Annotated in this window: 221 protein-coding genes, 1 tRNA gene, 1 other RNA gene, 6 pseudogenes, 2 riboswitches and 1 other annotated feature (2 of these 232 cut by a window edge); of the genes and pseudogenes, 192 read left to right on the plus strand and 37 right to left on the minus strand. The window is 35.2% G+C overall.

Features of this window, described 5'->3' with window-relative positions:
• On the plus strand, positions 1 to 22 hold the end of the coding sequence (locus NW240_RS01325; RefSeq protein ID WP_258435630.1) for an SRPBCC domain-containing protein. The gene continues 644 nt to the left of window position 1, outside the view; the window shows 22 of its 666 coding nt (coding positions 645–666); its start codon lies beyond the left edge, outside the window; its stop codon occupies positions 20 to 22.
• 57 nt (positions 23 to 79) lie between these two features.
• Here the strand turns inward: NW240_RS01325 and NW240_RS01330 are convergent, their stop codons facing one another.
• The 3 genes from NW240_RS01330 to NW240_RS01340 all read right to left on the minus strand — a co-directional run bounded on the left by NW240_RS01330 (position 80) and on the right by NW240_RS01340 (position 2,014).
• Positions 80 to 1,078 (minus strand): peptidylprolyl isomerase, encoded by a 999-nt coding sequence (locus NW240_RS01330; protein WP_258435631.1) that lies wholly within the window; start codon positions 1,076 to 1,078, stop codon positions 80 to 82.
• A 140-nt stretch (positions 1,079 to 1,218) separates the two neighbouring features.
• The gene (locus tag NW240_RS01335) at positions 1,219 to 1,578 is read right to left on the minus strand and encodes a YtxH domain-containing protein (RefSeq protein ID WP_258435632.1); all 360 of its coding nucleotides are present in this window, start codon (positions 1,576 to 1,578) and stop codon (positions 1,219 to 1,221) included.
• A 1-nt stretch (position 1,579) separates the two neighbouring features.
• The gene (locus NW240_RS01340) at positions 1,580 to 2,014 is read right to left on the minus strand and encodes an HIT family protein (protein WP_258435633.1); all 435 of its coding nucleotides are present in this window, start codon (positions 2,012 to 2,014) and stop codon (positions 1,580 to 1,582) included.
• Positions 2,015 to 2,260: 246 nt separating this feature from the next.
• Here NW240_RS01340 and NW240_RS01345 point away from each other — a divergent pair, with 246 nt between their 5' ends.
• The 6 genes from NW240_RS01345 to serS all read left to right on the plus strand — a co-directional run bounded on the left by NW240_RS01345 (position 2,261) and on the right by serS (position 7,601).
• Entirely contained in the window at positions 2,261 to 3,022 is a 762-nt protein-coding gene (locus NW240_RS01345) for a hypothetical protein (RefSeq protein ID WP_258435635.1), read from the plus strand.
• A 130-nt stretch (positions 3,023 to 3,152) separates the two neighbouring features.
• A tRNA-Arg gene (locus NW240_RS01350) sits at positions 3,153 to 3,224 on the plus strand.
• Between the two features lie 390 nt (positions 3,225 to 3,614).
• Positions 3,615 to 4,226: a 50S ribosomal protein L25 gene (locus NW240_RS01355; protein WP_258435636.1), complete on the plus strand. Its 612-nt coding sequence runs from the start codon at positions 3,615 to 3,617 to the stop codon at positions 4,224 to 4,226.
• A gap of 121 nt (positions 4,227 to 4,347) precedes the next feature.
• Entirely contained in the window at positions 4,348 to 5,478 is a 1,131-nt protein-coding gene (gene queG / locus NW240_RS01360; protein ID WP_258435637.1) for a tRNA epoxyqueuosine(34) reductase QueG, read from the plus strand.
• Between the two features lie 3 nt (positions 5,479 to 5,481).
• Positions 5,482 to 6,009 carry a tRNA (uridine(34)/cytosine(34)/5-carboxymethylaminomethyluridine(34)-2'-O)-methyltransferase TrmL gene (gene trmL, locus NW240_RS01365; protein WP_258435638.1) on the plus strand — a complete coding sequence of 176 codons (528 nt, stop codon included), beginning with the start codon at positions 5,482 to 5,484 and terminating at the stop codon, positions 6,007 to 6,009.
• 33 nt (positions 6,010 to 6,042) lie between these two features.
• Positions 6,043 to 6,268 (plus strand) — a binding site (T-box leader).
• A gap of 40 nt (positions 6,269 to 6,308) precedes the next feature.
• Positions 6,309 to 7,601, plus strand: coding sequence for a serine--tRNA ligase (serS, locus tag NW240_RS01370; protein ID WP_258435639.1), 1,293 nt, complete (start codon positions 6,309 to 6,311; stop codon positions 7,599 to 7,601).
• A 62-nt stretch (positions 7,602 to 7,663) separates the two neighbouring features.
• Here the strand turns inward: serS and NW240_RS01375 are convergent, their stop codons facing one another.
• Positions 7,664 to 8,500, minus strand: coding sequence for an undecaprenyl-diphosphate phosphatase (locus NW240_RS01375; RefSeq protein ID WP_396134552.1), 837 nt, complete (start codon positions 8,498 to 8,500; stop codon positions 7,664 to 7,666).
• A gap of 128 nt (positions 8,501 to 8,628) precedes the next feature.
• Here NW240_RS01375 and NW240_RS01380 point away from each other — a divergent pair, with 128 nt between their 5' ends.
• The gene (locus NW240_RS01380; RefSeq protein ID WP_258435641.1) at positions 8,629 to 9,114 is read left to right on the plus strand and encodes a PTS glucose transporter subunit IIA; all 486 of its coding nucleotides are present in this window, start codon (positions 8,629 to 8,631) and stop codon (positions 9,112 to 9,114) included.
• Between the two features lie 100 nt (positions 9,115 to 9,214).
• On the opposite strand, the gene NW240_RS01385 is transcribed toward NW240_RS01380, so the two are convergent.
• Positions 9,215 to 10,255, minus strand: a complete 1,041-nt coding sequence (locus tag NW240_RS01385) for a lactonase family protein (protein WP_258435642.1) — start codon at positions 10,253 to 10,255, stop codon at positions 9,215 to 9,217.
• 124 nt (positions 10,256 to 10,379) lie between these two features.
• Between NW240_RS01385 and NW240_RS01390 the strand changes: the two genes are divergently transcribed.
• The 4 genes and pseudogenes from NW240_RS01390 to NW240_RS01405 form a co-directional block, all read left to right on the plus strand.
• On the plus strand, positions 10,380 to 11,648 hold the full coding sequence (locus NW240_RS01390; RefSeq protein WP_258435643.1) for an AI-2E family transporter: 1,269 nt from the start codon (positions 10,380 to 10,382) through the stop codon (positions 11,646 to 11,648).
• 133 nt (positions 11,649 to 11,781) lie between these two features.
• Positions 11,782 to 12,468 carry a DUF554 domain-containing protein gene (locus NW240_RS01395; protein WP_258435644.1) on the plus strand — a complete coding sequence of 229 codons (687 nt, stop codon included), beginning with the start codon at positions 11,782 to 11,784 and terminating at the stop codon, positions 12,466 to 12,468.
• Positions 12,469 to 12,496: 28 nt separating this feature from the next.
• Entirely contained in the window at positions 12,497 to 13,111 is a 615-nt protein-coding gene (locus NW240_RS01400; RefSeq protein WP_258435645.1) for an NADPH-dependent FMN reductase, read from the plus strand.
• A 13-nt stretch (positions 13,112 to 13,124) separates the two neighbouring features.
• Positions 13,125 to 13,676 (plus strand): annotated as a pseudogene (locus NW240_RS01405) (NADPH-dependent FMN reductase); the annotation flags it as partial.
• Between the two features lie 111 nt (positions 13,677 to 13,787).
• On the opposite strand, the gene rnhC reads toward NW240_RS01405, so the two are convergent.
• Positions 13,788 to 14,732: a ribonuclease HIII gene (rnhC, locus tag NW240_RS01410; protein WP_258435648.1), complete on the minus strand. Its 945-nt coding sequence runs from the start codon at positions 14,730 to 14,732 to the stop codon at positions 13,788 to 13,790.
• Positions 14,733 to 14,867: 135 nt separating this feature from the next.
• On the opposite strand from rnhC, the gene zapA reads away from it, so the two are divergent.
• The 16 genes from zapA (at position 14,868) to ccpA (ending at position 29,613) form a co-directional block, all read left to right on the plus strand.
• Positions 14,868 to 15,116, plus strand: coding sequence for a cell division protein ZapA (gene zapA / locus NW240_RS01415; RefSeq protein ID WP_258435649.1), 249 nt, complete (start codon positions 14,868 to 14,870; stop codon positions 15,114 to 15,116).
• A gap of 72 nt (positions 15,117 to 15,188) precedes the next feature.
• Positions 15,189 to 15,728, plus strand: coding sequence for a CvpA family protein (locus tag NW240_RS01420; RefSeq protein ID WP_258435651.1), 540 nt, complete (start codon positions 15,189 to 15,191; stop codon positions 15,726 to 15,728).
• 29 nt (positions 15,729 to 15,757) lie between these two features.
• The gene (locus NW240_RS01425; RefSeq protein WP_258435653.1) at positions 15,758 to 18,115 is read left to right on the plus strand and encodes an endonuclease MutS2; all 2,358 of its coding nucleotides are present in this window, start codon (positions 15,758 to 15,760) and stop codon (positions 18,113 to 18,115) included.
• Positions 18,116 to 18,197: 82 nt separating this feature from the next.
• Positions 18,198 to 18,509 (plus strand): thioredoxin, encoded by a 312-nt coding sequence (gene trxA / locus NW240_RS01430; RefSeq protein ID WP_258435654.1) that lies wholly within the window; start codon positions 18,198 to 18,200, stop codon positions 18,507 to 18,509.
• A gap of 125 nt (positions 18,510 to 18,634) precedes the next feature.
• Positions 18,635 to 19,741: an alanine dehydrogenase gene (gene ald / locus NW240_RS01435; RefSeq protein WP_258435655.1), complete on the plus strand. Its 1,107-nt coding sequence runs from the start codon at positions 18,635 to 18,637 to the stop codon at positions 19,739 to 19,741.
• Positions 19,742 to 19,870: 129 nt separating this feature from the next.
• Positions 19,871 to 20,764, plus strand: coding sequence for a PfkB family carbohydrate kinase (locus NW240_RS01440; protein ID WP_258435657.1), 894 nt, complete (start codon positions 19,871 to 19,873; stop codon positions 20,762 to 20,764).
• 1 nt (position 20,765) lies between these two features.
• On the plus strand, positions 20,766 to 22,514 hold the full coding sequence (locus NW240_RS01445) for a chloride channel protein (RefSeq protein ID WP_258435659.1): 1,749 nt from the start codon (positions 20,766 to 20,768) through the stop codon (positions 22,512 to 22,514).
• A gap of 28 nt (positions 22,515 to 22,542) precedes the next feature.
• Entirely contained in the window at positions 22,543 to 23,451 is a 909-nt protein-coding gene (locus NW240_RS01450) for an ABC transporter ATP-binding protein (protein WP_258435661.1), read from the plus strand.
• Positions 23,444 to 24,790, plus strand: coding sequence for an ABC transporter permease (locus NW240_RS01455; protein ID WP_258435663.1), 1,347 nt, complete (start codon positions 23,444 to 23,446; stop codon positions 24,788 to 24,790). Before NW240_RS01450 ends, NW240_RS01455 begins: the two co-directional genes overlap by 8 nt.
• 143 nt (positions 24,791 to 24,933) lie before the next feature.
• Positions 24,934 to 25,782, plus strand: a complete 849-nt coding sequence (racE, locus tag NW240_RS01460) for a glutamate racemase (RefSeq protein WP_258435664.1) — start codon at positions 24,934 to 24,936, stop codon at positions 25,780 to 25,782.
• On the plus strand, positions 25,757 to 26,353 hold the full coding sequence (locus NW240_RS01465) for an XTP/dITP diphosphatase (protein WP_258435665.1): 597 nt from the start codon (positions 25,757 to 25,759) through the stop codon (positions 26,351 to 26,353). The genes racE and NW240_RS01465 overlap by 26 nt, the downstream gene beginning before the upstream one ends.
• Positions 26,354 to 26,355: 2 nt before the next feature.
• Positions 26,356 to 26,883 carry a metallophosphoesterase gene (locus NW240_RS01470; protein ID WP_258435667.1) on the plus strand — a complete coding sequence of 176 codons (528 nt, stop codon included), beginning with the start codon at positions 26,356 to 26,358 and terminating at the stop codon, positions 26,881 to 26,883.
• Complete coding sequence (cbpB, locus tag NW240_RS01475) at positions 26,880 to 27,392, plus strand: cyclic-di-AMP-binding protein CbpB (RefSeq protein WP_258435668.1); 513 nt, start codon at positions 26,880 to 26,882, stop codon at positions 27,390 to 27,392. Before NW240_RS01470 ends, cbpB begins: the two co-directional genes overlap by 4 nt.
• Positions 27,393 to 27,474: 82 nt before the next feature.
• Entirely contained in the window at positions 27,475 to 28,029 is a 555-nt protein-coding gene (locus NW240_RS01480; RefSeq protein ID WP_258435669.1) for a DUF948 domain-containing protein, read from the plus strand.
• Position 28,030: 1 nt separating this feature from the next.
• Positions 28,031 to 28,465, plus strand: a complete 435-nt coding sequence (locus NW240_RS01485; protein WP_258435670.1) for a YtxH domain-containing protein — start codon at positions 28,031 to 28,033, stop codon at positions 28,463 to 28,465.
• A 143-nt stretch (positions 28,466 to 28,608) separates the two neighbouring features.
• Positions 28,609 to 29,613 (plus strand): catabolite control protein A, encoded by a 1,005-nt coding sequence (gene ccpA, locus NW240_RS01490; RefSeq protein WP_258435671.1) that lies wholly within the window; start codon positions 28,609 to 28,611, stop codon positions 29,611 to 29,613.
• 54 nt (positions 29,614 to 29,667) lie between these two features.
• Here ccpA and NW240_RS01495 read toward each other — a convergent pair whose 3' ends face one another.
• The 3 genes from NW240_RS01495 to NW240_RS01505 all read right to left on the minus strand — a co-directional run bounded on the left by NW240_RS01495 (position 29,668) and on the right by NW240_RS01505 (position 34,592).
• Positions 29,668 to 32,763 (minus strand): penicillin-binding protein, encoded by a 3,096-nt coding sequence (locus NW240_RS01495; protein WP_258435672.1) that lies wholly within the window; start codon positions 32,761 to 32,763, stop codon positions 29,668 to 29,670.
• 26 nt (positions 32,764 to 32,789) lie between these two features.
• Entirely contained in the window at positions 32,790 to 33,761 is a 972-nt protein-coding gene (locus NW240_RS01500) for a rhodanese-related sulfurtransferase (RefSeq protein ID WP_258435673.1), read from the minus strand.
• Positions 33,762 to 34,034: 273 nt separating this feature from the next.
• A complete protein-coding gene (locus NW240_RS01505; RefSeq protein WP_258435674.1) occupies positions 34,035 to 34,592 on the minus strand; it encodes a folate family ECF transporter S component in 558 nt (185 codons plus the stop codon).
• Positions 34,593 to 34,643: 51 nt separating this feature from the next.
• Positions 34,644 to 34,741, minus strand: a riboswitch (THF riboswitch).
• 100 nt (positions 34,742 to 34,841) lie between these two features.
• Here NW240_RS01505 and NW240_RS01510 point away from each other — a divergent pair.
• Positions 34,842 to 35,771, plus strand: a complete 930-nt coding sequence (locus tag NW240_RS01510) for a diacylglycerol kinase family protein (protein ID WP_258435675.1) — start codon at positions 34,842 to 34,844, stop codon at positions 35,769 to 35,771.
• Positions 35,772 to 35,835: 64 nt separating this feature from the next.
• Positions 35,836 to 36,267 carry a YkvS family protein gene (locus tag NW240_RS01515; protein WP_258435676.1) on the plus strand — a complete coding sequence of 144 codons (432 nt, stop codon included), beginning with the start codon at positions 35,836 to 35,838 and terminating at the stop codon, positions 36,265 to 36,267.
• 58 nt (positions 36,268 to 36,325) lie between these two features.
• Here NW240_RS01515 and NW240_RS01520 read toward each other — a convergent pair whose 3' ends face one another.
• Positions 36,326 to 37,273 carry a hypothetical protein gene (locus NW240_RS01520; protein WP_258435677.1) on the minus strand — a complete coding sequence of 316 codons (948 nt, stop codon included), beginning with the start codon at positions 37,271 to 37,273 and terminating at the stop codon, positions 36,326 to 36,328.
• A gap of 57 nt (positions 37,274 to 37,330) precedes the next feature.
• Here NW240_RS01520 and NW240_RS01525 point away from each other — a divergent pair, with 57 nt between their 5' ends.
• The gene (locus tag NW240_RS01525) at positions 37,331 to 37,771 is read left to right on the plus strand and encodes a ribonuclease HI family protein (RefSeq protein ID WP_258435678.1); all 441 of its coding nucleotides are present in this window, start codon (positions 37,331 to 37,333) and stop codon (positions 37,769 to 37,771) included.
• On the opposite strand, the gene NW240_RS01530 is transcribed toward NW240_RS01525, so the two are convergent.
• The 3 genes from NW240_RS01530 to gpsB form a co-directional block, all read right to left on the minus strand.
• Positions 37,747 to 38,874: a class I SAM-dependent RNA methyltransferase gene (locus NW240_RS01530; RefSeq protein WP_258435680.1), complete on the minus strand. Its 1,128-nt coding sequence runs from the start codon at positions 38,872 to 38,874 to the stop codon at positions 37,747 to 37,749. The genes NW240_RS01525 and NW240_RS01530 overlap by 25 nt on opposite strands.
• A gap of 99 nt (positions 38,875 to 38,973) precedes the next feature.
• An RNA gene (rnpB, locus tag NW240_RS01535) (RNase P RNA component class B) lies at positions 38,974 to 39,352 on the minus strand.
• Positions 39,353 to 39,363: 11 nt separating this feature from the next.
• Positions 39,364 to 39,699: a cell division regulator GpsB gene (gene gpsB, locus NW240_RS01540; RefSeq protein WP_258435681.1), complete on the minus strand. Its 336-nt coding sequence runs from the start codon at positions 39,697 to 39,699 to the stop codon at positions 39,364 to 39,366.
• Between the two features lie 250 nt (positions 39,700 to 39,949).
• On the opposite strand from gpsB, the gene NW240_RS01545 reads away from it, so the two are divergent.
• From NW240_RS01545 to dtd, 5 genes are all read left to right on the plus strand, one after another.
• On the plus strand, positions 39,950 to 40,903 hold the full coding sequence (locus NW240_RS01545) for a 50S ribosomal protein L11 methyltransferase (RefSeq protein WP_258435682.1): 954 nt from the start codon (positions 39,950 to 39,952) through the stop codon (positions 40,901 to 40,903).
• A 3-nt stretch (positions 40,904 to 40,906) separates the two neighbouring features.
• Positions 40,907 to 41,680 (plus strand): 16S rRNA (uracil(1498)-N(3))-methyltransferase, encoded by a 774-nt coding sequence (locus tag NW240_RS01550; RefSeq protein WP_258435683.1) that lies wholly within the window; start codon positions 40,907 to 40,909, stop codon positions 41,678 to 41,680.
• A 1-nt stretch (position 41,681) separates the two neighbouring features.
• Positions 41,682 to 42,326 carry a deoxyribose-phosphate aldolase gene (gene deoC / locus NW240_RS01555; RefSeq protein WP_258435684.1) on the plus strand — a complete coding sequence of 215 codons (645 nt, stop codon included), beginning with the start codon at positions 41,682 to 41,684 and terminating at the stop codon, positions 42,324 to 42,326.
• Between the two features lie 149 nt (positions 42,327 to 42,475).
• Positions 42,476 to 44,674, plus strand: coding sequence for a bifunctional (p)ppGpp synthetase/guanosine-3',5'-bis(diphosphate) 3'-pyrophosphohydrolase (locus NW240_RS01560; RefSeq protein ID WP_258435685.1), 2,199 nt, complete (start codon positions 42,476 to 42,478; stop codon positions 44,672 to 44,674).
• Positions 44,675 to 44,682: 8 nt separating this feature from the next.
• The gene (dtd, locus tag NW240_RS01565) at positions 44,683 to 45,126 is read left to right on the plus strand and encodes a D-aminoacyl-tRNA deacylase (RefSeq protein WP_258435686.1); all 444 of its coding nucleotides are present in this window, start codon (positions 44,683 to 44,685) and stop codon (positions 45,124 to 45,126) included.
• A gap of 24 nt (positions 45,127 to 45,150) precedes the next feature.
• On the opposite strand, the gene NW240_RS01570 is transcribed toward dtd, so the two are convergent.
• Positions 45,151 to 46,566: an N-acetylmuramoyl-L-alanine amidase gene (locus NW240_RS01570; RefSeq protein WP_258435687.1), complete on the minus strand. Its 1,416-nt coding sequence runs from the start codon at positions 46,564 to 46,566 to the stop codon at positions 45,151 to 45,153.
• Positions 46,567 to 46,976: 410 nt separating this feature from the next.
• Between NW240_RS01570 and hisS the strand changes: the two genes are divergently transcribed.
• From hisS to NW240_RS01660, 18 genes are all read left to right on the plus strand, one after another.
• Positions 46,977 to 48,296, plus strand: a complete 1,320-nt coding sequence (gene hisS, locus NW240_RS01575) for a histidine--tRNA ligase (protein WP_258435688.1) — start codon at positions 46,977 to 46,979, stop codon at positions 48,294 to 48,296.
• Between the two features lies 1 nt (position 48,297).
• Entirely contained in the window at positions 48,298 to 50,070 is a 1,773-nt protein-coding gene (gene aspS, locus NW240_RS01580) for an aspartate--tRNA ligase (protein ID WP_258435689.1), read from the plus strand.
• A gap of 198 nt (positions 50,071 to 50,268) precedes the next feature.
• Positions 50,269 to 51,480 carry an arginine deiminase gene (arcA, locus tag NW240_RS01585; RefSeq protein WP_258435691.1) on the plus strand — a complete coding sequence of 404 codons (1,212 nt, stop codon included), beginning with the start codon at positions 50,269 to 50,271 and terminating at the stop codon, positions 51,478 to 51,480.
• A gap of 34 nt (positions 51,481 to 51,514) precedes the next feature.
• Positions 51,515 to 52,516 carry an ornithine carbamoyltransferase gene (argF, locus tag NW240_RS01590; protein ID WP_258435692.1) on the plus strand — a complete coding sequence of 334 codons (1,002 nt, stop codon included), beginning with the start codon at positions 51,515 to 51,517 and terminating at the stop codon, positions 52,514 to 52,516.
• A gap of 99 nt (positions 52,517 to 52,615) precedes the next feature.
• The gene (locus tag NW240_RS01595; protein WP_258435693.1) at positions 52,616 to 54,121 is read left to right on the plus strand and encodes a YfcC family protein; all 1,506 of its coding nucleotides are present in this window, start codon (positions 52,616 to 52,618) and stop codon (positions 54,119 to 54,121) included.
• 12 nt (positions 54,122 to 54,133) lie between these two features.
• On the plus strand, positions 54,134 to 55,471 hold the full coding sequence (locus NW240_RS01600) for a M20 family metallopeptidase (protein ID WP_258435694.1): 1,338 nt from the start codon (positions 54,134 to 54,136) through the stop codon (positions 55,469 to 55,471).
• A 16-nt stretch (positions 55,472 to 55,487) separates the two neighbouring features.
• On the plus strand, positions 55,488 to 56,429 hold the full coding sequence (gene arcC / locus NW240_RS01605; protein ID WP_258435695.1) for a carbamate kinase: 942 nt from the start codon (positions 55,488 to 55,490) through the stop codon (positions 56,427 to 56,429).
• Between the two features lie 295 nt (positions 56,430 to 56,724).
• On the plus strand, positions 56,725 to 58,416 hold the full coding sequence (argS, locus tag NW240_RS01610) for an arginine--tRNA ligase (RefSeq protein ID WP_258435696.1): 1,692 nt from the start codon (positions 56,725 to 56,727) through the stop codon (positions 58,414 to 58,416).
• A 230-nt stretch (positions 58,417 to 58,646) separates the two neighbouring features.
• Positions 58,647 to 59,345: a Crp/Fnr family transcriptional regulator gene (locus NW240_RS01615; RefSeq protein ID WP_258435697.1), complete on the plus strand. Its 699-nt coding sequence runs from the start codon at positions 58,647 to 58,649 to the stop codon at positions 59,343 to 59,345.
• 20 nt (positions 59,346 to 59,365) lie between these two features.
• Positions 59,366 to 59,920 carry a cob(I)yrinic acid a,c-diamide adenosyltransferase gene (locus tag NW240_RS01620; protein WP_258435698.1) on the plus strand — a complete coding sequence of 185 codons (555 nt, stop codon included), beginning with the start codon at positions 59,366 to 59,368 and terminating at the stop codon, positions 59,918 to 59,920.
• A 31-nt stretch (positions 59,921 to 59,951) separates the two neighbouring features.
• Positions 59,952 to 60,773 (plus strand): metallophosphoesterase, encoded by an 822-nt coding sequence (locus tag NW240_RS01625; RefSeq protein WP_258435699.1) that lies wholly within the window; start codon positions 59,952 to 59,954, stop codon positions 60,771 to 60,773.
• A gap of 2 nt (positions 60,774 to 60,775) precedes the next feature.
• Positions 60,776 to 61,507, plus strand: coding sequence for a hypothetical protein (locus NW240_RS01630; protein ID WP_258435700.1), 732 nt, complete (start codon positions 60,776 to 60,778; stop codon positions 61,505 to 61,507).
• Entirely contained in the window at positions 61,504 to 62,253 is a 750-nt protein-coding gene (locus tag NW240_RS01635; protein WP_258435701.1) for an adenosylcobinamide-GDP ribazoletransferase, read from the plus strand. The genes NW240_RS01630 and NW240_RS01635 overlap by 4 nt, the downstream gene beginning before the upstream one ends.
• A 27-nt stretch (positions 62,254 to 62,280) precedes the next feature.
• A riboswitch (cobalamin riboswitch) is annotated at positions 62,281 to 62,416 on the plus strand.
• A gap of 88 nt (positions 62,417 to 62,504) precedes the next feature.
• Entirely contained in the window at positions 62,505 to 62,996 is a 492-nt protein-coding gene (locus NW240_RS01640; RefSeq protein ID WP_258435702.1) for an ECF transporter S component, read from the plus strand.
• A 4-nt stretch (positions 62,997 to 63,000) separates the two neighbouring features.
• The gene (gene cobU, locus NW240_RS01645) at positions 63,001 to 63,603 is read left to right on the plus strand and encodes a bifunctional adenosylcobinamide kinase/adenosylcobinamide-phosphate guanylyltransferase (protein ID WP_258435703.1); all 603 of its coding nucleotides are present in this window, start codon (positions 63,001 to 63,003) and stop codon (positions 63,601 to 63,603) included.
• Between the two features lie 28 nt (positions 63,604 to 63,631).
• Positions 63,632 to 64,549 carry an ABC transporter substrate-binding protein gene (locus NW240_RS01650; RefSeq protein WP_258435704.1) on the plus strand — a complete coding sequence of 306 codons (918 nt, stop codon included), beginning with the start codon at positions 63,632 to 63,634 and terminating at the stop codon, positions 64,547 to 64,549.
• A 52-nt stretch (positions 64,550 to 64,601) separates the two neighbouring features.
• Complete coding sequence (locus NW240_RS01655) at positions 64,602 to 65,588, plus strand: iron ABC transporter permease (protein ID WP_258435705.1); 987 nt, start codon at positions 64,602 to 64,604, stop codon at positions 65,586 to 65,588.
• Entirely contained in the window at positions 65,581 to 66,336 is a 756-nt protein-coding gene (locus NW240_RS01660) for an ABC transporter ATP-binding protein (RefSeq protein ID WP_258435706.1), read from the plus strand. The genes NW240_RS01655 and NW240_RS01660 overlap by 8 nt, the downstream gene beginning before the upstream one ends.
• Before the next feature lie 42 nt (positions 66,337 to 66,378).
• On the opposite strand, the gene NW240_RS01665 is transcribed toward NW240_RS01660, so the two are convergent.
• The gene (locus NW240_RS01665) at positions 66,379 to 67,215 is read right to left on the minus strand and encodes a pyruvate, water dikinase regulatory protein (RefSeq protein ID WP_258435707.1); all 837 of its coding nucleotides are present in this window, start codon (positions 67,213 to 67,215) and stop codon (positions 66,379 to 66,381) included.
• Between the two features lie 62 nt (positions 67,216 to 67,277).
• Between NW240_RS01665 and NW240_RS01670 the strand changes: the two genes are divergently transcribed.
• The 15 genes from NW240_RS01670 (at position 67,278) to NW240_RS01740 (ending at position 84,232) form a co-directional block, all read left to right on the plus strand.
• The gene (locus NW240_RS01670; RefSeq protein WP_258435708.1) at positions 67,278 to 67,775 is read left to right on the plus strand and encodes a Fur family transcriptional regulator; all 498 of its coding nucleotides are present in this window, start codon (positions 67,278 to 67,280) and stop codon (positions 67,773 to 67,775) included.
• A 123-nt stretch (positions 67,776 to 67,898) separates the two neighbouring features.
• The gene (gene rpsU, locus NW240_RS01675) at positions 67,899 to 68,072 is read left to right on the plus strand and encodes a 30S ribosomal protein S21 (protein WP_066126806.1); all 174 of its coding nucleotides are present in this window, start codon (positions 67,899 to 67,901) and stop codon (positions 68,070 to 68,072) included.
• Positions 68,073 to 68,253: 181 nt separating this feature from the next.
• Positions 68,254 to 69,276, plus strand: coding sequence for a PhoH family protein (locus NW240_RS01680; protein WP_258435709.1), 1,023 nt, complete (start codon positions 68,254 to 68,256; stop codon positions 69,274 to 69,276).
• Positions 69,248 to 71,470, plus strand: coding sequence for an HD family phosphohydrolase (locus NW240_RS01685; RefSeq protein WP_258435710.1), 2,223 nt, complete (start codon positions 69,248 to 69,250; stop codon positions 71,468 to 71,470). Before NW240_RS01680 ends, NW240_RS01685 begins: the two co-directional genes overlap by 29 nt.
• 10 nt (positions 71,471 to 71,480) lie before the next feature.
• Positions 71,481 to 71,963: an rRNA maturation RNase YbeY gene (ybeY, locus tag NW240_RS01690; protein ID WP_258435711.1), complete on the plus strand. Its 483-nt coding sequence runs from the start codon at positions 71,481 to 71,483 to the stop codon at positions 71,961 to 71,963.
• Complete coding sequence (locus NW240_RS01695; protein WP_258435712.1) at positions 71,947 to 72,324, plus strand: diacylglycerol kinase; 378 nt, start codon at positions 71,947 to 71,949, stop codon at positions 72,322 to 72,324. Before ybeY ends, NW240_RS01695 begins: the two co-directional genes overlap by 17 nt.
• Positions 72,325 to 72,357: 33 nt before the next feature.
• On the plus strand, positions 72,358 to 73,260 hold the full coding sequence (gene era / locus NW240_RS01700) for a GTPase Era (protein ID WP_258435713.1): 903 nt from the start codon (positions 72,358 to 72,360) through the stop codon (positions 73,258 to 73,260).
• A 14-nt stretch (positions 73,261 to 73,274) separates the two neighbouring features.
• Positions 73,275 to 74,054 (plus strand): DNA repair protein RecO, encoded by a 780-nt coding sequence (gene recO, locus NW240_RS01705; RefSeq protein ID WP_258435714.1) that lies wholly within the window; start codon positions 73,275 to 73,277, stop codon positions 74,052 to 74,054.
• Positions 74,055 to 74,290: 236 nt separating this feature from the next.
• Positions 74,291 to 75,178 carry a glycine--tRNA ligase subunit alpha gene (glyQ, locus tag NW240_RS01710; RefSeq protein ID WP_258435715.1) on the plus strand — a complete coding sequence of 296 codons (888 nt, stop codon included), beginning with the start codon at positions 74,291 to 74,293 and terminating at the stop codon, positions 75,176 to 75,178.
• A 10-nt stretch (positions 75,179 to 75,188) separates the two neighbouring features.
• Positions 75,189 to 77,240, plus strand: coding sequence for a glycine--tRNA ligase subunit beta (gene glyS / locus NW240_RS01715; protein ID WP_258435716.1), 2,052 nt, complete (start codon positions 75,189 to 75,191; stop codon positions 77,238 to 77,240).
• 19 nt (positions 77,241 to 77,259) lie between these two features.
• Positions 77,260 to 78,564: a GTPase ObgE gene (gene obgE, locus NW240_RS01720; RefSeq protein WP_258435717.1), complete on the plus strand. Its 1,305-nt coding sequence runs from the start codon at positions 77,260 to 77,262 to the stop codon at positions 78,562 to 78,564.
• 11 nt (positions 78,565 to 78,575) lie between these two features.
• On the plus strand, positions 78,576 to 80,420 hold the full coding sequence (locus NW240_RS01725) for an acyltransferase family protein (protein WP_258435718.1): 1,845 nt from the start codon (positions 78,576 to 78,578) through the stop codon (positions 80,418 to 80,420).
• Between the two features lie 20 nt (positions 80,421 to 80,440).
• Positions 80,441 to 81,370, plus strand: coding sequence for a ribonuclease Z (gene rnz, locus NW240_RS01730; RefSeq protein WP_258435719.1), 930 nt, complete (start codon positions 80,441 to 80,443; stop codon positions 81,368 to 81,370).
• A 29-nt stretch (positions 81,371 to 81,399) separates the two neighbouring features.
• Positions 81,400 to 83,718 (plus strand): single-stranded-DNA-specific exonuclease RecJ, encoded by a 2,319-nt coding sequence (gene recJ / locus NW240_RS01735; RefSeq protein ID WP_258435720.1) that lies wholly within the window; start codon positions 81,400 to 81,402, stop codon positions 83,716 to 83,718.
• Position 83,719: 1 nt separating this feature from the next.
• Entirely contained in the window at positions 83,720 to 84,232 is a 513-nt protein-coding gene (locus NW240_RS01740) for an adenine phosphoribosyltransferase (RefSeq protein WP_258435721.1), read from the plus strand.
• 60 nt (positions 84,233 to 84,292) lie between these two features.
• On the opposite strand, the gene lexA is transcribed toward NW240_RS01740, so the two are convergent.
• On the minus strand, positions 84,293 to 84,907 hold the full coding sequence (gene lexA / locus NW240_RS01745; protein ID WP_258435722.1) for a transcriptional repressor LexA: 615 nt from the start codon (positions 84,905 to 84,907) through the stop codon (positions 84,293 to 84,295).
• Between the two features lie 86 nt (positions 84,908 to 84,993).
• Here lexA and NW240_RS01750 point away from each other — a divergent pair, with 86 nt between their 5' ends.
• On the plus strand, positions 84,994 to 85,239 hold the full coding sequence (locus tag NW240_RS01750) for a DUF896 domain-containing protein (RefSeq protein WP_258435723.1): 246 nt from the start codon (positions 84,994 to 84,996) through the stop codon (positions 85,237 to 85,239).
• 45 nt (positions 85,240 to 85,284) lie between these two features.
• Positions 85,285 to 85,503, plus strand: a complete 219-nt coding sequence (locus NW240_RS01755) for a YneF family protein (RefSeq protein ID WP_258435724.1) — start codon at positions 85,285 to 85,287, stop codon at positions 85,501 to 85,503.
• Between the two features lie 72 nt (positions 85,504 to 85,575).
• Here the strand turns inward: NW240_RS01755 and NW240_RS01760 are convergent, their stop codons facing one another.
• Positions 85,576 to 86,211: a 1-acyl-sn-glycerol-3-phosphate acyltransferase gene (locus NW240_RS01760; protein WP_258435725.1), complete on the minus strand. Its 636-nt coding sequence runs from the start codon at positions 86,209 to 86,211 to the stop codon at positions 85,576 to 85,578.
• 109 nt (positions 86,212 to 86,320) lie between these two features.
• Here NW240_RS01760 and NW240_RS01765 point away from each other — a divergent pair, with 109 nt between their 5' ends.
• The 7 genes from NW240_RS01765 to NW240_RS01795 all read left to right on the plus strand — a co-directional run bounded on the left by NW240_RS01765 (position 86,321) and on the right by NW240_RS01795 (position 93,096).
• Entirely contained in the window at positions 86,321 to 87,100 is a 780-nt protein-coding gene (locus NW240_RS01765; protein WP_258435726.1) for a glutaminyl-peptide cyclotransferase, read from the plus strand.
• Positions 87,101 to 87,118: 18 nt separating this feature from the next.
• Complete coding sequence (gene tgt, locus NW240_RS01770) at positions 87,119 to 88,258, plus strand: tRNA guanosine(34) transglycosylase Tgt (protein ID WP_258435727.1); 1,140 nt, start codon at positions 87,119 to 87,121, stop codon at positions 88,256 to 88,258.
• A 57-nt stretch (positions 88,259 to 88,315) separates the two neighbouring features.
• Complete coding sequence (yajC, locus tag NW240_RS01775; RefSeq protein WP_258435728.1) at positions 88,316 to 88,663, plus strand: preprotein translocase subunit YajC; 348 nt, start codon at positions 88,316 to 88,318, stop codon at positions 88,661 to 88,663.
• A 137-nt stretch (positions 88,664 to 88,800) separates the two neighbouring features.
• Complete coding sequence (gene dinB, locus NW240_RS01780; RefSeq protein WP_258435729.1) at positions 88,801 to 89,919, plus strand: DNA polymerase IV; 1,119 nt, start codon at positions 88,801 to 88,803, stop codon at positions 89,917 to 89,919.
• Between the two features lie 14 nt (positions 89,920 to 89,933).
• Positions 89,934 to 90,749, plus strand: a complete 816-nt coding sequence (locus NW240_RS01785) for a ZIP family metal transporter (protein ID WP_258435730.1) — start codon at positions 89,934 to 89,936, stop codon at positions 90,747 to 90,749.
• Between the two features lie 32 nt (positions 90,750 to 90,781).
• A complete protein-coding gene (locus tag NW240_RS01790; protein WP_258435731.1) occupies positions 90,782 to 92,116 on the plus strand; it encodes a DRTGG domain-containing protein in 1,335 nt (444 codons plus the stop codon).
• On the plus strand, positions 92,116 to 93,096 hold the full coding sequence (locus NW240_RS01795; protein WP_258435732.1) for a bifunctional oligoribonuclease/PAP phosphatase NrnA: 981 nt from the start codon (positions 92,116 to 92,118) through the stop codon (positions 93,094 to 93,096). Before NW240_RS01790 ends, NW240_RS01795 begins: the two co-directional genes overlap by 1 nt.
• Before the next feature lie 54 nt (positions 93,097 to 93,150).
• Here the strand turns inward: NW240_RS01795 and zwf are convergent, their stop codons facing one another.
• A complete protein-coding gene (zwf, locus tag NW240_RS01800) occupies positions 93,151 to 94,593 on the minus strand; it encodes a glucose-6-phosphate dehydrogenase (protein WP_258435733.1) in 1,443 nt (480 codons plus the stop codon).
• A gap of 152 nt (positions 94,594 to 94,745) precedes the next feature.
• Here zwf and NW240_RS01805 point away from each other — a divergent pair, with 152 nt between their 5' ends.
• Complete coding sequence (locus NW240_RS01805) at positions 94,746 to 96,080, plus strand: DEAD/DEAH box helicase (protein WP_258435734.1); 1,335 nt, start codon at positions 94,746 to 94,748, stop codon at positions 96,078 to 96,080.
• A gap of 25 nt (positions 96,081 to 96,105) precedes the next feature.
• Here NW240_RS01805 and NW240_RS01810 read toward each other — a convergent pair whose 3' ends face one another.
• The gene (locus NW240_RS01810; protein ID WP_258435735.1) at positions 96,106 to 96,984 is read right to left on the minus strand and encodes a DUF1189 domain-containing protein; all 879 of its coding nucleotides are present in this window, start codon (positions 96,982 to 96,984) and stop codon (positions 96,106 to 96,108) included.
• 98 nt (positions 96,985 to 97,082) lie between these two features.
• Positions 97,083 to 99,731: a YfhO family protein gene (locus NW240_RS01815; protein ID WP_258435736.1), complete on the minus strand. Its 2,649-nt coding sequence runs from the start codon at positions 99,729 to 99,731 to the stop codon at positions 97,083 to 97,085.
• Between the two features lie 247 nt (positions 99,732 to 99,978).
• Here NW240_RS01815 and NW240_RS01820 point away from each other — a divergent pair, with 247 nt between their 5' ends.
• From NW240_RS01820 to NW240_RS01865, 10 genes are all read left to right on the plus strand, one after another.
• Positions 99,979 to 102,027, plus strand: coding sequence for a penicillin-binding protein 2 (locus NW240_RS01820; RefSeq protein ID WP_258435737.1), 2,049 nt, complete (start codon positions 99,979 to 99,981; stop codon positions 102,025 to 102,027).
• An 82-nt stretch (positions 102,028 to 102,109) separates the two neighbouring features.
• Positions 102,110 to 102,577, plus strand: coding sequence for a hypothetical protein (locus NW240_RS01825; protein WP_258435738.1), 468 nt, complete (start codon positions 102,110 to 102,112; stop codon positions 102,575 to 102,577).
• Positions 102,578 to 102,591: 14 nt separating this feature from the next.
• Entirely contained in the window at positions 102,592 to 103,200 is a 609-nt protein-coding gene (locus NW240_RS01830) for an endolytic transglycosylase MltG (protein ID WP_258435739.1), read from the plus strand.
• A gap of 90 nt (positions 103,201 to 103,290) precedes the next feature.
• Positions 103,291 to 103,443: a 50S ribosomal protein L33 gene (gene rpmG, locus NW240_RS01835; protein ID WP_090290502.1), complete on the plus strand. Its 153-nt coding sequence runs from the start codon at positions 103,291 to 103,293 to the stop codon at positions 103,441 to 103,443.
• Between the two features lie 120 nt (positions 103,444 to 103,563).
• The gene (locus NW240_RS01840) at positions 103,564 to 104,247 is read left to right on the plus strand and encodes a rhomboid family intramembrane serine protease (RefSeq protein ID WP_258435740.1); all 684 of its coding nucleotides are present in this window, start codon (positions 103,564 to 103,566) and stop codon (positions 104,245 to 104,247) included.
• Between the two features lie 10 nt (positions 104,248 to 104,257).
• Positions 104,258 to 105,229 (plus strand): ROK family glucokinase, encoded by a 972-nt coding sequence (locus NW240_RS01845; protein WP_258435741.1) that lies wholly within the window; start codon positions 104,258 to 104,260, stop codon positions 105,227 to 105,229.
• Positions 105,226 to 105,624, plus strand: a complete 399-nt coding sequence (locus NW240_RS01850) for a rhodanese-like domain-containing protein (protein ID WP_258435742.1) — start codon at positions 105,226 to 105,228, stop codon at positions 105,622 to 105,624. Before NW240_RS01845 ends, NW240_RS01850 begins: the two co-directional genes overlap by 4 nt.
• A gap of 306 nt (positions 105,625 to 105,930) precedes the next feature.
• Positions 105,931 to 107,376 carry an NADP-dependent phosphogluconate dehydrogenase gene (gndA, locus tag NW240_RS01855; protein ID WP_258435743.1) on the plus strand — a complete coding sequence of 482 codons (1,446 nt, stop codon included), beginning with the start codon at positions 105,931 to 105,933 and terminating at the stop codon, positions 107,374 to 107,376.
• A gap of 59 nt (positions 107,377 to 107,435) precedes the next feature.
• Positions 107,436 to 108,137 carry a response regulator transcription factor gene (locus NW240_RS01860; RefSeq protein WP_258435744.1) on the plus strand — a complete coding sequence of 234 codons (702 nt, stop codon included), beginning with the start codon at positions 107,436 to 107,438 and terminating at the stop codon, positions 108,135 to 108,137.
• Positions 108,121 to 109,635, plus strand: a complete 1,515-nt coding sequence (locus NW240_RS01865; RefSeq protein WP_258435745.1) for a cell wall metabolism sensor histidine kinase WalK — start codon at positions 108,121 to 108,123, stop codon at positions 109,633 to 109,635. The genes NW240_RS01860 and NW240_RS01865 overlap by 17 nt, the downstream gene beginning before the upstream one ends.
• Positions 109,636 to 109,682: 47 nt before the next feature.
• Here NW240_RS01865 and yidC read toward each other — a convergent pair whose 3' ends face one another.
• Positions 109,683 to 110,639, minus strand: a complete 957-nt coding sequence (yidC, locus tag NW240_RS01870) for a membrane protein insertase YidC (protein WP_258435746.1) — start codon at positions 110,637 to 110,639, stop codon at positions 109,683 to 109,685.
• A 259-nt stretch (positions 110,640 to 110,898) separates the two neighbouring features.
• On the opposite strand from yidC, the gene NW240_RS01875 reads away from it, so the two are divergent.
• The 12 genes and pseudogenes from NW240_RS01875 to NW240_RS01930 all read left to right on the plus strand — a co-directional run bounded on the left by NW240_RS01875 (position 110,899) and on the right by NW240_RS01930 (position 122,280).
• Positions 110,899 to 113,661: a DNA translocase FtsK gene (locus tag NW240_RS01875; RefSeq protein WP_258435747.1), complete on the plus strand. Its 2,763-nt coding sequence runs from the start codon at positions 110,899 to 110,901 to the stop codon at positions 113,659 to 113,661.
• A 149-nt stretch (positions 113,662 to 113,810) separates the two neighbouring features.
• Complete coding sequence (locus tag NW240_RS01880; protein WP_309302395.1) at positions 113,811 to 115,376, plus strand: ABC transporter ATP-binding protein; 1,566 nt, start codon at positions 113,811 to 113,813, stop codon at positions 115,374 to 115,376.
• Positions 115,376 to 116,461, plus strand: coding sequence for an ABC transporter permease (locus NW240_RS01885; RefSeq protein WP_258435748.1), 1,086 nt, complete (start codon positions 115,376 to 115,378; stop codon positions 116,459 to 116,461). Before NW240_RS01880 ends, NW240_RS01885 begins: the two co-directional genes overlap by 1 nt.
• Positions 116,461 to 117,417, plus strand: a complete 957-nt coding sequence (locus tag NW240_RS01890; RefSeq protein ID WP_258435749.1) for an ABC transporter permease — start codon at positions 116,461 to 116,463, stop codon at positions 117,415 to 117,417. The genes NW240_RS01885 and NW240_RS01890 overlap by 1 nt, the downstream gene beginning before the upstream one ends.
• A gap of 37 nt (positions 117,418 to 117,454) precedes the next feature.
• Positions 117,455 to 118,417 carry a TIGR01212 family radical SAM protein gene (locus NW240_RS01895; protein ID WP_258435750.1) on the plus strand — a complete coding sequence of 321 codons (963 nt, stop codon included), beginning with the start codon at positions 117,455 to 117,457 and terminating at the stop codon, positions 118,415 to 118,417.
• A gap of 262 nt (positions 118,418 to 118,679) precedes the next feature.
• Positions 118,680 to 118,889, plus strand: a pseudogene (locus tag NW240_RS08535) (helix-turn-helix transcriptional regulator).
• A 397-nt stretch (positions 118,890 to 119,286) separates the two neighbouring features.
• Positions 119,287 to 119,538 (plus strand): hypothetical protein, encoded by a 252-nt coding sequence (locus tag NW240_RS01905; protein WP_258435752.1) that lies wholly within the window; start codon positions 119,287 to 119,289, stop codon positions 119,536 to 119,538.
• A 166-nt stretch (positions 119,539 to 119,704) separates the two neighbouring features.
• Positions 119,705 to 120,118: a DUF5301 domain-containing protein gene (locus tag NW240_RS01910; protein ID WP_258435753.1), complete on the plus strand. Its 414-nt coding sequence runs from the start codon at positions 119,705 to 119,707 to the stop codon at positions 120,116 to 120,118.
• Between the two features lie 287 nt (positions 120,119 to 120,405).
• Positions 120,406 to 120,519, plus strand: a complete 114-nt coding sequence (locus NW240_RS01915) for a MerR family DNA-binding transcriptional regulator (RefSeq protein ID WP_258435754.1) — start codon at positions 120,406 to 120,408, stop codon at positions 120,517 to 120,519.
• Between the two features lie 60 nt (positions 120,520 to 120,579).
• A complete protein-coding gene (locus NW240_RS01920) occupies positions 120,580 to 121,257 on the plus strand; it encodes a MerR family transcriptional regulator (RefSeq protein ID WP_258435755.1) in 678 nt (225 codons plus the stop codon).
• 322 nt (positions 121,258 to 121,579) lie between these two features.
• Positions 121,580 to 121,924: a hypothetical protein gene (locus NW240_RS01925; protein WP_258435756.1), complete on the plus strand. Its 345-nt coding sequence runs from the start codon at positions 121,580 to 121,582 to the stop codon at positions 121,922 to 121,924.
• 137 nt (positions 121,925 to 122,061) lie between these two features.
• Positions 122,062 to 122,280 carry a hypothetical protein gene (locus NW240_RS01930; RefSeq protein WP_258435757.1) on the plus strand — a complete coding sequence of 73 codons (219 nt, stop codon included), beginning with the start codon at positions 122,062 to 122,064 and terminating at the stop codon, positions 122,278 to 122,280.
• Between the two features lie 219 nt (positions 122,281 to 122,499).
• Here NW240_RS01930 and NW240_RS01935 read toward each other — a convergent pair whose 3' ends face one another.
• Positions 122,500 to 122,703 (minus strand): hypothetical protein, encoded by a 204-nt coding sequence (locus NW240_RS01935; protein ID WP_258435758.1) that lies wholly within the window; start codon positions 122,701 to 122,703, stop codon positions 122,500 to 122,502.
• Between the two features lie 899 nt (positions 122,704 to 123,602).
• On the opposite strand from NW240_RS01935, the gene NW240_RS01940 reads away from it, so the two are divergent.
• The 9 genes and pseudogenes from NW240_RS01940 (at position 123,603) to rpsN (ending at position 127,486) form a co-directional block, all read left to right on the plus strand.
• Positions 123,603 to 123,764, plus strand: a complete 162-nt coding sequence (locus NW240_RS01940) for a hypothetical protein (RefSeq protein ID WP_258435759.1) — start codon at positions 123,603 to 123,605, stop codon at positions 123,762 to 123,764.
• A 576-nt stretch (positions 123,765 to 124,340) separates the two neighbouring features.
• Complete coding sequence (locus tag NW240_RS01945; RefSeq protein WP_258435760.1) at positions 124,341 to 124,658, plus strand: hypothetical protein; 318 nt, start codon at positions 124,341 to 124,343, stop codon at positions 124,656 to 124,658.
• A gap of 510 nt (positions 124,659 to 125,168) precedes the next feature.
• Positions 125,169 to 125,453: pseudogene (locus NW240_RS08550) on the plus strand (DUF6442 family protein); the annotation flags it as partial.
• Positions 125,454 to 125,672: 219 nt separating this feature from the next.
• Positions 125,673 to 125,957: pseudogene (locus tag NW240_RS08555) on the plus strand (DUF6442 family protein).
• Positions 125,958 to 125,959: 2 nt separating this feature from the next.
• The gene (locus tag NW240_RS01950) at positions 125,960 to 126,175 is read left to right on the plus strand and encodes a helix-turn-helix transcriptional regulator (RefSeq protein ID WP_258435761.1); all 216 of its coding nucleotides are present in this window, start codon (positions 125,960 to 125,962) and stop codon (positions 126,173 to 126,175) included.
• A 308-nt stretch (positions 126,176 to 126,483) separates the two neighbouring features.
• On the plus strand, positions 126,484 to 126,636 hold the full coding sequence (rpmF, locus tag NW240_RS01955) for a 50S ribosomal protein L32 (RefSeq protein ID WP_258435762.1): 153 nt from the start codon (positions 126,484 to 126,486) through the stop codon (positions 126,634 to 126,636).
• 13 nt (positions 126,637 to 126,649) lie between these two features.
• The gene (locus tag NW240_RS01960; protein WP_258435763.1) at positions 126,650 to 126,865 is read left to right on the plus strand and encodes a hypothetical protein; all 216 of its coding nucleotides are present in this window, start codon (positions 126,650 to 126,652) and stop codon (positions 126,863 to 126,865) included.
• 189 nt (positions 126,866 to 127,054) lie between these two features.
• Positions 127,055 to 127,207 carry a 50S ribosomal protein L33 gene (gene rpmG / locus NW240_RS01965; RefSeq protein WP_258435764.1) on the plus strand — a complete coding sequence of 51 codons (153 nt, stop codon included), beginning with the start codon at positions 127,055 to 127,057 and terminating at the stop codon, positions 127,205 to 127,207.
• Positions 127,208 to 127,216: 9 nt separating this feature from the next.
• A complete protein-coding gene (gene rpsN, locus NW240_RS01970; RefSeq protein ID WP_258435765.1) occupies positions 127,217 to 127,486 on the plus strand; it encodes a 30S ribosomal protein S14 in 270 nt (89 codons plus the stop codon).
• Between the two features lie 351 nt (positions 127,487 to 127,837).
• Here rpsN and NW240_RS01975 read toward each other — a convergent pair whose 3' ends face one another.
• Positions 127,838 to 128,032: a hypothetical protein gene (locus NW240_RS01975; protein WP_258435766.1), complete on the minus strand. Its 195-nt coding sequence runs from the start codon at positions 128,030 to 128,032 to the stop codon at positions 127,838 to 127,840.
• Positions 128,033 to 128,257: 225 nt separating this feature from the next.
• Between NW240_RS01975 and NW240_RS01980 the strand changes: the two genes are divergently transcribed.
• From NW240_RS01980 to rplS, 8 genes are all read left to right on the plus strand, one after another.
• Positions 128,258 to 128,710: a GNAT family N-acetyltransferase gene (locus NW240_RS01980; RefSeq protein ID WP_258435767.1), complete on the plus strand. Its 453-nt coding sequence runs from the start codon at positions 128,258 to 128,260 to the stop codon at positions 128,708 to 128,710.
• Between the two features lie 185 nt (positions 128,711 to 128,895).
• Positions 128,896 to 129,222, plus strand: a complete 327-nt coding sequence (ylxM, locus tag NW240_RS01985) for a YlxM family DNA-binding protein (protein ID WP_258435769.1) — start codon at positions 128,896 to 128,898, stop codon at positions 129,220 to 129,222.
• 14 nt (positions 129,223 to 129,236) lie between these two features.
• Entirely contained in the window at positions 129,237 to 130,712 is a 1,476-nt protein-coding gene (gene ffh, locus NW240_RS01990) for a signal recognition particle protein (RefSeq protein WP_258435770.1), read from the plus strand.
• Positions 130,713 to 130,802: 90 nt separating this feature from the next.
• Positions 130,803 to 131,075, plus strand: coding sequence for a 30S ribosomal protein S16 (rpsP, locus tag NW240_RS01995; RefSeq protein ID WP_258435771.1), 273 nt, complete (start codon positions 130,803 to 130,805; stop codon positions 131,073 to 131,075).
• Positions 131,076 to 131,113: 38 nt separating this feature from the next.
• Positions 131,114 to 131,380, plus strand: coding sequence for a KH domain-containing protein (locus NW240_RS02000; protein WP_258435773.1), 267 nt, complete (start codon positions 131,114 to 131,116; stop codon positions 131,378 to 131,380).
• Between the two features lie 158 nt (positions 131,381 to 131,538).
• Positions 131,539 to 132,063 carry a ribosome maturation factor RimM gene (gene rimM / locus NW240_RS02005; RefSeq protein ID WP_258435774.1) on the plus strand — a complete coding sequence of 175 codons (525 nt, stop codon included), beginning with the start codon at positions 131,539 to 131,541 and terminating at the stop codon, positions 132,061 to 132,063.
• The gene (gene trmD / locus NW240_RS02010) at positions 132,053 to 132,781 is read left to right on the plus strand and encodes a tRNA (guanosine(37)-N1)-methyltransferase TrmD (RefSeq protein ID WP_258435775.1); all 729 of its coding nucleotides are present in this window, start codon (positions 132,053 to 132,055) and stop codon (positions 132,779 to 132,781) included. The genes rimM and trmD overlap by 11 nt, the downstream gene beginning before the upstream one ends.
• Positions 132,782 to 132,907: 126 nt before the next feature.
• Complete coding sequence (gene rplS / locus NW240_RS02015; protein WP_258435776.1) at positions 132,908 to 133,255, plus strand: 50S ribosomal protein L19; 348 nt, start codon at positions 132,908 to 132,910, stop codon at positions 133,253 to 133,255.
• Positions 133,256 to 133,346: 91 nt separating this feature from the next.
• Here rplS and NW240_RS02020 read toward each other — a convergent pair whose 3' ends face one another.
• The gene (locus NW240_RS02020) at positions 133,347 to 135,239 is read right to left on the minus strand and encodes a fructose-1,6-bisphosphatase (RefSeq protein ID WP_258435777.1); all 1,893 of its coding nucleotides are present in this window, start codon (positions 135,237 to 135,239) and stop codon (positions 133,347 to 133,349) included.
• 146 nt (positions 135,240 to 135,385) lie between these two features.
• On the opposite strand from NW240_RS02020, the gene NW240_RS02025 reads away from it, so the two are divergent.
• Together NW240_RS02025 and NW240_RS02030 are read left to right on the plus strand one after the other, a co-directional pair.
• The gene (locus tag NW240_RS02025) at positions 135,386 to 135,832 is read left to right on the plus strand and encodes a hypothetical protein (RefSeq protein WP_258435778.1); all 447 of its coding nucleotides are present in this window, start codon (positions 135,386 to 135,388) and stop codon (positions 135,830 to 135,832) included.
• Positions 135,833 to 135,847: 15 nt separating this feature from the next.
• Complete coding sequence (locus NW240_RS02030; RefSeq protein ID WP_258435779.1) at positions 135,848 to 136,861, plus strand: YitT family protein; 1,014 nt, start codon at positions 135,848 to 135,850, stop codon at positions 136,859 to 136,861.
• Positions 136,862 to 137,325: 464 nt separating this feature from the next.
• Here NW240_RS02030 and NW240_RS02035 read toward each other — a convergent pair whose 3' ends face one another.
• Positions 137,326 to 138,144: a Cof-type HAD-IIB family hydrolase gene (locus NW240_RS02035; RefSeq protein ID WP_258435780.1), complete on the minus strand. Its 819-nt coding sequence runs from the start codon at positions 138,142 to 138,144 to the stop codon at positions 137,326 to 137,328.
• Positions 138,145 to 138,269: 125 nt separating this feature from the next.
• Between NW240_RS02035 and NW240_RS02040 the strand changes: the two genes are divergently transcribed.
• The 8 genes and pseudogenes from NW240_RS02040 to NW240_RS02075 all read left to right on the plus strand — a co-directional run bounded on the left by NW240_RS02040 (position 138,270) and on the right by NW240_RS02075 (position 146,457).
• Positions 138,270 to 138,608: a metal-sulfur cluster assembly factor gene (locus NW240_RS02040; RefSeq protein ID WP_258435781.1), complete on the plus strand. Its 339-nt coding sequence runs from the start codon at positions 138,270 to 138,272 to the stop codon at positions 138,606 to 138,608.
• Positions 138,608 to 139,450 (plus strand): serine aminopeptidase domain-containing protein, encoded by an 843-nt coding sequence (locus NW240_RS02045; RefSeq protein ID WP_258435782.1) that lies wholly within the window; start codon positions 138,608 to 138,610, stop codon positions 139,448 to 139,450. Before NW240_RS02040 ends, NW240_RS02045 begins: the two co-directional genes overlap by 1 nt.
• Positions 139,443 to 139,832 carry a hypothetical protein gene (locus NW240_RS02050; protein WP_258435783.1) on the plus strand — a complete coding sequence of 130 codons (390 nt, stop codon included), beginning with the start codon at positions 139,443 to 139,445 and terminating at the stop codon, positions 139,830 to 139,832. The genes NW240_RS02045 and NW240_RS02050 overlap by 8 nt, the downstream gene beginning before the upstream one ends.
• Before the next feature lie 148 nt (positions 139,833 to 139,980).
• Positions 139,981 to 142,593 (plus strand): ATP-dependent chaperone ClpB, encoded by a 2,613-nt coding sequence (gene clpB / locus NW240_RS02055; protein ID WP_258435784.1) that lies wholly within the window; start codon positions 139,981 to 139,983, stop codon positions 142,591 to 142,593.
• Positions 142,594 to 142,731: 138 nt separating this feature from the next.
• On the plus strand, positions 142,732 to 143,979 hold the full coding sequence (locus tag NW240_RS02060) for an AI-2E family transporter (protein ID WP_258435785.1): 1,248 nt from the start codon (positions 142,732 to 142,734) through the stop codon (positions 143,977 to 143,979).
• A 150-nt stretch (positions 143,980 to 144,129) separates the two neighbouring features.
• On the plus strand, positions 144,130 to 144,741 hold the full coding sequence (locus NW240_RS02065) for an NfeD family protein (RefSeq protein WP_258435787.1): 612 nt from the start codon (positions 144,130 to 144,132) through the stop codon (positions 144,739 to 144,741).
• Between the two features lie 31 nt (positions 144,742 to 144,772).
• Positions 144,773 to 145,744 (plus strand): annotated as a pseudogene (gene floA / locus NW240_RS02070) (flotillin-like protein FloA).
• Positions 145,745 to 145,749: 5 nt separating this feature from the next.
• Complete coding sequence (locus tag NW240_RS02075; protein WP_258435789.1) at positions 145,750 to 146,457, plus strand: hypothetical protein; 708 nt, start codon at positions 145,750 to 145,752, stop codon at positions 146,455 to 146,457.
• Between the two features lie 16 nt (positions 146,458 to 146,473).
• On the opposite strand, the gene NW240_RS02080 is transcribed toward NW240_RS02075, so the two are convergent.
• Positions 146,474 to 147,691, minus strand: a complete 1,218-nt coding sequence (locus tag NW240_RS02080; RefSeq protein WP_258435790.1) for a DUF2974 domain-containing protein — start codon at positions 147,689 to 147,691, stop codon at positions 146,474 to 146,476.
• 253 nt (positions 147,692 to 147,944) lie between these two features.
• On the opposite strand from NW240_RS02080, the gene rpsB reads away from it, so the two are divergent.
• From rpsB to NW240_RS02265, 37 genes are all read left to right on the plus strand, one after another.
• Positions 147,945 to 148,751, plus strand: coding sequence for a 30S ribosomal protein S2 (gene rpsB, locus NW240_RS02085; RefSeq protein ID WP_258435791.1), 807 nt, complete (start codon positions 147,945 to 147,947; stop codon positions 148,749 to 148,751).
• Between the two features lie 153 nt (positions 148,752 to 148,904).
• Complete coding sequence (gene tsf, locus NW240_RS02090; protein ID WP_258435792.1) at positions 148,905 to 149,786, plus strand: translation elongation factor Ts; 882 nt, start codon at positions 148,905 to 148,907, stop codon at positions 149,784 to 149,786.
• A 66-nt stretch (positions 149,787 to 149,852) separates the two neighbouring features.
• Positions 149,853 to 150,581, plus strand: a complete 729-nt coding sequence (gene pyrH, locus NW240_RS02095; RefSeq protein ID WP_258435793.1) for a UMP kinase — start codon at positions 149,853 to 149,855, stop codon at positions 150,579 to 150,581.
• A gap of 84 nt (positions 150,582 to 150,665) precedes the next feature.
• Positions 150,666 to 151,211: a ribosome recycling factor gene (frr, locus tag NW240_RS02100; protein ID WP_396134553.1), complete on the plus strand. Its 546-nt coding sequence runs from the start codon at positions 150,666 to 150,668 to the stop codon at positions 151,209 to 151,211.
• Positions 151,212 to 151,367: 156 nt separating this feature from the next.
• On the plus strand, positions 151,368 to 152,093 hold the full coding sequence (locus tag NW240_RS02105; protein WP_258435796.1) for an isoprenyl transferase: 726 nt from the start codon (positions 151,368 to 151,370) through the stop codon (positions 152,091 to 152,093).
• A gap of 25 nt (positions 152,094 to 152,118) precedes the next feature.
• Positions 152,119 to 152,916 carry a phosphatidate cytidylyltransferase gene (locus NW240_RS02110; protein ID WP_258435797.1) on the plus strand — a complete coding sequence of 266 codons (798 nt, stop codon included), beginning with the start codon at positions 152,119 to 152,121 and terminating at the stop codon, positions 152,914 to 152,916.
• Between the two features lie 18 nt (positions 152,917 to 152,934).
• A complete protein-coding gene (gene rseP, locus NW240_RS02115) occupies positions 152,935 to 154,188 on the plus strand; it encodes an RIP metalloprotease RseP (protein WP_258435798.1) in 1,254 nt (417 codons plus the stop codon).
• A gap of 55 nt (positions 154,189 to 154,243) precedes the next feature.
• Positions 154,244 to 158,557 carry a PolC-type DNA polymerase III gene (locus NW240_RS02120; protein ID WP_258435799.1) on the plus strand — a complete coding sequence of 1,438 codons (4,314 nt, stop codon included), beginning with the start codon at positions 154,244 to 154,246 and terminating at the stop codon, positions 158,555 to 158,557.
• 116 nt (positions 158,558 to 158,673) lie between these two features.
• The gene (gene rimP / locus NW240_RS02125; RefSeq protein ID WP_258435800.1) at positions 158,674 to 159,147 is read left to right on the plus strand and encodes a ribosome maturation factor RimP; all 474 of its coding nucleotides are present in this window, start codon (positions 158,674 to 158,676) and stop codon (positions 159,145 to 159,147) included.
• Positions 159,148 to 159,171: 24 nt separating this feature from the next.
• Complete coding sequence (gene nusA / locus NW240_RS02130) at positions 159,172 to 160,416, plus strand: transcription termination factor NusA (RefSeq protein WP_258435801.1); 1,245 nt, start codon at positions 159,172 to 159,174, stop codon at positions 160,414 to 160,416.
• Between the two features lie 38 nt (positions 160,417 to 160,454).
• Positions 160,455 to 160,751, plus strand: coding sequence for an RNase P modulator RnpM (rnpM, locus tag NW240_RS02135; protein WP_258435802.1), 297 nt, complete (start codon positions 160,455 to 160,457; stop codon positions 160,749 to 160,751).
• Complete coding sequence (locus NW240_RS02140) at positions 160,748 to 161,074, plus strand: ribosomal L7Ae/L30e/S12e/Gadd45 family protein (protein WP_258435803.1); 327 nt, start codon at positions 160,748 to 160,750, stop codon at positions 161,072 to 161,074. The genes rnpM and NW240_RS02140 overlap by 4 nt, the downstream gene beginning before the upstream one ends.
• A 22-nt stretch (positions 161,075 to 161,096) precedes the next feature.
• Positions 161,097 to 163,412 carry a translation initiation factor IF-2 gene (infB, locus tag NW240_RS02145; RefSeq protein WP_258435804.1) on the plus strand — a complete coding sequence of 772 codons (2,316 nt, stop codon included), beginning with the start codon at positions 161,097 to 161,099 and terminating at the stop codon, positions 163,410 to 163,412.
• 11 nt (positions 163,413 to 163,423) lie between these two features.
• Positions 163,424 to 163,810: a 30S ribosome-binding factor RbfA gene (rbfA, locus tag NW240_RS02150; RefSeq protein WP_258435805.1), complete on the plus strand. Its 387-nt coding sequence runs from the start codon at positions 163,424 to 163,426 to the stop codon at positions 163,808 to 163,810.
• Positions 163,811 to 163,969: 159 nt separating this feature from the next.
• Positions 163,970 to 164,890: a tRNA pseudouridine(55) synthase TruB gene (gene truB, locus NW240_RS02155; protein ID WP_258435806.1), complete on the plus strand. Its 921-nt coding sequence runs from the start codon at positions 163,970 to 163,972 to the stop codon at positions 164,888 to 164,890.
• Between the two features lie 2 nt (positions 164,891 to 164,892).
• Positions 164,893 to 165,828: a riboflavin biosynthesis protein RibF gene (ribF, locus tag NW240_RS02160; protein WP_258435807.1), complete on the plus strand. Its 936-nt coding sequence runs from the start codon at positions 164,893 to 164,895 to the stop codon at positions 165,826 to 165,828.
• 152 nt (positions 165,829 to 165,980) lie between these two features.
• On the plus strand, positions 165,981 to 167,009 hold the full coding sequence (gene hrcA / locus NW240_RS02165; protein ID WP_258435808.1) for a heat-inducible transcriptional repressor HrcA: 1,029 nt from the start codon (positions 165,981 to 165,983) through the stop codon (positions 167,007 to 167,009).
• Positions 167,010 to 167,022: 13 nt separating this feature from the next.
• Positions 167,023 to 167,646, plus strand: a complete 624-nt coding sequence (gene grpE, locus NW240_RS02170) for a nucleotide exchange factor GrpE (protein ID WP_258435809.1) — start codon at positions 167,023 to 167,025, stop codon at positions 167,644 to 167,646.
• A gap of 52 nt (positions 167,647 to 167,698) precedes the next feature.
• The gene (gene dnaK, locus NW240_RS02175; protein ID WP_258435810.1) at positions 167,699 to 169,543 is read left to right on the plus strand and encodes a molecular chaperone DnaK; all 1,845 of its coding nucleotides are present in this window, start codon (positions 167,699 to 167,701) and stop codon (positions 169,541 to 169,543) included.
• Positions 169,544 to 169,630: 87 nt separating this feature from the next.
• Positions 169,631 to 170,779, plus strand: a complete 1,149-nt coding sequence (gene dnaJ / locus NW240_RS02180; RefSeq protein ID WP_258435811.1) for a molecular chaperone DnaJ — start codon at positions 169,631 to 169,633, stop codon at positions 170,777 to 170,779.
• A gap of 253 nt (positions 170,780 to 171,032) precedes the next feature.
• Entirely contained in the window at positions 171,033 to 172,856 is a 1,824-nt protein-coding gene (gene lepA, locus NW240_RS02185) for a translation elongation factor 4 (RefSeq protein WP_258435812.1), read from the plus strand.
• Between the two features lie 271 nt (positions 172,857 to 173,127).
• Positions 173,128 to 173,811, plus strand: a complete 684-nt coding sequence (locus NW240_RS02190) for an N-acetylmannosamine-6-phosphate 2-epimerase (RefSeq protein ID WP_258435813.1) — start codon at positions 173,128 to 173,130, stop codon at positions 173,809 to 173,811.
• Positions 173,812 to 173,830: 19 nt separating this feature from the next.
• Complete coding sequence (locus NW240_RS02195; RefSeq protein WP_258435814.1) at positions 173,831 to 174,727, plus strand: N-acetylneuraminate lyase; 897 nt, start codon at positions 173,831 to 173,833, stop codon at positions 174,725 to 174,727.
• A gap of 88 nt (positions 174,728 to 174,815) precedes the next feature.
• A complete protein-coding gene (locus NW240_RS02200) occupies positions 174,816 to 176,360 on the plus strand; it encodes a sodium:solute symporter (RefSeq protein ID WP_258435815.1) in 1,545 nt (514 codons plus the stop codon).
• Positions 176,360 to 176,803: a YhcH/YjgK/YiaL family protein gene (locus tag NW240_RS02205; protein WP_258435816.1), complete on the plus strand. Its 444-nt coding sequence runs from the start codon at positions 176,360 to 176,362 to the stop codon at positions 176,801 to 176,803. Before NW240_RS02200 ends, NW240_RS02205 begins: the two co-directional genes overlap by 1 nt.
• 161 nt (positions 176,804 to 176,964) lie before the next feature.
• Positions 176,965 to 177,876, plus strand: coding sequence for an ROK family protein (locus NW240_RS02210; protein ID WP_258435817.1), 912 nt, complete (start codon positions 176,965 to 176,967; stop codon positions 177,874 to 177,876).
• Positions 177,877 to 178,035: 159 nt separating this feature from the next.
• The gene (purE, locus tag NW240_RS02215; protein WP_258435818.1) at positions 178,036 to 178,521 is read left to right on the plus strand and encodes a 5-(carboxyamino)imidazole ribonucleotide mutase; all 486 of its coding nucleotides are present in this window, start codon (positions 178,036 to 178,038) and stop codon (positions 178,519 to 178,521) included.
• Entirely contained in the window at positions 178,514 to 179,644 is a 1,131-nt protein-coding gene (gene purK, locus NW240_RS02220; protein WP_258435819.1) for a 5-(carboxyamino)imidazole ribonucleotide synthase, read from the plus strand. Before purE ends, purK begins: the two co-directional genes overlap by 8 nt.
• Before the next feature lie 27 nt (positions 179,645 to 179,671).
• Positions 179,672 to 179,920 carry a phosphoribosylformylglycinamidine synthase subunit PurS gene (purS, locus tag NW240_RS02225; protein ID WP_258435820.1) on the plus strand — a complete coding sequence of 83 codons (249 nt, stop codon included), beginning with the start codon at positions 179,672 to 179,674 and terminating at the stop codon, positions 179,918 to 179,920.
• A 1-nt stretch (position 179,921) separates the two neighbouring features.
• Complete coding sequence (gene purQ / locus NW240_RS02230; RefSeq protein ID WP_258435821.1) at positions 179,922 to 180,608, plus strand: phosphoribosylformylglycinamidine synthase subunit PurQ; 687 nt, start codon at positions 179,922 to 179,924, stop codon at positions 180,606 to 180,608.
• Entirely contained in the window at positions 180,601 to 182,826 is a 2,226-nt protein-coding gene (purL, locus tag NW240_RS02235) for a phosphoribosylformylglycinamidine synthase subunit PurL (RefSeq protein ID WP_258435822.1), read from the plus strand. Before purQ ends, purL begins: the two co-directional genes overlap by 8 nt.
• 50 nt (positions 182,827 to 182,876) lie before the next feature.
• Entirely contained in the window at positions 182,877 to 184,295 is a 1,419-nt protein-coding gene (gene purF, locus NW240_RS02240; RefSeq protein ID WP_396134554.1) for an amidophosphoribosyltransferase, read from the plus strand.
• 87 nt (positions 184,296 to 184,382) lie between these two features.
• The gene (gene purM, locus NW240_RS02245) at positions 184,383 to 185,354 is read left to right on the plus strand and encodes a phosphoribosylformylglycinamidine cyclo-ligase (protein WP_396134555.1); all 972 of its coding nucleotides are present in this window, start codon (positions 184,383 to 184,385) and stop codon (positions 185,352 to 185,354) included.
• A 15-nt stretch (positions 185,355 to 185,369) separates the two neighbouring features.
• Positions 185,370 to 185,936: a phosphoribosylglycinamide formyltransferase gene (purN, locus tag NW240_RS02250; RefSeq protein ID WP_258435824.1), complete on the plus strand. Its 567-nt coding sequence runs from the start codon at positions 185,370 to 185,372 to the stop codon at positions 185,934 to 185,936.
• 1 nt (position 185,937) lies between these two features.
• Positions 185,938 to 187,503, plus strand: coding sequence for a bifunctional phosphoribosylaminoimidazolecarboxamide formyltransferase/IMP cyclohydrolase (purH, locus tag NW240_RS02255; protein ID WP_258435825.1), 1,566 nt, complete (start codon positions 185,938 to 185,940; stop codon positions 187,501 to 187,503).
• Between the two features lie 15 nt (positions 187,504 to 187,518).
• Positions 187,519 to 188,772, plus strand: coding sequence for a phosphoribosylamine--glycine ligase (gene purD, locus NW240_RS02260; protein WP_258435826.1), 1,254 nt, complete (start codon positions 187,519 to 187,521; stop codon positions 188,770 to 188,772).
• Positions 188,773 to 188,841: 69 nt separating this feature from the next.
• Entirely contained in the window at positions 188,842 to 189,735 is an 894-nt protein-coding gene (locus NW240_RS02265) for a mechanosensitive ion channel family protein (RefSeq protein ID WP_258435827.1), read from the plus strand.
• Between the two features lie 58 nt (positions 189,736 to 189,793).
• Here NW240_RS02265 and NW240_RS02270 read toward each other — a convergent pair whose 3' ends face one another.
• Together NW240_RS02270 and NW240_RS02275 are read right to left on the minus strand one after the other, a co-directional pair.
• Positions 189,794 to 190,687: a fructose bisphosphate aldolase gene (locus NW240_RS02270; RefSeq protein WP_258435828.1), complete on the minus strand. Its 894-nt coding sequence runs from the start codon at positions 190,685 to 190,687 to the stop codon at positions 189,794 to 189,796.
• 69 nt (positions 190,688 to 190,756) lie between these two features.
• Positions 190,757 to 191,320, minus strand: coding sequence for a 5-formyltetrahydrofolate cyclo-ligase (locus NW240_RS02275; RefSeq protein WP_258435829.1), 564 nt, complete (start codon positions 191,318 to 191,320; stop codon positions 190,757 to 190,759).
• A 93-nt stretch (positions 191,321 to 191,413) separates the two neighbouring features.
• Here NW240_RS02275 and NW240_RS02280 point away from each other — a divergent pair, with 93 nt between their 5' ends.
• Positions 191,414 to 192,115 carry a uracil-DNA glycosylase gene (locus tag NW240_RS02280; protein WP_258435830.1) on the plus strand — a complete coding sequence of 234 codons (702 nt, stop codon included), beginning with the start codon at positions 191,414 to 191,416 and terminating at the stop codon, positions 192,113 to 192,115.
• A 9-nt stretch (positions 192,116 to 192,124) separates the two neighbouring features.
• On the opposite strand, the gene NW240_RS02285 is transcribed toward NW240_RS02280, so the two are convergent.
• The gene (locus NW240_RS02285; RefSeq protein WP_258435831.1) at positions 192,125 to 192,790 is read right to left on the minus strand and encodes a CPBP family intramembrane glutamic endopeptidase; all 666 of its coding nucleotides are present in this window, start codon (positions 192,788 to 192,790) and stop codon (positions 192,125 to 192,127) included.
• 145 nt (positions 192,791 to 192,935) lie between these two features.
• Between NW240_RS02285 and NW240_RS02290 the strand changes: the two are divergent.
• The 5 genes and pseudogenes from NW240_RS02290 to proC form a co-directional block, all read left to right on the plus strand.
• A pseudogene (locus NW240_RS02290) lies at positions 192,936 to 194,336 on the plus strand (ABC-F family ATP-binding cassette domain-containing protein); the annotation flags it as partial.
• 282 nt (positions 194,337 to 194,618) lie between these two features.
• Positions 194,619 to 194,828 (plus strand): ABC transporter C-terminal domain-containing protein, encoded by a 210-nt coding sequence (locus tag NW240_RS02295; RefSeq protein WP_258436261.1) that lies wholly within the window; start codon positions 194,619 to 194,621, stop codon positions 194,826 to 194,828.
• An 11-nt stretch (positions 194,829 to 194,839) separates the two neighbouring features.
• A complete protein-coding gene (locus NW240_RS02300) occupies positions 194,840 to 195,778 on the plus strand; it encodes a thymidylate synthase (RefSeq protein WP_258435832.1) in 939 nt (312 codons plus the stop codon).
• Positions 195,779 to 195,799: 21 nt separating this feature from the next.
• Positions 195,800 to 196,288, plus strand: a complete 489-nt coding sequence (locus tag NW240_RS02305; RefSeq protein WP_258435833.1) for a dihydrofolate reductase — start codon at positions 195,800 to 195,802, stop codon at positions 196,286 to 196,288.
• Positions 196,289 to 197,101 carry a pyrroline-5-carboxylate reductase gene (gene proC / locus NW240_RS02310; protein ID WP_258435834.1) on the plus strand — a complete coding sequence of 271 codons (813 nt, stop codon included), beginning with the start codon at positions 196,289 to 196,291 and terminating at the stop codon, positions 197,099 to 197,101.
• 61 nt (positions 197,102 to 197,162) lie between these two features.
• Here the strand turns inward: proC and NW240_RS02315 are convergent, their stop codons facing one another.
• On the minus strand, positions 197,163 to 197,834 hold the full coding sequence (locus NW240_RS02315) for a hemolysin III family protein (protein ID WP_258435835.1): 672 nt from the start codon (positions 197,832 to 197,834) through the stop codon (positions 197,163 to 197,165).
• Positions 197,835 to 198,017: 183 nt separating this feature from the next.
• On the opposite strand from NW240_RS02315, the gene NW240_RS02320 reads away from it, so the two are divergent.
• The 12 genes from NW240_RS02320 to NW240_RS02375 all read left to right on the plus strand — a co-directional run bounded on the left by NW240_RS02320 (position 198,018) and on the right by NW240_RS02375 (position 209,870).
• Positions 198,018 to 198,236 carry a sterile alpha motif-like domain-containing protein gene (locus NW240_RS02320; RefSeq protein WP_258435836.1) on the plus strand — a complete coding sequence of 73 codons (219 nt, stop codon included), beginning with the start codon at positions 198,018 to 198,020 and terminating at the stop codon, positions 198,234 to 198,236.
• A 12-nt stretch (positions 198,237 to 198,248) separates the two neighbouring features.
• Positions 198,249 to 198,962, plus strand: a complete 714-nt coding sequence (gene deoD / locus NW240_RS02325) for a purine-nucleoside phosphorylase (protein ID WP_258435837.1) — start codon at positions 198,249 to 198,251, stop codon at positions 198,960 to 198,962.
• Between the two features lie 23 nt (positions 198,963 to 198,985).
• Complete coding sequence (locus NW240_RS02330) at positions 198,986 to 200,467, plus strand: S41 family peptidase (protein ID WP_258435838.1); 1,482 nt, start codon at positions 198,986 to 198,988, stop codon at positions 200,465 to 200,467.
• 1 nt (position 200,468) lies between these two features.
• Positions 200,469 to 201,041: a signal peptidase I gene (gene lepB / locus NW240_RS02335; RefSeq protein ID WP_258435839.1), complete on the plus strand. Its 573-nt coding sequence runs from the start codon at positions 200,469 to 200,471 to the stop codon at positions 201,039 to 201,041.
• 32 nt (positions 201,042 to 201,073) lie between these two features.
• Complete coding sequence (gene ylqF / locus NW240_RS02340) at positions 201,074 to 201,940, plus strand: ribosome biogenesis GTPase YlqF (RefSeq protein WP_258435840.1); 867 nt, start codon at positions 201,074 to 201,076, stop codon at positions 201,938 to 201,940.
• Entirely contained in the window at positions 201,924 to 202,709 is a 786-nt protein-coding gene (locus NW240_RS02345; RefSeq protein WP_258435841.1) for a ribonuclease HII, read from the plus strand. The genes ylqF and NW240_RS02345 overlap by 17 nt, the downstream gene beginning before the upstream one ends.
• A 141-nt stretch (positions 202,710 to 202,850) precedes the next feature.
• Positions 202,851 to 203,732, plus strand: coding sequence for a DNA-processing protein DprA (gene dprA / locus NW240_RS02350; RefSeq protein WP_258435842.1), 882 nt, complete (start codon positions 202,851 to 202,853; stop codon positions 203,730 to 203,732).
• 76 nt (positions 203,733 to 203,808) lie between these two features.
• Positions 203,809 to 205,869 (plus strand): type I DNA topoisomerase, encoded by a 2,061-nt coding sequence (gene topA, locus NW240_RS02355; RefSeq protein ID WP_258435843.1) that lies wholly within the window; start codon positions 203,809 to 203,811, stop codon positions 205,867 to 205,869.
• 196 nt (positions 205,870 to 206,065) lie between these two features.
• The gene (gene xerC / locus NW240_RS02360) at positions 206,066 to 207,001 is read left to right on the plus strand and encodes a tyrosine recombinase XerC (RefSeq protein ID WP_258435844.1); all 936 of its coding nucleotides are present in this window, start codon (positions 206,066 to 206,068) and stop codon (positions 206,999 to 207,001) included.
• Complete coding sequence (gene hslV, locus NW240_RS02365; protein WP_258435845.1) at positions 207,002 to 207,532, plus strand: ATP-dependent protease subunit HslV; 531 nt, start codon at positions 207,002 to 207,004, stop codon at positions 207,530 to 207,532.
• 20 nt (positions 207,533 to 207,552) lie between these two features.
• Complete coding sequence (hslU, locus tag NW240_RS02370) at positions 207,553 to 208,959, plus strand: ATP-dependent protease ATPase subunit HslU (protein WP_309302389.1); 1,407 nt, start codon at positions 207,553 to 207,555, stop codon at positions 208,957 to 208,959.
• Between the two features lie 17 nt (positions 208,960 to 208,976).
• A complete protein-coding gene (locus tag NW240_RS02375) occupies positions 208,977 to 209,870 on the plus strand; it encodes an aldose 1-epimerase family protein (protein ID WP_258435847.1) in 894 nt (297 codons plus the stop codon).
• Between the two features lie 43 nt (positions 209,871 to 209,913).
• Here NW240_RS02375 and plsY read toward each other — a convergent pair whose 3' ends face one another.
• A complete protein-coding gene (gene plsY, locus NW240_RS02380) occupies positions 209,914 to 210,522 on the minus strand; it encodes a glycerol-3-phosphate 1-O-acyltransferase PlsY (protein WP_258435848.1) in 609 nt (202 codons plus the stop codon).
• A 268-nt stretch (positions 210,523 to 210,790) separates the two neighbouring features.
• Between plsY and parE the strand changes: the two genes are divergently transcribed.
• From parE to pflA, 4 genes are all read left to right on the plus strand, one after another.
• Entirely contained in the window at positions 210,791 to 212,944 is a 2,154-nt protein-coding gene (gene parE, locus NW240_RS02385; RefSeq protein WP_258435849.1) for a DNA topoisomerase IV subunit B, read from the plus strand.
• Entirely contained in the window at positions 212,944 to 215,418 is a 2,475-nt protein-coding gene (gene parC, locus NW240_RS02390; protein ID WP_258435850.1) for a DNA topoisomerase IV subunit A, read from the plus strand. Before parE ends, parC begins: the two co-directional genes overlap by 1 nt.
• 282 nt (positions 215,419 to 215,700) lie before the next feature.
• Positions 215,701 to 217,956, plus strand: a complete 2,256-nt coding sequence (pflB, locus tag NW240_RS02395) for a formate C-acetyltransferase (protein ID WP_309302390.1) — start codon at positions 215,701 to 215,703, stop codon at positions 217,954 to 217,956.
• Positions 217,957 to 218,041: 85 nt separating this feature from the next.
• Entirely contained in the window at positions 218,042 to 218,812 is a 771-nt protein-coding gene (pflA, locus tag NW240_RS02400) for a pyruvate formate-lyase-activating protein (RefSeq protein WP_258435851.1), read from the plus strand.
• 86 nt (positions 218,813 to 218,898) lie between these two features.
• On the opposite strand, the gene NW240_RS02405 is transcribed toward pflA, so the two are convergent.
• Positions 218,899 to 220,062, minus strand: coding sequence for a DUF819 domain-containing protein (locus tag NW240_RS02405; RefSeq protein ID WP_258435852.1), 1,164 nt, complete (start codon positions 220,060 to 220,062; stop codon positions 218,899 to 218,901).
• 238 nt (positions 220,063 to 220,300) lie between these two features.
• Between NW240_RS02405 and NW240_RS02410 the strand changes: the two genes are divergently transcribed.
• Positions 220,301 to 221,230: a manganese-dependent inorganic pyrophosphatase gene (locus tag NW240_RS02410; protein ID WP_258435853.1), complete on the plus strand. Its 930-nt coding sequence runs from the start codon at positions 220,301 to 220,303 to the stop codon at positions 221,228 to 221,230.
• A 48-nt stretch (positions 221,231 to 221,278) separates the two neighbouring features.
• Here NW240_RS02410 and NW240_RS02415 read toward each other — a convergent pair whose 3' ends face one another.
• A complete protein-coding gene (locus NW240_RS02415) occupies positions 221,279 to 222,991 on the minus strand; it encodes an NFACT family protein (protein WP_258435854.1) in 1,713 nt (570 codons plus the stop codon).
• A 96-nt stretch (positions 222,992 to 223,087) separates the two neighbouring features.
• Complete coding sequence (locus NW240_RS02420) at positions 223,088 to 224,257, minus strand: AraC family transcriptional regulator (protein WP_258435856.1); 1,170 nt, start codon at positions 224,255 to 224,257, stop codon at positions 223,088 to 223,090.
• Positions 224,258 to 225,023: 766 nt separating this feature from the next.
• Here NW240_RS02420 and NW240_RS02425 point away from each other — a divergent pair.
• From NW240_RS02425 to NW240_RS02435, 3 genes are read left to right on the plus strand one after another with little or no spacing between them, the layout of a single operon-like run.
• Positions 225,024 to 226,688, plus strand: a complete 1,665-nt coding sequence (locus NW240_RS02425; RefSeq protein ID WP_258435857.1) for a hypothetical protein — start codon at positions 225,024 to 225,026, stop codon at positions 226,686 to 226,688.
• A gap of 55 nt (positions 226,689 to 226,743) precedes the next feature.
• Complete coding sequence (locus NW240_RS02430; protein ID WP_258435858.1) at positions 226,744 to 227,097, plus strand: hypothetical protein; 354 nt, start codon at positions 226,744 to 226,746, stop codon at positions 227,095 to 227,097.
• A gap of 30 nt (positions 227,098 to 227,127) precedes the next feature.
• The gene (locus tag NW240_RS02435) at positions 227,128 to 227,745 is read left to right on the plus strand and encodes a hypothetical protein (RefSeq protein ID WP_258435859.1); all 618 of its coding nucleotides are present in this window, start codon (positions 227,128 to 227,130) and stop codon (positions 227,743 to 227,745) included.
• Between the two features lie 50 nt (positions 227,746 to 227,795).
• Here NW240_RS02435 and NW240_RS02440 read toward each other — a convergent pair whose 3' ends face one another.
• A complete protein-coding gene (locus NW240_RS02440) occupies positions 227,796 to 228,290 on the minus strand; it encodes a GNAT family N-acetyltransferase (protein ID WP_258435861.1) in 495 nt (164 codons plus the stop codon).
• Between the two features lie 120 nt (positions 228,291 to 228,410).
• Here NW240_RS02440 and NW240_RS02445 point away from each other — a divergent pair, with 120 nt between their 5' ends.
• Positions 228,411 to 228,860, plus strand: coding sequence for a hypothetical protein (locus tag NW240_RS02445; protein ID WP_258435862.1), 450 nt, complete (start codon positions 228,411 to 228,413; stop codon positions 228,858 to 228,860).
• Between the two features lie 48 nt (positions 228,861 to 228,908).
• Here NW240_RS02445 and NW240_RS02450 read toward each other — a convergent pair whose 3' ends face one another.
• Positions 228,909 to 230,264, minus strand: a complete 1,356-nt coding sequence (locus NW240_RS02450; protein ID WP_258435863.1) for a putative glycoside hydrolase — start codon at positions 230,262 to 230,264, stop codon at positions 228,909 to 228,911.
• Positions 230,265 to 230,282: 18 nt separating this feature from the next.
• Positions 230,283 to 230,686 carry the 3' portion of a YkyA family protein gene (locus NW240_RS02455; RefSeq protein WP_258435864.1) on the minus strand. The gene runs 229 nt beyond the window's last position, so the window shows 404 of its 633 coding nt (coding positions 230–633); its start codon lies beyond the right edge, outside the window; the stop codon is at positions 230,283 to 230,285.

The following is a 230,686-nucleotide window of genomic DNA, read 5'->3' on the forward strand; positions in this document are numbered from 1 at the left end:
AAAAAAACGTGAAACTCTATAATATATAAATAAAAAGGTTGAGGATTTCCTCAACCTTTTTTATTATTTAAAATAGTTTTTATTCAGCAGGTGTTTCTTCGCTAGAAGTATCTTCAGCAGGAGCCTCCTCAGCAGAAGCTTCTTCAGCATTTGTTTCATCAGTAGAAGCATCCTCTGGTTGGTCAGCTAAATTGATTAAATCATCGACAGCATTTTTCAATTCAGGATCTTCTATACTTAGGTCAGAGTTTTTAATGAGCTCTCCGACAATTCCATAGGTGAAGTTAGAATCAGCATATTTACTTTGTTTATATGCTTCAACGACTTCTTCTTTACTTTCTTCTAAAGGTTTCTTTTCACCATTATTGATTGTTTTAATAACATGGTATCCGAATTCAGATTTAACGGGCTCGCTCGTCATTTCTCCATTAGCTAAAGATTTAACAGCTTCTTCAAATTCTGGAACCATCTGTCCTGGAGAAAAAGGTGCTAATAATCCACCGTTTTGCGCTGAACCATCTTTAGATAATTCTTGAGCAACGGTATCAAATTCTTCGCCGTTATTAATGCGTTCAATAGCATTTAAGGCTTCTTCTTCAGTATCAACTAAGATATGCTGCGCTTCCATCATAGGTTGATAATCATTTTCGTAGAAATTTTGGATGGCTTCATCTGACATATCGATGCGACCTTCAACAATCTCTTGAAGAAGATTACGGATATATAATTGATATTCATATTGTTCAGCGCTACCTAATTGTTGGTAAGATAAGAATTGTTGGAATACCTCATCTCCACCTAATTCTTCAATTTGTGATTGAACTTCTTCAGCAGCTTTTGTTTTAGCTCCTTCAGCATCTTCTACATTTTCAATTAATACAGCTTCAATAATTTTTGAACGTAGAGCAGTAGATCCAAATTGCTCTTTCATGTCTTTATAAAGGTCTTCAGCGGTAATAGTTGTTTCGCCAATAGTAGCAATAACACCTTCTTGCGCTGAAACACTGGTAAAGTTTGGTAAAGCAACAAGTGCCACACTTGCTGCAGTTAAAATCCAAGTACGGATTGATTTTTTCATATTATTTTTCACTCCTATAGTTCTACTATAATTTGCTATAACATTAGCATAAATATATCTTAACATTTAATGACTAGAAAAGGTAATATAAGCATGAAATTCTAAAAAACATCACAAATTTTATAAATTTAATTCTGAATTTAATTTGTTTTTGAAGTTGGATTGGTAGAAGATATTTTATCAATATCTTTATTTAATTGGTCAATATTTTCTTTAATTCGTCTTATTCTAGGTTCTGTTTCATCCATGACCTTCTGCTTGGTTTGATTGGTTAAATGAGAAATAAAGTCAATCGTTTGCTTACTTTCAGCACTTAATGACTGAATAGCTGAATGAAACCGCGCATAGTCTTGATCAACTTGTTCGAAATCAACTTTAAAATCTTTATAAGTTTCCTTAAGCTGATGTCTTGTTTTCTCACCAGATTGTTTAGCGTTCATTAAACCGGCTAGCACTCCAAGGGCCAGTCCCGTTAGAAAACCTTGTGGAAAATTTTTCATACTAATCGCCACTTTCTATTGTTTGTTTAATTGATGCTGCTAATTGCTGAAATTCATCTTGAGTGTAGGTATCTGAATGATCTTCAAAATGTAATTTAAATCCTTCATCTTTCTGATAACGTGGAATGAGGTGAATGTGTGAATGGAAAACAGATTGATAGGCGACTTCTCCATTGTTATTGAGAATATTCATGCCTTTCACTCCAGGTATACTTTTTTGAATGGCCTTGGCAATTTTTGGAATACGGCTAAAAACGGTACTTGCTAACTCTGGATCATATTCAAAAATATCCTTAACATGTTTCTTTGGTATGACTAAAGTATGCCCTTTGGTGACTTGAGTAATATCTAAAAAGGCAAAGACTTCATCATCTTCATATACTTTAGCGCTAGGAATCTCTCCGGCGATAATCTTACAAAAAATGCAATCTGTCATATTTTTCTCTCCTTTAAATAGCGACTTTTCTTCTATAGCATATCATAACAATTTTAGAAAACGCTATTAATAACATCTTAAAATGAGTCTTCATAAAAAAATCATAAGATTATACAGACATGGACTTAATTTCATTAAATATTCCATTTTAACTCACGCCTCCTTTAAAATAGGTGTGATATAATAGTCGTGTTGAAGAAGGTTATATTTTATATATAATAACAAATATATAGGAGGTAGAATAATTTGAATAAAAGTAAGTTTCAAAAAATGTACCTGCTCCTAACCCTTTTAGGTCTTTGCTTTATTTTTAATTTTGATTCTATAACTAAAGTTAACGGCCAAGAGGAAACGACAGAAGAGCAAACAGAAATAGACCAAGCTGATGAAACATCTAGTCAAGAAAGTCTTGAAATAAGCACTGAAACTAGGTTTGAACCTTTACCTGATGTTAGTCAATTTAAGCAGCTCATTCCTTATGCACGCTATTTAAATTATCAATACGTGGGAGATGGAAGTGAGTACTCAACTAAAGACGTCATCATGGAATTCATGCCCGATGCAAACGGAGTGTTTCAAGTCGCTGAGTTTACAGATACGGAAGCCGTTGCTTATGTTTATCAAATTAGGCCAGAAGGCCTATATGAACTTGCTTATTTTGATAATTATACGGTAGTTGAAGACTTAAGATATTCTGCTGACGCTTCTGATGATAATGTTTCACTTATTTTACCTGTAGACATAAGTGAAGGAACAATTTTTAAGTCAGGCTATCAAGAAGAAACTAAGAAAAAAATAATTGGCAGGGTGGATTCGCTAACAATTGGTCAAGATAATTATACCGATGTTTTACTTGTTGAAGAGATGGAAAAGAATAACGGAGATACAATCCGTATTTATTATGCCAATGATGCCGGATTGACTCTAATTGAGCGCCTTCATCCCGATGGAACAACTACTCCAATTATTTACCTAAAGTCTAGACAAGGTTCGATTATGGACCAATAGTGAATGTTGAAAATGGCAATTTTTATAATCAGTTTTAAGTAGAGCTTATAATATCAATTATAAGTTCTATTTTTATCAGTTTATTCCTTGCTTTTAATATTTTGAGTTTGGTATAATAATTAATCGTTAGGCCGCCGTAGTGTAATGGATATCACGGAAGATTCCGGTTCTTTCGATGGGGGTTCGATTCCCTCCGGCGGTATACTTAATTGTAGTAAACAATTTAAAAAACTAAAAAGAGTTCAGCCATTTTGGCTGTTTTTTATTTTGAGTTAAATTGGCGTAAACAAGAGCAACGACCAGACAATCACACAAGGGTTGATTAAGGTTTAAATAGTTATAAAAAACACAAGAAATAAAAGACTTGAAAAAGTAAGAACAAAAGAAAAAGCTACGGATAAAAAAACACTACAATTAATAAGTTACGTTCATAAAAGAACAATGGTAAAAAAAGAAGATTATTAGAAAAATTAGTAAGACTAGCAATAAAATACTGGTATTGTGAGCTAGTTTTTGATATGATAATTCATGTGTAAAAAATTACAGCAAATCAGCATTTTATATGCAATAAGTTATAAAGGAGCTCTTATATATGGCAATTAGTGCAGAATTAAGAACAAAGACAGGTACTGGTGCTTCTAAGCAAGCACGTCGCGAAGGTAAAATCCCAGTAGTTTTATATGGACAAAAATTAGAAGCAACTTCTTTATTAGTTGATCGTCGCGAATTCGAATCACTTCTAAAAAAAGAAGGATCTAACGCAGTTTTTGATTTAGATTACGATGGTAAAACTCAAAAAGTAATCTTAAAGGACTTTTCTAAAGCAGCATTAAAAGATACTTTCTATTCAATTGACTTAGAAGCCATCTCAGCTGATCAAAAGATTATTGTTGAAGTTCCATTAAACATTATTAACGAAGAAACTGTTAAAATTGGTATTGTGGAACAAACACTTAATACAGTTGAAATCGAAACTAAACCAGACATTATTCCAAACTCATTTGAAATCGATGTTACTGGAATGGAAATTGGTGATACTAAGACAATCGCTGACTTGGAAGTTCCAGCAGGCGTTGAAATCTTAGAAGATTCAGACGAAACAATCGTTTCAATTTCTGCTCCAACAGAAGAACCAGCAGAAGAGGAAGAAACTGAAGCAGTTGAACCTGAAGTTATTGGTGCTAAAGACGAAGAAGAAGAGTAAAAAGTTGTATTGTGAAGCACTATAAACGCTTGTCGTTTATGGTGCTTTTTTTAGATAGGAGTTGAACAAACTGATCACAAGAGAAGAGGCTGTTAGAGTCAAATCCATTTTAAAAAAATCTTTGAAAGACTTAGGAGTGGATAAGATTGGTTTTACGACAGCAGAACCTTTTGACCATTTAGAGGAAAGTTTAAGAGAGCAAAAGGTGAAAGGGCATACCACTGGTTTCGAACATCCTATCATTGAAGAGAGAATCTATCCTGAAAAAATCTTTGAAAGAGCGCAATCAATTATTTCGATTGCTTTGGCTTATCCTAGCAAATTTAAAAATGAACCAGCTTCTAATAAAGAAGAACGACGAGGTAATTTTGCTCGTGCCTCATGGGGGGAAGATTACCATCATATTTTATCAGAACGTATGCAAAGGGTTATTCAACTCATCCAAGCAGAAATTCCTAATGCTCGTTTCAAACCGATGGTTGATACTGGGGAATTGATCGATGTGGTGGTGGCTGAAAGAGCCGGACTGGGATTTATCGGTCGAAATGGTTTGTTAGTGACTAAAGAATTTGGTAGTTTCGTTTATTTAGGCGAAATTATTACGAATATTCCTTTTGAACCAGACCAAAAAGTTTCCTATGGTTGTGGAGATTGTTATCGTTGTGTGACGGCCTGCCCCACTCAAGCTCTTTTAGGTAATGGTAAGATGAATGCGCAGAAATGTTTATCTTACCAGACTCAAACCAAGGGGCATTTAGCTGAAGAATATCGCCGTAAAATTACTCATGTAATTTATGGTTGTGATATCTGTCAGATTGCTTGCCCTTATAATAAAGGAATCGATTTTCATCATCATCCAGAAATGGAGCCTATCCAAGATGAAGTAAAGCCTATTTTAAAGAATATGCTATCACTTAGTAACAAAGAGTTCAGACAACAGTTCGGGCACCTTGCGGGTTCTTGGCGAGGTAAGAAACCCTTACAAAGAAATGCCATTATTTCCTTAGCTAATTATCGGGATCGAAGTGCCTTACCACACTTACTGGAGTTAATTGAAAAAGATCCTCGACCGGTCATTCGAGCAACTGCTGCCTATGCTGTAAGTGTGATTCAAAGAGATAAAAATCAAGCCATGATTACTTTAATAGATCAACAATTAAAAAAAGAGACGGAAGTAGAAACCATTGAAGAAATGGAAAAAGCTATTAAACGTCTTAAAAATAAAAAAGAACTAAAGTCTAAAAGGAGGTAAACTATGAAAAATCATATCGTACTTTATGAACCCGTAATGCCAGCTAATACCGGTAATATATCAAGAAGTTGTGCGGGAACAAATACTAGTTTACATTTGATTGAACCATTAGGTTTTTCTACTGACGATAAAATGCTTAAACGGGCGGGATTAGATTACTGGGAGCATGTCGACATTACCTATCATGAAAGTTTACCAGCCTTCATGGAGTTCTTAGACAATCGTAGACTTTATTTGATTTCTAAATTTGCACCACGAGTTTATAGTGAGGCTAATCTAGCAGATTCCGCCATTGATGAGCAGTTTTTTATCTTTGGTAAAGAAACGACTGGTCTTCCTGAAGATTTCATGCAAGCTCATAAAGAACAATCTTTAAGAATTCCTATGAACGATCAGCATATTCGCTCCTTAAATTTATCCAATACAGCGAATATTATTATCTATGAAGCTTTAAGACAGCAGAACTTTGAAGGGTTGGAAGCTATTCATCACTATCGCGATACTGAAAAGGCTCAAAGATTAAAATGGTAATAGCTTGACAAATAAGGGCTATTTAATATAATAAATTTAATAGTTAGTACGAATAGTAACTGAAATAGGGGTCAATTAGAAAGTTAGCGGTCGATGAGAGCTAACCACTTATTCAGTGAATCCACGTATTTAATCTGCTTTATGAAAGCTAAGCATAAATAAAGCCGGTCATCACCGTTATGATATAAGTGTAAGAGTTTAGCATGAAATTCTTAAAAACGGGTGGTACCGCGGAATTAGAGACCTTTTCGTCCCAAATAGACGGAGGTCTCTTTTTTATATTTAAAGGAGGAAATAGAATGTTAGATAGACGCTATTTAAGAGATCATATTGATGAAGTTGTAGAACAACTCAGTCATCGTGGTATAAAATCAGATATCCTAAATGAGTTTAAAGAGCTAGATCAAAAAAGAAGATCCCTATTGAGTCAAGTTGAAGAGAAAAAAGGTATTCGTAATAAGACTTCACAAGAAATAGCAAATATTAAGCGGAATAAGGGAAATGCGGATGAAAAGATTCAAGCCATGCAAGTTATTGGGCAAGAAATAGCTGAATTAGACGAGACTTTAAATCAATTAGATAATGATTTGGCTCAAATTGAGCATGGATTACCTAATTTAGCTCATCAATCAGTTCCAGTAGGCGAAGATGAAGAAGATAACCTTGAAAATCATCGTTGGGGACAAATCACAGAATTTGACTTTGAACCCTTAAATCATTGGGATATTGCTGAAAATTTAGGCATTCTAGATTTCGAACGTGCAGGCAAAGTAACAGGATCTCGTTTTGTATTTTATAAAGGCTTGGGTGCACGTCTAGAGCGCGCTATTTATAACTTTATGTTAGACACTCATGTTAATAAAAACGGATATACCGAAGTTATACCGCCTTATATAGTTAATGAAAAGTCAATGTTTGGCACCGGACAATACCCTAAATTTAAAGAAGATACTTTCGAGCTGAACGATGATCGTAACTTTGTTTTAATTCCGACAGCAGAGGTTCCCCTAACCAACTATTACCGTGATGAAGTAATTCCAATGGAAGAATTACCGGTTAAATTTACTGCCATGTCTCCATCATTTAGATCAGAAGCGGGATCAGCTGGACGTGATACTCGAGGTTTGATCCGTATGCATCAGTTTCATAAGGTGGAAATGATAAAATTTGCACACCCTGAAAGTTCTTATGAGGAATTGGAAGCAATGCTTAAAGATGCTGAAGGCATCTTACAAGCCCTTAATCTGCCTTATCGTGTAATCACCCTTTGTACTGGAGATATGGGATTCTCAGCTGCTAAAACTTATGATATAGAGGTGTGGGTTCCTGCACAAGATACCTATCGCGAAATTTCATCTTGTTCAAATACGGAATCTTTCCAAGCTAGACGTGCCATGATCCGTTACCGAAACGCTGAAGGCAAGTTGAATTATGTTCATACCTTAAATGGATCTGGATTAGCTGTTGGTCGAACAGTTGTAGCTATCCTTGAAAACTATCAACAAGCAGATGGCAGTGTTAAAATTCCAGAAGTTCTTGTACCTTATATGGGGGGAGTAACTGAAATCACAAAAGAAAACGCAATGGGTTAAATTTAAACAAAATAAATCAGGTTCTATTTAAATAGAACCTGATTTATTTAATGAGTCAATTATTATTTAAATAAATAATATAGGATGACAATCGCACCTAAAATAATACGATAATATCCAAACGCTTTAAAATCATTGGTCCGGATAAATTTCAGAAGAGAACGAATTACAACTAGGGAAACGATAAAAGCAACAAACATACCTACCAAGAGGTAAATAAGTTCAGCGGTTGTAAAAACGAAACCAAAATCTCTTAATTTAACTAACGAGGCTCCAAACATAACAGGCATCGACATAAAGAAAGAAAACTCAGTCGCAACAGTTCTTTCCATTCCTAATAAAAGCCCACCAAGAATTGTTGAACCAGAACGAGAAGTTCCTGGAATTAGTGATAAAGCCTGAAAAAGCCCCGTCTTGAAAGCAGTAGGAAAAGATATTTTTTTAAGGGTATTAACTTGTTTAGCATGACGAGCCGGCTTTCTATTTTCAATCCATAAGAAAGCAAAACCATATAGAATTAAGGCCGTAGCAACCACATAGGGCGTATTAAAATACTCTTCCATGTAATCATTGATTAATAAGCCTAAAATCCCTGCTGGGAGGGTTGCAAATACAACCTTGAACCAAATGACCCAAATATTTTTTCTTTCTTGATTAGACTTCTTGAAATCTAAAGGGTTTAGTTTATTAAAGTAGAGTACGACTACAGCTAAAATTGAACCGAATTGAACAACGGTTCGAAACATTTCAATGAAACTTGGGTTTAAATTTAATTGGATAAATTCTTCAACTAAAATTAAGTGACCTGTTGAAGAAATAGGTAACCATTCTGTAATTCCTTGAACAATACTTAAGAAAATGATTTTTAACAATTCAATCCACTCTAAATCTTGCACTATTTTTCACCTCATTATCTTTTTCTAGCTTATTATAGCTAACAAATAAATAATTGTCACTAAGTGGTAAGTTCTTAAAATAGGAGTCTTTGAAAAAATATGTTAAAATAAGTTAAAAGAGGAGGGATAAAATGTTTGGATTATTTAAGAAAAAAGCTAAAAAAATTACCTTGCATGCTGTCTGTGAGGGTCAACTAATTCCTTTAGAAGAAGTAAATGATCAAGTTTTTTCTCAGAAAATGATGGGAGACGGTTATGCTATTAAACCGAGCCAATCAACTATCTACTCACCAGTGGAGGGGAAATTAATGAATGTTTTCCCGACTAAACATGCTATGGGTATAAAAACAGAGAATCTAGAATTATTGCTTCATATGGGTTTAGATACAGTTGAATTAGATGGCAGACCATTTAATACGCTTGTTAATGAAGGCGATAATTTGACGCCATCTACTGCCGTTTCAGAAGTTGATTATAAAGAAATAGAAACTGCAGGTAAAGATAACGTGATGTTGGTTATTTTTGTGAATGGTTCAGAAGTCATCGATGAGTTTAAGATTACAGCAAGTGGATCCGTCACTAAAGGACAAGAAATTGGGTATGTTACTTTAAGATAGAAAGTAAAAATGATTAGCTAATTCGCATGAATTGGCTAATCATTTTAGCTTTTAAAAATTTACAAACTAGTCATCACATCAATGTATCATTTGATGTGATTTATGTATTAGGTATTCCCAATATACAAACACATTCAGGAGCATAAGTGTCTTTGTTGATAAAGGATAGCTTTCCACTTTTTGAGTCCCTTTTAAACAAGGAAAGGTTATCAGAATCTTGATGAGCCGCTATTAGATAGTGTTCATCTAGCGACAAACAAAAATCTCTCGGAACTTTTCCGTATGATGAAATATCTTGTAGATGTGTTAGCTTACCGCTAGTTTGATCCACTCTAAAGAGGGTGATTTGATCTTGATAACGTGTAGAAACATATAAAAAATTACCATCGTTTGATATTTTAATTGCAGCTCCAGAGGCTTTGGGATGACTATCAGGTGAAATGTTAGAATAGCTATCAATGATTTCTAAGTGACCATTTTTCTTTAAGTGGCATAAAATTGTAGTATTATTAAGTTCACCAATAATGTAAACAAACTTCTGATTAGGATGAATTTCTAAATGTCGAGGACCTGTCCCTGCAGGCACACTTATAGTTTGTTCAAGATGGGCGATGGAACCATTTTCAGCTAAAGAATATACATAAACTTTATCACTACCTAAATCACAAACGTAAAGGAATTCATCTTGATTAAAGGCAGAAGCAAAGTGGATGCGAGACTGAGTTTGATTGGGATGAACGGATGAACCTTCATGAGTAATAGTCTGTAAATGTTTAATTTCATCATCATTGAATTTATAAATTTCGATCGTACCTTCATGGTAGTTGGATAGGTAGAGCGCTTTTTTAGAATCTAAATAGAAAAGATGACATCCAGCTGCTTGGGTGTGATAAAAATAATCTTTTTTTATCCAAGTATCATTATTATTTTTTTTGTATACGGCGACTCCTGAAAAAGGTTCTTCTTTTTCAATTGTAAATAAATAGTGATTATCTTTTGAGAGGGCAAGGTAAGTAGGGTTTTGAATATTATCAATTAACTCTCTTTCAGTAAAAGTTTCTGCTTGAGAATTAAAGGTGATCGACGATAATCCTTGGTTGATTCGACGGGTATAACCACCTAAAAAATAATTTTCTTTCATAAGATTGACTCCTTTCTTGTTCAAAAGTATTATAACATAAGGGTAGATTTTTATAATATTCCAGTCGTTCTATTTGTACTTATGATATGATTAAAACAAATTTATTAAGGATAGGAGGGGAATGATGCGTAAATTGAATCAGTTTTTATTTAAATCAGAATTTTTAAATGATCGCAATGTCATTCGATTATTAAAATTTATTCTAATTGTATTGGCAATATATGCTTTTACACAAATTGCTTATTTATTTCAACCTATCGTTGATTTTATGAATTTCTTTGCTTTCCCTTTTATTGGTACAGGGATTATGTATTATTTATTTTCACCGTTAGTGGTAAAACTTTCTAGACGTGGTGTGAATCGTCATTTATCGATTTGGTTAATTTTTATTGGAATATCACTATTAGTTACTTGGGGTGTAGCCACACTCGTACCGATTGTACAAAGCCAGACTCGCTCATTTATTAACGACTTACCCAAATATGTTGCAGGCATTCAAGATATTTTTAACAAGCTTCCTTTATTACCTGATTTTAACGAGGTCTTTCCTAATTTGGCTAACCAAGAAGGAAGTGTAGACTTAAACGGTCTCATTCAACAGATTCAACCGCTTGTTACGTCGACTTTTGGAGGATTAGGTAGTGTTATCGGGACCGTTTCAACGGTTGTGACGGGGTTGGTTACTATTCCTGTTTTACTTTATTATCTTCTGTTGGAAGGCTATAAGTTATTCCCTAAGATACTTTATTATATTCCTGATCGCTATAGAGAGACCTCCAAGACTATGATTTATCAATCTCATTATCAAATTGGTCAATATATTCGTGGACAAATTATTGTAGCAATTATTGTGGGTATCATTTTTGCTGCTGGATTTTCTATTATAGGTTTAGACTATGCGATTACTTTAGGAGTGCTAGCTACTTTTCTAAACGTCATTCCTTATATAGGTTCTGTGATTGCCGCTATTCCCGCTTTAATAATTGGTTTAATTGCCTCTCCTTTCATGTTTATAAAAGTTTTACTGGTTTTAGGAGTAGAGGCTTTAGTTGAAGGAAGGCTTATACAACCACAAATTTTGAGCTCGAATTTAAAAATACACCCAGTTACAATTTTAATCGTTCTGTTAGGAGCTGGGCGTATATTCGGTGTAACGGGAGTAATTTTAGGTGTTCCTGCTTTTGCAGTATTAAAAGTGATTGTAACGGAACTCTATCGTATTTATCGTAAGCATTCCGATTTATATGGGGATCATTTAATTAATAATACAGACAAACAGACGCTCTCGAAAGAAAGCTTAATTGACATGAACCTAATAGAAGATGGGCAAGATGGTTTTGCCGCAGAAGATCAAGTTGATAAATTACTAAACTCCAATCAATTATTAAAATAAAGTTATTTCGCCTCTTTTTATGGAAATATCTGTTAGATAACTTTATAATATTAATTAACAAGGCGTAAAAGTGCGTCAAAAAAGCAAGAGTATCCTTTGGATGCTCTTAATTTTATGTGAAGGATTTGTTATAATGGGTGTAATTATTAACGGTATCGTAATTGTTATATGTAGTTTAATTGGTATGGGTCTAAAAGCAGGAATACCTGTTAAAATTCATGAACGATTGATGCATGGTATTGCTTTATGTGTGCTTGCTATTGGAATTGATGGCACCTTAGCTGGTGAAAATACGATTGTTATGATTTTATCAGTTGTTGTAGGAGCGATGATCGGAGAATCAATCGATATTGATCATAAAGTAACCTATGGAATTTCTTTGATTGAAAAGAAATTTTCAAAACCGGGTGTTGATAGTCAATTGGGACAAGGCTTTATATCAGCAGCGATGATCTTTTGTATCGGTTCAATGTCGATTTTAGGTTCTTTAGAAAGTGGATTAACGGGTGATAATACCACTCTTTATACCAAGTCTATCCTAGATGGTATTACTGCGATTCTATTGAGTTCGTCTTTAGGGGCGGGTGTTTTGCTTTCGTCAATTCCAGTTGTAATTATACAAGGCACATTAGTAATTCTATCAGGGTTTTTAGCACCTATCTTATCTGAAGCTGTAGTGAATGAAATCATTGCTGTAGGATCTTTACTACTTATTGGATTGGCTTTGAATATTTTAAATATCACTGAGTTAAAGATTTTAAACTATACACCTGCAATCTTTTTACCACCTATCTTCTTGACGCTATTATCCTTATTCTAACTAAAATTAATTTATGGAGGTTATTTATATGAAAAAAATTGTCGGTATTGTGGGCAATAATTCCACTGAGTCTACTAATCGTAAGTTGTTACAATATATTCAAAAACATTTTCAATCTAAAGCGGATATAGAATTGATTGAAATTCGAGACCTTCCTATGTTTAATAAACCATCAGATGGTAAATTACCATCTGTTATCCTTGAAATGTCTGAAAAAATTGAGGCAGCAGATGGAGTGATTATTTCAACAGCAGAGTATGATCATTCAATTACTTCTGCGTTGACCAACGCATTGTCGTGGTTATCTTTTAATAATTTTCCATTTGTAGATAAGCCGGTAATGATTATTGGCGCTTCATATGGTCTTTTAGGTGCTTCAAGAGCGCAACAGCATTTGCGTGCAATTATGAATGCGCCAGTAATTCGTGCTATGGTGATGCCTGGATGTGAATTTATGATGGGTCATTCTAAAGAAGCTTTTGATGAAAAGGGTGAGCTTGTTTTTCCAGATAAAGTGCAACAACTAGAAGCTTATTTTAGTGACTTTTTGCAGTTCATAAATGTTTCCGAGTTAATACAAGATAGACATGCTTCAAATGTGAATGAAGCGATGAAGTTTTATCGTGAGCAGTTCGAGAAATAACAGGAGGTATAATATGAAATTAGTAGGAATTGTAGGCTCAAACGCAACGTTTTCTTATAATCGTTTATTGTTACAATATATCCAACGCCACTTTGCTAACCAATTTGATTTTGAAATTTTAGAAATCGACCAAGTACCAATGTTTGATGCGAGTCAAGGGCAAGATCAAACCGATCATCCAGCTATTCAGAAGTTATACAAAGCAGTTTCAGAAGCAGACGGGGTAATAATTGCGACACCTGAACACTTATATACAGTGCCCGCTGCCTTAAAGTCGACTATCGAATGGTTATCACATAAGGTGACACCCTTTATTGATAAGCCTGTTTATGTGATAGGTGCATCGTATTTAGATCAAGGAACTTCTAGAGCGCAGTTACATCTTGATCAAATTTTAGTATCTCCCCGTGTAAATGCCTATGTTTTTCCAGGGCACGAGTTTTTATTAGGTAATGCAAAAGAAAAATTTGATGATAAAGGTGAGATTATTGATCCAAATACCGTTGATTTTCTGGCTCAATGCATCGCTAAATTTGTACGTTATGTAAAACTTATTCAAAAACTAGATGATATTCCTGAAAGTCCTATTGAAAGAATATAATTAATTTTAATCAATCAGTTAAATTAACCTAAATTAAATAAAAAAAGGTGTCGGTACAAATGCCGACACCTTTTTTTATTTTTTCTGGCAGAGTGTTTTGCTTAAATTTTTGGCTTTTTCTGTATTAGCAAAATGAAGTTTAGCAATTTGATTAAGGCTTTCAATTCCATATCTATCGATTAATTTTGCTGCAAATAGATCAACATTTTTTCCTGCTCCTGAAGGTAGTTTGCTTCCAAAAGGCTCTCCTAGAGCATGAAGTTTTTTAACAAAGGCATCTCTAGCGATAATAGAAGCACAAGCAACAGATAGATGAATGGATTCGGCCCTTTTAGCGAAATATACATGGTTTCGATATACTTCCTTTTCACTTTTTAAATGCTGATAATAATTCTTTTCAGGTGTAAATTGATCAATCAATACTCCATCAAGATTATTTTTTTGTTCAAAAGATAGTTTTTTATACAACTCTTGAATAGTAAAGTTATGTAGTCTGGCTTTAAGTCCGTTTGCATTATATTTTTGGATCATTTGATTGTATTTTTGTGGATTAGCAATTGTTAAGTGATAATCAATTGAGTGCATGAGATCAGCTGCAATCCTTCCAATTTCTTGATCAGATAATTTTTTAGAATCTTTAGCACCAAGCTCTTTGATTAAATCCTGTTTTTCAAAAGGGAGATAAACTGCACAGACAGTTAATGGTCCAAAGTAAGATCCATTTCCCACTTCATCTGATCCGATTATATTTTTAAATTGAATATCGGTTGGTAAATGACTGATTGCCTCAGTATTTTTTGAATTGATAAATTGGGATAAATCTTTAGACCATATTCTTGCTTCATCTTCTGCTGCTTTTCCTTGAAAGAGCACTTTCCCAGATTTATAAGCAGTAATAGTGACATAAGGTAATTTAGCTCTAAAGATGCTATAAGGAACGGGTTTAATTAGGTGTTTTTGGTACTTTTTTTTCATATCATTGAGAGTTATTTGCTCTACTTTAAGAGTGACACTTTCCATTTATATACCACCTTCTTTGACTTAACTTTCATAATTATCAGTTTATCATCTTCTTGATTATTCGTATAGGAAAGGTGCATTATAAAGGGACTTTTGGTAAAATGGTGAGAGAATCAAGCTTGAAGAGGAGATAACATGGAAGAAAAGAATCGTTATAAAGCATTGATTGAAGGTAGAGTTTATACTATTGTGGGCCACCGTTCGAGAGAGCACATGGATGCAGTCGTTCAATTGCTGACTCAACAATTACAGCAATTAAAAGAGCTTGATCCCAATTTAACTCAAGAAGATCGTGCTATTTTGATGGCTATTAATGCTATTTCAGATCAAATTACAAAAGAAGAAAAAATTTCAGTTTTAGAGAAAAAACTGGGCTTAGGCTAATTTTTAGCAGTACAATATGAATTGTGAATGATTTAAAGTAACTAATGAGTGATTCATTAGAGGGGGTACTATATGTTAAGTGTTATTGTTATTGTAATTTTGGCCTTAGCCTTTTATTCTGGCTATCGGTCAGGAATGATTATGCAAATTGTGAGATTATTAGGGTATATCATAACTTATATCATCGCTACTCAATATTTTGATGTTTTAAGTAAGTGGGTGGCGATGATTATACCATTTCCAGCTGTCCAACCAGATAGCCAGTTAGCCCTTTATACGGAAGCTCAATCTTTTTTACTCGATCAAACCTTCTATAAGTTGATTACCTTTTTAATTATTTGGCTGATTGGATGGCTGTTAACAAATGTCTTATCCATTTTGTTCACTAAATTAACTTATTATAGTGTTTTAAATATTGGTAATCGATTAATAGGCGGAATACTCAATTTCGCCGTCGTTTATTTCATTGTGTTCATGGTTTTATATTTACTGTCCTTAATCCCTATAGAATTTATTCAACAGCAGTTTGTAAATAACCCATTGATTTTTAGAATGGTTGACTCAACCCCTATTTTAACTGACTTCGTAGGGAAGTTTGGCTTAGGTTCTTAGTGATTATTAATAAGAAAGGGGAATCTTTGATGACTAACAGTAAAACTTTGGAAAAATTAGAGTATCATAAAATTGTTCAGCAAGTCTCTCACTTTGCAAATACTGAGATGGCTAAATCTAAGATTCTCAAGATGCAACCATCTATCGACCTAGAGACAATTCAAAAATGGCAAGAAGAGGTAGAAGAAAGCTTAGCTATTCTTCAGCAAGGTAAAAACATCCCTATTCCACGCTTGGTGGAGTTAAGTATGGCCTTTAGACGTTTGGAGATTTCTGCAGCTTTAAACCCTAAGGAATTAGGACAAATTGGTCGCTTATTAACCACTACGAATCAAGTCACGCAATTTTTTGCTGATTTAGAAGCTGAAGAAAAATTCTATCCTTCTTTAAAGTTTTGGGTTGACCAATGTGTAAGTCTTCCACAAGTGGTCAAAGAAATACAATCAACAGTAAGTGATGAAGGCTCCGTTTTAAATTCCGCATCCAGTCAATTAGCTGCCATCAGAAAAAATCAAAGTCAAACAGAGAGTCAAATCCGAAATCAATTGAATCAACTATTAAAATCTAAAGGAAATCAGTTAAGTGATCGTTTAATAACCATTCGAAATGACCGCTATGTTCTACCAGTAAAAGCAGAATTTAAAGGGCAGTTTGGTGGTACCATTCATGATCAGTCTGCAACCGGCCAAACAGTTTTTATGGAGCCGAAGGTCGTTGTAGAGTTAAATAACCGTTTAGCCCAACTAGTTATCGATGAGCGTACAGAAATCGAAAGAATTCTTCTTGAAATATCTTTGATGATTGCGCCTTATGTAGAAAAAATTAAACACAATCAATCAATGATTGCCCAATTAGATTTTATTCAATCTAAAGCAGAGTATGCTAAATCGATTGTGGCAACAAAACCTGCCTTCTCAAAAGATAACCAAGTTGCTTTATGGCAAGCCAGACATCCTTTAATTGATTCTGATGCTATTGTAGCTAATGATATTTTAATTGGTGAAAACTACCATATTCTCTTAATTACGGGTCCAAACACGGGTGGAAAGACTATCATCTTAAAAACCATTGGTCTGATTCAATTAATGGGACAATCGGGACTGCATGTTCCTTGTGATTCTGGTTCGCAATTAGGAATCTTCCAATCCATTTATGCTGATATAGGAGATGAGCAATCCATTGAGCAGTCGCTATCTACTTTCTCAAGTCACATGACGAATATTGTTAACATAGTCGAGGAAGCAGACTATCAATCTCTCGTCTTATTCGACGAACTCGGTTCTGGAACCGATCCGCAAGAAGGTGCCGCTCTAGCTATTTCAATTTTAGATTATTTAAGGAAAGTAGGAGCTACTGTTTTAGCAACGACTCATTATCCAGAATTAAAAGTTTATGCCCATGAGCGAGCTAAAACAATTAATGCATCTATGGAGTTTGATGTTCAGACTCTATCTCCTACTTATCGTTTAATGATTGGCGTACCTGGTCGGTCGAATGCTATCGAAATTTCAAGAAGATTAGGCTTAAGACAAGATATACTCGAGGTGGCTCAAAAAGGAATCTCACAAGACAGTCAATCATTGAACGAAATGGTTGCTAAATTAGAGCGTGAAAGAAGAGAAAGTGAGTTGAAAAACAAAGAAGCTCAAACTTTCTTAGAAAAAGCAGAAGTTTTATGGCAAGATTTACGAACCGAATATGACCGCTATCTTGAGCAAAAACAAAACTTAATTGAAAGATCTAAGCGTCAAGCTAATGAAAAAGTGGAAAAAGCACAAAAAGAAGCAGAAGAGTTATTGCAAGAAATTCGAGATTTACAGTTAGTTCAAGGCCAAAATCAAACGATTAAAGAACATGTTTTAATTGATAAGAAAAAAGCGTTTGATCAGTTAAAACAACCTGAAAACTTGAAAAAGAATAAAATCTTAAAACGAGTGAAAAGGGCCAAAAAGATTCAAGTCGGCGATGATGTCGAAGTTCTGTCCTATGGACAAAGAGGAACTGTACTTGAACAAGTGGAAAAAAATGAATATATAGTACAAATGGGTATCATTAAAATGAAAATTGCGTCTGACGAACTAAAACCGATCAGTAAAGTGGAACCTAAGCAGAAGGTTAATGTACAAAGACAAGCTGGATCTAAAGTAAAAACGACTTTAGATATAAGAGGATTGAGATACGAAGAAGCGATGATTAAGTTGAAGCAATATCTAGACCAGGCTCTTTTATCCAACCACTCGCTTGTAACCATTATTCATGGTAAGGGTACAGGGGCATTAAGACAGGGTGTAAAAGATCAATTAAACAACCATCCTCATGTCGATCACTTCGAATATTCTCCACCAAACGCTGGGGGAGATGGCTCAACAAGGGTTTACTTCGACTAGTTAGTAAGCATATAAATAGTCAAAGTCCTTTTTGATGTGCTAAGATAAATATATCAACGTGATTAGTGAAAGGGGCTTTAAGATGGTTAAGGCAATTACAGATTCAGAATTTCAAACGGAAACAGCACAAGGAGTTAGCATTGTAGACTTTTGGGCACCATGGTGTGGACCTTGTCGCATGCAATCTCCTATCATCGATGAATTATCAGAAGAGATGGAAGGACAAGTAAATTTCTTCAAAATGAATGTCGATGAAGAAACTAAGACAGCCGGAGAATTCGGCATTATGTCCATTCCAACTATGGTCATAAAAAAGGACGGACAGGTTGTAGAAAAACTTGTTGGTTTTCATGACAAAGACCGTTTGAGTGAAGTACTTAAAAAACATATTTAAAATAAACTAAGAATTGGGCCCAACTTTATAAGCTGGGTCCTTTAAGTTTTTAGATATAATCTTATAATTTATTTGTGATGAAAATCGAATATGTTATAATAAAAAAATAAAGGAGGGATTTATTTATGAAAATTGGAGTGCCTAGAGAACTAAAAGCGAATGAAGACCGTGTGGGACTCACCCCTAATAATGTTAAAGAACTTGTTTCAGCTAGTAATGAAGTAGTTGTTGAAAAAGAGGCTGGATTGGGTTCAGGGTTTACTGATCAAGAATATATCGATGCTGGAGCAAGTATTGTTGAAACAGCAGCAGAAGTTTGGAAAGCAGAAATGGTTATAAAAGTGAAAGAGCCTGTTAAAGAGGAATATGACTATTTTTATGAAGGACTTATTCTATTTACCTATTTACATCTTGCTCCTGAATTAGAATTAACACAAGCTTTGCTCGACAAAGGTGTCATTGGAGTAGCATATGAAACGGTTGCTGATAAAGGAACACTTCCTTTATTAACTCCTATGTCTGAAGTAGCTGGGCGAATGGCTGTTCAAATTGGAGCGCGTTTGTTAGAAAAGAATCACGGTGGTCCTGGTATTTTATTTGGAGGTGTACCAGGTGTTCGTCGTGCCAATGTGACAGTGATTGGTGGAGGAGTTGTCGGTTTTAATACTGCTAAATTAGCATACGGATTAGGTGCAAATGTGACTATTCTTGATATTGATCCGCAGCGTTTGGCTGAGATTGAAAATATTCTCGGTAATGGTGTACAAACTTTGATGTCGAATGAAACAAACATTCATAAGGCAGTGATCGATTCAGACGTAGTAGTTGGATCAGTCCTATTAGCAGGACGACGAGCACCTGTACTGGTTAAAGAAGAAACCATTCAAGAAATGAGACCTGGTTCTGTTTTAATTGATATTGCAGTTGACCAAGGAGGAAACTTCGAGACAACTAAACCAACTACTCATAAGGAACCGACTTTTCTTAAGCACGATATTATTCACTATGCAGTGGCTAATATTCCAGGAGCTGTCCCAAGAACTTCAACCATCGCTCTAACAAATGCAACTTTACAATATGCAAAAACAATTGCTAATTTGGGTATTAAAGAAGCCGCAAAACAAAATGACGCCATATTATTGGGAATTAATACTTATTTAGGTCATTTAACTTCAATTGCAGTGGCAGAGTCTCAAGATAAAGAATACTTTGATATTCAGAATCTTTTATAAAAATATTAATGGTTAGGATTTAGCAGAGATTGTATCTCTGCTTCTTTTTTTGCAGATAAATATCTAGTAATTGTCTTTATTTATTTTACTAAAAGAGGTACTATGATTATATAATTGTAGGGGGTTCTTATGTTTTCACTAAATAGCAATAATTATTCGAATACTATCTTAGTTGTTAATGATATTCCTGGTGCTGGAAGAGTAGCGGGTTCAATTAATTTGCCAGTTTTAGCAGCAGCTCAATTAGAAGCTGCCATTTTGCCAACTTTAATCCTGTCTTCCCATGCCGGAGAACAAGGGAATTTAGTTCGTTATCCAATGGGAAATGCTTTCCATGAAATACTTCAACATTGGCAGGAAGTGGACTATCATTTTGATGCGATTTTAACTGGTTACTTTGCCGATACTAAACAGATAGACGATTTAAAAGACTATCTTTTAAAAGAAAAAGAAATAAATCCTAACATTGCTTTATTTATGGATCCGATTATGGGGGACCATGGTCAGTTTTATGCCGGTTTTGATCAAGACGTCGCTCATCATCTCCGTGAACTCATACCGCATGTAGAATTAATCATGCCCAATCTAACAGAAGCGTGTTTGATTTTAGGACGAGACTATAAAGAGGATTTCAAGCTGGAAGAGATTGCTGAAATTGCTGAAGACTTATTAGCCTTAGGATGCAATAATGTCATTATTACAGGAGCTAAAGATGATCGGAATAATAATAATCGATTAGGCTTCTATTATGCCAGCCAATCGGGTGAAAAAGGGCTTGTGGTTCACGAGTATTTTGAGGGTTATGTATTTGGAACTGGGGATACTGTTGCTTCAATTATTACTGCCAGTCGAATAGCCGGTGACAGCTTGAAAGATTCAGTGAGACTTACAGCAGACATTATTGAAAAAATGATTCCGTTTTCTATCAGTCAAAATGAAAGTAACGTAGGTCCCATTCATTTTGAGCCTTTTATAAAAGAAATCTCTAGTTATTTTACTCAGAAAAAAGAAAGTAGGTTTTAAAATGATCATTAAAGATGTCACGCCTGAAGATGCAATTAATAAGAAAGATACTAAGCGTAAATTTAATCCAAACTTTTTGTATCTAATCTTAGCACTGGCTATTTTCGTTTATTATTATTTAACATTACCACCTATCCATTATGCTTCATATCAAACTTGGTTTTTCCTTTTATTAATTATAGCTGGTATTTTCGCTATTGAATTGATTAAAGACTCTAATCAGTGGTTTAAGCAAATCAAGAATAATCCCAATCAAGTAACCGAGATTAAATTTGGCAAATTGCCGAAGAAATATCGCTTATTCTATTGGCCAATTATAATCGTCTTGTTAGTGGGATTAGTTGGTAAGTTTATTTTCTCTCCTTTCTTCATGGCTAAAGATTATGGCCAAATGATTACACCAATAAATAAAGACTTCGAAACAACTTTTCCTGAGGTTAACATAGATAATGTTCCACTGGTGGACCGTGATACAGCAGTGCGTCTTGGAAATCGCTATCTTGGAGCATTAACTGAGCTTGTTTCTCAGTTTGAAGTGTCCGATGAATATACTCAAATAAATATAGAAGCAGAACCCTATCGGGTGACCCCTTTAAAGTATGCAGGACTTTTCAAATGGTTAAATAATTTTTCAGAAGGCATTCCACATTATTTGCAAGTAGATAATGTTACCGGCAAAGTAGAGGTAAAAACACCTGAAAAGCCGATTAGGTACTCATACTCCGATCATTTTGGTCGTAATATTTCAAGACATTTAAGATTCAATTATCCATTCAGTATTTTCGAAAGTCCTGACTTTGAGATAGATGATGAAGGAAATCCTTATTATATAGCTACTAGTTATGGACGAAACTTTTTCCTGAACGAACCAGAACCAAATGGTTTAATTGTTGTTAATGCTATGACAGGAGAGCATCAAAAATATTCCATGGACGAAATCCCTTCTTGGGTAGATCGAGTGTATTCTGCTGACTTAATCATGCATCAGTTAGACCAAAATGGTAAGTTCAAAAATGGTTTTTGGAACTCAGTTTTTGCCAAAGAAGGCGTGACAGAAACCTCTAAGGGTTATAATTATTTGCCAATGAATGATGATATTTATCTTTATACTGGTATCACATCAGTTGTCTCTGATGAATCAAATATTGGCTTTGTATTAGTCAATCTAAGAACTAAAGAAGCCACAATGTATAACTTATCAGCTGCTGAAGAGTTTTCTGCTATGGCTTCAGCTGAAGGATCTGTTCAAGAAAAAGGATATATTGCAACATTTCCTCTTTTAATTAACTTACAAGGCAATCCTATGTATATTCTGACATTAAAAGACTCTTCCGGTCTTATTAAGAATTATAGTTTAGTAGATGTTCAAGATTATCAGAAAGTCTACATTGCTAGTAATATGACTCAGCTTATTCAGAAGTATGGGGAAGATAATCCCGTGGTTTTAGAGGCAATCAATGAAGATACACTTGAAAAAGTGACCGGACAAGTGGAGAAAATCCAAGCGGTCATAAAAGAAGGGGAAACTTTCTATTATTTCATGCTTGATGGTAATGTTTATCAAGTCCCTGCAAAATTAAATGATTACTTACCTTTTGTAGAAGAAGGACAAACAGTCACACTTAAATTAGATAATTTATCAAATATTCATTCAGTCGATTTGACGGAAATATTTGGGGATAAAGCGGCTCAAGAAGAAGTGATTCAAACAAGTGAGGAAACAGATCCTCTGCTAGACAATGTGGAATAAAGATAAAATAAGTTAAGGAGGGGATAAAATGTTAGAGGTAAAAAATCTATCGAAGAAATTTGGTGACTTTCAAGCAGTCGATAATGTTTCTTTTGATATTGAACCCGGTTCAATCATGGGCTTCATTGGCCCTAACGGTTCTGGAAAAACAACTGTTTTTCGAATGATTTTGGATTTTTTGAATCCTGAACCAGGTGGACAGATTACTTGGAATCATCAACCGATTAATAAACAAATCTATAATTTAGTAGGCTATTTGCCAGAGGAACGCGGTCTTTATGAAAAGATGACAATCGAACAGCAAATCATCTATTTCGCTAGCCTCAGAGGAATGAAATATCATGATATTGATAGTCAAATCGATGAATGGATGGAAAAATTTGCAGTAAAAGGTAAACGGAAGGATAAAATTAATACGCTTTCCAAGGGAAACCAACAAAAAATTCAATTAATTGCAACATTGATTCATCGACCAAAGTTGGTCATTTTAGACGAGCCATTTTCAGGTTTAGATCCAGTAAATGCCGATCTATTAAAACAAGGTATTTTAGAATTAAAAGAAGGCGGCTCGAGTATTATTTTTTCTAGTCATAATATGGAGAATGTTTCACAAATATGTGATAAATTGGCCATGATTCTCAATGGAGAACAAGTTCTATATGGTTCAATTAATGAAGTAAGAGATCAATTCGGACGTATTCGCATATATATTGAAAGTGATAAATGGAATGAAGCTAGTTTGTCAGAGATTGAAGGAGTAGACTCAGTAGTACGTACTAGTCCTAATCATTATACTTTAAATTTAAAAGAGGAATCATTCGGTCCTAGCATCTTCCAAACAATCACTCAAGGACAGTTTATTCCGATGTTCTCTCAGCAACCTCCAACCTTAGAAGAAATATTTAAGTTGAAAGTAGGTGACCGAATTCATGAATAAGATGTGGCTTGTAGCAAAAGAAGTTTATCGAAAAAACGTAAAGTCTTGGGCCTTTTTCTGGATGATAGCTGGACCTATTGTAATGGGATTAGTTATTTTAGCAATTGGTTATTTCATATACCTTGATCAGTCTAGTTCATCCGTCGGTAATGTCGGTATTGTTTCAGAAAATACAGAAGTTAATCAATTGATTGCTGCAATTGAAGATGAGAATAATTACCAATTCGATTTAAATGAAAAGCAAGCTGAAGAAGCATTATTTTCTGAAGAAATTGATGGATACTTAGTAATTCAAGGAGAAAATGCAGAGGTTAACGCTAAGTTTTATCGTCATAATTCTGGTAAGAACATTGCAACTTATTCCATAGAGGAAGTACTTTCAGAATATCGTATTCAAAAACAAGCAGAAGCATTTAATTTAAATCAAGAAGAAGTCAACCAATTAAAAGATAGTGCTGTAGATATTGAAACCATTCGAATAAAATCTAACGACGACGGTGACGTCACAGAAGTTTCGGAAAATGATCCAGTAACAGCGGCTAAAATTGGGGTTGCTTATGTAGTGTGTTTTGTAGTCTTCATGTTCATTATGAATTACGTATCCATTGTTTCTCAAGAAATTGCGGCAGAAAAGGGATCTAAAATTATGGAAATTATATTATCGAGCATTTCAGCTACCCAGCATTTCTTAGGCAAGTTGATTGGAGTAGGCTTGGTGATTCTCACTCAACTAGTTATATATGGTATAATAGGAGTTATTATTTCTTATGTATCTGGCTTATTGTTAGCACAGTTTTTTGTAAACTCATCTGAGAGTATGGAAACTATTCAAGCTGGTTCACAAGCCATGAGTGAAAGTTTTGATCCTAGTATAATCAGCGATTACATTGCACAAGCAAAACCAGTCATACTATATGGGATTTTGTTCGCTGTCATTGGAATTGCAATTTACTCAATTCTTGCTGCCTTCTTAGGTTCCTTGGTTTCTAAGACGGAAGATGTCAATAAAATGATTACCCCTATCACCTTATTAGCAATAGCCGGCTTTTATATTGCCTTATATGGTATGCAGTCACCTAACTCAGCTATTGTTCGCTTAGGGTCTTACTTCCCCTTATTTACGCCTTTCATTATGCCTTTCCGTTTAGCTAATGATACGGTTGCCACAAGCGAGATATGGTTATCGGTTATAACTGCTATTATTTTCTTAGCTTTATCTGTTTGGCTATCAATTATGTTCTATAAATCAAATGTTTTAGTTTATAGTGAAAAAGGTTTGATTGGTACATTTAAGCAATCAATTGCTATTTGGAAAAACGAGAGAAAATCAGCTAAATAAATTAGATATATAAAGTCTACATCAATCAGCAATACTGATTGATGTAGACTTTAGTTATTTTATTAGAAAAATTCGAAGGCTCACATTCATTCTTTTTCTTCAAGGATATGTTAAAATAATAGTTGTGAAGTGAGGAGATTTTTATGAAAGAATTACCTATTGGTTTTATTGATTCAGGATTTGGAGGCTTAACAGTTGTTAAGCAAAGTTTAAAGCAACTTCCTAATGAATCGATCCTTTTTATTGGTGATAATGCTCGTTGTCCATATGGACCAAGACCTTTAACTGAAGTAAAAAAATATATCTGGCAATTAAGTAACTTTTTGCGTGAAAAAGGTATAAAAATGCTTGTAATCGCTTGCAACACTGGGACTGCTGCTGCTTTAGAAGATCTAAAAGAAACACTACCCATACCAGTTGTAGGTGTTATAGCTCCCGGTAGTCGGGCTGCCATTATCCAAACTACTAATAATAAAATAGGTGTTATTGGAACTGTCGGGACCATTCAGAGTCAAATTTACGAAAAAACTATTATCAATAAAACAAATGATGTCATCGTTAAGGGCTTAGCATGTCCTTCTTTTGTTGACATGGTAGAAAAGGGTCAGATACATAATAGTCAAGCTAAAGATAAAGTTTCTAAAGAGTTGTCTCCGATATTAGAAGAAAGAATTGATACACTAGTTCTTGGTTGCACGCACTATCCGCTCATGCGCGATTTAATTCAAGAAGTAGTGGGTCCTAATGTTCATTTGATTGATTCAGGGGTTGAAACAATTAATGATGTCAGCATGCTATTGGATTATTTTAATCTGAGTAGAACTGCAAATGATGCCTCTATCCAACCTCCCACTCAAACTTTTTACACAACAGGTGATATTGATCATTTTGATCGAATGGCAAGTGACTGGTTAGGAATAGAAAATCTAGATATTAGAAAATGCGAGATAAAAGGAGAAGTAATTTATGAAACTGATTATAGCAAGTCATAATCCAGGAAAAATAGCTGAGTTTAAATCGCTTTTTGAATCTTTTGATTTACAAGTTCAGTCTTTACTCGATTTTCCAGAAATCCCAGAAATTGAAGAAACAGGAACAACCTTTGAAGAGAATGCACGTTTAAAAGCCGAAACGATTGCTAAAGAAATGAATTGTTTAGCTTTGTCTGATGATTCTGGACTATGTGTCCCAATCTTGAATAATGAACCAGGTGTATATTCAGCTCGTTATGCTGGAGAAGAAAAAGATGATGAAAAGAATCGTCTGAAACTTTTAGAAAAATTAAAAGGATTGGATGGCGATCAACGTAAAGCTTATTTCACAACCGTTATTGTGTTAGCAAGTCCTCAAAAGGATTCATTAGTGGTTGAAGGAAATGTAGAAGGAATTATCACTAAAGAACCTATTGGTGAAGGCGGTTTTGGCTATGATTCACTTTTTTATTACCCTGCAGATCAACAAACCTTTGCGCAAATCTCTGCGGAACGTAAGAACCAAATTTCTCACAGAGGCCAAGCAGTGGAGAAGTTGAAAGAAAAATTAAATGATTGGTTGGAGGGATAGGGATGAAATTGTTAGTTTTAAGTGACAATCATGGAAATTATTCTATTGTAAAAAACATCATTCAGCAGTTTAGAGATAAAGTCGATTACATTATTCATTGTGGTGATTCAGAATTTTCATTTGATGATCCTATATGGCAATCTGTCGATGTTAAAGTAGCAGGGAATATGGATTTTTCTCCAGGCTATCCAACTAGTGAAATTCTATCGACCCCTATGGGCAAAATTTTGGTTACTCATGGTCATTTGTATCAAGTAAATCAAGGAAATATCAATCTTTTAGAATTAGCTTTACAAAAGAATGCCAAATATGTTTTCCACGGCCATACACATCGCCTATATGCTGAAATGAAGCGAGGAGTATTATTTATGAACCCTGGTTCTATAGCCCAAGCAAGGGGTGAAATTCAAGAAAAAACATTTGCTATTGTTGAAATTTCCAATGAATTTATTAAGGTTGATTATTACAATCCACATGCAATTCAGTTAGAAGACTTGTCTTATTATTTTAAATTAGATGGAGCTGATTGATCTTGATAGATCCTAACTTATCAAAACATATTGTTGAAAATCTTAAGGAAGTTATTATCCCAGCTGATAATGTAGCCTATCTTTATGACTTTAATTCATTAATCCATGGCTTACTAGTACTTAATCAAGTTGACTATTCCATGATTCCAGTAGTTAACCAACATGGTCAAATAGTTGGTTTGGTAAGTATTAATATGATCGTTAAAGAAGCTATAACTTTAGAAGATATTGATCTTGACAACTTAAATAACAAACTGATAAAACATTTAGATTTAAGGAAACCGGAATTTATAACGATGAATGAAAAGTTAGAATCAATTTTGCATAAATTGGTCGATAATAATTTTTTATGTGTGGTAGAAAACCATGTTGAAAAAAAATTCATTGGTATTATTACTCGGAATATGATTTTAAAGCGAATAAATGCGTTCTTACATCGTACCAGTTTAAAAGAGTTAAGGGTTTCAAACTATCAACAAAGCCGTGAGAAAAAAATAATAAATAAATAGGCCGCTTTTAAGCCCTTATCTTTGAGTTAAATACGCTTTCATGCTATATTTAAGATAATAATTTAGCAAAGGAGGATAATATATGACAATTGGTCAAATTGCAGCCATGATTGCAGCTTTAGCCTTTGCAATTCTTGTTGTATTCTTATCAATGACCTTGATTAAAATTGGAGATATTCTAACGAATCTTAAGGAAACGGTGAGTAAGTTAAATAATACCATTGATGTTGTAACTAAAGATGTTGATCATCTATCAATTGAGGTGGAGGGTTTACTTAATAAATCAAATACGCTTGTAGATGATTTAAATGGTAAGTTAGGAAAAACTGATCCATTGTTTACTGCCATCGGTGATGTCGGAACATCAGTCTCAGAATTAAATGACTCGACAAAAGAGATGACATCAAATTTTGTTTCAAATATGCTTAAGAAGAACAAGAAAAAATCACCAATTGATTCCATTCAGAAAGCATCAAGAATGGTTAATCGACTCAAAGTGAAGCCACAAGTTAAAAAGTCTGAAACCATGGCCAAAGTTCCAGTTAAGCAAGAAAATAGAAGTTTAGATTCCTTCATTCAAGGAAAACCTTCTAAAACAGCTGGTGAGATTTCAATTAATTTAAAGGAGGCAAAATAGTATGAAAAATAATGATGGATTTTTAGCGGGTGCTTTATTAGGCGCTCTTATTGGAGGAGCAGCGGCTCTTTTATACGCTCCGAAATCAGGTAGAGAATTGCGTGAAGATTTAAATGAAGAATTAGATTATTGGATTGATCGTGCCAATGATTATACAGACTACGCTGTAGAAAGAGGCGTGGAGATGTATGATGCAGCTTCTGATGCGGGTGAAGATATCCGTGTAAATCTTAAGACTTCAGCTGATCAAATTAAGCGTTCTGCTGAAGAACTAAAGAAAGAAGCAAGCAAAGAATGGGATCATGTTAAAGAAGATCTCAGTCAATCTAAGGACATTTTGAGTGCAAAGATTGAAGATATTGAAGTTGATACCAAAGAGGAATTAAAAGGCGTGAAAAAAGAAGTTGAGAAAAAAACTGACGAACTTCTAAAATAAATTAAAACCTCCCTTAAATAGGGAGGTTTTAATTTGTGAAAAAACTGTGAAAACTTGAGAATAAAGCTAGAAAACGCTTGCACTTACTGTCTGCTTATGTTAAATTACAAAGAGTAAATTAAAATTTTGAAAGAAGGGTAGGCATGGAAAAACAAACAATTACAATATATGATGTAGCTCGTGAAGCTGGCGTATCGATGGCAACTGTCTCTCGAGTTGTAAATGGTAATCCCAATGTAAAACCTAGTACACGAAAAAAAGTCTCAGAAGTGATAGAGCGTTTAGATTATAGACCTAACGCGGTAGCGCGAGGCCTAGCAAGTAAAAAAACTACCACTGTGGGAGTCATTATTCCTAACATTACCAATATCTTCTTTTCTGCGTTAGCACGTGGAATTGATGATATAGCTGCTATGTACAAATATGATATAATTTTAGCAAATGCCGATGAAAGTGTCGACAAAGAAATTAATGTTTTCAATAATCTTCTAGCTAAGCAAGTAGATGGTATTATCTATATGGGCTACAATGTTGGTGAAGAACTAAAGTCATTAATTAAGACTTCAAGAACACCTGTTGTTATAGCAGGTATGGTTAGTGAAGACCCTGAGCTCTATACCGTTTCAATTGACATTCGTTTAGCGATTGAAGAAATGACTGAATTTTTACTTCAAAGAGGTAAAAGACCAGCTATTATTACCGACTCTGAAAACTTTTATGTCAATCGCGTGCATCGAATTCCTGGCTATAAATCAGCATTAGCAAAGCACAATATTGCGGTTGATGAAGATTTGATTATCCAAAGTGACTTTACTGATGATGAAGGAGATATTATTGTTGACCAATTGTTAGCCGCTAAGGCGAGTGGTGTGATTGCAACAAAAGACTTCTTAGCAGTAGCGATTTTAAATGCGCTTACTGATAGAAATATTAAAGTTCCTGAAGATTTCCAAGTGCTTACCAGCAAAAACTCAGTACTGACTAAATATTCCCGTCCTCAACTATCATCTTTACAATATCCTTTATATGATGTTGGAGCGGTGGCAATGCGCTTGTTAACAAAAATCATGAATGATGAGGGCATCGAACAGCGTCAAATCATTCTACCTCATAAATTAGTACACCGTGGATCAACCCTTAGTGAATAAAAAACAATAAAAAAGCTATGAGTTTAAACTCATAGCTTTTTTATTTTAGCAAATTTATTCATAATACACTTCTTCAGTCACAGTTTCACTGTTTTCTGGGTCTGTTGGTAATAGGTTACCGTTTTCATCGGTGTTTTCAGAACTTGATTCATCTTCTTCATTAGTTGTTTCTTCTGTAGTGGTAGTTGATGTCGTCGTTTCCTCAATTGATCTCATGTAAGCAGTCCAAAAACGTGCGGTGTCTTGGTCACTAGCATTAAACATGAAATTATAAGAGAGTGGAGCAGCAGGATTTGAATTTTTAAAGAGGTCTTGCTTAATTGGTCCATTTAAGTTAGCAATTCGGTTATTATAGGTAATGTTTCCAGGTAAAGTACCTGTAATTGCTACAATGTTTTGACTAACCACAGAAGCAGGTTGTGCAAAGACTTCATTAGAACCAAAGATGTCCGGACGAACTCTAAACAAGGCATTGGCAATATTAGCCCAATATACTTGCGAGCGAACCGATTCATTTCCAAGTCCATCATTAGGATTCACGAAATATTCATTATATTGTGAATCATAGCCTGCCCAAGTACCTATGGTAATAGAAGGTGTCGAGGCAATAAACCACAAATCTTTAGCGTTCTCACTAGTTCCAGATTTTGCAATCCAATCTCCTGGTACCTGTAGATTGGACTTGGCATATTGTCCTGAACCAAATTCAGTGGTATCTCTTAAAATATCTACCATTAAGTAATTTGTATCTTCACTAAAAACTTTCTGTGGTTCTACTTCTTGCTCAAATACAGTATTTCCAAAAGAATCAACAATTTTACTAATAATATGCCCTTGAATATAATAACCATTATTAGCAAAAGTTGAGAAAGCAGACGTTTGTTCAAAAACAGTCGGTCCTGTGTTTACTCCACCAATAGAAAAAGCAAGGTTGTATGTCTCTTCTTCATCATAAGCTAATCCCTCTTTAAATCCCATTAAGTTGAGGTAATCATAAACTGGGACATTTTGCTGTATTAATCCTTGATAAATTCGGATAGTTGGTAAGTTAAGAGACTTGGCCAAAGATTCTCTAGCAGAGATAAATTTATTAGAAATCGATTCTCCATAATTTGTCGGTTTCCATTCAGTCCCGTCGGGATAAGTTTCTACAAATGGCGTATCAGGAATAATTGTAGCAGGGGCAATGAGGTTGTTTTCAATTGCCGGTGCATAGACAGCCAGTGGTTTGATAGTTGAACCAGGAGAGCGACGAGTGGCAAATGCATGATCAATTTGATTATTTTCATAATCAGTTCCTGCCACAAATCCTAATACTTTTCCACTGGTATTTTCAATAACCACAACACCTGTTTGTATGTTTTCAACATAATAAATTTCTTCACCAGAGCTAGGATCTGTATAAACGCCGTCATAGCTTACACCTAATGAGTTTACATTTTCCCTGGCTGTTTCCTGTAACTGATCATAAATTGCTTTATCAATAGTGGAATAAACTTTATAACCACCGGTACGTAGCTGATTTTCGGCTTCAGAATAATACTGATTATATAAGTCAATATCTTTTAAAACTTCATTCATTTGATTTCCATCATCAGTAATATTCATCTCCATTAATATTTTAATTGTTTCACTCATTACTGTTTGATACAGGTATGATTGACGCTCGATTGGGCGATTTTCAGGTTCAATAAAATCTTTGGTAATATCATAATTAATAGCTGCTTCGTATTCTTCTTTTGTAATAGCCTTATTACGATACATACTAAATAGAACAGCTTTCATACGATTGATACCCGGTTCAAAATCCTCTCTTAGTGAACTGTTGAAATCATAAGGAGTATAAGTATAAGGATCTTGTGGTAAGCCGACTAGAAAGGCAGCTTGAGGTAAATTAACTTCATCTGGTTCTTTGCCAAAAATTCCTTCAGATGCTTCGCGAATTCCTGCAATATTGTCTCCTTCATTATTGCGTCCAAAAGGCGACACATTCAGATAGGCGTTCAATATTTCATCTTTTGTGAAGTATTTTTCCAATCTTAAAGCCAATAGAATTTCATTAGCTTTTCTAAAGAAAGTAACATCATTTGTCAATAATTGTTGCTTAACTAATTGTTGAGTTAAGGTGGATCCTCCAGTACCTGATCCTGAAATGAGTGTTTGAAGAATTGCTCTCAATGTTGACTTTGGATTAACTCCTATATGATCATAGAAGGCCTGGTCTTCTATAGAAATTAAACCATCTTGAATATAAGGTGAAATATCTTCTAAATTGGCAACAGATCTAACTACATCTGATCTTATGTCAGCAATAATGTCACCAGAGTTATAATATAGACTGGATTGTTGCTCAACTTGATTAATAGCTTCAGCCATCTCCTGTTTACTTGGTGGAGTCGTATCAGATACTAAAGAAGTAAAATAGCCTAATCCAACTCCTGAGAAGAGAAAGCAAAAAAGCAGGCCAACAACAACTAAATAGACGAACAGACGCTTAAACACATTAAAAATAATAGAAATAACCAAGGAAACTTTAGAAGCCCAGTCAAGACCTTCCAAAGAAAGTTGACTACGTGCTTCTTTTTTTCTTTGTCTCCGTTTATCAAGATAAGATTGGAAAAAATTTTTATTCGATGAATACTTATCATTTTCATTCTCTGGTGTTTCTTCAGCTTCTTGATGAGGGGGTCTATTTGATTTCATAGCGTTCGGACTAGAATTGGCCGTATCTTTATCATTGATGGAATCATCAAAAGACTTCCTTTTAAGATTTAACTCACCAAGAGGTTCAGTATTTTGAAATGTTTTATCGGCAGAATCATTTTTTTCAATGGAATCTTTTATTAAGCCTTTTGAATTTTTATTGAGAGTAGGCTCTTTTTCCGATCTGATGGATTGATTCTGGATAGGTACTATCGGATTTTTATCCTTATTAGAATGAGAAGAAGTTTTATCAAAATTATTTAAACTTTCATTTTCAAGTTCATTAATTCTTTTTAATCTTCTTGCCCGAGCTTCTTCGCTATTTATATAGTTAGAAGATTTTTGATTAGTTAATCTTTGCCGCCTTTGTTTGAGAGTAGGCTTGATATCTTTTGAGTGATGACCCTCCAAAGGTGGCAGATGATTCTTGCTTTCTTTATTAGTCATTTCATTATCCCCTTTATCGGCTTAAATTATGCAGAGTGAGATTTATTTAAGCTTTCTCCTATTGCGTTTAGTCTTTCTTCCCATTCATCTGTGGAAAGATTATGCTTAATCACATAACGGTTACGAGGATGGCGTCGACAAGCTTCACTACATCCGCGTAAATACTTATCTTCATTTGCTTCAGAAGCTAATATTTGTTCATTACATTCTGGGTTGGCACAATTAACATATCTTTCACAAGGTGTCCCATCAAAATAATCTTTTCCGACTACTGTTGGATTTACTTGGTTAATTGGAACAGCAATTCTTTCATCGAAGACATACATTTTACCATCCCATAGTTCACCTTTTGTTTCTGGATCTTTTCCATATGTATCAATACCACCATGTAATTGTCCTACGTCTTTAAAACCTTCTTTTAATAACCAACCTGAAAATTTTTCACAGCGGATACCACCGGTACAATAGACAACTACACGTTTGTCCATAAATTTCTCTTTATTCTCTTTAACCCAGTCAGGAAGTTCGCGGAAATTGCGAATTTCAGGTCGGACAGCCCCCTTAAAATGACCTAAATCATATTCGTAATCATTGCGAGTGTCAAGCACAACCGTATCCTCATCAAGTAGGGCGTCTTTAAATTCTTTAGGGGATAGATATTGTCCAGTAATTTCATGAGGGTCGATATCTTCATCTAAATTTAAAGCAACAATTTCTTCGCGAGTTCTTACATACATCTTTTTATGCGCATAATCGTCCGCTGGATCTTGCTTGAACCATAAATCTTCAAAGCCTTCTAAGGAATGAACATAGTCCATATATTTTTGCGTTTGGTCAAGGGTACCTGAAACTGTTCCATTAATTCCTTCTTCACCAACCAAAACGCGCCCCTTTAGGCCAATGCGGCGACAAAACTCTAAATGCTCTTTGGCAAATAATTCAGGGTCGTCAATTTTTTGATATTTATAATATAACAATACGCGATAATTTTTTTCCATAATAAACCTCCTGTAGTTGCAAGCTACATTTATTTTCATATCTTTATATTATACGTAAAGCCAGTAAAAGTCACAAGTTTTTACCATTTTTAATCTGATTGTTAAATAAGTCTATTACAATTAGGTCAAATCAACTTTTATAAAATCTAGCTCAGTAAATTTTCAATAATAAAAAAATCAGAAGTTGTAACTTCTGACTTTTGTTTGAATTTATAAGGTGATTCATAAATAGTAAGTAGTGCGTTACTTACTTAATGTTTATTAACTTTCAGTTTAAAATTGGAATTTTTTGATTAAACGATCCATAACAGGTAATTTTAAGATTAGTACTAGGATAATGGTATTCAATGGTAGCGAAACGGCATTTTTGGCGATACGAATTGGCATGAATGCTGCCCAAGCTTTACCTTGCATCATTTTAATCCATAATGATCCAAATCCTAAATTTACGATAAAGGTTACTAAAACTACTGCCATTAGGATGTTTTTCCAATTATGTTCTTTACGCCATAAGAACCAACCGTAAATGAACCCCGCTAAACCAGCACTAAAAGTATAACCGAAGAAGAAGCTATAGCCATTTAGAAGAGCTGTAATAATATCGTTAGCCATCGACAGAACAATAGCCCACCATGGACCAATAATAGCACTAGAAATAGCTGTTCCGATGAAGCCAACACCAATTTGAGCAATTTCACCTACTCTAAATGCAGGAATATAGGCTAACATGATACGGAAAGCTAGCAACAAAGCCATGGTTGTTAATTGAAGGGTGGTTAATTTCCCTTTATTACCATAAGAACTAACGCGACGAGAATCAGTTTTTTGCATAAAAAATACGCTCCTTTTTTTTTGACAAGAGAGCGCTACAAATAATATTAATGCAGCGAATGCAAAGATAGTATCGCAAGAATAAATTCTTTTCGTTTGTTGGCCACATCCCATCCAACAACACTTGACGTTCTATCTTTTACTCTGTCTAATGATATGAATCATTGTAACGCAATTTTAAAGAAATTGAAAGGGGAGAAATCGATTTCGCTTTACTTGTGCTATAATATAGTAAAAAGGAGGGTCCATATGAAGAGAGTTTTAATTATCGCTAATCCAGGTTCAGGTAAAGGAAAGGCTACAGCTTATGCTGAACAGCTAGCTGATTTGTTAGTTAATACGTATGATGCTCAAGTCGATCATCGAACAACTCAAAAACCTCAAGATGCATTTGATTGGGCTAAAAACACCTCGGCCGATGAATATGATACGGTTATTTGTTTGGGTGGTGATGGTACTATTAATGAGGTGATATTTGGTTTGATGGAGAATTCAAAACCGCCTCATTTTGCTTTTTTACCTCTAGGGACGGTAAATGATTTAGCAAGGTCTTTAGGAATTTCTTTAAACCCAGAGGAAGCCATAAAACAATTTCAATCATTAGAGTTAAAAAAATTAGATATCGGTCAAGTCAATGAGCAATACTTTGCGAATGTTCTAGCTCTAGGGGCCATTCCTTCAGCCGTATTCGAAACTGAATCCAAAGTAAAAAACAAAATTGGAGTATTAGCTTACCTATTTGATGGTTTCAAAGCGATGTTCGAAGAAAATGAGTTTGATTTAGCAATCAGTGTCGATGGGAAAGAATCTCATCTTCTTAAAACGAATCTTTTAATATTGACACTCACTTCTAGTGTGGGAGGAATGGAAAACCTTCTTTCACAAGATCATCTATTTGATGGATTAGGCCATCTTTATGCTTTTAAAGGTTCTTTAGCTGTTTCTAGCATAGCTACTTTTATTGAAGAAAAAGGCCTTCCACGTCATGATTTAGATAATGAGTCCATCTTGTCATTAACGGGTAAATCTTTCGCTATTAAAATTGCCTCTTTGAATGAAGAACGAGAATTAAAGGCAAACATTGATGGTGATGAAGGTCCAAGTTTACCTTTAAATATAAAAATTCATGGTCAGGCGCTTTCTGTTTGGGTACCAAAAAAGAATAAGACTAAGCTTTAGGGTTAAATAGGAAATTGTGGTATAATATCATTTATAGAGGGTAATTTAAGGAAAGAGGGATAACGTGTCAAAAAAACTTTCAGATGGGCAAAGAAGTCTAATTGAAAAAGAGTTAAGACGTGGAACAAGCAAGTCACGTATCGCTTCGTTATTAGATGTAGATTATGATACAGGTCTTGAAATGATTGAGTCAGTTAAACTAGCAATACGTCCAGAAATTGGGGATAAGATTACTTTCAAATTTAGAGAAAGTAGTATGACAGGAATAATTACAAAATTGCTTTCTAATAGTGCTGTTGTTGATATATATTGGCAAGAATCGGATATGATGATGCAGGATATTATAGAGGAAAAGACGATTGTTAACTTCAAGGATATTATTGATTTTGTATCCTTACCACCTCAAGAAGAGGATAAGCATGTCATTCTTGATCCGCAACCTACTGTACACCTTAAAGGCACCAAGGAATACGATACATATACAGAAGAAGATTAATAAAATAAGAGCGAGTCTATTATCAGACCTGCTCTTATTTTTTTAAAAGATTTAACGATTACAAGCTGAATTGTTTAATTTCATCGATAGCTTGTCGAAGTGTTTTATCCATTTGATTATTGGTCTCATTTTTTTCAAACTCTTCAATATGGTAGTAACTTAAAAAGCCATTAAACCAAGCGATTGGATCTGAAATTTTTTCTTCAATAAATGGATAATATACCATCATTAATAAATTAATTTCTTCTAAAAGCCTATCGTAGATGTGAGGATTATTATTGTCAGTATAACTTTCTAGAAGAGCCTTTATATATAGGTAAGTGGAGTCTTGTTTATAAGAAACTAAAGATTGGCTATCAATCTTTTCTATCTTTTCAAACCATGCTAATTTTAAATGGACTTGATAATTGTGAAATACGTAATGATGCAAAATATCACTTTTAACAAATTGACTAATTTCTTTATCGGATAATAAAGCAGTTAATACAGGATGTTTGAGAGAGTAATCTAGATTATAGAGAGTTTTGATTTCTTTTAAAAGTTCAAATAGAGTTAACTCTTTCAATTGTTTCACCTTAATATCTAACTCATCCGTATCAATAAGAAGTTGAAGTTCTTTAGAGAGAGCTTCTGCTTCTTTAATATTTTCAATTTGTTTAGCTATCAAAGAAACATCCCAATTTCTTCGACCAAAATACTCTTTGATTTCATATAATTGAATCAATAATTCTTGATGAGAAAAAAGATAGGGTAAAGATTGAACGTAAAGCAGTGCTAATTCATGGTCAAGGTCTTGGATGGATTGTTCTGATAGAAAGCCTTGCCATAACTTTTTGACAGCTTGACTTTTATTTTGAATAATATGAATTGAAATTAATTCTTTAAAAACTTTAGGGGAAGGCTCTATCTGATAGCTTTCTTTCAAAAAGATGGTTGCACGTTCATAATCATTTTGTTCCAGTGCATTCATGGCTTTGCGATAGAAATTTTCGCTATTATTTGGCATTTGAATAAGATCTGTCAATTTAAGAGGCTCCTTTCATAAAGAGAGGGTGAAAAACGTATGTGGATACAAATTGATGCTGCTTTTGATCCTAAAACTAAAGAAACAGGCTTAGCATTTTTAGTTTTCAATCCTGATCAAGTTAGTACATTCAAATTTTATACTACTGAATGCAAGGATAATCACCAAGCGGAGTTTATTGCATTAAGGTTAGCAATGCAATGGATTAAGCAAGAAAAATTAAAAACGGATCAACTCATTCAAATTAAAACTGATTCAAAGATTGTTTTCCAATCCATCGAAAAACGTTTTGCAAAGAAGGATTATTTTAGCAAGCTCTTAAAAGTCATTCTATCTGAAATGGATTGTTATCCTTTACTTTTTTTAAAATGGATTCCTGAGAAAGAAAATCGAGCAGCTGATCAAGCGGCAAAACAAGCCTTACGTAAACAGGGAAAAGTAGAAATCTTAGATTCTTATTTATTTGTGGACCAAAACTGATAATAGTTAACTTTAATTGCACCGTTATACAACTTGCGTTTTTTGCTAGCTTTTTCACCATAAAATTTTTCGAATGAGTCGTCACTTGAGAGGAAGTACTTTGACCAAGTCGTCATCGGCCGGTATATATTACCCATATCTTGATAAAGTCGATGTACCTTTTCTTCGTCTAACAAGCGATCGCCATAGGGTGGGTTGGAGATTAAAATACCATATTCTTCATCCGGGCGATAGTCTTTTAACTGCATCTGTTTAAAAGTAATATCTTCTCGCACGCCGGCATTTTCAGCATTTTGCTTAGCGATTTCAATCATTCTTCCATCGATATCGCTTCCGAAAATATTGAGTTTTACTTCATGATTAATTTCTTGGCGAGCTTTTGTTTTTTCCTTCTGCCATACTTCTGGATTAAAGAAATCCCATTTTTCTGCTGCAAAAGACCGATTTAATCCTGGAGCAATATTTCGTCCCATTAAGGCAGCTTCAATTAAAATTGTACCAGATCCACACGTAGGATCGTAAAGAGGACGGTCAGGGAACCAAGTAGTCAATTTAACTAGAGCTGCTGCCATATTTTCTTTAAGAGGAGCTCCTCCTTTTTCAGTTCGATAACCTCGTTTAAATAAACTGCTTCCGCTTGTGTCCAAAGTAATCATCGCTACATCTTTAAGTATTGAGATTTCAATCGGATAGTAATCTCCTGTTTCGCTTAAAGGCATTTTACGAGCGTAATGATCCATTACTCGCTTGGCTATAGCTTTTTTTACAATTCTTTGACAGTTGGGAACAGAGTAAAGTTTTGATTTTACTGATTTTCCGGAAACAGGAAATTCTGCATCCATGGGTAAGAGGTCTTCCCAGGCAATCGCATAGGTTTGGTCAAACAGCTCTTCAAAAGAGGTCGCTTTAAATTCGCCCACCACTACTTTAATTCGATCAGCGGTTCTTAACCATAGATTTGTTTTAGCAATATCTTCTGCTGACCCTTTAAAGCGCACGCGACCATTTTCAGTTTGTGTTTCATAACCTAAATCCTTTAGCTCCCGATTAACAATTCCTTCGATACCTGCCGCTGCTGTGGCAATTAAATTATATGTTTTCATGAATAACCCTTTCTTTTAAAAAAACACGATTCAGTAAGCTTGGAGGCTCAGAATCGTGTTATTGACTATATACATCTATAAATACCTATATTAGTAAATTTCGATAAGCCATGTTCTGTCAATATTTATTCCATAGGCAAGAATAAATAAAGGGTAATCATCTATCTACAAGATAACTTGTCTCTCGTTTAGTTAAGCAATGCTTACGCATTTTCCCATATAGAGAGTGCCCCTACCAAATTTGGGTTGCTCGCTCGAGGGGTTTACCGCGTTTCAGCTTTTTGTTTCCAAAAAGATTCGTCACTGTGGCACTTTATGAGTTACTTATTCTTAGCTAAGCCTTAGAATGTTCACTCGCCGTTCACCTTAAGGCTACCTTAGCTTATTGTTTCGCTAAGCACGAACACTACAAGCATTTCAGCTTGTGCGAGCATGGACTTTCCTCAGCCAAATAAATTGACCGCGATTACCTGAAATTTACTATGATTATTAATTTTGACTAGACTCTGTATTTGAAATTTTGGCACCGAAAACATGTTTTTCCAAATTAGATAAACGTTTAAGGATATCAAAGTTAGTTACACCAGAACCTGGAGTCGTAGAAACATTTTTCTTAGCTAAAGATAATTGCTTAGTTAATTCATCTATTTTAGCAATCAGTCGTTCATTTTCATTCTTTAAAAATACTACATCTTTTTGATAAGAATCATAATCACGAATAATACTATCGAGATACTCATCGACTTCAGCAGCGTTATAGCCACGCATGGAACGAGAAAATTCTTTTTGTAAGATATCTTTTGCTGTTAAGTTTTTTTCTGCCATGAAGTTCACCTCGTTTATAATCTTTTATATTAAATAGAATATCAACTTCTATTTTATCCTTTTTTATTGAAAATTTCAAAAAAATAAAGAAAAATCTAAAGTCTATTCATTATTATTACACGCCCTTATTAAAATAGCTAGACTTAATCTTGAAAAATTAACTTCTTTTGATTGAAAAAACATTAACAGTCCTCCATAATGTGAATAAGCTCGGCTTTAAATCATTAAAAGCATTGACTGGGGGGGTATAATGTCTCATTGGACAAAAGTGACTATCTATCTTGAAACAAAGAAACCTGATGAAGTGGAATATGTTTCTCATCTCTTATTTGAGTGGGGAGCTAAAGGAACCCAGGTTATAAATGTGGATGGATATATGGAAAATAAAGAAAATTTATTTGGAGAAATTCCTTTAGTAATACCTGATAAAGAAAAAAGTAAGAAAGGACTCGTCTTAGGTTTTTTTGAACAGGACATTGAAAAAGACTTGTTCGATAACTATTTAGATGACAATCTCTATTTTGATTATAGTTGGGAAAAAGGGCCGATTGAAATGGAAAATTGGCAAAGAAACTGGATGAAAAACTATCGGATTCAAGAAATTTCACGCTTTATAAAAGTTGTTCCAGTATGGGATTCGTATTCTCCTAAATATAAAGACGAAAAAGTAATCTATTTAGATCCGGGAGTTGCCTTTGGAACTGGTGATCACCCAACAACACGACTAGGTGCGCAAGCCTTAGAAATGGTCATGCGAGGTGACGAGAAAGTTTATGATGTTGGAACTGGTTCGGGTATTCTTGCATTGATAGCTTTTGCTCTTAATGCACAAAAAGTTGTGGGCTACGATCTTGACCCTCAAGCAATCTCGGCAGCTAAACAAAACCTTACTTATCAAAAATGGGGAAAAATGGGATATCCTGATGATTATAAGCCGGCTATTTCTTTTCATGTGAATGACTTATTAAAAGGTGTTGAAGAAAAAGCAAATATTATTATGGCCAATATCCTACCCCACATATTACAAAACCTTTATCAGGATGCTTATCAGCTTTTGGATAAAGATGGTTATCTAGTCTTAGGAGGAATACTCGCTGAGAAGGCGGAGCAAGTAATCGAGTCTCTGCCAAAAAATCAATGGGAAATAATTCAAATTAATTATTATAAAGGATGGGCTGGCATTACAGCTCAGAAGAAAGAGTAAGTTATGCATCAATATTTTATCGATGAACCGAATCAAATAGTAGAAATTGGGAAGAAAGTCTTTTTGAGTCAATCAGACAGTCATCATTTAATCAATGTTTTAAGGGCTAAACAAGGTAAAGAATTAATAGTTGTTCACAATCAAAAGAAATATTTAGCTTCTTATCTAAAAAAAGACAGTGATCGTGCATTATTAGAAGTTATTTCACCCTTAAGTGAGGCGCTTAGTCAAACGGAGTTACCGGTTGAGGTGGTAGTAGCTTGTGGATTATCCAAAAATGACAAAATTGATTCAATTGTTCAAAAAGCTACAGAATGCGGCATGAGTAGCTTCCAACCATTAGCGCTAAAACGCGATGTAGTCAAATGGGACCAGAAAAAAGCTAGCAAAAAAAGTGAAAGATTACAAAAAATTGCTGACAGTGCCGCAGAACAATCAAAACGCTTAAAAAAGGTTGATGTTAAGCAACTTTTATATTTAAAAGAATTTGTTAATCAGTATCGAACTTACGATATTAAATTAGTTGCGTTCGAAGAAAGTGCTAAAGAAGGTCAACATCATCTTTTGGCTAAATTATTAAAAAATATCGAAAAAAACAAAAAAATAGTCATGGTATTTGGATCTGAAGGTGGATTAGATCAAGAAGAAGTATCGTTCTTAGTGAAAAATGGATTTAAGACTTGTAGCTTGGGCCCAAGAATCTTACGTGCAGAGACTGCACCTATTTATCTTTTAAGTGTTATTTCTTATGTTACCGAAATTGAAAGGGAGTTTTAAAATGGAATTAAATAAATACATCGATCATACATTATTAAATGCAAATGCAACTAAAGTTCAAATAAAACAAGTTTGCCAAGAAGCGTTGGAATACAAATTCATGTCAGTATGTATTAATCCGGTTTGGGTCAGTTATGCCTATGAATTGTTGAAAGATTCTGACGTAAAGGTCTGTACAGTGATTGGTTTTCCTTTAGGAGCCAATACTTCATCTACTAAAGTCTTTGAAGCAAAAGAGGCAGTAAAAAATGGGGCAAGTGAAATTGATATGGTAATTAATATTGGAGCGGCCAAAGCAGCTGATTGGGAAACGGTAGAAGAAGATATTCGCCAAGTCGTTCAAGCGGTTCCAGAAGAAATCATTGTGAAAGTTATCATTGAAACTAGCTTACTTGAAAAAGAAGAGAAAGTGAAAGCTTGTCTGGCTGCAAAAGCCGCTAAGGCAGATTTTGTTAAAACTTCTACTGGTTTTTCAACAGGAGGTGCTGTTAAAGAAGATATTGTCCTAATGCGTTCAACTGTTGGTGATACAATGGGAGTTAAAGCTTCAGGTGGAGTTAGTGATAAAGCAACGGCAATGGTTATGATTGAAGCCGGAGCAAATCGCATTGGCGCTTCCAAAGGAATTAAAATTGTTTCTGAATAAAAGTTTAAACAACTGTGTCTTTGGACCAGTTGTTTTTTAGCATAGTTTGGAAAAGGCAGGATTAATTGTATAAAGAGCACTAGTGTTGTCTTATTGTAAGTAGTTAAGTTATAATAGTAGAAAAATTATTTAGAAAGAGTGGTGATAATATGGGAAGAAATGATGTCTATACTGGTGAAGAAGTTATAGCGATTTGTCGATCTTATATGAATGAAAGTAAGGTTGCTTTTGTTAAGAAAGCATTAGAAGTAGCAACCAAAGCGCATGAAGGACAAGAGCGGCTCTCTGGAGAACCCTATATTAATCATCCAATTCAAGTAGCAGGTATTTTAGCTAATATTAAATTAGATCCTGATACAGTGGCTACTGGCTTTTTACATGATGTAGTGGAAGATACGGACTACACTTTGGAAAGAATTCAGGAAGAATTTTCAGAATCCGTTGCCTTCTTAGTGGATGGCGTTACCAAACTCGGTAAGATTAAATTTCAAAGTAAAGAAGAACAATTAGCAGAAAATCACCGTAAAATGTTGATTGCAATGGCTAAAGATATTCGTGTAGTAATGGTCAAATTGGCTGACCGTTTACATAATATGCGTACCTTGAAATTTCAAAAACCCCACAAACAAATTGAAAAGTCTCAAGAAGCATTAGATATTTATGCACCCTTGGCTGAAAGAATTGGTATGAGCGTCATAAAATGGGAATTAGAAGATATTTCACTAAGATATATCAATCCTCAGGCATATTATGATATTGTCCATCAAATGGACCAAAAACGAGACGAGCGAGAAGAATATATCAATGTCGTAATTGATCAGATTAAAGATGCGATTGACGAACTTTCAATGGATTCCACTGTTTATGGTAGACCGAAACATATTTATTCCATTTATCGTAAAATGGTGGATCAAAATAAAGAATTTGATGATATCTATGATTTGTTAGCGGTGCGCGTTTTAGTCGATTCAATTAAAGATTGTTATGGAGTACTAGGGATTATTCATACTAAATGGAAGCCAATGCCAGGGCGTTTTAAAGATTATATTGCCATGCCTAAAGCCAATATGTATCAATCGATTCATACGACCGTTATTGGGCCACAAGGTAAACCCGTTGAAGTTCAAATAAGAACGCACCTAATGCATGAAGTGGCAGAATATGGATTAGCAGCTCATTGGGCTTATAAAGAAGGAAAAACAGTCGATGAACATCCACGAGATAACATTCAACAACAATTGAAATGGTTTCATGATATTGTTGAGTATGAGGATGATGCGGGAAATGCCAGCGAATTCATGGAATTTATTAAAGAAGATGTTTTTAAAGATCAGGTTTATATCTTTACTCCTAAAGGAGATGTCTTTGAATTACCACTAGGCTCAGGACCAGTCGATTTTGCTTTCCATATTCATACTGAAATCGGAAATAAAACGGTCGGAGCGAAAGTTAATGGCAATATCGTGCCTCTTAATTATCGCTTAAAAAATGGGGATATTGTTGAAATATTAACTAATCCAAGTTCGGTAGGACCTAGTCGTGATTGGCTGAAGTTTGTTAAAACTTCTAAAGCACGCAATCGGATTAAACGTTATTTTAAAATGCAAGAACGTGAAAAAAATAGTGAAATTGGGCAAGAACTATTAGAAAAGGCTCTTAAAGAGAATGGAACATCTTTAAAATCAGAACTCAAAAAAAATAAGGAAAAAGATTTACTTGAAAGATTTAACTTCAATGAGATGAAAGATTTGTGCGCCTCTGTCGGATTAGGAGAAATTTCACCGACTTCTATCATGCATTTTTGGAATATTAAGAAGGTTGACAAAAATGCCAAATTATCAAATGTTATTTCTAAAGATAAGGCGAATGATTCTGATAATAATAAATCGGGCAATGAAAAAGGATTAGTAGTTGACGGTGTCGATAATCTAATGATGCGACTCAGTCGTTGTTGCAATCCAGTTCCAGGTGATGAGATAGTTGGTTATATTACAAGAGGCCGAGGTATTTCTGTTCACCGTAAAGATTGTTCTAACTTAAAGGGTGAAATTGAATTGGACGATCGAACGATTGCAGTGCATTGGTCCGAAGAAGATCAAGAAGAACATGAGTATGAAACGGAAATACAAGTCATCGGTTTTGACCGGTCAGGTATGATTAACGACGTTTTAAATGTGGTCAACCATACGGTCAAAAACCTCAAAGGTGTCAATGGGCGCATTGATGATCAAAGTCAAGCCATTATTGATCTAAAGGTTCTAGTTGCCAATACGCAACAACTACATGAATTAATCGTTAAATTAAAGAATATCCCAGATGTCTATGAGGTGGAACGTCAAGGCAATTAGGAGGTCAAATGAAAGTAGTTATTCAAAGAGTGAATCATGCTAGTGTAAAAGTTAATGATGAAGTAGTAGGAGCTATTAAAGAAGGACTTCTACTCTTAGTCGGATTTGGACCTGAGGATACGCTGAAAGACTGTGAGTATTGTGCCAGAAAAATTTTTAATATGCGGATTTTTGACGATGAGGATGGAAAAATGAACTTATCATTGAAAGATATTGGCGGCAATATTCTTTCAGTCAGTCAATTCACCCTGTATGCTTCTAGTAAGAAAGGAAATCGACCAAGCTTTACTAATGCTGCAAAACCAGAACAGGCTGAAGAATTATACAATTATTTTAATCAAGAACTTGACAAAAAAGGATTTAAAGCTGAAACTGGTATTTTTGGAGCCGATATGCAAGTTGAATTTGAAAACAATGGTCCTGTTACAATAATTTTGGATTCTAATGAGTAAATAAACAATACCCCTGATTAAGATTTATCTATCAGGGGTATTGTTTATTTCTAATTGATTTTCAACTTGATCAAAATAAGTTGAGAGTCCTTCAGTAATAGCATCAGCTAAATTCTGATGGTAATCATACGTTAACATTAATTCCAAATCTTCGCTATTTGTAATATAACCTAGTTCGAGTAAAAGAGAAGGGACTGTATTTTCGCGTAAAACTTGAAAATTCCCATACTCAACACCTAAATTAGGCCGACCAGATGTTATTAATCCAGAATGTAAGGTCTTCGCAAATTCTTCGTCATTTAAATGATAGAAATATGTACGAACACCATTGATTTGTGTGTCATATGAGGAGTCGAAATGTAAAGAAAGAAATAAGTCTGGCTGCTTTTGATTACTGATTTCGACCCTTTCAGTGAGGTCTAAAAATTGGTCGCTCTCGTTAGTCAAGATAACTGTAGCCCCGAAAGCTTCAAGTGTTTTCTTCAATACATCAGCAATCTTATAGGTAAAGCTTTTTTCAGAATATTTTTGATCTGTACTTAACGTTCCTGGATCTTCTCCACCATGACCAGGGTCTAACATGATAGTGGCTTGTTGGAGTTTAGAATTAACAGGTTGAGAACGATGGTCTATTGAATAGACAGGCTCTGATAAAGAAAATGAATTTATATAACCTTTTATGCCTTGTTGATCTGCTACAAAGTAAAAAGATTCCTGAGCATTATATTCAATAAAATCTAGCCTAGTAAATTCTTGTAAGTAATTGGTTTGATAAATGATATTAGAAAAATTGTCTGCTTTCTCTAATAAATAATCCTCTTTTTTTCGCATAATGAGCTTGTCCTTCAAGCGTTCTTTTTCTTCTTCTTTTTCATCGATACTGTTATCTAATGAATCCGTTTCAACAAGTATGCGTTCAGCTTCTTCTTGGTTTATCAATTCTACTGCATTCAAGTTAACAAATGCTGGTTTACCTTGATAACTAACCTGGGCCCAATTGTATTCAATATAATTAATTGGGATGAGGCTATCTTTAGGAATAGTTGAAATAATGGAACTTTTAGAATCAGCTTTTTGATAGATAGCCGTTGCTTCTTCAAAAGAGGCTGCTATCTCTTTATCATTTTTAAGTTGATTATTATTGATTAACCACTTTGGTAGCCAACCCTCAATTCTTCCTAGATAACGTGCTTTTAACCAACCGGTTTGTTCTTGAATAATTTCAATTGAAGAGTTAGTAGCTATTTCAGTTACAACCTCAGAATTCGTAGTAGGAAAAGAATGTAGAACAATTCCCTGACGATCAATTTTTAACGTCTTCAAATTGCTAAGACTTTCAATACCCCATAATGTTACTAGACCAATTATAAGAGTTATTAAAAAAGGGGTTAACCGTTTAATGGTTAAATGATTCAATTTTTTTGTCCAAACGATTGCCATCCTATTTTCCTCCACTTTTCCTCTACTATATATAGTATAATTGATTGAATAATTAAAAAGTCAATTTTCAGATGGACTGTTACATAATAGTAATCGAATTGTTAATCAATCGGTATAAAACTTCTGAAGAAGTTTAATTCATCTTGACAAATTGATTAGCATTGAGTAATCTGAACTTAATTAATCAATTCGTTGAAATAGATAAGTAGCTCTGGAACATACAGTGAGCAACAATTAGTGAAAAGTTGCATTTGAGAGTGAAGACACTATGGAGAAGAATAATCAAAAATTATTCCGTTAATCACGTTACGATTAAGAGGTGGTGGATTAATTCACTACGAAAATAGGTGGTACCACGTTGATGCGTCCTAAGTGAAAACTTAGGACGCTTTTATTTTAGGAGGGGTAGAATGATTCAAAAAATGAAAGGCACCGTTGATATCTTGCCACAGGATAGTTATCGTTGGCAATATGTCGAGGATGTAGCAAGAGATTTGTTTGATCAATATATGTATCGTGAAATTCGAACACCGTTATTTGAGTCTTATGATTTATTTTCACGTTCAGTTGGTAACACGTCAGATATTGTTTCCAAAGAAATGTATGACTTTTATGATAAAGGAGAACGACATATTAGTTTGCGACCTGAGGGGACTGCAGGTGTTGTGAGAGCTTATGTTGAAAATAAATTGTTTGGTCCAGAACACGCACAACCTTTTAAAGTCTATTACTTAGGTCCTTACTTTCGTTATGAACGACCTCAAGCAGGACGCCAAAGACAGTTTAATCAAATGGGCGTTGAAGTTTTTGGTTCAGACAATCCAGCAACGGATGTGGAAGTTATTAGTTTAGCTTGGCATTTCTTTCAAGAGTTAGGATTAAAAAATATTACTTTACAAATTAACTCTTTAGGAAAGCCAGAAGATCGTCAAGCATACCGTCAAGCGCTAATTGCTTATTTCGAGCCGCATATCAATGACTTGAGTGAAGATTCTAAAAAAAGGCTGCATGACAACCCCCTTCGTGTATTGGATTCAAAAGATCCTAAAGATAAAGCTTTTGTTAAAGAAGCTCCAAGTATTTTAGACTATTTATCTAAAGAGAGTAAGGACCATTTTGAACAGGTTCAATCTATGCTCAAGCAACTGGAAATACCTTTTGAAGTTAATGATAAAGTTGTAAGAGGTTTAGATTATTATCAAGATACTATTTTCGAATTTGTAGTAGATGATAATCAAATAGGTGCTCAATCAACTGTTTGTGGTGGCGGTCGTTATGATGGACTGGTGCAACAAATAGGTGGACCGGATAAGCCTGGCTTTGGTTTTGGTTTAGGAATTGAACGTCTTCTTTTATTAATGGATCAACAAAATATAGAAATTCCAGAATATGAACCAGTAGATATTTATGTCTTATGCCGTGATGAATCGGTTAATCAATTGGCAACTGAGCTCGTTCAAAAGGCTAGATATGCTGGATTAATAGCTGAAAGAGACTACTTATTTAGAAGTATAAAGTCTCAATTTAAAACAGCCGGAAAATTATCAGCAAAATTAACTATTATGTTGGGTGAGCAAGAAATTGAGTCTGAAAAATTAGTAGTCAAAAATCAAGAAAATGGAATTGAGACAGAGATTTCAAAAGAAGATTTATTGTCCGATTTTTATAATATATATCGCCGTTTAACAACTGACACCAGTGTAATTGACAAATATTTTAGAGGTGAATAAAATGACAGAAAGAACCGTTTATTGTGGATTAGTAGATGAACAGTACCTTGGCAAAGAGATTACATTAAAAGGCTGGGTACAAAAGAGAAGAGATTTAGGCAGTTTAATTTTTGTTGATTTACGTGATCGTGAAGGCTTTTGCCAAGTTGTTTTTAATGAAGAAAAATTATCAAAAGAAGATTTTGACTTAGCCAACAAAATTCGGTCAGAATATATTATTGAAGTGACCGGTGAATTAGCATTAAGAGAAAACAATCAAATGAATAAGCAAGTTAAAACAGGTCGATTTGAGCTCTACGCTAATGCTCTAACTATCTATACGAAAGCTAAAACACCCGCCATTTATATTGAAAATGATTTGGATGTCGATGAAGAAGTTCGCCTAAGAAATCGTATGTTAGACTTGCGTCGCCCTAAAATGCAAGAAAATATTCGTTTACGTCATAAAGTAACGCGAACGATCCGTAATTATTTAGACCAAAGAGGATTTATTGATGTTGAAACACCCATGTTAACCAAATCCACTCCGGAAGGTGCAAGAGATTATTTAGTACCTACACGTCGTGAAGGGGGATCCTTCTTTGCTTTACCGCAATCGCCTCAATTATTTAAGCAGCTGCTGATGGGTGCAGGTATGGATCGCTATTATCAAATCGTTAAATGCTTCAGAGATGAAGATTTACGTGGCGACCGTCAACCAGAATTTACCCAAGTCGATATTGAAACCAGCTTTTTAGGTCAAGAAGATATTCAAGCATATATAGAAGAAATGTTAAAAGAAGTTGTCAAAGAAACAAGAGGAGTAGAGCTTAAGCAAGCATTCTCAACTATGACTTATGCTCAAGCTATGGAAGAATACGGGACAGATAAACCAGATATTCGTTTTGACATGAAATTAAAAGACCTTTCTCAATGGGCTGAAAACAGTGAGTTTGGCGTCTTTAAAAATGCTGTTAAAGAGGGTGGTCAAGTCAAAGCAATCAATCTTAAAGGATTAGCTGATGAATACACACGTAAAACAGCAGATTCCTTATCAGAAGTTGTTAAGCCTTATGGTGCTAAAGGCTTAGCGTGGATTAAAGTATTAGAGGAAGGTTTTAATGGACCGATTGCTAAATTCTTTACGGACGAAGACCAATCTCAGATTAAAGAGATGCTGGAAGCTGAAGAGGGAGATATCCTCTTCTTTGTGGCCGATCAAGCCAGTGTAGTTGCCGATTCTTTAGGTGCTTTACGTAATCATTTAGCAAAGAAACATACTTTATATGATGCTGAAGAGTTAGCTTTCTTGTGGGTTACCGATTGGCCATTATTTGAATATGATAAAGAAAGTCATAGATATGTCGCTATGCACCATCCGTTTACTGCTCCTCAAAACGATGATGTCGAAGCATTAAAAGCTAATCCAGCAGATGCTAAGGCCAAAGCTTACGACATTGTTTTAAATGGTTATGAAGTGGGAGGCGGATCTCTAAGAATTTATCAACGTGACATGCAAGATCAAATGTTTGAACTATTAGGATTTACTCCTGAAGAAGCAAAAAATCAATTTGGCTTCTTATTAGAAGCAATGGATTATGGCTTTCCTCCTCACGGAGGTATCGCTTTAGGATTAGATCGCTTAGTAATGATACTTGCTCAAGAACCTAATATTCGAGAAGTCATTGCTTTCCCTAAAAATGGTCGAGGACATGACCTATTAACGGATGCTCCGAGTCATGTTTCGACAGATCAGTTAGATGAACTGTATTTACAATTAAAACCTAAAAAATAACTTCGAAGAAAATCTTGGAATATTTAATTTGCCCCCTATCTTTTTTAGCGAAAGACAGGGGTCTTTTCTTATTTATATATGTGATGAATTTCTCATTTTAAATGTGAATAATTTAATTCAGTGAAGTGACCAATTTAACGGAAACGTTTTCTTTAGTGTGTTACACTGATGTTAACAAATAATTAAGGAGGAAATTAAATGTCCCACAGTATTAATGTTAATTCTGAAATTGGTCGTTTGAAGAAAGTTATGCTTCACCGTCCAGGTAAAGAATTAGAAAACTTGATGCCAGATTATCTTGAGCGTTTATTGTTCGATGATATTCCTTATCTTGAAGCAGCACAAAAAGAACACGATGACTTTGCTAAGTTATTAGAAAGCTTAGGTGTTGAAGTTCTTTATCTTGAAAAATTAGTAGCTGAAGCAATTGATGCTGAAGGCTTAAAAGAACAATTTGTTGATGAGTGGATGGCTGAAACTGGTTTAGAGCCAGGTCAAAACTACGATGACGTTAAAAAATATTTGATGGACATGGAAGATACTTATGAAATGGTATTGAAAACCATGGAAGGATTCAAGAAGAGCGAAATTAAACATGATTCAAATGGTTTCGATGAATTACTTTCTAATTACCCATTCTTAGTCGATCCAATGCCTAACTTATACTTCACCCGTGATCCTTTTGCGACAATGGGTAATGGCGTTTCACTAAACCACATGTACTCTGATACTCGTAACCGTGAAACATTATATGGAAAATACATTTTTAACTACCATCCAGAATATAAAGGAACTGCCCTTTATTATGAACGTGATGAAGATACACGCATCGAAGGTGGCGATGAGTTAGTTTTATCTAAAAACACTCTAGCAGTTGGTATCTCTCAACGTACTGATAAGTATTCAATCGAAAAATTAGCACGTAACTTATTTAAAGAGACTGAATTCAAAGAAGTACTAGCATTCTTAATTGATAACAACCGTAAATTCATGCACTTAGATACGGTATTTACGATGATTGATTACGATAAATTCACTATTCACCCTGAGATTGAAGGCGAATTAAAGGTCTTTTCAGTAACTCCTGGTGAAAATGATGAAATCAAAGTAACTAAAAAAGAAGGTCTTTTAGAAGACATCTTAGCAGAAGCTTTAGGTTTAGAAAAAGTTACATTAATCCGTTGCGGTGGCGATGATATTGTAGCGGGAGCACGTGAACAATGGAACGATGGTGCTAACACCTTAACAGTAGCGCCAGGTGAAGTAATTGTTTACAACCGTAACACTGTAACAAATAAATTATTGATTGAAAATGGTATTAAGATTCACCAAATCGAAGGTAGTGAATTAGTACGTGGTCGTGGTGGCCCTCGTTGCATGTCGATGCCATTTGTTCGCGAAGATATTTAATTTCTCATAAACATACATATATAGGAGGGAATTTATGTTCCAAGGAAGAAACTTTTTAAAAGAAATCGATTTTACTGCCGACGAATTAAACTACTTAATTGATTTTTCAATTCACTTAAAAGACTTGAAAAAACGTGGAATTCCACACGAGTATTTAAAAGGACAAAACATCTGTCTATTATTTGAAAAAACATCTACTCGTACTAGAGCAGCCTTTACAGTTGCTGCTAATGACTTAGGTGCGGCTCCAGAGTTCCTAGGTGCTAATGATATTCAATTAGGTAAGAAAGAATCCGTTGAAGATACTGCACGTGTTTTAGGTAGCATGTTTGATGGTATTGAATTCCGTGGTTTCAGCCAAGAAATGGTAGAAGACCTAGGTAAATATGCCGGAGTTCCAGTATGGAATGGTTTAACCGACGAATGGCACCCAACTCAAATGATTGCTGACTACATGACTTTGAAAGAAAACTTCGGTGAATTAAAAGGGAAAAAATTAGTTTACTGTGGTGACGGACGTAACAACGTTGCCAACTCTCTATTCATTACTGGTGCGATTATTGGTGTTAACGTAACAATCGCTTCTCCAGAAGAATTATTCCCAGATGAAGAATTAGTAGCAAAAGCTCAAGAATATGCTAAAGAATCTGGTGCTAAAATTGAAATTACTTCAGATATTAAGTCTGCTGTTAAAGATGCTGATGCATTATATACAGATGTTTGGGTATCTATGGGTGAAGAAGATAAGTTCGAAGAGCGTATTAACTTATTAAAACCATACCAAATCAATAAAGAATTGACTGACTTAATTGAAGGTGATTATATTATCCTTCACTGTTTACCAGCTTTCCACGATACAAACACTAAGTACGGTAAAGATGTATTAGATAAATTTGGTATTGGTGAAATGGAAATTACTGACGAAGTGTTCCGTAGTGAGCAAGCACGTCAATTTGAACAAGCTGAAAACCGTATGCACTCAATTAAAGCGATTATGGCAGTTACTAACGGTAACTTGTTCATTCCTAAAGCTTAATAAGACTAACATTACCCTATAAAAAGTGAAACGGGGCATGAAATCCGATTGTGGCCATGAACCGCAATCGGATTTTGTTTTAAAAAAGGAGGAAAAATAATGGAAAAACCGAAGAAAAGAAAAATGCTGAATGCATTTACGATTTTATTTATAATCACTGCCATTATTGGGATCTTAACATGGTTAATTCCATCCGGAGCCTATGATGTAGATTCGGAAGGGAAATTTATTGCAGGAACATACCACTTAGTAGATCAAACTCGTCAAGGGTTTTGGGACATATTTGCCGCACCAATTCGTGGTTTTTTAGGAACAGAATCGACTGATGGTGCTGTTCAAGTTTCTTTATTCGTAATGATTGTTGGTGGATTCTTAGGAGTTGTCACTGAAACAGGAGCAATTGATGCCGGAATTGCATCTACTATTAGAAATAATAAAAATAATGTCACTGGCCTAATTTGGATTTTAATGGGTATATTTGCTATCGGAGGATCTACTTACGGTATGGCGGAAGAAACAATGGCTTTCTATCCACTCTTAATTCCATTAATGGTTGGTATCGGTATGGATGCTTTAGTTGCTGTGGCAGTCATCTTAGTCGGGGCTGGTTTAGGAGTTCTATCTTCAACTGTTAACCCGTTTGCAACTACTATTGCTTCCGATATGGCGGGCATTTCGATGGCAGATGGTATGCTGTTACGTGTTATTTTCCTAATTGTCACTTATGTTATCGGAGCGATGTATGTTTCTCGTTATGCTAAGAAAGTATTAGCTGATAAGAATAACTCTATGATTGCTGACCAAATGGAAGCAGATAAAGAAAAATGGAAAGTTCCAGAAAACATGCCGAAAGTAACTGCTAAACAAAAAGGTGTCCTTTGGTTATTTGCTCTTACTTTTGTAATCATGATTCTCTCTCTTATTCCGTGGGAAGATTTAAATGAAAACTTTACTTTCTTCAGCAAACCTCATGAAATCTTATTAGGAATTCCTGTATTAGGTGATCTAATTGGTCAGTCATTAGATGGTTTACCATTTGGTAGCTGGTATTTAGTAGAAATTTCAGTTTTATTCTTCTTAATGTCTATTGTTATTGCTGCTTACTATGGTATTAAAGAAGATCGTTTTGTAGAAGTATTTATTGCTGGTGTTAAAGACTTAATTTCAGTAGCGCTAATTGCTGCAGTCGCTCGTGGGATTCAAGTAGTTATGAACGATGGCCAAATTACCGCTACTGTATTACATTGGGGAGAACAAGGATTAGCTAACTTACCAAAAGGTGTCTTTACAGTCTTAACTTATATCTTCTATATCCCAATGTCATTCTTAATTCCATCTACTTCTGGTTTGGCAGCAGCTACCATGGGTATCATGGCTCCATTAGCCCAATTTGCTGATGTATTAGAAAGTATTGTAGTTACTGCTTTCCAATCAGCTAGTGGTATTGTAAACTTAATTACTCCTACTTCTGGTGTCGTTATGGGAGCTTTAGCGATTGCCAATATCGAACTAACAACTTGGTGGAAATTTATGCGTAATTTGATTATCATTATCTTTGTAGTGACAATTGTATTACTATTAATTGGAGCTTACTTAGGAATTTAAAGGAGTGTTTTAATGGATTACCAATTAACTAAAAATCATCAAGAACCAGCTATTGAAACTTTACGCCAATGGATCGCTATTCCATCTGTATTAGATGAAACTGATGCGAAGACTCCATTTGGTCAACCGATTCAAGAAATGCTAGAACTTGCTTTAAAAACTTGTCAAGAAATGGGCATGGAAACCTATATTGATCCAGAGGGTTACTATGGTTATGCAGAAATGGGTCAGGGTGAAGAGTTGTTTGGTGTTCTATGTCACTTAGATGTGGTACCAGCTTTAAACCCAAATGAATGGACAACGCCTCCATTTGAAATGGATATTCGTGATCAAGCATTATTTGGTCGTGGGACACAAGATGATAAAGGCCCATCCATTGCTGCCTTATATGCATTGAAAGCTTTGTTAGACCAAGGACATGAGTTGAACAAACGCGTTCGTTTTATCTTTGGAACAGACGAAGAGAACTTGTGGCGTGGATTAAACCGCTACAATGAAAAAGAAGAGCAAGTAACAATGGGTATTGTTCCTGACTCATCTTTCCCTTTAACTTATGCTGAAAAAGGCTTACTACAGTTGCACATCACTGGTCCAGGTTCAGATGCTTTTGAAATGGATAATAAAGGAGCCTTAAACGTGGTGCCTGATAAAGCAGTTTATAAGGGTGATAAGAAGGATGAACTAGTTCAAATTCTTAATGATTTAGGCTATAAACATCAAGTAGACGGTGAAGCTTTAACCGTTTTAGGTAAATCAGTTCATTCTAAAGACTCCTTAAAAGGAGACAATGCTTTAACGCATTTGATTGAAGGAATGTCTGAATTATATGACCATCCTGTCTTAAAATTTGTTAAAGATCATTTTGCTAAAGATGTTAATGGTAAGAGTATCTTTGGTGAGGTTGAAGATGAGGCATCCGGCAGCTTAACGTGTAATATAGCTAACCTAGAAGTTAATGATAAAGAGTCTAAGTTAGGTATTGATATGCGTATACCGGTAACCGCTGATAAAGACCAATTAGTAAATCAACTTACTAAAGTAGCTAAAGAGTACAAACTTGAGTATAATGAGTTTGATTATCTAGCTTCTTTATATGTTCCAGTTGACTCTGAGTTAGTAACGACTCTATTAAAAGTGTATCGTGACTTAACCGGTGACATGACTGAACCTATCTCCTCTGGTGGTGCTACTTTTGCTCGGACAATGAAAAATTGTGTGGCATTTGGTGCGCTTCAAGAAGGAGTGGAAGATACAATGCATCAGATAGATGAAAGAATGCCATTAGATAATTTCTATCAAACTATGGAAATTTATGCCCATGCATTGAAAGCTTTAGTTACTAAGGCCTAATGAAAGGATTAAATATATGAAAAAACGTAAAATTGTTGTCGCTTTAGGTGGAAATGCAATTCTCTCTTCCGACCCAAGCGCTCAAGCACAAAAAGACGCTTTAAAAGAAACAGCTAAGCATCTGGTAAAATTAATTCAAAATGGGGACGAGGTTATCATTACCCATGGAAATGGCCCTCAAGTTGGGAATTTATTGCTACAAAATATTGCGGCAGACTCTGAGAAAAACCCAGCTTTCCCATTAGATTCTTTAGTGGCAATGACTGAAGGCTCAATTGGTTATTGGTTACAAAATGCCATGCAAAATGAATTAAACAAATTAGGTATCGATAAGCCAGTGGTTAGTTTAGTCACACAAGTCATTGTAGATAAAAACGATCCAGCTTTTGAAAACTTATCAAAACCAATTGGACCATTCTACAGTGAAGAAGAAGCCAAACAACAAATGGCTGAAACCAATGCAAGTTTTAAAGAAGATGCCGGTCGTGGTTGGCGTAAAGTTGTTGCTTCACCAAAACCAGTAGCAATTAAAGAAATTGATTCCATTGCTTCCCTAGTAAATGCTGGTAATGTAGTGGTTGCAACTGGTGGCGGTGGTATCCCAGTACTTGAAGACAATGGCCAATTAGTGGGAGTAGAAGCTGTAATTGATAAAGACTTCGCTTCACAAAAATTAGCCAATGATCTTGGAGCTGACTTGTTTATCGTTCTAACAGGTGTAGATTATGTCTATGTAAACTACAACAAACCAAATCAAGAAAAATTAGAAAAAGTTTCTATCGAGAGCTTGAAACAATATATTAAAGAAGAACAATTTGCACCGGGATCGATGTTACCGAAAGTTGAAGCAGCCATTGCTTTCGTTGAAAACACAGATCATGGTAAGGCTGTTATTACTTCATTAGAAAATCTTCAAGCTTTAATTGAAAATGAATCAGGAACCATTATTGAAAAATAAGAGCTTGTCATTTTCTATGAATTAATATACAATGAGACAAAATTAATAATTAAATCTTAAAGAGAGTAGATTATGCGAGACTGAATAGCAAGTCGGGATGATGGGAGCCGGTGAGTCTTAATTAATTGAACCGCACTTTATTATTTGGGTGAATGAAATCAGTAGTTCATCACGTAGGCAACTGCGTTATCAATTTAAGACCTTAATATTTAAGGTGAATTAGAGTGGTACCGCGTATAACCATATGCCTCTAGAAGAAATTCTAGAGGTTTTTTTGTATAGAAAGGAAGATTAGATGTTAGTGAAAAAACAAATTGTTGAAACTTTGCACCCTGTATTGTCAGAGCACTTAACTCAAGAACAGATTGAAAATTTAATTGAACAGCCTAATAATAATGAGCACGGAGATTATGCCTTTCCGGTTTTCTCCTTAGCTAAAATATTCCGTAAAGCACCCAATCAAATTGCTGAAGAAGTAGCAGAAAAGATTGACACTTCTGCTTTTGAAAAAGTTCAAGTGGTTGGAGCTTATATCAACTTTTACATTAAGCGTGACGACTTAGCTATCAAAGTCTTAAAGGAAGTACTTGAACAAGGAGAAAAATATGGTCAAACGGACATTGGTAAGGGTGGCAATGTGCCAATCGACATGTCTTCTCCTAATATCGCTAAGCCAATGTCAATGGGACACTTACGGTCAACCGTTTTAGGAAATTCTATCGCTTTAATTTTGGAAAAGTTAAACTATAATCCAATTCGCATTAACCACTTAGGTGATTGGGGCACTCAATTTGGTAAATTAATTGTTGCTTATCAAGGTTGGGGTGACGAAGAAACTGTTAAGAAAGACCCTGTTAATGAATTAGTGAAGTTATATGTTGATTTCCATGAAAAAGCTGAAGAAAATCCTGAGTTAGAAGACCAGGCAAGACAAGTGTTCAGAGACTTAGAGGATGGCAATGAAGAATACCATAGACTATGGACATGGTTTAAAGAGGAGTCTATTAACGAATTTAAACGTGTCTACAATCTCTTAGATATTAAATTTGATCACTATACTGGTGAGTCATTCTATAATGACAAGATGGGTGAAGTTTTAGATTATTTAGCAGATAAAAATATCTCGAAAATCGAACGTGGAGCCACGATTGTTGACCTTGAAAAGTACAATCTACCTGTTGCTTTAATTAAAAAATCAGATGGAGCAACTCTTTATCTGACAAGAGACTTAGCGACTGCCTACTACCGGAAGCGTACATTTGATTTTGTGATGAGTCTATACGTTGTTGGGAATGAACAAAGTGATCACTTTAAACAATTAAAAGCTGTTTTAAAAGTGATGGGAAATGATTGGGCAGAAAACATGCACCACATTCCATTTGGCTTAATCACACTAAATGGTAAAAAGTTATCTACCCGTAAAGGCAAGATTGTCTTACTTGAAAAAGTTCTGAATGAAGCAATTGAAATTGCTGACCAACAAATTACAGCTAAGAATCCTGACTTAAAAAATAAAGATGAGATTGCTAAAAAAGTTGGTGTAGGAGCAGTTGTCTTCCATGACTTAAAATCAGACCGTCTCAATTCCTTTGACTTTAACTTAGATGATATTGTTCAATTTGAGGGGGAAACAGGACCTTACGTCCAGTATACTTATGCGCGTTTAAACACAGTGCTTAATAAGTACGGTAAAGAAATTAAGCCGACCGAAGAATTAAACTTAGACCATGAACACTCATGGGAAATTATTAAATTAATTAAACAATACCCAGAAGTTGTTATTAAAGCGGCTGAAAACTTTGAACCGTCAGTGATTGCCAAATACGTTATTCAACTGGCTCAATTATCCAATAAATACTATGCCAAAGTTCGTATTTTAGAAGAAAATGACCAATTAGAATCAAGAATTCAATTAGTAAAAGCTATAACTATCGTTCTAAAAGATGCTTTATCATTGTTAGGTATTGGTGCACCTGAAAAGATGTAATCATCTCCTTTATTAATATTAATAGGAAAAACGGGCAAACCTTTTATAATCAGTGTTTGATTTATATATTTACACATGAGATAATGTTTAGGAATAACTAGACATAAAAGGTGAGTATATATTTCGGCATCTTTTGAATTGATTTTTGAAAACTGAAAAATAAATTTCTTTACAAAAGACTCCTTTTATCGTCAGTAAAACATTTTACTTTGACAAAGAAAGGGGTCTTTATGGTTAATCGAGCAATTGAGAATTATATTAATGATATCTATAACTATGATTTTTTCAATCGGCTTTCAATTGATGAAGTCAATGAAATTACTTCTAATTCTATTTTTCACCACATCCCAAAGGGTCAATTAATCTTTTTTCAAGATGATCCAAGTATTTATTGTTATTTTGTCTTTAAAGGATTGGTTCGATTAGAAAGAGAGAATGCTTCAGGAGAATATTGCTATCTTGACTATGTAGCTGAAGAAAGTTTTTTTCCTTATGCTGAATTCTTTTTTAAAGATCACCATCTTTATGATGCCTATGCGGCTACAGATGTCGATCTAGCTTATATTCCGAAAAAATTAATGGAAAACATTGTCTTCAAAAATGCAGAGCAATTCAAATTTATATATGAAAACCTTGCTAGCGTTCAATATTATATGGAAAAACGAGTTCAAATGACGGCTATACCGAGTGCTTCTACACGAGTAGTTCAAACCTTAGCTTTATGGATGTATGATATGGGACGCTTTGCGGGTGATCATGTGATTATACCGCATCCATTAACCATCAACGAAGCGGCGATGGTAGCTGGTACAACACGTGAGACAGCTGGAAGGGTAATTAAAGATCTAACACAGGAGAATAGGATTACTTTTAATCGTAAAAAAATAATTTTCCATGACTGGAAATATTTTAATGATTTAATTCAGTGATCATCAAGAGGGAGAAAATAATGAAAATATATACGCGAACTGGAGATAAAGGGGATACACGTTTAATCGGTAACCGCGTGGTAGCCAAAAATGATCCGCTAGTCGAAGCTTACGGTAGCATTGATGAACTCAATTCTTTTATCGGAATGATTATTGCGAGTCCTAATTTGCCTAGTGAGATTTGTCAGGAATTAATAGAAATTCAACAATTACTTTTTGATTGTGGGACAGACATTGCAAATGCAGATGGAAAGATTCCTTATCGCACCAAAGAATCTGCTATCACTTGGTTAGAAGATCGAATTGATGCATATGATCTAAGAGTTGAACCTATTGAGTCTTTTATCTTACCCGGAGGAACTATGGAAGCCAGTCAACTTCAGTACGCTCGCAGTATTGCTCGCAGAGTTGAAAGAAGACTGGTTAGCCTACCAATTTCTGGAAAAGGGAATCCTAATGTATTAAAATTTCTTAATCGACTTTCTGACTATTTATTCGTAGGTGGTCGCTTAGTTAATCACCTTAATAATCAAGCAGAACCAAAGTATGTCAGATCAGGAAAAGTGTTTCGCTAAGTTGTAAAAATTAATTTTGAGGAGACAAAGAATGAAAATTGGTGTTATTTCTGATCTCCATGTTGATTTACAAGCAGAGCCCTACGCTCAAGCAATCATTGATTTTTTGGCCAAAGAGACTGATGAGCAAAATTTGTCTTATTTAATTATAGCGGGAGACATAGCGAATCATCAGTCTTTAGTTTTTGCATTCATTAAGGACTTAAAAGCAGCAATAACCATCCCTCTATATTTTATTCCAGGAAACCACGATTACTGGTCTAATAATCAAGAAACCAAAACTATCTATGATGAGTACTGTAAACATCCGAACTGTTTAATAGGAAAACCACTTTCTTTAAATCAAGACTGGGGCCTAGTTGGCCACTCCGCTTGGTATAATCATTCGGGGAATTTTGGACGTCATGATGAAAAATTTCTTGAAGAAGGTGTGTACCAAGGTTATAAATGGGAGGATAAACTACATATTAATTGGCAGCAATCTGATCGCCAAGTCTCACGAGAATTTGCCCGAACAATAGAAAAAGATTTAATCTACCTAAATAAAGCGAACTATATTCTAATCACTCATTTTGTAACAGATTTTGATTTGCAAATTTTATCAGATCCTAAATATCAAGAAGACATTGATTATTTTAATGCCTTTATTGCTACGGATGATCTTAAGTCTCTTTATGATGGATATCCCATCCGTCATAGTTTTATGGGACATGTCCACCGCAGACAGCAACTGACTAAGCAAGGATGTAGTTATTATTTAACAAGTTTGGGAACACCAAGAGAGTGGGAAGAGGGATCGACTTTATTGGACAATCTAAAGGAAGCCTTGAAGGTTATTGAGATAGGAGCGTAGCAATGGAAAAATATCGTGATTTACATATTATGCCATTGGGTAATGATGAGTCCTTAGTCATTGCTTGTGACTCTTCAGCATCTATCGGTCAAAAAGAAGCAGATGTTTTAAGCGTTTCACCTCAAATCACTGCAGCTTTTGCTGTCCGCGTGGTGCTAATGGAGGCTCTCTCACTAAACGCCCAGCCGCAATTATTAATAAATATGTTTGGCAATGAGATGAATCCAACTGGAAATTTAATGCTGGATGGTATAAAAAAGGAACTTGCATTAGCAGGTCTCCCTGATTTAGCAATGAATGGGTCAACTGAGGAAAATATGCCAACTAAAATGACAGCTCTTGGACTCACACTGCTTGCAAAGGCAAAAAATGCTGATTTGAAAATAAAAAAAGTCCGATCAGGGGATCAAGTTTATCAAATAGGAAAACCCTTGATGGGTCAGGCTTTAATTGATCACTTCGATCAAATAATTAGCTACCAAGAGCTTTATCACTTATTAAATCTTAAAGATGCCATTCATGAAATAGTTCCTATTGGGTCTAAAGGTGCGATTGCTGAAGCACAGCAAGTGGCTAAATTTAACCAACTTGATTTTAGGTTGAGTCAAGACTTACCACAATTTTATCAATCAGCAGGTCCTGCAACCTCTCTCCTAATTGTAATAAAACCTGCTGTAAAAACTAATTTGCTGACATTTTTTAAAGATATGGAATGGGTGGGTGAGCTATATTGATTGAGTCCATTATTTTATATTTTCAATTTTTTACAGCAATTCCCATTAATCAATCAATAGATCAAGCCAGTATTAAATTAAAAAAAGGGATAATCTATTTTCCTGTATTTGCTTTTTTATATGCAGGAATCTTAGCTTTGTTCTTTTTTTTATTTCGAAACTTTTTCTCATCCACAGTGGCATGGTCTCTAATAATTATGCTGGATGTTTTATTAACTAGAGGTTTTCATTATGATGCCTTGGCTGATACTGCAGATGGGCTATTATCCTCCAGAAAAGCTGATGAGATGGTTCGAATTATGAAAGATTCAGCAATTGGAGCCAATGGTGCTCTGATCTTGATTTTAACTATTTTACTTACATTTGTTTTAGGAAGAGAGTTTTTAATTAATTTTTCTGAAAATGAATTAGTTTATGTTATTGCTTGGGCTGCTAGTGGGCGTAGCTGCTTACCCTTAATGTTTTATCAGTTAGTATATGTCGGTGATAACCCTAATGGCTTAGGTAGTCTTTTCCTAAACATTTCAACTTGGAAAATTGTGGCCAGTCAGATCTTAACAATGGGATTCTTTTTCTTATTAGGATGGCAGTATTTAGTGAGTTATATAATTCTTCTGGCTATCATTTGCTTTTATCGTTATTTTGTCTATCATAAGATTGCAGGTATGACAGGAGATACTATGGGGGCTGCCGCTTTAATCGGTCAAATCATTTATTTGCTGATTATTTTACTCCCTTTTAAATAAGAATTAGGATTATCATTTTCTTTAATAATTATGCTATAATGGTGATATGTTCATTGATAATTAAGATGGAATAGGGGAAGCACGTGAGAATCGTGCGCAGCCCCTTGCTACTGTATGGATGAAAATCTAAGTCAGATTACCTATTCTATCAAGGATGATTGTTATTTCTCAGGGTCTAGTAACAAGGTTCGTTAACAAATACGTTTATTAACCAGACAAGTAGCCTTGTCTGGTTTTTTTTAGGAGGTAAAATGAAGACAAAAGATTTGGTAACCCTTGCTCTTATGATTTCATTGTCTGTTATCTTAGCACAGTTCAAGCTATTCTCGACAGTAGCTTTTGACTCAAGCCCAGCATTCCTAATCTCGTTAGTTATGGGAGGATCTGCTGGCGCAATTGTTGGAGTGATAGGGCATTTAGCAACGGCAATGACTTCAGCTTTTCCCTTGACTATCCCCCTCCACCTTTTACTAATGGTATTTATGGGATTAACTCAAATTGTTTTTGCAATGCTTTATCGTAAATTTAAACCTAGGAAATATGGTCGTTTTATAGTTCCAGTCCTTGGCGCCTGGTTGTTTAATGTTTTATTACCACTTTTATGTCTTCAACCGATCTTAGGGTCTGCAATGGTGGTTAGTTTCTTTTGGCCATTAACCTTTGCAACTCTGGCTAATATTTTTTTGGGCTTTCTACTTTTTGAAGGACTAAAAAAAGTAAATTTACCGATGTTTAGGGAGTGAGTCTATGGGAGAAATTATTTATTATACTGGTGGAGCTAAATCTGGTAAATCTAGATTAGCTCAAGAAGAAATTTATAGACGAAAGCTTAAAAAGGTTGCTTACATAGCAACCCAAGCCAATAAGTTTTCTGATCCTGAAGTGAAAAGGAGCATCGAAAAACATCGTTTATCAAGACCAAACGATTGGACGACTTTTGAACAGGCGCATGATTTGGATCAATTGGTTGACCAACTTTCAGATCATTATCAATTAGCTTTAGTCGATTGTATGACGGTTTGGCTAACCAATATTCTTTTTGATAAATGGCAAGTCCTGGCTGATAAACAAGAACTTTCTTTTGATGAGTATGTAGATCAGTTAAAGGGTGAGCAAATACAAAAGGCAGAGGATTTTGTAATGGAAGAGCTTGAAGCATTCTTTAAAGAAGTAAAAGCTTCTTCAACGGATTATATCATTGTGTCAAATGAACTCGGTCTAGGTCTGGTTCCAGAGTATAAGCTTGGTCGTATTTTTAGAAATATCCATGGTTTAATGAATCAAGAAATTGCCAGACAAGCAGACTCGGTTTATTGGGTGGTTTCAGGAATAGCAGTAAGTATAAAGTAAAATTTTTAAAATAAAAGGAGAGAATTAAATGAATAAAAAATTAACTGTTTTAATAATGTTTGTGATGACTCTATTTACCGGACAAATGGTATCTGGTGAAGAAATGACGGCTTTAAAATTGACCGATATGGTTGGTAGGGAAGTTGTACTTGAAGAGGGTCCTGTTGATGAAATTGTCACCTTAATGCCAGCAGATACTGAGATACTCTTTGAAATAGGAGCAGGAGACACTATTGTTGGTCGAGGAACCTATGTAGACTTCCCTGCAGATGAAGTGGAAGACATTCCGGCTATAGCTACTGGTGAAAACTTAAATATTGAAGAGATTATCGCCTTAGATCCAGAAGTAGTTGTGATGACCGCTATGTCATTAACGGAAGATCAAATGGCTGCTATTGAAGACGCAGGAATTGCTGTTTTGGTAACAGATGCTCAGACAATTGAGGAAGTCTATGAAGCAATCGATTTGCTTGGTCAATTGGTCGGTAAAGAAGAAGAAGCAGACCAATTAATTGAAGAAATGGAAACAGTCTTTAAAGAGTTTGAAGAAAAAGCTGACCAAGAAGAAGAATCTGCCACTGTTTATTATGAAGTTTCTCCACTAGAGTTTGGTTTATGGACTGCTGGATCTGAAACCTTCATGGATGAAATTGGACAGATATTGAAACTAGAAAATATTTTTGCTGATCAAAAATCTTTTGTTGAAGTTTCTGAAGAACAAGTTTTATTAGCTAATCCACAAGTAATCATCACGACTTCTCTTCCAATGGATGAAGAGGCTCCTGCTCCTGAAGAAGAAATTATGCAACGTAAAGAATGGGATGAGCTCTCCGCTGTTGAAGAAAACAGGGTTTTTGCAGTAGACAATTCTGCTTTCACTAGACTTGGACCGCGTTTGATGGATGCTGTTAAAGAATTATACGACCTAGTTTATGGCGCAGAATAAGTCCAGACAGTTCTCACAATCGCATAAAAAAAATGCCTTAAAGGTAATCCTGATGGTATCAATAACCCTCATGGTATTAGCTATGGCTTTGATTGTAGGAAGTGTAAAAATTTCTTTTACTGACTTATTTCAAGTGCTAGAAAATCAAGTTTTCAATCAATCAATGACCGACTTGGATCAAGAGGCAACCATTTTACTTGCTGTTAGACTCCCTCGTTTACTCACTGCTTTTTTAATCGGCATCGCTCTTTCTTTGAGTGGTATGACTATGCAAAGCTTGTTAATGAACCCCTTGGCTGATGGGTCTACTTTAGGAGTTTCAGCTGGAGCAAGCTTGGGTGCCGGCATTGCTATTGTCATTGGGATTCCTTCCTTTATCGAAAGGCAAGGAATCTTTTTGATGGCGGTTATCTTTGCTTTCGGTTCGCTAGTGTTAATTTTATCTTTTTCTTATTATTTAGATAAACAGTTAAAGAATATGACTGTTATCTTAACTGGAATCGTCTTTACCATGCTTGTTTCTTCTTTAATGAACATTTTAATGATTATAAGCAAAGAAAAGTTGCCTTCCTTAGTATTTTGGACTTTAGGTTCACTTTCAGGATCAAGGTACTCCGATGTTTGGTTAATGGGGGTTTGCGTCTTAACCATGGGTGGCTATATTATTTTAAAATGGCAAGAATTGAACGCTTTTTCAATGGGAGAAAATATCGCACGAAATATTGGGATAAATATAGTATCTGTTCGAATCAAACTGTTTATTGCTACTTCTATCCTAATTGGTATTGCTGTTTCAATAGGCGGATCGATACCCTTTGTAGGGTTGATAACTCCTCATATAAGTCGTTTAATAGTAGGCTCTAATCATAGACGTCTGATTCCTTGGACCTTGTTTATTGGCGGTAATTTTATGGTGGTAACCGACTTATTAGCGCGTACCATTGCCTCCCCCCTTGAAATACCCATAGGGGCAATTACTTCCTTATTTGGCAGCTGTATTTTTATTCTTATTTTTGCTAGGGGGAAGCGCAATGCTTAAAGTTAAAAGCCTTAAAATGGAATTAGATAAAAAAATGATTCTGCATGATATTAATTTTGAAGTAGTCGAGGGTGACTGGCTAATGATTTGCGGGCCGAACGGATCAGGAAAAACGTCTTTAATTAAAGCTCTATCTGGTCAAAATGCCTATACTGGAGAAATTGAGATTAATGCTAGCAAGCTGCACCTTTTAAAGACCAAGCAAAAGGCTATGCTTTTTGGTGTTTTAGACCAGCATCCTGGTTCGGACTTTGATTTTACTGTAGAAGAATTGGTGCGTATAGGACGCTATCCACACCTTAAAGGTTGGTTTAAGAGCTGGACAGCAGCAGATCAAGAAGCACTTGAAACAGTACTGCGTCAAACAAATTTATGGCAAAAGCGAAACAGATCGGTTCAAAGCTTATCGGGAGGAGAAAGGCAACGAGCCTATTTAGCTCAACTCTTTCTGCAAGACCCTAAATTGCTGATACTAGATGAACCAAGTAATCACTTAGACTTGATATATGAACAAGACCTTTTTAGAACACTTAAAGAGTGGTTGCAGCAGCCAGAACGAGCTATTATAACGGTTATGCATGATCTGAGTCTTGCTAAGAAGTATGGCAACCGGGCTCTACTGTTGAAAGAGGGACATCAAATAACTTTTAATGAAATAGGGAAGGCTTTGTCTTCAGAAAAATTAAATAGCAGTTATCAAATGGATATTGCCAGTTACTTAAAAGAAAAATATCAACAATGGCAATAATAATAACCCTAAACGCTTTTATATTAACGTTTAGGGGTGTTTTTATAAGTTTTCATCAATATTAGAAAAATTAAGCAACTCAATAATAATATGGGCTGTTTCTTCAATAGAACGATCAGCAACATTGATGACAGGACATTTAAGTGTTCGATAGACTTGATCGGCATATTCTAATTCGGCTAAGATTCTTTCTTCAGATGCATAAGTTGTATTTTGCGAAAGACCAAATTCTAACATTCTACTTTGACGGAACTTCTGAATAACATTGAGGTCATTGGTTAAGCCAATCATTTTATTAGAATCGATTTGATATATGACTTCAGGTAGCTCATTTTCAGGAATGAGTGGAAGATTTGCTACTCGATACCCCATAGTTGCCAGGTACATGGAAAGAGGCGTTTTTGAAGTACGTGAAACGCCTAATAAGATAATATCTGCTTCGATAAACATTTTAGGATCTTTACCATCGTCATAACGCATCGCAAATTCCATGGCATTAATACGGTCAAAGTACTCATCATTCAGCTCATGTTGAGCACCAATTGTCTGACTGGGTTTTTTACCAGTGATTTGTGAGATAACTCGAGTAAAGGGTTGAGATAAATTAAAAAAATGTAGATTGTTTTGACTACAAAATCTTTCAGCCTCTTGAGCTTGATCAATTTGGGATAAAGTTAAGAAAATTAAGGCTTGATTTTTTTTAGCCTCTTGTAAAACCTTCTGCAAGCGCGAGTTTGTTGAAACAAAGGCGTATTTGTGCAATAATATATGAACATCTGGGAATTGGTAGGCTACCGCTTTAGCAACTTTTAAGGCGGTCTCACCGATTGAGTCTGATATGACAAAAAAATGAAGTGGTAATTGATTCGCTTGATTCATAATGGCCCTCCAGTCAATGAATTAATTTCAGTTTACCATATCTTAAGAAAGAGGTGACAGATTTGAAAGAAGTTAAATTAAATGAAGGGCAGCTCGATCCTGAAGTTGAACATCTGATTGATGAGGGGTTAGAAGCGCTAAAAAAAGAAGGATTTAAAATGACTAGGAAGCGACGGGAGATTTTATCACTTTTTGCTGAAAACCAACAGTATCTTTCTGCTTTAGGTATTCATAAAGCATTGGAAGAGAAATATCCTACCATGTCTTATAATACAACTTATCGTAATCTCTATGATTTTGTTGAAGTAGGTATTCTTGAAACGACAGAATACCAGCAAGAACAGTTGTTTCGATACAACTGCGATTTAACTCACGAAATAGATCATCACCATCACCATCATTTTATATGTACAAATTGTGGTAAAACAATTTTACTTGATGCTTGTCCTATGCAACACATCACAACCGATTTATCTTCGGTCGAAATACAGAGTCATCGATTCGAAGTGTTTGGACTTTGTGCTGAATGTAAAGAGGAATCAAAAGATAGTTCATCATAATCTTGAGAAAATTTTTCTTTGTTCTTGAAATGCGTAAGATTCATGCTATAATATAGGGAGGACTTTGTTTAGATTATTAATTCTAAGGAAAGGTTACTATAAGCTCGGGGGGAGGGGAACCATATGTCAAAAACAGTAGTTCGTGATAACGAATCATTGGATGACGCTCTTCGTCGCTTTAAGCGTAACGTTTCTAAAACCGGTACTTTGAGAGAGGCTCGTAAGCGTGAATTTTACGAAAAGCCAAGTGTTCGACGTAAAAAGAAATCAGAAGCAGCTCGTAAACGCAAGTTTTAAGCGTATCGCCTAAGCAACAATAAAGAATAAAATATTCTGTTTAAAAAAGAATCAGGGTTTCTGATTCTTTTTTATTTTTGGAAAAGATACCATAATAAGTATTATATATCGCTCTTTTATTCCATTTTATAAGGTTTTTATGGTAATCTTAACTTAGTTTATTAATAAAGGAGACAACTATTTGAATAACAACGAAAAATTTTCAAAACAAGTCACCGTCACAAATACGGATTGGTTAATTTCTTTGTTGGGCAATCATGATAAATACATTCGTATGATTGAAGATAGTTTTGAAGTAGAAATAACCAACCGCGGTGAGATAATTAATATTATTGGTGAGAGTGAAGAAACAGTAGAGTCTGTTCGTCAAATTCTCCTAAATCTCATCCAACTTTTGGAAAGGCGAATCACCCCTCGATCCATGGATGTCATGACTGCCATTAAAATGGCAAAAAGTAATAAATTAGATTATTTTATCAGCCTCTACGAAGAAGTAGTGGGTCGTTCAGCAGATGGAACAGCTATTCGTGCCAAAAATTTCGGACAGTTACAATATGTTAGAGCCGTTAATCGTCAAGACGTTGTGTTTGGTATGGGACCGGCTGGAACTGGAAAGACCTACTTAGCTGTTTTAATGGCTGTTCAGGCGATGCGGGAAGGTAAAGTTAAAAAGATTATTCTGACACGACCAGCAGTCGAAGCGGGAGAAAACCTCGGGTTCTTACCAGGAGATTTGAAAGAAAAAGTGGATCCTTATTTAAGACCAATATACGATGCCTTATACAACATTTATGGAACGGAACAAACTAATCGTTTAATGGAGAGAGGCATTATCGAAATAGCACCATTAGCTTATATGAGAGGTCGAACGCTAGATGATGCTTTTGTAATTTTAGATGAGGCACAAAATACAACAATCGCACAAATGAAAATGTTCTTAACACGACTAGGATTTGGTTCAAAAATGATTATTAATGGCGACCAGTCACAAATTGATTTGCCTAAAGGAGTCAAATCGGGTTTGATTGATGCCTATCATAAATTAAGAAAGGTTAAACGCATTGAATTTGTATCTTTTGATGAGTTTGATGTGGTTCGTCATCCGGTAGTTGCTGATATTATTAGAGCTTATAGCAAAGAACCAATGATTGAAAACCTTTCAAGGAGAGAAGAAAATGAATCGCCGACTACAGTTACTTCATGAGCGTTTAGGTAAAATCTTTATACCACTTATAACATTAATACTATCTTTAGCTATTTTTTTAATTGGTTATCAACACATTAAGCCAGAAATTTATCATTTTAGATTGAATCAAGTAGCAGATGAAACGATTTTAGCACCCGTCACGATGGAAGATGTTGAGCAAACAAAAATTAATCAACAAAGAGCTAAGGATGCGATTAATGATATTTATTTATATCAAGAAGATATAAGAACCCAAGAAATTACGAGGATTGAGCAATTCTTCGGTTTTGTACGTGAGTCTCGAAATGGTCGATACTCAAGAGACAGTGTGAATCAGTCTTTAGAGGATGTATCTGAAGAAAAGGGACTGGATCAAACTTTTAATGAAAAAGTCAATGATTTACCCACTACAAAAACGAGTTTTGATAACTTGTCTGAAGAACAAAAACGAACAGTAATTCAAGCTCAATTACAGCTAGTAGATGAAAATGTTTTTGAACTATTTGATCAATTATCCAACCGTTCAATTGATCAAGTCTTTAAAATAAGTCCTTTAGAATTATCCGAATTACAATCCAATTTGACTGATTTTGTATCTGAAAGTCTTGCTCAAGAATTAGGTCCGGATCAAATCGATAAAGAATTGGACAAATATCGTTTACAAATAACAACCTCCGATATGTCAGAAATTGCGCAGCAAACGACCTTAAACTTTCTAGGCTATTTGATAAAACCAACTATGGTCTATTCAGAGTCAGAAACAAATCGATTAAAAGAAGAAGCAGCTTCCAAGGTTCAAACATCCTATATTTTACAAGGACAAGTTATTGTTCAAGAGGGGCATATTATTAATCAAAATAATATGAGACAACTTGAAATGTTTGGTTATTTGGATGCTTCAACTAAGCAATATCTGATGCCGGTGTTTATTCTATTAATTATTGTTCATGCTTTTATTTTTGTTTATATATTTTCAGATAAATTAAGTTGGACAGGTTTAAGCCGTGCGAATATGCAAGCTACAGCTTATGGAATAATCGTCTTAGGGGCTCTTATTATGGCCAAGATGGGACATTTCTTCCAACAAGCAGGACTTGAGTATGGTATGCTGCTCTTGCCTTTGATGATTTTACCAGATTATTTAAAAGAAAAATCCTCCAATAAAATAACGTTACTAGCGTGTCTGTTTATTAATATCTTTGCTATTTTCATAGTCAGCGATTTAGATAATCAGACAATCGTAACTTTTATTAGCTTGTTTTATCTTTTTACTACGATTGTTTCCGTCTTTCTGACTACTTTTTCTGATCGTCAGGTGATGAAAGCAGAAAAGAGAGTTGCCTTAAATATCATTTGGCAGTTCATTATTGCTTTACCTTTAATGGCTGTTCTTACTATTCCTATTTTTTCTCGTCAGGCTTTTGTTATCTTAATTATGACCATTGCCGCTAATTTACTAGGTTTATTATTAATAGCTATTTTTGAACCATACTGGGAGCAACTTTTATCCAGTCGATCAGCTATGACGATGAATCAATTGGCGAATTTAAATCATCCGTTATTAAAATTATTGATTGAAAAAGCGCCAGGAACCTACCATCATTCGATTATGGTGGCTAATTTAGCAGCTAATGCAGTGGAAGCTATTGGCGGGGATTCCTTAACAACCAGAGTGGCCTCTTATTATCACGATGTTGGCAAGACAGTACATCCCTTGTTTTTTGTTGAAAATTTATCCGGAGGTATTGAGTCACCTCACCGAATGGTAGGTCCAGATGAGTCCGCTAAAATTATTATTGATCATGTTGCTCAAGGAGTTAAATTATTAGAAGAGTACCGTATGCCTCAATCTGTTATTGATTTATGTAAAGAACATCATGGTACAACCATGACAAGTTATTTCTATTATCAAGCTAAAGAGCAAAAAATGCCTATTAATCCAGAGAACTTTAGGTATCCTGGTCCAATTCCACAATCAAAAGAATCAGCAATAGTAATGATTGCTGATTCAATGGAGGCAGCTTCTCGAACGATGAAAGAGCATACTCAAAAAGGTATTGAAGAGTTATTGGATTCGATTATTGCGGGCAAGATAAACGATGGTCAATTTGCAGATTGTGGATTGACAGTCGATGAATTAAGAACGGTAAGAAAATCACTAATTTTAGGGATAGCTAGTATGTATCATACGCGAGTAGAATATCCTAAATAAGGAGAAAAAAATGCAAGTTGAATTAATTGATGAAGGCCAAAAGCTGACTGAAAAACAAAGACAAATTATTTTAGATTTGATTGATCAAGCAGGCTTGAAAATAGCCGCTCCTGCTCAAGCAGAATTAGATATTACCATAGTCGATAATCACACAATCCGTCAATTGAATCGTGATTACCGTGATATAGATCGTGCAACGGATGTGCTATCTTTTGCTTTAATGGAGGGAGAAGAACCGGTAGATTGGTCAACTATCAGCATGAAAGAAGGGCAAGAGCCATTAAATCTTCATTTGGGAGATATTATCATCTCAATTGAGCGAGCGATTGAACAAGCTACTGAATACAAGCATTCTCTTGAAAGAGAGCTGGGATTTTTGGCTGTCCATGGCTTTTTACACTTGAACGGTTATGATCACCAAACTGCTGAGGCTGAAAAGGAGATGTTTGGGATTCAAGAAGAGGTGCTTAGTGATTATGGACTCACAAGATAATCCTTTTAAGAATTCAAATTTTTTTCAATCTTTCACTTGTGCCATACAAGGGTTTAAGCAAGCTATCAAGAGTGAAAGAAATTTGAAAATCCACTTATTTTTAGCTTTATTAGCAATAATTTTAGCCTCATATTTTAAATTTGAATCGCTGAAATGGATGATCTTACTATTGACTATTGGAATTGTCATCTTTTCTGAATTAATCAATACAGCAATTGAGGCAGTAATTGACCTAGTGGTAGAAGATCAATGGCACCCCTTGGCAAAAAAGGCCAAAGATATCGCCGCCGCTGCTGTTTTAATCACAGCTATTATCTCCGTTTTAATTGGAGCTTTACTATTTTTCCCCTATATATTTTAAAAATTAACCACTTAGTATTTTAAAGGAGCATAAATGAATAAAAATTTTAAATCAGGTTTTGTAGCCATACTTGGCCGTCCCAATGTCGGTAAATCAACTTTATTGAATCAAATCATTGGTCAAAAAATAGCCATTATGTCTGATAAAGCCCAAACAACCCGCAATAAAATTCAAGGTGTTTATACACGTGAAGATGCTCAAATTATTTTTATAGATACTCCTGGAATCCACAAACCTAAGCATGCTTTAGGTGACTTCATGATGAAAACAGCTTATTCTTCATTGAGTGGGGTGGATGCAGTGATTATGGTAGTCAATGCGACTGAAAAATTAGGACCTGGAGATCTTTTTATTATAGAACGTTTAAAAGATATCAAGCAACCAGTTTTTTTAGTAATCAATAAAGTTGATCTTATTGAAAAAGACTTGCTCTTTGACATTATTAGTAAATATCAAGAAGTTTATGATTTTGATCAGATTATTCCTTTATCAGCATTAACAGGTGATAATGTCGAGGCCTTGTTAGAACAACTAACGCATACATTGCCAGAAGGCCCCCAATATTATCCAGCAGATCAGGTAATGGATCATCCAGAATATTTTCTTGTAGCAGAGTTAATACGTGAAAAGATTTTAATGTTAACACGTGAAGAAATTCCTCATTCAGTAGCTGTTCAAGTTCAATCTATGCAAAAAAATGCTGATGATAAGGTGGAGGTCTTAGCTACAATTATTGTTGAACGTAAAAGTCAAAAAGGAATTATTATCGGTGCCCAAGGATCCATGATAAAAAAAATAGGCCACTTGGCAAGACGTGATATTGAAAAACTTTTAGCAACCAAAGTCTATTTAGACTTGTGGGTAAAGGTACAAAAAGATTGGCGTGATCGTCAAAGTAATTTAAATGAATTGGGATATCAAAGCGAGAATTATTAATAAGGAGTTTGCCAATGAACGAAAAATTTACCGGAATTGTTTTGTTTATTCGGCCGCACCGCGAAAAAGATAGTTTAGTTAAAATTTTTACACGTGAGTTTGGTACTAAAATGTTTTTTGTAAGAGGATTGCAGTCACCTAATCACCCCTTAAAGAAACACTTAATCCCATTGACAGAACATCGGTATTGGGGAACGATTAACCAACAAGGTTTATCTTTTTTAAAGGAAGGGCAGACTCATAATCTATTTCGTTCCATTCAATCTGATCCATTTAAGCAAGCACATGCCGCTTATTTAAGTCAATTGGTCGATGCAAGTATTGATGATAATAGTGAAGATCAGCAGCTATTTGATATTTTTGAAGCTGCTTTATGCAGTCTCAATGAACGTGAAGATGCACGTCCTATTCAATTGCTTTTGCAACTTAAACTTTTGCGACGTTTTGGACTTCGATTGAATATGAATAGTTGTGTGGTTTGCGGATCTAGCCAAAAAATTGAAGATTTTTCAATGACTCATTTGGGTGTTTTATGTCACAATCATTTAGATACGGACCCGAATCGAATGCGTTTAAGCTATAAACAAATAAAAATTTTACAGCTTTTTAATGAAATTAAACTTAACCAATTAGGTCACGTCTCAATTTCAGATCAATCTTACAAAAGAATTGATGAATTAATTTTTATGATTTATCATGAACAGGTAGGAATTAAATTAAAAGGGGAATCTTATCTCAATCAATTATATAAAGTTGCTGATCAATTAAAAGTAAGTAAAATTGAAGGAACTTAATTGACAAAGAGCTAGATAATTAGTAGAATTTGAACAAACCAGAGCATAATAAGAGAAGATAGTAAAGCGACTCTAGGTAGGTGAGAGCTAGGGCAAATCGAATGGTCCTTTGGGTTAACAAGTGAATCTTAAGAGTGCTAGTCTAACTAGAATTAGGGTGGAACCGCGAATTTATTTCGTCCCTATGACCTCCAATGGGGTCATAGGGACTTTTATTTTAAGAAAGAGGTGTCAAAATGGCAGTTGAATCTTTACAAGATATGATTTTAACCTTGCAAAATTTTTGGTCAAAAAAAGGATGTTTGATCCTTCAATCCTATGATACTGAAAAAGGAGCGGGCACTATGAGCCCCTATACCTTTTTAAGGGCCAATGGGCCAGAACCTTGGAATGCCGCTTATGTTGAACCTTCAAGAAGACCTGCTGATGGGAGATATGGTGAAAACCCTAACCGTCTATACCAACACCATCAGTTTCAAGTAGTTATGAAGCCTTCGCCACTTGCTATTCAAGAGTATTACTTAGATTCGTTAATTGAATTAGGCATTGACCCCTTAGAACATGATATTCGTTTTGTAGAAGACAACTGGGAAAATCCTTCCTTAGGTTGTGCAGGACTTGGATGGGAAGTTTGGATTGATGGAATGGAAGTCACTCAATTTACTTATTTCCAACAAGTAGGTGGATTAAAGTGTGATCCGGTAATGTCAGAAATCACCTACGGATTGGAGCGTCTCGCTATGTATATCTTTGATGTGGAAAATGTCTACGACTTAGAATGGACCAAAGGTGTGAAGTATGGTGAAATATTTTTCCAGCAAGAATATGAGCAATCAAAATATTCTTTTGAATTAGCGGATCCTGAATTATTAACGAATCAATATAAGGCTTTTGAAAAGGAAGCCAATCGTTTACTTGAGGAAAATTTAGTGCATCCAGCCTATGATTATATTTTAAAGACCAGTCATACCTTCAACTTAATGGATGCTAGAGGGATGATTTCTGCTTCAGACAGACCAGCTTATTTGGGGCGTATTCGTAAACTAGCTCGCGGTATTGCTAAGACCTTTGTGCAAGAACGTGAAAAACTTGGATTTCCATTATTAAAAGAAAATAAAGACTAGGAGGATTGCTGTGAGAGATTATTTATTAGAAGTAGGAATGGAAGAAATTCCAGCTAGATTTTTACTGAAATTGCGAGATCAATTAGCCGAAAAACTTTCAGTTTTTCTTGAAGAAGAAAGAATCACCTTTCAATCCATTGAAACGTTTGCAACTCCTAGAAGATTAGCATTAAGAGTAAAAGGATTAGCGGATCAGCAATTTGCTCTAGAAGAAGAAGTGAGAGGCCCATCAGTTAAAGTTGGACGAGATGAAGAGGGGAATTTGACCAAAGCAGCACTAGGCTTTTTAAAAGGCCAGTCTTGTCAAGAAGAGGATTTGTTTGTTAAAGAAGTTAAGGGGACTGACTACCTCTTTGTCAACAAAGTGGCTGAACAGAAGAAAGTGGAGGAAGTATTAAAGGCTATGCCTACTGTCCTAGCTAATATGCATTTTCCAGTTACCATGCGTTGGTCTGATTTGAATTTAGAATATATTCGTCCCATTCATTGGATACTATCATTGTTAGAAGATCAGGTGGTACATTTTGAATTTGCCGGTATTCAGGCCGATAATTTTTCTCATGGTCATCGTTTTCTAGCTAATAAGTCCAAGGTTGTAATAAAAAATAGTCGTGACTATGAAAATGAGCTAGAAAAAGTATATGTAATTACCAATTTTGAAAAAAGACAAGAGATGATCTATCATCAAATTCAGGCTATTGAAGATGAAAAAGGTTGGATTATACCAGAAAATGATGACTTACTAGAAGAAGTAACAGCCATCGTCGAGTGGCCAACTGCATTCTACGGAAGCTTTGAGGGAAAATATTTAGAAATTCCCCAAGAAATGGTTATCACTGCCATGCGTGATCACCAACGTTACTTTTATGCTTTAGATCGCAAGAATAAAGAGTTATTACCTTATTTTATTTCCGTTCGTAATGGTAATGATCAATATATTGATCAAGTCATAAAAGGGAATCAAAAAGTTTTGAGAGCTCGCTTGGCAGATGCTTTATTCTTTTATCAAGAAGATTTAAAACTATCTTTAAAAGAAGATTTAGATAAACTATCAAGTTTAAAAGAGCATTTTAAGTTAGGAACTTATAGTCAAAAGCAAGAGCGTGTTAAACACATACTAGAATTATTGATGGAACGAATTGATATGTCTACTCAAGATCAAAAAACTAGTTTACGTGCTAGTGAGATTTATAAATTTGATCTTGTGACCCAAGCAGTCAATGAATTTTCGGAATTACAAGGTGTCATTGGCGGGATTTATGCCAAACATTATGGTGAAGAAGAGAGTGTAGCCCAAGCAATTGCTCAGCAATACTTACCAACTTCGGCTGGAGGAAAATTACCTGACAAACCTGCGGCTGCCGCCTTATCAATTGCAGATAAATTAGATAGTCTGATAGCTTACTTCAAAGCCGATATGATCCCAACAGGGTCTAATGATCCTTATGCATTAAGAAGACAAGCCATGGGCTTGATTGACATTCTTTTAGATCAGTCTTGGAATATTGATTTAAAGAACTTGCTAGTAGTAATTAACCATGAAAATGCTGATTCAGCAGACGACTACTTAAATGATTTACTTAGCTTTATTGAAGCTCGGATTCAAGTTAGATTAGACAATCTAGGAATGGATTACGATATTATTCAAGCAGCACTCGCTCAAAAACAATTGAATCCTGTAAAAATAAAAGAAGCAGCTAAAAGTTTACAAGACTTAAAAGCTGCTAAACCGGATGAGTTTTCAAAAATGATTGAAAACTTGGCGCGAGTCGTTAATTTAGGTGAAAAGGTTAAAGAGCAAGTCAAAATCACTGCTGACTTAGCAGAAAGTCAATTAGAAAAAGATTTAATTGAAAAGATAGTGGCAATAGAGGACATTCAAGACACTTCAAGATTAATGGAATATTTTGAAAGTATTAGTCCGATGATTGCTTCTTATTTAGAAGCACATATGGTGAACGCTGACCAAGAAGCTCTTCGTTATAATCGTTATCAAATGATGTACCAATTGACACAAACAATTCTCAGTCTCATGGATCCAAGAAAAGTGGTCCATAAATAAGAGCAAAGGAGCGATAATAATGTCTACCTTTTTAGATCGCGCAAAAGTAAAGGTAATAGCTGGTAAAGGTGGCGACGGAATGGTCGCTTTCCTAAGAGAAAAATATCGGCCAGATGGAGGTCCGGCTGGAGGAGATGGCGGACGCGGTGGCGATGTCATTTTTCGAGTGGATGAAGGCCTTCATACTTTGATGGATTTTAGATACAATCGTCAGTTCAAAGCTCAGAACGGTGAAAATGGAATGAGCAAGAGTAAATATGGAGCGAATGCAGAAGACCTTTATGTAAAGGTTCCACCAGGAACCTCTGTTTATGACGAAGCAAGCGGTAGACTCATTGCCGATTTGGTGGACCATGGACAAGAAGTGATTGTTGCTAAAGGAGGAAGAGGTGGGCGTGGAAACATACGCTTTGCCACACATAAAAATCCTGCTCCTTCAATAGCTGAAAATGGAGAGCCGGGTCAAGCACTTGAATTGCAGCTGGAACTTAAAGTTTTAGCAGATGTAGGTTTGATTGGGTATCCGAGTGTGGGGAAATCAACCTTATTATCCATCATTTCTAATGCTAAACCTAAAGTCGCAGACTATCAATTTACAACTTTAGTACCTAATTTGGGAGTGGTAAAAATTGCTGATGGTCAGGAATTTGTCGTTGCAGACATGCCGGGCCTTATTGATGGTGCTTCCGATGGTGTAGGTCTTGGAATTGATTTCTTACGCCATATTGAAAGAACAAAAATTTTATTACATATAGTTGATATGGCAGCGGTTCATGAACGTGACCCATTTGAAGACTTTTCTTCAATAATGCAAGAGTTAGCTAATTATCATCCACGTCTTTTAGAAAGACCGATGTTAATTGTTGCTAATAAAATGGATTTAGAACAAGCTAAAGAGAATATAAAAGTATTTGAAGAAAAAATATCTGAATACTATCAGAATTTAAATCTTTCTATTCCGACAATTCATCATATTTCAGCTTGGCAAGCCCAAGGAATTGATTCATTGATGCGAGCAACCGCTCAATTAGTTTCCTCCAGTGACTTTATACCCTTGGAGGAAAAAGAATTTGATCACAAAAATTACACGATTGATGAGACCCCTGACTTTACTGTTCATAAACTTGAAGAAGGTTATTGGGAATTAGAAGGCGAAAAGATTGTCAAACTTTATCAAATGACAAATACAGCGCATGATGAAAGTTTACAACGCTTTGCTCGTCAACTGCGCTCAATGGGTGTCGATCAAGCCTTAAGAGAAGCTGGAGCGAAAGATGGCGATACAGTTTACTTAGAGGACTATCAATTTGAGTTTATTGATTAGGTGGTTATAATATGCAAAATAAAGTTAAACTAGGTCGCATCCCAATTTTTGACGGCCTTAAGGGAATCGCAATACTCTTAATTATTGCTTACTACTACTTTGAACATATTGTTCCGGGTGGTTTCCTTGCAGTTAATCTATTTCTTTTCATAGCTGGTTTTTTTAACTTTAGACATTTTTATTTAAAAGATTTACAAGCTAGAAAAGAGTCTTTTTGGCAATTTATATATAAGCGTTTTGAAAGACTCTTTTTCCCTACTTTATTCGTAGTATTAACTACGTCTACATACATTTTATTGTTTAATCGTGATTTTTTATCCAATATTCGCTGGATGGGTATAAGCTCATTAGCTTTTATTAACAATTATTATCAAATTTTTAATCAGCAGTCTTATTTTGTTCAAGCTGCTAATCCAAGTCCTTTTACGCATTTATGGTACGTCTCTTTGTATGGACAATTGGTTATTTTAACCCCTATTTTAATGTTTCTACTTTATAGTTGGCATAAAAAACCACAAGTAACCATTCGGATGTTGTTGATTATTTCAGCTTTATCTGCTTTTTTGATGGGCTATCTTTATAGAGACAATCAAGATCCTACAAGAATTTACTATGATCTTTTAACGAGAATATCCGCCTTTACCCTTGGGGGTTCTTTAGGGTTAGCACTACCCGCTAATTTATCACCCAAAAAGATTTCACAAAAGAAAATCATGACCATGAATCTCGTGGGCTTAGTTACAGTTATTATTGCTTTTTTCATGATTAAGTTCATGTTTGGAACGAAACCTTTTGCTTATCGATTCGGTTTAACGCTATTCTCATTGATTTCTGGTTTAATTGTCATTTCAAGTATTCATCCTGCGACTATTTGGAACAAAATCTTTCGCTTAAAACCTTTCACATGGATAGGGCAGCGATCTTTTTCTTACTATCTATGGTATTATCCTGTTTATCTTTTAATGCCTCAAAACATTAGTTTTATGAACAGGTCTCCATGGTTGAACTATGGTTTTCAGTTGCTGTTGCTTATCATCTTAGCTGAAATTACCTACCAGTTATTTGAAAAGCGAAAAATTAGTCTTCCAATTGGACAAGATTTTAACTGGTACAAAATGAAGCATCAATTTGATTATTTAAGATCTCACCCGCAATCCCTAAAAGGAGTGAAGTTCATTACGGCATGGTATATTTTTAATGTAGTGATGGGGGGGATCGCACTTGCGATTTCTTCACCTGCTAAGGGGGAAGAATCAAGTAAGGAAATTCAAACGATAATAGAAAATAATATGGATATTGCTGATGAATCAAGGGAAAATGAAGAAAAACAAGTGGTTGTTAATAATATTGAAGGATTAGATCAAGAAGTTCTACTTTATGCAAATGCTTTAGAGATTACCTTTATTGGTGATTCGACCTTAGCGGCAGCTACAGAGCGTTTGAATGATGTTTTTCCCAAGGCTGTTTTCGATCCAAAAGTCGGTCGACAACTTTATGAATCATACGATACAGTATATGGCCTCATCCAAACAGGCGGTTTAAAGTCTACTGTGGTTACCATGTTAGGTTCAAATGGAACCTTTACAGCTGGTCAAATTGATGATTATATTCAAGCAGTCGGTCTTGACCGGGATCAGTATTATGTTAACGTTTTGGTTGATAGAATTTGGACTGACGATGCCAACCGCCAATTGGTAAGAGCTGCTCAAGAATTTGGAAATGTTAGAATTATAGATTGGGCGAATTATGCCCGTGGACACGCTGAATGGTTTGCTGAAGATGGTGTTCATTTAAATGATGAAGGATCATTGGAATTATCAAAATTCATAGCTAAAGAAATTTACCGTCAGCGTTAGTCATAGAAAGAGGTTGAAAAATGAAATTACATTTCTTAGGAACAGGTGCCGGGATTCCATCCAGACAAAGGAATGTTTCTTCGCTTGCCTTAAAATTATTAGATGAGTTGAATGAAATTTGGCTATTTGATTGTGGCGAAGCCACCCAGCATCAAATCTTAGAAACAACCATTCGACCTAGAAAAATTAATAAAATCTTTATAACACATCTTCATGGCGATCATATTTTTGGCTTACCAGGACTTCTAAGTTCAAGGTCTTTTCAAGGAGGCGAAGATTGTTTAGAAGTCTATGGACCTAAGGGAATTAATGATTATATTAAAAGCTCTTTAAAATATTCAAAATCTAAACTCGCATACAGCTTAAAAATAACAGAATTAGAAGATCAAGGTGGAGAGTTAATTTTTTCAAATGGTTGGAAGATTAGTTATTTGCCTTTAGAGCATGGAATTCTTTCTTTTGGCTACCGTATAGAAGAACCAGATTTGCCAGGTCATCTATTAGTTGATGAGTTAAAAAAATTCAATATACCTAGTGGTCCAGTTTATGGTCAACTCAAACGCGGTGAACGTGTTCAACTAGAGGATGGCAGATGGATAGATGGCCAAGACTTTCTTGCTCCAGATCGTCCCGGTAGAATCGTGACCATTTTGGGGGATACGCGTTATTGTCAAAATTCTAAAGTTTTAGCTAAAAATGCCAGTGCATTAGTTCATGAAGCCACTCATGAAGCAGCCGAAGGTAAAATGGCCAGAGCCTATTTCCATTCAACAAGTCATCAGGCCGCTCAAGTGGCTAAAGATAGTCAAGTAGAAGCACTCTATCTTAATCATATCTCAGCTCGTTATTTAGGTAAGGCTCTCAAACAATTTGAAAAAGAAGCTTCTTCTATTTTTCCTAACAGTCATCTTGTTAATGACTTTGATGAATTTGATATCCCGCTTAAATAATCGGGTTATTATGAGTAAGGAGAATGACAATGTTGTCTAAATACCAATGGCAATTGCCAGAAAATTTAAGTGAAAATCAAGACTATAAAGATTTATTAATAGCGGGAGAAGATTATTCCCCCGCTTTTTTAGCGATTTGTTATAATCGTGGGCTTCGTGATCTTTCAGCGATAAACAGAGCTACTGATCAAGAACCGACTCTATATCATGATCCTTTCACATTATATCAAATGGATAGGGCTGTAGAACGTATTCATCTAGCCATTGAAAAAGAAGAAGCTATTCTGATTTATGGCGATTATGATGCAGACGGAATTACTTCTACTTTAATTTTAAAAGAGGCTTTAGATGCTTTAGGGGCTGAAAGTCAAGTCTATTTACCCAATCGTTTTAGTGATGGTTACGGCCCAAATATCGATCGTTATCAAGAATTTATTGATGAAGGTATTCAATTAATTATAACGGTAGATAATGGAGTGGCAGGGCATGAGGCGATTGAATACGCCCAAGAAAAGGGTGTTGATGTCATTGTTACAGACCACCATGAAATCCAGGAAACTCTACCATCGGCTTATGCCATCATTCATCCGCGTCACCCTCAAGGAAATTACCCATTTGGTGATTTATCTGGAGCAGGTGTCGCATTCAAAGTAGCCACAGCTATTCTTGGTGAAATACCCATAGAAATGTTAGATTTGGCAGCAATCGGTACGGTTGCAGATATGGTCTCTCTTTTGGATGAAAATCGAACATTAGTTGTTGGAGGACTCCATCAGTTAAAAGTTACTCAGCGTCTTGGGTTACAGCTTCTCTTAAATCAGCAATTACAGTCGATAGATGATATATCTACAGAAACGATTGGCTTTATTATTGGTCCTCGCCTCAATGCAGTAGGACGTTTGGGAGATCCTCAACCAGGATTTGATTGGTTAGCAGCCTTTACTGAGCAAGAAGCTAGCCACTTGCTTGAATTTATTGAGAATGAAAATATTAAAAGACAGCAATTAGTTACTCAAATCTATCAAGAAGTTACAGCAAATCTAGATGAAATAAAGGAGATACCCTTAATCATCAGTCAGGCTTCTCCTAATTGGCATCCCGGAGTTTTAGGAATTGTGGCGAGTCGTATTTGTGATAAATACCAGCGTCCTTGTTTACTTTTCAACTATAATAAGGAAAATAATCAGTATAAAGGTTCAGCTAGATCAAAAGAAAACTTTAATCTGTTTAAAAATCTTAGTCAGCTAAAAAAATTATTAAAGCATTTTGGTGGGCATAGCCAAGCGGCTGGTATGACAATTGAAGAAGGCAATTGGCAAAAATTCCAAAGTGAATTAAGTTTGTTAGCTGATAAACACAAGAATCAAATTTTAGCCAAAACTTCCCTATCTATTGATGCTAAACTAAGTTTAGCAGATATTAATTTAAAACTAATCGAAGAGATTCAAAATCTAGGACCCTTCGGTATGCATAATCCTAAGCCAATTGTTTTATTTAAGGATTTAGAGATGATTGAAAAAAGAGTAATTGGAACGAATAAGCAACATGTTAAAATGAAATTTAATCAATCAGACACTGCAAATTCACTAGCAGCCATTGCATTTATTATGGCGGACGACCTTGAAGATTGCCAAGTGGGTAATCAGTTGGATATGGTTGGAGAACTATCAATTAACGAATGGAAACAACAAAAAGAATGTCAATTAATCGTTAAAGATTTTAACTTGGAAGGCCAATTATGGATTGATTACCGAGGGAAAACGCATTTTGCTAAATTGAAACAGCTATCTGATGTTGTTTATTGTTTTCAAGATAAAAAAAATGCTGCACTATTTTCTGAACAGTTAAAAACTGACTTTCAAATGACATATTATGAAGAATTAATCGCTGATTTTAAATATGAAAATCTAGTGTTGATGGAGCCTCCTCAAAATCTCAATAAACTTAAAAACCTTTTAAAGAGTCACAGATGGAAAAAAATATATTTGGCCAGTGTTGTAGTAGAGTCCAGATATTTAGCAGGCTTACCACAGCGTCAAGACTTTGCAAAATTGTACCATCTGTTAAAGCAAGAAGGCAGCCTTCAACTAAAAAAATTAGAAGCCCTTTCAAATTTTTTAACGATGCCATTAATAAAAATAAAAACAATGATTGTGGTGTTTTTTGAGGCGGGTTTTGTTACAATAAAAGATGGACTTGTGATCATGAACCAGCTTGACCAAGCCGACAAGCTTGATTTAATGGAGATGCCTGCCATGAGCAAGTATCAAGAAGCTATGGAAGCAGAAAAATTATTAAATTTCCAAACAATGGATCAAGTTAAAACCTGGATAAATAAGGAGACTTAAAATGGATTATACAAATTATATCGCTCGTGTTGATAATTACCCAGAAGAGGGTATTATTTTCCGTGACATCACACCTTTAATGGGAAATGGTCCCGCTTTCGAAGCAGCAACTCAAGAAATCGTAGACTATGCCAAAGCATTGAAAGTGGATATGGTCGTTGGGCCTGAAGCCCGCGGTTTTATCATTGGTTGCCCAGTGGCTTATGCACTTGGAGTAGGTTTTGCTCCTGTACGTAAAAAAGGCAAACTTCCAAGAGAAACAATTGAAGTAGATTATAGCTTAGAGTACGGATCAAATGTTCTACAAATACATAAAGATGCTATCCAACCGGGTCAAAGAGTTTTAATAACTGATGATTTATTAGCAACGGGTGGAACCATTCAAGCCACTATTCAATTAGTGGAAAATCTTGGAGGAATTGTCGCGGGCTGTGCTTTCCTTATCGAATTAGACGATTTAAAAGGAAAAGAAAAATTAGGAAATCACGAATATTTCACTCTTATGCACTATTAAAAATCAAAAGAGCCTAACCAGCTTTTAACGTCTGGTTAGGCTAATCTTTAATTGAGTTGATTAGAAATAGCGATTAAGACTAACTACTTTGCCTAAAATTGAAACGTTAGGCAAGATAATATCTTCCATGGTATCATTTTCAGGGCGAAGAACAATGTGATCTTTTTTCTTATAAAAAGTTTTACAGGTTGCTTCATTATCTTCGGTCATAGCGACAACGACTTCACCATTATTGGCAGTCGATTGTTTACGAACTGTGATAATATCGCCATCAAGGATACCAATATTCACCATGGATTCACCCTTAATAATCAGCATAAATAATTCGCTTGAATCATATTGAAGATCGGTAGGCTTGGGATAATATTCCATAGCTTCTTCTTCCGCAAGAATTGGAGCACCTGCAGCTACATAGCCTAGCAGAGGTACTTTATCGGATTTAATTCCCAATTTTTTAATTCCCAAGGCAGTTATTTCAATCGTCCGCGTTTTGCTGGCAGATCTTTCGATCAGACCACTTTCTTCTAATCGGTCAAGATGACCATGCACAGTGGACGGAGAAGAAAGCCCAACCCGCGCTCCAATTTCACGAACAGTGGGTGGATAACCATTTTCACTGAGTAATTCATAAATAGATTGTAGAACGTTTAATTGCTTTGTCGTTATCTTAATCATTTCACTCACTCTTTCTTTAGGATATTTTTATTGTAGCAGAAGTAAAATCTTAATTCAAACAAATGTTCGTAAAAAGGAGGGGCGTAATGCTTTCATCAGCAAAACTAGCAAGAATCAATGAATTAGCTAAACTTCAAAAATCCAAAGGACTAACTGAAGCAGAAAAAGAAGAGCAACATCAATTAAGACAAGAGTATTTAACAGTCTTTAGACAGCATATGGCTAGACAGGTTGAGGGAGTTAAAATTGTTGATTCGGATGGAAATGATTTAACACCTGATAAAGTTAAAAGAATTCAAAAAGCTAAAGGAATTCATAACCGAAAAGATTAGTAAGTTAGAGTACATGAAAGTTTAAATTTTAAAAGGAGAGATAGTATGTCAACATTGTCATGGGTTTTAATTGTAATTTTAGCATTGGTTGCAGGAGCAGCATTAGGTTTCTTTATAGCGCGTAAGTATATGATGAATTATTTTAAAGAAAATCCACCAATTGATGAGCGTATGATCACAACTATGATGGCGCAAATGGGTCAAAAACCTTCTAAAAAGAAAGTGCAACAAATTATGCAGTCGATGAAGATGCAGTCTAAATAGTAAAAAAACCTCCTCCCAAAGCAGCTCTTTAACTGCTCAAAGGGAAGGAGGTTTTTAATTCAAACAGAACAATTATTTCTTTTTAGCAGGAACATAGGTAAAGTTTGAGTCTAATTGATGATCTAAAGTATCAAAAGCATTGGCTAGCTCAAGGTCTATTTTAGCTAGTTGTTCTTTATTATAATCGAGTTCAGGATTATATTTAATGGCGGGTCCGAAAGCTATTTTGGCTGTTTGTCTCTTGAAGAATGATTTAAAATCTAAAGGTGGTTGAATAGCAATTGGGATGATATCTCTTTTAGAAAGTCGTTGGATGAAGGCAGTTCCCCCTTTAATTTCGGTTGTATACCGACTACCAGAAGGGAAGATGCCTAGATTTAAATTATTTTCAGTTAATTGTTTGACGGCTACTTTGATAGTTTTAGGACTGGGTTTCTCACGATTGACTGGAAATACATAAGCCTTACGTAAAATTTTTGCTAATACAGAATTACGGAAAATTGATTCTTTAGACATAAAAGAAATTTCAAGCGGATAAAGTGCAATGGCTAAGTACAATGGATCCCAAAAAGAGCGGTGAGTAGCTGCTAGAATAAAAGTTGATTGATCAGGATTGGGAATATTTTCTCTGCCAATTATATAAGATTTACCATTAAAAAGGCGAAAGAGAAAGCGTAAAATTGCTACGGCAAACTGATAAAAAGTCATATTTGATTTCCTTTCAGATACAATGTTTGTTATTATTTTACCAAGATTCAATCAAGATTCAAGTCAGCATATTTGCATTGATTTATCAAGTTTTTTAGGAGGAATATGAATGTTAAAAATTTTTACTTTTGCTTTTTTACTTTTAATTAGTCTAACATTTACCAAGTCGGTTACAGCAAATAGACTTTTAGGAGAGGTGGACTTAATCGATAGTTACGCTATCAATGAAGACTTATTTGTTCAAGGTTTCGAATTAGATCAAGAAGATCAACTTTTAATCGGTACCGGTTTATACGGTGAATCCGCTTGGGGCTATTTTGATTGGGAAAAAGGTATATTAAATCGTTCAATTGAATTAGAAAAAAAGTATTTTGGGGAGGGGATTACTCTTCGCAAGCGTAATCTCTGGCAACTAACTTGGAAAGAGGGCAAAGTTTTCCAATGGGATATAGAGACTAAAGAACTCCTTAACACTTATGAAATAGAAAGTGAAGGATGGGGACTAGCATACAATAATGAAAAAGATATCTTTTACTTATCTGACGGTTCTTCTACTATTTATAAATATGATCCTGATAATTTTGAATTAATTGATCAAGTTGACGTGACATTAAAGGGAGAGTTGGTTGATCAGTTAAATGAGTTAGAATATGCTAATGATGCAATTTACGCTAATATTTGGTATGATAATCGCATTGTTAAAATTAACCCCGATAGTGGTAAAGTACTTCAAGTATATGATTTGACTACTATAATCGACCAACTGGATCTTACAGCAAAACAAAGGGAAACAATGGATGTCTTAAATGGTATTGCTCATATTGAAAAAGATCTATTCTATTTAACTGGAAAGAACTATCCATTGATCTTTAAAGTGAAATTGAAATAATAGGAAGGAAGGTAAATAGTGGCTGCTATAACATATGAATTAATTAAAGAAGAAAAACATACGGGAGCACGATTAGGGATACTTCATACTCCTCATGGCTCTTATGAAACTCCCATGTATATGCCCGTTGGAACATTGGCTACTGTAAAATCTCTATCACCTGAAGAGTTAAAGGATATGGGAGCAGGTGTGATATTAAGTAATACCTATCATTTATGGTTAAGGCCTGGTGAAGACATCGTTGAAGAAGCGGGCGGACTTCATAAGTTTATGAACTGGGATCAAGGGATTCTAACCGATTCTGGAGGATTCCAAGTCTTTTCTCTGAGTGAGATTCGTGATATCGAAGAAGAAGGCGTTCATTTTCGTAATCATATTTCAGGAGAAAAATTATTCTTATCTCCTGAGAAAGCCATTCAAATTCAAAATGCTTTGGGTTCAGATATTATTATGTCCTTTGATGAGTGTCCAGACTATCATCAGCCTTATGATTATGTTAAAGAGTCTATTGCTAGAACCACTCGTTGGGCAGAAAGAGGATTAAAAGCCCATCAAAACACTGAGAAACAAGCGCTCTTTGGAATTTGCCAAGGCGCTGGTTATAAAGATTTACGACTCCAGCACGCCAAAGATATGATTGCTTTAGATTTTCCTGGATATTCCATTGGCGGATTATCAGTGGGAGAGACTAAAGAAGAAATGAATGAAGTCTTAGATTATTTAATGCCGGTTTTTCCTAAAAATAAACCCCGTTATTTAATGGGTGTTGGTTCTCCTGATGCCTTAATTGATGGTTCGATTCGTGGGGTGGATATGTTTGATTGTGTCTTAGCTACTCGAATCGCTCGAAATGGTACCTGTATGACTTCTCAAGGAAGATTAGTAGTAAAGAACGCGAAATATGCACGAGATTATAATCCAATAGATCCTAAATGTGACTGTTATACCTGTCGCAATTATAGTCGGGCTTATATTCGCCATTTAATGAAGAGTCAAGAAACATTTGGTTTACGTTTAACATCCATACATAATACGTATTTCTTATTGCAATTGATGCGTGATGTTCGTCAAGCTATTCGAGAAGATAACTTATTAGAATTTCGCCAGGCTTTTCGTGAAGAGTATGGTTATAACAAACCTAATGCTCCAGAATTTTAATGGAGAAAATCTTAATAAACTGTTATAATATAGAAGACATTTAGAGGAGGAATTTTAATGGGAAATAGTTATTTTGCATTTTTACCAATGATTATTATGTTCGCTTTATTTTACTTTATGTTGATTCGTCCGCAAAAGAAAGCGGCCGATCAAAAGCGTCAAATGATTGAGGCGATGCAAGCTGGAGATGGAGTAGTTACAATTGGTGGATTACATGGAATAGTGGATGAAGTAAAACAGCAAGAAGGACTTGTTGTGCTTGATTGCGAAGGTATTTATTTAACTTTTGAGCTTAGCGCAGTAGCAAATGTTTTAAAAAGTGCAGGCTCAAATGAGCAAACAGTCTACACTTCAGACAATGAAACTCATGTTGAAAGTGATTTAGAAACAGATGCTAATGTTTAAGTCTTAGCATTTTAAATGAATAGTCCAAACATTTATTAGTAGGTATCCATTACTTATTAATAAATGTTTTTTTCGCTTATTCACCTGCCAATAAAGTATAAGTTTAATTAGAATATGAAGCCTTTAGGAGGCTAAATATGAGATATGGTTTACTCACTTTTGATGATCCTAAACCGGATACGAGTCGTAAAATACTACATGTTGATATGGATGCCTTTTATGCATCTATTGAAATTCGTGATAATCCGTCCTTAAGCACTCAACCAGTGGTTATTGCTAAGCATCCAAAGTTAACTAATGGTCGGGGCATTGTGACTACTTGTAATTATATAGCACGTCAGTACGGTATTCATTCTGCAATGTCCTCTCTGGAAGCATACAGACGGTGTCCTCAAGCTGTTTTTATTAAAGGAAATATGGCATATTACCGATCGGTGTCGCAAGAAATTCGCAAAATATTTTATCAATATACTAGTCGAGTGGAACCCTTATCCCTAGATGAAGCTTATTTAGATGTGACGGAAAATCATTTAGAAGAAGAATCAGCTTTAAAAATCGCTCGCCTTATTCAAGCACAAATCTATCAAGAAATACATCTAAGCTGTTCAGTGGGAGTTTCTTATAATAAATTTATTGCCAAACTGGCTTCAGATTTTCATAAACCGAATGGTATCACCTTGGTTTCTCCAGATGAAGCCATACCTTTTCTTCATGCGCTCCCGATTAAAGACTTCTATGGGGTAGGAGCTAAGTCTTTAAGTACGTTTGAAAGCCATGGCATTAAAACGGGCTCAGATCTAGCAAAGTTTTCACTCGAAGAATTAATTTCAAAATATGGAAAAATGGGACATTCACTTTATTTTAAGGTGCGAGGTATTCACAATGTGCCTGTCAGTCAAAATCGACAAAGGAAATCAATGGGAACTGAACAAACCTTTCAAAATTTCCTTATAGAAGAAGAGGTCATTAAGGAAAAAGTACGCCAATTGGTAGTGAGAATATCGCAAGACTTAAATGCTAAAGATTTATATTGTCAAACGCTCACTCTCAAGATACGTTATGATAATTTTGAAACAGTGACTAGGCAAGAGAGTTTTGCCTATCCAACGAATGATCGTTATCAATTAATGAATAAAGCTTTAGAATTGTGGGAAGATCATGGTGAGGTAAATAGAGAGATTCGTTTATTAGGAATTTCAGTATCCAAGTTATTAGATCCTCAAAATGAACCTTTACCCATTCAATTAGATATTTAATGGAGGGGTATAAAATGGAATGGTTTATGCAACTGAACCCTATCTATCAGTCGGGTATAGCTGGCATAGGTACTTGGTTATGTACTGTATTTGGTGCATCTTTTGTTTTCTTGGTAAAGAAAGTAGACAATAAAATATTAGCTATGATGCAGGGATTAGCAGGTGGAATAATGGTGGCAGCTTCTTTCTGGTCACTTTTAGCACCTGCTTTAGAACAACAAGCCAGTGTTGGTTCTAAAATTCCTGAATGGTTTCCAGCAGCAGTTGGCTTTCTAATTGGTGGTATCTTTTTACGCTTAATTGATAAGTTTGTTCCGCACTTACATTATGCTGAAGACCATGGTGACACAGATATATCCGAAACAAAATTATCCACAACTTGGATGCTCTTTCTAGCTATAACCATCCACAATATACCAGAAGGTATGGCGATTGGGGTGGCCTTTGCAGCCGCTGATATTGGGATTGGAGGGGCTACTTTAGCATCGGCTATCACTTTAGCCATTGGTATAGGGATTCAAAACATTCCGGAAGGATCAGCTCTTTCGCTACCTTTGATGGGAGAAGGAAAAGGTAAAGGTTACGCTTTTAATCTCGGTCAAATGTCTGCTTTGGTTGAGCCTTTTGGTGCCATGATAGGAGCTGCGACTGTTTTAGCTATGCAAACACTTTTACCTTATGCACTTTCTTTTGCAGCCGGTGCCATGATTTTCGTTGTAGTGGAAGAATTAATTCCAGAATCACAAACAGAAGGTAACACAGACATAGCAACCATGAGTTTTATGGTAGGCTTTGTTATCATGATGATCTTAGATGTGGCTTTGGGCTAGTAAATTAATAAATCAGATTTTGAGGTGATTCTTTGGGAACTAAGCATGAACGCATCATCCAATACATTCAATCCTTACCCATAGGGAACAAAATTTCTGTTAGAGGCATTGCTAAACAATTACAAGTAAGTGAGGGGACTGCTTATCGTGCCATCAAAGATGCTGAAGAAAAGGGACTTGTTTCGACCATTGAACGAGTAGGAACCATACGTATTGAGCAAAAAAATCACCTGTCTGCCGGACATCTGACCTTTGGTGATATAATCCCATTAATTGATGGCGAGGTCTTAGGAGGACAAAAAGGACTGGATAAACCCCTGACTAAATTCATTATTGGGGCGATGACGCTTCAAGCTATGGAGCGGTATTTTGAAAGTCAGACTTTGATTATTGTCGGTAACCGGTCGGAAGTTCATCGCCACTCCTTAAAGAATGGTATCGCTGTATTAATAACAGGTGGGTTTAAAACAGATCATGATATTATTCGCTTGGCAAATCAAGAAGAACTACCCATTATATCTACCAGTTACGATACTTTTACTGTTGCCTCATTAATTAATCAATCAATTAATGAACAAATGATAAAACAAGAAATTGTAACAGTAGAAGAAGTTTATACTCCTATTGAAAGAACGGTGTCGTTAGATCCTTCGGATTCTATTGAGAATTTCAAAAAGAAATCAAGTGAGACCGGCTTATCTAGATTTCCAGTGGTAACAAATAAACGCTTAGTAGGAGTGGTAACGGCCAATGATTTAATGGGGCGTGGTAACAGTGTTTCTATTGAGCGAGCTATGAGTAAGAATGTTATTACTGTTAAACCTCATATGAGTTTAGCCTCCGTTTCTTATAAGATGATTTGGGAAGATATCGAAATGATTCCAGTTGTGGCTGATAATTTACAACTTTTAGGTGTGGTTTCCAGGCAAGATGTTATGAAAGCTCTACAAAATATTCAACAGCAGCCTCAAACAGCCAATACTTTCGAACATGATCTATTAAAGCACTTGGTTGAAGTAAACCGAAATGATTTTAAAAATCGCTATGATTATCAATTTGAGGTCCAACCCCAGATGGTTAATACATTAGGCACCTTATCCTATGGGGGGCTGTGTGAGCTGATTGCTCAAGTAGCAATCACTAAGGTTAAAGATTTAACAGGACATAATAATATTCTTGAATCGCTGAATCTTAATTATTTTACTTTTATTCAATTAGGGAACTTGATTGAATTTCAAGTTGAAATTTCTAACTACAATCGACGTTCAGCAATTTCTCAAGTGAAAGTTTTTGTTGAAAATATACTTGTCGCTCAAGCAACAGTTGGTTCGCAAATGGTAAATAAAAGACAGAAGGAGTCTAACTAATGACAGTTAAGCAAAGCTTAATCGAAAAGTTTATAAGTTTGGTTGATCAATATGATCGCATTATTATTCATCGACATATCAATCCCGATCCTGATGCTATTGGTTCACAATTAGGTCTAAAAGCAATTATTGAAAATAATTTTCCGGATAAGACGGTTCTAACTGCTGGAAAATTAGGTAAGGGAATCGAATGGTTGGGGCGCATGGATACTGTCGAAAGACGAGATTATGAAGATGCTTTGGTCATTGTATTGGATACCCCAATTTTTGAAAGAATCGATGGTAACGACCGCATTCAAAATAATGCTTTAATTAAAATTGATCATCACTTGGTAGTTGAGCATTTTGCCGATTTGGAAATTGTAGAAATTGCAAGTTCTTCAACTGCAGAACTTATTACAAAAATGGTAATTAATTCTCAAGGTCAATTGATCCTTTCACCACAGGCAGCTACCTATCTATATGCGGGCATCGTCGGTGATACAGGACGCTTTCTTCATTCAAATACCAGTCAGGCGACCTTTGAGGCAGTTGCTTATTTAATGTCTCATCAAGCGGATAATACTCAGATTAATCGGAAGATGAATGAGTTATCTCTTAATGAATTAAAATTTCAATCATTTGCCATTGATCAAATTGAATTATTTGAAAATGGAGTAGCGGCAATGACTTTGAAACAAGTGGACTTAATTCAAAGAGGTATAACAGTTGATGGGACAAATGCAGTAACCAATCTTCCAGGCCGTTTAAAAGAGGTTTTAACTTGGGTTATTTTTATTGAAAAAGAAGATTCACACGGTGAGTATCGTGCACGTATTCGTTCTAAAGGTCCAAACATTCATCAAGTTGCAATCCAATTTAATGGTGGTGGTCACGAAATGGCATCTGGAGCAAATATCTATGATGATGAAGAGAAAAAAGATCTAGTCGATCAAATGATTAAAGTAAATGCTCAGTTTTTAAAGGATCAAAGTAAATAATAAAAAACCTTTCCTTTTACCATTTAAATTAAAGGAAAGGTTTTTATTATTTTTCTATTCATTAAGCCATGAACGATTATCTTTTTCAATCAGATAGTCACCAGCTTCAGGTCCGTTTGATTGCGCAGAGTAGAAAGCTAAATCTGGATCCGTCTCTTCTTGCCAAAAGGCATGAATGGAATCGATAAATTGCCAAGCATATTTAACTTCCAAGTAGTGAGCGAAATTACTCAAATCGCCGTTCATGCAATCAAAAAGTAATTTTTCATAGTCACCAGGAATTACTTTGGCAAGTTCTCGTGGAAGATGGTAACAAAGATTGAGTTCTTTAATTTCATTACGATGGGTAGAGTCAGACTGAGATAAGCACAAACGAATACCAGGCTTAGGAGCTAATTCAATTTGTAAATAGTTGGCAGGGATATTTTCGGCTTGCTTCTTATAAATAATTTTAATGTCAGTCTGTTTATTATTAAGATGCTTACCTGAACGCAAGTAGATGGGGGTTTTTCCCCACTTATCTTGATCGATGGTTATTTTTAGAGCCATATAGGTTTCTGTTGTTGAGTCGCTTGCAACATCTTTTTCTTGACGGTAAGCTATTTGGCTTTGGTCTTCGCTTTGTAAATATTGCCCACGCACAACATTATTTTTTAAATCTTTTAAGTCAGAATAATGTTTTAATTGCTTCAGTCTCTCAATTTTTTTCTGTCTTAGAGCATCATTACTCATATTTTCAGGAAGGTCCATGGTAATTAAAGTAAATAATTGTAAGGCATGATTTTGAATCATATCGCGACTGACACCACTGGTCTCATAGTAGGCCCCGCGATCTTCGACACCAATCTCTTCATCCAAAGTGATTTGAATGTGGTCAATGTTAGTTGGGTCCCATAAAAAATGACTGAGAAAGTTGTTCATACGGATAGGTAAAATTTGATTGACAATACTCTTGCCTAAATAATGATCAATACGATAAATTTGATTTTCATCAAAAGATTGAGTCAGCTGTGATTGCAATTCTTCAGCTGTTTTTTCATCATATCCAAAGGGTTTTTCAATAATTAAACGATTGTATCCTTGATCAGTAAGTAAACCTTGATCTTTTAATTGACTGGTAATGATAGGGAATAATTTAGGCGATAAAGAAATATAAAATATTTGATTTCCTTCAGTTTGATACTTTTCCGAAAGTGAAAGAGAAAGTTCTTTAAGTTGGTTAAAATGTTGACTCTCCTTCACATCATTCGACTGATAATAAAAATGAGAAAGAAAATCTTGAATATCTTTATTATCTTGTTTAGCTTCAGTAAGGCTTTCTTTTACCACTTGACGAAAGTAATTATTATCCCATTCACGTCTAGCTGTCCCTATGATAGCAAAATGGTCAGCTAAAAAGCCTTTATTAAATAATTGATAAAGGGCTGGGTATAATTTACGATGGGCTAAGTCACCACTAGCCCCAAAAATAGTCATAATTAAACGATAATCTTTCATCTTTATGCCTCCATTTTCAGATAGTTTTCATTATATCAAATTAGACCTTGGTTTCAAGCTATGGAATCAGCCATATTTTATCAGATAGCTTTATGGTATACTTTTTTACGAATGAAGTCATTATATCAAAAGAGTATATAAAGGAGTAATTTATGAATTTTAAGGAATTAACGATTAAACCATTTATAAAGCAAGCACTGGATAGGATATCTTTTAAAAAGATGACCCAAGTGCAAGAAGAGGTGATACCTCTTGCTTTAAAAGGAGAGAGCCTTATTGTTAAGTCTCAAACTGGATCAGGAAAGACTCACGCCTTTCTTATCCCATTATTAGATCAACTAGATCCTGATGAGCAAAAAGTTCAAGCTGTTATTACGGCACCTAGTCGTGAACTAGCTAATCAAATCTATGAATTTGCCTTGGAGCTTGTGGGTGAACAAAATGAAAGTATTAGAATCTCACGCTTTGTAGGTGGAACAGATAAGGAAAGACAAATAGATAAATTAGCAAACCAGCAACCGCATTTAGTGATTGGAACGCCAGGGAGAATTTTTGACTTGATGCAAGCCAATGCTTTATGGGTTCAAACAGCTAAGACGATGGTCGTGGATGAAGCGGATATGACGTTTGATCTGGGCTTTTTAGCGATTGTAGATGACATTGCTTCTAGAATGGCAGAAAACTTACAAATGATGGTGTTTTCTGCTACGATACCTCAACAGGTAGCAGTGTTTTTAAATAAATACATGACCGGACCTAAAGAAATTACGATTGAACCTAAACAAGTGTTAACTGACCAAGTTGAAAACTACCTGATAGATATAAAAGGGATAAACCGAGAGGAAATGGTTTATAATCTATTAACTATGGGTCAACCTTACTTAGCGATCGTATTTTGTAATACTAGAAGTTATGCTGATGAGTTAAGCGAATTTTTAAAAAGTAAAAGCTTAAAGATCGCCACAATTCATGGTGGTATTCCGCCAAGAGAAAGAAATCGTTTAATGAAACAAATACGAAATTTAGAGTTTCAATATGTAGTAGCCTCTGATCTGGCGGCCAGAGGAATTGATATTCCAGGTATTTCTCATGTTATAAACACGGAATTGCCGAAGGACTTAGAATTTTTTGTCCATCGGGTAGGTCGAACCGCACGAAACGACTTAACCGGTATGGCATTCACCTTTATGGGGCCTGATGATGAAGATGCCATTGAGAGCTTAGAAGCTAAGGGGATTGAATTTACTGAAGTCAAGTACAGCAAGGGTGAATTAAAAAAAGTAGATAATCGTAATCGACGATCAGATCGCAAGAATACTCAAGAACAAGTACAAGATCCTAAAGTAAAACAATTGATTAACCGCGCTAAAAAGGCTAAAGTCAAGCCTGGCTATAAACATAAATTGAAGCAAGAAATAAAAGAGCATAAACGCTCAGTTGGTCGACGTAAAAATAAAATGCGAGCTAGACAAGAACGTAAAAAATAAGACGAAGACAAAAAGGACTCCTAAACTAGGAGTCCTTTTTGTCTTCGTCAGATTTAATATCTTCCTTTTTAATAATATTGATATCCATATGAGATAACAATTGATGCATGAAAAGCGTATGTTGTTTAAAGGAATGATAGATAATAAAGAGGGTTAACCCCACCAATAGATAGAAGGGCACATAAAAGTTAGACCATACTAATTTAATCAATTCTATCATTAAAATTGGAACAACCGAACACACCATCACCAGCTTCATTCGCACTATAAAAGGTAATGGAAAGTTTAAGCGGATGTTCAAGATACCTGTTAATAGTGAGGTAATGACTATGAAGTAGAAGTGAGCAAAAACAGCCGCTATCCAGGTCATAATTATAAGAGAGACGATCTGAATAAAATTGAATTGACTAGCATAAGTCAAAACAGTTACTAAACTTTCTTTGCTAGTTACCATATCATGATTGAAAGCAAAAACTTGACCATTTTCTGGGGTATAGACCACTATTTGATTTTTAACAAGTAATAAATTAAAAATACTCGTCAATTCAGGATTTCTTTTATTTTCTGATTTTAAAATCAGGCCTTCATCTTTAGAGAGATTAGTCAATTGATCGTCGATAATTAACTGAAATTGACGCGATTCAAAATATAGAGCTTTCTGATCTTCTTTAAGCTTGAGTTCACCATTTTCAATTTGAAAATCAGGAAGATAATTAATACTTTCATTAATATCTGTTTGAATAGACCGCAGCGTCGGAAAAAGGGCTAGACCAAAATTAACAGCTATTAAAATCGTTACAATTAAGGGAAGGACTATTATTTGCTTCCATTTAACATTAATACTTTCAATATAAAAACGTGGATTATTTAGGCCGTTTTTAAGGATAAAAAATAATTTTTTCAAATAAAACATCCTTTATTCTAAATTTCAATAGAGCTATCTTATCCAACAATTTAAAAAGTTGCAAGTTGGATGACTGAATTAATTATAACATGAATTGTCTATTTTTTATGTCGAAACTTAGCTTGATCCACTATTAATAGACTAATAGATATGAAACTTACTAAGCCACCATAATAGATAGAGTTGGGGAAGTAAGTCATCTTAATAGAATGTTTACCTTTAGTCAACGGAATAGCCATTAAGGTGTCATTTAATACAGCTTGGGTTTCCACTGATTGATTATCCACTTTGACATGCCAATTGGGATCATAAGGTAACGTCATCAGTAAGTAACCTTTTTCTTGTTGAATATCAATTTGACCTTCCAAAGCGTTTTCTTGAAAAGAGGTAATTTGGAGTGAATTGTCTTTTCTTTTTGTGATGAGTTGTTGATAACTTTTAAGGTCGAATTCATATAAGCGTATAAGGTTGGCTTTAAAAGTGTTTTTCTTTAGTTTAACTCTTAATAAATGCTCTTTACCTGAATTTTCAAATGCTGCATCCATAATTTGCCGACTATTTGTAGGGGAATAAAATTCATAAGGCTTACTATTTAATATAAGTGAAACTTTACGATTAGAAAATTGACTAGGAAAAGTAAAATAAAAAGGATTATTCGATTCCGTATCAAATGATAGGGCAAAAGAAGCATTTCTATTTGTCTTTTCTTTTTTATAGGTATAGTAGTTTCCATCCCCTTTATCCGTTACATTCAAATTAAGATAATCAATCTTTTTAAATGCCTGTTGTTTGAAGAATTCTTGTTTATTTCCATCGAAGTTTAATAACTTTAATAAAGTTTCTTGATTTTCAATCGGTTTAAATTTTTTGAAACTCGCTTCTAAAACAGCGGGAGATACTTCCATTCCCAAACCTAAGACATTTGTATTTTCATAATAGACATAGCGTTTTTCTTTTTTAGTTTTTTGATGCGCTCGAATATCAAAGTCGCTGGCATCTCTATATAAGGGAAAATTTTCTACCGTAGTGAATAAATTAGTGTTTGAAGTGATATCAATAAGGTAGCGGATATTTAGAAAATCATCCATAAAAAGAGTGCCAGTAGTATAATGAATGGAATTGCTAGTATGTGGAATTCCTAAATAACCGTAAAGTTGGCTAGTTGTAGCTTCTAAGGTTGAACCAAAGTGATTGACACTAGGATAATTAGCAAAAAGGGATTCATTTTTTGTTCGATTGAAAGTTTTATGAATGCGATAAAATTCATCTTCTTGTGGCTGAATAGGGGCAATCATTTGGTCCAATAAAGTGATATAGTCTTTAAATTGTGAGGGTTTAACGTAATGATCAATTGCTGATAAAATTAAGTAGCCATTTAAAGTCATCTCTCCACAGGTCAAGATAAGTATTAGATAAAGCAATATTTTATGTGGTTTACGGTTTAGATAGAAAATAAAACTAATTAAGAGCATGAAAATGAGGGTATAAAAGATTTTTTCATTACTTAAAAAACTGTAATCACTATTTAGAAAATAATATAAACAAAAGACTGACAAAGAAAAAATGATGGTTAGTATCTGATAAAGTTTGATGTTATGAACGAATTTATATGAACGAATCGCTAAAACTAAAAGAAAGAAAGAAACTAAAAATGAAAAACGTGAAGGATACCAAATAGGAAACTGGCCAAGATGCCAACCCTTGTCTAAATTAGCAAAAGTAAAAGAGGCAAAGAAAAATATCAACATGATCAGACTAATAAGTTTTTCTCTTAACATTATCCTATGTGAAAGGAAATAGTATAACAAAAGAACCATAACAGTCATACCGACATAAAAATTAGCTGAACCATCAGCTAATTGTTTAAAATCAAAAGCACCAATAAAATTTTTGGATAGAAGCTCAATCAATGAGTGTTCACTTGAAAAGTCAAAGATGAAATTTAGAGGTCCTTTACTGTGGGCATTTTTACTTCTAAGAGTAGAAATAAAAGTAGGAACCAGAAAAACTCCTGCCAAGCTTACTGAAAGTAATGAATATTTAACAAAAGAAAGGTATTTCGAAAAGACTTCTTTGTATGTGAGATGTTTTTCATCTTCATAAATGACAAATAGGCTGAAAAAAATTAAAAAGATGCAGATCATATAAGCGATGTAATAATGACTAACTATTGCAACGGCTAAACTAAAAACATATAGACGTGGTTTATTCTTTTTAAGTAGATAATGAAGACCCAAAGCAATTAACGGTAACCAAAACAATCCGTCTAACCACATGATGTTTAGTAGATAAGCCATATTATAAGCCATGAAGGTGTATGCTTGACTAAAAGCCATATTCATTGCTGGATGAATAGAGTATTTTTTATCGATAAAATAATAAAAACTTGTCGAAATCGCTAGTAGTTTAAAAAGAGTCAGAAAAGTAATTGCTAGATCTAAATTTTCAGTTTTAAAAAACAATAAAATCAGATTAAAGGGACTCATTAAATAATAAGCCCATAAACCAATCATTTCGCCACCGATTCCTTTTTCAAAGGAATAGAGAAAGAGTCTAGGGTCTTCTGTGATTGCGCGTTGATACAAACTAAAAAAATCAATGTATTGCTGGCCTAAGTCGACGGTTAGCATGGTTCGACCTTGTTCACCAAATGGAATAAATTTCATCAAGTAGGCCAATATTGTTGCTATTAGGAAGGTGACGAATAAATTCATCAAAAGAAAATACTTTCTACTGTTAATTTTCACGAAAAAACTCCTTTTTCTTGAAATAATGCTTATCTATCTTAGCAAAAAACTACGATAAAATCACAAAAAATTCTTAGCAAACTTATGACTTAATGGATTCAGTTTCAACTTGAGGCATAGTTTGCTATAATAACTTAGACTTTAGAAATTCATTACAGAAAGTATGATGAAGATGCCTAGAAAATTAAATAAAAACAAAAAAAAGAAACGTTCACATATCCCAAGAAGACTAAATTTTCTATTTTTTATGGCTTTTTTAGCCTTTACTGCACTTTTCATTCGCTTAGGCTATTTACAACTATATAAGGGTGAAAGTCTCACCAAAATGGTTCAACGGACAGAATCAACTATTTCAACCGGCGCTGTGCCTCGCGGTATGATCTATGATAGCCAAGGTGATGTAATCGTCGGCAATCAACCGGAGAGAGCCATTCTTTTTACGCGAAATCGTGCTTCAAGAGTAGATAGTGAGGATCTTATTAAGGTAGCTACCCAACTAGCCTCATTAATTGAATTACCTACTCAAGGCGTTACCGAAAGAGATAAGAAAGATTATTTCATCGTAACTAACATTGACGAAGTTCGGAATCGTTTAACTGAAGAGGAATTACTCTTATCGGGCAGTCAAGCTTATGAAGCTCAATTATCAAAGGTTGAGGAAAAAGATTTAGATTTTTCGGAAGCTGAATTAAAGATTATTGCTATCTATAAAAGAATGGCAGCTGCCTATGAATTATCAACCGTTACGATAAAGAATAAAAATGTCACTCAAGAAGAAATAGCTAGGGTGAGTGAGAATCTGAGAAATTTACCTGGCATTCAAATTGGAACCGATTGGCAAAGAGTTTATCCTAAAAATGATATGCTTCGTTCTATCTTGGGACAAGTTTCTACCGAAGAACGAGGTATTCCAAGAGAAGACGCTAAAGAATTACTACTTAAAGGCTATGCAATGAATGACCGAATTGGAATTTCGTACTTAGAAAAGCAATATGAATCTATTCTGAAAGGTTCTAAGTCTGTTTTTAATATCGTTACAGACTCTAAAGATGATATTCTAACAAATGATCAGGTTTACGAAGGTTCTAAAGGTAGCAATTTGGTATTAACCATTAATACTGATTTTCAAGCTAAATTAGATGAAATCGTTGAAAGTAGTTTGATTAATATGGGAGCTGAGCAAGGATTAAATGACCGTGTTTATGTTGTAGCCTTAAATCCTAAAAATGGCGAAGTCCTCGGTATTTCTGGTAAAAGATACGCTTATGATAAAAAGAATGACACCTATAATCGCGATCAAATAGTTGATGATGCTTTAGGAGCTATTAATACTTCCTACGGTATGGGTTCAAGTGTTAAGCCTGCTATGATTTCAATGGGATATAAAGAAGGCGTTATTTCTTTAACAGATAATGTGATTATTGATGAACCGTTAAAATTCCAAGCTTCTCAAGAAAAAACATCACTGTTCAACCGAACTGGTCAGATTCCTATTGATGATATGGTTGCTTTACAACGCTCTTCGAATATTTATATGATTAAGTTAGCCATGCGTATTGGTGGACAATATAATTATGAAGAAGAAGGCCGATTAAATATTAATCCCCGTACTATCGATATTCTTAGAAGAAATTTTGCTGAATTTGGATTGGGAACAAAAACAGGAATCGATCTACCTAATGAATCTACCGGATACACACCAGCTAGTAATATGCTCGTTTCTGCCTTAGACTTATCTTACGGTCAATTCGACCTCTACACGCCATTACAAATGGCTCAATATGTTTCCACTATAGCTAATAATGGTAAGCGTTATTCACCAAGATTAGTTAAAGAAGTACGCGGAACGGATAAAAACGGTCGATTAGGTGGTATTGTTACTACTATTCCACCTCAACTAATGAACGTGATTGAAAATGATCCTGCTGAAATGCAAAGAATTCATGAAGGAATGCGAATGGTTTCCCACACACAACAAGGGACAGCCTCATTTTATTTTATGGACTATCCTTTCCAAGTAGGTTCAAAAACAGGAACGACCGAAGCCTTCTATGCAGGACCAATTCAATATGCTAAAAATGAACCGGTCATAAACGGTACTTATATTGGATATGCGCCGTTTGATGATCCAGAAATAGCTATTAGTGTGATAGTGCCTTATCTTAACCAGTCTTCATATGGTAGCGAGGTGGCTCGAATTGCTCGAGATGTTTATAATGCTTATTTTGAATTGAAATCAGAAACTAGAAATACTATTATTGATTATAAGAATAAAAAGAATATAACTACTCCATAAATAATTTTAAAATTTCAGAAAAATTTATTTGAATCTTCACAGACGTTTGTTAAACTGAGAAAAAAATAGATGAGGTGAGATAATGGATATTTGGATTTTAGTATTGGCTCTATTAGTTTTATCAATTATTTTGTTATTAATGTCTTTATTCACTAAAGACTCAAATAGTAATGCAAGCTTAAATAAGAAAGTTGAAGAACAAGCAGAAAAAATCACAGAGTTACAGCATATGATTAATCAATTAAAAGTTGATAATATTCCTGCTGAAAGTGTTAAAGAAGATTTTATGCAGCCCGTAACAGCTCAAGAAGTTTATTTTGCACCTAAAGAAAACTCTGATGTAATTAAAGAAACCTTAGAGCAAGAGGACCTTCAAGCTACAGAAGAAGTGGTCCAACCACGTGTCAATTACGATGTCAATGATCGAAATCGTGAAGACATCATTCGTTACTATTCACAAGGTTATACTTTAAAAGAAATTGAAGATGAAGTGGATGAAGAACTTGTAACCATTCAATACGTGATCGATGAATATATAGAAAACCGCTAGTTAGGAGGTTTAAAATGAAAAAAGAAAATTTGAGGTCATTGGGAGTGGGGCTTCTAATTGCTAGTTTAATAACGGCTGCTTATGCAACTTTTGTACAAGGGCATGTTCCGATAGAGGGTGTTACTTTGCCTAGTATACTTAATGGACAAGAAACTAGTCAGTTAAAAGAGATGGTTGAGGAAAGTGAGTCTAGTTTAGATAAGCTAACAAGCGACAATGAAGAATTAAATAGACAATTAGAAAAATTGACTGCCGATAATGAGTCCTTAACAGAAAGGGTAGCCAATCAAAGAGAATCGATTGAATATTTAGAATCTCTGAGAGATGAAGATACTGAAGATCAAGATGAGTCTGTTGATTTAAATAGCGAAGCAGAAAGAGAAGATAATAACCAATCTTCAGCCGAAGGTGCTTTTGTAGTTAGTGAAGGAGAAAACGCTAGTCAAATTGCTCAACGATTAGAAACTGAAGGTTATATTTCCTCAGCTCAAGAGTTTCAAAATCTTATTGAGCAGTGGCAATTATCTTCTTTAATTCAAACAGGCGAATATCAATTGAACTCTGATATGACCATTCATGAGATTGCAAGTCAATTAACTAACGGAGCTTATTATTATCAATAAAAAAACCATGGCTAAATTTTAAAAACAATGGTATAATCTTATAGTGCTGTTCTTGGAAGAGTAAATAATTTTTAGTTTGGAGGGAAAACCATGCGCGTAAACATCAATTTAGAATGTACTGAATGCGGTGAACGTAATTACTTAACTAATAAAAACAAACGTAACAATCCTGATCGTCTGGAAGTTAAAAAGTACTGCCCAAGAGATCGTAAGGTAACATTACACCGTGAAGTTAAAAAATAATTTTATGAAAGTCTGGGCCATTATGACCTAGACTTTTTATTTTTAACCGAAAAGGGTTCAATAGGAAATATTTGCTACTTAGTGTATAATGGTCTTCAAATTATTAAAGGAGTTTCTGGCATGAAAAAGAGACGTATTTTAGATTTACCTTTTGTTACTTACACGTTAGTAACGCTTAACTTAATTGTCTTTATCTATATGTTAATAAGATTTCAAACAACGACATCCTTAGAAGCCCTAATAAAAACCGGAGCCAAGTCGAATGAATTAATTCTTTACGGCGGAGAGTGGTGGCGGTTAATCACACCAACTTTTATTCATATTGGTTTCGAACACTTGCTTTTTAATAACCTTTCTCTTTATTTTATTGGGCAAGACCTAGAAAAAATTCTTGGACACGGGCGATTTCTAATTATTTATCTGCTTGCTAGTTTTGGGGGCAATGTATTTTCTTTTGCTTTTAATGACAATGTGTCAGCAGGTGCTTCGACAGGTATTTTTGGCTTGTTTCTAGCCTATATTGTATTAGCAAAAATGTATCCTAATATGACCGTTTTAAGACAAAGAGCCATTAATTTTTCTTTGTTAATTATCCTTAATGTCATTACTGGCTTTTCTTCCCAGGGGATTGATCAGTGGGGGCATTTTGGTGGCGCTGTATATGGTGGTATGACAACTCTTGTATTAGGGTTAGATAAACGATTGCAAAGCAGTGTGAATAAAAGTACTAGATTATGGATCTTTTTAGGAATATTTATCTTAACAACTCTCTTAATTGTAGGAAAAATTTATAAGCATCGCTAGGAGGCTGCCCATGAAAAAGATTATCGGCATCGATTTAGGTGGGACAAGTGTTAAAATGGCAATTATTTCACATCAAGGTCATATCATTGAAAAATGGTCAATGCCAACCATGACTCAAAATGAAGGGCACAAAATTGTTCCTTCTATCATCGAGTCTATTCAACAAAAAATAAAAGAAAGACACGAAGTAGTAGATGATTATATAGGAATTGGAATGGGAAGTCCGGGCACCATTTTAGAAGATGGCTCGGTTAAAGGAGCCTATAATTTAAATTGGGTAAATCCACATCCAGTTAAAGCTCTCTTTGAAAAAGAAATCAAACTTCCCTTTATCATTATTAACGATGCCAATTCGGCTGCTCTTGGTGAACTATGGCAAGGAGCAGGCAAGGGGTGTAGTGATTTGGTTATGTTAACTTTAGGAACGGGAGTCGGAGGAGGAATTATCTGTCAAAATCGTCTAATTGAAGGAGCCTCAGGTTCAGCGGGAGAAATCGGCCATATTACAGTGGACTTTACAGACAAGTTTCCTTGTTCGTGTGGTAAGTATGGCTGCTTAGAAGCAATAGCTTCAGCTAAAGGTCTTAATAATTTGGGTCGAATTATTGCCAAAGATTATCAAGGACAATCTTCTTTATATCAAGAGTTTCAAGCTAGTCAATCGGTTGAAGCAGAAGATTTGATTACAGCCGCAAAAGCTAATGATGATTTTGCTTTGAAGATTTTTGGAAGTTTTTCAAAATACCTCGGCTTAGCTTGTTCATATTTAGCAAATATTCTCAATCCGCAAAGGATTGTTATCGGAGGGGGTATCTCCAAGGCGGGAGAATACCTTAAAGAAGCAATTGATAAAAATTTTCAAGAATATGTTTTTCAACCTATCAAAGATCAAACCCAAATAAGCTTAGCTGAATTAGGCAATGATGCTGGAATCTTAGGTGCAGCGTATTTAATTTTAGTAAAAGAAAGTGGGAAATTATGATGAGTATATTCGAATTGTTTTTATGGATAGTCGTAACTATTCTATTAGTTTATGGTATTTTTTGGCTAAGTCTCTGGGTAATGCGTAAACGTTCAGCCAAGTTGGTCGCTAGTGGAGATTTAAACGAGGTTATTCGCAAAGTTCAAGTGATTGATGTTCGTGAAACAGGAGAATTTGATGCACGTCATATTTTAGGAGCTAGAAATATTCCAATGTCTCAATTTAAAATGCGTCATAATGAAATTCGTAAAGACATTCCTGTTTATTTGGTCGATGATAATTATTTTTTAAGTTCACGAGCAGCTAATATATTAAGAAAAAATGGCTATGACCAAGTCTTTATTCTAAAGGGTGGAATGGAAAAATGGTTTGGAAAAACCAAATCGAATCAATAAAAAAATGAAGTGGTAACGTCCACTTCATTTGTATTATCCTTAATAATTTAAAAAAGCAATTATAAGACTAAAAATGATACCAGCTAACATGGTAATCACCATTATGATCGAAAAGATTTTTATGCGTCGATCGTATTTACCTTTCTTTTTTTTATTAGGTTTCATTGGCTGGAACCTCCTATCCATTGATAAAAATAGTGTAACTCAAATGCTTTTAAAATGCAATTTGTCTTTGTTAAGTTAGCTTTAATTCATTTCAAAAGTTTGTTAGAATGAGATGATCATGAAAGTAAAGGAGATAATTAGATGACTTTAGCTCAAATTGGTGTAGTCGGAATGGCTGTAATGGGAAGAAATTTAGCTTTAAATATCGAAAGCAGAGGCTATCGTGTAGCAATTTACAATCGTTCTAGATCTAAAACAGAAGCTGCTATAAATGAAAATAAGGATAAAAATTTAGTAGCTAGCTATGATTTGGAATCCTTTGTTCAGTCAATTGAAAAACCTCGTCGTATCTTGTTAATGGTGAAAGCGGGTCAAGCGACTGATTCAACTATTCAATCGCTACTACCTTTATTAGACCAAGGAGATATTTTGATTGATGGAGGAAACACCTTCTTTAAAGATACTATGAGAAGAGCAGAATCCTTAGCTGACTCTGGCATTCATTTTATTGGAATGGGAGTATCTGGTGGAGAAGAGGGTGCTTTACATGGTCCAGCCTTAATGCCTGGTGGACCAAAAGAAGCTTACGAACTCGTTGAACCTATCTTAAAAGAAATAGCTGCTAAAGCACCTTCTGACCAGGAACCTTGTGTTGCCTATATGGGAGCAAACGGTGCGGGGCACTATGTTAAAATGGTCCACAATGGTATTGAATATGGAGATATGCAATTAATTGCAGAGTCCTATGCAATTATGGATAAATTATTAGGCATGACTGCAGATGAAATTGCTGAAGTTTTTGAAGAATGGAATCAAGGGGAATTAAATTCTTATCTAATTGAAATTACTGCCAATATTCTTAAAGAAAAAGACCCTGTGAGCGGACGTCCAATGGTTGAAATGATTGTCGATAAAGCTGGTAATAAAGGGACTGGAAAATGGACTTCTCAATCGGCTTTAGATTTAGGGGTACCATTACCCACAATTACTGAGTCTGTCTATGCGCGGTTCATATCTGCTTTAAAAGAAGAACGTGTTAAGGCTTCTCAAATTATTCAAGGACCTTCCCACGACGCTTCGAACTTCCAAAATGATCGTGAAAAGTGGATAGAAAAAATCCGTCAAGCACTCTATTTTTCAAAAATTATGTCTTATGCCCAAGGATTTGCGGAATATCGTAGTGCTTCTCAAGAATACCAATGGGATCTAAATTATAGTCAAATTGCACGTGTTTTCCGTGCAGGCTGTATTATTCGCGCTCGATTTTTACAAGATATTTCTGGTGCTTTTGAACGTAATAAAGAATTAGATAACCTATTATTAGATAATTTCTTCACTCAAATTACTAATCAGTATCAATCGAGTGTTCGAGAGATTATTTCTTTATCTGTTCAAGCAGGTGTTCCTGTTCCTGGATTTTCAAGTGCGATCGCTTATTATGATTCTTATCGCAGTGAAGTGCTTCCTGCAAATTTAATTCAAGCACAACGTGATTACTTTGGAGCGCATACCTATGAACGCGTGGATAAAGCTGGCAGCTATCATTTCATTTGGAATGAATCGCGTGAAGAAAGAACAGACCAATAGCATATTATCTTTATAAAGGATGTTTGCTTAGTTAGTTAAGTCTATGGGAGGAAGTTAGCATGGTAAAAAATGTAAATCAACGTGTCTTAATTGTTGAAGATGAAAAGAATTTAGCTCGCTTTGTTGAGCTTGAACTTCAACATGAGGGCTATGAAACAGCTATCTGTTATGATGGACGCAGTGGTTTGGAAAAGGCTTTAGAAGAAAAGTGGGACGTTATTTTACTTGATCTAATGTTGCCTGAATTAAACGGATTGGAAGTAGTACGTCGCATTCGTCCTGTTAAAGATGTACCTATCATTATTATGACAGCTAGAGATTCAGTTATTGACCGTGTCTCAGGCCTTGACCAAGGAGCAGACGATTACATCGTTAAGCCTTTTGCCATTGAAGAATTATTAGCCAGATTACGGGCACTCTTTCGTCGAATTGAGACAGAAGATGAATCAAGAGCTCAAAATCAACCTTATTTAAGATTTAGGGACTTAGTAGTTGAAAAATCAAGCCGCATGGTTAAAAGACAAGGCGAGTTGATTGACTTAACTAAAAGAGAATATGAATTATTGGTCTTTTTAATGGAAAATATCAATATGGTTATGCCGAGAGATGTCTTGTTGGAACAAGTTTGGGGTTATAAATCCGAAGTTGAAACAAATGTTGTGGATGTTTACATCCGATATTTAAGAAATAAAATCGATATCCCAGGTGAAGAGTCTTATATTCAAACAGTCCGTGGTACAGGTTATGTCATCAGAAACTAAGTCAACTTCTTTTTTTAAGTTAAAGAAAGATCACCCCCTTTCACTTAAATGGAAATGGGGTATTTTCTTATCTTTATCAATGATCCTGTTGTCATTAATTTCACTCTTAATCTATCGTCAGTTAGCAATTCAAATGTATGATGAGCAATCGAAAGAAAGTCATCAAACACAATTTGAATCTTTAATTATGGGACTTTCGGATCAAGAAAAGCCCTTCCAAGCTAAACAATTTCTTGATAAAAATAATCAAGATAATGAGGAAAAGGCAAACTTTTTAATTGAACATTATTCTGACAATCAAACGATTATTCGCCTATTTAGTCATGACCAGAGGTTATTGAATGAAAGTCAGCATTTCCAATATCCTATTGGAACATCGAGTAAAGAACTTGAAAAGCAGACTATAAAGGGAAAGAATTATTTAATTGGATCTAGTCGGATTTCTAGTCGTAATAATCAAGAATTATTAGGAATTGTTCAATATATTGTTCTACCTGAAGCAAAAGCAGCTTATGTTCAGAAATTAAATTATTTTCTGGTGCGTTGCTTCTTGCTAACGACTTTGATTTCAATATTATGTGGCTTTTTAATCGCTCATTACTTTTTAAGACCCCTAACCTATGTTATTAACACTTTAGATTTATTAGAAGGGGATACTCTTTCGCAGGTTCGTGTTGTTCGACCACGTACCAATGATGAGTGGAGCGATTTGAGTCTACATGTGAATAAACTACTTGATAAGATAGAACTTTATGTAAAAGGTCAAAAGCAGTTTGTGGAAGATGTTTCGCACGAATTAAGAACACCGGTAGCGATTGTTGAAGGGCATTTAAAGATGTTGAATCGCTGGGGTAAGGAAGATCAGCAGGTTTTGAATGAATCTATTTCTGCTTCGCTACAAGAAATTACACGTATGAAAGAATTAGTCCAAGAAATGTTAGACCTTTCTAGAGCAGACCATGTAGACGTAGATTATAAAGATGAGGTAACCGAAATCACTACGGCAGCTTCTCTGGTCCACCATAATTTTGAAATTCTATATCCCGATTTTCATTTTTATTTAGATAATGAAAAAAGTAAAAAAGTTTATGTCAATATTTATCATCATCACTTTGAACAGATCTTAGTAATACTGCTAGATAATGCTGTGAAATATTCTACTGATCGTCCCGAGATACATATTTCAGTTAGCCAAACCATGAATAAGGTTGAAATTGCTGTCCAAGATTTCGGAGAGGGAATGACAGCAGAAGATAAAGAGCGTGTTTTTTCAAGGTTTTACCGAGTGGATAAAGCACGAGCGCGTGCCAAAGGCGGTAATGGCCTAGGCTTAAGTATTGCTAAGCAACTAGTAGAAGGTTACCATGGAAAAATCCGGGTGGAGTCTGTCTATCAAAGAGGATCGATTTTCTATGTTGAGTTTCCAATTTTAACTGACCAACGCTTAATTTATAAAAGTGAAAGAATTGCCAAAGAACTTGCTAAAGAAGAAAAATAAAATAAGCCTCGCCACGATAATGTGGTAAGGCTTATTTTTATGTAGATTTATTTGTTTTTTCTTTGCTTTCCAGCATTTCTGGCTTTTGGATTTTTAACCGGTACAATACGGTCAGCATTTACTTTTTCTAATTGTTTTTTCGTCTGTCTTGCTTTTTTCTGGCGCTTTACTCTCGGCATGTTTTGATACTTTTTGACTTTTTCATCAATATCTTTTTGAATTTTTGGTCGTGCAACCTGATTCATATAGAATTGTTGAGCCAAAGCGAAGAGAGAACCAGTGAAGAAATATAATCCAATTCCGGCGTTAGAAATATAAGTGAAATAACCTAACATAATTGGGTTCATATACATCATTGATTGTTGCATTTGATTGGCTTGTGGATTATCGGAAACGGGTGTAGCTGTTCCTTTTTGCATTAACCAACTAGACAAGAAGGTCGTTGCTGCAACTAAAACAACTAATAGTAAACTCTTTCCACCTAAGTGAATACCTAAGAAAGAGGCATCTGCAATTTTATCGGATGTACGAACAGCTGTATAAACGGCTGAAATAATTGGCATTTGAATTAATAATGGTAGACAACCAGAAACGTTCGATAACATATTAATGTCATATTTTCCGTACACTTGCATTAACTCTTGTTGCAGAGCAGCTTTTTCTTGTGGATCGTCTGTTTCTTTCATTTCTTCTTGAATTTCTGAAATTTCAGGTTGAGCATATTTCATTTTGGCTGAGCTTTCCATTGATGATTTAGTCATCTTATAAGTTGATGGAAGCATAAAGAAGCGGGTGATTAGGGTAACTATCATGATTGCAATCCCATAAGAACCGCCAAAAATATCTGCCAAGAAGTCTAAGAAGTTAGCAGTTGGTACCCCTAAATATTCATAGATCGGTCCAGTTGGGTTACCAGATGCATCATAGCGAATACAGCCTGTTGCTATCAAAGAAACCATCGAGATAAGGAAAATTAACTTCCAATATTTTTTTATAAATTTCATTTTTCACGCTCCGTCTAATTGATATAATTAACGATATATTATTTGATGTAATTTTACAACAAATACAATGACTTGATACATTCTAAGCTAAAAGTAAAGGTTTATCAAGTTGTTAATCACATAAAAGAGCTTTTTTAGAAGTGAAATTCAATTTAATTTAGCTTTAAGCAATCCTAGAAATACGATAATTTGTTCGATATCATTTAATATAAATGATATAATAACCCATGCACGAGAGTTCTGAAAGGATGTGATGTGAATGGCTCAAAAGAAAAAACAATCCAAGCGTCAGAGTCAATCACCCAGTCAAGTGAAGTATCAATCACTCTACTTATTCTTAGGTATATTAATTAGTTTCTTAAGTTTAGTGGCCATTTTCAATTGGGGCATTATGGGTTTAATGCTAACGAATGGTTTTCGGTTAATGGTAGGTGAAAGTTACGGACTCCTTTTATATGCCAGTTTATTCTTAGGTTCCATGATGATGCTAAAAGGAAGGGTAATTAGCGTACCTTTAAGGCCACTCATAGGTGGTTTTTTAATTATTATTGCTTTAGCGGGAACCTTACACTTTACTGAGTATTACGATTACTTACAAAATAATACGCAACAGTCGGCTTTTGAGCACGCATTTCGTCTCTACCGCAATGAATTGTTAACTCAACAAAGTAATTCTAGCTTAGGAGGTGGGATGGTCGGAGCCGGTCTTTATGCCAGTGTCGGTTATTTATTCGGTAAGTGGGGATCCTATCTCTTCTTCTTTGTCAGCTTCTTTATCGGATTAATTTTTCTTTTAGACCGTCCATTAATTGCCGGTTGGCAAGCTATTCAACAATTATTTATACAAATGGCCAGCCTTTTTAAAGGGCTTTTTCCTGATTTTTCAGAAATTAAAGAAGTTTACCAAGATAAAGGCTATGATCTTAATGACGAACAAAGCATAATTGCTGATAGTCAATCGGAAGAAAATCCCGATGAAGTTGTGATGGATGAAGCTAATGAACTTAAATATTCAAAGCAAGAAAAGCAAAATGTATTTACAAATTTATTTAATCGTTTCTATTCCTTCTTCATGAAGACAGAAGAAACGTATAGTATTCCTCCAAAGGAAGCTCCCTCTAATAATCGAACAGCTTATATGCCGACATTAGAAAGAGAAGACCAACCCGCTTTTAATCCCACCACAGAATATGAATTTAAGCCTTATCGTCAAGAAGATTATCATCAAAAATCCTTAAACTTCAAACGATTAACCCAAGAAGAAGGGCGCGTCTTGGATTTAGACTTCTTTGATCAGATGCCAGATCAAGAAGTAACGCATTCTCCAGCTGATAGCCAGTCGATGGATTCAATTACAGAAGAGAAAGTTACTCCTATACAGCCGAATGAAGAGGAAAGCTTAGAAGATATCGAAAAAGCCCAAACACAAGATAAAATGGCTGATGAAGTACTTTCTAATCAAACGCCTAACCAAGTAGACATATTAGCTACTGCTAGTCATTGGCAAGATGCAAGTAATCAAAAGCAGGCTTTAACTGACGATGACTTCGATCAGGTTTTAAGTAAGGAAGAACTACAAAAGCAAACTAAAACTAAGCAAAAGAAATCAAAAAGTTATCAATTTCCTGGTAAAAGTTTATTGAAAAAGTTACCGGTAGTTGATCAATCAGAAGAATATCAACGCATTAACGAAAACATGAAGAAATTGGAATTAACTTTTGAAAGTTTCGGTGTGGACGTCAAGATTGTTAAAGCGAATCTTGGACCTTCGGTTACCAAGTATGAAATTGAACCCGCTGTAGGTGTCAAGGTAAGCAAAATTGTCTCTTTATCAGATGATATTGCTTTAGCTTTAGCTGCTCGTGATATTCGCATGGAAGCACCTATTCCCGGTAAATCTTTAATTGGAATTGAAGTACCTAACACCCAAGTCAGCCCAGTAGCTTTTAGCGAAATTGTTGATGCGGGCTTAGAATCCGATAAACTACTGGAAGTCCCTCTAGGACGAGACATTTCTGGCTCTGTTTGCTTAGCAGATTTAACGAAAATGCCGCACCTTTTAATTGCAGGAGCGACAGGCTCTGGTAAATCGGTCGGAGTCAACGTTATTATCTGTTCCATTTTGATGAAGGCTAAGCCTGAAGAGATTAAATTCCTAATGATTGACCCTAAAAAGGTCGAATTGACGCTTTATAATGATTTACCTCATCAACTATCACCGGTGGTTACTAATCCACGTAAGGCTGCGAGAGCCTTGAATAACGTGGTAGAAGAAATGGAAAGACGTTATGAATTATTTGCTACAACCGGAGTGCGAAATATTGATGGTTATAATGAGCAAGTTGAGAATTGGAATAAAGAAGAAGGAACTGGCTATGAGAAATTACCGAAGATTGTTGTTATCATCGATGAGTTAGCAGACCTAATGATGGTGGCTTCCAATGATGTTGAAAATGCCATTATTCGCTTAGCTCAAATGGCAAGAGCGGCCGGTATTCATATGATTATTGCAACCCAAAGACCTTCGGTTGACGTCATTACCGGTATCATCAAGGCAAATATTCCTTCTCGTTTGGCTTTTGCCGTTTCTTCAGGAACAGACTCAAGAACCATCTTAGATTCAGTCGGTGCTGAAAAATTACTAGGACGAGGAGACATGCTCTTTCAACCCATGGGTAAAAATAAACCCATCCGAGTTCAAGGTGCCTACATTTCTGATGAAGAGGTGGAACGCATTACTGACTTTATCAAGCAACAAAGGCAAGCTGATTACGATGAAAATATTGTGGTCAGTGAAGAAAGTGTCCTTGATGCGGATATCTCAGATGATGAATACTATGGTGAAGCAGTTGAATTAATTAAGGAGCAGGAAACCATTTCTATTTCACAATTGCAGCGGAAATTTAGAATTGGATATAATCGCGCTGCTCGCATGATTGATGATCTAGAAGCTCAAGGCTTAGTTTCTGCTCAAGATGGCAGTAAGCCAAGGCAAGTCTTAATCGAATCTAGTGAAGATTAATTAATTAGACCAAGGATGATAAAAAACAGCTCAAACTAGCTTTTTTGAAAAAACTTGGTCTATTATTATAAATTTGTTACTGAAATTTATACTATTATCCGATATAATATGAAGGACTATGAACATTAGCAATGGAGAAAGGAGTTTCGATCAACATGGAGCATGCTGTTATCGAAATGCGAGATATTTCCAAGAAGTTTGGCGAATTTTTTGCAAATAAAAATATTAATTTAGATCTAAAAAAAGGAGAAATTCATGCCTTACTCGGTGAGAACGGGGCAGGGAAATCGACTTTGATGAATATCTTATCGGGTTTACTAGAGCCTAGCTCCGGTCAAATCTATATGAATGGAGAGCCGGTAAAAATTGGTTCTGCAAAACGAGCGGTTGAGCTAGGAATTGGGATGGTGCACCAGCACTTTATGTTGATTCAAGCCTTTACTGTGGTAGAAAATATCATTTTAGGTGAGGAGCCAACTAAAGGACTTGTGGTTGATAAAGCTCAAGCACGCGAAAAAATTGTTGAGCTTTCTAAAAAATATGGCCTTTCAGTAGATCCTGATGCTAAGATTGAAGATATTTCAGTGGGGATGCAACAACGTGTAGAAATCTTAAAAACCCTCTATCGGGGTGCTGATATCTTAATTTTTGATGAGCCGACGGCTTCTTTAACGCCTCAAGAAATTGATGAATTAATGGAAACCATGGAGAAATTATCCAATGAAGGCAAATCAATTATTATCATTACCCATAAGCTAAAAGAGATTAAGCAAGTAGCGGATCGTTGTACAGTCATCCGCCGAGGGGAATCCATTGACACAGTCGATGTGGCTGGGACTTCAACGGTTGATTTAGCTAATATGATGGTAGGACGTAATGTTAACTTTAGAACTGAAAAGAAATTGGCACACCCAACCGATGTGGCCCTATCAGTTAGAGACATTCATATTGAAGATAGTCGTGGAGTTGTTGCCGTAGATAAACTTTCATTTGAAGTTAAACACGGTGAAATTGTTGGGATTGCTGGGGTAGATGGTAACGGTCAATCTGAATTAGTTCTATCGATCACTGGGTTAATTCCACCTAACTCTGGTGAAATCTACTTAAATGGTGAGAATATCACCCACTATACGACCCGTCAAATTGCTCAAAAGGGTCTGGCACATATTCCAGAAGACCGTCATAAATATGGCTTGATTCTTGATCGTAAAATCGAAGATAATATTGTATTGAAAGATTATTATCATTCGCCTTTCTCAAAGTCTAATTTCTTGAACTTTAAAGAAATAGAAAAGCGGGCAAAAGAACTGATCAAAAAATATGATGTACGGACTGTTTCTGAAAAGGTCAATGCTCGCTCTCTTTCCGGTGGTAATCAACAAAAAGCAATTATTGCGCGCGAATTGGAGATGCATCCCGATATTTTAATTGCAGCTAACCCTACACGTGGATTGGATGTAGGTGCCATTGAATTTATTCACCAAGCACTAATTAATGAACGCGATAAAAATAAAGCTGTCTTATTAATGAGTTTTGAACTCGATGAAATTATGAACTTATCTGACCGTATTTTAGTCATGTTTGACGGTAAAATTGTGGCAGATATTCCAGCTTCTGAAACCAATGAAGAAGAATTAGGTTTATTAATGGCAGGAACGCCATTTGAAGAAGTTAGAGCAAATCGTAGTAAGGTAGAAGGGAGTGAAAGTAACTAATGTCAAGTTTAACTAAAGTTATTACCTCCGTAGCCTCGGTCATAATTGGTCTGATTTTTGGAGCCCTTTTAATGTTGGCTTTTGGTTATGATCCAGTGACTGGTTACAAATTTTTAATTACAGGGGCTTTTGGTAATCCTTTTTCAATCGGTCAAACCTTCCGAGCAGCAGCACCTTTAATTTTTACTGGACTGGGCTTTGCGGTGGCATATACGGCGGGATCATTTAATATTGGTCTTTCTGGTCAAGCGTTGTGGGGTTGGTTCGTATCAGTAGGGGTTGCCCTCCTAATGCCAGAGGCACCTTCTTGGGTGGTTATTCCTCTAGCAATTATTGCAGGTGCTTTAGCAGGGGCAATCTGGGCAGCCATTGCAGGTGCATTAAAAGCTTATTTTGGCACCAGTGAAGTTATTGTAACCATTATGTTAAATTACATCTCCATTTATTTTGTCGATTATTTAATTCGTTATGTTTTAACCGATCGAGCAGATAGAACGCCTTCAATCGGTCAAAATGCCAGTCTGAGAATGGAATGGCTTAGTGAATTAACTAAGAATTCTACTCTGCATGGAGGCATTTTCCTGGCAGTGATTGCAGCAATAATTGTTGGTATTTTGATGTCTCGTACTACCACTGGTTTTGAGTTAACCTCTGTTGGTCTTAATCGATATGCATCAAAATATGCTGGTATGTCGGATAAGAAAAACATTGTATTGGCCATGTTTATTTCAGGTGCTTTAGCTGGTTTAGGTGGCGTAATGAACGGCCTAGGTGAGTTTGGTTTTATTAACTTGCAAAATGGTGTGGCACCGGCTATTGGTTTTAATGGTATGGCAGTCGCTTTACTAGGTATTAATAATCCAATCGGTATTATTTTCTCAGCTGTTCTCTTCGGTGCTTTAGAAACAGGGGCATCGACCATGGCGTTATTTGCTAAAATTCCTTCCGAAATAGTAGATATTGTAATGGGTATTATTATCTTCTTTATTGGAGCGAACTTTATCATTACTTACTTTAAAGACAAATTATTCCCACAAAAACAAAGCATTTCCACTAAAGCTAATTCAGAAGGAGGGGAAGTTTAATGTCTGTTAATTTGTTAACACTAATTGTTTCTTCAACCCTTGTTTATTCAGCTCCTTTGATTTTTACGGCCATTGGTGGCGTCTTCTCAGAGCGATCTGGGGTTGTTAATGTCGGTCTAGAAGGGATTATGGTAATTGGCGCTTTGGCTTCAGTGGTGTTTAACCTAAGCTTTGCAGACCAATTCGGTAGTCTCACCCCTTGGCTAGCTTTATTAGCAGGTGGTGTAGCAGGTATTCTTCTCGCAGCAGTTCATGCCTTAGCAACGGTACATTTAAGATCCGATCATATCATTTCAGGAACTGTGATCAATTTAATTGCGCCTGCTTTAGGTGTCTTTCTAGTAAGAGTTTTATTTGACGGCAGAGGGGAAACACCTTCCATTAGAGAGTCTTTTGGTTATGCGACTTTCCCAATTTTATCGGATATTCCTTTTATTGGACCTATTTTCTTTAAAGCTACTTCAGCACCCGCTTATGCAGGTATTCTATTAGCTGGGATTGCTTGGTTTGTTCTCTTTAAAACACCATTTGGCTTACGATTACGTTCGGTTGGAGAACACCCGCAAGCGGCGGACACCTTAGGGGTCAATGTATATGGCATGAAGTATGCGGGAGTTTTAATTTCAGGTTTCTGCGGTGGTTTAGGTGGCGGCGTTTTAGCTAATACGATTACCTTAAACTTCTCACTTTCTACTGTTGCAGGACAAGGTTTTATGGCGATGGCAGCCATGATTTTTGGTAAGTACAATCCACTAGGAGCGATGGGAGCAGCAATTTTCTTCGGTTTTGCTCAATCCCTAGCCGTTTTAGGGTCACGTATTCCATATATTGATAGTATTCCATCTGTTTACTTGCAGATTGCGCCTTACTTAGTAACAATCATTGTCCTAGTCGGAGTGGTTGGTCAGTCTAGAGGACCAGCAGCCAACGGTATTACTTACGTAAAATCAAAATAAATTTAAATACATAAGAAAGACTGTCCATGAATCAATCATGGCAGTCTTTTTTAAAGATGAGTTAGGGATGAAACAAATGAATGAAAATCAAAAACGCTATCAAACTTGGAATAAGCATTTAAAAGAGCATTTCGGTGAAAAGGTCTTTAAAGTTTCACTCGATGGTGGCTTTACCTGTCCAAACCGTGATGGAACGGTAGCTTTTGGTGGTTGTACTTTTTGCTCAGAGTCGGGATCGGGAGATTTTGCTCAAAGCCGCTTAGATCCTTTACCCATTCAATTAGGTAAAGGCATTCAACAAATGCATAAAAAATGGCCCAAGGTGAGAAAATATATTGCTTATTTTCAAAACTTTACTAATACGCATGCTCCTTTGCATGTTCTAAAGGCACGCTTTGAGCAGGTGATTCATCAAGAAGGCGTAGTAGGGATTATGATTGCCACTCGTCCAGATTGTTTACCCGATGATGTAGTGGAATATTTGGCAGAATTGAATCAAGAGTATTATATGTGGGTGGAACTCGGACTGCAGACTGTCCATGATCAAACGAGCATACATATTAATAGGGGACACGATTACCAATGTTATTTGGACGGGGTGGCTAAGTTAAGAAAGCATCATATTCCTGTGTGTACCCATTTAATTAATGGCTTGCCTGGTGAAGACTATGCCATGATGATGGAGAGCTTAAAACGAGTAGTAAAAGAATCAGATATTCAGGGCTTGAAGCTCCATCTATTATACCTAATGGAAGGGACCAAAATGGTTCAAGATTATGAGGCAGGTCGCTTGAAATTCATGACGCAAGAAGAATATGTGCAATTAATTTGCGACCAACTGGAGTATATCCCACAAGATATCATTATTCATCGCTTAACGGGAGATGCACCACGTGAACGATTAATCGGACCTCAATGGTCACTGAAGAAGTGGGAGGTTTTAAACGCCATTGATCATGAGCTAGAAAGAAGAGGATCCTATCAGGGGATGCGGAGTTAATTCATTAAAATAAGGCACCATGAGGTTAGATAGTGAACCTTATGGTGTCTTATTTTTTAAAGGTTTGAGAAACAGCTTTTTAAAAAGATTAAGAGAAAGTAATCTCTTTTTATTCAAAGTATCGATTATTACTTACTATTGTATTTCTAATAATTAAAAAAACCATCAGAACTTTTAGTAAAAGAAACTATTGACCTTTATAAACCTCATAGAAATTATCAAGATATAAAAGCTTCGGACTAAATTAACAAAAGACAGTCAAATGTTTGAAGATTCAGGACGAGATAACAGAATTGTTAAGTTTAGGAAAAATTTAGGTCTATCTCAACATAGATTGGCAAAGGCGGTGGGGATTAAAAGAAGATTAATTATGGCTTATGAAAATTAAACAATTAGTCCAACGATTGAAACTTCTTATAAAATATGTAAAGTTTTAGGCAAAGATATTAAAGATATTTTTATTTTTGATTAGGATGGAAAAATTAATGAGTGATACACAAGAATTTATTTATGGGAAAGTAGAGCAAATGCTAACAAACTTACTAGGCAAATTAAGTCAGAAAAATAGCGAGTTAGCTCAAGAGATAACACAAAGATAGAAAATCATATGAAACAGGAAAAGCTAAAAATAGTAGATAAGAAATATAACAAAGAAGAATAGAAAAGCATAAGGCACAAATTGAAGAATATAAGAAGATAGAACAAAAACCAAAACATAGAGTAAAAGCACCCTTTAAACAAGATAAGGGGGTGAGAGATGATTTATTTTTAAATTGGGAGGTTTAAATAGTATAATTTAATAAAAGATATATTAAGAAGTTGCTGATATGAGAAACAAAATAGCTATTGTTTAGAGCTCATTCCACCACTTGCATACCCAAAAACTACTAGAAAATCTTGACAATGTCGACCTATATCATGTAAACGATATTAATCAAGTTGACTTTATAGAATATGAATATGTTGGATTTGCATCAGGAATTTATCACGGTCAACTATCCAACAAGATTATGGAATTAGCTAAGGAGTTTAAATTAAATGATAAGGCACGAGTTTCTATTATATATACTTGTGGCTTGAAGATAAAAAATTATGCCAAGAGCTTAGAAAAGACTCTTTAGGACAATTTCATGCAAAGGATATGATGCCTATGGTTTTGGGAAAAGATGGGCGGCATAACAAAAAATCATCCTGATGAGCAAGATATTAAAGCTTGTCAGAGGTTTATAAATAACTTAATTAAGATAAACTAGTGGACTTAAAAGACTAAAATTCCTGGAGGAAATTATGAAAAAACATATATGGATAGCAATGACTTTATTTTTTATTTTGTCATTAACCGCTTGTGGAAGTAATAAAAAAATAAGTTTACCAGAACCTGATAAAATAACAGAAATTGAAGTTTTGAAAAATAATTCTGAAAGTAGTGCAAAAGTTATTGAACAGGCTGAAATATCTAAAATGATTGAAGATATAAATAAAAATACTAAAGATACTGGTAAAGAAAGTATTAATGATCAACCTGTTAACATTGAGGACTACATTGTAATTAAGTTTTATCATAAAAATGCTGAGGATAGTCCAAGTATTGCTTATTTATATAAAAATAAAGCAACAAGCTATTTAGAACAACCTTATTCAGGAATATGGGAAATAACAGAAGAAATATATGAAACTATTAACAGTAAGCTGACTGAATAAAATTAAGATACAAACCCTAGTTTGTAGGAAGCAAAACTTAATATAAATACGTATAAGCGATTAGAAAATAAAAATTCTACTCGCTTTTTCATTTTAGAGGGCCGAACGAAACGTTCAGTCCACTACTCCATCTAGGTCCAAATCTTTTGATAAGTAATCATAAAATTTACCCTCAAGTAGAATTTCTAGTTAAAGAAACTAAAGATCGCTTATTTTAAATTATTAAATATCTCTTGACCTGTCCCTTAGGGGGGCTGATATATTTAATTTAAAAGGAGGTAAGTACTATGTTAATGAATGAAGTGAGAGAAAAAACAGGTCTAACACGTAAAGCCATAGAATATTATGAGGAAAAAGGATTTATTACCCCAGAAAGAGAGTCAAATAATTATAGGATTTAATCTGATGAGGAGGTTGATATACTGAGTAAAATCTCTGTTTATAGAAAATTAGGATGCTCTATGAATGATATTAAAGGTATTTTACAAGATCCAAATAAAACATCTTTAGCAACTATCATTCGAGATAAAGAAATAAAATCACAATTAGATAACAAAAGAGTTGAAATATTAAAACAACTTCTTGAGGGATCCGATTTAAACACTTTAAAAGAACAATTGAATTTAATAGATCAACAGGAATCGATTTATTCCAAGTTAGTAAGAGCATTTCCTGGATATATTGGTCAAATTTTCTTTTTATCATACAAACCTTTTTTAAGAGATGCGTTGAAAGAGGATAAGATTACATATTATGAAGAGTATATTGAATTTTTAGATACTATGCCTGACTGTGAGTTAGATGACGATGAGAAGATAGTATTAGACCAAGCCTCAAAAACTATTTTACTAACAGACATTGAAGAGGCAAATGAGGAAAAAATGAAGGCTATCTATAATACAGACGAATGGTTAGAGGAAAACAAAGAAATGTTAGAAAGATATCAGTCTTTTAAAGAAAGTAGTGTTTATCTAAATAACCCAATATATCGTATTCAAGAAAAAATGAAGAAGCATATGCAAGATTCAGGTTATTATGAAAAAGCTATTCCTTTAATGAGAAAGTTCAGTACAGCATATAATGAATATTATGAAGAGGTATTAGCAGCAAATCAAAAGTTTATGAATAAAAACATATAGACTCAAGTAGGAAAATTTCTTAAAAGGGCGATAGAAGTTAAAATCTATCATCTTTTTGTACCTAAAAAATAGTTAATAATTAATAGGTTAAGAAGTTTACTAGATAAAAACTAAAAGGATAAGCTGAAGTTTATAACGAATAAGCGTCTTGTATTTACTAGATTGAAAAGAAAATATCGTAATGATAAGATTAATATAATATAAATTTCAGAAGGTGAATTTTGTGTCGAAAATAATGTTGTTAATTATATTTTTAATAGGTAGTATTCATAATTTTTATGTTTCTAAGGAGAATGATGTCTATATTTCGAGGAAAAAGATTTTGACAGCGATATTAATTATCTTTGGACTTGTATCCTTCTATCTTTGTTATACATTAGACAATACAATTTTAGGCTATATCGCTGTAGTTTCGGCAATAACTTATGTAATTTCCTTTACTTTTACCCCAGGAATAGGGAAAAATGGAGTGAGTCTCATGATGGGATCTACAACATTAATAAAAAATGCTAAGTTTAATAATATAAAGAGTATAAAATATAAGGAAATAGGTCATGAGGATTTTAAAGTAATAATCAATGTTTATGGAAATGAATATCATCAATTTTATAAAAATAGAGATAAAGATAAAGTAGTTGAATTATTTAAAAATGTTAAACCAATCTAATTTTTATAAAGATAATTTTATGATTCATTAATAAGAGGATAGGAGAAAATCACTTTATATTTTTAGCTTATAAAAATAGCTTACTATAAACCTTAAATTCCAGTTTGTTGAGTATTTAATTAAAGGAGATAATATATATGAAAAACACAGGTAAATGTCCAAAGTGCGGTAGTGAAGATATTTTTGTGGTCCCTGGAGCTTCTGGAGCCTATGGTATGGGCAACAATATTCCTATTGGATCCACGATCTTCTCTGCTGTTTTAGTAGATAGGTATGTATGCAGCATTTGTGGTTTTACAGAAGAGTGGATTGATACGAAGGATATTGAAAAATTACAAAAGAAATATAGAAGATAATGTTTCTAATTTAATAAACAAACTATCAAGCACAATTTTCAGCACCTATCGAAAAGATAGGTGCTTTTTGGTAAGTAATTTATTGAAAAGTATAGTCGCAGCAGCTTTCTATCGCAGTGGCAAGAGATAGATTTAAATCAAAAAAAACGGTTCGAAATTTAAATATAAGAGATGATAGCTATTTTTAACAACGATTTTAAAAAAGAGTTAAAACTAACATCACCTCTCATCTTTTTTTTCATATTTCTTTTTCTCCTGACGCCATACAGAATATTGAGTGCCTAAAATAACACCTAAATAAGGAAATATTGAACCTTCTCCTAATTCACCTTTAAAAAAATAAATTACACATAAACCTAAGAGATAACCTACAGTTACATGAAAAAGAGATTTTAAATGTGGATTAAAATCATAATTATTCATAAACAATTTCACCTTCTATTAATTCGATTTATATAAATTTTAACACAAGTGAAAAAACGTTTTCAAAAATTTGTGCTTTTAATTATAAGTGTAAAATGAAGTTTAAACACATTTAAAACTAGTTTAAAATAAGGTTAAAGGATGTGTTCGAAGAATGAATAGAAAGACAGACTTAGCTAAAGGTTTAAAAGGACATTAAATGTGATTTATAAGCGTTTAAACAAGCTCAAAACGATTGAAAGAGATTCAAAGAGAAAGGAAGTCGGTGTCAAAATTACTTTTGCTATCAGTTTAAAAAATTAACAATTAATACACTGTGGGAACGATTAATCAGACCTCGATGGTCACTGAAAAAGTGGGGCCTAAACACCATTGATCATGCGCTAGAAAGAAGAGAATCCTATTAGGGGATCTGGAATTAATGAAAGATTTCTTATTGATTTTATCTGTTCAATAATATTTTAAGGAGAATTCAAGATGAAGCATTTAACTTTTAAAATTAATCAGATTATATATTTTATAGCGGTCGTTTTATTTTCTATTGGTATTTCCATATATACTAATCAGTTAAGTTTAGATTTTATGTTTGTAATAAATTGTCTTTCAGTATATATGTTAACAAGTGTTATTTATATTGGAAGAGCTTCAAAATTTAACTTCAATTTTTATAATATTATTTCGATTGTATTTATTATATCTCTACTAGCTATATTTATTTATTATAGAAATCATATCACTTTGACCATATTGTTCCGTTCATTCCTAATTAGTATATTTATATTTTTATCTCAAAAGTATTTATTAAATAAGCTTAAATTATAAAAACTATTTTATTTAAACTAAATTGAATTTAATGTTATCTTTTAAGATAGGATTACAGAAGAGCGAAGGTATAGAATATGGAAAATAATAATAGAAAAAAGCTTTGGAAGAAAATAATTATTTTTGCTTTTGCTTTTAGGATTTTTAGTGGAATGATTAATGGGTTATCAATATTTTTATTTGATAAAACACCTGCAGAATACTTTGCTGAGTTAATAACTTCACTAATTAATAAATGAGGGACTATGAGGTTAGATAGTTTTTACAAATCAAATAGGTATTTTATCCAGAATATGGCACCAATACATTCCATTAAGCCGACAATTAAATTTGCAATGGCATCTCCTTTTCTCTTTTTTTTATAAAGAATTCTAGAGTAATTACATTCTATGAGTCCGGTAATAAAGAGGAGTATTGCTATTATCTTATTTATCATATTTTTAACAGCTCCTTCAGATGATGGAAAATTATATAAAATAACCTTTCACTTTACAAATAGTATAAAACTTAATGATTAAACAGGCAATTAGGTTTAATTAATAAGACAAATGATAGGAGAATAATATACCAGTCAATTTCACTTTAAAAAGTAAACCAAGTATCAATTATTTTTATCCCCTACTGAATAATCTTAAAAAGTCAAAATAATAGGTTAGCTTATCTTAAGTTATTCAATGCATTTTAAGTTTTTAAAAACTAACATTCCTTAGTTTTAATTATTATACTCAGGGAGTGTTTGTCTTTATATACTTAATTAGGTAAAATAAGGTAAATTAAATAACTAAAGAGTTGGAGAAATAAACAAGGAGAAGCTTATGAATAATACCAAAAGAAAACTATTAATAATCAGCTTGTTGACTATTATTGCTATCATAATCTTTCTAAAGGTTTCAGAAAATATAGTAGTACAGATTTTATTACCTGCTTTAGTAGGAATAATCTATTCCCCTAGAATAGGAGAACTATCTAGTCCAATATTAAGCGAAAAAATGATGAGCCTTTTTATACTACTTTTACCTTTGATTGCTCTACTTATCGTAATGCCTATATCTTCAGCTTTTGCTTATCTAGGCGGAATTCTAGCTAGTAGATTGTTTAAAGAACTAATGGTTAAAATTAATCTATCCGTTTAAAAGGATAACTAGTGGATAATCGGACATTGACTCAGGGTTAATACTGAAAATCCTGATTCAACAAACTTAATAAATTGGTTGTAGAAGAATAGAGTTAGTTTTAGCTCTGTTCTTTTTTGTTTACCTTTAAAACAAGAAATCAAAAAGAAAAGCTAAACAAATTAATTAAACTATATGCACTAACTAAAGGATATAATACACATCTTTTGAACGAATAATTTAAATTGATGTTCTTTATTGAAATTAAATAAATGAATTTTATAAGCAAAAACCCTTATTTTAAAGAGTATTAGCAGACAATTAAGTAACTATAGCAAGTCTTAAAAGCATAAAATAGGATAATTTAATGTATTTTAAAATTAAATCAATATATTCAGAACACAAAAGCAACATAACTTTACATAATGACTACAAAAATTTACATAAACCTTTTTAAATATTATAATTTAGTTAATATTTAAAGGAGGAGAGCAAACCATGGAAAAAGAGGATATTTAAAAAAAAGCACAGGTAGAACAACAAGATGAAAGAGAAGATATAATCATTAGCAAATTCTTTCGTGCCGGATGGTTAGGAGTAACAATTGTTATACTAGCACTTCTTTTTCTTAGAGCATATTTTCAGCAATCAATTGAAGATATTCTTATAATTTTGACGGCCCATGTTTCAACTTCTTCATTTTATCAATATACTAAAATGCCAGAGAAAAAGTCCTATTTAATATTTGGGATAATAAATTTGCTAGTTCTAATAATACAATTCTACAATTTATTAGATAAGTCCGGAGTTTTTTAAATATATTTAAAAATAAATGTTAGCTATACAAAGTCGATTAAAAGTTGTTAGAGCAGAGAATAATTAACGAAATTAGATTCAAAAAAATTTAAAGTCAAAAATAACCAATTTTACATTGTGACTATAAAGACTTACTTATTTTTAATGTTAGTTTTTAATAATATTTAAATGAGGAAGTTCAGAGTATGAAAAAAGATAACATTTTAAAAAAAGGCTCAGATGGAACAGAAGGACGAAAGAGTAGAAGAGATTAATACTAAAGCTTTTCGTATTGGATGGATAGGTGTATCAGTGGTAATGTTAATTCTTATTTTTTTGAGGTCTATCTTCAATTAATCAGCCACAGATATTATGATCATTTTAATGGCTCAAGTAGCTGCGGCTTCATTCTATCAATATTCGAAAATCCCAGACAAAAAGATCTATTTAGTAGGTGGGATAGTAGCTATATTAGTTATTATATTAAGCTTTGCCTCTTTATTAAGCAGCTATGGAGTTTATTAATCATGAGTAAGAAGGAAGAATTAGTTCTACAAAATCGATTAAAAGTTGCTAGAGCAGAGAATAATTTGACTCAAGAAGAATTAGCTAAATTGGTGGGGGCTTCTCGACAAACTATTAGTGCCATCGAAAAGGGACAATTTAACCCTTCAGCAAAATTAGCGCTCATTATTTGTATCGCTTTAGATAAAAAATTTGAAGAGTTATTTTATTTTGATTAACTTAAGAAAGGTTTTTTCTTGGCTAAAGCAATCAAATTTCGGATTAGATAAACTGCATAAGTTGATCATTAAAGAATAGAGTCAGTTAGAACTCTATTCTTTTTTATGTTTAACTGTGTTAATTTTCAAATTCAATAGTTAATAAGAACAAGGCAGGAAAACTAATGAATCTCAGACTCAAACGCAAATAATTTATGGTATACATTTTTGATAACTTCCAATGATACTGTCAAAGAATTGCAAAAAAACTTGACATCCTACTATCTTTTAATAAAATAGTAATTATTACTATTTGAAAGGAGTTTATTATGGCTGTTCCTAAAAGAAAAACTTCTAAAGCCAAAAAAAATAGTCGTAGAAATCACAAGGGTTTGAAGGTGCCACCAATCGTTTTTGACAAAGCGACAGGTGAATACAAACTTTCACATCATATTACACCAAGTGGTAACTATAAGGGTTAATTAGTGGCTAAAGATGAAGATTAAAATTAAATATTTTTTATATCTTGAAATTGTGAATCAAGTTCATGAACAGTTTCAATCCAATGAAGCAAAAATAAGCCGTCAGGATGGATATTTAGATCTTATTGATAGAGGGATTATTATTACTAATGGTCGAGCTTGTAAAGAAGCTTTAGATTGTGGATTGTTAGAAGTTCACACAGAAGAATCGGATCTTTCAATTTCATAATTTTTAAATATTTAACCTGTTTTAAACCTAATATTTCTGATTGCTTTATAATAATAGATCAATTTTTGGAAATAGAAGAGGAGTTATGGAATAAAATTTAGCTTAATCGACTATTTAATCATTTTTCACAACAATTAGATCAATTGAACCGTTATTTTGTTAATTGAACATTATCAAAGGAGAATTAAGATGCGAGTAAATATATTATTAGAATGTGCAGAAACTAAGGAAAGAATTTATTTAACGAGTAAGAATAAGCGAAACAATCCTGATCGGATAGAGTTAAAAAAATACTCTCCCAAAGCAAGAAAACGCATGATTTTTCGCGAAGTAAAAAAATAGGAGGAATAAATGGCAAAAAAATCTAAAATCGAAAAATATAAAAAACAAAAAACTTTGGTTGAAAAGTATGCAAAAATTCGCCAAGAACTTAAAAAAAATAAAGATTATACTGCCTTATCCAAATTACCAAAGGATTCCAATCCAGTTCGTATGAAAAATCGGGATTTAATCGACGGTCGTCCTAGAGGATATATGCGTAAATTTGGAATGTCTCGGGTTAAATTTCGTGAAATGGCTCATAAAGGTCTAATTCCCGGGGTCAAAAAGGCTTCTTGGTAACCATAAATTTTCCGTCTTCACCAATTAATAACTTTGGAAGTGAATGATCGATCGTCTACTTTTTTCTTATGTCGCTTCAAGTTTTCCTATCATTCAATTATATAGTGATTATAGTGACTTTTTAGAATCTTGTCTTAGAATGAGAAATACAAATCTTATAGATTCAGTAGTGTACCCCTAAAGTTGAGTCTGAAATTCAACTTTAGGGGTATTTACTGTGAGTAAAATTTATTAGTGAGATTATTAACTTAAAGTAACAGCAGAAAATAAGGTGGAGAGCTTCTATGTTAGAATAAATCTATCTTGAATTGCAAATTACAAAGTTAAGTCTATTTTTTAGTTAGAGTGGTGCTATTTACGAATTTTTTTCTTAAGTAGTTTCGCTAAGAAATAAGCGATCAAAAAAATGATTGAAGAGATTAAGAGTTCTTTAAAGAAATAAGAAAGTGTCAATATACCGTCATTGAGCGCTAAGAGAAGACTGACTATATGGTAGGCAATAAATGCTGAAAGTAATCCATAAAATTCTTTATTGTTACTTTTCACGCGTAACCTCCTTTTAGAACGATGAAATATACATAAAAACAATACTTTCATGCTTTAATACATATTATACTTGACTATTTCGACTATGCCCATCCAAAACTTTTTATAAATTTTAATTCAGGAAGTTCTATTGCTCACTTATAAATAGCGGTCAAAGTCTTAATTGATTTGCTATACTATTAGTGAAGGATTGGTTACGGTTACTGAGTAATGAAGGAGAAAAGAATGGAAATAAGAGAACTTTCAAAAGAAAATGTTAAGGATTTTATTATATATTTAAAACAAGCATTAGCTATAGAACCCGATATGATGACAACGGATCATATTGATGAAGAAGCCATTACTAAAGCAGTTTATAATAAGCCTAATGAACTGAGTCGTTCTCTATTAGCTTATGAGGACGGTCAGATTGTGGGCAGGTTGGAGTTTCATTCTTATTTATGTATCCAAGACTCATACAGAATGGCTTATGTCAATTGGGTCTATACGCTGCCAGCCTATCGACATAGAGGAGTGGCTCAGTCCTTATTTAAAGCATTTGAGACTATCTGCTTACAAGAAGAAATTAATCAATATTTTTTAATTCAGGCAGAAAATCAGTCGGCAAGTCGTTTTTACAAGGCCTTTGAACAAGCATCTTCTCACAAAGAAATGATTTTAAGAAAGACCCTAAAGTAAAATTTAAGAGCTGGAATAAATCATAAGAGCTATTTATTTGTCATTGATTTTATCAATTTGTGAGCGGTGTGAAATCATGCTAAAATAGGAAGAGTAAATTTATTTAAAAAAGCGATTGAATGTTAAGTTTTGTTTTAAATAGGGCTATGTATTCTAGCTAATTTTAAGAAATAGGGGAGTTAAAGATGTCACTTGAAAAAACAATCTATCTCAATCAATTACTTTCCTATTATGGTTCTCTCCTAACAGACCGCCAATTATCTATGATGCAGTCGTATTATGAAGAAGATTTATCTTTATCAGAGATTGCAGACTATTATGAAATTAGTCGTCAGGCTGTGCATGATAATATCAAACGGTCAGAAAAATTATTAGTAAGCTATGAAGAGAAGTTACGCATTTTAGCAAAAAGTAATGATCGTTTGAAATACTTAAAAGAAATTCGTCCTATGGTGGAAGGTCAAAGTGAAATCTTAGAAAAAATTGACTACTTAATTCAATTAGAAAGTTAAAAAGGAGCAATATTATGGCATTTGAAGCATTATCCGAACGATTACAAAATTCCATTTCATTTGTTGGTAAAGGAGAAAAAATTACCGAAGCCGACCTGAAACAAATGATGCGTGAGATCCGACTTGCTTTACTAGAAGCGGACGTTAACTTCAAGGTGGTAAAGACCTTTGTTAAGAAAGTCAACGAAAGAGCGTTGGGATCAGAAGTCTTAGATTCATTATCACCCGCTCAACAAGTTGTTAAAATTGTTAATGAAGAATTAACGGCATTAATGGGGGGCGAGCATACCCCTATCAATATCTCTAAGCAACCGCCGACCGTCATTATGATGGCTGGTTTGCAAGGGGCTGGTAAAACCACCACTGTTGGTAAATTAGCCAAGCATTTGAAAGAGCAAGGTCTTAAAAAACCTTTACTAGTAGCAGGTGACGTATACCGTCCAGCAGCGATTGACCAATTACAAACCATTGGGAACCAACTTGGCTTTGATGTATATAGCCGAGGAACTCAAGCAAATCCAGTTGATATTGCTAAGGAAGCCTTGGATCAAGCCCGTTTAAATGGCAATGAAGTGGTCCTCATTGATACGGCGGGACGTCTGCATGTTAATGAAGAATTGATGGAAGAATTACGCCAAATTAAAGCAGCTGTTCAACCGGATGAAATTCTCTTGACGGTTGATGCTATGACTGGTCAGGATGCTGTCAATGTTGCGGCTGCCTTTAACGATTCACTAGACATTACCGGTGTGGTCATTACTAAATTAGATGGTGATACCCGTGGTGGGGCGGCGCTTTCTATTCGTGCTATTATTGATAAACCGATCAAGTATACGGGTCAAGGTGAGCAATTAACAGCCTTAGAACCTTTCCACCCAGATCGTATGGCTGGCCGTATTCTGGGTATGGGCGATATGATGACCTTGATTGAAAAAGCCCAACAAGATTTTGATGAAGAACAAGCAGCTAAGATGGCTGATAAAATTAAAGATGCCTCCTTTGACTTTAATGATTTTATCGATCAAATGGACCAAGTTCGTAAAATGGGACCTATTAAGGACTTGCTAAAAATGATTCCTGGCATGAATAAAATTCCTGGCCTGGAAGATTTTAATATCGATGATAAGGAAATGAATCGAGTCAAAGCAGTGGTTCAATCTATGACACCATACGAAAGAGCCAATCCAGATGTTATTTCGCAAAGTCGTCGACGTAGGATTGCGGCTGGTTGTGGTCAATCCTTGCAACAGGTCAATCAATTAATCAAGCAATTCAACCAATCACGTGAAATGATGAGTCAAATGTCCAATGGTAAAATGGGTAGCATGAATAAAATGATGAATCAATTGCAACAAGGCGGACAAAAGGGTGGAATGCCTAATATGGGCATGCCTTCTCTTGGTAAAATGCAATCACCAGAGCAGATTCAAAAAGAACAAGAACAAAAGAAAATTGCTCGTCTATTGAAGAAAAAACGCAAGCGTAAATAATTTTTTAGTCTGTAAAGCAAAAAACCTTTACAGACTATTTATTTTCTGCTATTATTCATAACTGTGATATAACTTATGGAGGTGAAATACATGGCAGTTAAAATTCGTTTAAAGCGTTCAGGAGCTAAAAAGCGTCCTTTCTACCGTATTGTTGTAGCAGATGCACGTTCTCCACGTGATGGTCGTATTATCGAAAAAATCGGTATTTACAATCCCGTTTCAGAACCTAGAGAATTAGTAATTGATGAAGAAAAAGCATTAGCATGGTTAGCAAATGGTGCACAACCATCTGATACAGTTCGTAATCTTTTATCAAGTCAAGGAATTATGCAAAAATTCCACGAATCTAAATTAAGTAAGTAGCCTAATCAATAGCGTCAAAAGATAAGGATGTGCTCTCAATGACAGAACAAATCGAAAGTTTAATTCGGACCATTGTGGAACCTTTAATAGATCATCCAGAGGAGTTTCAAATTGAACTTCATGATACTGAGGAGTTTATGGAGTATCATTTAATCTTACATCCTGATGATGTGGGACGAATTATTGGTAGAAAAGGCCGCGTTATTCGAGCAATTCGGACGATTGTATATAGTGTCCGTTTACGTGATCAAAAACGTTCACGTATCGTAATTGCTGATGACTTAAATGAAAATGAAGAAGAATAAGTAGGTATTATTTATTCAATCATAAGGCACTAAACTAAGTTCATCTTATGTTAGTGTCTTTTTCTATGCGCCCTAAGTAAACTTCTTACTCAAATCTTTAAAAAAAAAATATCTTTTAATACAATTAAGCTACAAGTGAATTTACAGGAGGAACACATATGGAATTTTATCAAGTCGCAAGAATTGTCAATACCTTTGGTATAAAAGGACAATTAAAACTATTGATGGATACCGACTTCATAGAGGAACGTTTTGCCAGAGATAATCGTTTGTTTATTATGAAAGACGGAAAAAATATCCAGGAAGTGACTGTAGAAAACATACAAGAACATAAGGGTTCCTATCTTGTAAAATTCAAGGAGTTTAATAACATCAACCAAGTTGAGAGCTTTAAAGGGCTAACCTTGGCTATTTCTGCTAAAGACCAACAAGAACTGGAAGAAGATGCTTATTACCATCATCAGATTATTGGCTTAAGTGTCTATACTGACCAAGGAGAAAAACTTGGAACCATTAAAGAAATTATGGCTCTAGGTTCTAATGATGTTTGGGTAGTTAAAGCAGAAAAAGCTAAACAAAAGGATATCTTGCTTCCTTTTATCGATGACGTTGTTAAAGAAGTGAATTTAACAGAAGGACGCGTATTGGTGGAATTAATGGAGGGACTAGTTGATGAAGGTTAAAGTATTAACCCTTTTCCCGCAAATGTTTGCGCCCATGCAGGAGTCTTTAATGAAAGCTGCTCAAGAAAAGGGAATCCTTGAATTTTCAACCCATGATTTTCGTCAATTTGCTGTCAATAAGCACGGACATGTCGATGATTATCCATATGGTGGTGGAGCAGGTATGTTGTTGCGACCTGAACCGATTGTGGACTGTTTAGAAAGTCTAGACTTAGATTCAAAGACACCGATTATCTTGGTGGATCCTACTGGCGAACCTTTTACACAAAATATGGCCCAAGAGTGGTCGACAAAAGAAGAATTGGTTTTTATTTGCGGCCATTATGAAGGCTTTGATGAACGTATCCGTTCTTATGTTACTCAGGAGGTTTCTCTAGGCGATTACGTGCTAACTAATGGTGAGTTACCGACTATGGTGATGATTGATGCGACAGTGCGGTTAATACCAGATGTTGTCGGAAATGCTGAATCCATTGTCAGTGAGTCTTTTCAAGATCACTTGTTAGAATATCCTCAGTATACAAGACCTCAAAATTTTCGTGGAATGGAAGTGCCAGAGGTTTTATTAAGTGGGCATCATGAACGAATTGACCAATGGCGACAGAAAGAAAGTTTTAGAAAGACAGTCGAAAGAAGACCCGATATTTTAAAAAATCGTCGCTTAAGTATTCAAGAAGAGCAGTGGCTAGAAGAATTTAAAAATTCGGTTCAAAATTAAGCAATTGAGCCTTTACAAGTATTTTATTTCTTGTATAATTGTTTAAGTGGTCTATTGACCCGAATTAACGATATTCCGCTAAGTAGAAAGACTATTTAAGAATATTTGTTGGAAGGAGAAATGCAAATGAGTAATTTAATCGATAAAATTACCCAAACTCAATTACGTGATGATGTTCCTGATTTCCGTCCTGGAGATAGCGTACGTGTCCATGCCTTGATCGTTGAAGGTGAGCGCGAGCGTGTTCAAATCTTCGAAGGCTTAGTAATTAAGCGTCGTGGATCTGGAATCAGTGAAACATATACAGTTCGTAAAATTTCTAATGGTGTAGGTGTTGAGCGTACATTCCCTGTACATTCACCACGTGTCGCTAAATTAGAAGTAACACGTAAAGGTAGAGTACGTCGTGCTAAGTTATACTATATCCGTTCACTATCTGGAAAAGCAGCACGTATCAGAGAACGCGGACGCTAGAAAAGATTTTAAAAGCCTATTTTATAGGCTTTTTTTTTGTAAAAATAAAAACCCTCATTTGAAAGGAATATTTTCAAATGAGGGACTATTTTTATTGTTCAAAGATGTCAGAGCGATAAGCAGGTAGATTCTTCTTCAATTCATTGGCTTGCTTAGTTAAGCTTAATCCAATATCGGTATCGGCTACATAATAACGTTTTGGTTTCTCAGTGACAATATATTTCTTTGGTAGGATATCAAAGCGCGAAGCGATCGCATCTTCTCTGGTTGTAAATGGCTGGTGCGCACAAATATAAATTTCAAAAGAATTATCCACTAGGGTATAGCCCGCAATACCCGTTACTTTTTGATATGGTTTTGCCAAACCACCATCGATAACCAACATTTTTCCATTAGCTTTAACCGGTTTTTCACCTGAAACGGCTTTGACGGGTGTATGCCCGTTAATAATATAGCCGGTCGGTTCTAAATCAAACTCTTCCAGCATCTTCAAGCAGAAATCTTCATCATTTCGCAATTCATAATAAGGATTTTGAATTTCTTTATGGGTCTTTTTATTTTCAAGGAAATAGCGTTCAAAAGTTTTCATTGCATGTTTTCCAAACAATGTAGAAACGGGTCCACACCATAAATACCATACGAGATCGGTATCAAAATCATCCATGGTAGTTTTATCGAGGAAGGTGCGGGTAATGGATTCGCCAAATTTCTCCATCAGACTGCGTCCACTATATTCTTGACCATCTAAGGTGACTTTCATAAATTCACCATCTTGAGTAGTAGGAATACAACCGTGGAAAAGCAAATTGCCATTATAGCATTTATACATTGTTCCATTTGAGACTAAGAAGTTAATATGACGTTGCAACTTTTCAGAATTTTGGAATTGATGCAATAAGTCTAAGAGGACTAACTCTTCGCCCAGTGTTAATTCAAATGGTTCTTCAGGATCGACTCTTTGGAAGCAACCGTTCTTAATGGGATATTCAACACCCTCAACCATTACACTTTGACGGTCAGCGGATAATTTGTCCAGTAAGAGTCTTCCATCCATCTTAAATTCAGGTCTTCTTTTGATAATTTGACTTTCCACTTTAAATTGCATAATTGAAATAGCTTGATGCATGAGTGTAATTTCATCAATTTCTTCTTGAGTCAAATCGGAGTTATCACCACGAGGATAAAAGGCAGGATTATCCTGATAATAACGATGACCATATTTAGCTAAACGACTTAAATCAATGCCGTAGTCTTTTAAGAGTTGACTATTTCCATAACGTAATTGAATACGAATAACGTTGGTTAAACATGCTAGTGACCCTGAATAGGCCCCAATCCAGATAATGTCATGGTTACCTAATTGAATATCTAGAGATGGAATTTGCATCAGACGATCTACAATTTTGTCTGGATCAGGCCCTCGATCATAAATATCTCCTAAGACATGTAGGTGATCAACAACAAAACGTTGAATCAACTGAGCTAGAGCCAAAGCAAAGTGGTCGGCGAGATTGAGGTCAATAACTGTATTGAAAATAGTATGATAGTAGCGTGACTTATTATCTTTTTCATCGTATTGATAAATAAGTTCTTCTAGAATATAGGCATAGGATTTTGGTAGAGCTTTTCTTACCTTTGAACGAGTATATTTACTAGAAACATGGCGTGTAATTTGAACCAATTGATCTAATAGTATCATCCATTCTTCTTTTGTTTTTTTGGCATTTAATATTAAGTCTTCTGGGTAATATATATTAAAGCACAGTTCTAGCCTTTCTTCTTTGGTCAGAGTCTCATGGAAAAGATCATCAACCTTAATTGAAATAACACCTGAGCAGTTTCGCAACAAATGATCAAAGGCTTCAAATTCACCATGCAAATCGGAAATAAAATGTTCGGTTGCTTTGGGCAACTGCTTAATAGCCTCTAGATTAATAATCTCGATTAAATCATCGACAGTTTGAGCTTTTTCTAGTCTATCCATTTCCTACCTCTTTTCAAATAATATAAAATTTTATGATTATACTTATAAGCTATGCAATTTAATTGTGAAAGTCAATCCTTTGTTTCAAGTTCAAACTTTGATATACTAAATCCGATTACACTTATTGTTAGGAAAGAGGGATATGAATGTCAGAATTTAAAGAAAAATTCGATGCTTTATTAAATGAAAAGAAACTACCAGCTAATTACCAAGAAATCCAAGATGGAAATCACCTGTATCGCTTTCAGTTTAAAGTTAATAAAGAACGTAAACTCGTTGTAGAATTGATTGTTCAAGATACAAAGGGCGATCATTTGGATGCTCAAATTATTTATCGTCATGTTCATTTATTAAAAGACTATAATCAACGTCCTGAAGCTTTGGAAGCTATTAATGAATTAAACGAAGCCAAAACAGGTTATTACAACCTTTATTTAGCGGGGGATGGAGAAATTTACCTACGTAACCTATTAAGAGCCACTCAAGACCCTACTTTAATTTATGAAGTATTGGTTATGGGATCTAGTATTGCCCGTGCATTGCAAGTAGAGTTGGAAAAGAAATTAGGCGAATCTGCTAACCCAATGATTTAATGGAGGAGAAAAGAATTGATCATTGAATATATTCAACAAAGACCTTGGTTAAACTTTTTATTTGAATTGACGGTGGCATTAACGGCTGCCTTATGTATTGGTATTGGTCTAAAACTTTTTTTAATGCCTGGAAATATTTTCTCGTCCGGTACTTCTGGTCTAGCGCAAATTTTAAACTACTTTGCAGTTAATATTCCAGGTATAGGTCCTTATATGACAGTAGGGAATATTTATTTTCTATTTAATATTCCTATTATTATTCTTTCATGGGTTAAATTAGGAAAACAGTTTACGATTTGGACCTTAATTGTTGTTTTTGTATCCTCTTTAGCTACTAATAAGATTCCATTAACAGTTATTTCTTCTAATCCACTGCTTAACGCTATTATGGGTGGAGTGATTTGTGGGATTGGTTCTGGGATAACGATTAAATATGGTATGTCATGTGGTGGTCTTGATATTATTACTTTGGTAATTTCTCGTGCTACTGATATGAATGTGGCTTTTATTGGTTTTGCCATCAACTCATTAATTATCTTAGCTTCTGGTCTATTATATGATTGGGAATTTGCCCTCTATACCTTAATGTCTATTTATGCTTTAGCTAAAACAATTGACGCAATTCATACCAATGAGCAACGTTTGACCGCTTTAGTAGTTACTAATAATACTGATGAAGTAGTCAATGCCATTTATAAGTCTATTGTTCGAGGAGTTACTATACTTGAAGGACAAGGTGGCTACTCGCGTGATAAGCGAGATGTCTTAATGGTTGTTTTAAACCGTTATGAAATGTTTCCACTAGAGCAAGCTGTTCGTCAAACGGATCCTAAAGCGTTCATTAACTTTATTCGTTCTAATAAAGTGGTAGGACATTTCTTTAGTAGAGATCAACAAAAAGCTATGAGAAAGCAAGTTCAAGTAGACACACCTTTAGTAGATGAATCCGAAGATTTTAGTCTCTTTAACATGCCGATGGAATTTGATCAATTATATGATCGAATTGAGCATGAAGACGATGAAATGTAAAAAAGCTAAAAGAGCAATGGAAAGATTCCCATTGCTCTTTTTTTAGTCTATGATTATTTTTCTAGTTGAGTTGTTTTACCTATTACTAATAACGCCTAGTAGCGAGATACGTGCATTTTAAGCATTGGATCACCTTAACCTTTCTCTTTAATATGAGTTAATGACAATCCCAACACTCCTTTCGCAAATTAGTACCTGCATCTACTAACTTAAAATAAAATACCCCCACCAAAAATTTGGTTAGGGGGTATGTGAGTTAATTATTTTAATAGAGAATTTACCTCCAAGTAATGCAGGCTGAGTTGAAGAGTTTCTATCTAAAAAGAGTGATTTAATGCAGCTTTTTAGTGTTTTTAAACTGAAAAGTTGCTTCAACATCATAGCTCCTCCTTTTAATAAAAAGATTAGAATTTCTCTTCAATTAAATTATACCAAAGCGAAGTCAAAAATAAAGAAATTTTTTATTAATTAAAAGTCAGGTTAAAATAATCGATAAGGTAATGAGCGAGACCATCTTGATCATTCGAAAGCTCAGTAACATCGTTAGCAATTTCTTTGAGTGGTTGGATGGCATTATTCATTGCCACGCCATGTCCAGCATATTCAATCATTTCCATGTCATTATCTTCATCGCCGAAGGCAAGAATATTTTGACGAGGAATATGATAGAAATCAGCAATATTTTTAACGCCCACTGCTTTATGTAAATTTTTACTGACTACTTCTAGGACAGGTATTTCCCCACCCCAAGTTCGAACAGAGACTTGATTGGGGTAAGCAGCCATGATTTTCTTTTGAATAGGTATTTGATCAGCTTCCGAAGTGAAAAGTGTCACTGCAATAGGATTGTGAATTAGGGTTTGACGAGAAAGTTTTTGATAGCTTGAGTCCTCTGCTGGATAATAAGGCGACTCAGGCAGATTCATTGAGGAAGTATAGAGACGTTCTTTACCTTCCGCACAAATTAACTGAATGCCTAATTCATCTTGCCGGTTAAATAAATCAAAAACAATTTCGCGATCCAATTCGTGATGGTAACTTGCTAACCATTCGGATTGGTCAGGGAAGTGACAATAGGCACCGTTAAAATTTACTATCGGACTAGCAATATTTAAGACTTGATATATTTCTTTACTGGTCCGATAAGGTCTACCGGTAACGATACAAACTAAATGTCCCATTTGATTTAATTTTTGCAATGTTTGTATCGTTAAAGAAGTAAGTTTTGATTGATTATTTAATGTAGTGCCATCTAAATCAATGGCAATCATATGTTGGCTCATTCTTTCGCCTCCTTTAAAGATTGTTTCGATTATAGCAAAGATGAAAGCTTGAGAGCAACTATTCATGATTATTGGCTAAAAGCTCGAATTGAGGTAAAATGAAATAAAGAAAGTGAGGCGTTTGAATGGATTTAGAAAAAATGCGTGATACAAAAAGTTTAAATGAACTAGAACGTATGATTGTGGACCATTTATCCAATGTGATTGACCCTGAATTAGGGGTGGATTTAATCAATTTAGGTTTGATTTATCGAGCAGATTTGACGGAAGAGGGTATTTTAAAACTTTTATTAACTTTAACTACGCCAATGTGTCCAATGGCTGATGTGATTGTAGATGAATTGAATGGAACTTTTGAAGATGTCCCTCAAGTAAAGGATGTTGAAGTTACTATTACTTTTGACCCACCATGGTCCTTAGATAAGTTATCACGCTATGCCAAGATAGCTTTAGGAGTGATGTAATGAAAGTGTTAGTTTCTGACTTTGTGATTGAAGATGGGCCTTTTGGCCCGATTCCGGGTCGGATTCTTTGTCCAAGTGATAAAGTAGATCAAACACTTCCCCTTGTTTTTTTCTATCATGGATGGACCAACTCTGCTGGAGAACATTTGCACTTTGGTATGGAAATTGCACGGCAAGGCTTTCGGGTAATCATGCCAGATGCGTTTTTACATGGTAAAAGAGGCGACAAATTATCATTAGAATCACAGGGCTTTTTATTAGCCCTTCGTGCGAACATTGAAGAATTTCCGCTATTGATAGATTATTTTAAACCGACAATTGAGGGTGGTTTTGTGGCAGTTTCAGGTATGTCCATGGGAGCGATAACCACTCTACTTTTACTCAGCAGACATCCATTTATTTCAGCAGCTGTGTCCTTAATGGGGAGTGCTTATATTTCTAAGATGATTGATCGAAATGTTTTAAATAATCAGCAATTATCCAATCAAAATCTGACTAATAATCAACTTTTAGAGCAAGTACAAAAAGAATTTGCGATTATCTACCAATTAGACTTAAGTAAGCAAGCCGAAAAGATTGCCAATCGTCCTTTATATATTTGGCATGGTGAAAATGATCCACTTGTTCCTTTTCGAGATACGGTAGATTTTGTGGAATCAATTGCTAATCAACCCTTTAGTCAAAATACTTACTTTAACCATGAACCTTCGTATCATCAAGTTCCATTTAAAGAGATTGTTAAGATGGCCAACTTTTTAAAAGCAGCTTCTACTAAAGAATCCAATCAAATATGGGAATATGTAGAGAAAACTTCGTCAGAAAGAAAGGATTTCTTTGAATAATAAGAAAGGTGATTGTTTGCAAAACACTAAACAGTGGTTAGACCACCGAGTAGATTTAAGTTCTTTTATTGAAAAAGTTAGTCAGGACCAAATCAATCAGTTAGTTTTCAAGCTGATTCTTTTCTTACCACCCTCATTGATAGCGACCGATATTCGTAGTGGCTTTCCACAGTTAATCAGTATCGAAAGGGACACAATTAAAGATTTACTCTCACAAAGAATCGCTCTATTGATCGAAGATCACTCTCTTGATCTTTCAGACTGGCATCAATTAAATGATGTGATTGACCACAGTCAAAGGATAATCACAAATTATTATCAGGACCATTCGCTGATTGATTTAGATAGTATACAAGTGGAAGTTAATTACTTTTTAAAGTAAATTAGATGAAGTTTATCTATTTTTAAAATTTTCATTCAAACCTATTGACCATTACTGACCAATAGGTTATACTATATTTAAGCTCTTTGAGAGAGCTTTTATTTTAGACTAAATAATTTGACCAATTCTGACTTTAAGGAGTGAGAGTATGATAGAAAAAATGACAACCACTATGCAAAGTGCCATAGCTGAAGCGCAACAAATTGCTATTAGACGACAACATCAAGAAATAGATATTCCACATTTGTGGCGTATTTTTATTCAAGCAGATCATTATGCCGCAAAATTGTATGAAGATATAGGAATTGATCGATCAGCTTTTCAATCTGTGATTGAAGAAGAAATTGACCAATTACCGCAAGTAGCCGGTCAAAATATTCAATATGGGCAACACTTTAGTCAAAGATTTTCTCAGTTATTAAATGACGCCAGTCAAATAGCAGAGAAATATAAGGATGAATACCTAGCGACTGAAGTGATTCTACTGGCTCTATATAAACAAAAGAATAATCCTTTGACCCAATGGTTAAATCAAAAGGGTATTAGTGAGTCCATGTTAAAAGAAAGAATTGAAAAATTGAGAGGGGGAGATCGTGTGACTTCACAAAATCAAGAAGAGACTTATGAGTCTCTAGATAAATATGCAACCAATCTTAATGATGCGGTTAAAAATAACAAGTTAGATCCAGTGATTGGTCGTGATGAAGAAATTCGTGATGTTATCCGGATTTTATCTAGAAAAACAAAAAATAATCCAATCCTAATTGGTGAACCTGGTGTGGGTAAGACAGCCATTATCGAAGGATTGGCTCATCGGATTGTTCGCAAAGACGTACCAGAAAACTTGAAAGATAAGGAACTCTATTCATTGGATATGGGGTCTTTGATAGCGGGTGCTAAATACCGTGGTGAGTTTGAGGAACGTTTAAAAGCCGTTCTTAAAGAAGTAAAAGAATCTGAAGGTAGAATTCTACTCTTTATTGATGAGATTCATACCATTGTCGGTGCAGGTAAAACCGAGGGATCGATGGACGCTGGCAACTTGCTTAAACCGATGTTAGCAAGAGGCGAATTGCACTGTATCGGAGCTACAACTCTCGATGAATATCGTGAAAACATTGAAAAAGACAAAGCCTTAGAACGTCGTTTCCAACGCGTCTTAGTCCAAGAACCAACGGTAGAAGATACCATCTCTATCTTAAGGGGACTTAAAGAACGTTATGAGATTCACCATGGGGTCAATATTCATGATAATGCCTTGGTGGCCGCTGCAACTTTATCTCATCGATATATTACCGATCGCTTCTTGCCAGATAAAGCAATTGATTTAGTTGACGAGGCATCTGCTACTATTCGCGTGGAAATGAACTCTATGCCAACCGAAATGGATGCTGTCAACCGTCGGTTAATGCAATTAGAAATTGAAGAGGCTGCCTTGAAAAAAGAATCTGATGAGGCTTCTAAGAAACGTTTAGAAAATCTTCAAGAAGAATTGGCCGATTTAAGAGAAGAAGCCAACCAACTCAAAATGCGTTGGGAAGTGGAAAAGGAAGCTTCTAATGATTTAAGAGAAAAGCGTGAAGCCTTAGATAATGCTCGCAGACAATTAGAAGAAGCTCAGAGTAATTATGATCTTGAAACTGCGGCTCGCTTACAACACGGTGAAATCCCGCATTTAGAGCAAGAATTAAAAGAGCTAGAGTCTAAAGCAGAAGAGACTTTACAGTCTGATACAGAACGTTTAACTCAAGAACGTGTTACTGACGTTGAAATTGCCAAAGTGGTTGAAAGATTAACCGGTATTCCGGTCAGCCGCTTAGTAGAAGGAGAAAGAACCAAGTTAATGCACTTGGATCAAACACTTCATCAAAGAGTGATGGGGCAAGATGAAGCAGTTGAAAAAGTTAGTCAAGCTATCCTAAGATCAAGAGCTGGTTTACAAGATCCACGAAAACCAATCGGTTCCTTCCTCTTTTTAGGTCCAACCGGTGTTGGTAAAACTGAATTAGCCAAGTCCTTGGCCGAAGTTTTATTTGATGATGAGAACCACATGGTTCGAATCGATATGTCTGAGTACATGGAGAAGCATTCCGTCTCTCGTTTAGTCGGAGCACCTCCAGGATACATCGGTTATGAAGAAGGTGGCCAATTAACAGAAGCCGTAAGACGTAGTCCTTATTCTATTGTCTTATTAGACGAAATTGAAAAAGCCCATCCAGATGTCTTTAATATACTTTTACAAGTTTTAGATGATGGCCGTCTGACTGATTCCAAAGGCCGGGTGGTAGACTTCAAAAATACTGTCTTAATCATGACCTCTAATATTGCTTCTCATTTATTATTAGAAGGAGTGAGTGATGAGGGAGAAATTCTACCTGAAGTGGAAAAACAGGTGAATCAAGCTTTGAGCAACCACTTTAAACCTGAATTTCTCAACCGAATTGATGATGTCGTTCTATTTAAACCTCTAACTCGAGAAGATTTACAAGGTGTAGTAGAGAAATTCTTACAAGATTTGCGTCATCGTTTGGCTTATCAAGAAATAGAACTCCAATTAACTTCAGAAGCCATCAATTGGCTAGCTGATAAAGGATACGATCCGATTTATGGGGCACGTCCGCTCTTACGTTTTATCACCAAAGAATTGGAGAATCCATTAGCTAGAGCGATTATAGCAGGTGATATTCTGCCGAATTCACTTGTAAAAGTCGATTTTGTTAATGATCATTTGGAATTTGAAGGACTAACATCTGATAGTTAATAACCGAATCTTCTAATCAAATTTTTGTTATGATAATTAAAGGCCTTGATACTATTTCAAGGCCTTTTTTATTTTGCTAATCTAGCAAAAATATGCCTACTTTCTAGTGTAAAAAGGACTGAAAGATGCTAGAATAGAATGCATAAGAAAGGGGAAGTGATTTTGAAACAAATCGACAAATTAGATAAAATTGTTGTCCGCTATATCTTATTAATTGCTGGTTTAGTCTTAGCAATTTTTAATTATGATGTAATTTTTTCGTGGATTAATCGTTTAGGTCAAGTATTCTTACCGATTCTTTCTGGACTTGCAATTGCTTATGTTTTAAATATCTTAATGGTCCGTTTTGAAGAGCTACTAAAAAAAGCCTCAGATAAAAGTTGGATTAAACCTTACCGACGGCCAATCGCTATTCTTTTGTCTCTCGTGACAATTATTCTGGTATTGTTATTTGTCCTGGGTTTAGTCTTACCACAAGTGTATAATGTAATCACAGAGTTTATTACTGCTGTTCCCTTTCAAATTACACGTATAGAAGAGGCGGTTACCAATCTTGAGAGAATGTTGCCATCAGAATCGATGGAGTTCTTAGATCGATTTGAAATAAATTGGACAGATATTCTTAATAATATTCAAGATATGGGAAATCGCTTTATTACAGGTGTAGTAAATACCACCCTCTCCACTGTAGGATCTTTAACTTCTATCATTATCAATGGGGTATTAGCATTTATTTTCTCCATTTATTTACTACTATCTAAAGAAAAATTAATGGACCAATTTTTAAGAATCGTTACCACTTATACTAGTAAGCCGGTATCTCGTAGAATTTTTTATGTATTAACAACTTTAAACGATTCATTTAAACATTTCTTTACAGGTTCTGTTATAGAAGCAATAATTTTAGGCTTTTTAGTAACCGTGGGTATGTGGATTTTTAGATTTCCTTATGCTGGTATGATTGGCTCCTTGACTGGTTTCTTTGCCTTGGTTCCTATGCTAGGGGCCTATATTTCAGGAGCTATAGGTGCTTTATTGATTTCCGTTCAATCAGTGCCTCAAGCCTTGTGGTTTATCATCTTTATCATTCTTGTTCAGCAATTTGAAGGAAACGTTATCTATCCTCGAGTTGTTGGGGGATCCATAGGATTGCCAGGAATGTGGGTTTTATTCGCTGTAACCATAGGTGGTGGCCTATATGGAGTAGCAGGTATGTTGCTTGGTGTTCCGCTAGCTTCCGCTATTTACAAAATAATTAAGCGTGATGTTTTAGAGCGTGAGACATACTCCTATGAAGAAAGACAAAAACTATTACATATTGCGAAATACGATTCCTTTAAACAAGTTTCCGACGATAACGAACAAACTGATCATAATTCTAATTAATGTAATAAACCCTCCTAATTTTTAGGAGGGTTTAAATTTTTAAAAATTTATTTCAGCCATTTTCTTTTTAAATATTAGACTTGAGTCTTAGCGATTTTACTACTAATGGAAGCAATTTCATGATATAATTTAGATAAAGGAGGTGGTTTAATGCTTATAAGTTTTTTTCTAGCAATTAGTGCTTTAGTTGTATCATTATATACTCGCTGGACCTGGCTGTTATGGTTAATTTCAGCAGTTCTTTTTTCCGTATTTTTTGGGATAGAAGGTCCAGCAATGTTGCACTATTTAATCTTTATGATTGGGGTTTTGTTGCTGATTCTTGAAGTATATATTCCAGATTTAGGTTTAACAGGTTCAGTTGGCTTAATTGCTTTTATTTTAGGGTTATGGCTAAAATTCCAAGATTTATCGATTGTAACTTTAATTGTAATAGTTAGTTTAGCGATTGTTCTCATTTTATTTTTAATTTTTAATAAAATGGGCTATAATCTTCAGTTTAGTCCCGATTTTATATTGGATAAATCAATCAATAAAGATGCGAATTCCAATTCGGAGTCTAAGGATTCTACATATCTTTCAAGCTTAATTGGCAAAGAAGGAATTACAGTTGGAGGCTTAAGGCCAGTTGGTAAAATAAAAGTAGATGATCATTACTATGAAGCCTATAGTCTAGAAGAGATGATAGCTGCTAACCAACCGATTAAAATCGTCAAAGTTGTTGACAAAAAAATTTACGTAAGGAGCGAAATGAATGGATAATTTTTATCTGGATGAAGGGTCCCCCATAGTGATGACTGTAGTAATTATTTTATTACTAATTTTCTTAATCTCTGTTTTCTTAAGATTTGTTCCGATTGGCTTATGGGTAACTGCTTATTTTTCTGGCGCCAAAGTTTCAATAGGTGATTTAATTGGAATGCGCTTAAGAAGGGTAAAGCCTGCTTATATCGTCAACCCTTTAATTAAAGCTACTAAAGCCGGTGTACCGATTACAACCGATCAATTAGAAGCTCACTTCTTAGCAGGAGGAGACGTTAACCAAGTAGTCGATGCTTTGATAGCTGCCCAACGTGCGAATATTGATTTAGAGTTCGAACAAGCTGCAGCCATTGATTTAGCAGGACGAAATGTTTTTGAAGCGGTTCAAGTTTCAGTCAATCCAAAAGTGATTGAAACACCGGTTATTGCAGGTGTTGCCATGGATGGTATTGAGGTGAAAGCCAAAGCCAAAGTTACTGTACGTGCCAACATCGAACGTTTAGTAGGGGGTGCGGGTGAAGAAACAATTATTGCCCGTGTTGGCGAAGGGATTGTAACTACCGTAGGTTCAGCTTCCACTCACTCCATTGTATTAGAAAATCCTGATTCCATTTCGCAAACAATCCTTAGAAAAGGTTTAGACTCAGGAACTGCCTTTGAAATTCTTTCAATTGATATTGCTGACGTTGACGTTGGACGTAATATCGGTGCTAAATTATAAACAGATCAAGCGGAAGCAGACAAAAAGATTGCTCAAGCTAAGGCTGAAGAACGTCGTGCAGTCGCTGTTGCTCAAGAGCAAGAAAATATTGCCGAAGTTCAGAAAATGCGTGCCAAGGTAGTTGAAGCGGAATCACAAGTTCCTTTAGCTGTTGCTGAAGCCTTCCGAAATGGCCGTATTGGTATTAAAGACTATTATGACTTAGAAAATATTCAATCAGATACACAAATGCGTGAATCGATTGCTAAAAGTGGTACGCCGCATAACACTGAAAATGAGTGATTATAATGGGATTTTTTGAAATAGTAATTCTGGGGTTTATTATCAACTATTTTGGTTCAAAATTTAAAAAAATGAATCGTAATACTGGTTCATTGGATTCCATAAAGGATAAAATGTTTCAAAGTCTTGATCAAATAGAAACACCAATTGATTCTGAAAACTATCCAAGTCTCGATAGTTTTTTTGAGACTGATGAAGAATCTGATAAGGCATTCAAATCGGAAATTGATGAGATTCAAGCAGATAAGAATAATGTAGATTCACAAACAATTGACCGTTTAAAAAGAAAATATCGTAATGATATTCGATATTTCTCCAAGGATTTAAAAAATCAAGTAAATCAATTGATTGAAAAAGGTCCTAAAGCAGTTAAAGATAAAGCTATTCAATTATCTGCCTATCATCCAAATCGTGAAAAACTTCTAGAAATCGCAAATTATTTCGAAGATTTAGTAATCGAAAATCAAGAAGAAAAAATTCAGCTAGACCTTAACAAACCTTCCTCTACTGTAACGGATGATTTCCATGATTTTTCAGATATGGATTATGAAATGGAGCAATTCATTATTGAAGGTGAAGAGTTGGCAGAATTTAGTCAGCCGATGCAGGTTCAACGATTAACTTCCAGAGAAGATTCTACGAATCATTCCAACCAACTAAAAGAAGCCATTATATGGTCTGAAATTTTGGGCCCTCCGAGGTCTAAAAAATAAAAAAACTCCTATTCTGTTATTTATCAGAATAGGAGTTTTTTTTATCGCTGCTAAAGGTACCATAAAATAATTTTACCATTTGTTTAAAATTCTTTCGCGCTTCCAGAACGGATTGATTGAGTTTCATTAAATGATACTGTCTTAGTTCATTTCTAAAAAATTGAATATACTGTTTGAAAAAATCACGTAGATCCTTTTGCAAGGATGGGTCAAATTGTTTAAACCGGTTATGAACTTTATTAAGATAATAGGTTGGTTGGTTGATTAATTGATTAATCGATTCAGCTTCACAAGCATCGATTAGATCAATAATAGCAGACACAATCCGTTTACGATTGGCAGGAGAATTTCGCAAAATCCAGTTCTTATTAATTTTATTAATACTTTGGCTAGTAATTGTTAATTGCTTCGCCCGTTCAAATTGTTTACCATCAATTTGCCAATTCGCTAGATTATGCTGCATGAACCCACGCTTCTTACTTTTTATAATAATGGCTTTACGATCATGAAAAAGTAAATTCCCAATAATACTATCTTCAGGAATAATACGGATATGCTTTTGGTTCACCCGTTTCATTTTATCTTGACGCAAGTTAACGGTATGAAATCCTGGAGCATCTAAACTGTAAATTATTTTAATCTGATCAATGGCCTCGGAAGACATTTGACTCGCTGCGTATAGAGCTAAGTGGCCCCCTTTAGAATGTCCCCCTAATATTAAATGACAGGTTGGATGAGCTTGAATGACTTTTTCAAGGTATTGACTAGCGATAATTTGTGCCGGAATGGATGATTGGTAAGTGAGGATGATGTCCTCTTTCCATCCCACGATCATGTCGTCTGTGCCACGAAAAGAAACGAATAAATAATTATTTCCCAGATCTACTAATAGAAAGGCTGATTGAGTTTCTAATTTAATATCTATTGAGTTTAAAAAGCCACTAATTCTTAAGTTTTTAAAACGAAGATAATCACCAATTTTTTTAATTAGTTGACTTCTGAATGGATTGGCCATTGTTTGGTCATTTTCTTGATAATATCGATCAAAAGGTTGGTAAAGTTTAGCTAGGTGCTTAAAAGATAATCCATCTTTAAAATCCATTGAATCATTGAAAAAACGATCGATGGGGAGGTAGGTTAGCTCTAAGATAATAGCCGCGTCTAATTCATTAAAGGGTTCTTCTTGAAAGCTTAATTGACCATATTTATCTAAATAAGTAAATAATGATGACATGCTGACACCTCCTAGGTTTTAGTTTAGCTGAATAGTGAGCTATAGAGCAAATGAATGAACGATAAAAGTAAAATTAGATTAAAATATTTTAAAAGTAAAATTTCATTTGCAATTTTCTATCAAATAGCTTATATTATTAAGAGTGCTTAGGCACAATTCACACGTTAGTGGATAGTTACTAGGGTGCTCTCACGAGTCTAATAACTAAATGAAACTAGCGGAGGAAAATACAAAACCAAAAGGAGATTATATTATGGCAGTTATTTCAATGAAACAATTGTTAGAAGCTGGTGTACACTTTGGACACCAAACACGTCGCTGGAACCCTAAAATGAAACGTTACATCTTTACAGAACGTAACGGTATCTATATCATCGACTTACAAAAAACTGTTAAGTTAGTAGATGAAGCTTATAATTTCATGCGCGATGCAGTTGCTGATGGTGGCGTTGCTTTGTTTGTAGGAACTAAGAAGCAAGCACAACAAGCAATTGAAGAACAAGCTGAAAGAGCTGGACAATACTACATTAACCATCGTTGGTTAGGTGGATTATTGACAAACTGGGATACTATTCAAGGACGTATTCGTCGTCTAAAAGCTTTAGAGCAAATGGAAGTTGATGGAACATTCGATGTTCTTCCTAAAAAAGAAGTCGGTGAATTACGTAAAGAGTGGGATCGTTTAGAGAAATTCTTAGGCGGTATCAAAGATATGCCTAGAATTCCTGACGTAATCTTTATTGTAGACCCTCGTAAAGAGCGTATTGCGGTTCAAGAAGCTCGTAAATTGAATATTCCAATCGTTGCGATGGTAGATACCAACTGTGATCCAGATGAGATTGACTATGTGATTCCAGCAAACGATGATGCAATTCGTGCCATTAAATTAATTACAACATCTATGGCTGAAGCAACAATCGAAGCAAATCAAGGTCAAATTGATGTTGATACTGATGAGCAAGGTGACAGCGAATTCTTTGATAACTTATTTGATAACAAAGAAGAAAATACAGAATCAAAAGAAGAAGCTGAAAGCACTCAAGCGACTGAAGCTGAATAAATAAATTAAGAAAAGCTGTCAAAAGTTGCCAAGCACCTTTTAGACAGCTTTTTTATGAAAATACTCATATTAGACTTTAGCAAGTTAAATAATTTTGATATAATAGTTAAGGTAGCATATTATTTAATGATATTTCCAAGGAGGATTTTATAGATGGCAAATGTAACTGCAAAACAAGTAAAAGAATTACGTGATATGACTGGTGTTGGAATGATGGATGCTAAGAAAGCCTTAGTTGAAGTTGATGGAGATATGGATAAAGCAGTCGATTTATTACGTGAAAAAGGACTTGCAAAGGCTGCTAAGAAAGCAGACCGTATCGCTGCAGAAGGTTTAACTGCAAGTTATATTGATGGAAATACTGCTGCATTAGTTGAAGTAAACTCTGAAACAGATTTTGTTTCAAAAAATGACAAGTTCGTTAAATTAGTTAACGATATTGTAAAAGCTGTTGCTGAAGGCAAACCAGCCGATATGGAAGCAGCTAATGCCTTGGAAGTTAACGGAAAAACAATTGCTGAATTAATTACAGAATCAACCATTGTAATAGGAGAAAAACTTTCTTTCCGTCGTTTTGCTCTTTTAAATAAAGGTGATAACGATGTCTTCGGTGAATATTCTCACCAAGGAGGACGTATTGGTGTCTTAACTGTTGTTTCAGATTCTAAAGATGAAGAAGTTGCAAAAGATGTTGCCATGCACGTTGCGGCAATCAATCCTAAATATCTAAATCGTGAAGATGTTGATGCTGAAGTGATTGAACGCGAAAAAACTGTTCAACGTGAGTTAACATTAAACGAAGGAAAGCCTGAAAAGATTGTCGACAAGATTGTTGAAGGCCGCATGAACAAGTTCTATAGCGAAATCGTATTAAATGAACAAGCTTTTGTTAAAGATGGCGATCAAAAAGTTGCTGATTATGTTGGCGGTAAAGGCGGTAAAGTTACAGATTATGTACGTTTTGAAGTTGGAGAAGGAATTGAAAAACGTAAAGATAATTTTGCTGAAGAAGTAGCAGCTCAAATGGGCAAGTAATTAAAAGTATTAATAAGGACCCCAGTTTTTGCTGGGGTCTTTTTAAAGGAAAAGAAGGGTGAAAAGATGGTTAAAACAAAATATCAAAGAGCGATTCTAAAACTGAGTGGAGAAGCTTTAGCAGGTGAAAATGGATTTGGAATTGATCCTGCCACAGTACGTTCAATCACGCAACAACTTAAAGAAGTTCACCAATTAGGCATTGAAATAGCCATCGTTGTAGGTGGGGGAAATATCTGGCGTGGTTCAATTGGCGCTGAAATGGGAATGGACCGGGCACAGGCAGATTATATGGGAATGCTAGCAACTGTAATGAATGCTTTATCATTGCAAGATGCTCTAGAAAATCTTGATGTTCCTTCAAGAGTTCAAACATCAATTGAGATGCGTGCTGTAGCTGAGCCTTATATTCGTAGACGTGCGATTCGTCACCTTCAAAAGGGTCGAGTAGTCATTTTTGCTGGTGGTACCGGCAATCCTTATTTTACAACGGACACCACTGCGGCTTTAAGAGCAGCTGAGATTGAAGCGGATGTTATTTTAATGGCTAAGAATAATGTCGACGGGGTTTACAGTGCGGATCCAAAAACCGACCATACCGCTACTAAGTTTGAAAATTTAACGCATTTAGATGTGATTTCTAAGGGCTTGAAAGTAATGGATTCTACTGCTTCTTCCTTGTCTATGGATAACAATATTCCATTAGTTGTTTTTAACTTAAACGAACCTGGTAATATTAAGCGTGTTGTTCTCGGTGAAAACATCGGAACAACTGTTGGGAATAAGCAAGATTAGATTTAGCTTTTTATATTTTTTTAAAATATGCTATAATTAAGCAACTATATAATTTATAGGAGGAAGAAAATGGCTGCTGATACTATGTTAAAAAACACTGAAAGCCGTATGCAAAAATCAATTGATGCTTTTCAACGTGAATTAGGAACCATTCGCGCAGGTGTTGCCAATGCCAGTATTTTAGATCGTGTAATGGTTGAATATTATGGGACACCGACTGCCTTAAATCAATTAGCTTCAATTAATACACCTGAAGCAAGAATGTTAGTCATTTCACCCTATGATAAAGGTTCGCTCCAAGATATTGAGCGTGCAATCATGATGAGTGATGTAGGTATTATTCCTACAAATGACGGTGAAGTTATTCGTCTTGTAATTCCTGCTTTAACAAAAGAAAGACGCGAAGAATTAGTTAAAGTCATCGGTAAAGAGCAAGAAAATGCAAAAGTTTCAGTAAGAAATATTCGTCGTGATGCAATGGATGAAGCAAAGAAACTTGAAAAAGATAGTGAAATTACTGAAGACGAATTGAAACGTTATGAAAAAGATATTCAGCAATTAACTGACAATGCGACCAAAGAAATTGATCGTTTAACTTCAGTTAAAGAAGATGAAATCAGAAATAACTAAAAATTGACCATAAATCAAGTCAAGAGGTCTTGACTTGATTTTTTATTATGAGTAAATTTCAATTTTTGAATAATTAACTAGGGCGAGTTTTCTTTTAATATATAATTTCTTTCTGCTATAATTAAAAGGTATTTATGCTAGTGAAAGGAAACAACCATGAATTTAGATAATATGAAAATTCCTAACCATGTTGCAATTATTATGGATGGCAACGGCCGCTGGGCCAAAAAGCGTCTTTTACCTCGAGTGATGGGCCATAAAAAGGGTGTCGAGACCATCAAAAAAATTACCATTCGTGCGCATCAACTTAATATTAAAGTATTAACAGTTTATGCCTTTTCAACCGAGAATTGGGCACGTCCTAAGGATGAAGTTAATTATTTAATGGCTTTGCCAAAAGATTTTTTCGATTCTTTCATGCCTGAATTAATGAAAAATAATGTTAAAGTCACCTATATTGGAAATGCTGATCGTTTGCCTGAAGATACTAAGAAAATTCTAAATCGAGCGGTAGAAAAAACGCAAGATAACACTGGTTTAATTTTAAACATTGCTTTAAATTATGGCGGGCGTCAAGAAATTGTTCAGACCATTCAAGACATCAGTCAAGCTGTTTTTAGAAACGAAATAAAATCAGAAGAAATTACTGAAGACTTAGTTGATCAATATTTAATGACTCAACATCTTAAGCCTTACTCAAATCCAGACTTGATGATCCGGACTTCCGGGGAAATAAGACTCAGTAATTTTTTATTATGGCAATTAGCCTACAGTGAATTTTATTTTACTGATGTATTATGGCCCGATTTTTCGACCGACGATTTTGACCAAGCGATTGCAGCCTATAATAAAAGACAGAGAAGATTTGGAAAAATTTCTTAAATGTTAGAAAGGAGTAGGGATCATAGTGAAACAAAGAGTCATTACAGCGATTATTGGGATCTCTATTTATCTACCATTTGTCATCCTTGGTGGGAAATGGTTTAGCTATTGTATAATGTTGTTGGGAGCAGTTGCCTTGTATGAAATGGCTGAGATGAAAAAAATTGATTATTTAAATGAAATAGGAATAATATCAACTTTAGCCTTGGCTTCGGTTCTTTTACCAGAAAAATATTTTGGTCCGATCTTTTCTGAGGCTGACCCCTTGATGATTTTTTATTTAGCAGGAATGTTATTATTAATTTTGACGGTTTATAATTATCAACGGTTTAATTTTGTGGATGCGTCTACCTTAATTTTTGCATCTCTCTATATAGGTTTTGGCTTTCGCTATTTAATTATGATTAGAGATCTTGGATTAACGACCATTCTTTATGTTCTCTTGGTGATTTGGTCAACGGATACAGGAGCTTATTTAATTGGTAGGAAGTTTGGTAAAAATAAGCTTGCTCCAAGAATAAGTCCCAACAAAACAGTAGAAGGAGCTTTGGGAGGTATAGCTACTGCCTTTGTGGTGGCTAGTATTTATAGTCTCTTTTTCACAGTAGAAATAAAAAATCCACAATATCTTGGTTTTTTAACTATTCTTATCTCTATAGCAGGTCAGTTTGGTGATTTAGTAGAATCTGCTTATAAAAGAGACTTTGGAGTAAAGGATTCCGGTAAATTACTTCCAGGACATGGGGGAGTATTGGATCGATTTGATTCAACAATATTTGCTAGCATCATGTTTGTTGTCTGGAATAATTTTTTAGGTATTTAATTAGAAATGGAGTAAGCGATGTTAAAAACAATTTTAGTTTTTTTAATTATCTTTTCGATTATTGTGATTATTCATGAATTTGGTCATTTATATTGGGCTAAAAGAGCGGGTATTTTAGTAAGAGAATTTTCGCTGGGTATGGGGCCTAAAATCTTTTCTAAACAGGCTAAAGATGGAACAACCTATACCATTCGTGCTTTACCTATGGGAGGTTATGTTCGTTTAGCTGGTTTGAATGAAGAAGCTGAAGTTCAACCGGGACAATCTTTAGGTTTATCTTTTAATGAGCAAAATGACGTTATTAAAATTAACCTCAGTGAGACTAGTGATATCAATGAACTACCTGTTCGATTAGATAAGGCCGATTTAGTTAATGAGATGACCTTGGACGTTTATGAGCAAGGGGAAGAAGTTCTTAAAACCTATCATGTCCATCCTCAAGCAGAAATCATTGAAAAAGATGGTACTATTATTCGTGTAGCGCCCTTAGCGACTCGTTATGAATCAGTTCCCGTTTGGAATAAGATTCTCACTAACTTTGGTGGCCCACTTAATAACTTCATTTTGTCGATTGTGGCTTTTGCGATTGTCGGTTTACTGCTTCCAGGTATTCCTACTAATACTAACCAGATAGGTCAAGTGGTTGAAGGGAGTCCTGCTGCTGGAGCTGGTTTGCAAGCTGGAGATCGAATTACTAAAGTCAATACACAAGCGACTAAAGATTGGCAAGGTTTAGTAGATTTAATTGCCAAATACCCTAATGAGACCGTTCAATTAGAAATTCAAAGACAAGACCAAGTCATTGAAAAAGAACTCCAATTGGAAGAGAATGAATTGGGATATGGATCGTTAGGAATTACAATCGGTCAATCGACATCAATTAAAGATCGTTTGGCGTTTGGTTTTACAGCCACCTATCGTACCTTTATTATGGTGCTCTCGGCTTTAGCCACATTATTTTCACGCGGGTTTGATTTAAATATGTTAGGAGGACCTGTGGCAATGGCACAAGCGACTAGTACGGTAGCTAATGAGGGCTTAATCGATATTATTGCATTCCTTGCTTCCTTATCTACCAATCTTGGTATAGTTAACTTATTACCAATACCGGCCCTAGATGGCGGAAAAATCGTCTTGAATTTGGTTGAATTGGTTAGAGGTAAACCACTCAGTCAAGAAAAAGAAGGGATAGTTACCATGGTAGGTGTCGTTTTGGTATTAATTTTGATGATTGCAGTTACTTGGAATGATATTATGCGAGCATTTTTCTAGAAATAAAATCCCTGTCTTTTACGGGGATTTTTTTAAGTAAAAGGAAAGGATTCATATGAGCAAAGAAAAGACTTTATTCGATGTTTTATTGGAGCAACTTAATATTACTGATCCAGACATTCTAAGTGTATTAGCAGGGGGTCAAATTGACCAAGTGGAAGTTTTTGCAGACAGCCGACGGTGGAATTTCCATTTAAAATTTCCACAACGGATTCACCCAGATCTTTATTACCTCTTAATGACTAGTATGCGTCAGGCTTTTTCTTCAATAGTAGAAACCGAAATATGGTGGCACTTTGATACGGACGAAACTAATAATAGTCAGTTGATTGAAGATTATTGGGAAAAAATTAAAACCGTAATTATGAATGAAACACCTTTTTTAAGGGCTTGTTTGCAAGATGCTTCCATTTCCTATGATGCCAGTACACAGTTGCTTGAAATAGGTTTGGCGAGTCAAAGTCAAGTGGATACGTTTGACAATAAATATGATCAAGTAATTAAAAGTCGCTTTAATCAAGTAGGTTTTAAAGAAATAAAAATTACTTACTATGTTGACCAAGCGCTAAGCGATGCGACTCATCAAAAAACTAAGCAGCGTTTAGAAGAATTGGATCACCAAAATTTGCTTGAAGCGATTGAAAATGAAGAGAAAAAACAAGAAAAGCAAAAGCAATCAGCCAATACTAGTGATATCAAACCAGTAGGGAAAGATATTCCTAATATTGCAGCTACCCCTATTATCGACTTACCAGAAAACCAATATAAGCAAGTAATTGAAGGTTATGTTTTTGCCAACGATATACGTGACTTACGTTCGGGAGAAATTTTGTCCATATTGAAAGTAACCGATTATACTTCCTCTGTGGCCGTCAAGTTAATTTCTGGTCGTCGTTTAAGTAAAGAACAAATTAATCAGTTTCAAATAGGAGACTGGCTAAGAATGGAAGGGGATATGGTTCCAGATAATTATTCAGGCGAATTGGATTTTAGGCCTCGTTCAATTCGTAAATTAAACCCTACCAAACGTCAAGATACATTTGAAGGTGAAAAAAGAGTAGAGCTACATTTGCATTCTAATATGTCTCAAATGGATGCGACTAATACTGTTTCAGATTATATTAAAACAGCGGCTAGATGGGGACATTCAGCCATTGCAATTACCGACCACTCAGGCGCTCAAGCTTTTCCAGAAGCTTATTATGCTGGGAAAGAAAACGATATCAAGGTTATTTACGGTATTGAAGCTAATATTGTTAATGACGGTGAGGCCATTGCTTATAATGAAAGTAACCTTGATCTTTCTGAAGCTAATTATGTCGTTTTTGATGTGGAAACGACTGGTCTATCTTCTGTTTATGATCGGATGATTGAATTAGCTGCTGTTAAAATGCACAAAGGGAATGTAATTGATACCTTCGAGGCCTTTATTAATCCAGGTCACCCTCTATCATCCTTTACGACAGAACTGACTGGGATTACTGATGCCATGTTAGAAGGGGCTCCTAGTGAAAAGGAAGTCGTTGATCAATTTTTGGCCTTTACCCAGGATACAATTTTGGTGGCACACAATGCTTCCTTTGATATGGGCTTTCTAAATCAAGCCTATGTTCGACACGGTATTCCGATGAGCGAGTTACCTGTGATTGATACGCTTGCCTTATCAAGATTAGTTAATGCTCATATGAAGGGGCACCGATTGAATAATCTTGCAAAGCATTACGGTATTAATCTCGAGCAACACCATCGAGCTATTTATGATTCGGAAACAACAGGGCATATCTTATTTAAACTATTAGAACAAGCAAATGATCAATTTCAAATGACTCATCATCATCTATTAAATCGAGAGATGGGTAAAGGAGACGCATATAAGCAGGTACGTCCTTTTCACGCTACACTCATTGCAAAAAATCAAGCAGGTCTTAAAGATCTCTTTAAACTGATTTCTATTTCCAATGTGGAATACTTCTATCGCGAACCCAGAATTCCGCGTTCTGTATTAAATCAGTATCGAGAAAATTTACTGGTTGGTTCTGCCTGTTCCAATGGTGAAGTTTTTACAACTTTGATGCAAAAAGGTTATCAAGAAGCCAGTGACCTAGTGGGATATTATGATTACTTAGAAATTCAACCTCCTTCAGTCTATGACACCTTGATTGAAGAGACTTTGATTAGATCACGAGAAGATTTGTTTAAAATCATGCAAGGAATGGTTAAACTAGCTAAAGAACATAACAAGTTATTGGTAGCTAGCGGGGATGTTCATTATCTAGAAGAAAGAGATTCTATTTACCGTGAAATATTATTGAAGTCTTTAAAAAGAAATGCCAATCGCGACCTACATTTTCCACCTCTGCATTTTAGAACGACTAATGAAATGTTAGAAGAGTTTTCTTTCATGGGAGAAGAGTTGGCTTATGAACTAGTAGTCACTAATCCCAATAAAATAGCTGATTGGGTGGAAGATGATATAGAAGTCATCCACTCAAAACTATTTACCCCAAACATTGAAGGATCCGATCAAAAAATTCGTGATTTAGCTTATGGTAAGGCCTATGAAATGTATGGAAATCCTTTACCAGAATTAATTGAAAAAAGGTTAGAAAAAGAATTAAATTCGATTATTTCTAATGGTTTTGCTGTTATTTATTTAATTTCGCAAAAGTTGGTTTTAAAATCGAACCAAGATGGTTATTTAGTTGGATCAAGGGGTTCGGTAGGATCCAGTTTTGTAGCGACTATGACTGGAATAACGGAAGTCAATCCTTTAGCCCCACACTATTATTGTCCGGACTGTCATTACAACGAGTTCTTTACGGATGGTTCAGTTGGATCAGGATTTGATTTACCGATTAAAACCTGTCCATCGTGTGGTAAAGAATTAAAACGAGACGGACAAGATATACCTTTTGAGACTTTCTTAGGTTTTAAAGGAGATAAGGTTCCTGATATTGATCTTAACTTCTCTGGGGAATATCAACCGCAAGCTCATGCATACACTAAGGTCTTATTCGGTGAAGACCATGTATTTCGTGCGGGAACGATATCCACTGTTGCACAAAAAACCGCTTTTGGATATGTAAAGGGTTATTTAGAAAATACCATGACCCAAGTGCCTCAAGCAGAAAAAGAACGTCTAGCCAAAGGAATCGAAGGGGTTAAACGAACAACCGGTCAACACCCAGGTGGTATTATTGTTATTCCAGAATATATGGATGTTTATGATTTTACGCCCGTTCAATTTCCAGCAGAAGATATTCATTCAGAATGGCAAACAACTCACTTTGACTTCCATTCCATTCACGACAATGTGTTGAAACTAGATATTTTAGGACACGATGATCCGACCATGATTCGTTTCTTACAGGATATTTCAGGCATTGATCCCAAAGATATTTCTTTCTCAGATCCTGATGTGATGTCCTTGTTCTCAGGTCCTGAAGCCTTGGGTGTGACTAAAGAGCAAATTTTTTCTGATACGGGTACTTTAGGAGTGCCAGAATTTGGAACGAATTTTGTTAGAGGGATGCTGAATCAGACCAAGCCATCTACCTTTGCAGAATTATTACAAATCTCAGGCCTTTCTCATGGGACGGATGTTTGGTTAGGCAATGCTGAAGAATTGATTCAAAAGAACATTGTTCCCTTAGCCAAGGTAATTGGCTGTCGTGATGATATCATGGTGACACTCATGCAATATGGATTAGAAGATTCCTTAGCCTTCAAAATAATGGAGCATGTACGTAAAGGACGGGGGATTCCAGATGATTGGCAAGCTGAAATGCGAGCAAATAATGTACCAGAATGGTATATCGATTCTTGCTTAAAGATTAAGTATATGTTCCCTAAGGCCCATGCGGCGGCTTATATCATGATGGCTCTAAGGGTGGCTTACTTTAAGGTTCACTATCCAAAGTTTTATTATGCAGCTTACTTTTCAGTAAGAGCATCAGACTTTGATATCATTGCTATGCATCAAGGCAAAGAAATGGTTAAACACCGCTTAAGAGAAATTATGGCCAAGGGAATGGATGCCTCAGTAAAAGAGAATAGCTTGCGAACAGTTTTAGAACTAGCTAATGAAATGTTAGAACGAGGGATAACTTTCCAAATGATTAATTTGGAAAAATCAGATGCCACTAAATTTATTATTGATGGTGAGAGTCTGATTCCTCCTTTTAGAACAATTCCTGGTTTGGGAGCAGGGGCTGCTAAATCGATTGTAGAAGCTAGAGAGCAAGCAGCTTTTATTTCTAAAGAAGACTTACAAAAACGCGGCAAAGTTTCAAAAACTATCATGGAATATTTAGAAGAGAATGGTGTCTTAGCTGATTTACCAGATGAAGACCAGCTGTCGCTCTTCTAACTTGTTGATTAATTGAGAATGTGATATACTTTACTTAGCAAATTATTCGAGGAGGAGTGGGCGGAAACGCTCGCTCCTTTATTATTCAATAAAAATATAAATGAAGAGGTGAATTGATGAGTATTGTGATAGATAAAGTCCAGCCGCTAGTGGAACCAATTATCGAGTCCTTAGATTGTCAACTTGTTGATATTGAATATCTAAAAGAAGGAAAGCATTGGTTTCTCCGTATCTATGCTGATAAGGAAGGTGGCATTGATTTAGATCATTGTGCTTTAATTTCAGAAAAAATTTCTGAAGTCTTAGACGCTATGAAACCAGATCCCTTTCCAGCAGCTTACTTTTTAGAAGTTTCCTCACCAGGTGCTGAAAGGCCTTTAAAAAATGAAGAACAAATTCGATCAGCTATTGGTGAATATGTTCACTTTGATTACTATGCCCCTCAATATGGTGAAAAACAACACGAGGGCGTTCTTTTAGATGTGACAGAAGATTATTACTTATTGAAAGTCCAAATTAAAACAGTCACCAAAGAACTTGAAATTAACAAGAAGAATGTTGCTAAGGCAAGACTTGCTGTAAAATTTTAGCAAGATGAGATAGGAGAGTTAATTGTGAGCAAAGAATTAGTAAATGCGATGAAGGTTCTTGAAGCAGAAAAAGGGATAAAACCTGAAGTTATAAAAGAAGCTTTAGAATCTGCTTTAATATTGGCCTATAAGAAAAATTATGACCAAGCACAAAATGTGGAAGTCGTTTTTAACGAAGAAACAGGCGATATTAAAGTCTATTCAGTGAAAGAAGTTGTGGATATCAATTATGATTCCACTCTGGAAATTTCTTTGGAAGAAGCTTTGAAAATTAATCGTGCCTATGAAATAGGAGACAAGATTAAATTTGAAGTGACCCCTAAAGATTTCGGACGAATTGCTACTCAAACAGCTAAACATGTCGTTATGCAAAGAATACGCGAGGCAGAAAGAGATATTATTTATGATGAATTTATTGTTCATCAAGATGAAATTTTAACAGGAACCATCGAACGTTCTGATGCGCGTAATGTTTATGTGAACTTAGGTAAAGTTGAAGCTATTATGCCAGCAAGTGAACAAATTCCAACTGAGCAGTTTCAAATGGATGAACGGGTAAAAGTCTATGTAGTCAAGGTAGATAAGACGAGCAAGGGACCGCAGATTGTCGTTTCACGCTCGCATGCTGATTTTCTTAAAAGATTATTTGAGCAAGAAGTTCCGGAAATCTATGAAGGGGTTGTTGAAATAATCTCTATTGCACGTGAGGCAGGTGATCGTTCAAAAGTGGCAGTTTCTTCCCGAGACTCTAACATAGATCCAGTTGGAACCTGTGTTGGCCCTAGAGGATCTCGAGTTCAAAGCATAGTCAATGAATTAAATGGTGAAAATATGGATATCATTCAATGGGATGAAGATCCAGCTATTTTCATTAAAAATGCTATGAATCCAGCAGAAGTGATGAATGTTGTGTTTGATGAAGATAATCACGCTTGCATTGTTGTGGTGCCAGATTATCAGTTATCCTTGGCAATAGGTAAAAAAGGTCAAAATGCCCGTTTAGCTGCTCGCTTGACCGGCTATAAGATTGATATTAAATCTGAGACTAGCTATCAAGAATACTTAATTCAACAAGAATTAGCTCAAACAGCTGACCAAGAAGAATTAAGTGTTGAAGAGAAAACAGATAATTCAGAAGAAATGCTTGAAGCGTCTTCAAGTCAGTTAAATGAAGAGCTAGTAGAAGTTAATGTAGAGAATCAAGAGCTTGAAGAGGAATCACTCGAAGAAGATCTGGCGCAAGTGTTTGAAGAAGAAACAGAAGAGTAATAAGCTATTAACTTATGAATAATTAAAGGAGGATGGAAATGAGCCAAGCGAAAAAAAGAAAAATTCCCATGCGCAAATGTGTCGTTACTGGTGAATCTCATCCCAAAAAAGATTTAATCCGTATTGTCAGAACCCCAGAAGGATCAATCGAAATAGATCCTACAGGCAAAAAGAATGGACGAGGAGCATATATTGCCTTGGATCCAGAATTAGCCTTACAAGCTGAAAAGAAAAAAGTTTTTAACCGAACTTTTGAAACGGAGATTGATAAAGAGTTTTATCAAGAATTATATCGTTTTCTAGACCATCAAAAGGCGCGAAAAGAATTACTATGAGCCCAGAAGAAAAACAACTCAATTTGTTAGGTTTGGCTCAAAGAGCTTCAAAATTAATTTCCGGTGACGAATTAGTCACTAAAGCCACAAAGAACAAAAAAGTTAAACTTTTGATTTTAGCGATTGATGCCAGTGTTTCCACTAGTGAACGCTACCATCGTTTGGCTAATGAAAATAAAATAGCCATTAATCATCGTTTTACAAAGTATCAAATTAGTCATGCAATCGGCAAGTCACGCACTGTCTGTGGGATTACTGATCGAGGGATGGCTGAAAAATTTTTATCTTATGTGACAGGAGAAAATACAATGAATAATCAATAATACAAGATAGGAAGGTGTTTGTATGAGTACGATTCGTATATATGAATTTGCTAAACAAAACAATATGACTTCAAAAGAAGTCTTAGTGCTTGCTGAAAATAATGGTTTTGATTTTAATAGCCATATGTCCTCGGTAACACAAGAACAACAAGAACAATTAAAGAAGGCTTTACAAAATAATAAAGCTAGCAGTAAACAAACCAAAAAGGATGTTGAGAAGACGAAAGCTACTAAAGAATCAAATCAAAAAGACAATCATAATAAAGATGCTAATCAGAGCAAGGTTGAAGATAAATCAAAAACTTCTAAAAATTCATCTTCTCAAAAAGATTCTCAAGCACAAGGTCATAAGAATACAAACGCTAATAACAATGCAGTTTCTAACCAGAAGAAATCAGCTGATAATAAACAAGCTGTAAAGGGACAAAAATCTAACCAAAACAATCAAAGCAATTCGTCCAATAAATCTACAGGCGGATCTAAAAGAAGTCGTGGCGATCGCCGTCGTGGCCGTCGTGGTAAGCAAAACAATAACTATCAGAAAGAGTCTAAGGGCTTAACAGCTCGTAAGCACAAAGACCTTCCTGAAGAGTTCCACTATACCGAAGGCATGAATGTGCAAGATATTGCTAAAGGTTTCCACCGAGATGCAACTGAAATTATTAAAAAATTACTCCTTCAAGGTGTGATGGTCAATCAAAACCAAGCGCTTTCTAAAGAAGTGATTGAACTTATCTGTTTAGAGTATGGTGTAGAGCCAATTGAAAAAGTAATCGTCGAAGTTTCTGATTTAGATCACTATTTTGAAGAAGCTGCTGAAGATGAAAATCAAAGTATTCGTCCACCAGTTGTGACTATTATGGGACACGTTGACCATGGTAAGACGAGTCTGCTGGACTCATTCCGCAACTCTAGGGTAACTGAAGGAGAAGCCGGAGGAATTACTCAGCATATTGGTGCTTACCAAATTGTCTTGAATGATAAACCGATTACTTTCCTTGATACACCAGGGCATGCTGCTTTTACTACTATGCGTGCACGTGGTGCGGATGTAACCGACATTACAATTATAGTCGTTGCAGCAGACGATGGTGTGATGCCGCAAACTGTTGAAGCAATTAATCATGCTAAGGCTGCAGATGTGCCGATTATTGTGGCAATTAACAAAATTGATAAACCAGAAGCCAATCCTGATAAAGTAATGACTGAGTTATCAGAACACGGTATTATTTCTGAGGCTTGGGGTGGTGAACATATTTTTGTTAATATTTCTGCTAAATACGGAACTAATTTGGATGAGTTATTAGAAATGATTTTATTGGTATCAGAAGTTCAAGAATTAAAAGCCAATCCAGATCGTCTAGCTTTAGGTTCAGTAATCGAAGCACGCTTAGATAAAGCGACCGGTGCGACTGCTACTCTATTAGTTCAACATGGAACATTGCACATAGGTGATCCAATTGTTGTTGGTAATACTTATGGCCGGGTAAGAACTATGGTTAATGATCAAGGCCGTCGAATTCGCTCGGCTGGTCCATCCATGCCAGTTGAAATTACGGGCTTGAATGATGCACCTCAAGCGGGAGATCAATTTGTTGTTTTTGAAGATGAAAAAACAGCTCGTCAAGCTGGAGAAGAAAGAGCTCAGAAAGCTCAAGAACAACAAAGAGACCTTAAGAAGAAAGTTACTTTGGATAATCTTTTTGAAACTTTACAAGAAGGCGAGCTAAGATCAGTCAACGTCATCCTAAAAGCAGATGTTCAAGGTTCAGTGGAAGCTTTAGCCGCTTCTTTAATGAAGATAGATGTTGAAGGAGTAAAAGTTAATATTGTCCATCAAGCGGTCGGAGCAATTAATGAGGCTGATATAACTTTAGCCAATGCTTCATCAGCAATCGTAGTAGGATTTAATGTTCGACCAACTCCTCAAGCAAGGCAGCAAGCGGAGGAAGAACAAGTAGATATTCGTCTTCATAATATTATTTATAATGTGATTGATGAAATTGACACAGCTATGAAAGGATTGCTAGACCCTGAGTATGTTGAAGAAGTGACAGGTCAAGCAGTAGTTCGTGAAACCTATTCAGTTTCTAAATTAGGTACCATTGCTGGTTCATTTGTTTTAGATGGCTTCATTCAACGTACAAGCAAGGTTCGCTTGATTCGTGATAACATTGTAATTTATGAAGGAGATCTTGCAAGTCTGAAACGCTTTAAAGATGATGTTAAAGAAGTAAACAAAGGATTAGAATGTGGAATTATGATTGAGGGCTATAATGATATCAAAGTTGATGATATTATTGAAGCCTACCGTATGGTCGAAGTTGAACGAAAATAAAGGAGTTTTAAATGGTTAAATATCGTATAGGACGTGTTCGTCAAGAAATAATGCGAGAAGTGAATGACATCCTTCTAAAAGAGATTAAAGACCCTCGTGTAGAAGGCGTTACTATTACTGATGTAGAGCTTACTGGTGACCTACAAAATGCGACGATTTTCTACTCAACTCTTAGTGATAAAGCCGGTGAAAGACAAAAAACAAGTGATGGCTTGAAAGCTATCACAGGTAAGGTTCGCTCAGAGTTAGGAAGTCGCTTAAGTCTATACAAGGTTCCTGAAGTTAAATTTGAAAGAGACCAATCAGTGGATTATGGTAGTCGCATTGATTCATTATTAAACCAATTACATGAATCAGAGTCTTTGGATGAAGCAAGCTCAGATCAGTCTGATCAATAATTTTATGTTTTAATCAATCAAGAGCTGTTTTTTCGCTGATCTCATAAATGAGAGGCGTTAAAACAGCTTTTTAATCTTCCTGGAATTAAGAATGTTGCTTGGAAGCAAGTAACAAGTAAAGTATAATCATAATTGTTATTAATGAAGGGGTTGGCTTGAATGAACGGAATTGTCGCTGTATGGAAAGAAAAGGGCATGACTAGTCATGATGTCGTTTTCAAAATGCGTAAAATTTTTAAAATGAAGCGTGTAGGCCATTGTGGGACCTTGGATCCTGAAGTTGAAGGGGTTTTAGTTGTTTGTCTAGGTCAGGCAACCAAATTAGTTGAAATACTAATGGATAGCAAAAAGGTCTATCAAGGGGAAGTCACTTTAGGGCAAGCGACCGATACGGAAGATGCACAGGGTCAAGTTATAGCAGAGAAATTAGTTCAGCAGGCTATCGAAGATAAAGTCATTGATCAAGCTATGTATTCATTAACAGGTCAAATCACCCAGATTCCCCCTTATTACTCAGCAGTCAAGGTCAAAGGTAAAAGACTATATGAATATGCTCGAGCTGGTCTTGAAGTGGAAAGACCTAAACGTCAAGTATATATCGATTATTTTAAACGTTTAGAAGCGTCACGCTATTACGAAAGTGAAAAAAGACAAACTTTTTCTTTTGAAGTGAAGTGCAGTAAAGGCACTTATGTCAGAACGTTAGCTGTGGAGTGCGGTAAGTTATTAGGATATCCTAGTCATATGTCAAAACTAGTAAGGACTCAAGCAGCAGGTTACCGTCAAGTGGATAGCTATCGCTTAGACGACTTGAGACAATTAGCAGAAAAAGACGCTTTAAATACAGCCGTTCATCCGATTGAATCGGCCGTATCGCATTATGCTAAAATTCAACTAAATCAAGAGCAGTTTGCAGATATAAAGCATGGGAAAGTTTTAGACATCAATTATTTTAATGAGAGACTTATAGAGCCAACTGCCTTGTTTTATCAAGAGCGCTTATTGGCGATTTATGGTCCGCACCCTAGTAAAGAGAATTTAATAAAACCAATAAAGATGTTTCCAATGGAAGGAGATTAAGCTTGCAGACTATTTACTTATCACATCCCTATGATCACGAAAAAATATATGATCAACCTGTTGTTTTAGCTTTAGGTTTTTTTGATGGTGTTCACCTAGGCCATCAGGAAGTTATCAGAAAAGGTCGTCAATTAGCTGATCAGTATCAAGTATCCTTAGCAGTTTTAACTTTTAACCACACACCTCGTCTCGTATATCAACAAATTCATCCGAACCACTACCATTACTTAAGCGACAATACGCGAAAAAAAGAACTAATGAAAGCTAATAGAGTAGATATCTTATATATTGCTGAGTTCACTTCAGCCATGGGCGCGCAAAGTCCCCAAGAGTTCGTGGATCGTTATATGGTTAATTTGAATGCTATTCATGTGGTGGCAGGTTTTGATTACACTTACGGTCTTAGAGAGATTGCTAATATGCAAACATTAATCGACCATAGTCAAGGACGGTTCAAAATTAGTGAAATTCCTAAAAAAACCATCGATGACCAAAAAATATCTTCCAGTGAAATTCAATATCAGATATCAAATGGAAATATTGATTTAGCTAATCAAGAATTAGGTTACATTTATGAAACTAGAGGGATTATCATCAATGGATTAAAAAGGGGAAGAAAATTAGGATTTCCTACGGCTAATGTGGCAATTAATCCTGGTCAATTAACACCTGGTATTGGGGTTTATGTGGTCGAAATTTGTGTCCAAGGTCAATGGCATATTGGCATGGCTTCCATTGGATATAACATTACCTTTGATGATGTGAAAGAACTTTCCGTTGAAGTTTATATTCTAGACTTTGATCGAATGATTTATGGTGAAAGGGTTCGTGTTAAGTGGCATCATTACTTGCGTGGCGAGATTAAATTTGACGGTATTGAAAGTTTGATTGATCAGCTTGAGGAGGATCAAGTTCATACACGGGCGTATTTTAAATAAAAGTCCAATAAATGCAGAGAATTAGCACTTTATAGAGAAGAGTGCTAATTTTTTTAAATTTATGGGCATATTCCCTTGACAAAGGTAATAGAGGGTAGTAAGATAGAGACAGTTAGCACTCGAACTAAATAAGTGCTAATAATGTGAGGTGATTGATCATATTAACAGCTAGACAACACCAAATCTTAGAATTGATTGTTCGCCTTTATGCTAATTTAGAGGCACCAATCGGATCAAAGACTTTGCTCAAGGAGAGTTTTCTTGACATAAGTCCGGCAACTGTTCGTAATGAGATGGTTGTTTTAGAAAAAAACGGCTTTCTTGTTAAGGCGCATACATCAAGTGGTAGAATTCCTTCTTATGAAGGCTATCGTTACTATGTAGATCGCCTAATCACTAAAATTGAGACAGATTCATGGGAACAGTCTTATGAAGCGGATCTCAAAGCAGTTAGCGAAATCTTCTTAAATCGTCAACAAGATAATTTTAAGATGGCTAAAATTGCTGCGGATTTATTGGTGTCTTTAACCGGCTTACCTTGCTTGGTTTTTGGACAGAATAATGAAGAGCATCGAGTAGCTGACTTTAAGTTAGTACTTTTGAGTAACCATCAAGTAATGGCTATCCTATTATCAGATCAAGGACATGTTGAAAATAAAATGTTCCAGACTCTTTATCCGGTTGAGGAAGAAGATTTACGTCAAATGCGTTCAATTCTGAATTCAGAATTGAAAAGTATTACTTTAGAAGATGCTTATCAGAGGACTAAACTAACTATTCCGATGATTATGCAAAGACAATTGTCAACTTCGATTGATTTTTCTCCTTTAGTTGAGAAGTCAATTCAACAAGTTAAAGGAACGCGGTATTTTGTTTCTGGCAAGAATAATATTTTTAATTGTTTGGATCAACGTTACTCCAACAATGAATACAAAAAATTATTCAATTTGATTGATGGATCAAATGAATTGTTTGATCTCTTTGATCAACGCCAAGATGGAATCGAAGTTCTTTTCGGACAAGAGTTTGCTCCGGAAGGGATGCGTCATTTATCTTTAGTGACGGGAACCTTCACAAAAGACTTAAACAAAATGACTTTAAGTATTTTAGGATCATCGACTATGCAATATTCACGTATGATTGTCCTAATGGAGCAGATATTAAGAGAATTTAATCAATAAAGGAGGTCATCAAGTGACAGAAGAGGATAAAAAGATGAATGATAATCAATCTTCTCAAGAACTTAAAGAAGAAAAAGAAAAGTCAGTAGAAGATGAAGTCATTGAAAGTTCAGAAGAAAAAAATCAGGATAGTATGAGTAATGATGTAAATGAAGAAACTGAAGAAAAGCCAGTAGAGGAAGAGTTTTCCGTCGAAGATGAATTAAGAGAAACTATTCAGAATCTAGAAGATAGAAATTTACGTCTACAGGCTGAAATTGCTAATATGCAACGTTCGAATAGTCGCGAAAGACAAGAAGCGGCTAAGTATCGTTCGCAATCTCTAGCAAACAAATTAATTGATGCGATTGATAATCTCGAGCGTGCTTTACAAATCGAAGCGAGTACAGAAGAGAGTCAAGCAATCCATAAAGGAATTCAAATGGTTTATGAACAAATCTTAAATGCCTTTAAGGAAGAAAAAATTGAAGTGATCAATCCGTTAAATGAAACTTTTGATCCAAATTATCATCAAGCGGTAACCACACAACCGGCGGAAGAAGGACAAGAAACTGACATTGTAGTAAATGTTCTACAAAAAGGTTATATCCTTAATGATCGCATTATTCGTCCAGCCATGGTGATTGTGTCCGCGTAATTATTAAGCACTTAATTTTTAACCAAACTAAATTAATAAAGGAGTAGATTATATGTCTAAAATTATAGGTATTGACTTAGGTACAACAAACTCTGCTGTTTCCGTTTTAGAAGGTGGAGAAGCAAAAATTATTACTAACCCAGAAGGAAACCGCACAACTCCATCTGTAGTAGCTTTCAAAAATGATGAGATTCAAGTGGGTGAAGTAGCTAAGCGTCAAGCAGTTACAAACCCTGATACAGTGGCTTCCATCAAACGTCATATTGGTGAAGACAACTTCAAGACTGAAATGGGTGGTAAGAGCTATACACCTCAAGAGATTTCAGCCATGATTTTACAACACTTGAAATCATTTGCTGAAGATTACTTAGGCGATAAGGTTGAGAAAGCAGTTATCACTGTTCCGGCTTACTTTAACGATGCACAGCGTCAAGCAACTAAAGATGCTGGACGTATTGCAGGTTTAGAAGTTGAACGTATTGTTAACGAGCCAACTGCTGCAGCTTTAGCTTATGGTTTAGATAAAACGGATGCTGAAGAAAAAGTCCTAGTTTTTGACTTAGGGGGAGGAACTTTTGACGTTTCAATCCTTGAATTAGGTGATGGTGTATTTGATGTATTATCAACAGCAGGGGATAATAAACTAGGTGGGGATGACTTTGATAATAAAGTGATCGATTTCTTAGTTGAAGAATTTAAAAAAGAAAACTCTATTGACCTTTCTAAAGATAAAATGGCTCTACAACGCTTGAAAGATGCAGCAGAAAAAGCTAAGAAAGATCTTTCTGGTGTGACTTCTACTCAAATCAGCTTACCATTCATCACAGCAACAGCTGATGGGCCATTGCACTTAGAAACAACCTTAACTCGTGCTAAATTTGATGAATTGACACATGATTTAGTAGAAAGAACTAAAGGACCAGTTCGTCAAGCTTTGAAAGATGCTGGCATAAGTAAATCTGAAATTGACGAAGTAATCTTAGTGGGTGGATCGACACGTATCCCTGCAGTTCAAGAAGCTGTTAAGAAAGAAACTGGAAAAGAACCTAACAAATCGGTTAACCCAGACGAAGTAGTAGCAATGGGTGCTGCTATCCAAGGTGGCGTTATTTCTGGTGATGTTAAAGACATCGTTCTATTAGACGTTACACCATTATCACTTGGTATTGAAACAATGGGTGGGGTATTTACTAAATTAATTGACCGTAATACTACTATCCCAACTTCTAAATCACAGGTATTCTCAACTGCAGCTGATAACCAACCAGCAGTAGACGTCCATGTTTTACAAGGTGAACGTGAAATGGCAGCGGATAATAAGACGCTAGGTCGTTTCCAATTGACTGATATTCCAGCAGCACCTCGTGGAATTCCACAAATTGAAGTTACCTTTGATATTGACAAAAACGGTATTGTCAACGTTTCAGCCAAAGATTTAGGTACTCAAAAAGAACAAACTATTACTATCAAATCTTCTTCAGGTTTATCAGATGAAGAAATTGAGCGTATGGTTAAAGATGCTGAAGCGAATGCTGAATCTGATAAAAAACGTCGTGAAGAAGCGGATTTACGTAACGAAGTCGATCAAATGATCTTCACAACTAATAAGACTATCGATGAATTGAAAGATAATGATAACATTTCTGAAGATGAATTGACTAAAGCAGAAGCAGCTCGTGATGAATTGAAAGCAGCTGTAGAAGCGAATGATTTAGAAGAAATGAAAACAAAACGTGATGCACTTAATGAAGTAATTCAAAATCTTTCCGTTAAACTTTACGAGCAAGCTGCTCAACAAGCACAAGCTGCTCAAGAAAATCAAACAGATGCCTCTGATGCTCAATCATCTTCTGATGATAATATTGTCGATGCTGACTTTGAAGAAGTCGACGAGTAATTAAGACATACTTTAGCAAGAGTCTAGGCTAAGTCCTCGACTCTTGTCTTTTATCAGAAGAATTTAAAATGAGTAAGGAGGGACAAAATGGCAAATAAAAAAGACTACTATGATGTCTTAGGCGTATCGCGTGATGCCAGTGATGCTGACATAAAAAAGGCCTACCGTAAACTTTCCAAAAAATATCACCCGGATATTAATAAAGAAGCAGGGGCTGATGAAAAATTTAAAGAAGTTGCAGAAGCCTATGAGGTCCTAAGTGATAGTCAAAAGCGCGCTGCTTATGATCAATATGGCCATGCTTCAACAGATCCTAACTTTGGAGCCGGTTTTGGCGGCGGTGGTTTTGGTGGCTTCTCTGGTGGAGCAGGCTTTGGCTTTGAAGATATCTTTGATACTTTCTTTGGCGGATCTGCTGGAGGAGGGCGTAGAGCCAATGCTCCTCGTAAGGGGAATGACCTGCAATATCGTATTAACTTAACCTTTGAAAAAGCTATATTCGGTAAGGAAACGACCATAAAATATAACCGCAATGAAGAATGTCATACTTGTCACGGCACAGGTGCTAAAGAGGGCACAGAACCTGTCACTTGTCATAAATGTCATGGTACAGGATCTATTCAGGTAGAACGAAATTCTCCATTTGGTCGTGTGATGACGCAAACAACCTGTGATGTTTGTGGTGGGACAGGTAAAGAAATTAAAGAAAAATGTACCACTTGTCATGGCTCTGGTATAGAGTCTGTCAGTCATTCAGTTAAAGTAACCGTACCAGCAGGTGTTGAAGAAGGCAATCAAATTCGCCTTTCTGGACAAGGTGAAGCGGGGTCAAATGGTGGACCTTATGGCGATCTATATGTAGTTTTCCATGTAGAGCCAAGCAAAGAATTTAAACGCAATGGAACAGAAATTTACTATACCTTACCAATTACATTCTCCCAAGCGGCTTTGGGCGATGAGATTCAAGTGCCAACTGTTCACGGGAATGTTAAATTAAAGGTTCCAGCTGGCACACAAACAGGAACTACTTTCCGCTTAAAAGGAAAAGGGGCACCAAGTGTGCGCTCAGGTTACACGGGTGATCAGCAAGTAACTGTTAAAGTAGTAACTCCTTCTAAACTTACTGACAAACAACATGAATTATTCAAACAGTTAGCTAAAGAAATGGGTGCTAATGTTAAAGAGCAAGAAGGTGGCTTCTTTAATAAGATGCGCGATATTTTTCACGGTGAATAATAACCTATTAGCATCAGAGTATATATTATGCTCTGATGCTTTTTAATTATCTTAGATAAGATTAAATATTTGATATTCAGTATAAGTTAGAGATTATTAGCTTTTATAGGAAATAAATGAAAAAGGCAAGAAAGTTCTATATAATAGTTAATTTATTATAATAGCTTGGTGAAAGAAAACTATTCAAAATCACTAATTTTTGATAAGATAGACCTTAGCTATTGATAAGAGGCTTAAAAGGAAGTGAAGTCAAGTGAATATAGAAGAAATGAAGAATAGACAAGAAAGAATCCGTAATTTTTCCATCATAGCACATATTGACCATGGTAAATCCACTCTAGCCGATCGTATTTTACAACAAACTCATACAGTGGCTGATCGTGATATGCAAGAGCAATTATTAGATTCCATGGACTTAGAAAGAGAACGTGGAATTACCATTAAATTGAATGCAGTGGAATTGACTTATCGGGCTAATGATGGCATTGATTATATTTTCCATTTGATTGATACACCTGGTCACGTCGATTTTACCTATGAAGTGTCTAGATCGCTGGCTGCTTGTGAAGGAGCAATCCTGGTAGTCGATGCAGCTCAAGGAATTGAAGCTCAAACTTTGGCTAATGTTTATTTAGCAGTGGATAATGATTTAGAAATTTTACCCGTTATTAATAAAATTGATCTTCCTTCAGCTGATCCTGAAAAGGTTCAAAAAGAAATTGAAGATATTATCGGCATCGATGCTTCAGAAGCTGTCTTTGCGTCTGCTAAGTCGGGTATTGGAATTGATGAGATTCTAGAACAAATTGTTGAGAAAGTACCTGCACCGACTGGAGATATAGAAGAACCACTACAGGCTCTTATTTTTGACTCCGCTTATGATGCCTATCGTGGCGTTGTTTTAAATATTCGAGTAATGAATGGGATTGTCAAACCAGGTGATACCATCCGATTAATGAGTAATGGTAAGGAATTTGAAGTAATTGATGTTGGAATCTTCTCACCGAGTCCTCTTAAAAGAGACTTCTTAATGGTAGGAGATGTTGGTTATTTAACCGCAGGTATCAAGACCATTCAAGATACACGTGTCGGGGATACTATAACCCTAGCAGACAATCCAGCTGAAGAGGCATTAGATGGCTATCGTAAATTAAATCCCATGGTTTATGCCGGTCTATACCCAGTTGATTCGGCCGATTATAATGACCTGCGAGAAGCACTTGAAAAATTACAATTAAATGATGCCTCTTTACATTTTGAACCAGAAACATCACAAGCCCTAGGATTCGGTTTCCGTACAGGCTTTTTAGGCTTACTTCATATGGATGTTATTCAAGAAAGACTTGAGCGTGAATTTGATATTGATTTAATCACCACTGCCCCTTCAGTTATTTACCGTGTAGAAAAGACGGATGGGGAAGAAGTTCTTATCGACAATCCATCTGAAATGCCAGATCCTACCGAGATTGATAAGATTTTTGAACCTTATGTTAAAGCGACCATTATGGTACCAAATGATTATGTGGGCGCGGTAATGGAACTATCTCAACGGAAGCGTGGTAACTTTATTACAATGGATTATTTGGATGATTTCCGGGTAAATGTAATCTATGAACTACCAATGGCTGAAATTGTGTATGATTTCTTCGATAAGTTGAAATCATCAACTAAAGGCTACGCTTCATTAGATTACGAATTAATTGGCTATAAAGAGTCTAATCTTGTTAAATTAGAAATTTTACTTAACTCTGATGTCATCGATGCCTTCTCGATTATTGTGCATAAAGATTTCGCCTATAACCGAGGCCGTGCTTTAGTTGAGAAATTAAAAGGGATTATTCCACGTCAAATGTTCGAAGTACCTGTCCAAGCAGCCATCGGACATAAGATTATTGCAAGAACAACCATCAAAGCTTATCGAAAAGATGTTACAGCAAAACTATATGGTGGGGATGTCTCCCGTCGTAAGAAGTTATTAGAAAAACAAAAAGAAGGTAAGAAGCGTATGAAATCAGTCGGAAACGTTGAAATTCCGCAGGAAGCTTTCATGGCTGTATTACAAATGGATGAAGAATAATTATTTAATAAAAGACCTATCTTTAAATTCAAAGATAGGTCTTTTATTTTTTACTTATATAAGTGAAAAGTAAGTGCTAATTTTTGTTAAATTCCTTACGTAAAATTAAATGGTCCACTCTTTAAATATTTAAATAAATTTTTTTTTTTAAAATAATAATAAAAAATTTGTCTTTTCAGAAAACGGTATATTTTTCATAAAATATTGAAATAGTGTAGTTTGCAGTGTATAATTTTAGACTAGAAAGCGCTTTGATAAAGGAGGGTATTTAATGATTGAAGGAATAAAAGGGGAATTAATTGTCTCTTGTCAGGCGTTAGAAGATGAGCCCTTGCATAGTTCTTTTATCATGTCGCGGATGGCTTTAGCAGCAAGAGAAGGTGGAGCTAAAGGTATTCGTTCGAATTCGGTTGAGGATATTAAAGCAATTAAAGAAAGAGTAGATTTGCCAGTTATAGGGATTATTAAAAGGGATTATGATGGGGCTGATGCCTTTATTACACCTACAATGACTGAAGTAGATGAATTAATGGAAGCAAAGCCTGAAATTATAGCAATTGATGCAACTGGGTCTACAAGGCCTCAAGGAGAATCTTTAAGTGATTTAATGGCAAAGATTAAAGAAAAGTATCCCCAACAGAAACTGATGGCTGATTGTTCAACATTAGAAGAAATGAGAACAGCTGAACAACTAGGCTTTGATTTTATTGGGACAACTTTGGTGGGGTACACTCAACAAAGTAAGGGAATTAAGATTGAGAGTAATGATTTTGAACTTATAAGAAAAGCGGTAGAAACAATTGATAAACCGATTATTGCAGAAGGTAATATCGATACACCTGAAAAGGTTAAACGCGTTTTGGATATCGGAGTTTATAGTGTAGTTGTAGGTTCGGCTATCACTAGACCTCAATTAATCACGAAAAAATTTGTAGACGCTATTCATAATGAGTAAGTATATAGGAGGAATAATGATGACAAAAAAAACAGGAAAAGAGATTAAAGGTATTATCTCAGCTCTTTTGGTGCCTTTTGATTCAGAAGGAAAAGTAAATGAAGCAGGCTTACGTCAAGTGGTCCGTCATAATATTGACAATATGAAAGTGAACGGTCTTTATGTCGGAGGATCCACTGGGGAAAACTTCTTATTAGATACAGCCATAAAAAAACAAATCTTTGAAATTGTAAAAGATGAAGTGAAAGACCAAGTTAAGCTTATTGCACAAGTTGGCGGTCCAAATGTTTATGAAGCAATTGAATTAGGTAAATATGCTACGGATTTAGATTATGATGCAATTTCAGCGGTAACACCTTTCTATTACAAGTTTTCATTCGATGAAGTAAAGCAATATTATAAAGATATTACAGAAGCAGTGGACAATGATTTAATTATTTATTCGATTCCAGTCCTTACAGGTATTAATATGGGGATGGCAGAATTTAAGGAATTATTTGAGTTAAAAAATATTATTGGCGTTAAGTTTACTGCTGCGGACTTTTTCTTATTAGAACGATTACGTAAAGCTTTTCCAGATGTTCTAATCTATTCAGGTTTTGATGAAATGTTATATCCAGCTGCTATCTATCATGTTGATGGAGCAATCGGATCGACATACAACGTAAATGGCTTACGAGCTCGTGGTATTTTAGAAGCTGTCAAAGTGGGGGACCATGAGAAAGCACTTAAGTTACAAAATGAAAGCAATGATTTAATCGAAGCAGTGCTAGCGAATGGATTGTATCCGACACTTAAACGTATTTTACAATTACAAGGTGCGGATAAAGGCGAGTTCTTAAGCCGTAAACCGATGGCTTCAATGACAGCCGAGCAAAAAGAAGAAGCAGAGAGAATTTTTAAAAACTATTTATAATTAACTAAAAGTGCTTAGGTAATTAACGAATACTTTTCTAAGCGTTACTCTTCACTAAGCATGAAAAAATTCGAAGAGGAGTTTAACAATGGCACAAGAAGGTTTTACAACAATTGACTTTATTATTTTAGTAATCTATCTAGTCGCTGTATTATTTGCTGGATTACTCTTTTCTAAAAAAGATATGATTGGTAAGGAGTTTTTTAAAGGAGATGGCTCAATTCCTTGGTATGTAACCTCAGTATCTATTTTTGCGACCTTATTAAGTCCGATTTCTTTTATGACTTTAGCAGGTAATTCCTATAATGGAACTTGGTTATTATGGTTTGCTCAATTAGGAATGATTATTGCAATTCCTTTTGCCATAAAATTTTTCTTACCTATTTATGCCAGAATGGATATTGATACTGCTTACGATTACTTAGAGCGACGCTTTAATTCTCGACTTTTGCGAGCAATTGGTGCTATTTTATTCATTATCTATCAAATTGGTCGTATGTCTATTATTATGTATCTGCCATCAGCTGCTTTGGCAACTTTAACTGGTATTTCAGTTAATTGGCTAATTGTAGTGATGGGTGTGATTGCGATTATTTATTCTTATACTGGTGGGATCAAATCAGTACTATGGACTGACTTCATTCAAGGATCTGTTTTACTAGTAGGAGTGGCAGTGACACTAGGATTTTTAGTAAGTGATTTAGATGGCGGATTTCAGCCAATCATGGATTTGCTAGGCAATGACAAGTTTATTGCGCCTAACGAACCTATTTTTGACCCTAATCTATTAAAATCATCTATCTTCTTATTAATAGTTGGAGCTGGTTTTAATACACTTTCATCTTATATCTCAAGTCAAGATATCGTGCAACGGTTTACTACTACTCAAGATATAAAAAAATTAAACAAAATGATGTTTACAAATGGTGTTTTATCTATTTTTATTGCTACTATGTTCTATTTAATAGGTACTGGATTATTTGCTTACTATCAATTACAAAATCCTAACGATCCAGGTGCTTTAGTGGCTCAAGATCAGGTATTCACTTATTATATAGCCTATCGTTTACCGGTTGGAATTACAGGCGTCCTTTTAGCCGCTATTTTTGCTGCTAGTCAATCTACTTTATCTACGGGATTAAACTCTGTAGCAACTTCTTGGACCTTAGATATTCAAGATGTTCTATCTAAAAATTTAGATGATGCTAAACGGACTCAAATCGCCCGTTGGATTTCTTTGGGAGTAGGAATTTTCTCTATTGTTATTTCAATCGTTCTTGCACATTCCGATATTAAGTCGGCTTATGAATGGTTTAACGGTTTCATGGGACTTGTTCTAGGAGTATTAGGAGGAGTCTTCATGCTAGGGGTATTTACTAAAAAAGCTAACAAATTTGGAGCTTATGCAGCGCTAATTGTTTCAAGTTTAGTGATGATTTTCATTAAATATGGTCTTCCAGCAGAAAAAGTAAGTATTTGGGTTTATTCGCTAATCTCAATTGGAGTTTCTTTAATTGTAGGGTATCTTGTATCGATTATGGTTAAAGATGATAAGTCTACAGCTCCGAAATATACCACTGTCTATGATATTCCAGAGATTAAAGAGAATAATGATTGGTTGGTGAGAAATTAATGGAACTATATGATTTGAATCATATTAATCATATTCAGCGTGAAGGAATAATAAGAGTGATAAAATTTTTAAAAGAGAATGGTGATTTAATAAATAGTCAACCAGGACCTCATATCATTTCTGATGATTTTTACTATAATATTTTAGAATATGACACCACCACTGATGATCAAAGAGTGTGGGAAAGTCACCGTAGCTATTTAGATGTTCATGTTCCAATAAAAGGTAAAGAGAGAATTTGGCACAATTTTATTGGAAATGTTCAATTAGGAGAGTATGTTGAAAAAGATGACTGGCAACAATCACAAGCTCAACCATTATCTGAATTAATCGTTCAGCCAGGACAAATCTTAGTTTTTGATCGCGAAGATATTCATAAAACGGGCTTAATTGTTGATCATGCTGAAAAAATAAAGAAGGCTGTTTTTAAGGTTAAATACTAACGGTTACATTTCAAGTAGGGAAAGGGATAAAAGTCTTTTCCCTATTTTTAAATTTATTCGTAAAGTAATACATAAAGAATTAACTTTTTATTTACTTAAATGAATATTAAAATAAATATATGAGTCCTATCACAGTAAATTATGTATAAGGAAGTGAAAAAGTGCTTATATTAGCGATTGATATCGGCGGTACAACGATTAAAAGTGATGTTTATGATGAGAAAGGTCATTCTTTTGACTATTTCATAGAAGAGAAAACGCCCATAGATTCAATAAATAAAACGAACGATATATTGGATTATGTTTTAAAATTAGTGGGTGAGATAATTAGGAATCTAGAAAAATATAATAAGCGTTTAGAAGGAGTTGCCATTTCTTCCGCAGGGGTGATTGATCCTGATCAAGGCAAGGTAGTCTATGCAGGTTATACGATTCCAGGATATATGGGAACTGATTTTAAGCAAGCTATTAATCAACAGTTTGATTTACCTTGTATAGTTCTGAATGATGTCAATGCGGCGGCATTTGCTGAATTTTCAATAGGAGATTTTGCACCCAATAGTTCTCTAGTTTGTTTGACTATAGGTACGGGTGTAGGTGGGTCTTTAATCGTTAATGGAAAATTATATAATGGAGAAGGGTTTTCTGCCGGTGAAGTCGGTTACTTACCTGTTAATGGCAAAAGATTTCAAGATGTAGCTTCTACGACAGCTATTCTACAATATTATGAACATATAACTGGGAAAAAAAATACCAATGGTAAAATTATCTTTGAAGCTTATATGGCGAATCAACCTGAAGCTATCGAAACAATTGAGTGGTTTACTGATAACTTTTCAGAAGGATTACTGCCAATTATCTATTTAATTAATCCTGAATATATAGTTTTGGGAGGCGGCATTATGCATCAACATAAAATATTGCTACCAATTATATCAGATAAACTCACTGCAAAAATTGAAAATAAAATTTTTCTACCTAAAGATATCTTGCCTGCAAAGTACGGTAATGAAGCTGGCCGAATGGGAGCACTCTACTATTTTTTAAAAAAAGAAAGATTTCTCCGTAGATAATTAAAATTATTTTTTAGACTATTCTTAAATCTATTTAAGAATAGTTTTTTTGTTTATAAAATGAAACACGAACATTAGAATTAATAACCGATTGTTTGTTTGAATCGAGGTTTATTAAGCAAATTTAATGTGCTACTATGCTTTTGAGGAGGCGATGGAATGGTATCAGTGGGAGTCATTATGGGGTCTAAATCAGACTGGCCTACAATGAAATTAGCCACAGAAATGCTAACTGAATTTGGTATCGAGTTTGAAAAGAAAGTTGTGTCAGCTCATCGTATGCCTGATGAGATGTTTACTTATGCTAAGGAAGCTCAAAAGCGTGGCCTGCAAGTTATTATTGCAGGTGCAGGGGGAGCTGCTCATTTACCAGGAATGGTCGCAAGTCAGACCACTTTGCCGGTTATCGGCGTGCCTATTAAGAGCTCTACTCTAAATGGATTAGATTCATTGTTGTCAATCGTTCAAATGCCAGGTGGTGTTCCGGTGGCAACTACGGCTATTGGTAAAGCAGGAGCAAAAAACGCTAGCCTTTTAGCTATCCGAATTTTAAGTCTTCAAGACGCTTCTTTAGTTCAGAAATTAGAGATATATCACCAGCAAATGCGTCAAATGTCCATAGAAAGTGGGCAAGAACTTGAATAATTATATTAAACCTGGGTCTACTATCGGCATTATCGGCGGAGGACAATTGGGTAAAATGTTGGCCCAATCTGCTAAGCGAATGGGTTATCGCGTAGGAATTTTTGATCCTGGACAAAATTGTTCAGCCTCTCAAGTGGCTGACTTTCACTGTCAAGCAGCTTTCGATGATCAAAAACGTTTGGCTGAATTCGCCCATCAAGTCGATGTATTAACTTTTGAATTTGAGAATATTTCTTTAGAGTCGCTTAATAAAATTGTAGAAGAGGGAGCTTATCTTCCTCAAGGGTCTGAAATTTTAAGACTTACCCAAGATCGTTTAACAGAAAAAGAATTTTTAAGAAGTAGCGGTGTACCCGTTGCTGATTACTATCCGGTTAATAGTTATGAAGAGCTTAAGCAAGGTCTTGAACAACTAAATTATCCAGCTGTCTTAAAGACAAGACGCTTTGGCTATGATGGTAAAGGACAAATCATGATAAAGAGCGAAAGAGATATTGAAGAAGCCAAACAGCTTATTGACTCAGCTCCTTGTATATTAGAAGCTTTTGTTCCTTTCAATATGGAGTTATCACATATGGTTGTAAGGAATAAACAAGGTCAAACTAGTATTTTTCCTTTGTCTGAAAATATTCACTATAATCATATTCTTCATCAGTCGATTGTTCCTGCCCGTGTTTCTGAAACAGTGGCCAATCAAGCTTTTAAAGTAGCAGAAACTATTGCTTATAAATTGAACTTAGTTGGAATTGTTGGCATAGAAATGTTTCTTGCCGACGATAAAATTCTAGTGAATGAATTAGCACCTCGACCGCATAATTCAGGTCACTATACCATTGAAGCCTGTCAGTATTCACAATTTGATTTACATATTCGTTCAATTTGTGGTATGACGCTTCCACAAAATAAACTTTTATCTCCTGTTGTAATGACAAATATTTTAGGACAAGATCAAGAGATGGTGATCGAACAATGGCCGAATCATCCCGATTGGCACCTGCATCTTTATGGCAAGGGTGAAGCACGTCAAGATCGTAAGATGGGACACATTACTCAACTTGATTCAAATCCTGAGAGTATTTTAAAAACATTAAAAAAGATTGACAATTGGTCTTATAAATCATAAAAATCTAAAAATTAAGGAGCTGTTCTTATGTATAAAGTAGAGGTATTCGTAACTTATAAGGAATCAATTTTAGACCCACAAGGTGAAGCCATTAAAGGTTCTGTTCATCGTATGGGTGTTGACCAGGTTAAAGAAATTCGTCAAGGAAAATACTTTGAATTAAAGATTGAAAAAGGACAAGAAGAAGTAGAGACTTTAGTTGAAAAAATATGCGATAAAATTTTAGCTAATCCAGTAATGGAATCTTACCGTTACACAATTACGGAGGTGGAATAGGATGAAGTTTGCGGTCATTCGATTCCCAGGCTCTAACTGTGATTTAGATGCTTTTCACGCTATCAAAGATGTGATGGGGCAAGAAGTAGAATATGTTAGTCATAAGGCTGATTCCTTAGAAGGTTTTGATGCAGTCCTAGTGCCTGGCGGATTCTCATTTGGTGATTATTTACGCTGTGGTGCGATTGCTTCGCATTCTAATGTCATGCAAGCTGTAAAAGAGTTTGCTAATGAAGGTAAATTGGTCATTGGTATCTGTAATGGTTTTCAAATTTTAACAGAAGCAGGACTTCTTCCTGGAGCTTTAATTCGTAACACTTCTTTAAAATTTGTTTCTAAAAAACAGCCTCTAGAGGTTGTTAATGCTGGTTCTGCCTTTACAAATGCCTATGAAGAAGGACAGATTATTACTGTTCCCATCGCTCATGGTGAGGGAAATTATGTAGTATCAGAAGATGAACTGAAATCATTAGAAGAAAACAACCAAATTCTTTTCCGTTATGCAGGAGAAAACCCGAATGGGTCGATTGCAAATATTGCTGGAATTTCTAATAAAGAAGGTAATGTGATGGCTATGATGCCTCATCCAGAACGAGCTGTTGAAGAAATAATTAATGGTACAGATGGTATTGGTGTCTTCCAATCAATGATTAATCACTATCAAACAAAGGCGGTGCAACATGGCTAAATTAAAGGAACTTTCTCCTCAAGAAGTAGAAGCAACTAAAATTTACCGTGATTGGGGATTAAAAGATGAAGAATATTTGCATATCAAAGAAGATATTTTAGGTCGTCAACCCAATTTCACAGAAACTGGACTTTATGCAGTAATGTGGTCAGAACACTGTTCTTATAAAAACTCAAAGCAAGTTCTTAAAAAATTTCCTACTGAAGGGCCACAAGTTCTTCAAGGACCTGGGGAAGGGGCAGGAATTGTTGATATTGGTGATCAACAAGCTGTAGTCTTTAAAGCTGAAAGTCACAACCATCCTTCTGCCATTGAGCCATATGAAGGAGCAGCAACTGGTGTCGGGGGAATCTTAAGAGATATATTCTCCATGGGAGCCCGTCCAATCGCATCATTGAACTCCTTGCGTTTTGGTGAATTAGATAATGACCGTATGCGCTATCTATTTGAGGAAGTGGTAGCGGGTATTGCTGGTTATGGAAATTCCATTGGTATTCCAACAGTCGGCGGGGAAATAGCGTTTGATGACTGTTATAAGGGAAATCCTTTAGTAAATGCTATGTCTGTAGGTTTAATTGACCATGCAGATATGCAAGTAGGTCAAGCCCAAGGTGTTGGAAACTCTATCGTCTATGTAGGAGCAAAGACTGGTCGTGATGGTATTCACGGAGCAACTTTTGCTTCAGTAGAATTTGATGATGAAGTCGAGTCTGAACGCTCAGCTATTCAAGTAGGGGATCCATTCATGGAAAAACTATTGATGGAAGCCTGTCTAGAAGTTATCTACAACCATAAAGAAGCCTTAGTCGGTATCCAAGATATGGGTGCGGCTGGTTTAGTATCATCGTCTTCAGAGATGGCTGAAAAAGCTGGTACAGGTGTAACTTTAAATCTTGACCTAGTTCCTCAAAGAGAAACCGGTATGATTCCTTATGAAATGATGCTTTCTGAATCGCAAGAACGGATGCTTTTATGTGTTAAACGCGGTATGGAAGAAGAAATTATCAATGTCTTTAAAGAATATGATTTAGATGCCGTGGTGATTGGTGAAGTTACTGGAGATGGTCAATACCGCTTGATGCATCAAGGAAAAGAAGTCGCCAGCTTACCTGTTAATTCTCTAGGAGATGGCCCCGTTTATAACAATCAAGGAGAAGTTCCACAACGTATTCGTGAATGGGCAGATCAAGGACAATTCCAACCACAAATTGATAATGCGACGCAGACATTAAAAGATATCTTGCAACAACCAACTGTTGCTTCTAAAAAAGTAGCTTACGATACTTTCGATTCACAAGTTCGAACTTCTACTTTAGTTTGGCCAGGATCAGATGCTGCAGTGGTTAGAATTCGCGGCACTAAAAAAGCAATTGCTATGACTGCTGATTATAATTCCCGTTATATCTATCTCAATCCAGAAATTGGTGGTCAAATGGCTGTGGCTGAAGCAGCTAGAAATATCGTAGCTTCAGGTGGGAAACCTTTAGCGATTACTGACTGCTTAAACTTCGGAAGCCCGGAAAAACCAGAAGTCTTTTATGAATTAGATAAATCAGCTGATGGCATTTCAGCAGCTTGTCTTCAATTAGATACACCAGTTATTTCAGGTAACGTATCTTTATATAATGAAACAAATGGTCAAGCGATTTATCCTTCTCCAATGATTGGAATGGTAGGATTAATAAAAGACATTGAACAAGTTACTACTCAATTCTTTAAAGCAGCTGGAGACTCGATTTATATGATTGGTCAAACTAATGATGCCTTTAATGGATCTGAATTACAAAAAATGATGCTTGGTAAGATTGAAGGTCCACTATTTGACTACGATTTAGCGGCTGAAAAATCTAACCAAGAAGCTGTTGCTGCTGCAATTCAAAAAGGATATCTTGCTTCAGCTCATGATCTTTCTGAAGGTGGATTAGCCGTTGCTTTAGCGGAGTCAGCATTTAATACTGACTTAGGTCTAGAAGTAAAAGTAGACCTACCAGCTAGTCATTTATTTGCAGAGAATGGTTCACGCTTTATTGTTTCTGTAAAAGCTGATCAAAAAGCAGCTTTCGAAGCGGAATTTCAAGATCAATTCACTTTAATCGGTCAGGTAACAGATAAAGATCACATCCAAATTCAAGCCAAAGACCAATTTATTGATGCCAAACGCTCAGACTTGCAACAACTATGGGAGGAAGCTATACCATGTCTTTTAAAAGGGAAGTAATCCAAGGGCAAGAAGTGGTTTCTACTGAAATCACGGATGACATATTTGATTTGCCTTATGAAGAATGTGGTCTAATTGGTTTATGGAATCAAAAAGATGCCGCATTTGATGCCTACTATGGTCTACATGCCCTTCAACATCGTGGTCAGGAGGGGGCGGGAATTGCCGCCCTTGATGACGGTGAAATGCTTGCTCATCGCGACTTTGGTTTAGTTAATCAAATTTTTAATCGTCGTCAAAAATTAGAAGAATTACCAGGGAAGGCAGCGTTAGGGCATGTTCGTTATGCCACGGCAGGTCTTAATGATATTAATAATATTCAGCCCTTTGTCTTTCATTTCAATGATGGACCGATCGCTATGGCTCATAATGGAAACTTAGTAAATGCTCATACTCTAAAAGTGGAACTTGAGCAAAAAGGTTCTATTTTTAATACCACTTCTGATAGTGAAGTAATCATGCATTTGATTCGTCGTTCACAAAAAGAAACGTTTATTGAAAAATTAAAAGAGTCTTTAAAGCAAGTTGTAGGTGGATTTACTTATTTATTCCTTACTGAAGAAGAATTAATAGGCGTATGTGATCCGAATGGATTTAGACCATTGATTGTAGGAAGAATGCCTAATGGTGGTTATGTCATGGCTTCTGAGTCTTGTGCTTTAGATCAGATAGGAGCTGCTTATCTATTTGATGTGGAGCCAGGACAAGTCGTTTCTATTAATAATGAAGGTATTCAAAAGGAATACTATACTGAGAATCGTCAACAAGCTATTTGTTCGATGGAATTCATCTACTTTGCTCGACCTGATTCGAATATTCATGGTATTAATGTGCATACAGCCCGTAAGAATTCAGGAAAGAAACTTGCCCAAGAACAAGCAGTTGAAGCAGATATCGTGATTGGTGTTCCAAACTCATCACTCTCAGCAGCATCAGGTTATGCAGAAGAAGCAGGTATTCCATATGAAATGGGACTTATTAAAAACCAATATATTGCACGGACATTTATCCAACCTACTCAAGAATTGAGAGAGCGGGGCGTAAGGATGAAGCTTTCAGCAGTTCGCAAGGTTGTCGAAGGTAAACGTATTGTGATGGTAGATGATTCCATTGTTCGAGGAACTACTTCTAAAAGAATTGTCGGCTTGTTAAAAGCCGCAGGTGCTAAAGAAGTTCATGTGCGTATTGCGTCACCAGCCTTAAAACATCCTTGTTTTTATGGTATTGATATTTCAAATACACGCGATCTAATTGCAGCCAACCATACAGTGAAAGAAATTGAAACGATTATAGGGGCTGATTCCTTAGCTTATCTAAGTGAAGAAGGTTTAATCTCAGCTATTGATCTTCAATCAGATGCTCCTTATAAAGGTTTATGTATGGCTTATTTCAATGGTGATTATCCGACAGCTCTGCATGATTTTGAACAAGAATATCTTGCAGAATTAGAACGTATTGTTGAAGAATAATGATTAGGAGGAAATAAGTTGACGAAGGAAAATGCTTATAGTCGTGCTGGAGTTGACGTGCACGCTGGATATGAAGCCGTTAAAAGAATGAAAAAGCATGTTGAAAGAACCATGCGTCCAGAAGTGTTGACAAATTTAGGTGGGTTTGGTGGAGCTTTTGATCTTTCAAAATTTTCTTATCAAGAACCAGTATTAGTAAGTGGAACGGATGGAGTAGGTACGAAGTTAATGCTTGCTATTCAAGCTGAAAAATACGATACAATCGGTATCGATTGTGTAGCCATGTGCGTGAATGATGTAGTGGCTCAAGGTGCAGAACCTTTATTTTTCCTTGATTACATTGCTGTGGGTAAAAATGATCCTCAAGTAGTCGAGCAAATTGTAGCAGGGGTTGCTGAAGGTTGCGTTCAAGCAGGAGCCGCTTTAGTGGGTGGAGAAACAGCTGAAATGCCTGGTATGTATGATGAAAAGGATTTTGATGTAGCAGGATTTACGGTCGGTATAGCTGAAAAATATCAACTAATTACGGGTGATAAAGTCAAAGCAGGTGATATTTTAATTGGACTAGCCTCATCAGGTATTCATTCCAATGGATTCTCCTTAGTACGTGATATCTTCTTTAATCAACATGATTATCAATTATCGGACCCTATTTTAGAAGGTGCGAATCAAACCTTAGCTGAGGCTTTGCTGGTTCCAACTAAAATCTATGTCAAAACTGTAATGCCACTGGTTAAAAACGGTCTAATTAACGGAATTGCACACATTACTGGTGGAGGATTTGTTGAAAACTTACCACGAATGATGAAAAACGATTTAGCTTGTGAGATTAATTTAGGTTCCTGGCCTGTTTTACCAATCTTTAATCAAATGCAAGCATTAGGTAAAATTGAATCCTTAGAAATGTATGAAATCTTTAACATGGGAATTGGCATGGTCCTAGCAGTAGATGCTGAAAAAGTAGTGGAAGTAAAACAATATTTAGACAAGATTGGTGAATCTGCTTATGAAATTGGTCAAGTGGTTGAGAGAAAGGATAAGGAAGTTATTTTCAACTAATAAGGAGGGGAAAGGATGAAAGTTGCAGTATTTGCTTCAGGGTCAGGTTCTAATTTTCAAGCATTAGTTGAATCTTGTCGGGATCGATCTGACATTGAATTTGTCTTATTGTTTTCAGACTATCGTCAAGCGTATGCACTCGAAAGAGCAAAAAAATTGGGCATAGAGAGTTTAGTGGCTAGTCCTAAAGACTTTAATACCAGAGAAGACTATGAGATTTTTCTCTTAAAACAGATGCAGGATTATCAGATTGATTACATTCTATTAGCAGGTTATATGCGTGTAATCGGTCAGCCTTTATTAGAAGCATATCCTGATCGAATACTCAATATTCATCCCTCACTCCTTCCTGCTTTTCCTGGTCGACACGGAATTGCCGATGCCTACCGAGCAGGAGTTAAAGAAACAGGAGTGACTGTTCATTTAGTGGACCAAGGAATCGATACAGGAAGAATTTTAGCTCAAGAAAAAGTTTTGATTGAAGAAGGCGAAAAATTAGTAGATCTTGAGGAGAAAACCCATGCTGTAGAACACCAATTATATCCTCGAGTCGTTAAAGCATATCTTAAAGGAGTGGAGTAAATTGTCACGTGCATTAATAAGTGTTTCTGATAAAACAGGTCTTATTCCAATGGCTCAAGCTTTAGTTGAGCAAGGAATTGAGATTATCTCAACAGGTGGGACTAAAGCTTTTCTCGACCAAGCGGGTATTCCAACCAAAGCTGTTGAAGAAGTGACAAACTTTCCAGAAATGTTAGATGGAAGAGTAAAAACTTTGCATCCCAAAATTCACGGAGGGTTACTGGCTTTGAGAGATAATAAAGACCATCAACTAGCGGTTAAGAATCATGAAATTGAGTATATCGATTTTGTTATTGTTAATCTTTATCCATTCAAACAAACCATCAAAAAGGCAGAAGTGAGCTTAGCTGAAGCGATTGAGCAAATTGATATCGGAGGACCGAGTATGATCCGCTCAGCCGCCAAAAATTATCAATCAGTCACTGTGGTTGTTGATCCAAGAGATTATGCACAGGTTATCATAGAATTAGAAAATAGCGGTCAAACAAAGGCAACGACACGTCAACAATTGGCCCAAAAAGTATTTGCTCATACAGCCGCTTATGATGCTTTAATTGCGAATTATTTAGCCACTCAAATGGCAGAAGTGGAAGAAGAGGATCAAATCACACCCGTTGAATCACTTATCTTAACTTATGATCGGATGTATGATTTAAGATATGGTGAAAATGCTCATCAAGAAGCCGCTGTTTATCAAAAGCCAATCACAGCTTCTTACGCTATTACTAAAGCAAAAGTTCTTAACGGAAAGCCATTATCTTATAATAATTTGCGTGACGCTGATGCAGCCATTAAGATGATTCGCGATTTTGCCAATCAACCTTGTGCTGTGGCAGTTAAACACATGAACCCTTGTGGTATAGCTGTTGCTGATAACATTGAATCCGCCTTTAAATACTGTCGCCAAGCAGATCCCATTTCTATTTTTGGAGGGATAGTGGTAGTTAATCGAACATTAACAGTTAACTTAGCTGAAACCCTTCACTCTATGTTTCTGGATGTTATCATTGCACCTTCATTTGAAGAAGGAGCCTTAGAGATTCTGAAACAAAAGGTGAATGTACGTGTTCTGCAATTAAATATGGATGACCTTACGATGGATGCTCACGAAATGACTTCGGTAAGTGGGGGACTCTTAGTTCAAGAAGCAGATCTTATTGCAGAAGATCCATCCCAATGGCATCAAATGGGAGCAGTTTCAATCTCTAATGAACAAAGACAAGCTTCATCATTCGCCTGGAGAGTTGTTAAGCATGTTAAGTCAAATGCCATTGTTGTGGCAGATGGTCAGCAAACCTATGGAGTAGGAGCTGGACAAACCAATCGTGTAGGAGCTGCTAAAATTGCTTTGGATCATGCCAAGGAATTAGGGGCAGATTTTTCTAAAATGGTATTAGCTTCAGATGCTTTTATACCAATGACAGATACGATTGAGCTAGCTCATCAATATGGTATTAAGGTCATTGTACAGCCAGGAGGTTCCATTGGTGATAAGGAAGTAATTGAAAAGGCTGACCAATATGGAATTGCAATGTTAGCAACAGCCACCCGTCATTTCCGTCATTAAGAGAAAGAGGTAATCATGAAATTATTAGTTATTGGTAGTGGGGGACGCGAACATGCCATTGCCTATCATTTGTTAAAAAGTCCCTTGGTAGAATCGGTTTTTTGTGCACCTGGGAATCCAGGTATGAAAGCAGATGGCATAACTTGTGTCGATATAGCTGAGAATGCTTTTGAAGACTTAATTAATTTTGCCAAACAAGAACAAATTGATTGGACGTTTGTTGGTCCAGAAGGTCCTTTATTTGAAGGAATTGTTGACCATTTCACTCAAGCAGGTCAAATTGCTTTTAGCCCAAGTCAAGCTGCTGCTCAAATTGAAGGTTCTAAATTATTTGCAAAAAAATTAATGCAAAAATATAAGATTCCAACTGCCCAGTATGCTAGTTTCACTGAGCAAGAAGCTGCATTAGCCTACTTGGAAAAACAGTCGACTCCGATTGTAGTCAAAGTCGATGGGCCAGCAGCTGGTAAAGGGGTTACAGTTGCTTTAAGTAAAGAAGAGGCAGAGAATGCGATTAAATTAGCTTTTGAAAAAGATCCAGCTAAACAAAGAGTCGTAATTGAAGAATGTCTGGTTGGACCAGAGTTTTCAATCTTTTCAATGGTTTATAATGGTAAAGTTTGCCATTCACTGCCAGCTAGAGATCATAAACGTTTATTAGATGGTAATCTAGGGCCTAATACAGGCGGTATGGGAGCTTTTGCGCCAGTAGAAGACATATCAGAAGACCTTTATCAAGAAACGCTTAGAACGATTGTAGAGCCTACTTTAGTGGCTTTGGATAAAGAAGGAACGCCTTTTAATGGTGTTTTATATACTGGTTTGATGAATACTGCTGAGGGACCTAAAGTGATTGAATTTAATGCTCGCTTTGGGGATCCAGAAACTCAAGTTGTCCTACCTTTATTAAAAACTGATTTTGCAGAATTGATTAATGACTTACTTCATGGCCGTGAAACCCAGGTGGAATGGATGGAAGATAAAGCATGCATGGGAGTAATCTTGGCTGCTGAAGGTTATCCACATAATCCTACTCGTGGTATTGAGTTTTCATTAATGTCTCCAATGGATGAAGGGATAAAGATTTATTATGCGGGTATTTCATCTTATCATCCACTAGTTTCTAGTGGAGGTAGAATTGCTATGGTTACTTGTCTAGCTGAAACTAAAAAACAAGCTCAAGATAAAGTTTATCATTATCTATCTAATCAAGATCTTGACAAAATCTACTACCGTAAAGATATAGGTGTTAACTTGCTTAAGCCATAGTGTTCCTTTAAAATGAAAATGTCGTTTTTCAATCGACTTTTATTTTAAGGATAAATAAGGAGGTAGGATATGGAGTTTATTTCAGATATCCTCACACAATTTCGAACAGAAATTGATATCATTCAAATATCACAAAATATTTTAATTGGCTTATTTAAAATCATCATTTCAATTGTTTTACTTTACACCATAAAAAAAATTTTAATTAAGATGATTGAAACTTATTTTTTAGGTAAGCGGTCTTCGCGCATTCGATTTGCTAAAAAAGCACGCAATCATACAATTAGCCGTTTATTAACTAATTTGGTGCAATATCTTTTTTATTTCTTTTTAGCCTATACGCTCTTAAGTATATTGGGTGTTCCAGTTGGAACTCTAGTAGCTGGAGCTGGTATCGTCAGCTTAGCCATCGGTTTAGGAGCTAAAGATTTGGTCTCAGATGTAGTCAATGGCTTCTTCATTCTCTTAGAACACCAATTCGATGTTGGGGATGCGGTGGATATTAATGGCTACAGTGGAACTGTTTATTCTATTGGTTTAAGAAATACCGTCATTCGTGATTATAATGGTATTCACCATTTTATCCCCAATGGAAGCATCACCCAGATGTCCAATCTTTCACTCAATAGCATTCGTGTGGATATCGATTTATTCATTTATCCAGAACAAAATATTGACCATCTTGAAGCGCGTCTTCAAGAAATATACTTGAAAGTATCGCAAGATGATCAATTAATTTTACGCGAACCTGAATTTTTGGGAGTTTTTCGGGACTCGCAAGGACGCTTGATTTATAAAATTCGAATTTGGGCCAAAAGTGTGGATGACATGTTAATTGTACAAGCCAAATATTATAAAGCCTTTATTCAAGGATTGGCTGAAGCTAAAGTTAAATTAGCCATGGGTAATCAAGAGCGCGTACAAGTAGCACTAAACGAAGAGAAGATTATAGAGTCTGACTAATATGTTTCAGTAAAAAAAGCTAACCTCCAAGAGGTTAGCTTTTTTTATTATTTATTAGTTATGCTTTATTAACTGAAGCGTCATAAATACCTTCAATTGCTTCTTCAATTGTTTGGTTAAATTCGTCTTCATTTTGACCAGCTCGTAAATCTTGTGATAGAGCACGGGAGAATGATGCTATAATGTTAGGGGTCTTTTTCAAACGTGCATTGGCTTCGTCAGTCGGATACCCGCCTGATAAAGCAACTACTCTAATCATATTTGGATGATTTGCAATTTCTTCATATGTTGAAGGATTAGTAGGGATAGAAATTTTAAGCATCACTAGCTCATTTTCTTCTAATTTATTTAAGTGAGCTAAAATTTCTTCAGCTAATTTTGCTTCGATTTTTTCTTTATCTTCAGCATGAATATTCACTTCAGGTTCGATAATTGGAACTAAGCCAGCAGCAATAATTTGCTTAGCAATTTCAAATTGTTGGTCAACAACAGCTTTAATACCAATTTCAGAATATGAATTAATATTTGAACGCATTTTGGTTCCGAAAATATGACGCTCATTTGCTCTTTCTAGTAATTCATCAAGGAGGGTGATTGGTTTCATTAATTGAACACCATCGGCTTCTTCCATAAGACCTAAGTCTACTTTAAGGAAGGGAACAACCTTTTTCTCTTCCCAAAGGTAGTCTGCAGTTTTTTTGCCTTCAACTTCACGGTCAATGGTTTGCTCAAACAAGATAGCTCCTAAAATTTTATCATTGTTAAAAGAAGGGGCAGTCATGATACGAGTACGCATTTCATGAACTTTATCAAACATTTCATCTTCATTTGAATATTGGTCTTCATTTACGCCGTATGCTTTTAAAGCTTTTGGTGTCGAACCACCTGATTGATCAAGTGCAGCGATAAAACCTTTTCCATTTTTAATTTGTTCCAATTGTTGTGAATTCATTCCATTACTCCTTTACTTTTACTATGTTTATGATAGCTTTAAATCTTTAAATTTGCAATCAATTTCAATTTAATCGATGAGATAAATACCTTCTTCGGTCATTACCATGTCAACTTTTTTATCATGCTCTTCAGTTGGAATTTCGTCATATTGTAATTGTGCGTAATAGGGTAGCACTAAATAGGCATTTTTAGCTCTTAGCAAGTAACGATCATAGTAGCCTCCGCCATAGCCAAGGCGTTCGCCACGATTATTGCAGGTTACGCATGGCATAATAATAAGATCGATGTCTTCTGGCTCAAGTCTCTTACTGATTTTTTCTGGCTCTAAGATTCCAAAAGCAGATCTTTCCAATGTTGCGTTTTCCTTATAAACTAAGGCTTCCATAACACGGTCAGGAAAAACACGAGGAATGCCGACTTCTTTACCATCTTTCCAAGCTCTTTGAATGATCGGATGAGTGTTCATTTCTTCATCTGTCGAATAATAAACCATGATTTTCTTTGCCTTTTTATATTCATCCAGTTCAAAAAGTTGCTGAAAGATTTTCTCTTCAGCTGAGCGACGATACTCTTTTGAAAGTTGAGCTCTTTTTTCAAAAATTTCTTTTCTTAACTCTGTTTTACTCTTCATTATGAACCTCCTAATAAAATACTTATTATAATTATACCATTAGATTTCAAAAGATGAATAAACTGCTTTCTAGTTATATAATTTTAATTTACAATGATTACAAAAGATAGAGGTGTTTTTATGTATCAATTACCTGATTTAAAAGAAATTGCACCCGATTGGTCAGCGTGCTTAGATAGCCAAAATCGATCATTTGATTTTCAACAGTTAAACAATTACTTAAACAAGGAAAAGACAGTTATATATCCACCATCAGAAGGAGTTTTTAAAGCTTTAGAATTATGTCCATATCTTCATACCAAGGTGGTTATTATCGGACAAGATCCCTATCATGGTCCCAATCAAGCTAATGGTTTGGCTTTTTCGGTCAATGAAGGTCAAACGATCCCTCCTTCTTTAAGAAATATCTTTAAAGAATTATCAGATGATCTCAGTGTTCCTATACGAAAAGAAACAGATCTTTCAGATTGGGCGAAACAAGGAGTTCTTTTATTAAATCGCGTTCTAACAGTAAGAGCTGGACAAGCTGATTCACATCAAGGAATAGGTTGGGAAATTTTTACCAATCAAATAATTCAATGTCTTAATCATCATCCAAACTCCCTTATATATATACTTTGGGGTAAAAAAGCTCAATCATTAGAAAAGTTGATCGATAATTCCAAACATTTCGTAATCAAATCAAGTCACCCAAGTCCTTTAGCAGCTTATCGCGGCTTTTTTGGATCCAAACCCTTTTCAAAAACCAACTCCCTTTTAATTGAAAAAGGCAATCAGGCGATTAAGTGGATATGATAGCTTAAATTATAACTGAGCAAAAAACGTTAGAACAATCCAGGAAATCAAGTTATTGATAAAATGGAAACTCATGGATGCAACAACATTAGCTTGATACTTCCAATAAAAATAAGTGATCCCTAAAGTTAAAGGAAGATAGAGGATAGCATCTGACGGCACTTTCATATGGGCTCCAGTAAATAAGACAATCGATATGATAGTCATGAACCATTTAAAAGATTTGTTTTTATGGACGGAAGGACCGATTATGATTTCACGAAAGATTAATTCTTCAACTAAAGGAGCAAAAATAACGAGCATAAAGAAAGTGAAATAGCTAGGAACGTTCTCGACTAAATCCTGAATGGCTTGCTGATTAGCGCCTAAACTGTCAATATCGATAAAAGGTTCAAATATGTTAAGTAGAATGACTCTTACAATGTTAACAACAAAAATATATACAACTATATTACCCAAAAACCTTTTCCAGCCTGTTTGTGCAAGTAGGTGTTGCCATTGGTTTTTTAAAAAATTTCCGTATAGATACCAAGCAACTAGACAAATAATAGCCATACTAGTTAGAGTAACCCAAGGAATACCTTCTAAACTTAGGCCTGAAGCAGAAGCAATTAAAGGTAATACAAAATAAAAAAACAAGTAAGTAACAACCAAAATCAAACCTTTATTTTTCATAACAACCTCCAAATTTTTTATTAATTTCATTATAACCTATCCTACTAAAAAGAACAGTCTATCTATAGATAAATCATCTGTCTATTTTCCAAGAAAAGTGACTTATATGCTATAATAAGTTGATTGCAAAAAAGGGGTAGAGACTATGAAAGAACTAAGTATACAAAATTTATCAAAATCATATGGCGTAAAACAATTGGTGGACCAAGTCGATTTTTCAATCAGAACAGGGGATCGAGTGGGTCTTATTGGTCCGAATGGAACAGGTAAATCTTCTTTTTTAAGAGTGATTGCAGGAATTGATAACTATGACAGTGGTCAAATTAAAACCCCTAATCAATATGAAATTGCTTATTTAGAACAGAATCCTCGCTTAGATCCCGATAAGACTATTTTAGAGACAGTTTACGATTCCAAAGCAGCTGATATTCAACTTCTACTTTCTTATGAAAAATGCCGGATAGAATTAGAAGCGGACCCAACAAATATTTTTCTACAGGATCAATTTACTCATTTATCAGATGAAATGACTTTGAAAAATGCTTGAGAAGTCGAAATATCTGCTAAATCGATTCTGACTCAATTAAAAATTTATGACTTAAATAAAAAGGTTGGAGAATGTTCGGGTGGCCAGCAAAAACGGATTGGTATCGCTCAAGTTTTAATTGCCGAACCAGATCTTTTGATCTTAGATGAGCCAACTAACCATTTGGATGTAGAGTCAATTCAATGGTTGGAGAAGTTTTTAGCTGCTTACAAAGGAGCGTTATTACTGGTCACTCATGATCGATACTTTTTAGAACGGTCGGTTAATAAAATTATTGAGTTACAATATGGTCGCATTACCGAATTTGAAGGCAATTATCAGGCTTATTTAATTAAAAAGGCTGAGTTGATTGAAATGCAAGCCAAACAAGCTCAAAAACAAGACCAACTCTACTTACAAGAACTCGCTTGGATGCGTCAAGGCGCTCAAGCTAGATCAACCAAACAGCAAGCTAGGATTGAACGTTTTAACCAGCTGAAGGATTCGATCGGTCAAAGAGATCAGTCTCAAGAAGCGATTGACTTTAATTTTTCGCAACAGCGTATGGGTAATCAAATTATCGAATTGGAGGACCTTTCAGTCGAAATTGCTGATACGATTATCATTGAAGGGCTAACTAAAACATTTGTAAAAGGTGATCGTTTGGGAGTTGTTGGACCTAATGGAGTGGGTAAATCAACTTTCTTAAACTGCTTGGCAGGGTTTCATCCGCTTTCTAAGGGTCTATGCAAGCTGGGTCAAACAGTTAATATTGCTTACTATCGTCAGTTAGACGAAGATTTACCCCAAGATATGCGTATCCTAAGCTATTTAACCCAAGTAGCTGATCAATTTAAACGTCCAGATGGGTCTAAAGTTTCGGCTTCACAAATGTTAGAGCGCTTCAATTTCCCTAAAGAAAGTCATGGTTCGCTGATTCAGTCACTCTCCGGTGGTGAAAAAAGAAGACTATACTTATTAACCCTTTTGATTCAAGAACCGAATGTGCTTTTATTAGATGAGCCAACTAATGACTTAGATATTGACACTTTAAATACTTTAGAAGACTACATCGAATCTTTCGAAGGGGTGGTCATTATTGTTTCGCATGATCGATATTTCTTAGATAAGACAGTCGATCAATTACTCGTTTTAAAAGGAGAGGGCAAGTTTGACTTATACTGGGGAACTTTTTCAGAGTATTTAGAAACCAAAGATAAGCAAACTGAAAATGAAGAAAAAACAATTAAGCGGCCCATCAAAGAAAATTCTCAAAACTCTTTATTAAATAAGAAAAAACGAATGACCTATCATGAAAAACAAGAATGGCAAGGTCTAGAAGAGCGAATAGTTAAAGTAGAAAGTCAAATAGAAGAAAAGCAAAATCTAATGGAAGTACATTCAGATGATGCGGTCAAATTAATGGATCTTCATGCCGAAATTGAATCTCTTGAAGTTGATTTATTAGAACTCTATGAACGCTTTGACTATTTAAGTGATTTGGATCAATAGGAGGTAGACAGATGAAACAATATCAAGAGCTGGTACGTCATATTTTAGACCGTGGCGATAAAAAATCTGATCGAACGGGAACAGGTACTCTTTCTACCTTTGGGTATCAAATGCGATTTGATTTGAGTCAATTATTCCCATTATTGACCACAAAGCGCGTCCCCTTTGAGTTAGTCAAATCTGAATTAATATGGTTTTTAAAAGGAGATACAAACATTAAATATTTATTAAGCCACAACAATCATATTTGGGATGAGTGGGCCTTTGAAAACTATACCCAATCAGCAGAATACCAAGGAGTGGACATGACCGATTTTGGTCGACGCATCCAAGAAGATAAAGAATTTGCAGAAAACTACCGGGTAGAAATGTCTAATTTTCAAGCCAACATTATAGGTAGAGATCAGTTTGCGGCTAAGCATGGTGACTTAGGTCCCATTTATGGCAAGCAATGGCGTTCTTGGGAGGCGAATGGTGAAACCATCGATCAAATTCAGCAGGTTATTATTTCTCTTAAAGAAAATCCGGATTCTAGAAGGCATATTGTAACAGCATGGAATCCTGCAGATATTGATAAAGCGGCCTTACCGCCATGTCATTGCTTCTTTCAATTCTATGTTAGTAAGGGTCGTTTATCCTGCCAGCTTTATCAACGCTCAGCAGATGTATTCTTAGGCGTTCCTTTTAATATCGCTTCTTACGCTTTATTAACGTATTTGATCGCCAAAGAGACTGATTTAGAGCCAGGAGAATTTATTCATGTTTTAGGAGATGCCCATTTATATTTAAACCACTTAGAAGCCGCACGTACTCTATTAGATCGTTCACCTCGTCAGCTTCCACAGCTTAAAATTACAGATTTTCAATCGATTGATAAACTGACATTGAATCAAATTCAATTAAAAAATTATCAACCACATCCAACCATCAAAGCAGCTATCTCAGTTTAAAATTATAAGGAGGAAAAAATAATGATTACATACGTTTATGCACAAGATTTAAAAGGCGCAATTGGTTATAAAAAAGACTTACCATGGCATCTACCTAACGACCTCAAGTTTTTCAAAGAAGTTACCATGGGACATACTATGTTAATGGGGAGAACGACTTTCGAATCAATGGACCGAAGAATTCTACCAGGTCGCAAGACGGTTGTATTAACTAGTCAAGAAGATTATGGCCAAGATATTGCAGAGCTGGGCTTGGTACATAGTGGAGAAGAGGTCTTAGAACTAGCAAAAGACCAAGAATTAATGGTTATTGGAGGAGCAGGTGTTTTCAAATCTTTAATGGATCACGTCGATAAGATTGTCCGGACCGTCATCGAAGGAGAATTTCCTGCAGATACCTATATGTCTGATATTGATCAAGAAAACTTCCGTTTGGATAAGCTAGTTGAAGTACCTGCAAACGAAGATAATGAATACCCTCATCGGTTTGAGTGGTGGGTGAGAAAATAAATGACTGATTTCACTATTTTTAAAGCGATTGGCTTTATTGGTTGTGGCAATATGGGGTCAGCGATCATAAAGACACTTTCTGCTGCTTTTCCAGATTTACCAATTTATTTATATGATATAGACAAAAATAAAAGTCAAAACTTGGCTGAGAGCTGTGGCAACAGTGTTGAAGCAGTAAATAGTCTTGAAGAACTTTTAAATGCTGCTCAAAGCCTTTTTATCGGAGTCAAACCGAAAGACTTAAATACATTGTTGGACTCCATTAATTCCATTGAATCAATCGATTATAAACTATGGATATCGATGGTAGTGGGTAGGACCTTGAACAGTATTCAGCAACTACTTCCTCAAGGAGATCATCTTATCCGCATCATGCCCAATACACCTGTTGCTATCGGACAAGGCTATGTTTCTTATTGTTACCAAGAAGAAACTTTCAAGGGCCAAACAATTAATGAATTTAAGAACTTGTTGCAACCTTTGGGTCATCTTCAATTAATCGAAGAAAGCTTATTTGATGTTGCTTCTGCCATTGCAGGGTCAGGTCCTGCTTTTGTCTATCAATTAATTGAAGCTATAAGTGATGCAGGTGTTTATTATGGATTAAATCGTCAACTAGCCATTAATATGGCAGCTAAAACGGTGGCGGGAGCCGGTCAGATGGTCTTAGAAAGTCAAGAACATCCTGCTCAATTAAAAGATGCTGTAACTAGTCCTAAGGGAACTACCATTGCAGGTGTTAGGAGTCTAGAAGCAAGTAATTTTCGTTCAGCCATTATCGAAGCTGTTTCAGCAACAATTGAAAGAACATAATAATAAATCCATCCCTATTCATGCTTGATCTAAGAATAAGGATGGATTATTTTATTTAAGTTTATAGATATCGAAAAATTGAGAAAAACATTAAACCGGCTCCTAGAATAACAAAAAGGTGCCAAACGACATGCATCCACCGATTAGCTTTCATTGAATAGAAAATCGTACCTAGAGAATAAGCAATGCCTCCTAATCCCAAATAAATTATTCCCCAAAAGTTCATTGATTTAAAAAGCGGATAAATAATTATTAAACTTAACCATCCCAAAGTCAAATAAAGATAGGTCGATAACTTTGGAAAACGGTTGATGGCAAAGATTTCAAATATAATGCCAGCTAATGCCAACAGCCAGATTATCGCAAGAAAGAGATACGCAAGTTTATTATTAAGGGCAATCATGAGGTAAGGCGTATAGGTCCCGGCTATCAAAAAATAGATAGCTGAATGATCAAGTTTTTGTAAAAGACTCCGATATTTACTATGTGATAAAGAATGATAGAGGGTTGAATTGGTGAAAAGTGCCACCATGGAAAAACCATAAATGATATAAGCAATAGTGTCTGTATTTGAGATTTTCTTTATTCCTTTCTGAATTAGTAAATAAGTACCTAATAAAGATAAAACTGCAGCGATTCCATGAGTGATGGCGTTACAAATTTCGATTTTTTTATTTGAGAGACTCCTTTTAGACGGGGAATTTTTAGATTTGGATGAAAATGAATTCAGCATGTATAAGGCTCCTTTTTTGATTCTCTTTCAATTATACTTAAGTAAGCTAATAGATGAAAGAAAAGTCGGTTTATGGGATAATTGATTTATTTATTAGGATTACAAGTGCTATAATAAAAATAATTAGACTAAATCCAGATCATTTCATTTATAAAATGATCTCAAAAGAATAGGAGGTCTAGGATGGGACCTAGTTTTTATGAATTTATAATGCGTTATGTTGATGAATCTGCTAATGATCCCATGAGTCGCTTAGCCAATGCAGTTAGTAATGACATTGCGTTTCCTAAGCATAGTCATGATTTTCAAAAAATATCTGATTATTTAGAAAAAAACAGTCAATACTCTCGTCTTTTAACTGTTTTCGATGATGCCTGGCACCAATATCAATATGCAATTTAAAGGAGAAATTTAATGAGTACACATATTCAAGCCCAATATGGGCAAATAGCCCCAATTGTTCTGTTTCCCGGTGACCCTTTAAGAGCTAAATATATCGCTGAAAACTTTTTAGAAAATGTTATTCAATATAACGAAGTTCGCAATATGTTCGGTTACACAGGAGATTATCACGGCATTAAAGTCTCAGTTCAAGGATCTGGTATGGGGATGCCCTCTGCTATGATTTATGCGGAAGAGCTATATCGTGATTATGACGTTCAAACAATTATTAGAGTAGGATCCGCTGGGGGGATGCAAGAGAAAGTCAAGGTTAGAGACATTGTCTTAGCCCAAGGTGCTACAACTGATTCTTCCGCTTTGACCAATATTTTTAAAGGACAAGTTTCTTATGCAGCCCTTGCCGATTTTGAAACTTTAGATTATTCCTATCATATCGCTCAAACAAAATTAGCAGGCCGAGTTCATGTAGGTAATGTACTATCTAGCGATCGCTTCTATAATGAGGAGTTAGATAAGGAAAAATTAGCTAACTATGGTGTATTAGCAGTTGAGATGGAAGCGGCGGGACTTTATGCTGTGGCAGCTAAATATCAGCGCAGAGCTTTGGCCATTTGCACGATTTCTGACCATTTATTAACAGGCGAAGAAACAACGGCTAATGAGCGTGAGCAAACTTTTACCGATATGATGGAAATAGCTTTAGATACAGCCCTAAAACTGGATTAAAAATAGAAAGAAGGGAAGATGGAATGATTTTTAAAGGGAAATTTAGCAAGAATCGAAAAAAATACCTTCTTCGATGGAAAAAAGATATATGGATACGTTTATTTTTAGTCTTTTCATTTATTGGTTTAGCGTTGAATTATAAAGCTTTACCAATCTCTGCTATGGAAAATTTATTTGGATATCCTTCTATTGATAAAGAAAATCAATTAACCAAAGAAGATTTGGCGATCATTCAAGAGGTTTATAATTCATTACAAATTAATTATATTGAGGAATTAGATAAAGAAGAGCTCTTAGAAGGAGCCCTAAAGGGAATGGTAGATGCGGTAGATGATCCTTATTCTGAGTTTTTAAATCCAACTGAAATGACCCCCTTTAATGATTCTCTTGAAGGCTCTTTCACAGGGATTGGTGTTCAATTTATGTTGAAGGATGGTTTACCCACTGTTATAGCTCCGGTAGACGGAACACCCGCTGCAAAAGCTGGAATCAAAGCTAATGATATTTTTCTAAAAGCTAATGATGTTGACCTTCAAGGATTAGATACCAGTGAAATAGTGCAAAATATTCGTGGACCATTAGGATCTGAAATCACCTTAACTATTAAGAGAGGGCAATCAACCTTTGAAGTAACTATGATTCGAGAAGAAATCCCTCTTACTACTGTCGATTATGAACAAGATGATGAATATGACCAAGTGGGAGTTGTTAAAGTGAGCCAATTTGCTTCGTCAACTTATGAGGAAATAGTATCGGCAGTTGAAGACCTACGGTCAAAAGGCGTAGATCGTTTTGTTTTCGATTTCCGCTACAATCCGGGAGGAATGTTGGAGACAGCTTTGCAAGTTAGTAACATGTTCTTAGAAGATGATCAAGTAATTATGCAGACAGATGATCGTCTTAACGATCCGTTTGAATATTTAGCTTCTGATGAACGCTATGGTGAGTTTCAAATTACAGAATCTTACGTGCTATTAATAGATGAAGGTTCAGCATCAGCCAGTGAAATATTAGCCGCAGCTATTAAAGAAAATACCGATTCCCCTGTTATTGGCGTAACTTCTTTTGGTAAAGGAACAGTTCAAAGAATGATTTCAGAATCTACATATGGTGAGTTGAAGTTAACCGTTGCGAAATGGTTAACACCGAGTGGGGCATGGATACATGAAAAGGGAATTGAACCTGATCAGAAGGTAGAGGCACCTGAAGTTGCAAATGCTATTGTGTTAAATCAAGAAGAAGATTTAAAATTGGGTGATGCATCCGAATATGTTCAATCAGCTAGTTTAATGTTGCAAGCATTAGGTTATCAAAATGAAGAATCCGCTTACTTTAGTCCTGAAATGGAAGAGGCAGTAAAAAAATTTCAAACGGACTTTGACCTGGTATCAAATGGAATTATTGATTCAGCAACAGCTGATAAATTGGTTGAAGAAATTCGGACTTATTTAGAAGAAGAGGACCCACAATATCAAGCAGCTATTAAAGCCTTATTAGGAGAATAAGATGGGTAGGTTTTTAAAAACAATTTTAATAGAGATAGTAAATATTATTTTTGTAATTCTCGTTGCTTTATTTCTCTTTGTAGCTGTCCGTAATTATCTTGCTCAGCCCTTTCAAGTAGAAGGAAAATCAATGAATCCTACTTTGTATCAAGCAGACCATTTGATAATGTGGAAGCAATTTGATTTAGACCGTTCCGATATCGTGGTTTTTCCTGATCCTATGGGCTCAGGAAAAACCTATGTTAAAAGGTTAATCGGCCTTCCTGGCGATTCGATTAGCGTTAATGATGATCAGTTATTCATTAATGATCAGTTGATTGAAGAACCCTATCTAGAACCTGACAAATCAAATGATGAGGGTATTTATACTGAGGATTTTACTCTTTGGGAAATTACTGGCGATGAGATTATTCCAGAAGGCAAAGTTTTTGTGATGGGTGATAACCGTCCCGGTTCGGGAGACAGTCGTCAGTTTGGCTATGTCGATATTGATAAAATTCAAGGGAAAGCTAACTTTATCTATTATCCTCTTAATCGAATAAGAAAAGTAGGTAAATTGCAAGCATTAGAATAAGCAATCTATTAAGAATTAAAAGGAGAGATAAATTGAACCAAATTCAGTGGTTTCCAGGCCATATGGCAAAGGCCAAAAGGGAAGCAAAAGAAAAACTTAATTTAGTTGATTTGGTGATTGAGTTGGTGGATGCTCGTATCCCTGAGTCTAGCCGTAATCCCGTAATAACAGAAATTATAAATCAGAAACCTTCAATTCTCGCTTTAAATAAGGCAGATTTGGCCGATCCAAAACTAACCAAACAATGGATTCAACACTATCAAGACCAAGGACAGCTTGCTTTAGCAGTGGATGCTCAGCATAGTAAGGGTTTGAATGAACTTAAGAAGGCCTGCAAGGAGTTAATGGCTGATTTCTTTGCTAAGCAAAAAGCTAAAGGGGTAAAGCCAAGAGCAATTCGTTTGATGATCCTAGGTATTCCAAATGTAGGCAAATCAACTCTGATCAACCGTTTTGTTGGGAAAAACCAGGCACAAACTGGCAATAAACCGGGAGTCACTAAAGCGCAGCGTTGGTTAAAAATCGGTAAAGAATTTGAATTACTAGATACGCCCGGTATCTTATGGCCTAAGTTTGAAGATCCTTTGACGGGTTATCATTTAGCCTTAACCGGAGCGATTAAAGACCAATTAGTAGAAATGCAGGAGCTGTCTTTAGAGTTGATCAGTCATTTAGAACAATTTTACCCTGGCTTATTGAAAGAGTTTTATCATTTAGAAGACTATCATCAAGAGATGACTGCGGCTGAAATTTTAACAAGTCTGACACAGACTTTAAATATGAATCAAGATTATAATCAAGCAGCGGAGCGTTTGATTTTTGATTATCGTCAACATAAACTGGGTTCGATTACACTCGATCATCCGATTGAGAGGGTTACTATTGAAACAAACGATTAAAGAAATTAAAGAGCAATTAAAAAATATTCAAGACTTGAACGATGTCTATCTTATTCAATTAAGTGAAGATTCTAGGAAAGGAGTTCAGGATTTACTAAAACGTCATAAAAAGATGCTAACAGCTTATAATGAACGCTATCATGCTTATCAAGAACGGTTAGCCTTTGATCGTCAACTATTGAGTGCTAACCAGTCTCTTTTGCTTGCAGGAACGGACGAAGTGGGGAGAGGGCCGATAGCCGGTCCAGTAGTAGCCGCTGCGGTTATTTTACCTCAAGATACTAGTAATTGGGTGGAAGTAAATGATTCGAAAAGCTTAACTCATCAAAAGCGTTCAGCTTTAGCAGAAATGATTAAACAGCAAGCCCAAGCTTATGCTATCACTTCTATATCTCCTCAAGAAATAGATCGGATCAATATTTATGAGGCCAGTCGTATGGCCATGAAAGAAGCAGTCTTAAAGCTCAACAAACCAGTGGATTTTATTGTAGTAGATGCCATGAAATTAGATCTTCCAATTCAACAAAAAGCAGTTGTAAAAGGTGACCGACGCTCGCTTTCCATAGCTGCTGCTTCTATTATTGCTAAAGTTCACCGTGATCAACTCATGATGAATTATGCCCAATCTTATCCAGAATATGGTTTTGATCAGCATATGGGCTATCCAACTAAGAAACATTTGTCCGCTTTAGAAAAGTTCGGCTATACTTCAATTCATCGTCTATCCTATGGTCCTGTTCAAAGGATTGATCGTTACTATGGTTTATAAGCTTAATAAAATATAAAAGAGCAAGTATTCTTCAATACTTGCTCTTTTGTATGGTCCAAAGCTATTTAACTAGGATATTAATGAGCACTTATGGTTTGATTACTTTGTATCTAAAGAATAAAGTATGAAGGAGAGCGAGCCATGATAAAAAGAGAGTTAATTTATTTGCAGATGAAAGACGTTAAATACTGTCAATTGTGGCATTATTTTAAAGTTAGAAAAAGTTTCTCTCGTTATAAAAGTGTTCATTATTTAAATACTCAAAATATTTGGTCATTTAAGGAAGAAAAGCTCTTTAAGGACTGGGATAGATACCAAGAGATACTATCTGTTTTAGAAAAGAAAGTGGTTCTATTTGGAGAAAAAAACTATCCCTATCGATGGTTGCAACTTCCCCAACCACCCATTTTATTTTATTATAAAGGAGACTTGAATCTTTTATCTAAGCCTTTAGTAGCCGTCATTGGATCCAGAAAATTATCAGCTTATGGTCGAAAAAATGCGCAAAGAATCAGCGAGGCACTTACTAAAGTTGGCTTTGTGATTGTTTCGGGTCTAGCAAAAGGTGCGGATTATTATTCGCATAAGGCCTGTATGAGTCATAAAAAAGGGAAAACAGTCGCTATTATTGCTAATGGTTTTGAACATTATTATCCTAAAGAACACCAACAGCTACAAAATCAAATTGCAAGAAGTCATTTGTTAATAAGTGAGTATCTTCCGTATCAATCAGTTCGAAAGCATCAATTTATTGCTAGAAATCGTTTAGTAGCTGGATTATGTCCAGTAGTTATAGTCATTCAAGCAGCTAAGAAATCAGGATCATTAATCACAGCTAATTACGCCTTAGACTATAATAGTCAAATCTATGCTTTACCAGGGCCCATAGATGATCCGCAATCTTACGGAAGCAATCACTTAATTCAAGTAGGTGCAAGACCGATTGTCGATATGGACCAATTAATTGAAGAAATGACCCTCGATTATCAAAGAATAGGATATAAAATGAACGGTATTCATTGACATATTTGAAAGTTTAGCATAAGATTGTAACGATTTTGCGTGTGAATAAAGGAATAAGAAAGGGAGTGATTGTTACTTGGCCTATAAATATCTAGTCATAGTCGAATCACCAACCAAAGCCAAAACAATCGATAAATATTTAGGTAAAAATTATAAAGTGGTTGCTTCAAAAGGTCATTTGAGAGATTTACCGAAATCACGAATGGGCATTGACTTAGAAAATAATTTTGAACCGCATTATATTTCAATCAGAGGTAGAGGAGATACCATTAAAGAATTAAGAAAACTAGCAAATAAGGCTGAAAAAGTTTATTTAGCTAGTGACCCGGACCGTGAAGGAGAAGCAATTGCTTGGCATCTTTCCTACCTATTAAAACTAGATCCGCAAGCAGAAAATCGTGTGGTATTTAATGAGATTACTAAAGAATCAGTTAAGGAAGCATTTAAACAACCACGAAAAATTGATCAAGATTTAGTGGATTCTCAACAAGCTAGAAGAATATTAGACCGAATAGTCGGATATTCAATCTCACCATTATTATGGAAAAAGATTAAACGCGGTTTATCTGCGGGTCGTGTCCAATCGACCACTCTAAAAATAATCATTGATCGTGAGAGGAAAATCCGCCAATTTAAACCAGAAGAATATTGGAAAATTCCAGCCAACTTCAAAAAGGGCCGATCAAAATTCGAAGCAGAATTCTATGGAGTAGCTGGTAAGAAAACAGAGCTCAAGAATAAAGAGCAAGTCGATCAAATTATGAAACGTCTTGACCTTAAAGGTAAATTTGACATTCAATCAATCACTGAAAAAGAACGCTTGCGTAAACCGAATGCACCTTTTACGACTTCTACCTTGCAACAAGATGCTGCCAATCGTTTAAATTTTCGTACTGGAAAAACTATGATGATCGCTCAGCAGCTTTATGAAGGAATATCTATTCGACGAAATACAGTCGGTTTAATTACTTATATGCGTACCGACTCCACTCGAATTTCACCAATTGCTAAAAAGATGGCTGTAGATTTCATTAAAGATACTTATGGTGAGAAGTATTTGGGAGCAGGGCATAAGGTAAATAACAAAGCCGGAGCTCAGGATGCTCATGAGGCTATTCGCCCATCAAATGTTAGCTTAACACCTGAATCAATTAAGGAATCATTAACTAAAGATCAGTTCCGTCTCTACGCTTTAATTTGGGCGCGCTTTGTAGCATCACAAATGTCTAATGCTGTCTATGATACAATTAAAGCCGATATTATTCAAAATGATGTGCTTTTTCGAGCGAATGGATCGCGGATTAAATTTGAAGGTTTCTTAAAGGTTTATCCAAGTAAATCGGATAAGGATAACTACCTACCAGCCTTAAAAGAAGGAGATGCAGTTACAGCTGAAAAGATTGATCCAAGTCAGCATTTTACTCAACCTCCAGCACGTTATAATGAAGCTAGTCTGGTCAAAACGCTTGAAGAGTTAGGAATAGGCCGTCCTTCCACCTATGCGCCAACCTTAGAAACATTGCGTAAACGCTACTATGTCAAAATGGAAGCTAAAAGATTTATGCCGACAGAATTAGGTGAAATCGTCAATGATATGATGGAAATTTACTTCCCAGATATTGTCGATTCTGAATTTACAGCTGGGATGGAAAACAATTTAGACCAAATTGAAGAAAGAAAAGAAGAATGGCAAAAAGTTCTTAATGATTTCTATCAAGTTTTCGCTAAAGATTTAGATAAGGCGGAAGAAGAAATGGAAGAAATTGAGATAAAGGATGAACCAGCAGGATTCGATTGTCCAGAATGCGGCAGTCCAATGGTTATTAAGATTGGTCGCTATGGTAAGTTTTATGCTTGCTCTAATTTTCCAGAATGTCGTCATACTGAAGCAATTGTAAAAGAAATCGGTGTGAAGTGTCCTACTTGTAAAAAGGGCGAAATTATCGAAAGAAAATCTAAGAAAAATCGCATATTTTATGGATGCTCGAGATATCCTGAATGTGAATTCGTATCTTGGGACAAGCCTATTGGACGTAATTGTCCAAAATGCAATGAATACCTTATTGAAAAGAAATCGCGTAAAGGCAAACAGGTGCAATGCTCCTCTTGTGATTATACTGAAGCCTTGGAAAATTAAGAAATTCTCATAAGAGATATTTACTTAATTTAATAAATAAAATAAAAACCGAATGCTGCACTGTTTTGTGAGTATTCGGTTTTTATTTAAACCTCAAAACATATTCATTTAATACTACTTTTTTGATCCATAGCGCTTAATTGGCTATGAATTAAAAGAAAAGGTATAATAATAAAAGAGGAAACTGAGGTGATTAATGGTGCAGGATAAGATAGATAATTTTTTAAATTATTTGCTAAATGAACGTCGTTATTCCAAGCATACGGTAGTCGCCTATCAAAGAGATCTTAAGCAATTTTGGCTTTTTATTAAAAGTTCTGGAGAAGTCGATTTAGATCAGATTTCCTATCAAGATTTAAGACTGTATTTAGCTTATCTAAATGAACTTTCTTTGAACCCTAAAACAATTGCTAGGAAACTGTCATCTTTACGTTCCTTTTTTAATTACAGTTTGCGTCGCCATTGGATTGATCAAGACCCAATGGAATTAATTACTTTCAAAGCTAAGGAGACTTACTTACCCTCATTTTTCTATGAAAATGAGATTGAAAGTCTCATAGATGTGGCTAAGACTAGCCATTTAGATTATTCTAAGCGTAACCTTGCCATTCTAGAACTAATGTATGCGACTGGTATTCGAGTTTCAGAATGTTGCCAAATCAGACTTGACCAACTCGACTTTTCCTTGCAAATTATACGTGTGTTTGGCAAGGGCAATAAGGAAAGAATTGTCCCCTTTGGGGATCCAGCTATGCAAGCTTTAAAAGACTATATTGAAACGGAGCGTAAGAACCTATTGAGTAAAGGGTCTATGCAGGATCAAAAAAACAGTGATATATTATTTTTATCAAAAAAGGGTAAGGCGATTACCCCTGATCAAATACGCCATATTTTGCAAAAAATAGTAGAAGAAAGCCAACTGAATTTAAAGATTAACCCGCATAAATTGAGACATTCTTATGCGACTCACCTTTTAAATCGTGGGGCAGATCTTCGCTCGGTCCAAGAACTTTTAGGCCATGAAAATTTATCTTCTACGCAGATATATACTCATATCACCGGTGATAAAATGCGATCAGAGTACTTAAAAGCTCATCCAAGAGCTCGTAGAAAGAAGCAGGAGGAAGAATAAATGACAACAATATGTGCAGTAAAAAAAGATAATCAACTAGCAATGGCAGGTGATGGACAAGTCACCATGGGTGAAACGGTCATCATGAAAGGCGGTGCTCGTAAGCTACGCAGAATATTTAATGATCAAGTGGTTATTGGCTTTGCCGGAGGTGTTGCTGATGCCATAACCTTGTCAGAAATGTTCGAAAATAAGCTACAGGCCCATCAAGGTCAGTTAACAAGAGCAGCTGTAGAGGTAGCTAAACAATGGCGGACAGACCGTTCTCTACAAAAATTAGAAGCCCTTTTAATCGTAATGAATCATGAAAATCTCTTATTAGTATCTGGCACGGGCGAAGTTATTGAACCGGATGATGGTATATTAACGATTGGTTCAGGGGGCAATTATGCCTTGGCAGCAGCTAGGGCTATGCTAAGAACAGGTGAACAACTAAGTGCTAAGGAAATTGTCTCCCAAGCCCTTGAAATAGCTGCTGAAATTGACGTATATACCAATAAACAAATCATGGTCGAAAGTTTTGAGTCCTAGAATTAAAGGAGAATGTGAGAATGGAATTAAGTCCAAGACAATTAGTTGCAGAATTAGATAAATATATCATTGGTCAAGCAGAAGCCAAACGCTCGATAGCTGTTGCAATTAGAAATAGACAAAGACGTTTACGACTTGAACCTGAAATGCAAGATGAAGTGAAGCCTAAAAATTTATTAATGATTGGTCCAACTGGGGTTGGAAAAACAGAAATTGCAAGACGTCTAGCTAAGATTATTAAAGCGCCTTTTTTAAAAGTGGAAGCCACTAAATATACGGAAGTTGGTTATGTCGGTCGCGATGTAGAATCTATGGTTAGGGATTTGGTAGAGCAAGCGATCCGCATTGTACGTGATGAAATGCGTCAAGAGGTTGAAGAAGAAGCGCGTGAAAAAGCAATCGATCGAATCGCTAAAGCTTTAGTCCCTGGTAAAAAGAAAAAAGCAGAAGTTAAAAAAGATAACAATAATACTGGTGGATTCGTCTTACCTGATATGGAAGCTTTCATGCGCCAAATGCGTGGTGAAGTAGAAACAGAAAAAGAAGAAGTGACTGAAGAAGTAGCTTCCAATCGTCGTCATATTCGCCAACAAATACGTGAGGGTGTGTTGGATAAGCAAGAAGTGACTATTGAAATGGAAGAAAAGAAATTACAATTAAATTCGCTCAATCCTGCAATGGAACAGATGATGGATATGCAAGAATCATTGAATGCTTTAAAACCTAAGAAAATGATTCAGCGAACCGTTACAGTGAAAGAAGCAATTAAGTTACTAACAATTGATGAAGCAGATAAATTAGTTAACGAAGAAGATATTCATCAAAAAGGCTTAAACTTAGCCGAAAAAAATGGCATTATCTTCATCGACGAATTAGATAAAATAGCTTCTTCAAGTAATCAATCTGGTGAAGTTTCAAGACAAGGTGTTCAGCGTGATATTTTACCAATTGTTGAGGGTAGTCAAATTCAAACCAAATACGGTATTATAAAATCTGACCATATTCTCTTTGTGGGTTCAGGTGCTTTTCATGTAGCTAAACCGTCGGATTTAATCCCCGAATTACAAGGGCGCTTTCCAATCCGAGTAAACCTTCAAGATTTAACAGCTGATGACTTCGTTAAGATCTTGACAGAGCCAAAAAATGCCTTACTTATTCAATATCAGGCACTTTTAGCTACTGAAGAGGTGACCGTTAACTTTACTGATGAAGCGGTTAAAAAGATGGCTTACTATGCTGAAACTTTAAATCGCAATACAGATAATATTGGAGCACGTCGTTTGCATACGATTATTGAGACAGTTTTAGAAGAATTGCTATTTGAAGCAGCAGATACACCGATGGTAATAGAAATTACAGAAAAATACGTAGATGATAAACTGGCGGATAAGGTTGAGAATCGCGATCTTAGCCACTACATTTTATAAAGAAATGGGTGAGCCTTATGGTAACCATTCAAAATAATTTTTTGAAAGTGGAAATAGCTGAAAATGGAGCGGAAGTTCAATCGATTACTGATTTAAAGACTGGCTACGAATTTCTTTGGCAAGCAGACCCTTTCTATTGGTCTCGCAGTGCACCGATTCTTTTTCCTATCGTTGGCCGTTTGCAGAATGACCAGTATCTTTATGGAGGAAAATTTTATCATATGAGTCGGCATGGATTTGCAAGAGACAGTGTGTTTACCGTTCAAAGCCAAACGGATTCTTCTGTGAGTTTTTACTTAAAAAATAACGAAAACACTCTAGAGTCTTATCCCTTTGAATTTTCTCTTCAAGTTAATTATGTTCTATATAATCATAAGTTAACCATTACTTTTGAAGTCTATAATCCTTCAGTCGAAGACACTTTATATTATTCAGTGGGTTACCATCCGGCCTTCAATCTCGAACATACTTCGGGAAGAAATTATCCGGAGTTTAATCAAGTCAGCTATCAATTGAATCCAGAAGGCTATTATTATCTCTTACAGACTAATACCGAAGGCTTAGTTAACTTAGAAAAAGCTAAGTATATGGAAGTGATTGATCAAAAGTTACGTCATAAACAATTTAAGAATGATGCCTTGATCTATCAAATTAGCGAAAAAGCAGAATTTGTTTTAACGGATGCAGTCAATGATGTTGAAATCAAATTTCGCTCAATTGGTTTTGACTATACGGCTCTATGGTCTCCTTATCCTAAGCGGGCTTCTTTCTTATCTGTTGAAGCGTGGTCTGGGTTACCAGATATTGCCAATGATCCTCAGCTGTTTAAGTATAAAAGGGGAATCAACAGCTTAGACCCTCAATCTATAAGCACACACGATTTGACGATAGAATTTCATAAGGGTGAATAAAATTACATAAAAAAAGCTAAGGTATCATCCTTAGCTTTTTTATTTATTTTTTTCTAGGATTTAAACCGAATGTCACTCGACGTTCTTCTCCTTTAAGCAATCTTTGAATATTTTCACGGTGACGATAAATCATAAAGATGGCTATAAAGGCGAATCCCCAAGAATATATCAAAGGTTCTCTTAAAATAATCCAAATGACAACCAGCAAAAAAGAGGTTATAGCAGCAATACTTACAGTTGATGTAATTAAGAGAATAGTCAAAAGGAGAGCGACCATTGTTAAAGCGATATAAAAATTGTGTGCCAGTAGTACGCCTACTGATGTTGCAACAATCTTACCCCCGCGAAATTGACTAAAGATTGGATAGGCGTGTCCAAGAACGGCAGCAATAGCTGTTAGCATAATCGCTACATCATTATCCGATTCCAAGAACTGTTGGGCCATTAAAACAGGAAGATAGCCCTTTAATACATCTACAATAATAACTATGACGGCTGCAATCGGTCCGAAATTTCTGCCGACATTGGTACCACCAGAATTACCTGAACCTAGTGTTCGCACATCAATTTTGTGAATGTATTTTGAATACCAGACACCTGAGGGAACGGATCCTGCCAAGTATCCAATAACAATCATTAAGATAGATAACATTTGATAACCTCCTAGTTTACTATGCCCATTCTAACATGATTGAATAAAGTTCAACAAGCAAAAATCATGTTTATTAAGAAGGGAATCTTATGAATTTTAAGTACCCGATTGAATTTAAGTAATCAAAATTGTCAAAGCAGGATTTATTCTGCTATGATAATAGAGTTGAGAAATAGGACCTTCATGCCGAATCGATACAACTGTAAAATAAATATTCAAATTAATCGCATGACTATTTCTTATTAAATAACATTTAAAGGGTGAGAAAATGGCAAACAAAAATTCGAAAGTGAATTTAACCAACTATAATGATGATGCCATTCAAATATTAGAAGGTCTAGAAGCCGTTAGGAAAAGACCTGGTATGTATATCGGATCAACTGATCAAAAGGGCCTCCACCATCTTATTTATGAAATTGTCGATAACTCTGTGGACGAAGCTCTATCTGGTTTTGCTGATCGAATTACTGTATTTCTAGAAGCCGATGGGTCGATTCGCATTACAGATAATGGTCGAGGCATGCCGATTGGTAAACATGCTTCTGGAGTGCCTACAGTCCAAGTTATTTTTACAGTTTTACATGCTGGTGGGAAATTCGGTCAAGGTGGATATAAATCTGCTGGAGGTCTCCATGGAGTAGGGGCTTCGGTCGTAAACGCCTTGTCTTCATGGCTGGAAGTGACGGTTATTCGGGATGGCTATCAATACCATATGCGTTTTGAAGACGGTGGAAAACCTGTCACCAAATTGAAAAAGACCAAACACAGTAATCAGTCGGACACAGGCACAAGTGTTCATTTCATGCCTGATGAACAGATATTCGGTTCTTCAGCTATTAACTATGAAACCATTGCTGAAAGGCTTAGAGAGTCAGCTTTCCTCTTAAAAGGAATTACCATTGAAATCCATGATCAAAGAAAAGATCTAGCAGAGACATTTCATTATGAGAATGGTTTACAAGACTTTATCCAATATCTTAATGAAGATAAAGAGGTGATGGGAAATGTTGTGGCTTTTTCAGGAGATGCAGAGGATTTTGAGATTGACTTTGCCATGCAATATAATGATGGCTATTCTGAAACAATACTTTCCTTTGCAAATAATGTCCGCACCAATGGTGGAGGAACGCATGAAACAGGTATGAAAACAGCTATTACTAAGGTCTTTAATGATTACGGACGTAAAATGGCTCTAATTAAAGAAAAGGATAAAAATCTAGAAGGATCAGATATTCGTGAAGGCTTAGCTGCGATTGTATCTGTTCGTATTCCTGAGCAATATTTACAATTTGAAGGTCAAACCAAAGATAAATTAGGAAGTCCCAAGGCACGTACCATCGTTGAATCTTTTGTTACGGAATACTTAGGTTATTATTTAGCAGAAAATGGCAATTGGGCGCAAACAATTTTAAGAAAAGCTTTAAAAGCGAGGGAAACACGAGAAGCTGCCCGCAAGGCGCGTGAGGCTTCACGTTCTTCTAATTCTAATAAACAACAAGAACGCTTAATTTCTGGAAAGCTCACTAAGGCCCAATCAAAAGATGCCTCAAAGAATGAACTTTATATTGTGGAGGGTGATTCAGCCGGAGGGTCTGCTAAATTAGGTCGTGACCGCAAATTTCAAGCAATATTGCCTTTAAGAGGTAAGGTCATTAACACCGAAAAAGCATCCTTAACTGATATTATGAAAAATGAAGAAATTAATACCCTTATCTACACCATTGGTGCAGGAGTGGGGGCTGATTTTGATATTAAAGCTGCTAACTATGATAAAGTGGTCATAATGACCGATGCGGATACGGATGGTGCACACATCCAAGTCTTGCTGTTAACGTTCTTTTATCGTTATATGAAACCATTGATTGAAGCAGGTAAGGTCTATTTGGCCATGCCGCCCTTATATAAGGTTTCTAAGGGGAAAGGGAAGAAAGAGCGAATAGAATATGCTTGGACAGATGAAGAACTGCAAGCCAAAATTAAAGCAGTGGGGCCAGGATATATATTACAACGCTATAAGGGGCTCGGTGAGATGAACGCGGATCAATTATGGCAAACGACCATGAATCCTTCATCACGCTTATTGATAAGAGTAACTCTTGATGATGATTCTTTATCGGAAAAACGCTTATCCACTCTAATGGGTAATAAAGTAGATCCTCGTCGTAAATGGATTGAAAAAAATGTTCAATTCACTATGGACGAAGAAGATTCACTTTTAAAGGAAAACAGCCAAGTTAACCAAACTTTGGCGCAAGAAGATAAAGAAGCCTTATTAGTGGCTAAAAATCCAGCTTCAAAAACTTCTACTAAAACACAAAATAAACTAGAAAAAAAAGAGCAGTCAAAAGACCAAAATGGAGATTCAAAGAAGGATTCAGTGGATGAAAATGGTCAAATTGATTTATTTGGAGGCGATCTATAATGACTGAACTAGAAAATAAAGGAGTTCAAGAATTAAATTTTTCATCGGTTATTGGTGATCGATTTGGTCGCTATTCGAAATATATTATTCAAGACCGAGCTTTACCAGATATTCGTGATGGTTTAAAGCCCGTTCAAAGACGGATATTATATGCCATGTTTTCTGAAGGGAATACCGCTGAAAAAGCTTATCGTAAATCTGCTAAAACAGTTGGAAATGTCATTGGTAATTATCACCCGCATGGAGATTCTTCTGTTTATGAAGCTATGGTTCGTATGTCCCAAAGTTGGAAAAATCGCCAACCATTGATTGACATGCACGGTAATAATGGTTCTATGGATGGTGATCCAGCAGCTGCAATGCGTTATACAGAAGCTAGACTGTCAAGTATTGCCATGGAACTTCTAAGAGATATTCATTCCCAAACAGTCGATTGGATTCTAAACTTTGATGACACCATTGAAGAACCACGGGTTTTACCAGCTCGATTTCCTAATCTTTTAGTAAATGGTGCAACCGGTATTTCAGCAGGTTATGCAACAGATATCCCCCCTCACAACTTAGGAGAAGTCATTGATGCGTTAATCTATATGATTAAACACCCCGATAAGATTAGTGTAGACCAATTGATGAAGTATTTACCTGGACCAGATTTTCCAACGGGAGGTATTATTCAAGGCAAAGCAGGTATTAAAGAAGCCTATCAAACTGGCCAAGGAAAAGTGGTTATTCGGTCTAAATTAGAAGTTGAAAAGTTGAAGGGAGGTAAGTCTCAAATTGTCGTGACAGAAGTACCCTATGACGTTAATAAAGGAAAACTCATTCAAAAATTGGATGAAATCCGTTTATCTAAAAAGTTAGAAGGTATTGCTGATGTTCGCGATGATTCAGATATTAACGGCGTTTCATTAGTCATTGAACTAAAACGAGATGTAGAGGTTGAACCAATTCTTGCTTATCTCTATAAGAATACGGATTTACAAGTAAATTATCATTTCAATATGATAGCGATTCATGATCGTCGACCAGTCCTTTGTTCTTTAGAAAAAATGTTGCAAGCCTATCTTGATCATCAAAAGAATATTATCCGTAGGAGAACACAATATCTTCTCAAGAAAGATCAAGACCGTTTGCACATTGTGGATGGATTAATCCGAGTGATTTCGATTTTAGATGAAGTGATTGCTACTATTCGTCAATCTGAGAACAAGGCTAATGCTAAAGATAATTTGCATGAGCAATATGATTTTTCAATGGCACAGGCTGAAGCAATAGTTTCCTTACAGTTATATCGTTTAACTAATACCGATATTGTCGGTCTACAACAAGAAAAACTTGAACTTAATGAAAGAATCCATATGTATGAGAATATCCTTTCTAACCCGGCTACTTTGGACAAGGTTTTAGTCAATGAGTTAAAGGAAATTAAGAAGAAATACGACAGTCCGAGAATGAGCCAATTGGAAGATGAAGTGGAAGAAATTACCTTAGAAAAGACGCTTCTGATTCCACAAGAACAAGTCTATGTCTCTGTAACTAAGGAAGGCTATTTGAAGCGTACTTCCGTTCGGTCGTTTACGGCTTCCGATTCCACCGATTTAGGGTCCAGAGATCTAGACTATCCGCTATTTGTGCAAGAACTTTCGACTCATGATGCGATTATTATTATCACTTCAAAAGGTAATTATATTCATTTACCTGTTCATGAATTGCCAGATATTCGTTGGAAAGATTTGGGTCTGCATTGGTCGCAGCAATACCAACTAGATAAAGAGGAATCTATCATTTCTGTGTTTGCTCAAAAAGTAACAGAAAAACCTGCTGAAGATCGGATTGTCATGATGACTAAAGCAGGCCGCATTAAACAAACACTTTTATCTGAGTTTTCAACCTATCGATCTTATAAAACAAGAACAATGACAGCAATTAAAATGCAAGATGATGACGATCAATTAGTAGCTGCTCGATTAGCTAGGGCAGGTAAGGACTATCAAATCGCAAGTATAACACACCGTTCTTATGGTTTGCGTTTTGACTTAGACCAAGTTTCTTTACAAGGACTAAAAGCCCAAGGAGTCGTAGGAATGAAACTGAAAAAAGATGATTTCCTTGTTTCTATGCTCTTAATCGATCAAGAAAATTCTAGACCACAAGTATTCATATTAACCAATCGAGGAAACTTGAAACGAATGGATATTGAAGAATTGGCTAGTGCCAATCGCGCGAGTGTCGGAACGCTTATTCTAAAAGAAATTAAATCAAATCCGCATCGGATATCGAAAGCCTTAGCTTTACAAAATGGTAATATTCCAATTATTATCCAAGGAGATACCGGAAAATCATTAGAGATGATGGCTTTTGATATTAACATCACAAAACGCCAGAACAATGGGAGCCAGATCATAGAATTGGATCTTTTGGGTAAAGCGATAGACATTCATCCTGCTCGTTTAAAAATGCTAGATGAAGAATAAATTTTAAAAAATAAGTGTCTGAAATAGATGCTTGTTTTTTATTTGAAATAATTATATTTTTTCTGTGTATCATTATTAAGAGACAGAATGATAAAAACTGTTATACTATTATTGCTACAACAAACACACAATCAATTTATAATTTTAAATTAGCTTAAAATAAAGTTGATAGAATCCACTTTTAACTAATTAAACAATTCACAATAACTGTTTACAACGAAGGTGAATTGTGTTATATTATGTGTGTGGAAATTGTCGGATCATTTAAAAAGGAGAATTAAAATGGAAATTGCAAATAAAACCGAATTAAATAAAGCATGGAATGGTTTTCAAGGAAGTAAATGGCAAAAAGAAATCGATGTCCGTGATTTTATTCAAGAGAACTATGCCTTATATGAAGGTGATGAAACTTTCCTAGCAGACGCTACTCAAAATACAAAAGATCTTTGGGACCAAGTAATGGATCTTAATAAAAAAGAACGAGAAGCTGGTGGCGTTCTAGATATGGATACAAAAGTAGTGTCTTCTATTACTTCTCATCAAGCGGGCTATTTAAATAAAGACAAAGAAGCAGTCGTTGGTTTCCAAACGGATGCTCCTTTTAAACGTAGCTTACAACCTTACGGTGGAATTCGTATGTCTAAGAATTCCTTAGAAGCTTATGGTTACGAATTAGATCCAGAAACAGAGCATATCTTTACAGAATATCGTAAAACACATAACCAAGGTGTCTTTGATGTATATACGCCAGAAATGCGCGCTGCTCGTCGCTCAGGTGTTATCACAGGTCTTCCGGATGCATATGGCCGTGGTCGTATCATTGGTGACTATCGTCGTGTAGCCTTATACGGGGTAGAGCGTTTAATGGAAGAAAAGCAAAAAGATTTTGCTAACATCGGAAATGGTACAATGGATAACGATGTGATTCAATTACGTGAAGAAGTTACTGAACAATATCGCGCTCTACAAGAATTGAAAGAATTAGGCGAAATCTATGGTTTTGATATTTCACGTCCAGCTGAAAATGCTCGTGAAGCATTCCAGTGGTTATACTTAGGTTACTTAGCTGCTGTTAAGCAACAAAACGGAGCGGCTATGTCATTAGGACGTACTTCTACCTTCTTAGATATTTATATTGAACGTGACCTAGCCGACGGTACTTTAACTGAAGAAGAAGCACAAGAGTTAGTCGATCATTTTGTTATGAAATTACGTTTAGTGAAATTTGCGCGTACACCAGAATATAATGAATTATTCTCTGGTGACCCAACTTGGGTAACAGAATCAATCGCTGGTGTTGGTTTAGATGGGCGTCCACTTGTTACTAAGAATTCTTTCCGTTTCTTACATACATTAACAAACTTAGGCCCAGCTCCAGAACCAAACTTAACAATTCTTTGGTCACCAGCATTACCTCAAGCTTTCAAAGAATATGCAGCAAAAATGTCGATTGTTTCTTCTGCAATTCAGTATGAAAATGATGAAATCATGCGTCCAGAATATGGTGATGATTATGCCATCGCATGCTGTGTGTCTGCTATGCGTGTAGGAAAACAAATGCAATTCTTTGGTGCGCGTGCTAACCTTGCTAAGACATTACTTTACGCTATTAACGGTGGGGTAGATGAAAAATCTAAAGCTCAAGTTGGACCTAAATATGCACCAATTACTTCTGAATATTTAGATTACGATGAAGTTTTAGCTAAATATGATGATATGATGGAATGGATCGTTGAACTTTATGTAAATACTTTGAATATCATTCATTATATGCATGATAAGTATTCTTATGAATCATTAGAAATGGCTTTACACGATACAAAAGTACTTCGTACAATGGCTACAGGTATTGCTGGTTTTTCAGTGGCAGTAGATTCTCTTTCTGCTATTAAATATGCCAAAGTTAAAACGATTCGTGATGAAAATGGTTTAGTGGTTGATTATGAAATCGACGGAGACTTCCCTAAATATGGAAATAATGATGATCGTGCGGATCAAATTGCTGTAGAATTATTGAAGAGCTTTATGACTAAGGTTCGTAAGCATAAGACTTATCGTGAGTCATTACAAACAACTTCTATTTTAACTATTACTTCAAACGTTGTTTATGGTAAGAAAACTGGTAATACACCGGACGGACGTCGTGCGGGTGAACCATTTGCACCAGGGGCTAACCCAATGCACGGTCGCGACACTCATGGAGCTTTAGCTTCATTATTATCTGTTGCAAAAGTACCTTATGAGTATGCTTTAGACGGAATTTCAAATACTTTCTCAATTATTCCAAAAGCACTTGGTAAAGAAGAAGCAACTCAAAAAGCTAATTTAGCTAATATGTTAGATGGATATTCAACAAGTGGCGGACACCACTTAAATGTGAACGTCTTTAACCGAGATACTTTATTAGATGCTATGGAACACCCTGAAGAATATCCACAGTTAACTATTCGTGTATCTGGTTATGCTGTTAACTTTATTAAGTTGACACGCGAACAACAATTGGATGTTATCAACCGTACAATGCATGCTTCAATGTAATTTAAAACAATTAATAAAAACTTCAGAAAAAGGGACTGGATTTTATTTCAGTTCCTTTTTCTGAAAGTTAGATGGAGGAATAAAAATGTCAGAAGTAGCGCAAGAAATTAAAGGCTATGTCCACTCCACAGAAAGCTTTGGTTCAGTCGATGGTCCTGGTATTCGCTTTATATCATTTATGCAAGGCTGCCGAATGCGATGCGAATTTTGTCACAATCCTGATACTTGGAAGATGACGGGAGGTAAAGAATACAGCCCTCAAGAGTTATTTAACGAAGCCATTCAATATCGTGCTTTTTGGGGCAAAGAAGGAGGAGTCACTGTATCAGGTGGAGAACCCTTACTGCAAATGGACTTTTTAATTGAATATTTCAAGTTATGTAAGGCTAATGGGGTTCACACAACTATCGATACTTGTGGTCAACCCTTTACCTATGAGGAACCTTTTTTCAGTAAATTTCAAGAACTGATGAAATATACAGATTTGCTTTTATTTGATATAAAACATATCGATCGCAAAGGTCATATTAAACTAACTGGTCATCCCAATGACAACATTCTTGAAATGTCCCGCTATTTATCGGATATTAATCAACCGGTATGGATTCGTCATGTATTAGTTCCAACAAGAACAGATTTTGATGAATACTTATACCGTTTATCCGATTATGTTGCTAGTTTGGATAATGTTTTAAAGTTTGAAGTCTTACCTTATCACATGATGGGTGTTTATAAATACACTGCTTTGGGCTATAAATATAAGTTAGAAGGCGTAGAGCCTCCAACCAAAGAAAGAGTTGATAATGCCAATCGTATACTGCGCTGTTCAGAGTATACGGGTTATTTAGAAGTATAGTGAAAAAACTGTCTCCATTCAATTTTAATTGATGGAGACAGTTTTTTTATGTGTAAGTACATTTTTTAAATAGTTATAAAGAGTTTTTAACCGCCAATCAAAAATTTTGTGAGATAAGCGACAGCAATACCTACATAATTTCCTGCTGCTCCTGCTAAAACCCCCATAATTAAACCAACATTAATTAGTGATTTCCAATTAGCGCCAGCTGCTGTTAATGAAGCTGTTGGCCCATCGACGATACAACCAACAATCGATAGAATCATATATTCATATTCTACTTTAAATAGGCGACAGATCAACAAGTGTAAAGCTAGACATCCTACTAACATTAGGAAAACATATAGCGTCATTGTAATAGCAGATCCAACGAATTGACGTAAATCTACTGCAAAACCAATCGTTGAAAGGAACATCAAGGATAAGAATAATCCTAAATCTAAATTACCACGCAGTTTTTGAATAGGCTTAAGTTGAGCCAGACAGATGGACACAGTAGTTAATAAGATTAAGCGAACTGCTTTCCAGATTGTTTCTGGCATAAAAGCTTCTGAAAATGCAGTGGTTACATAAGTCACACCGAAACCTATGGTTAACAGCCAGGCAATTTCTCTAATGGACCATTCTTTATCTGACATTAGGGCTTTAGTATCACTAGTAGAAAGATCTTTTTCACTTAGATGATAAGGCCAGAACTTATTCCAGGCTTTAGAAGCTTTAAGAATTGCAGGTGCAGCGAACATAAAGATCATCAATGGAGTTGAGATCACATAATCAGCTGCGTTAGCAGCCGCAATGGTTTGTCGGCTAGCATCTAAACCTGTTGCAATAGCAGTTAAGTTAGGGGTTCCACCAGTATAAGTTCCTACGAACATTCCAGCTATCTTCCAACCTTCATCCATATAAGGGGCAAAGAAAAAGCCTAAGATTGTTGCTATAATCATCACAGATAAAATACCTGAGCTTAGGGCAATAACTGGTTTCTTGCTAAGTTTTTTCAACTCAACTAAGTCCATACTTAGCATGCAAATTGAAATACTGACTGGGACTAAAAGTGACCCCATATAACCATAAACTTCATGACTAATAGGCACGACTCCTGTATTAGAAAGAATAATTCCGATAACAACAACAGTCAGGACCGGACCTAACGACTTAAAAACTTTGTATCTTTGCAAGAATAACGCAACTGCGACCATGGATAAAATAATAAAAATGAGGCCATCAGTTCTAGTTATCAAAGCATCCATACAATCACTCCTTTTTTATTAATACAATAATGTTACCATAAAAAAGAAAAAATAGAATTAAATTGTAATGGCAATTTAGTTAATAAAATTGTCAACTATTAGAATTATTATAAAAATGTTAATATAAATTTAATGTAAACGTTTTTAAAAATGATTGAAAGATATTCAAATAGAAAACATTCAAATTTTAGTAAAAAAGTGCTAAACTGAGAATGTAATTAAATTTAGGAGGACAAACATGACAAAATATTTAGTTTTTGGGCATAAAAAGCCAGATACTGATACTATCGCTTCAGCAATCGCTTTTGCTTATTTCTTAAAACAAGAAGGACACCAAGCAGAAGCAGTCGCTTTAGGTGAAATATCAAGTGAACCAGCCTTTGCCTTGGATAAATTTGGTATCCAACCACCAAGAGTAATTAAAACAGCCGCTAATGAAGTTAGCCAAGTTGCTTTAGTGGACCACAATGAGCCGCAACAATCAGTAGACGATATTGATCAAGTTCAAATTGATTATGTCATTGACCACCACCGTATTTCAGGATTCAATACGCCTCAACCTCTTTACTATCGTGCGGAGCCTTTAGGTTCAACAGCCAGCATACTTTATAAGATGTTCCAAGAATATGGCTATGAAATCCCGGCTGATATTGCTGGCTTGATGTTATCTGCTATCATTTCAGATACCTTGTTATTCAAATCTCCAACAACTACTGAAAAAGACAAGGAAATCGCTGAAAAATTGGCTGAAATAGCTAAAGTTGATATTCAAACTTATGGATTAGCTTTCTTAAAAGCTGGAGCAGACCTTAGTAAACAGTCCGATGAAGAAATTGTGGATGGAGATGCTAAAAACTTTGTCATGAACGATCAAAATATTCGTATCGGTCAGACAAATATTATTGGCTTCGAGGAGATTTTAAGTCGTAAAGAAAATCTTTTAAAGGTAATGGAAGATAAGCGTAAAGAAATGGATCTTAAACTCTATGTGTTAGTGATTACAGATGTCTTAGAATCAGATTCTATTGGTTTAGTGGTAGGAGAAGATGTTAGTGTGGTAGAAGCAGCTTTTAATGCTAAAGTTGAAGACCAACAATTCGCCTTACCAGGTGTGGTATCTCGTAAGAAACAAGTCGTCCCTCCATTAACAGCAGCTTTTAACAAATAAATTTAAATACAGCCCCCAACTTTTAATGAAGTTGAGGGCTGTATTCTATTATTTTTTTAATGAAAGTTGTTCGATGAGTGAAGCATCGGGTGTAACAAACAGTGTTTTCTGACCTTCATAAATAACGAAGCCAGGCTTAGCACCATTTGGTTTCTTTAAATGTTTCACTTGAACATAATCAACAGGCACATTAGCTGATTGAGAGAATTTTGAATAGTAGGCAGCTAATTGAGCGGCTTGAAGGAGTGTTTCTTGACTCGGTTTATCCGACTCAACAATCACATGGGCGCCTGGAATATCTTTAGCGTGCAACCACCAATGATTTTTTGAAGCTTTTTTCATCGAAAGTTCATCATTTTGTTGGTTATTTCTACCCACATAAATCATCACACCATCACTAGATTTAAAACGACGGGGCTTGGATTGGGTCTTTGCTCGCTTCTTACTCGAAGAACGTTTTTGTCCGACGTAGCCTTGCTCAATTAATTCTTGTTTGATTGATTCGACATCTTCAAGATCAGCTTGTTTGAGTTGCACTAAAATACCATCTAAATAATCAATTTCAGTAAGGGTTAGACTTTCTTCACGATTAATGTATTTGAGAGCATCTCGATATTTTTGATACTTTTTAAAGTAAATTTGAGCATTTTCAACGGCATTTAGTCTAGGATTTAATTGAATATCCATTGGCTTATTATCATCATAAAAATTCGCCAAAGTCACCTGATTTTCTTTAGCCTCAATTTGATAGGCATAGGCATTTAAAAGCTCACCTTTAATGCGATAATTATCGGCCCCAGCTGCTACACGTCGATCTTTTGCAAGATTTTTTAACTTCTTTTGATTTTTATCAATAATTTGATTTATTTTATTAATAATATTACCTGATAATTGCTTGACTCTGTCTAAATGAACCTTTTGGTGAGAGTAGGCATAAATTAAATCAGAAAGAGAGTCGAAAGCCACTTCTTTTCCTGGTAAATTTTCTAATTTAAAGGCATAGAAATAAACATTCTTTTCTGTTTGATAGAGAGTAGGAGAGGGGAATTCAATGGCTGATTTAACTCTTTCTAGACTGGCTAAACTAGATAAATTTCCACCCTCATTAGACATCCAAAAAGCAATCTCTTGTGCAAGTAATTTTCCCATTCCTTGCACACATTGGTAAGCTTTACCTTCTCTAAGAATCGCTTCATTTTGATGACTAAATTCAAACAGCTGAGAATCATTCAATTCAAATAAGTTTACTTGTTGCAAGTTGCGGGGCGGTCGCTTAAACTCTGCTCCTGGAGTGAGTGATCGAAAAGAGTTTTGACTATCTGGAACATGCTTAATACAATCAATAATAGTTTGTTTATTCTGATCGACTAAAAGAATATTTGAGTGCCTTCCCATCAACTCAAAGGTTAAAAGATATTCTTGGTCAACACCTATTTCATCACGACCAGTGAAATAGAAATCAATAATACGATCATTTTGATATTGTTTGATATCAATAATGAAAGCCGATTCCAAGTATTTTCTTAATAACATGCAAAACATCGGTGCTTGTTGTGGGTTTGCTGATTTCTCTTGAGTTAAATATAATGAGAAATAATTAGGGTGAACTGAGGCGGCTAGGCGATGATTGGTTCGATTAGCTCGTATAACAATTTGTAATTCTTGTTCAAAGGGTTGGTAGATTTTATGTACCCGACCCTCTATTAGTTGCGATCGTAACTCATCCACTAAAGCTCGTGTAAAAAATCCGTCAAGTGTCATCGTCTCACTCCTCTGATATGTCTAATATTTATTATAAAACAAATAGGCCCTTTAAGCTAGCAAGGGCCTATTATAATATTGTCTTTAAAAGGAACTTTATTTCACTATTGATTTGGCATAGTTGGAAGGACTAATACCAAACTCATTCGAAAAAGCTCTCGAAAAATATTGGATGGACCCATAACCTAACTCATTAGCGATTTCTGAAAGAGTCATTTTCGATTCATGGATTAATAGTTTACTTTGTTTTAAACGTAAGCTATTAATATATTGTTTCGGTGTCTGTCCTGTATATTTATTAAATAAAGTTTGAAGGCTAGAGCGAGAGACATTAAACTTTTCTACCAAATCATTTACTTGGTGTAGTTGACCAATATTTTCTTGGAGAAAATCAATGATTGATTGGAACAATTCATTTTCATAATTTTCTCGCATAGAAGTTGAACTATCAGTTTGTTCTTTAATATCACCATTGTGCATCTGTGTAAGTATCAATTGGAGACTGGTTACTATTTCATCGTAATAAAAAGGTAACTTGTCTTCAGATATATCTGCTAAATTAACCAATCGACTGAGGAGTTGAATTTGACGATGTCCGAGATGGATTGGCCTTTGTGCAATAGAATCAGCTAAGCCTTGGCCTGTAAACAAAATTGAAATAAGTGTGGTCATGCCATCTTCTTTAAAGGCAATTTGATTTTTTTGTCCTGGAAAGTTTAACCAAGCTGAATTTTTTGATAGAAGAGGTTGATTCTTATAGCTTAATTCCATCGAAGCTTGTCCTTGATCAACAAAGATTAGCTCATAGTAATTTTGTGGATGGTTAAGTATGCGTTCACCACTTGAGTAGACTTGGTAATGAAGACCGAAGACATCTTCTACTTTAAGATGCTTCTTTTCTTTTCCTACTTTTATGGCATCTTTTAATGTGACAATTTGTGGTTCTTCATTTTGACTAGGTTCCAAATAAAGTTTACATTCTGTAGTTAATGACAAGGTATTAAAGTAAATGCCAGCATTAATTTGAATTGCGTTTTGTAAGATGAAGTATTGGAAAGAATCTTTTTTATCAGGATTATCGGTCAATACTAACAAAGCTAAACCTTTATGTTCAGTTAGGATAACTGGCTTGTTAAACCGTAGAAGCGCTTGTGAACGATTATTTTTGATGGTTACTAAACGATTAAAGGGTTTAATTTGTTGATGATTAGTATTAATTGAAGAAAAATAGTGCGATGTGGTATTCTTTGTGGACTGATTATACATGGTGAACTCCTTTCATACTCATAAGTCAATTATATCTCAATTAGGATAAAATAACTATCAACTATTTATGTTCTAAAATAGTTTGAAACTTATCTAAATTATTTTATAAAAGTTAAATTTGGCAATAATACCTATTTTACAGATAGTAATTTAACTCCTAATAATGATAGATATATAATGACTTTAATTGACAAAGACCTCATTAGACTTTAAGTTTAACATTTAAAAGTAAAAGAGATGTCGTGATAGTTATTAATCAATTTAGTAAAGTTACATATTTATGAAGTGATTCTCAAATGAATTTAACTCAAATAATCATTGATGTAGGAGTGAATTTACTTTTAGAAAGAAATTCTAATAAAAGTAAATACTATTAAATATTTTTATGTTCATTAATGTGTTTGCTATTCTCATGGTAATTTATTTTCAGGCCAAGTATAAGAGTAGAAGGAATTTTTTGAATTGGAGAATACACTTTTAAGATGGATGGTGAATGGAGAATCATTCTGGATTTAATGATATAGATTCCAACGTATCATTGCTATGCGGAATGGTCTCATTGTTAAATCATTCTGTTAGTAGCAAGCGGTTTAGACATAGGTCTCTACTGTAGAGAAAGTACATGTGGGAGTAGAACAACCTTACACAAATTATGAGAAAGATTTAGAGTTGGATTCATATTTAGATTAAACAAATTATTAGCACTTTTTCTATATATTTCTGTATTTACAATCAGTTATTTACAAAAATAGAGGATAGGTGAATTATGAAAAAGATAATAGTTTTGTTAGTACTCTTTACTCAAAGCATTAGTTTAACAACTGTATATGCTCAAAAAGGTGAGATGGCTTATCCTAAAATTCAGTCTGATAAAAATCTCGTATCTTTAGAAGTTTGTCAAATGCTTTTAAGAGAGACGCCAATTACTTCATCGGATAACCAAGATAAACTTCTAAATAAAGATTTACAAAATCAATTTGAAGCGAATCAAGTTCGTATGACAGCAATTAATGAGCGCTATCAAATTTTGAATCAGGAGATTTTTTCTATTCAAGAAGGTCCAACTAATTCCTTGAATGAGGCCAACCTTGCACTTGAAGAAGTAATAGAAACAATCTACCAAAATTTATCAATCGAGCAAGAAGATTTTGTTTCCCTATCTGCGCAAGAACAATTAGCCTTAATTAGTCAAGATCCTAGTGTTTTAGAATGGCAAGCTTATATTGAAGAATTGAATCAAATTTTAGACCAATATATTAGCGAACAAGCGGAACTAGAAGCAGAGTACCAGCAATTACTCTATGACAATGAAAACTTAAGTGATCAAATTCAAAGCAGTAAAGAAACATTGGCCCAACTTAATCAATGTCAACTCTATCCTTATTCACCAAATGCTAACTTAATTAACGAAGAAAATTTGCAATTAGATGATTCTAATTTAGCCAGTTTAATTGTTTCTATCGATAAGTATTTACAAAAAATTGTTCCTAAAGCATATTCAAAAATTACTTTCCAGCAGATTTATGATTTATTTAGTAAAATGATGACTATGGAGGAATTAAAACTTAAGCTCGCTGATGAAGAGGTTACTATTTTAGATGACTTAGCTTTTTCTTCTTTCCAATATGCGAAAGAACTGAGTTTGTTTGATATTGAACTAATTGCTTATCAAGCTTTAAGTGATTATTATACAAACGATAGTAATGAAGTCTATCACGCTGCTTACAGCAATTTATTAAACCTTAAAGAAAGTCAGTTGCATTACTTCCATTTAATTAATAGTGAATTATTTGAAAATATGAAACATTATCTTGCGAATTATCTTAACCAGCATCATTTATTTAGTGATAAAAACATCCAACAAATAAAAACTCTCCATGACCGCTATCAAATAAAGTTAGTTTTATTTAATGAGAACAATCAGACTTGGTCACCTAATTTAGGGGCAGATTCGGGCTATTTATTAGAGTATCAAGCAAAAGATTTACTTCAAAGCCAAACTCCTAAAAATGAAACGGTAAATTATGTTAAAGAAGAGGAAAATAATGATCAACAGGTAGAGGAAGAAAAAAGTAGCTTAAATGAAAAAGGTCTACTTAAGGGAGATCGAAAGTTAAACGCTAGTGAAATAAATAAACAAGATAATTTAGACTTTTTAAAAGATAAATTGGCTAAAAAGAATAGAGCTAAAAAAGTCAGTAATTTAGCCAAACCATCTGGTCAAAATGAAAAGATAGAAAACACATATGAAGGGAGTGATAACCCCCCTCATTTACTACCAACTACAGGTGAACAGAATTTTTATCTTAATATAGCATGGTTTCTTTTAATAGTAGGCTTAATCTCTTTATTAATAAACCGTCATTTTAAGCAGTTGCAACACAAAAAGAGACTACAAGATCATCTTTTTAATAAAGAAGATTTATTTTAGTTTAACTATTTTAAAACTTCCGATATAATATAGCTAATCGAAAGGAGAGATTTATATGGATATAAATGATTTTAATGAAGCAGTTAAGCACTTTAAGAAAATCGACAGCAAAGAAGCTTTTGATTTAGTAGAAGCTAAAGAAGGCAACCTTATTTTTGTAGGTCGTGAGACTTGCCCATATAGCCGTCTATTTGTTGGTAAGTTAGCAGAAGCCGCTGTGACAAATGATTTACCAGTTTATTTCTTACATTCACAAAATCAAAATGACTTAGAAGGAACCCAAAAGTTTCGTGAGCGATATGATGTTGTTACAGTCCCTGGATTGATTTATTCCGATCAGAATCGTACAGAAACTGTTTGCGATTCGTCACTGAAAGTAGAAGAAATTATAGATTTTGCTAGATCCTAGCAGATTGCTAAGATTAAGAGGAGAGTAACGTTGCAAGATAAAAAAAAACAAGCAAAAACTCCTAAAAATCCTATTGTCTGGATTCTTATTTTTATCATTTTATTTTCAGCTACTATGTTGTTATGGCTTAAAAGCAATTCGATTCAAGAAGCTGGTCAAAGATTAGGCGTTCAATCTCAAATAGATAAAAATTCATCTGAATCATTAGTACATTCGACATCAGAAGTAGTCGAGACGAGCAATAAAGCTGAAGTTATTCAAACCACAGTTCAAGAAAGTTCTATTTCAAATAAAGAAACTAATCAAACAAGTAGCTCGACAACTATCGAAATGACAGAAAAAATAGAATCCAGTGAAAGTTTTGAACAAGCCTATGCTCAACTGCCAGCAGCCAAAACCTACTCTATTTTTCAATTTAAAAATAATGAGATTCAAAACCGTTTTGTAAGGCGTGCTTTTGAAGTTATGATTCAACGTCTTATTGATGAAGGTAATTTTTTCTCTGCTGTGGATTATCAATTAACCGTATACCCAACTTTGGATGATAATATCTATAATTTGAGATTAGAGGAGAAATACGCTGATCAACTGTTAGAGCAAGGGCAATATCGCTTTGACTATCGTGGTAAAAAAGTTACTAAATATTAATACAAAAAAGCTCGGTAAGGATTTTGAAGTCCTTATCGAGTTTTTAAAAATTAAATTTCTTTGCTTAACCAAACCAAGTCCCAAATTTGATCAAATTTACGACCAGATTTAGGAAAATCGCCTCTAATTACAAAACCTTGACTTTTTAAAAAATCTATTTGATGTTTTTGTTGTTGTGGCAGACACGATAGAAGATTGATTATTTCTTTGGCTTTTAATCGATTTTCTAGTTCTTGATAGAGTAAATTTTTAAGATTGAATTCATCATAATCTGGTAATAGATACATAGCAATATTGGCTGAGTGTTGATAAGCTGCACGAGGTGAAAAAGGATAGGCATAGGCGAATCCTATTATTTCTTGATCCATAAGAATTAAGAGAAAGGCATGACTTTCTTGATAATGAGTGACTTTTTCTTCGAGTTCTAGACTGGAAGGCACACGAGTTTCCAAAGTTAGCTGACTATTTTCAATATAGTCTTTATAAATTGCTTGAATATCATTAATATCGCAATGTGTAGCGTCTTTAATGCTTATAACTGGCATAGCACACCTCCTTAAGACATTTTATAATAAAAAAAACAGTCCGTAAAACCATAAATAATTGAAAGCGTTTACTATCGAGGTTATAATAAAAGAGTAAATTTAAATAGAAAGGATGATCAAATGGGACGCAAGGTCTATACAAATTATTGGTTGAATCGTCGCGATAATGTCGTGAAAGAACATGGATCCTATGCTACTGAAGAAGAAGCTCTCAGAGGAATAAAAGCTTGGTGGGAATTACAAAAAGACAATTATAAGGATGTTAAAGAAAGAAGGACAAATTCAGGAGCTTTAGAAATTACTTATGGGGATAGTAATTATTATTATCGCATTGTCGAAAGAGAGTTTGATGAGGAACTTCCTTCATTAAAAGTAAAATTAAGGAGTCAAGGAGAAGTTGAATCCTTAAGAAAGAAATTCTTTTTAGAAGATGAACAAGCTTTATTTGATGAATTGGCTGAGCCTTATCGTGATCGTTTAGTTGAGGCAATGGGAGATGGGAAGAAAGTTCAAGACTATATATATGACCAGCAAGGTCGTATGATACGTCCCTTGAAAGATAATAAATAATATAATAAAAGAGAAACTGAATAATCAGTTTCTCTTTTAATTTAGAGTTTAATAATAATATTCATTGCCAGAAGACTCAGGAGCATAGTCTACTCCTTCATTGAAGATGCCTGAAGGATTCCATAGAAGAAATTCATAGATACCGTTTTCTTCTAAAGCCACAATTTGCTGTTGAACTTGAAGGGGACCGTACTCTTGATAAGTACCAGGTGCCAAGTTCCAATCTGTGAAATCTTGAAGCCATGGACGGCTATTAGCGGCATTGGTAATGTTTTTTAGGATAAGGTTTTCAGAGTACATATACTGATCGACCAAGTTATAAGGTTCCAAGTCAGGAGCTGGTATACCAAAGAATCCCAAGCCCCAGTGAGAAGGGTAAATCATGGAAGATATCGTGTCGACTCTTTCTGCAATCTGCTCAAAATTCTGACCAATCCCACGAACGTCTGGAGCGTCGCCAGCAATCGCAGTATATCCAAAGATATCGGCTGAAACATCTGCACCATATGGTGCTAGTCTATCATTAGCTTCTTCTAGGAAGTCATTGATAGCATAAACTCTTTCTTGACCAAATTTTTCAGGGTCATCAGTGACATAGGTTTGATAATTACCTATATTATATTCTAATTGATTTGAGAAAGTTTGGAAGCCTTCAGGGAAACGAACATAGTCAAATTGAATATCTTTAAACCCTAGTTTAGCAGCTTCTATAGCGATAGTAATGTTGTAATCCCAAATTTCTGAAAGAAAAGGATTGATAAATTTAGCACCATTTCCATCCTGCCAAATTTCTCCTGTTTCAATATCCTTAAATGAATATTCCGGTTTGGCTTCAGCAACTAACCGATCTTTAAAGGTAACAATTCGAGCGATTGGATAAATTTGCCGTTTTTCCAATTCTTTTAAAAGTTCTTTAATATCAACATTGTTATAAGAGTTTTGATTGACTAATGGATTATCGGTTTCTAACTCTGTTTGAATGACACCCTCATCATCCTTAAAGTCGATAACCACTGCATTTAAGGCGGTATTTTCAACATAATCCAAAAGATAATTTAAACGTTCAGGATCAGCGAAGACAGATGGAGCAAGATAAATTCCTTTAACTCCTTCTTCAGGATATGGAATATCGATACCTGAATCATAAAAGAGCACAGAAGGTAGTTTTTCAGGGACAGTAAGGATAGGATTATTATGAGGAGATAAACCCTCATAAGTATTATTTTCTCCTTGATTAATGCGATTATTGAATTCTACAATTTCTTCCTCAGAATAGGCTAAGGCCACATTAGGAAGTTGAGTATCTTTTGCTTCTTCTTTAACTTCGACTTTTGGTTTACAAGCTACTAGCAAAACCATTAAAAAGGAGAGTAAAGTCACTTGTAAAATACGTTTTATATTCATTAAATCACCGCTTTCTATTTATTCACCTGTAATATTAACTAGGTAGACTTTTAAATTAACTAATAGCGTATTTAAAGGTTCAAAGTACTCAAGAATATGATCTAGATTCATATTATTTTCAGTATATAAGAGATTGACATTATCAAAAACAGCGAAGAAAGTTTCATGATCAATCTCCTCACTAGTGATTGATTTATAAGACTGGTCTTCAGTTTCAATATTCTCAAGATAATTGCTGATATAGATGTCCGTTTTATCACAAAGATTAGTCGTATACTCGATAACTTTCGTTATTTGATCTTTGGGAAGTTGATCGTTTTCTGGTATTTCCTCAAGTTCTTGACATAATTCCAGTAATTGTTGTCGACTCTCTTCCATTTCGGCTAATAATTCTTTTCGTTTTTCAATGTTTTTGTTAAGAG

The organism is Facklamia sp. 7083-14-GEN3 (assembly GCF_024742075.1).
Classification (GTDB): domain Bacteria; phylum Bacillota; class Bacilli; order Lactobacillales; family Aerococcaceae; genus Facklamia.

Bases quoted from the DNA above. Each gene is read 5' to 3' on its own strand.
- NW240_RS02305 (WP_258435833.1), top strand. From the start codon at position 195,800: ATGATTACATACGTTTATGCACAAGATTTAAAAGGCGCAATTGGTTAT.
- NW240_RS02075 (WP_258435789.1), top strand. From the start codon at position 145,750: ATGGGATTTTTTGAAATAGTAATTCTGGGGTTTATTATCAACTATTTT.
- NW240_RS01805 (WP_258435734.1), top strand. From the start codon at position 94,746: ATGAATTTTAAGGAATTAACGATTAAACCATTTATAAAGCAAGCACTG.
- NW240_RS01840 (WP_258435740.1), top strand. From the start codon at position 103,564: ATGAAAAAGAGACGTATTTTAGATTTACCTTTTGTTACTTACACGTTA.
- NW240_RS01420 (WP_258435651.1), top strand. From the start codon at position 15,189: ATGTTAAGTGTTATTGTTATTGTAATTTTGGCCTTAGCCTTTTATTCT.
- pflB (WP_309302390.1), top strand. From the start codon at position 215,701: ATGGAAATTGCAAATAAAACCGAATTAAATAAAGCATGGAATGGTTTT.
- NW240_RS01465 (WP_258435665.1), top strand. From the start codon at position 25,757: ATGAAACTGATTATAGCAAGTCATAATCCAGGAAAAATAGCTGAGTTT.
- obgE (WP_258435717.1), top strand. From the start codon at position 77,260: ATGTCTACCTTTTTAGATCGCGCAAAAGTAAAGGTAATAGCTGGTAAA.
- purQ (WP_258435821.1), top strand. From the start codon at position 179,922: ATGAAGTTTGCGGTCATTCGATTCCCAGGCTCTAACTGTGATTTAGAT.
- NW240_RS01340 (WP_258435633.1), bottom strand. From the start codon at position 2,014: ATGACAGATTGCATTTTTTGTAAGATTATCGCCGGAGAGATTCCTAGC.
- rnpM (WP_258435802.1), top strand. From the start codon at position 160,455: ATGAGCCAAGCGAAAAAAAGAAAAATTCCCATGCGCAAATGTGTCGTT.
- aspS (WP_258435689.1), top strand. From the start codon at position 48,298: ATGACAGAAAGAACCGTTTATTGTGGATTAGTAGATGAACAGTACCTT.
- NW240_RS01395 (WP_258435644.1), top strand. From the start codon at position 11,782: ATGGGTGTAATTATTAACGGTATCGTAATTGTTATATGTAGTTTAATT.
- rbfA (WP_258435805.1), top strand. From the start codon at position 163,424: ATGGTTAAATATCGTATAGGACGTGTTCGTCAAGAAATAATGCGAGAA.
- NW240_RS01930 (WP_258435757.1), top strand. From the start codon at position 122,062: ATGAAAAACACAGGTAAATGTCCAAAGTGCGGTAGTGAAGATATTTTT.
- NW240_RS02080 (WP_258435790.1), bottom strand. From the start codon at position 147,691: ATGTCATCATTATTTACTTATTTAGATAAATATGGTCAATTAAGCTTT.
- hslV (WP_258435845.1), top strand. From the start codon at position 207,002: ATGACAACAATATGTGCAGTAAAAAAAGATAATCAACTAGCAATGGCA.
- NW240_RS02280 (WP_258435830.1), top strand. From the start codon at position 191,414: ATGATTACAAAAGATAGAGGTGTTTTTATGTATCAATTACCTGATTTA.
- NW240_RS02060 (WP_258435785.1), top strand. From the start codon at position 142,732: ATGCATAAGAAAGGGGAAGTGATTTTGAAACAAATCGACAAATTAGAT.
- trmL (WP_258435638.1), top strand. From the start codon at position 5,482: ATGAAAAATCATATCGTACTTTATGAACCCGTAATGCCAGCTAATACC.
- NW240_RS01625 (WP_258435699.1), top strand. From the start codon at position 59,952: ATGAAAATTGGTGTTATTTCTGATCTCCATGTTGATTTACAAGCAGAG.
- NW240_RS01895 (WP_258435750.1), top strand. From the start codon at position 117,455: ATGGCAGTCTTTTTTAAAGATGAGTTAGGGATGAAACAAATGAATGAA.
- NW240_RS01655 (WP_258435705.1), top strand. From the start codon at position 64,602: ATGGTATCAATAACCCTCATGGTATTAGCTATGGCTTTGATTGTAGGA.
- NW240_RS01940 (WP_258435759.1), top strand. From the start codon at position 123,603: ATGGAAAATAATAATAGAAAAAAGCTTTGGAAGAAAATAATTATTTTT.
- NW240_RS01545 (WP_258435682.1), top strand. From the start codon at position 39,950: ATGTCTCATTGGACAAAAGTGACTATCTATCTTGAAACAAAGAAACCT.
- truB (WP_258435806.1), top strand. From the start codon at position 163,970: ATGAACGGAATTGTCGCTGTATGGAAAGAAAAGGGCATGACTAGTCAT.
- xerC (WP_258435844.1), top strand. From the start codon at position 206,066: ATGGTGCAGGATAAGATAGATAATTTTTTAAATTATTTGCTAAATGAA.
- NW240_RS01440 (WP_258435657.1), top strand. From the start codon at position 19,871: ATGTTTTCACTAAATAGCAATAATTATTCGAATACTATCTTAGTTGTT.
- NW240_RS01330 (WP_258435631.1), bottom strand. From the start codon at position 1,078: ATGAAAAAATCAATCCGTACTTGGATTTTAACTGCAGCAAGTGTGGCA.
- NW240_RS02200 (WP_258435815.1), top strand. From the start codon at position 174,816: ATGGCACAAGAAGGTTTTACAACAATTGACTTTATTATTTTAGTAATC.
- hslU (WP_309302389.1), top strand. From the start codon at position 207,553: ATGGAATTAAGTCCAAGACAATTAGTTGCAGAATTAGATAAATATATC.
- NW240_RS01520 (WP_258435677.1), bottom strand. From the start codon at position 37,273: ATGCCAAATAATAGCGAAAATTTCTATCGCAAAGCCATGAATGCACTG.
- zapA (WP_258435649.1), top strand. From the start codon at position 14,868: ATGGAAGAAAAGAATCGTTATAAAGCATTGATTGAAGGTAGAGTTTAT.
- NW240_RS01935 (WP_258435758.1), bottom strand. From the start codon at position 122,703: ATGAATAATTATGATTTTAATCCACATTTAAAATCTCTTTTTCATGTA.
- NW240_RS01495 (WP_258435672.1), bottom strand. From the start codon at position 32,763: ATGACTAATAAAGAAAGCAAGAATCATCTGCCACCTTTGGAGGGTCAT.
- NW240_RS01960 (WP_258435763.1), top strand. From the start codon at position 126,650: ATGAAGATTAAAATTAAATATTTTTTATATCTTGAAATTGTGAATCAA.
- NW240_RS02415 (WP_258435854.1), bottom strand. From the start codon at position 222,991: ATGACACTTGACGGATTTTTTACACGAGCTTTAGTGGATGAGTTACGA.
- deoC (WP_258435684.1), top strand. From the start codon at position 41,682: ATGGAATTAAATAAATACATCGATCATACATTATTAAATGCAAATGCA.
- NW240_RS01650 (WP_258435704.1), top strand. From the start codon at position 63,632: ATGAATAAAAAATTAACTGTTTTAATAATGTTTGTGATGACTCTATTT.
- NW240_RS02445 (WP_258435862.1), top strand. From the start codon at position 228,411: ATGGGACGCAAGGTCTATACAAATTATTGGTTGAATCGTCGCGATAAT.
- arcC (WP_258435695.1), top strand. From the start codon at position 55,488: ATGAAAAAACGTAAAATTGTTGTCGCTTTAGGTGGAAATGCAATTCTC.
- NW240_RS01945 (WP_258435760.1), top strand. From the start codon at position 124,341: ATGAATAATACCAAAAGAAAACTATTAATAATCAGCTTGTTGACTATT.
- rseP (WP_258435798.1), top strand. From the start codon at position 152,935: ATGTTAAAAACAATTTTAGTTTTTTTAATTATCTTTTCGATTATTGTG.
- NW240_RS01785 (WP_258435730.1), top strand. From the start codon at position 89,934: ATGGAATGGTTTATGCAACTGAACCCTATCTATCAGTCGGGTATAGCT.
- gpsB (WP_258435681.1), bottom strand. From the start codon at position 39,699: ATGGCAGAAAAAAACTTAACAGCAAAAGATATCTTACAAAAAGAATTT.
- NW240_RS01875 (WP_258435747.1), top strand. From the start codon at position 110,899: ATGGCTCAAAAGAAAAAACAATCCAAGCGTCAGAGTCAATCACCCAGT.
- NW240_RS01500 (WP_258435673.1), bottom strand. From the start codon at position 33,761: ATGGAAAAAAATTATCGCGTATTGTTATATTATAAATATCAAAAAATT.
- arcA (WP_258435691.1), top strand. From the start codon at position 50,269: ATGTCCCACAGTATTAATGTTAATTCTGAAATTGGTCGTTTGAAGAAA.
- purL (WP_258435822.1), top strand. From the start codon at position 180,601: ATGGCTAAATTAAAGGAACTTTCTCCTCAAGAAGTAGAAGCAACTAAA.
- ylxM (WP_258435769.1), top strand. From the start codon at position 128,896: ATGTCACTTGAAAAAACAATCTATCTCAATCAATTACTTTCCTATTAT.
- NW240_RS02320 (WP_258435836.1), top strand. From the start codon at position 198,018: ATGGGACCTAGTTTTTATGAATTTATAATGCGTTATGTTGATGAATCT.
- NW240_RS01865 (WP_258435745.1), top strand. From the start codon at position 108,121: ATGTCATCAGAAACTAAGTCAACTTCTTTTTTTAAGTTAAAGAAAGAT.
- NW240_RS01455 (WP_258435663.1), top strand. From the start codon at position 23,444: ATGAATAAGATGTGGCTTGTAGCAAAAGAAGTTTATCGAAAAAACGTA.
- NW240_RS01355 (WP_258435636.1), top strand. From the start codon at position 3,615: ATGGCAATTAGTGCAGAATTAAGAACAAAGACAGGTACTGGTGCTTCT.
- purD (WP_258435826.1), top strand. From the start codon at position 187,519: ATGAAATTATTAGTTATTGGTAGTGGGGGACGCGAACATGCCATTGCC.
- ccpA (WP_258435671.1), top strand. From the start codon at position 28,609: ATGGAAAAACAAACAATTACAATATATGATGTAGCTCGTGAAGCTGGC.
- NW240_RS01510 (WP_258435675.1), top strand. From the start codon at position 34,842: ATGAAGAGAGTTTTAATTATCGCTAATCCAGGTTCAGGTAAAGGAAAG.
- NW240_RS01685 (WP_258435710.1), top strand. From the start codon at position 69,248: ATGAATCGCCGACTACAGTTACTTCATGAGCGTTTAGGTAAAATCTTT.
- infB (WP_258435804.1), top strand. From the start codon at position 161,097: ATGAGTACGATTCGTATATATGAATTTGCTAAACAAAACAATATGACT.
- NW240_RS02045 (WP_258435782.1), top strand. From the start codon at position 138,608: ATGAAAGTGTTAGTTTCTGACTTTGTGATTGAAGATGGGCCTTTTGGC.
- dnaJ (WP_258435811.1), top strand. From the start codon at position 169,631: ATGGCAAATAAAAAAGACTACTATGATGTCTTAGGCGTATCGCGTGAT.
- NW240_RS02285 (WP_258435831.1), bottom strand. From the start codon at position 192,790: ATGAAAAATAAAGGTTTGATTTTGGTTGTTACTTACTTGTTTTTTTAT.
- parC (WP_258435850.1), top strand. From the start codon at position 212,944: ATGACTGAACTAGAAAATAAAGGAGTTCAAGAATTAAATTTTTCATCG.
- NW240_RS02020 (WP_258435777.1), bottom strand. From the start codon at position 135,239: ATGGATAGACTAGAAAAAGCTCAAACTGTCGATGATTTAATCGAGATT.
- NW240_RS02440 (WP_258435861.1), bottom strand. From the start codon at position 228,290: ATGCCAGTTATAAGCATTAAAGACGCTACACATTGCGATATTAATGAT.
- NW240_RS01980 (WP_258435767.1), top strand. From the start codon at position 128,258: ATGGAAATAAGAGAACTTTCAAAAGAAAATGTTAAGGATTTTATTATA.
- NW240_RS02140 (WP_258435803.1), top strand. From the start codon at position 160,748: ATGAGCCCAGAAGAAAAACAACTCAATTTGTTAGGTTTGGCTCAAAGA.
- proC (WP_258435834.1), top strand. From the start codon at position 196,289: ATGACTGATTTCACTATTTTTAAAGCGATTGGCTTTATTGGTTGTGGC.
- rnhC (WP_258435648.1), bottom strand. From the start codon at position 14,732: ATGGAAAGTGTCACTCTTAAAGTAGAGCAAATAACTCTCAATGATATG.
- dnaK (WP_258435810.1), top strand. From the start codon at position 167,699: ATGTCTAAAATTATAGGTATTGACTTAGGTACAACAAACTCTGCTGTT.
- NW240_RS01335 (WP_258435632.1), bottom strand. From the start codon at position 1,578: ATGAAAAATTTTCCACAAGGTTTTCTAACGGGACTGGCCCTTGGAGTG.
- NW240_RS01620 (WP_258435698.1), top strand. From the start codon at position 59,366: ATGAAAATATATACGCGAACTGGAGATAAAGGGGATACACGTTTAATC.
- NW240_RS02315 (WP_258435835.1), bottom strand. From the start codon at position 197,834: ATGCTGAATTCATTTTCATCCAAATCTAAAAATTCCCCGTCTAAAAGG.
- argS (WP_258435696.1), top strand. From the start codon at position 56,725: ATGTTAGTGAAAAAACAAATTGTTGAAACTTTGCACCCTGTATTGTCA.
- NW240_RS01695 (WP_258435712.1), top strand. From the start codon at position 71,947: ATGGACTCACAAGATAATCCTTTTAAGAATTCAAATTTTTTTCAATCT.
- NW240_RS01380 (WP_258435641.1), top strand. From the start codon at position 8,629: ATGTTTGGATTATTTAAGAAAAAAGCTAAAAAAATTACCTTGCATGCT.
- NW240_RS02105 (WP_258435796.1), top strand. From the start codon at position 151,368: ATGAATTTAGATAATATGAAAATTCCTAACCATGTTGCAATTATTATG.
- rplS (WP_258435776.1), top strand. From the start codon at position 132,908: ATGAGTAATTTAATCGATAAAATTACCCAAACTCAATTACGTGATGAT.
- ald (WP_258435655.1), top strand. From the start codon at position 18,635: ATGAAAATTGGAGTGCCTAGAGAACTAAAAGCGAATGAAGACCGTGTG.
- NW240_RS02195 (WP_258435814.1), top strand. From the start codon at position 173,831: ATGACAAAAAAAACAGGAAAAGAGATTAAAGGTATTATCTCAGCTCTT.
- NW240_RS01385 (WP_258435642.1), bottom strand. From the start codon at position 10,255: ATGAAAGAAAATTATTTTTTAGGTGGTTATACCCGTCGAATCAACCAA.
- NW240_RS02300 (WP_258435832.1), top strand. From the start codon at position 194,840: ATGAAACAATATCAAGAGCTGGTACGTCATATTTTAGACCGTGGCGAT.
- purE (WP_258435818.1), top strand. From the start codon at position 178,036: ATGGTATCAGTGGGAGTCATTATGGGGTCTAAATCAGACTGGCCTACA.
- NW240_RS01755 (WP_258435724.1), top strand. From the start codon at position 85,285: ATGTCAACATTGTCATGGGTTTTAATTGTAATTTTAGCATTGGTTGCA.
- NW240_RS01750 (WP_258435723.1), top strand. From the start codon at position 84,994: ATGCTTTCATCAGCAAAACTAGCAAGAATCAATGAATTAGCTAAACTT.
- NW240_RS01920 (WP_258435755.1), top strand. From the start codon at position 120,580: ATGAATGATATTAAAGGTATTTTACAAGATCCAAATAAAACATCTTTA.
- serS (WP_258435639.1), top strand. From the start codon at position 6,309: ATGTTAGATAGACGCTATTTAAGAGATCATATTGATGAAGTTGTAGAA.
- NW240_RS01910 (WP_258435753.1), top strand. From the start codon at position 119,705: ATGAAAAAACATATATGGATAGCAATGACTTTATTTTTTATTTTGTCA.
- NW240_RS02450 (WP_258435863.1), bottom strand. From the start codon at position 230,264: ATGAATATAAAACGTATTTTACAAGTGACTTTACTCTCCTTTTTAATG.
- trxA (WP_258435654.1), top strand. From the start codon at position 18,198: ATGGTTAAGGCAATTACAGATTCAGAATTTCAAACGGAAACAGCACAA.
- NW240_RS01885 (WP_258435748.1), top strand. From the start codon at position 115,376: ATGTCAAGTTTAACTAAAGTTATTACCTCCGTAGCCTCGGTCATAATT.
- NW240_RS01740 (WP_258435721.1), top strand. From the start codon at position 83,720: ATGGATTATACAAATTATATCGCTCGTGTTGATAATTACCCAGAAGAG.
- tsf (WP_258435792.1), top strand. From the start codon at position 148,905: ATGGCAAATGTAACTGCAAAACAAGTAAAAGAATTACGTGATATGACT.
- NW240_RS02190 (WP_258435813.1), top strand. From the start codon at position 173,128: ATGATTGAAGGAATAAAAGGGGAATTAATTGTCTCTTGTCAGGCGTTA.
- rpmG (WP_090290502.1), top strand. From the start codon at position 103,291: ATGCGCGTAAACATCAATTTAGAATGTACTGAATGCGGTGAACGTAAT.
- NW240_RS02295 (WP_258436261.1), top strand. From the start codon at position 194,619: ATGACCTATCATGAAAAACAAGAATGGCAAGGTCTAGAAGAGCGAATA.
- NW240_RS02420 (WP_258435856.1), bottom strand. From the start codon at position 224,257: ATGTATAATCAGTCCACAAAGAATACCACATCGCACTATTTTTCTTCA.
- NW240_RS01820 (WP_258435737.1), top strand. From the start codon at position 99,979: ATGGCTTTTTTAGCCTTTACTGCACTTTTCATTCGCTTAGGCTATTTA.
- lepB (WP_258435839.1), top strand. From the start codon at position 200,469: ATGGGTAGGTTTTTAAAAACAATTTTAATAGAGATAGTAAATATTATT.
- purN (WP_258435824.1), top strand. From the start codon at position 185,370: ATGAAAGTTGCAGTATTTGCTTCAGGGTCAGGTTCTAATTTTCAAGCA.
- dinB (WP_258435729.1), top strand. From the start codon at position 88,801: ATGAGATATGGTTTACTCACTTTTGATGATCCTAAACCGGATACGAGT.
- NW240_RS01725 (WP_258435718.1), top strand. From the start codon at position 78,576: ATGCAAAATAAAGTTAAACTAGGTCGCATCCCAATTTTTGACGGCCTT.
- NW240_RS02205 (WP_258435816.1), top strand. From the start codon at position 176,360: ATGGAACTATATGATTTGAATCATATTAATCATATTCAGCGTGAAGGA.
- NW240_RS01485 (WP_258435670.1), top strand. From the start codon at position 28,031: ATGAAAAATAATGATGGATTTTTAGCGGGTGCTTTATTAGGCGCTCTT.
- NW240_RS01570 (WP_258435687.1), bottom strand. From the start codon at position 46,566: ATGGCAATCGTTTGGACAAAAAAATTGAATCATTTAACCATTAAACGG.
- rpsP (WP_258435771.1), top strand. From the start codon at position 130,803: ATGGCAGTTAAAATTCGTTTAAAGCGTTCAGGAGCTAAAAAGCGTCCT.
- NW240_RS01480 (WP_258435669.1), top strand. From the start codon at position 27,475: ATGACAATTGGTCAAATTGCAGCCATGATTGCAGCTTTAGCCTTTGCA.
- NW240_RS01860 (WP_258435744.1), top strand. From the start codon at position 107,436: ATGGTAAAAAATGTAAATCAACGTGTCTTAATTGTTGAAGATGAAAAG.
- pflA (WP_258435851.1), top strand. From the start codon at position 218,042: ATGTCAGAAGTAGCGCAAGAAATTAAAGGCTATGTCCACTCCACAGAA.
- plsY (WP_258435848.1), bottom strand. From the start codon at position 210,522: ATGTTATCTATCTTAATGATTGTTATTGGATACTTGGCAGGATCCGTT.
- NW240_RS01550 (WP_258435683.1), top strand. From the start codon at position 40,907: ATGCATCAATATTTTATCGATGAACCGAATCAAATAGTAGAAATTGGG.
- NW240_RS02330 (WP_258435838.1), top strand. From the start codon at position 198,986: ATGATTTTTAAAGGGAAATTTAGCAAGAATCGAAAAAAATACCTTCTT.
- hisS (WP_258435688.1), top strand. From the start codon at position 46,977: ATGATTCAAAAAATGAAAGGCACCGTTGATATCTTGCCACAGGATAGT.
- NW240_RS01450 (WP_258435661.1), top strand. From the start codon at position 22,543: ATGTTAGAGGTAAAAAATCTATCGAAGAAATTTGGTGACTTTCAAGCA.
- NW240_RS02025 (WP_258435778.1), top strand. From the start codon at position 135,386: ATGTCAGAATTTAAAGAAAAATTCGATGCTTTATTAAATGAAAAGAAA.
- NW240_RS01600 (WP_258435694.1), top strand. From the start codon at position 54,134: ATGGATTACCAATTAACTAAAAATCATCAAGAACCAGCTATTGAAACT.
- frr (WP_396134553.1), top strand. From the start codon at position 150,666: ATGTTAAAAAACACTGAAAGCCGTATGCAAAAATCAATTGATGCTTTT.
- clpB (WP_258435784.1), top strand. From the start codon at position 139,981: ATGATAGAAAAAATGACAACCACTATGCAAAGTGCCATAGCTGAAGCG.
- NW240_RS02425 (WP_258435857.1), top strand. From the start codon at position 225,024: ATGAAAAAGATAATAGTTTTGTTAGTACTCTTTACTCAAAGCATTAGT.
- NW240_RS01615 (WP_258435697.1), top strand. From the start codon at position 58,647: ATGGTTAATCGAGCAATTGAGAATTATATTAATGATATCTATAACTAT.
- zwf (WP_258435733.1), bottom strand. From the start codon at position 94,593: ATGAAAGATTATCGTTTAATTATGACTATTTTTGGGGCTAGTGGTGAC.
- parE (WP_258435849.1), top strand. From the start codon at position 210,791: ATGGCAAACAAAAATTCGAAAGTGAATTTAACCAACTATAATGATGAT.
- rpsB (WP_258435791.1), top strand. From the start codon at position 147,945: ATGGCAGTTATTTCAATGAAACAATTGTTAGAAGCTGGTGTACACTTT.
- NW240_RS01845 (WP_258435741.1), top strand. From the start codon at position 104,258: ATGAAAAAGATTATCGGCATCGATTTAGGTGGGACAAGTGTTAAAATG.
- ffh (WP_258435770.1), top strand. From the start codon at position 129,237: ATGGCATTTGAAGCATTATCCGAACGATTACAAAATTCCATTTCATTT.
- NW240_RS01830 (WP_258435739.1), top strand. From the start codon at position 102,592: ATGAAAAAAGAAAATTTGAGGTCATTGGGAGTGGGGCTTCTAATTGCT.
- NW240_RS01665 (WP_258435707.1), bottom strand. From the start codon at position 67,215: ATGAATCAAGCGAATCAATTACCACTTCATTTTTTTGTCATATCAGAC.
- NW240_RS02410 (WP_258435853.1), top strand. From the start codon at position 220,301: ATGACAAAATATTTAGTTTTTGGGCATAAAAAGCCAGATACTGATACT.
- NW240_RS01825 (WP_258435738.1), top strand. From the start codon at position 102,110: ATGGATATTTGGATTTTAGTATTGGCTCTATTAGTTTTATCAATTATT.
- purM (WP_396134555.1), top strand. From the start codon at position 184,383: ATGAAAAAGCATGTTGAAAGAACCATGCGTCCAGAAGTGTTGACAAAT.
- NW240_RS01505 (WP_258435674.1), bottom strand. From the start codon at position 34,592: ATGCAAAAAACTGATTCTCGTCGCGTTAGTTCTTATGGTAATAAAGGG.
- NW240_RS01765 (WP_258435726.1), top strand. From the start codon at position 86,321: ATGTTAAAAATTTTTACTTTTGCTTTTTTACTTTTAATTAGTCTAACA.
- NW240_RS01525 (WP_258435678.1), top strand. From the start codon at position 37,331: ATGTGGATACAAATTGATGCTGCTTTTGATCCTAAAACTAAAGAAACA.
- pyrH (WP_258435793.1), top strand. From the start codon at position 149,853: ATGGTTAAAACAAAATATCAAAGAGCGATTCTAAAACTGAGTGGAGAA.
- NW240_RS02000 (WP_258435773.1), top strand. From the start codon at position 131,114: ATGACAGAACAAATCGAAAGTTTAATTCGGACCATTGTGGAACCTTTA.
- NW240_RS02035 (WP_258435780.1), bottom strand. From the start codon at position 138,144: ATGAGCCAACATATGATTGCCATTGATTTAGATGGCACTACATTAAAT.
- NW240_RS01530 (WP_258435680.1), bottom strand. From the start codon at position 38,874: ATGAAAACATATAATTTAATTGCCACAGCAGCGGCAGGTATCGAAGGA.
- era (WP_258435713.1), top strand. From the start codon at position 72,358: ATGAATAAAAATTTTAAATCAGGTTTTGTAGCCATACTTGGCCGTCCC.
- racE (WP_258435664.1), top strand. From the start codon at position 24,934: ATGAAAGAATTACCTATTGGTTTTATTGATTCAGGATTTGGAGGCTTA.
- NW240_RS01470 (WP_258435667.1), top strand. From the start codon at position 26,356: ATGAAATTGTTAGTTTTAAGTGACAATCATGGAAATTATTCTATTGTA.
- NW240_RS02265 (WP_258435827.1), top strand. From the start codon at position 188,842: ATGGAGTTTATTTCAGATATCCTCACACAATTTCGAACAGAAATTGAT.
- NW240_RS01595 (WP_258435693.1), top strand. From the start codon at position 52,616: ATGGAAAAACCGAAGAAAAGAAAAATGCTGAATGCATTTACGATTTTA.
- trmD (WP_258435775.1), top strand. From the start codon at position 132,053: ATGAAGGTTAAAGTATTAACCCTTTTCCCGCAAATGTTTGCGCCCATG.
- purS (WP_258435820.1), top strand. From the start codon at position 179,672: ATGTATAAAGTAGAGGTATTCGTAACTTATAAGGAATCAATTTTAGAC.
- recJ (WP_258435720.1), top strand. From the start codon at position 81,400: ATGTTGTCTAAATACCAATGGCAATTGCCAGAAAATTTAAGTGAAAAT.
- NW240_RS01630 (WP_258435700.1), top strand. From the start codon at position 60,776: ATGGAAAAATATCGTGATTTACATATTATGCCATTGGGTAATGATGAG.
- NW240_RS01795 (WP_258435732.1), top strand. From the start codon at position 92,116: ATGACAGTTAAGCAAAGCTTAATCGAAAAGTTTATAAGTTTGGTTGAT.
- rimM (WP_258435774.1), top strand. From the start codon at position 131,539: ATGGAATTTTATCAAGTCGCAAGAATTGTCAATACCTTTGGTATAAAA.
- NW240_RS01760 (WP_258435725.1), bottom strand. From the start codon at position 86,211: ATGACTTTTTATCAGTTTGCCGTAGCAATTTTACGCTTTCTCTTTCGC.
- rpmG (WP_258435764.1), top strand. From the start codon at position 127,055: ATGCGAGTAAATATATTATTAGAATGTGCAGAAACTAAGGAAAGAATT.
- deoD (WP_258435837.1), top strand. From the start codon at position 198,249: ATGAGTACACATATTCAAGCCCAATATGGGCAAATAGCCCCAATTGTT.
- rpmF (WP_258435762.1), top strand. From the start codon at position 126,484: ATGGCTGTTCCTAAAAGAAAAACTTCTAAAGCCAAAAAAAATAGTCGT.
- yajC (WP_258435728.1), top strand. From the start codon at position 88,316: ATGGGAAATAGTTATTTTGCATTTTTACCAATGATTATTATGTTCGCT.
- rimP (WP_258435800.1), top strand. From the start codon at position 158,674: ATGAGTATTGTGATAGATAAAGTCCAGCCGCTAGTGGAACCAATTATC.
- lexA (WP_258435722.1), bottom strand. From the start codon at position 84,907: ATGATTAAGATAACGACAAAGCAATTAAACGTTCTACAATCTATTTAT.
- NW240_RS01890 (WP_258435749.1), top strand. From the start codon at position 116,461: ATGTCTGTTAATTTGTTAACACTAATTGTTTCTTCAACCCTTGTTTAT.
- NW240_RS01850 (WP_258435742.1), top strand. From the start codon at position 105,226: ATGATGAGTATATTCGAATTGTTTTTATGGATAGTCGTAACTATTCTA.
- NW240_RS01640 (WP_258435702.1), top strand. From the start codon at position 62,505: ATGAAGACAAAAGATTTGGTAACCCTTGCTCTTATGATTTCATTGTCT.
- NW240_RS02275 (WP_258435829.1), bottom strand. From the start codon at position 191,320: ATGAAGAGTAAAACAGAGTTAAGAAAAGAAATTTTTGAAAAAAGAGCT.
- dtd (WP_258435686.1), top strand. From the start codon at position 44,683: ATGAAAGTAGTTATTCAAAGAGTGAATCATGCTAGTGTAAAAGTTAAT.
- rpsN (WP_258435765.1), top strand. From the start codon at position 127,217: ATGGCAAAAAAATCTAAAATCGAAAAATATAAAAAACAAAAAACTTTG.
- NW240_RS01445 (WP_258435659.1), top strand. From the start codon at position 20,766: ATGATCATTAAAGATGTCACGCCTGAAGATGCAATTAATAAGAAAGAT.
- NW240_RS02375 (WP_258435847.1), top strand. From the start codon at position 208,977: ATGGTAACCATTCAAAATAATTTTTTGAAAGTGGAAATAGCTGAAAAT.
- NW240_RS01560 (WP_258435685.1), top strand. From the start codon at position 42,476: ATGGGAAGAAATGATGTCTATACTGGTGAAGAAGTTATAGCGATTTGT.
- recO (WP_258435714.1), top strand. From the start codon at position 73,275: ATGAACGAAAAATTTACCGGAATTGTTTTGTTTATTCGGCCGCACCGC.
- NW240_RS01400 (WP_258435645.1), top strand. From the start codon at position 12,497: ATGAAAAAAATTGTCGGTATTGTGGGCAATAATTCCACTGAGTCTACT.
- NW240_RS01660 (WP_258435706.1), top strand. From the start codon at position 65,581: ATGCTTAAAGTTAAAAGCCTTAAAATGGAATTAGATAAAAAAATGATT.
- NW240_RS01950 (WP_258435761.1), top strand. From the start codon at position 125,960: ATGAGTAAGAAGGAAGAATTAGTTCTACAAAATCGATTAAAAGTTGCT.
- rnz (WP_258435719.1), top strand. From the start codon at position 80,441: ATGAAATTACATTTCTTAGGAACAGGTGCCGGGATTCCATCCAGACAA.
- glyQ (WP_258435715.1), top strand. From the start codon at position 74,291: ATGGCAGTTGAATCTTTACAAGATATGATTTTAACCTTGCAAAATTTT.
- gndA (WP_258435743.1), top strand. From the start codon at position 105,931: ATGACTTTAGCTCAAATTGGTGTAGTCGGAATGGCTGTAATGGGAAGA.
- rpsU (WP_066126806.1), top strand. From the start codon at position 67,899: ATGTCAAAAACAGTAGTTCGTGATAACGAATCATTGGATGACGCTCTT.
- ybeY (WP_258435711.1), top strand. From the start codon at position 71,481: ATGCAAGTTGAATTAATTGATGAAGGCCAAAAGCTGACTGAAAAACAA.
- NW240_RS02430 (WP_258435858.1), top strand. From the start codon at position 226,744: ATGGATATAAATGATTTTAATGAAGCAGTTAAGCACTTTAAGAAAATC.
- argF (WP_258435692.1), top strand. From the start codon at position 51,515: ATGTTCCAAGGAAGAAACTTTTTAAAAGAAATCGATTTTACTGCCGAC.
- NW240_RS02065 (WP_258435787.1), top strand. From the start codon at position 144,130: ATGCTTATAAGTTTTTTTCTAGCAATTAGTGCTTTAGTTGTATCATTA.
- yidC (WP_258435746.1), bottom strand. From the start codon at position 110,639: ATGAAATTTATAAAAAAATATTGGAAGTTAATTTTCCTTATCTCGATG.
- NW240_RS02120 (WP_258435799.1), top strand. From the start codon at position 154,244: ATGAGCAAAGAAAAGACTTTATTCGATGTTTTATTGGAGCAACTTAAT.
- NW240_RS02270 (WP_258435828.1), bottom strand. From the start codon at position 190,687: ATGAATTCACAACAATTGGAACAAATTAAAAATGGAAAAGGTTTTATC.
- NW240_RS02040 (WP_258435781.1), top strand. From the start codon at position 138,270: ATGGATTTAGAAAAAATGCGTGATACAAAAAGTTTAAATGAACTAGAA.
- NW240_RS01915 (WP_258435754.1), top strand. From the start codon at position 120,406: ATGTTAATGAATGAAGTGAGAGAAAAAACAGGTCTAACACGTAAAGCC.
- NW240_RS02405 (WP_258435852.1), bottom strand. From the start codon at position 220,062: ATGGATGCTTTGATAACTAGAACTGATGGCCTCATTTTTATTATTTTA.
- NW240_RS01390 (WP_258435643.1), top strand. From the start codon at position 10,380: ATGCGTAAATTGAATCAGTTTTTATTTAAATCAGAATTTTTAAATGAT.
- NW240_RS01425 (WP_258435653.1), top strand. From the start codon at position 15,758: ATGACTAACAGTAAAACTTTGGAAAAATTAGAGTATCATAAAATTGTT.
- dprA (WP_258435842.1), top strand. From the start codon at position 202,851: ATGATAAAAAGAGAGTTAATTTATTTGCAGATGAAAGACGTTAAATAC.
- cobU (WP_258435703.1), top strand. From the start codon at position 63,001: ATGGGAGAAATTATTTATTATACTGGTGGAGCTAAATCTGGTAAATCT.